The following is a 230,686-nucleotide window of genomic DNA, read 5'->3' on the forward strand; positions in this document are numbered from 1 at the left end:
AAGACCTCCGTGGAAACGATCTGAGTGTGGTTACCCACATCGTTCCCGGAGGTCTTCGCTCACCTCAGCCGATCACAACGTGTCGAGGAAGAACACCTAGCGCCCGCGCTACCTACTCGCTGTCGGCGGGGAGGTACAGCTCGTACTCGGGGAGGCTGCCATCGAGGACGGGAACCTCGATCTGGCTGCCCTCGGCACCGCCGTAGGTGAAGAAGAGGGGCACGAGGGCGCCGGGGATGACGTCGGTGCCGCTGATGACGATGGTCTGCTCGTCGTCGGGACCGCCGACCGAGGTGAGTGCGCTGCCGTCGAGGGTGATGGTCTCGTCGCCGCTCGCGCCGTCGAGGTTCCACTTGACCTCGAGGTCGACGGTCTCGGTCGAGTTGTTGGCGACCGTCATTACGAGGTTGAGGTTCTGGCCCTCATCGGTGATGAGCAAGACGTTGCGCACCGACACGTCGTCGATCGTCGTTCCCACGCCGTCGGACGGGTCGTACTCCTTCTGCGTGGCGATGTTCGCCGAGAAGGTGCAGCCGCTCGCGCCGACCATGATCGCCGCTGCGAGGGCGATGGTTGCCGCCATGCGAGTGTTCACGAATTGCCTCCAGTGCCCGTCGTATTCGGCGGTCGCTGGCCGGGCTGAAGCCCGCCTGCGTGGGCGCGACCTCAGCCAGTCTAGCGGGACGGAAGGGTAGTCGTGGTCCGCGCGCGGGGCCGTCACCGACCCGGCCCTGGCCGAGATGCTGAGAAATTCCTGTGGTAGAATAGGAGTTCTGCGGAAGGACCACCACCCATGCAATTCACTGTCGGAGAAACGGTCGTTTACCCGCACCACGGTGCGGCGACCATCACCGAAGTCAAGACCCGAGTCATCAAGGGCGTCGAGAAGACCTACCTGAAGCTGAACGTCACGCAGGGCGACCTCACTATTGAGGTTCCCGCTGACAACGTCGACCTGGTCGGCGTTCGTGACGTTATTGGCCAAGAGGGCCTCGACAAGGTGTTCGAGGTGCTGCGCGCACCGTTCACCGAAGAGCCCACGAACTGGTCGCGTCGTTACAAGGCCAACCTTGAGAAGCTCGCTTCGGGCGATGTCATCAAGGTGTCTGAGGTCGTGCGCGACCTGTGGCGCCGTGACCAAGACCGCGGCCTCAGCGCCGGCGAGAAGCGCATGCTCGCCAAGGCTCGTCAGATCTTGATCTCTGAGCTCGCGCTGGCCGAGAAGACCGACGAAGAGAAGGCGTCGAGCGTGCTCGACGAGGTGCTCGCCTCCTAAGCGAGGCGGCCCCTCTCTGTCGAGACTCGCCCGACGTGAGCACTCCCTCCCGCGATAGCGACGCGTCGCCGGCCCACACCGACGTGCGCCTCGGCATCGTCGTCGTCGCCGCGGGAAGCGGTACCCGCCTGGGCGCCGCCGAGCCGAAGGCATTTGTCGAGCTCGGCGGCGCCACTCTTCTCGAGCACGCCCTAACGGCGATCGCGCGCCTCGATGAGGAGGCGCGCGTTGTCGTCGTGGCCCCGAGCATCCGGGTGGATGCGGCCACCGCGATCGCTGGCCGTGTTCTCGCGCCGGGCTACGGCACCGTCGTGGCGGGCGGGGCCGAGCGGCAAGACTCGGTCGCAGCCGGTATTGCGGCCCTGGCCGCTGCCGACACCGCCGGCGCCCTCGACGTCGTCCTCATCCACGACGCCGCCCGCGCGCTGACCCCGAGCACCGTGTTCGCGCGGGTCGCCGAGCGCGTGCGCGCGAGCGGCGCGGGCGTGGTTCCCGCGCTGCCCATGATCGACACCGTGGCCGAGACCGACGGCGCCGACACCGTCGAGCGCGTCGCCGACCGTTCGCGGCTCGCGGTGCTGCAGACGCCCCAGGGTTTCCCCTTTGCGGCCTATCGCGCCGCGATCGCCGGCGCGTCGACCGGGCACACCGACGACACGAGCGTCTTCGCTGCGGCGGGGCACGACGTCGTCACGGTCACGGGCGACGAGGCGTCGCTCAAGATCACGACCCCGTGGGACCTGCGCCGGGCCGAGCTGATCCTCGCCGAGCGGGGCGGTGCGCCCACCGGCCAGGGGCCCAGCCAGGCGTCCCGCGCGATGCTTGGCCCCGCGGCCGCTCTGCGCACCGGGGTCGGCATCGACGTGCACGCCTACGACGACACCGCCGAGTGTTGGCTCGGGGGCCTCTTCTGGCCGAACGAGCCGGGCCTTGCCGGCCACAGTGACGGCGACGCCGTCAGTCACGCCATCTGCGACGCCCTGCTCTCGGCCGCGGGGCTCGGCGACATCGGCTCGCGCTTCGGCGTTGACGACCCGCGCTTTGCCGACGCCCGCGGCGAGGTGTTCCTCACCGCCACCATCGAGCTACTCGCCGAGGCGGGCTACCGGGTCGAGAACGTCGCCGTGCAGCTGGTCGCCGCGCGCCCCCGCTTCGCGCCCCGCCGTCGTGAGGTCGAGCAGCACCTGACCGCGATTCTCGGCGCCCCCGTGAGCGTCGCCGCCACCACGAGCGACGGGCTCGGCTTCACCGGCCGCGCCGAGGGCGTGACCGCCGTCGCCACGGCACTCGTCTCCCGTACCGAAAAGCCCCGCCGGTAGGCTTGAGCGGTGAGCATCCGCCTGTACGACAGCCTTCAGCAGGCCGTCGTCGACTTCACGCCGCGCGAGCCTGGCCGCGCGAGCATGTACGTCTGCGGACCCACCGTGCAGTCGGCCCCGCACATCGGGCACCTGCGCAGCGCCTTGGTCTACGACCTGTGGCGCCGGTGGCTGGCCGCGCGCGGATACGCCGTCACGTTCATCCGCAACGTCACCGATATTGACGACAAGATCCTCGCGAACGAGACCGACGACGAGCCCTGGTACGCGCTCGCGTACCGCGTCGAGCTGGACTTCACGGCCGCGTATCGCGCGCTCGGAATTCTGCCCCCGACCTACGAACCGCGCGCGACAGCATCCATCGATCGGATGCTCGCCCTCATTCACACGCTCATCGAGCGCGGGCACGCGTACGCGGCCCCCGACGGCTCGGGCGACGTGTACTTCGACGTGCGCAGCTGGCCGAGCTACGGCGCCCTGACCCGACAGTCGCCCGACGACATGGAGGATGCTGCTGACGCCCCGGCGCGCGCCAAGCGTGACCCGCGCGACTTCGCCCTCTGGAAGGGCGCGAAAGAGGGCGAGCCGGCGAGCGCGCACTGGGAGTCGCCGTGGGGCCCCGGTCGCCCGGGCTGGCACATCGAGTGCTCGGCGATGGCGGCGCGCTACCTCGGCGAGGCGTTCGACATTCACGGCGGCGGCCTCGACCTGCGGTTCCCGCACCACGAGAACGAGCTCGCCCAGTCGCGGGCCGCGGGCCACGACTTTGCGACGCACTGGGTGCACAACGGTCTCGTCGCGGTTGGCGGGCAGAAGATGTCGAAGTCGCTCGGCAACTCGGTGTTCGCCGCCGAGCTGCTCGGCGAGCACGACCCGGCCGTGGTTCGGTACTGGCTCGGCTCGGCGCACTACCGCTCGACCATCGACTTCACGCCCGGCTCGCTCGACGAGGCGAAGGCCGCGTTCGAGCGCGTGACGTCGTTCGTCGCACGGGCCGACGCCGCACTCGGTGCCGCCGCTGATGTGGTCGCCGACGCGGGTGACGGCGCGGGCGCCGCCTCGCTCGCCGAGCGGGTTCCCGAGCGATTTGCCGCCGCCCTCGACGACGACCTCGGCGTGCCCCAGGCCCTCGCGGTGCTGCACGACACGGTGCGCGCCGGCAACACCGCCCTCGACGCGGGCGAGCTCGACGCCGCGCGCGACCACCGCGACGCGAGCCGCGCGATGCTGGCGGTGCTGGGCCTCGATGAGGCGGGCGAGCATCCGCAATCGGGCGGAGCGGCCGAGCGCGCGCTCGACGCGCTCGTGAGCGCCCGCATCGCCGAGCGGCGCGCCGCCCGCGCGGAACGCAATTTTGCCGAATCCGACAGGATTCGCGACGAACTTATCGCCGCCGGCATTCTGCTCGACGACACGGCAACCTCGACCGAGTGGAGACTCGATGGCTAAGCACGGACACCCCAGCGCCCGCAAGAGCAAGAAGGGACCCACCGTCGGCTCGGGCGGTCAGGGCCGCCAGAAGCTCGAAGGTCGCGGGCCCACCCCGAAGGCCGAAGACCGCAGCTGGCACCCCGCCGGCAAGCGCAAGGCCGCGAAAGAGCGGCTTGAAGCCGCGAAGACGCGCGGCGGGAAGCGCCCCAACACCTCATCCAGCACGAGCGGTGGCCCGCGCTCGGCGAAGAAGAGCGGCGACACCGAGGTGGTCTCGGGCCGCAACTCGGTGCTCGAGGCACTGCGCGCGCGTATCCCCGCCGTATCCCTGACGATGGCGGTGCGCATCGAGATGGATGACCGGGTCAAGGAGGCGCTCGCCCTCGCGACCAAGCGCGGCATCCCGATTCTCGAGGTCACGCGGCCCGAGATCGACCGGCTCACCGGCGACTCGGTGCACCAGGGCATCGCCCTGAGTGTGCCGCCCTACGAGTACGCGCACCCCGACGACCTGCTCGAGGCTGCCGCGAAGCGCAACGAGCCCGCGCTGATCATCGCGCTCGACGGCATCACCGACCCCCGCAACCTGGGGGCGATCATCCGCTCGACGGCCGCGTTCGGCGGGCACGGCGTCATCGTGCCGCAGCGCCGCAGCGTGGGAGTGACCGCCTCGGCGTGGAAGACCTCGGCCGGCGCCGCCGCCCGCACCCCCGTCGCGATGGCCGCGAACCTGACACAGACGCTCAAGGCGCTGAAGCAGCAGGGGGTCTTCGTGCTCGGCCTCGATGGCGACGGCGACGTCTCGCTGCCGGGCCTCGAGCTCGCCGAGCAGCCGATCGTCATCGTCGTCGGGAGCGAGGGCAAGGGGCTGTCGCGACTCGTGGCCGAAACCTGCGACGCGATCGTGTCGATTCCGATCTCGGAGGCAACCGAGTCGCTGAACGCCGGAATCGCCGCATCCGTCACGCTCTACGAGGTCGCGAGGCGCCGCGCTTCTGCTTGACAAGCGGCCGCTCTGGCTGTTCACTGTGTTCAGCATGGCTGAACAATGGCGACGGTTCTGCGTCGCCCATCGAGTGAGGAAGCTCCATGAGCGCACGCTACGTCGTCCGTCGAGCCGCTGACGCGGACTACCGAGACCCCGGCGCCATCGCCCCCGGCTCGAGCGGCTACACCCGCTGGCTCGGCGTCGGCTACGCCGATGGCGCTGTGCACAGCGACTTCGGTATCTCAAAGCTCGCACCCGGCGGTGAGATTCCCGCGCACGTTCACTCGTTCGAAGAGCAGTTCCACGTGCTCGAGGGTGAGGTCCTCATCGTGACCCCCGAGGCCACCGTGCACCTCGTCGCGGGCGACTACGGCGTCGTGCCGATCGGTGTGCCGCACGCGTGGCGCGCCGTCGGCGACACCGACGCCGTGTGGGCCGACCTCTTCACGCCGCCCGCGCGTGAGAAGTACGGCTTCGACACCTACCGCGTCGCCGATCTGCCCGTCGTCGAGCCCATCACCGTCGACGCCCGCGACCCCCGCACCCGCTCGTTCGGCAACATCCACGAAGAGCACATGAACCCGGGCCGGCAGTCGCAAGAACTGCTCGCCGTCTCGGCCAGCATGCGTACCGCCCTGCTCGTGTACAGCGGTATCTCGCTCAAGATGATGGTCGATTCCGACCTGGGTGCGACCAGCGGGTCGATGTTCATGGTGCAGTACGAGCCGACCGGCAAGGCCGGCCCGCACGACCACCCACTCGAAGAGGTCTATCTGATCCTCGACGGTGAGGTCGACGCGACGTTCGACGGTGACCACTACCGCCTCGTTCCGGGCGACATTGCCTGGGCCGGCGTCGGCTGCGTGCACTCGTTCGAAGCCGTGGGCGCCGAGGTGCGCTGGCTCGAAACCCAGGCCCCGCAGATGCCCGCCCGCCACGCCTACCGGTTCTCGCGTGACTGGGAGTACCTCGCCGACAAGCTCAAGGAGGAGCAATGACCCGCACCATCGCCGTCATCGGAGGAACCTCCGGCATCGGCCTCGAAATCGCGAAGACCGTCGTCGCTCGCGGTGACAACGTCATCCTGACCGGCCGCGACGCCGACCGCACGACCGAGATCGCCGCATCCATTGGTCCGAACGCCACGGGCCTCGCGCTCGACATCTGTGAGCCCGAGACGATCGCCGAGGCGCTGAAGCCCGTCGGGCAGATCCACGGTCTCGTGCTCGCCGCGATCGAGCGCGACGCGAACAGCGTGCGGGATTACAGCATCGCTCGTGCCCGCCGCCTCGTGACGCTGAAGCTGGTGGGCTACACCGAGGTGGTGCACACGCTGCTCGACCGCCTCGAGCCGTCGGTTGATACCGGCATTGTGCTGTTCGGCGGTCGCGCGAAGGATGCGCCCTACCCCGGCTCGACCACGGTCGCGACGATCAACGGCGGCGTCGAGGGACTCACCCACTCGATGGCGCTCGAGCTGGCACCGATCCGGGTAAACGCTCTGCACCCCGGCATCATCGGCGACACCCCGTTCTGGGCAGACATGCCCGAGGGTGTTCTCGAGGCCTATGAGTCGCGCACCCCGGGTGGGAAGCTCGCGACCACGGAGGACATCGTGGACGCGACCATGTTCCTCCTCAACAACCGCGGTGTTTCGGGCATCGGCCTGAACGTCGACCGCGGCTGGCGCCTTACCTAGAGGCCGGACTCTCAGCGGAGGATCCGCCGCGACGGACGCCCAGCATCCCTCGCCGTGCAGCAACGACGGCGAGGGATGCGGCCGTTAACGCCGCAATCAGCGCGAGGGCGGCGACGGCGCGAAAACCGCCAGCCGCATACAGGGGCGCGGCGACCGCGGTCGCCGCCGCGCCGGCGAAGAACGCCGCGGCCATGAACACCGTGTTCGCGCGGCCGTTCTGCGCCGGTTCGACCGAGCCCAAGCCGATCGGTTGCGTCGACACCTGCTCGCTCGACATGCCGACCGAGACCAGCATGAGCCCGAGCGCCGTGAGCGGCAGCACCGTCGGAGCGATGAGGATCAGCGCGGCGCCCGTGACGACGGCGCCCACGCAGATCGCCAGCGCGACCCGCGTGCCGACCCGCGCGTGCAACGGTGCGCCGAGAATCGTGAGCACGCCGCCCGTGAGGCCCGCGAGTCCCAAGAGCGCGGCCGCACCGACGCTGACGCCGAGTTCGTCGACCGCGTACAGCGTTGCCATCGACCAGAGCGTGATGAACGTCATAAAGCAGAGCGCGTGGATCGCCGTCATGAGGCGCAGCGTCGGCGAACTCGCCGCCACGCGCGGGATCGTGCGCAGGATCTGCGCGTAGCGCGGCGGATCGACCGGCTTGCCGGGGGGCGAGGTGGCGAGACTCAGCGGGATCAGTGCGGCGACGACGACCGCGATCACCACGAGGGCTCCGCGCCAGCCGAGCAGGTCGGCGATGCCGCCGAGCGCCGTGCGCACAAGGAAAAGCCCCGAGATGAACGAGCCCAGCAGCACCGCTGCCGTGCGGGCCCGACGGGCGGGGGGAGCAAGCTTCAGGGCGGCGGCGACGAGCAGTTGCCCGATCGTCGCGGTCGCGCCGGCGACGAAACACAGGGCGACGAAGACGGCGTACGCGGGGGAGGCGGCCGCCGCGAGCAGCGCGGCCGCGGTCACGCCGAGCTGCACCGTCACCTGGCTGCGGGCCGAGAAGCGGTCGCCGAGGGAGACGAGCAGCACGATGCCGATCGCGTACCCCGCCTGCACGGCGATCGTGGCGGCGCTCGCCGCGACTCCGGAGACCCCAAACTCGTCCGCGACGAGCGGTTGAATCGGCTGCGGCACGTAGATGATGGCGACGCCGGTGGCGGCAATAACCGCCATGGATGCGACGCGGCGGCCCCAGCCAGCCGCGTCAGAATCGGTGGATGCGCGGGGCGCGTCGTCGCGCATCCCGCCGTTGTCAGCCTGCGTACGCATTCACGGCATCCTTTCGGTCGAGCCGGTCGATGCGACTGGATATATCTCGATCGACCGGAGTAGTATTTCACTCTGGCTGTACACAGACGTACACCTTTAGTGAATTGCTCAACGAGGAGGAACTCATGACCGATGCCGTCGCGCCCCGCGCCGATGACTTCACCCCCGGCCGGCCCGTCGTATTCCGTGGCGCCACGGTGATCACGGTCGACTCCGCAGGCGTGCTCGAAAACGCTGACGTGCTCATCACCGATGACACGATCGCCGGAGTCGGGCACAACCTTGAGGTGCCCGCTGGCACGCTGGAGATCGACGCCAAGGGCGGCATCATCATGCCCGGCATGATCGACACGCACCGCCACATGTGGCAGACCGCCCTGCGCGGCTACGGCGGCGACTGGGCACTCAGCCAGTACTTCGTCTTCTACTACCTGACGTGGGGCCACGTGTTCCGCGCCGAAGACATTGCAGCCGGCAACCAGCTGAGCGCCCTCGAGTCGGTCGACCAGGGTGTCACCACCACGGTCGACTGGTCGCACGCGCTGCGCACGCCCGACTACGCCGACGCCGCTGTCGAGGCGCTGAAGAGCATCCCCGGCCGCTACGTGCTCGCCTACGGCAACTACCTCGGCGCGCCGTGGGAGTGGATGAACGACCCCGGGTTCCAGAACTGGGTCAAGAACTTCACGACCGACGACATGATGGGCCTGCAGGTGGCCTTCGACGTCAACTCGGGCCCCGACTTCCACGAGAAGGCCGCCTTCGAGGCCGCGCGCGAGCTCGGCCTGCGCGTCACCACCCACGCCGGTGTGTGGGGCGTCAACGGCGACCCGAACATCGAGTACATGTACAACAACGGCTTCATGGACGACACCGTGACGTACGTGCACGCGTCGTCGCTCGGCCCGGACAGCTACCACAAGATCGCCGCCACCGGCGGAACGATCTCGATCGCGACCGAGAGCGAGCAGAGCGCCGGCCAGGGCTACCCCTCGGCCTGGGTCGCCAAGAAGTACGGCATCACCGCGTCGCTGTCGATGGACACGAGCGTGTGGTGGAGCGCCGACTTCTTCTCGGCCATGCGCTCGACGCTGTCGTCGTTCCGCTCGCGTGACCACCTCGAGGCCCAGAGCAAGGGCGAGACGGTCAACGTCAACCGCATGAAGGCGGAAGACGCCGTGTGGCAGGCGACCATGGGTGGCGCGCACACCCTCGGCATGGCCGACAAGCTCGGCTCGATCACCGTGGGCAAGAAGGCCGACATCGTTCTGCTGAAGAACGACGAGTCGCCCGCGATGACGCCGATCCTCAACCCGTACGCGCACGTCGTGTACCAGGCCGGCACCGCCGACGTGCACACCGTCGTCGTCAACGGCAAGGTCGTGAAGTACGACGGCGAGCGCATCGGCATGCCGCTGAAGCCCGTCGCTGACCGCGTTGCCGCGTCGGTCGAGCACGTGCGCGGCGAGCTGGGCGAGGACGCCTGGGCCGAGTGGATGAACCCGGCTCTGCCCGAGGACGAGCCCATCGCGAACCCTTACATGTACCTCGACGAGGACGACAAGTAAGGAAGCGACTGACTCACCGCTGCTGACGGCGGGTGGCCTGCGGGCCACCCGCCGTTTCGCTGTACGAACGCATCACGGTTACCCCGGCAAGGCTGCGAGCCGAGCCGGGAATTCCGCGGCTGTCGCACCCCGGGCTGTGGCGGCGCGGGCGCGGATCACGCGAGCTCGCGCCGCGCCGCCGGGCTTTCCTGCCCCGGCGCGCCCCACCCCCCACGTGGCCCGAGCTCATGTCCACGAGGTCAGCACATCCCCGGGACCGGCGGATGCTCGCGGAGGCTTCCGAGGTCGGTGAACGGTCATTCGTGGGGGTCTGCGGGTCGGGAAGGCCCCACGACTGCCCACTCGCGCGCCTCGGGTGCGCCGTGTAGCGGCTCGACCGCCGACGGCGCGCTGTCCGTCTGCCCGACAGCTCCCGGCGACACGCCAGCGTGACCCTGCGCTGGGCGGCGCGTCGACGCATCCTGTCGGTCTGGCGGACACCCGGATGCGGCTTGCTGAAGCATCCCTGCGATGGTTCGCGCGGCAGCCAACTCGGCCCGCACAGACACAAAAACGGGGCCGGCGCACCACCCGCGCCGGCCCCGTCACCTGCTCTGACCCCGTGGACAGACGGGGCCGGATGTCTCTACCTCCTTCGCGTGCGCGACCAGGCGTCGAAGCCGACCGCGACCAGGATGATCACACCGAGCGCGATGCCCTGGAACAGCGGGTCGATGCGCAAGAGCGTGAAGCCGTTGTAGAGCATCGCGATGAAGAGGATGCCCAGCACCGTTCTCCAGACCGCCCCGGCGCCGCCGAGGATCGACGTTCCGCCGACCACGATGCCCGCGAGCACCGTGAAGGTCAGCGTCGTCGCGATGGCGTCGTTCTCGGGCACCGAGGGGGTGCGGGCGAGGTCGATGACGCCGGCGAGCCCGGCCGCCGTGCCCGCGATCGCGAACGTCGCGATGCGCACCACGTTCACGCGGATACCCGCGAGGCGCGCCGCCTCAGCGTTGCCGCCGGCCGCGTACACGTAGCGCCCGAAGGTGGTGCGCCACAGCACCACGCCGAGCACGATGAGCACGATGAAGGCGATCCACGTCGGCAGGCTGACCCCGAGCGGCTTCAGCAGCGCGAGCCACCGGAACTCGGGCACGTCGACGCGGATCTGGCCGACGCCCTCCTTGCCAAACTGCGACACAAGCTTTGTCGCGCCGAGGATGATGAAACTCATGGCGAGCGTCGCGATCAGCGGGTTGATCTTCAGATAAGTACTGATGATGCCGTTGATCAGGCCGATCACGAGACCGGCGAGGATGCCCACGATGATTCCGAGCGCTGCCCCCGTCTCGCCGCCGACGCGCACGATGATCGTGCCGCAGACGACCGCCGTGAACATGTAGGTGGCCCCGACCGAGAGGTCGATGCCGCCGGCGATCAGTACGAGGGTCGCCGCCGCCGCGATGATCAAGATGCCTGACTGGCGGTCGAGCACGTTGCCGATGTTCTGCGCAGACAGAAACGCCGGGCTGCCGATCGACAGCGCCACAAAAACCGCGAGGAACGGCACGACGATCGCGACCGAACGCCACGGAACGCGCCTCAGAAACGCGCGCAGCGCATCCTGTTCGCCTGCGCCGCCCGAGCGGGGCGCGCGGGGCGGCGCCGGCGCGGTCTTCTCAGGGGTCTCGATGCTCATGCTGCGCCTCCGGTGGTGATCGGGTCCGCGAACGCGGCGGTGATGATGTTCTCTTCGGTCATCGCGTCGCCCTCGAGCTCGGCGACGATGCGGCCGCCGCGCACGACCAGCACGCGGTGGGCAAGGCCCAGCACCTCTTCCACGTCGGACGAGATGACGAGCACGCCGATGCCCTGCTCGGCCTGCTGCACGATCAGGTCGTAGATCGCGCGGCGGCTGCCGACGTCGACGCCGCGGGTCGGTTCATCGGCGATGAGCAGCTTGCGCACCTTCTGCAGCGCCCGGCCAAACAGCACCTTCTGCTGGTTGCCGCCCGACAGGGCCGACACGTCGCGTCGGTCGTCGCCGGCGACCGTGACGCGGTCGAGCAGTCCGCGCGAGGCACGGCGCTCGTCGCCGGTGCGAACCCAGCCGCCCGAGGCGATCTGCCCCATGTTCGACAGCGTCACGTTGTCGCGAATGGGGCGCCCGAGCACGAGGCCCTGCTCCTTCCGCGATTCGGAGATGAGGAAGATGCCCTTCTTCAGCGTGCGCGGAATGTCCGCCGGGCAGTTCGCACCGTCGATCGCGACGATTCCGGATGCGCGGGGCACCGACCCATAGATCGCGTGCGCGATTTCGCTGCGTCCGGCTCCGACGAGGCCGGCGAGGCCGACGATCTCGCCGGCCTTCACACTCAGCGAGACCCCGTTGACGCCGGGTGCGACGAGGTCGCTGACACGCAGCACTTCGGGCGCGTCGTCGGCGACGACGGGCTTGTCGGGGAAGATCGAGCTGAGGGTGCGGCCGAGCATGCCCTCGATGAGTGTCGCCTCGGTCTCGTCGGCGGCGGGAGCGGTGCGAATGTGCCGGCCGTCGCGCAAGATCGTCACCGTGTCGGCGAGTGCGAGCACTTCGCCGAGGAAGTGCGAGATGAGCAGCACGGTGCGTCCGGAGGCGGCGAGCTGGCGCACGACGTCGTGCAGCAACTCGGCGTCGTGGCGGGCGAGTGCCGCGGTGGGCTCGTCCATGATGATGAGGGACGCGCCGCGCGCGAGCGCCCGCAAGATTTCGACCTTCTGCTGGTCGGCCGTGCGCATGCCGCCGACAACCTGGTCGGGGTCGAGGTCGAAGCCCGATCGCGCGGCCACCTCGAGAAATTCGCGCTTGAGCTTCTTGCGGTCGATCCAGCCGGCGGTGCGCGGCTCGCGACCAAGGAAGACGTTCTCGGCGACGGTCAGTTCGGGCACGAGCGCGAGCTCTTGCGCAATCGTCGCGATGCCGCGGTCGAGCGCTTCGCGCGGCGAGGTGAAGTGTTCCCTCTCACCGTCGACGACGAGTTGCCCGCGGTCGGCCGTGTACAGCCCCGAGATGATCTTCGACAGCGTCGACTTGCCGGCGCCGTTCTCGCCGACGAGGGCGTGCACACTGCCGGGCTCGAGCACGAGGTCGATGTCACGCAGCACCGGGGTGCCGCCGAAGGATTTACCGACACCCCGCAGCTCCACTCGGAGCTGCGGGGTGTCAGCGATTGCCGTGTGAGGCATGAACTATCCGACCCACTCGCCGGTGAACTGGTCGGCCGTGTCGCGGGTCATGACGCCGTTGTTCGGGAAGTCCGCGAACGGGTCAATGTCGCCCTGGTTGTTGCCGTTGCGCAGCGCGTCGACCATGGCCTCCATGGCGAGACGGCCCTCGGTGGCCGGAGCCTGCACCACGTTCGAGTACACGACGCCCTCCGAGACGCGCTCCTTGCCCCAGGCCGATCCGCCGTAGCCGATCATGAGGAACTCGTCGAGCCCGCGGCCCGCCGCTTCGATGGCCTGCACCGCGCCCTGCAGACCCTGGTCTGAGGTGGCGATGAGGTCGATGTCGGCGTTGGCGGTCAGGATGTCCGCAACAGCCGTCTGCGCGGCGGCCGGGTTGTAGAAGGTCTCGCCCTCCGCAACGATCTGCACCGGGGTGCCCTCGACGACGGCGTTGAACGCGTCGTAGAGTGCGACACCGATCGCCGAGGCCTTCACGTCGTGCAGGAACGCGACGTTGCAGGGGTCGAGGTCTTGCGAGGCGCAGGCCTCAACGGCCTGCTCGCCGAACTTCGTACCGATCTCGCTCGGAACGAAGACGACGTTCGCGGCGAGCCCCTCGACCTGGGTGGCGCCGGTCGTGAAGTCGTCGCCGAGAATCTGGTCAACGTTGACGACCGTGAGGCCGGCGTCGATGGCCTGGCGGGTGATGTCGACGAGTGCCGGGCCGAAGACCGGCTGCGTGATGAGCCCGTCGTACTGGCCGGAGGCGATGACGTCTTGAACGAGCGTCACCTGGAGGTTGGGGTCGAGGTTGCCGTCGAAGACGGTGATCTCGATGTTGTTCTCGGCGGCGACGCGCTCGATCTCGGCGAGCATGGGCTCGTCGTAGGTGTTGGCGACGGCGAAGGAGATGAAGGCGACCTGCAGGGTCTCTTCCGTGGGGGCCGGAGCGGCGGAGTCGTCGTCGCTCGGTGCGGGAGCTTCGCCCGCGTCTGCGGCGCACGCGCCGAGGGTGAGTGCCGTGGCTGCGGCGAGCGCGATGAGCGACAGGCGGCTCTTTCGCGCGAGGGGTGAACGCCTCATTGATTTCTCCTTTGAAATCGTGCGACCCGGTGGTCATCGTCGACCGTCGGGATACTGCTATTCAGCCAGACTGTACAACTGTGTTCGTTGACAGTAAAGACTCACGCGGAAAATCTTTCCTCACGGTCTATCCGGGGGATTGATGACAAACCTGGGCGAACAGTGTTTATCTATGGTAAACAAGACGCGTCAGCACGACCCGCGCCACGCGCATCCACTTCTGGAGGACTCGATGAAGAGCACCGGCACCACAGGCATGAATGCCGTCGACTGGGAGGCGCGGGTCGACTTCGACCGTCTGCGCACCGAGCGACTCATGCGGCTGAAGGCGCAGCTCGATCAGTCTGACGTGGGCGCGGTGCTCGCCTTCGACTTCTCGAACATTCGGTACATGTCGGCCACCCACATCGGTACGTGGGCGATGGACAAGCTCATTCGCTTCGCCCTGCTGACCCGCAAGACCGACCCCATCGTCTGGGACTTCGGCTCGGCCGCGAAGCACCACTCGCTCTACAACCCGTGGCTCGACCACACCCACTCGGAGGCTGACGCCGACCCGCACGCGCCCCACCACGGTGCGACGCGGCCGCGGCTCGAGTCGGGTTCGCGCGCCGGTATCTCGACCCTGCGCGGGGCCTTCCCGCCCGACGCGGGCATCGCCCAGGAGGTCGCGCGCAAGGTGAAGCGCGAGCTGGAGAAGTTCGGGCTCGCCAACGAGCCGCTCGGCGTCGACGTCATCGAGCTGCCCATCCTGTTCGCGCTGCAGGCCGAGGGTATTCAGGTCGTTGACGGCCAGCAGATCTTCCTTGAGGCCCGTCGCATCAAGACGCACGACGAGATTCGCCTGCTCACCACGGCCGCATCGATGGTCGACGCCGCCTACGAAAACCTCTACGAGTTCTTGCGGCCCGGCGTGCGCGAGAACGAGACCGTCGGCCTCGTCGCCAAAACCCTCTACGACCTCGGCTCGGAGTACGTCGAGGGTGTCAACGCGATTTCAGGCGAGCGCTGCTCGCCGCACCCGCACGTTTTCAGCGACCGACTCATTCGCCCGGGTGACCCCGCGTTCTTCGACATCCTGCACAGCTACAACGGCTACCGCACCTGCTACTACCGCACCTTCGCGGTCGGCTCGGCGAGCCAGGCACAGAAAGATGCCTATACGCGGGCCCGCGAATACATGGACCGCGCCATCGCCCTCGTGAAGCCGGGCGCCACCACCGCCGACGTCGTCGCGGTGTGGCCGAAGGCCGAAGAGTTCGGCTTCCCGAACGAGGAGGCGGCATTCGCCTTGCAGTACGGCCACGGTGTGGGCCTGTCGATCTGGGAGAAGCCGATCTTCTCGCGTCTGACCTCGTTCGACCACCCCGAGGTGCTCGAAGAGGGCATGGTGTTCGCGCTCGAGACCTACTGGCCGGCCGCCGACGGCTGGGGTGCTGCCCGCATCGAGGAGGAGGTCGTCGTCACGAAGGACGGCTGCGAAGTCATCACCAAGTTCCCCGCGGAGGAGCTGCTGGTCGCCGGCAAGCGGTACTACTCGGTGGGCGGCGAACTCTCGACGCTGCGTGACAGCCAGTCGCACCTCAACACCTTCGACGGCCGCGGCGGCCGCTGAGGCTCATGGCCTCCGCAGAACACCGGTCGCGATTAGCATGTATGCACACATGAGCGTTCAGCAGAGCTGCTCACCATCAAGGCGTCGGTAAGTCCGACGAGACCGGGAGAGGTGCAACGGTGCAGTTCGACCTGGGTTCTGAACTTCGTAAGGTTCGTGAGGCACGCAAACTGAGCTTGCGTGCCGTGGCGAGCGCCGTGGGTGTGTCGGCAAGCCTGCTTTCGCAGGTAGAGACGGGAAAGACGCAGCCGTCCGTCTCGACGCTGTACGCGCTGGTCAACTTTCTCGGCATCTCGCTCGACAGCCTGATGGGGCACCCGCCGGCGCAGGCGCAGCCCCTGGGGTTCAGCTCGGTCGATGACGCCCCGCCCCGCGACCCGTCGCGCACGAGTGACACGGTCGTGCAGCGACGCGAAGACAACCCCGTCATCGAGATGGAAAACGGCGTGACCTGGGAACGCCTCTCGGTGGGGGAGTCGGCCATCGCCGATCCGCTGATCGTGACCTACGCCCCGCAAGGCTCGTCGTCGGTCGAGGGAAAGATGATGCGGCACGCGGCGCTCGAGTACGGCGTGCTGCTCGAGGGGCGGTTGACGCTGCGCATTGAGTTCGATCGCTACGAGCTTGAGCCGGGCGACTCGTTCTGCTTCGACGCGATCCGCCCCCACATGTACGTCAACGAGGGCGATGTTCCCGCGCGCGGCATCTGGTTCGTCATTGCCCGCAAAGACGTGACGGTCGAGTCGCTCGACGAGCTCGACCACGACCACGGTCACGCCGCCGAGGTGGCGAGCCGCGGCCCGGCCTCGGCGGTCGACGTGCTGCAGGCGATGCGCGGTCTGCCGCGCGACCGCTAGCGGCGGCGGGTCACCTCGGCGACGGCCGACCAGTCGAGCTCGGCGAGCTCGGGGTCGGCGAGCGCGCGCTCGAAGCGGTCGCGCAAGATCGGCGCCGTCGGCAGCTCGACCGACTGCTCGGCCGCCAGCTCTTCGGCGAGCCCCAGGTCTTTGAGGCCGAGCGGCATGCGGAACCCGGGAGGGCTGTACCGGCGCTCGGCGATCATCGAGCCGTAACCCGCATAGACAGCGCCGCCGAACAGGCTGTTCGACATCAGCTCGATGAAGTCACTCGCGTCAACGCCGTGGGCCTCGACGAGGGTGATCGATTCGGCCATCGCCTGCAGCGCGTGCAGGATCGTGAAGTTCATCGCGACCTTGACCGCGTTCGCCTGGCGCGGGGTGTCGCCGAAGCGCCACTGCTTGACCCCGCAGTGCGCGAGGTACGGGGCGACGGCGTCGCAGTGCTCGGGAGCACCCGCGACGAGCAGGTTCAGCTTGCCTTCCGCAGCGACGTTCGGGCGGCCGAGCACGGGGCACGACACGTATCCGACGCCCGCGCTCTCAGCGACGGCCTGGATGCGGTCGGCGGCCGCCGCGCTGATCGACGCCATGTTGACGTGGATACGCCCCTCGACTCCGCCTGCCAGGTTCGTCTCCGACAGAACGGCTTCCGCGGCCGCGTCGTCGGCGAGCATCGAAAACGAGATCTGTGCCGCGAGCGCCTCGCGCGCATCCGTCGCCCGTCGCGCGCCCGCGGCGACGAGCTCGTCCGCCGCCTCGGGGCTGCGGTTCCAGACAACGACGTCGTAGCCAGCGGCCACGAGTCGGCCGGCAATCGCTTGGCCCATGTTGCCGAGGCCCAAGAATCCGACGGTGTGTTCACGATGAGTCGTCATGGTGTTCATTCTCGCTGAACGAAAGTGAATATGCCAACGCTTTTGCGCCCATCCACTGCGTATCGGTTGCTGTCGCCCGTAGGCTGGCATCGTGAATAGGAGAGTCACGATCGCCGACGTCGCCGCACAGGCGGGGGTCCACAAGGCGACCGTGTCTCGCGCGCTCAACGAGGCAACGCGCGACCAGGTGAACATCGAGACTCTGCGGCGAGTGCAAAAGGCTGCCAAGTTGCTTGGCTATGTGCCCAATGCGATGGCGAGGAGCCTGCGGACAAGCCAATCAATGACCGTGGGCGTGATCATCCCGGATCTGACGAATCCCATCTTCCCGCCGGTCATTCGTGGCATTGAAAATTACCTTTCGCCGCGCGGCTACACCGCCCTGTTGGCGAACACCGACAGTCGGGATGCCCTGGAGCAGTCCGCCGTGCACTCCCTCTCAGAACGCCAGGTCGACGGATTCATCATCGCGACCGGGCTTGAGGACCACCCGCTCATTCCCAGCATGTTTGAACGCAACATCCCCGCCGTGATGGTGAACCGCGGGTCGGGATCGATTCCGTACCCCCTGGTGACGGGAAACGACGCTGCCGGCATCACCGCCGCCATCGAGCACCTCCTGGCTCTTGGGCACCGAGAAGTGGTCCACCTCGCAGGGCCATCGAACTACTCCACGTCGAGGGTTCGTAAGGAGAGCTTTACGACAGCCTGTGCTGATGCGGGCCTCACCGGCGTTGTCGTCGATGTCCCCTCGTTGACGGCGGAAGATGGCAAACGAGCCGTCGACGACCTGCTGTCTCGTCGCCGCACGTTCACCGCGATTCAAGCGAGCAACGACCTCTTGGCGCTGGGTGCGCTGCGGTCGCTGCGTGCTCACGGACTCGGATGCCCGACGGATGTGTCCGTCATCGGCTTCAACGACATGCCGTTCGCTGAGGAGTTCAGCCCCGGGCTCACAACCGTGCACGTGCCGCTGCAGATGATCGGAACCGAGTCGGCCCGCATACTTCTCGACACGATCGAAACCGGTCACATCCGACCGATCGCCGTCATGCTCCCGGTCTCGCTGGTCATCCGCGGCTCATCGGGCCCTGCCGCGGCGGTGCGCTGACGCCACCCCTGGCAGGAGCGCAATCCGTGCGATATGCTCCCGAAGTTCGCAACCGATTGCAGAAAAGGAGGCTGACGATGACGTCAACCCCTCGCCCCGTCAACCCGGGAACCCACCGTGACCCCTGGGGCCCGTTCATCGACGGCGCCTGGACTCCCACCGAGAGTCTCGAGCTCTTCGACGTGAGCGAGCCGGCCCTCGGGACCCGTCTTGCGCGCGTTGCCGCCGCCGATGAGGCCGCCGTCGATGCGGCGGTTCGCTCGGCGCGACTGGCGTACGAGAACGTGTGGAGTGTCATGCCGCCGCGCGAACGCGGCGCGCTCATGCGCGAAGTGGCGGCCGTCATTCGTCGCAATGCCGACGAGCTGGCCGAACTCGAGGCACGCGAAGTCGGAAAGCCGCGGCGGGATGCCGGGCGGTTCGATATCTCGTTCAGCCACGCGTCGTTCGACTACTTTGCGGGGCTGGCCGACAGCATCCACGGCGAGATCCTCGATCAGGGACCGATCGAGGCGCGGATCCTGTACGAGCCCTACGGGGTGGTGGCCGCGATCCTCCCGTTCAACTGGCCACCGATCCATTTCGCAAAGAAGTCGGCCCCGGCGCTGGCGGCCGGCAACACCGTCGTCATCAAGCCCGGAGAGCAGGCCCCCCTGACGGTGATGCGGTTGGTGGAGCTTGCGAACACCGTTCTTCCGCCTGGCGTGATCAACGGTGTGACGGGGATAAGCGCGGGTGCTGCCCTCGCGGGTCACCCCCTCGTCGAGCGCATCACCTTCACCGGCGCGACCGCAACGGGGCGGAAAGTGCTGCAGTCCGCGGCCCAAAACCTCACCTTCGCGACCATGGAGCTGGGGGGCAAAAACGCGCTGTACGTGCGCAGCGATGCCGACCTCGCCCAGGCCGTCGATGTCGCCATCGAGGGAATGTTCTACAACCAGGGGGAGGCGTGCACGTCGACGGCGCGCATCCTGGTTCACGAGAGCGTCTTCGACGAGTTTGCCGAGTCTTTCACCGCGGCAGCGCTGGCACTGAAAGTCGGCGACCCCCTGGAGCCCACCACCGACATCGGCCCCATGGTCGATGAGCGGCAGCAGCAGCGCGTGTTGGCGTACCTCGACACCGCCCTCGCGGAGGGAGCGACGATTCGGGGGCAGGGGGCGATTCCCTCTGATCCCCATCTGGCGGCGGGTTTCTGGGTGGCGCCCACCGTGCTGGAGGGCGTGGAGCCCGGTCACACCGTTGGCCAGGAGGAGATCTTCGGACCGATCGCATTGCTGATGCGCGTCCGCGACGACGATCACGCGGTCGAGGTTGCTAACGGCACCGAATACGGTCTCACGGCGGCGATCTGCTCTCGCGACGAGGCGACCGCTTGGCAGCTTGCGCGTCGCCTGAACGCGGGCATGGTGTTCGTGAACAACTACATGCGACGCGCCTTCTTGGGGTCGCCGTTCGGAGGCGTCAAGGGCAGCGGCTTTGGTCGCGAAAACGCGGCCGAGACGATCCGCGAATTCGTGCGCGCCAAGAACGTGCGCTTCCGCTCCGGCCGCGGGGTCGTGCCGGTGTGGCCCCCCGTCGACTAGGTCGTCGGCGGGTGGTCCGGAGGTGAGGCGAGAAGCTCCGTCCACCCGGCACGCAACATGGACGTGACCATCGAGGGTGCGTAGCGTTCGCGGAGGGAGATGATGGTCTCCATCGAGCCGCTGTCGATCGTGCCCCCGCGAATCAGGCCGTGGTTGTCGTCCCGCAGGATTTCTGCGTGGCGACGGGCTTCCTCGTCGGTGAGCCCGAGCACTCCGCTGGCCGAATCGACCACGAGGTCGGTCACGTCGCCCGAGACGATTCTCTCGGTAGTCTCCAGCAGAACGGTGCGCAGAGCGACGACTGCTTCGTCGCGCTCGACCTCGTCGACCTGCGGCCGTGTCTCGTCCTCTGCGCGCGCCGAGGGCTCGACTCGCGCCAAGACCGTTCCGATGTACGGGCCGACATCGGTAGACGACGCGAGAAAGACGCACCCGCGGCTGTGAGCGACCAGCTCGTTGCCCGCGTTGAGGATAGTGATGTCGCAGTCTCCGGCCGCGAGCGCCACGGCCCGTCGCGGTGTCGATCCGAGCGTGACAATCTCGATGTCGTCTCGCGCGATCCCGAGCTGTTCGAGCAGTGCGTACGCCAGCAGAGCGAACCCCGAGGTCGCTGCGTCCACTCCGACACGGGGACGGCGCCGATGGATAGCCCTGTCGTCGTGCGCGCAGAGCGTCAGCCCCAGCCCCCGATCAATGCCGGCGACAATCTCCACGGCCAGTGTCGTCGCGAGTGGGTTGGTCGAATCGAAGTGATAGGCCAGGGTGTTGTCGGGATTCGTCAGGATGGCGTCGAATTCGCCGGAGAACGCTCGCCGGAATTGATCCGGCGACGAGCTTACGGGGTGTTCGCGTACGTCCAACCCGGCAGCGGCGAAAGCTCCTATCCGTCGAGCCACATCAAAAAGCACCGGGCGCGTGAATACGCCAACATCCAGTCGGGTGGTCATGGTCAGCTCCCTCGCTGAGGCAAGAATGGCTACGCTTACTGCAACCGATTGTAGATCCCCGTGAGAATCGAGTCCGCGTGTCCATGGCGTCCCGGTCTACCCAGTTGCTCATCGCACTGGCCTTCCTCACGTTCTTCGACCGGGCACTGTTGCCACCGTTGTTGCCCGTCATCGCACGAGACCTCGGAGCCAGCGTCGACAGCATCGGCGATGCGTTGGTGGGGTACACCATCGCGTATGCGGCCGCGCAGTTGCTCTGGAGTGTCATCTCGATCCGCGTGGGGCGCGTGCGCGTGCTCGCCATTTCGACCGGACTCGCCGTGGTGGGCATTGTCATCTCGGCGCTCGCAGTGACCCCAGCAATGCTCGTGATCGGCCGGGTCGTGGCGGGAGCAGCCCTCGGAGCGACGGTGCCCGCCGTCCTCACGTACTTCGGCGACACCCTGACGCTGAAGCCGCGGGCGGTAGCTGCCGCGAACCTCGCGGCTGGCCTGTCGCTCGGTATGACCGTTGGAACCGTTGTTGCATCCGTCCTCGGTTCCTGGCTCGACTGGCGGTGGGCTTTCGCGCTCGCGGGCGTGCTGGGCATCGTGTTCACGGTGCTGCTCATTCGACTTCCGGAGCCGCCGGCGGCCCCGTCCCCAGCCTTCTTCGCCTCACTTCGCGTTCTGGCTCGCAAACCGTGGGTTCTCGGTATTCTCGCGCTCACGGCGCTGGAGGGAGCTCTGCTCGTCGGCGTGCTGGCGTTCTTGCCCACCGCGTTGGTGGAGGACGGCGCACCCGTGATCGTTGCGGGTGTCGCCACCAGTGTCTTCGGGCTGGCTGTCATCGCCTGCAGTCAACTGCTCAAGCCGATCTTGCGTCGCTGGAATCCCGCCCGAATCCTGTTGATAGGCGGCCTGTCCACCGCAATCGGCTATGCGCTCGTCGCCATCCTGTTGGAGTTCTGGACCGTGTCGATCGCCGCGGTGCTCCTGGGTCTCGGTTGGGCGTTCGCCCACACCCAAATGCAGACCTGGATGACTGACGCGGCGGCCGCTGCGCGACCCGTGGGGATGTCACTGTTCGCGGTCGCGTTGTTTGGTGGTGGCTCGCTGGGTGCCGCTGTGGGGAACGCGGCAGTGCCGGGCGGCCAGTTTCTTCTGCTCTTTGCGATTTCAGCGTTCGCCGCCGCGGCCTTCGCGGTCGGTTCCGCGGTTGCCCGCAACCGATACACACCGAGCGAGCAGTAATGCTCGCCCAATGGCGATACGGGTCATCGTTGTCACTTGACATTCCGGCCTGGGCAGTTCTAGGTTTGGCCTGCAACCGATTGCAAAATCGGAGCACCCTCGCAGACGAGGTGTCCCAGCTAACAAGGAGGTTAGTTACCCATGGCAGCAACACGAGCTACACGCATAGCTGCGTTGACCGCAGGGCTGTCCCTGCTGGTCGGCGTCTCCGCATGCGCCACCGACTCCGGTGGCACCACTGACGATCCGATCGTTATCGGCGCATCGCTTCCCCTCACCGGCGAGTTCAGCCAGGGCGGCCTCGACACTCAGCAGGGCTACGAGGTCTGGGTCGAAATGACCAACGAGACCGGCGGCATCCTGGGTCGTGACGTCGAGATCGTTATTCGCGACGACGCAACCAACCAGAACACCGTCGTCACGAACTACAACAACCTGATCAGCGTCGACGACGTTGACCTGTTGCTGGGAAGTCAGAGCTCGCTTCTGAACATTCCCGCATCATCGGTTGCTGAGCGCAACGAGATGGTCTTCGTGTGTCCGTCGTGCGGGTCGCCCGACATGTTCAACCGCGGCTTCGAGTTCATCTTCTTCTCGCAGCAGGCTGTCGCGACCGACCAGGCGCGTGTCTTCGCAGAGTGGATTGCCGCTCTTCCCGAAGACCAGCGACCGAAGACGGCTGCCTACCCGTCGCTCGACGACCCCTTCGCGGGCCCGGTCGTCGACGGCGCTGAGGCGATCCTCTCCGCGGCCGGCATCGAAACGGTGTACAAGGACATTTACCCCGCAACCACGAAGAACTTCGACTCGATTGTGGCGGCGATCGCCGCGTCGGGTGCTGAGATGGTGGTTCAGGGTGCGCAGTTCGAAGACGGCGTCAACTTCGTCCGCTCGATGAACCGTGCGGGTTATGAGCCTGACATCCTGTATCAGTCGTCGTCACCGACGTATGGCCAGCAGTACTTCGACGGTGTTGGCGAAGACAACACGCAGGGCGTCTTCTTCTCCTCGAGCTACAACTCCGTGGCGTCGACTCCTGGCAATGCCGAGTTCGTGGCGAAGTACGAGGAGATGTTCGGCGGCATCCCGCCGGAGGACGCGGCAGACGGGTTTGCCGCCGGCGAGGTGCTCAAGGCTGCCGCCGAGGCGGTCGGCGGTATCGACGACCAGCGTGCTCTTGCGGACTGGATCCGCGCCAACGAGGTGCAAACGATTCTCGGAACGCTCAGCTGGAACGAGAACGGCAGCCCGAAGGGTGACTTCCTCGTGGGCCAGTGGCAGGACGGTTCAGCGCAGATCGTGTTGCCCGCCGAGGCCGCAACCTCGGAGACCATCTTCCGCTGGCGCGGCGCCGCTTTCGAGTAGCCCGTAACGACGACTAGGAGCCCCAAATGATTGCCCTCACGCAGACACTGATTCTCGGTGTCTTGGCGGGCGCGGTGTACGCGCTCATGGCATCCGGCCTCACGCTGATCTTCGGAGTCATGCGTGTGATCAACATCGCCCATGGCGCATTCGCCGTACTTGCCGCCTTCTTGACGTACTCGCTGTGGTCAGCTTTCGGCCTCGATCCGCTTCTTGCCATTCCGTTCATCATGGTCGTGATGTTCGGCATCGGCTGGGTCGTGTACCAGGGAGCTGTGCGTCACTCGCGAGGGTCACACGTGAGCATGACGGTGCTGGTCACCTTCGGTATTGCTCTCGTGCTCGAGGGCGTGATGGGCATCATTTGGGGCAACCGGTCGGCGTCGATTCGCACCGACTACACCGACGCCTCGGTTGAGGTCGGTCCCTTCTTCTTCCCCCAGGTTCAGCTCCTGGCAGCGGCAATCGCTGTCGTGGTGCTGATCGCCCTGTACTTCCTGCTCAACAAGACCTGGCTCGGCCGGGCGATCCGGGCGGCGTCTGTCAATGAGAGCGGCGCGTTGCTCGTGGGCGTCAGCGTCGCTGCTGTTGCTGCCCTCACGTTCGCCATCGGCATCGCCACCCTAGGGGCGGGTGGCGCGATGCTCGGCGCGATCCAACCGATTGTCCCCGGCACCCACTATCAGTGGATTGCGCGACTGCTCGCGATCATTGTGCTCGGCGGTCTCGGCAGCCTGCCCGGCGCGGTCATCGGAGCCATGATCATCGGCGTCACCGAGATGCTCGCAACCACGTATGTGGGCTCCGCGTGGCCGGTCGCGGTTCCCTTCCTCATCATCTTCATCGTGCTCATCGTTCGCCCCCAGGGCATCATGGGCGCTCGACTCCGAGAGGATCTCGTCTCATGAGCGACGCTGCAGCCAAGTCCGTACAGGACGAACGTCGATCCCGCCTGATCCGCAACGGCGTCCTGGCAGTTCTCGCCCTCATCGTCGTGCTGTTCCCCCTGATCGGGGATGCGTCGATGGAGAACACGATGATCCTCGCGCTGATCTTCGCGATCGGTGCGAGCGGTCTGAACATCATCACCGGTTACACCGGTTACCTCTCGCTCAGCCAGGGCGCGTTCCTCGGAATCGGCGCATACGTCGCCGCGATCCTCGGCCGAAGCATGCCGGACATCTCTCCTTTCGTCTGGATGCCGGTGGCGGGTCTCACCGCGGCGCTCCTGGCCATGCTGCTGGGCCTGGTGACCTACCGGTCGAGGGGCGCATCCTTTGTGATCATCACCATCGCGTTCCTGTTCCTCGTCCAGTTCGTCGCCACGCAGTGGGTGCCCGTCACCAACGGCACGGCGGGCATCACGTTCCCGCTCCCGACGTGGAGCAACGCGGTCTGGGGAAACTGGCCCTTCCACCTCGTTCTGGTTGGCCTCCTCGCCCTGTCGATTCTCGTTTCCTGGTGGGTTCGCCGCACCAAGTTCGGTACCGGCCTCATCGCGATTCGTGAGGATGAGGGCAAGGCGGGCTCGGTGGGCATCAACGCGCCGATCTACAAGCTGCTCGCCTTCGGGCTCAGCGCTCTGTTCGTCGGTATGGCGGGCACTGTCTACGGCTACTACCTGTCGTTTGTTGACCCGATCGGCATGTTCTCCATCCTGAACAGCGTGGTCATCGTGCTCGCGATCATCCTCGGTGGCCGCGGCACGCTTCTCGGCCCGGTCCTCGGCGCATTCATCCTGGTTCCGGTCGACGCGTTCGCGAACAACTACCTGGGCGGCGGAAACATCCGTTTGCTCGTCTTCGGTGGACTTCTGGTGCTTCTTGTCGTGCTGCTGCCGAAGGGCATCATCCCGACCGTGCAGCTGCTGCTCGAGAAGCGTCGCACGAAGGGCACGGTCGGGCTGACCGGCTCGATTACGGCTCTCGCTGATCGACCCTTGCCTCCCCCGCGCGAAAAGCTTGCACCGGTCGGCGACACGATGCTGCTGCAGGTGACGGGCCTCGAGAAGAGCTTTGGTGCACTGAAGGCGGTTGACGGATGCACGTTCGGGGTTCCTGAGGGATCGATCACGGCACTCATCGGTCCGAACGGTTCCGGCAAGACAACGGTGTTCAACCTGATCTCCGGGCTCATGACGCCGGACGCCGGCGAGATCGTGCTCGACGGTGAGCGGATTGAGGGCCTGGCGCCCTGGGGTCGCGCGCACCGGGGAATCGGCCGCACCTTCCAGATGACCCGGCTGTTCCGCGAGATGACGGTGCTCGAGAATGTCGTTGCTCCGCTGCGCGATTTCCAGTTCCGACAGCTCGGGTTGGGTGCCGTGAGCGGTAGCGAGGCAGAGAAGGCCGAGGAATTCCTCGAGTTCGTGGGTATGCAGGCCTATCGTGACGCTCGGGCGGGATCGCTCTCGTACGGGCAGCAGAAGCTGGTAGAGCTTGCCCAGATCCTGGTTCTTGACCCAAAGCTGATCATGCTCGACGAACCCGCGGGTGGCATCAACCCGACACTGATCGAGCGCATGGGTGGTCTCATCCGCGAACTCAACGACCAGGGCAAGACCTTCCTGCTCGTCGAGCACAACATGCCGTTTGTGTTGGGGCTGTGTAACCCCGTTCGCGTGCTCGCGCGCGGTCAGGTGATCGCCGAGGGCAGCCCGGCGGAAATTCAGAAGGACCCGCTGGTGCTCGACGCCTACCTGGGCGACGACTACATGCTCGAGAACCGGTCCGGCGATGGCGCCGCGGCGAAGGGAGAAGGACGATGATCGTTCTGCGTGATGTTGTTGCCGGCTACGGCGGCGGAAACGTGCTGCAGGGGGTGACGCTCTCGGTGCAGCCCGGTCAGCTGGGCTGCATCGTCGGCCCCAACGGTGCCGGAAAATCGACCGTGCTCCGCGCGATCAGCGGCCTGCTCAAGCCGAGCGAGGGCAGCATTCAGCTGGACGGTGAAGAGATCGGCGGACTGTCCCCGACGGAGATCCTTGAGCGCGGTGTCGCTCAAGTCCCGCAGTCGAACGGTCTCTTTCCGAACCTGACAGTCCGCGACAACATCTTGATGGGGGCGTACGTCATTCGACGCGAGAAGTCGCTCGTGCAGGAGCGCTACGACAAGGTGCTCGAGATGTTCCCGCTCGTGGCGTCGCGCACCAACACGAGTTGCGGCAACCTCTCGGGTGGCCAGCGACGCATGGTGGAGTTTGCGCGTTCGCTCATGCTTGACCCGGCGCTCGTACTCCTCGATGAGCCGAGTCTGGGACTCGACCCGAAGTCGCTCGGCGTCATCAACGAGGCCGTAAACGTCATGCGGGAGAACGGCAAAGCCGTGCTCATGGTCGAGCAGAACGTTCGCTTCGGCCTGCGCATGGCGGACCAAGGAATTGTCATGGAGAGCGGCCGCGTGCTGCTCGACGGCCCGGCAAGCGAGATCTTGGCCAACCCGGAGATCGCAGACCTCTACTTCGGCGGTGCTGTCTCGAAGAAGACAGCCTGATCCACCCTCATCCCCTTCTTGTCACTCTCAACCCCTAAGGATTCTTCTCATGGCTCACCAGAACCTCACCATCGGCTGGATCGGCGTCGGACGCATGGGCTTCCAGCTGGCTACGCGCCTGCTGGACGCGGGCTACGACGTTGCTGTCTATAACCGCACTCGTGCGAAGGCCGAGCCGCTCGCCGAAAAGGGCGCGACGATCGTCGACTCGCCCGCCGAGCTGGCCGATCGCGACCTCGTCTTCAGCATGGTGTCCGCACCCAAGGACCTTGAGCAGGTCATGCTGGGCGAGGGTGGCCTGCTGACGGCCGACGTGGCCCCCCGGATCATCGCTGACTCCTCCACGGTGTCCGTGGAGGCCTCGGAGAAGATCCGCGCTGTCGCAGACAGCCGCGGTACGGCGTTCCTTGCGACCCCGGTCAGCGGCAACCCGGCGGTTATCGCCGCCGGCAAACTGACCGTTGCCGTCTCCGGCCCCCGCGAAACCTACGACGAGGTCGCGGAGGTTCTGCAGCACTTCGGCCGCGGCGTGACCTACGTCGGTGAGGGCGAAGTGGCGCGCATCGTGAAGATCGCCCACAACGTGTTCCTCGGGGTCGTCATTCAGTCGATGGCTGAGATCACCGTCCTCGCCGAGAAGGCGGGCGTCACCCGCGAAGCGTTCCTGAGCTTCCTCAACGACTCGGTCATGGGCTCGGTCTTCACGCAGTACAAAACCCCCGCTCTCGTGAACCTCGACTTCACCCCGACGTTCACCAACGTGCTTCTGCAGAAGGACTTCGACCTCGGCCTTGCCGCGGCGAAGGAGATGGGCGTGGTGATGCCGGTCGCGAGCGTGACGCGCAACCTTGTTGCTCAGGAGGTGGGCACGGGAAACGTTGAGCAGGACTTCGCGTCGCTGATCCTCACCGTGGCGGCTGGCTCGGGTCTGCAGCTGGAGAGCGAGAACGCTGACGTGAGCGACGGTCTCGAGGCGTCGTGAGCGCCCACGTCCACAACCACAGCGGCGATCGGCGCTTCGAGCGGCCGTCGCCTCGGCCGGCGGGGGTGCGCCCGCTCGGCGCGCCGGGCCAGGTCGCGGTCGACTATGAGCACCGGGTCGACTTTGAGCGGCTCCGCCAGTACCGGCTCGGCCGGGCCAAGGCGGCACTCGAGGCGAGCGAGTGTGGGGCCTTTCTCCTGTTTGACTTCTACAACATCCGCTACACGACACAAACCTGGATTGGCGGCGCCCTCGGCGACAAGATGATCCGGTACGCCCTGCTCATGCGGGGCCGCGAGCCCATCCTGTGGGATTTCGGGTCAGCGGTGCGTCACCACAAGCTCTACTCCGACTGGGTTCCGGAGGAGAACTACCGGGCCGGCTTCTTGGGCTTCCGCGGTGCGGTTGCCCCGGAAGGCGGATCCGACCTCATGAAGGATGCGGTGTCGGAGATCAAGTCGCTGTTGGTGGCGGAGGGTCTCGCCGACGCTCCGCTCGGGCTCGACATCGTGGAGCCGCCGTTCCTGTTCGAACTAGAGCGTCAGGGCATTCGGGTGGCCGACGCCCAGCAGGCGATGTTGGATGCTCGGGTCATCAAGAATCAGGACGAAATCATGCTCCTGAATCAGGCCGCCGCGATGGTGGACGGTGTGTATCAGGACATCGCGGAGGCGTTGAAGCCGGGGGTGCGCGAGAACGAAATTGTCGCTCTCGCAAACAAGAAGCTGTACGAGTACGGCAGCGACCAGGTGGAGGCGATCAACGCGATCTCGGGCGAACGCTGCAACCCCCACCCGCACAACTTCACCGACCGCATCATTCGCCCGGGAGACCAGGCGTTCTTCGACATCATTCACTCGTTCAACGGATATCGCACCTGCTACTACCGCACCTTCGGTGTCGGTTGGGCGACGGAGAGTCAGAAGGATGCGTACAAGCAGGCTCGCGAGTGGATGGATGACGCGCTCGACGCACTCCGTCCCGGGGTGGGTACTGACGAGGTCGCGGCTGTCTTGCCGAAGGCACAAGACTTCGGTTTTGACAACGAGCTGGCTGCCTTCGGTCTGCAGTTTGCCCACGGGCTCGGGCTCGGCCTGCACGAGAGGCCGATCATTTCGCGGCTGAACTCGATGAAGGATCCGGTCGAACTCAAGGCGGGAATGGTGTTCGCCATGGAGACCTACTGCCCTGCATCCGACGGCATTTCGGCGGCCCGTATCGAGGAAGAGGTCGTCGTCACCGACTACGGCATTGAGGTGCTGACGAAGTTCCCCGCGCAGGATCTCTTCGTCGCGAACCACTACTAAAGGGGACGATTCCCGCGCGGTACATCACGCACAGGGGGCGGTGATTCTCGGAATCACCGCCCCCTGTGTTGTTCCTCGTGTCAGGCCTTCCACACGCTTTTCAGGTTGCAGAACTCCCGGATGCCCTCGACCGACAGTTCGCGCCCCACGCCCGAGTCCTTGATCCCACCGAAGGGGAGCTCGGGGTAGGAGATCGACATGCCGTTGATGAACACGGCGCCCGCGTCGATGCTGCGCACGAGGTAGGCCTCCTCGTCCTCATCACGCGTCCAGACTGCGGAGCTCAGTCCGAACGTCGTGTCGTTCGCGATCTCCACGGCCTCGGCGGCGCTGTCGACGCGGTACACGGAGGCGACCGGACCGAAGGCTTCTTCGGCGTACAGGCGCATCTCGGGGGTGATGCCGCTCAGCACGGTCGGCGGGTAGAACCAGCCGGCGCCTTCGGTAACTGCGCCTCCGGTGGTCGCCACGGCGCCCTTGGCGAGCGCGTCCTCGACCAGCTCCACGATGTCGTCGCGCCCGGATGCGGTGGCCAGCGGCCCGACATCGGTGGCGTCGTCCATCGGGTCACCCACGCGGAGAGCGGCCATGGCAGCCGTGAACTTCCCGACGAACTCGTCGTAGACATCGCGGTGAACGATGAACCGCTTCGCGTTGATGCAGGCCTGGCCGTTGTTGACGGTGCGCGAGGTGACGGCGGTGGCCACGGCGCCGTCGATGTCGGCGCTCGGCATGACGATGAACGGGTCGGACCCGCCCAGCTCGAGCACGACATGCTTCACCTCGCTGCCGGCGATGGAGGCGACCGAGCGACCGGCGGGCTCCGAGCCGGTCAGCGTTGCCGCTGCCACCCGTCGGTCGCGCAGCACGGCTTCGACCGCGCGCGCGGGAATGAGCAGCGAGCGGAAGGCGCCCGTGGGAAAGCCGCCGCGCTCAAACAGGGTGTCGAGGTACAGGGCGGCCTGGGGCACGTTCGAGGCGTGCTTCAGCAGCCCGGCGTTACCGGCCATCAGGGCCGGTGCGGCGAATCGGATGACCTGCCACAGCGGGTAGTTCCACGGCATGATCGCGAGCACCACGCCGAGCGGCTCGTAGCGGGTGTAGGCGGCAGAGGCGTTGACGGCAGACGGGTCCGCGAGATCCCGCCCGGTGAGGAACTCCTCAGCGTTGTCGGCGTAGAACCGCATCGCCTTCGCCGACTTCAGCACTTCGGCGCGCGCCTGGGCGATGGTCTTGCCCATCTCGGTCGTGAGCATGCGGGCCGCCTCGTCGAGTTCGCTCTCGAGAATGTCGGCTGCCGCGCGCATCCAATCGGCTCGGTCGGCGTAGCTCGTCGCCCGCATCGACCGGTATGCCGCGTGTGCGTGAGCGATGCGCTTGTCGATTTCGGCATCGGTGTGAGGGTCAAATTCGCGCTCGGTGACGCCGGTTGTGGGGTTGATGGTCGCGATGGCCATAGGGTCCTCTTCTGGTGTGCGGCTAGGGGGTCGTGCTGGCGGCGGTAAAGACTTCGGGATGCTGGGCGAGCAGTCGCCGGGTGCGCCGGATGTGCCCCTCGACGACGCGCTCGCCGGCCTCGATGTCACCGTCGCGCAGGGCGGTGACGATCATGTGGTGCTCGTCGTGCACGATGCGCTGACTGTGTGCGTCGATGAGCCGGGTGTAGGCACGGCGATACGGCTGCGTGGTGCTCCACAGTCGCCGCACCAGGTCGCCCAACACGAGGGTGTCGGCACCGGCGTACGAGCTCCAGTGGAAGTCGCGGTCGAGGCGCAAGAATTCTTCTATCTCTGTCGTCTGCGCCATCTGCTCGGCGAGCCGCTCGAGGCGGTCGAGCGCCTCGGCATCCAAATGGGGCGCAGACAGTCGTAACAGCAGTGGTTCGACGCGTTCGCGGGTTTGGTAGACCTCGTCGCACTCGTCGAGGCTGAGTCGCGAGACCCAGGCGCCGGCATTGGCGCGCAGCGTCACGAGCCCGTCAGCCTCGAGCATCTTGAGCGCCTCGCGCACGGGCACGCGACTCGCGCCAAAGCGCTCGGCGATTTCTTCCTGACGAATGCGGCTTCCCGGTGGGAAGTCACCCGCCACGATCGCGTCGCGGAGCGCGTCGGCGACGCGCACGCTCGCATTGCCGTCGCGGGTGCCGCTGGAGGCGGAGAGCGCGGTCATGCCGACGGGTTTCTCGGATCCCACAGCGTGATGTCGCCTGAGCGTTCGTAGGCCTTCCCATTCGGGAAGCTCACCAGCTCGAGCTGCATCCCCCAGGGGGTGAGGAAGTACACCCAGCGCTGGCCTTCGCTCGCGTTGCGACTGGCGGTGGGCTCACCCAGGAGGCGCACGCCGTGCCCGCGCAGGTACTCGGCCGCCTCGTCAATGTCGTCGACGTAGAAGGCGAGGTGGTGGCCGCCGATGTCGCTGTTGCGCGGCTGCGCGTGCTGACTATCGGCCGGTTCCCACTCAAAGATCTCGAAGTTGGGGCCGAAGCCGCAGCGGTAGAAGCGAAGCTCCCGCATGACCGACCGCGGGTGCACGTTCAGATGCTCCCGCATCCAGTCATCGTCGCGCTCGAACGGGCCGAGCGTGTAGACGTACTCGCAGCCGATGACGTTCACGAAGAAATCGTGCGCCTCGGTGATGCTGGGGACCGTGAACCCGATGTGCTCGGTTCCGCGCAATCCGGGAAGCGCCATTTCATTCCCCTCCTGCAGCACCGCTGCTGCACGTGTGGATGCAATCTTAGGGATTGACGGCGGAATTATCCAGTGCAGGCACGGAAAAGTGTTGCGATTGGATGCAATCGTGTCGTATCGTGACGGAACGCGCTGCGACGATGCGCGCTGATTCTTGACGCGAGGAGCCGACATGCCGAAACGACGTCGTTTGGAAACCGGGGTCGAGTGGGTCGAGATCTCGACGACCGCTGCCGACTGGAAGAAGGCCGACCCCGGCCTGTTGGCCACCATGCTCGGCCAGCTGCAGCTCATCCGCACCTTCGAAGAGCGGGTCCTCGAGCTCGCCGGTGAGGGCCTCGTGCACGGCCCCGCGCACTCCTCGATCGGTCAAGAGGGCGGCGCGGTCGGCTCGATCGTGGCACTGCGATCCTCCGACGCCGTCAACGGCTCGCACCGCGGCCACCACCAGTTTCTCGCCAAGGCGCTGACGCACGTCGCCCCCGACGGGCTGAACCCGTCCGCGCTCGTCCCCCCGCGCATCCAGGAGGTACTGCAGAAAACCCTCGCCGAGATTCTGGGTCTCGCCCAGGGCTACTGCCGCGGACGCGGCGGCTCGATGCATCTGCAGTGGTTCGAGGCCGGTGCCCTTGGCACGAACGCCATCGTCGGCGGCGGTGCGCCCATGGCGACGGGCAACGCGTGGGCGCAGAAGCGCTCGGGTACCGACGACCTCACCATCAACTACTTCGGTGACGGCGCCGCGCAGATCGGTTCGGTGCTCGAGTCGATGAACCTCGCCGCCGCCTGGAAGCTGCCGGTCGCGTTCTTCGTCGAAAACAACTTCTACGCCGTCGCCACCCACATCGAGGAGTCGGTTGCCGACACCCGCCTGTCGGTGCGCGGTCAGGGGTTCGGCATCCCGTCGTGGCGGGTTGACGGCATGGACCCGCTCGCCGTGCACCTCGCGATGGAGGAGGCCGCCGCGCACATGCGCGCCGGCAACGGCCCCGCCGTGATCGAGGCCGAGGTCTACCGCTTCTTCCACCAGAACGGCCCGTACCCGGGCAGCGCCTTCGGCTACCGCACCAGGGAGGAGGAGGAGACGTGGAAGAAGCGCGACCCGCTCGTGAAGGTGGCCACCGAAATGCAGAAGCTCGGGCTCATCGACGAGGCCGGCATCGCCGCCATTCGCGACCAGGCGATCGCGGCGATGGATGCGGCCACGGCCGAACTGCTCGAGGCTGACCCCGAAAAAGAGGGTCGCCGCCGCATTCGCCCCGAACTGTGGCCCGACCCGGCGTTCGTCAACGTCGGTGTGCGCGGCGACGGCAGCGAGCTCGACGCCCTCACCGCCGTCGAGCCGACGACCGACACCCGCGCTCGCACGGACGTGAAGTTCGTCGACGCTGTCGCCGGAGTCATGGAGCGCCGGATGGGCGACGACGAGCGCATCATCGTGCTCGGCGAAGACATTCACCGCCTGAAGGGGGGCACGAACGGCGCCACCAAGGGCCTGTCGACCGCCTACCCCGACCGCACGCTCGGCACGCCGATCAGCGAGAACGCGTTCGCCGGTCTCGGCGGCGGCCTCGCGCTCGACGGTCGCTACCGCCCCGTCATCGAGTTCATGTACCCCGACTTCATGTGGGTCGCCGCCGACCAGGTGTTCAACCAGATCGGCAAGGCGCGCCACATGTTCGGCGGCGACAACCCCGTGCCGCTCGTTCTGCGCACGAAGGTCGCCATGGGTTCGGGCTACGGCTCGCAGCACCTCATGGACCCGGCCGGCATCTTCGCGACGAGCCCCGGCTGGCGCATCGTCGCCCCGTCGTGCGCTGAAGACTACGTCGGCCTGATGAACGCGGCCCTCGCCCTGCAAGACCCGGTGCTCGTCATCGAGCACGTTGACCTGTACGGCGAAAAAGACACCGTTATTGACGGCGACATGGACTACATCATTCCGCCGGGCACCGCGGCCGTCCGCCGCGAGGGCAGTGAGGTCACCGTCATCAGCTACCTATCGATGGTGAAGCACAGCCTCGAGGCGATCGAGCAGACCGGCATCGACGGTGAGCTGATCGACCTGCGCTGGCTTGACCGCGCATCCATTGACTGGGGCACGATCGAACAGAGCGTGAAAAAGACGAACGCGGTGCTCATTGTCGAGCAGGGAGCCGTCGGAACCTCGTACGGCGGCTGGCTCGCCGACGAGATTCAGCGTCGCTTCTTCGACTGGCTCGACCAGCCCGTGCAGCGCGTGACCGGCGCCGAGTCGTCGCCGTCGATCTCGCGCGTGCTCGAGCGGGCCGCCATCGCGCGCACCGAAGAGGTCGTCGCCGGCCTCGAGACGGTGCGCCGCAACGCGGGGGGAGCGCGCTAATGTCGACCACCATTCGCATGCCGGAGGTGCTCGCGAACGTTACCGAGGCCGCCGTGCAGAAGTGGCTCGTCGCCCCCGGTGACACGATCGAGGTGGGCCAGCCGTTCGCGGAAATCGAGACCGAGAAGGCCGTCGTCGAGTACACCGCCGAGACGGCGGGAACCGTGCTCGAGCTCGTGGTCGCCGAGGGCGACTCGGTCGACGTGGGCGCCCCGATTGCGGTCGTCGGCGAGGCGGGGGAGACCCCGACGGTCGAGGATGCTCCGGCCGCGCCCGCGGCATCGGCACCGGCCGCGTCGTCGGTTCCGGATGCGGCGCCCGCCCCGAGCGCGCCCGCCGCGTCGGCGACGCCGCCCGCCGCGCCGGCCCCGGCCGCGACTCCGACACCCGCGCCCGCCCCGAGCGCCCCGGCCGAGGCGCCGAGCGCGCCCGCGCCGGCCGTGCCCGCCGGGGGACGCATGTTCGTGAGCCCGCTCGTGCGCCGACTCGCACGCGAGAAGGGCATCAGCCTCGACGGCGTTCAGGGCTCGGGCCCCGATGGCCGCATCGTGCGCAAAGACCTGGAGGCGCTCATCGCGAGCGGCGGCGGCCAGGCGGCCGCGACGTCCGCGGCCGACGTGCCCCGCGCATCCGCCCCGGCTGCCCCGGCCGCGAGCGCTGCCAGCGCGCAGCCGGCCGCCCTCCCCGAGGGCGCCGAGCTGGTGCCGCACAGCCGCATGCGGGCGACCATCGCGCGCCGCCTCACCGAGAGCAAGAACCAGGTTCCGCACTTCTACCTCGAGGCCGAGTGCCGGGTCGACGCCCTGCTCGATCTGCGCAAGCGGCTCAACGGGGGAGGAACGACGAAGATCAGCGTCAACGACCTCGTCGTGAAGGCGGTCGCTGGCGCGTTCGTCGACGTGCCCGAGGCGAACCGCACGTGGAGCGACGAGGGAATGGTGCGCCACGCGACCGTCGACATCGGCATCGCCGTCTCGCTCGACGACGGGCTCGTTGTGCCGGTGGTGCGCGGTGCTGAGGCGCTCAGCGTGAGTGCGCTGGGCCGCTCGATCGCCGACCTGGCCGGGCGCGCACGCGAGGGGCGCCTCGCCCCCGACGAAATGTCGGGCGGCAGCTTCTCGGTGTCGAACCTCGGCATGTTCGGTACGCGCTCGTTCAGCGCGATCATCAACCCGCCGCAGGCCGGAATTCTCGCGGTGGGCGCGGCCCGGCAGGCGCCGGTGGTTGTCGACGGTGCGCTCGAGGTGGGCACCGTCATGGCGGTCACCCTGTCGGCCGACCACCGTGCGTGGGATGGTGCGCTCGCCGCGCGCTGGCTCGCCGCCTTCCAGCAGCGCATCGAAAATCCGCTGACGATTCTCGCGTAGTCGAGGCGTCAGCGCCGTGACCCGACCGGGGTCGCGCAGCCAGGTGGTGGCTGTGTGACCCCGGTCGTTCTCGCGCCCGCAGACGGGTCGGGATGCCCGTTAACGCTGCGAGAAAAAGGGCGAAAGATTACAACGCATTGACCCCGAAACCCGTCGCAATCGGGGCGCTGGCGCGATACATTTCGGTCACTTCGCGCACCGCGCATCCTGACTCGAAGGTGAGTGTCGACCCATGCAGATCGCTATTCGGCGCGAGCCGATCGAGGGGGAACGCCGCGTCGCGGCAACCCCCGCGACGGCCGCGCACTACGTGTCGGGAGGGTACGAGGTCGTGGTCGAACGCGGCGCCGGAGCCCTCGCCGGCTATCCAGACGAGGCGTACGTCGACGCGGGAGCCACCCTCGTCGACCGGGTCGACCTCGCCGCCGCCGACGTGCTCGCCCACGTGCGCCCACTCGACGCCGCCACCGTCGCGGCGCTGCGGCCGGGCGCCGTCACGGTGGGCTTCGCCGCACCCGCCGGCTCGCTCGACACGGTGGCGGCGCTTGCCGAGCGCGGCGTGACGGCGTTCTCGCTCGAACTGGTGCCGCGCATCTCGCGCGCCCAGTCGATGGACGCCCTCACCTCGCAGGCCCTCATCGCCGGCTACCGCTGCGTGCTCGAGGCCGCCACCCGCTTCCCGCGCTTTTTCCCGCTGTACATGACGGCTGCCGGCACGATCCCGCCCGCAAAGGTGCTGGTGCTCGGCGCCGGCGTCGCCGGCCTGCAGGCCATCGCCACGGCGAAGCGCCTCGGGGCGAAGGTGTCGGCGTATGACGTGCGCAGCGCATCCGCCGACGAGGTGCGCTCGATGGGCGGCACGTTCATCCATCTCGACCTCGACGAGAACGCGGATGCGGCGGGCGGCTACGCGAAAGAGCTGGCCGCCGACCGTGCGGCCCGCCAGCGCGAGCTGCTCGCCCCGCACGTACACGCCGCCGACATCGTCATCACGACCGCCGCAATCCCGGGCCGCCCCGCCCCGCGCCTCATCACCGCCGACATGCTCACTGGCATGAGTGCGGGCAGCGTCATCGTCGACCTCGCTGCTGAGTCGGGCGGCAACGTCGAGGGCTCGGTCGCGGGCGTCGACACGCCCGTCGCGGTCGCCGGCGGCGCCGTGACGATCGTCGGCATGAAAGACCCGGCGTCGACGATGGCATTCGATGCCTCGCGGCTGCTCGCGCAGAACATCGCCCAGCTGATCGGCCTCATGACGGTCGACGGCGCACTCACCCCCGATTTCGACGACGAGGTCGTCGCGGGGGCCTGCCTCACCCACGACGGCGCCGTCCGTCACGAGCCGATCGCCCAGGCGGTCGCCGAGCGGAACGGAGCCGCCTGATGGAGGCCATCACCCTGCTCACCTTCTTCGTCCTCGCCGTGTTTGTCGGCTTCGAGGTCGTGTCGAAGGTGTCGAGCACGCTGCACACCCCCCTCATGTCGGGCGCGAACGCGATCCACGGCATCATCCTCGTCGGCGCCGTCATCGTGGCCGGAGCCGCCGATGACGTCGTGACGCTCGTCATCGCGCTCATCGCGGTGCTCATGGCGACCATCAACTTGGTCGGCGGCTTCGTCGTCACCGATCGGATGCTCGAAATGTTCCGCGGCCGTGGCTCCGCCCCGACCGCTCGCGAGGGAGGCGACCGCTGATGGCGCTGCTCACCCCCGAATGGACCGCGCTGCTGTATTTGGTCGCGGCCGTCTGCTTCATCCTGGCCCTGAAGGGTCTTGGAAGCCCCCGCACGGCGCGCCGCGGCAACCTGATCGGTGCCCTCGGCGCCGTCATCGCCATGATCGTCGTGTTCCTCTCGACCGAGCTCGACAACCTCGCGCTCATCATCGGCGTGATCGCGGTCGGCACCGTGATCGCGGTGCCCGCCTCGCGCATGGTCAAGATGACCCAGATGCCGCAGCTCGTCGCGCTCTTCAACGGCGTCGGCGGTGGCGCCGCGGCCCTCGTCGCTCTGCTCGAACTCGAGCACTCGATCAGCCTCGGGGCCTATCTCGCGGTCGCCTTCACGGTGCTCGTCGGGGCGGTCGCGTTCTCGGGCTCGGTCATCACCTTCCTCAAGCTGCAAGAACTCATGCCCACCCGCCCGATCGTGTTCCCCGGCCACGCCGCGGTCATCGTTCTCGTGGCGATGGTGGGCCTCGCGGCCGCCGTCATCATCGTGCTGCCCGAGAGCACGCTCGCGGGTCTCGGCCTCGCGCTCGATGCGGTCGAGGTGAAGGCGATCGCGGCGGTCGTCGGCCTCGTCGTGGGCAGCCTGCTCGGCGTGCTACTCGTGTTGCCCGTCGGCGGCGCCGACGTGCCGATTGTCATCTCGCTGCTCAACGCGGGAACGGGGCTCGCGGTCGCCGCCTCGGGTCTCGTGCTCGGCAACACGCTGTTGCTGGTCGCCGGCACGCTCGTCGGCGCCTCGGGCTCGATCCTTACCCGCGAAATGGCGAAGGCGATGGGGCGAAGCGTCGCCGGCACCCTGTTCGGCGCCTTCCGCGGCGGCTCGAGCGCGGGATCAACGGCGGCGAGCGAGCGACCCGTGCGCTCGTCGAGCGCCGACGATGTCGCGATCCTGCTGGGCTACGCGAACCGCGTCGTCGTGGTGCCCGGCTACGGCCTCGCCGTCGCGCAGGCACAGCACACCATGGCCGAGCTCGCCCAGACCCTCGAGGCGAAGGGCATCGAGGTCGTCTTCGGCATTCACCCGGTCGCCGGGCGCATGCCCGGTCACATGAACGTGCTGCTGGCTGAGGCGAACGTGCCGTACGAGGCGCTCGCCGAGATGGACGAGGTGAACCCGCAGTTCAAGACCGCCGACGTCGCCCTCGTCGTCGGGGCGAACGACGTGGTGAACCCCGCCGCGAAGACGACGCCTGGCTCGCCGATTTACGGCATGCCGATTCTCGATGTACAGGATGCGCGCCAGGTTGTCTTCCTGAAGCGCTCGATGCGGCCGGGCTTCGCGGGCATCGAAAACGACCTGCTCTACGACCCGAAGACGACGCTGCTGTTCGGCGACGCGAAAGAGTCGCTGACGAAGGTGCTCGGCGCGGTCAAGAACCTGTAGGGCGGCTCGGCACGAAACGTCACGACGTCGCCGGGATGCGCGGCGCGGCTAGATCTTGTCGCGCCAGCTTCCCGGCGCGTCCGAGTCGGCGTCGTCGATCACCGGCATCGCGGCCGTGTCGAGCGTCGGCACCCCGATCGACTCGGTCACCGGCGCGATGACGGTCGCCTCGTCGCGCCGGTGGCGCAGCACGGAGTCGATGTACGAGCTGAGCGCTTCGGCCAGTGAGATGGCCCGCGATTCGTTCTGCGAGAGGTACCAGCGGTGCTCGAGCAACTGGTGGAAGACCTCGGGCTCTTCCAGCTTGCCGCGCAGCTCGCGGGGAATCGCGCGAATCACCGGCTCGAACACGCGACTCAGCCACTCGTGCGCCACCTGCTCTTCGTCGACGTCGCTTCCCGGGTAGCTCGCCGCCGCATACGAGTCGAGGTCGTTCAAGAGCCGCCTCGCCTGGTTCTCGCCCGCGTCGATGCCCGTGAGGCGCAACAGGCGTCGCGAGTGGTGGCCCGCATCCACGACCTTGGGCTTGATCCGCACCTGCGTCGAGTCGCCGGCCGTCGTGATGGCGAGCTCTTCGATGTCGAATCCGAGGTCGTTGAGACGCTCGACGCGCTGCGTGATGCGCCAGCGCTCGGTCTGGTCGAAGGCCTCCCAGCCGGTGAGCTCGCTCCAGAGCGAGCGGTAGGCCTCGACGATGCCGTTCGAGACGTCGATCGCGTCGATGTTCTCGTCGAGTCGGCCGCCCGCCTCCAGGTCGAGCAGCTCGCCGGCGATGTTGACGCGGGCAATCTCGAGGTCGTTCTCGCGCTGCCCGTTCGACAGGCCGCCCTCGTAGAGCTGCCCCGTCTCGGCGTCGACGAGGTAGGCCGCGAAGGCGCCAGCGTCGCGCCGGAACAGCGTGTTCGACAGCGACACGTCGCCCCAGAAGAAGCCGGCCAGGTGCAGGCGCACGAGCAGCACGGCGAGCGCGTCGACGAGTCGCGTCGCGGTCGAGGGCCGCAGCGTCTGCGAGTACAGCGCCCGATACGGCAGCGAGAAGCGCAGGTGCCGCGTCACGAGCACGGGCATGAGCTCGGCGCCGTCATCGCTCGCGCGGCCGGTGATGACCGCGACCGGTTCGACGCACGGGGCGTCGAGGCGCTGCAGCGTGCGCAGCATGTCGTACTCGCGCCGGGCCATCTCCTCCGTCGTCTCCTTGATGGCGACGACGTAGCCGCTCAGGTGCACGAAGCGCACCAGGTGGCGCGAGATGCCCTTCGGCAGGGTGACGATCGCGTCGTCTGGCCAGCTGTCGAGCGGCAGGTTCCAGGGCAGGTCGAGCAGAGCGGGGTCGACAACGGCCGAGGTGATGTTCAGCGAAGCGCTCACGGTATCCATCCTGGTCGAGGGGCGGGGATGCGCGGAAGCGCGAAACGTGTTCGTCGCATCCCCGCGCATCCGTGTGCCACGCAACAATGACGACGGGGGCGTTCACATCGCCGTCTGCGACGCGAACGCCCCCGCCATTGAGGGTGCGTGAGAGCTAGCCGATCGCGACAGCGGAGTTCAGGCGCTCGCCCGACTCGGCGTTGAATACGTGCACGTGCTTCGGCTCGGGCGTGATGAACACCGTCTCACCGCTGTGCGGGTGCACGCGGCCGTCGACGCGGGCGACGATGTCGACGCGCTGGCCCACGACGTCGGCGTGACCGTAGAGGTAGCCGTCGGCGCCGAGCTCTTCGACGATGTCGACCTCGACCGGCAGGCCGTTGCCGCTCGTCGAGACGATCAGGTCTTCGGGGCGCACACCCACCGTGACGACCTTGCCGCCGGCCGCGTCGATGACGCTGCGCTCGACCGGGGTCACCGCGGTGCCGAACTTCACGCCGCCGTCGGCGAGCTCAGCCGGGAACAGGTTCATCGCGGGCGAGCCGATGAAGCCGGCAACGAAGACGTTGTTCGGCGTTTCGTACAGCTCGCGCGGGGTGCCGACCTGCTGCAGGATGCCGTCCTTCAGCACGCAGATGCGGTCGCCCATGGTGAGCGCCTCGGTCTGGTCGTGGGTGACGTAGACGGTGGTGACGCCGAGGCGGCGCTGCAGCGAGGCGATCTGGGTGCGGGTCTGCACGCGCAGCTTCGCGTCGAGGTTCGACAGCGGCTCGTCCATGAGGAACACCTGGGGCTGACGCACGATCGCGCGGCCCATGGCGACGCGCTGACGCTGACCGCCAGAAAGCGCCTTCGGCTTGCGGTCGAGATAGGGCTCGAGGTCGAGCAGCTTCGCGGCCTCGAGAACGCGGGTCGCGCGCTCGTCCTTGTTGACGCCCGCGATCTTCAGGGCGAAGCCCATGTTCTCGGCGACCGACATGTGCGGGTACAGCGCGTAGTTCTGGAAGACCATCGCAATGTCGCGGTCTTTCGGCGGAATGTCGGTGACGTTGCGGTCACCGATGAAGATGTCGCCGGCGTTGACCTCTTCGAGGCCGGCGAGCATGCGCAGCGACGTCGACTTGCCGCAGCCCGAGGGGCCAACGAGCACCAGGAACTCGCCGTCGGCGATGTCGAGGTCGAGAGCGTCAACCGCGGGAACCGTGCTGCCCGGGTAGAGGCGGGTGGCTTTGTCGTACTTAACAGATGCCATGACTACTGTTTCTCCTTCACCGGCAGGTACGTGCCGGACGATCCGTTGTGAATGGATGAGGCCCACTCTCGCGAGCCCTCGGGCGCCATCGCCCGTTCCGGCAAGTATGCCACCTGCCGAAGCGGTGCGCGGATGAGCGGCCGGTTGGCGCCCGCCAAGGATGCGGCCGTACCATCGGTGAGGCGCCCCGGGCGCCGCCGACCCGCAGCCTGTCGCTCGCGGAATAAAAGGAGCACGAGCATCCATGTCGAAGTCCGAAGGCGCGACTGAGCGCCAGTCGAAGAACGCGCGCCGGGCCGAAGCCCGCGAAAAGGCGCGTCAGCTGCGCGACGAGCAGCGCAAGCGCGAGAAGCGGAAGACCCTGCTGCTGCAGGGCGGAATCCTTGCCGGCGTCATCGCGGTCGTCGCGATCATCGCCGTCGTGATCACCACCTCGGCGCAGCCTGCCGGGCCCGGCCCGCGCAACATGGCGAGCGACGGCATCACGATTGGCGCCGACTACACCGCCGTCACGACGCCGGCGCTCGCCGCCGAGGCGACGCCCCAGCCGCTGCCCGAGAACGAGGCGGGCGTCGTCGCCCTCAACATCTGGGTCGACTACCTGTGCCCCGCATGCGGCGCCTTCGAGCAGGCGAACGCCGACACCCTGCGCTCGCTCATTGAGAGCGGTTCGGCGACCATCACCTTCCACCCCATCGCGATCCTGTCGAATCAGGGCGCAAGCCAGAGCGCCGCGAACGCCGCCGCCTGCGTGGCCGACCGCGCCCCCAACAGCTTCTTTGACTTCAACGAGCTGCTGCTGACGAGCCAGCCGGGTGACGGAACGGGCTGGACCGACGAGCAGCTCATCGACTTCGCCGAGCAGGTGGGTGCGTCGTCGAGCGCCGTCGCCGACTGCATCACCGAGGGCGACTTCGACGAGTGGGTCACCGCGGCAACCAACCGTGCCCTGGCTGGCCCTCTGCCGCTGCGCGGCACGGAGGTGCCGTCAGTGCAGGGCACGCCGACAGTGCTCGTGAACGGTGACCTCTACCAGCCCGCCGATATCGCCGACCCGACCGAGTTCCAGCAGTTCGTGCTGCAGGCCGCCGGCGAAGACTTCACGCTGAACCCGAGCCCCGCGCCCGAGGAGGGCGAGGAGGCGCCGGCCGACGAATAAGCGGCATGCGCCGCCCCGACGCGGATGCTCGGGGCGGCGCTACGCTGAAGGTGGCGTTTTCGAGCGCCTGGCCGGCTTGGCGCAATTGGTAGCGCACCCGACTTGTAATCGGGCGGTTGTGGGTTCAAGTCCCTCAGTCGGCACTCTGTCGCGACGCTGACGCGCGTCGCGGGGTTCGAGTCCCGTGGCCGGCACACTGTCGCATCGCTGACTCGCGATGCGGGGTTCAAGTCCCTCAGTCGGCACTCTGCATGACCCCATCTGGCGCGCACCAAACCGGCGAGCGCGCGGTGTCGAATCGTCGATGCCCCCGTGTGGGGGTGAGAGTTCGGCGACACGCCCCCAGTAGGGGGGTGATCTGTTCGATTTTCGACTATGCGCACTTGGCAGAAATCGCGAGGCTCTCTAGCGTGATCAGTGTCCAGTCGGGGGGATTGGACAGGTACAGGTTCTGGGGGGAGCCTCTCTATGTTGCGTTCATTTTTCGCAGGAACAGCGCTGGCAACCACGATTCTCGTGGTCCTGCCCTTCGCTGCAGCATCCAACGCTGAGCCCGGTTCGTCGCAGGCGTCGGGGGGCGCCGCCGCACCGGTGATCTCGATCGCCGAGGCCGACTCCAACGACGTGTCGCGCCTTGCGCTGACCGAGCTCGCACAGCGCCGCGTGGGCGTTGACGCCGACGCGGTCAACGACGCGATCGACCGCGGTGGCCTCGAGTCGAGCGACACCGCCGCCGACGCGTCCGATGCCGAGACCGACGCCCCTGCTGCTGAGGGCGACGGCACCGGCTCGACCGACGCGTCCAGCGGATCGGGTGGTTCGGGTTCCGCGGGCTCCGGCTCCGCGGGCACCAGCTCGGGTTCGTCGGGCTCCGGCTCGTCGGGAGGCGGTTCCGCCGCCCCGGCACCCGCAGCGCCCGCGCCCGCCCCGGCTCCCGCTCCCGCTCCGGCTCCCGCTCCCGCTCCGGCCCCGGCTCCCGCTCCGGCCGCGCCCGCGTGCCCCGGTGCGATTGGCGGCTCGCCCTCGGGCGCCCCGTCGCGGTCATCGGCGCTCGGCGTTGCCGGCACCACGAGTGGCGACCTCGCCGACTTCGCCGCCAAGTACAACGCGATTCGTGTCGCGAACTGCCTGGCGCCCATCCCGCCGTCGAACATCCGCTACGACTCCTGCATGGAGGACCGCCTGTTCTGGATGGCAGAAGACCCGAGCAGCGACCCGTCGAGCGCCTGGGGCCACAAGGGTCAGGCCGTCCGCAGCGACGGCGTTCCCGACACCGGCTGCGACGGCAACCTCGCGGGTGGATCGGGCATGACCGGTGCCGGTGCTGCCCAGCGCTGGTGGGACTCGAGCGGCCACCGTGCCTCGCTCTACAAGCCCGGGGCCAGCACCGCGGGCGTGTGCATCCTCTTCTCGATGACGCACGGTGGCGTGCCGAACGAGCCGTACAGCTTCACCCGTGCAGCCGCCCGCTGGGTGAACTGCTAGACGACCGCAGGCGAGCGGCCCGCGACCCCTAGGCTGGGGCTCGCGGGCCGTTTGTCGTTCCGGCCGCGAAATGGAGGCGGTCATGGCCGATCAGCTCGGCTGGGGAATTCTGGCGACGGGCGGCATCGCCCACGCGTTCGCGTCCGATCTCGCGCACGAGGGCTTTCGCCTCGCGGCGGTCGGCTCGCGCCGAATGGATGCTGCGCGCGCCTTCGCGGGCGAATACGGCATCCCGAATGCTCACGGCAGCTACGAGGAGCTCGTCGCCGACGACAGCGTCGACGTCGTATACATCGCCACCCCGCACCCCCTGCACGTCGACAACGCCCTGCTGGCGATCGACGCGGGCAAGCACGTGCTGATTGAAAAGCCCGTCACGCTGAATGCGGTCGACGCCCAGCGCATCGCCGACCGCGCGGCCGAGCGCGGCGTCGTCGCCATGGAGGCGATGTGGACCCGCTTCCTGCCGCACATGGTGCGGGTGCGCGAGATCATCGCGTCGGGCGCGCTCGGCGAGGTGCGCACCGTCATCGCCGATCACACGCAGTCCCTCCCGACGAACCCCGAGCACCGACTGCAGAACCCCGAGCTCGGGGGCGGCGCCCTGCTCGACCTCGGCATCTACCCGGTGTCGTTCGCGGTCGACGTGCTCGGAATGCCGAGCGGCATTCGCGCCCACGCCTCCATGACGCCCACCGGGGTCGACCGTCAGACGGCGATGATCTTCGACTACGCCGACGGGCGCCAGGCCGTGCTGCACACGGCCCTCGACACGGCAGGGCCCAACCGTGCCGCCATCATCGGCACCGAGGGGGCGATCGAGATCGATCGGGTCTTCTATACGCCGACCTCGTTCACGCACTACGACCGCAGCTGGTCGGTCGTCGAGCGCTTCAAGCACCCCGTCGCGACCCGAGGCATGCAGTTTCAGGCGTCCGAACTCGAAGCGCGCGTTGCCGGGCAGCCGGCTGCGGTCCTGCCGTTCGACGAGTCGATCGCGATCATGGGGCTGCTCGACGAGGTGCGGCGGCAGATCGGCCTCGTATACCCCGCCGAACGCGCGTAGCGACGGCTCCCGACGGTCGCCGTCTGTGAGGGCCCGTCGAGACCGATGCGTATCATGGCCGGGTGACTGAGTCGAGCGAGCCCCGCACCCGGAGGGCCGCCCGCCCCCCGCGCCAGGGTTTTGCGGGCTGGGTTACGCGGCACCGCGTCGCCGTGACGGCGACGGCGCTCAGCCTTGTCTTCGCCCTGCTGGGAACGGGGGCGGTCTTCGTTGGCGTCGCGGTGGGCGAAGATCGGGCTTCTGCCGCGATCGTCGACGCCGTTGCCCCCGATGCGCTCGCGATCCCCGAGCCGGAGCCTGAGCCTGAGCCCGACCCGCGACCGACCCCGGGCGACGACACCTCGGCGAGCCCGCTGCGCACCTGCACCATCTCGACTCCTGCCGGCGACCCGCGGCTCGGCGCTTTCGCCGGGCACGTCATCGATCTGGAGACCGGTGACGCCCTGTTCGACCGGTCGGGCGCCGTCGGTCAGCCCGCGGCGAGCGGCATGAAGGTTCTCACAGCCGCGGCCGCTCTCGCGTCGCTGGGCCCCAACTTTCGTATGAGCACGCGCGTCGTCGCCGGCGCCGAGCCCGGCACGGTGGTGCTGGTGGGCGGCGGCGACGTGACCCTCAGTGCTCTGGCTCCCGGCCAGGAAAGCGTCTACGTCGGCGCGCCGAAGCTCGCCGATCTCGCGGCGCAGACGGTCGCCGCGTACGCGCAGGCGAACCCCGATGCCCCGGCGATTACGCGGGTGGTGCTCGATTCGTCGTACTTCCCCGAGGCCGACCACTGGGATTCGACGTGGGAGCGACGCCTCATGGGGCAGGGCTTCACGGCCGAGGTCACCGCACTGCAGGTCGACGGCGACCGCTCGAACCCACGCGTCCAGACCAGCCCGCGCTCACAAGACCCGATTGGCCGTGCCGGGCAGGCGTTCGCGCAGGCACTCGCCGCGGCGGGCAACCCCGGCGGCCAGCCCGCTGCCATCGAGCGAGGCACCGCGTCGGGCGGTCTTCAGCTCGCCGAGGTGCTGTCGCAGCCGCTCTCGCAGCTCGTGCAGCCCATGCTGCGCGAGAGCGACAACTCGCTCGCCGAGACCATCGGCCGCCTGATCTCGCACCACTATGGCCTGGGCGGCACGGCCGCCAGCCTGACCGATGCGTTCACGCGCGCGCTGTCGACGTACAGCGTGGCCACTGACGGTGTGCTTATTCGCGATGCATCCGGGCTCTCGTTCGCGAACGAGATTCCCCCGGCCTACCTTGCCCAGCTCTTCACGGTGATCGAGCGCACTCCTTCGATGAGCGAAATCACCGCGGGTCTGCCCGTCGCGGGCCAGACCGGAACGCTCCGCAACCGCTTCACCGGAGCGAACGCGGCAGCGGCGGGCGCGGTCACGGCGAAGACCGGCTTCATCACGAACGTCTACACGCTGTCGGGGCTGATGACGGCGGCTGACGGTAGCCGCCTGGCGTTCAGCCTGTACGCCCTCGGGCCGGTCAACGATTCGGCCCGGCCCGCTCTCGACACCCTCACGACCGCGATCCACGCGTGCGGCAATAATCTCTCTAACCTGTAGCCCGATCCCGTCCGGAGGCGTCATGTCCCGCGCACTGCTCATCATCGACGTGCAGAACGACTTCACCGAGGGCGGGGCACTGGGGGTCGACGGGGGAGCGGCGGTCGCCCAGGCCATCACCGACTACCTCAGCGAAAATCCCGACTTCTACGACGTCGTGATTGCCTCCCGCGACTGGCACGACGGCGACAACGACAACGGCGGCCATTTCGCCGCCGAGGATGCTGCCCCCGACTTTGTCGACACCTGGCCGGCTCACTGCGTGGCCGGTACCGAGGGCGCCGAGTATCACCCCGCGATCGACACGGGCCTGATCGACATCCACGTGCGGAAGGGCCAGGGCGTGCCCGCGTACTCGATCTTCGAGGGCACGACGGATGACGGCCGGGCGCTGCCGGTCGCCCTCGACGCGCTCGGAGTGACGCACGTCGACGTCGTCGGCATTGCGACCGACTACTGCGTGCGGGCTTCGGCGCTCGACGCGCTCGGCTCGGGCCGTGAGGTGCGGGTCTTGCGCGACCTCGTCGCCGGCGTCGCCGCAGAGTCGAGCGAGGCGGCCCTGCACGAGATCGCTGCCGCGGGCGGGCACGTTGAGGTGGCGGGTCGCGCCTAGTGTCTCGACGCCGAGCTGGCCCCCATCAGGAGGTCTCGGCGGGCGCCTCATCCTTCGGCACGAGCAGCTGGTGCTGCGCGAGGTCGCGATAGAGCGGCACATCCCGTACGAGCTCGGCGTGGGTTCCCGTTCCGACGACCTGCCCGTGCTCGAGCACGACGATTTGGTCACTGTCGACAACGGTCGACAGTCGGTGCGCGATGACGATCAGCGTGCGGTTCTCGGCGACGGCGTCGATCGCGTCACGCATGAGCTGCTCGTTCAGCCCGTCGAGCGAGGAGGTCGACTCATCCAGCAACAGGATCGGGGGAGCGGCCAATAATGCCCGCGCGATCGCGAGGCGCTGACGCTCACCGCCCGACAGCATCACACCGTCTTCGCCAACCTGCGCGTCGAGCCCCGCGTCGGTGCGGTCGAGCACCGAGCCGAGGTTCACCCGCCGCAGCACCTCGACGCACTGCTCGTCGCTGGCGCCGGGGGTGCCGAGCAGCAGGTTGTCGCGCAGGGTGCCGGCCAGCACCGGGGCGTCCTGTTCGACGTAGCCGATGCGGCTGCGCAGCTCGGTGCGGTCGAGCGCGCGAATGTCGACGCCGGTCATGCGGATGACGCCGTCGGTGGGGTCGTAGAACCGCTCGACGAGCGACAGGATCGTCGACTTACCCGCCCCGCTCGGCCCGACGAGCGCCGTGCGTGAGCCCTGCGGCACGGCGAAGCTCACGCCCCGCAGCACCGTCGTGTCGCGCGTTTCGTGCTCACCCACCAGCTCGGCGATCGCCTTCTCGGCCTCTGTCTTGTGCGCGGCCTCGGGGTAGCGGAAGTGCACCGCGTCGAACGCGATCGCGGCCCGATCCTCCGTGGCGGGCGCCGGCGTGACACCGGCGTCAGACTCGGCCTCGCTCGGCAACGCGATGATCTCCTGAATGCGGCCGAGCGCGCCGAGCGCGCTGTTCACGCTCGTCACGGCCCCAAACGCCTGGCCGAGCGGCCCGATGATCAAGAACAGAAAGAGGATAAACGCCACGAGGTCGGCGATTCCGATCGCCCCCGAGGCGACGCGATAGCCGCCGACCCCCAGCACGACGAGGAACGAGATCTGCAGCGCGATGGAGGAGATCGGCACGACGAGGGCCGAGATTTTCGCGACGGTGATTCCCTGCTTCCAGGCGCCCCGCGCATCCTCATCGACCGTCGCGATTTCGCGGTCGGTCGCGTTCGCGGCGCGCACCGTGCGCACCGACGAGATCGCGCGCTCAACGGCGGCGGTCAGGTCGCCCACCTTCTCTTGCGCCTTGCGGCTCGCCACGCGGATGCGCCGCGACAGCACGACGACCGTCACGACCGACACGGCGATCACGAGCAGGGTGAGACCGAGCAGCAGCGGGTCGATGATCAGCATCGCGATGATCGCGCCGACGAAGATGAGGCTGCCGCCGATCGCCTCCACGAGGCCCTGCGTCAAGACGGCACGCAACAGGGTGGTGTCGCTGCCGACCCGGCTGACGAGGTCGCCCGTGCGGCGCTGGTCGAACTCGCTGATCGGCAGGTGCAGCATGCGACGCACGAGCGTACGGCGGCTCGAGAGCACGACGCCCTCGCCGGTGCGCTGCAGCAGGTAGTGGCCGAAGCCGCTGAGCAGGGCGCTGATGATCACGAGGGCGACAAGCACGGCGACGAGACCGCCGAGCGGCTCGTTCGCCTCCACCAGCGTGATGACCTGGCTGACGAGCAGCGGCTGCGCGAGCGATGCCGCGGCGCCCAGGATCGAGATCACGATCACCCACGAGAGCACCTTTTTGTGCTCAAGCAGGTACGGCAGCAGCTGCGAGAAGCTGGCGCGGGGGCCGTCGTCGGCGGCGGGGCGGCCGAACCCGCGGCGCGTGCGGGCGGAGGGTGTGGTGTTTGTCACGCGACTATCCTCGTCCGTATTTTTTGTGCACGGCCTGACGGCTCACGCCGAGCGCGGTCGCGATCATCTGCCATCCGCAGCCCTGGGTGCGTGCGCGTCGCACGAGAGCCGACTCTTCGCGTTCGATCTCTCGACGCAGTTGCGCAATGGCTCGCAGGGAGCGCAGGGGGTCGTCGTGGCTCGCTGCGTCCGCGAGCGTTCGAAGTGAATCAGCCATGTGTCAACCTTAGTTGACGAGAAGGGGGTCGTCAACCTGGGTTGACGCCCGTTTGCTGCGCACGGTGCGATGGTCGCTCACGGGAAAGCGGGTCTATGCTCGACTCTCGTGCCAGCGCCCGTCATCTCCGCCCAGTCGCTTACGAAGAAGTACGACGACTTCACCGCCGTCGCGGGCATCGACTTCGAGGTCGCCCCCGGCGAATCCTTCGGGCTGCTCGGCCCGAACGGCGCAGGCAAGTCGACCACCATGCGCATGATCGGCGCCGTGTCGACCCGCACCGACGGCGAACTCACGATTCTCGGGCTTGACCCGAACACGCACGGCCCCGACATCCGTTCGCAGCTCGGCGTGGTGCCGCAGCAAGACAACCTCGACCTTGACCTGCGCGTGCGCGACAACCTGCTCGTCTACGGCCGCTACTTCGGCCTGCCGCGCAAGCAGATCGCTGAGCGCGCCGACGAGTTGCTTGAGTTCGCCCAGCTCGCCGATCGCCGCGGCGCGAAGGTCGACGAGCTGTCGGGCGGCATGAAGCGGCGGCTCACGATCGCGCGGGCGCTCATTAACGACCCGCGCATCCTGTTGCTCGACGAGCCGACGACGGGCCTCGACCCGCAGGCGCGGCACATTCTGTGGGATCGCCTGTTCCGTCTGAAAGAGCGCGGCACGACGCTCGTGTTGACCACCCACTACATGGACGAGGCCGAGCAGCTCTGCGATCGGCTCGTCGTCGTCGACAAGGGCCAGATCATGGCCGAAGGCTCGCCCGCCTCGCTCATTCGCGACTACTCGAGCCGCGAGGTGCTCGAGGTGCGCTTCGGCAGCGACAAAAATGCCGAGGCCGCCGAGCGGGTGCAGGGCATCGGCGAACGCATCGAGGTGCTGCCCGACCGCCTGCTGATCTACAGCGACAACGGCGAGGCCGAACTGGTGAAGATCACCGAGATGGGGCTGCACCCGATCACCTCGCTTGTGCGCCGCTCGTCGCTGGAGGACGTCTTCCTGCGCCTGACCGGGCGGAGCCTCGTCGAATGACCGTGACCGACGACGCCCGCCGCGCCCTCACCTCCGGCGCCGCGCCGCGCCGCTTCGGCGCGCTGTACATCCTCGAGCACCGCATCCGCGCGCTGCGGGGCTACGCGTGGTCGGCCGTGATGACGAGCCTCGGCAACCCGATTGTGTACCTCTTCGCCCTCGGCGTTGGTCTCGCGAGCCTCGTACCGGCCGGTATCGGCGGGGTGAGCTACCTCGAGTTTGTCGCGCCCGCGCTGCTGTGCACGGCGGCAATGACCGTCGCCGCGAACGAGACGACGTACCCGATCGTCGCCGGCTTCAAGTGGAACCCGATCTTCCACGGCATGAACGCCTCGCCCATCACGGGTCGGCAGATCGTGCACGGCACGATGCTGTTCATCGCGCTGCGCATGACCTTCGCCGTCGCGGTCTACTACGCGGTGATCCTCGCCTTCGGGGCGGTGCCGAGCGCGTGGGGCATCCTCTCGGTCGCGATCGCGGTGCTCACCGGCATGGCGATTGGCCTGCTGATCTCGTCGTACTCGTCGACGCTGAAGGACGAGCGCGGCCAGCTCGCCATGGTGATGCGCTTCGGTTTCACGCCGATGTTCCTCTTCTCGGGCACCTTCTTCCCGCTGTCCGAGCTGCCGATCTACCTGCAACCCATCGGCTGGATTTCGCCGCTCTGGCACGGGGTCGAGCTGGGCCGACTCGCCACCTACGGCCAGCCGATCGCCCCGTGGCTGATCGCCGTGCACATCGGCTACCTCGTCTCGATCATCGTCATCGGCCTGTGGTCGACGAGCCGCACCGTCACGAGGAGGCTCGCCGGATGACCGCCCCCGCCCCCGCAGCGCCGGCTGGCGCGCCCCTGCCCGAACGCGGTCGCCCGGCCGTGCCGCCCGCCGGGCGCAGCCGCGGCCTGTACGCCGGCAACACGCGCGCCGTCGTCGGCCGCGGATTGCTTGCGACCAAGAGCAACAACTGGCTGATCGTCGTCTCGGGCTTCTTCGAGCCGGTGTTCTATCTGCTCTCGCTCGGCATCGGCTTCGGCGCGATCGTCGGCACCGTGCAGACCGCGACCGGCGCCGAGGTGCCGTACGCGGCCTTCATCGCGCCGGCCTTGCTGGCGGTGTCGGCGATGAACGGCGCCGTCTACGACTCAACGTGGAACGTCTTCTTCAAGCTGCACTACGCGAAGCTCTACCAGGGCATGCTCACCACCACGCTCGGGCCCCTCGACGTCGCCCTCGGCGAGATCCTGCTGGCTCTCTTGCGCGGGGCGCTCTACGCCACCGGCTTCATGGTCATCATGCAGGTGCTGGGGCTGAACCTGGCCTGGACGGCGATTCTCGCGCTGCCGGCCGTGCTGATCATCGCCTTTGGGTTCGCCAGCATCGGCATGGCGATTACGAGCTACCTCAAGACGTTCCAGCAGATGGACTGGGTCAACTTCATCATGCTGCCGATGTTCCTCTTCTCGGCGACCTTCTACCCGATCTCGGTGTACCCGCAGGCGATCCAGTGGATCATTCAGGCCCTGCCGCTCTGGCACGGCGTCGAGCTGATCCGCAGCTTCACCACCGGTTCGCTGACCGAGATGGTTTGGGTGCACCTCGGCTACTTCGGGCTCATGATCGCGATCGGCATCGCGGTGACGACGCGCCGCCTGCGAAAGCTGTTCCTCAACTAGCTGCGCGATGCGCGCGGCCCGCCCCGCGCATCCGCCCCCGCACATGTCTGCCCAAATCGACCGTGAATGGTCAGTTGTGGGGCGATCGACGCGGTGAGCCCCCCACAACTGACCGTTGAGCGAGCCGCGGGGTTGGATGCCGTGTGCCCGGTGCACGGGACGCGTGTAGGGAGATGGGTGCCGGGGGTGCGGGACGGGCACGCGAAACGGGGGCGGATGCACGTAGCATCCGCCCCCGCATCGCGCGTCGCTGAGACGCGCCCGTCGCGCTACCGCGTTCGCGAGGCGCCTACGTGGCGCCCCGCGAACGCCAGCGCGCTACGGCCTCGTCGTGAACACCGTGGCGTTGCCGGGCAGCACGTAGACCGTGCTCGCCTGGCGGGTGTAACTACGGTCAGCCGTGTCCCAATTGCCGTTCGAGTTCGTGAACGTGAAGCCGAACGAGTTCGGCGCGTTCTGCACCGTGATCGTCCACCAGTGGCGGCCGTTGATGAAGCCCTCGTACTGCATGGGGAAGGTGCCCGAGAGCCCGTTCCAGGTGTGCAGCGAGTAGCTCGTCGCACTCTGCCACTCGGCGAACTTGATCGTCACGGCGCCGCCGGTCGGCGGGGGCTGCGTCGTGCCACTCGGGGTTGCCGCGTATTGCTTCGTGCGCTCGTTGAACGTGATCGTGTAGCTCGTGTTCGACTGCACCGCGATGTCGCCGCCGCTCTGTACGGCCGTGCCGCTAAGGCCCGAGCCGCCATAGTTGAGGCTCCAGTCGCCGCGCACGTCGAACTTGAAACGCTGCGACGCTGCCGAGCCGAACGACACGTTCGTCGCCGTCCACACGTCTCCCGACTTCGTCATCGGCGTCGACAGCGACCAGTTGTTGTTCGTGCCGCGCACGTATAGCGAGTTCCACGCGCTGCCTGCCGGCCGGTACTTCTGGATGAACTGTGCGTAGCGGCTTGCGCCCGTGCCCGAGGCGACCTCGCCGACCCGCAGCACGGTCATCCCGATATAGGGGAAGGTGTCGAAGGCCTGGTTGACGTTGTCCCAGCCGTTGTTCGACGTGATGCCGCCGGCCAGCGCGTTTTCGCCCTTGATCGCGACGTTCTGGCGACCCGCCTCAGCACCGACCCAGCCGACGAGGGTCTTCGCCTGCGAGTACTGCGGGGCAAAGTTCTCGTCATTGAACTCAAGGCACGTGAAGTGCAAGATCACGCCACGGCCGCTGTCGGCCACGCGGTTCGCGAGGCCCACGATGTTCGCGTAGCCGCGGCCCGTCGATGCGGCGTTCATGTCGACGCTCGTCTGTACGAGGCCCGCCGCCACCTCGGCCGCGCGAGGCGTCGGCCCGGTCATCGACCAGTGAACGCCGGGAATCTTGTAGCCGATCTCGGCGCCGGGGAAGGAGGTGCCGAGCGCCGCGAGAACGGTGTCGAGCATCCGTTCGCCGTGGTCAACGAGGCTGCCGTTGTACCAGTCGATGAAGTCCTTGCCGTACTGCGTGTTGCGGTAGTCGCCTGACGAGAAGAAGAAGTCGGCGTTGTTCGGCGGCTGAATCTGCGACTGCGCGGTGACCTGTGTACCCCAGGCGGCATTGACGCCGGCGAGGGTGCCGTACTTGGCGATGGCGAACTGCTGGAAGCTCTTCACCGCGAGCGGCGAGTACGCCTGCAGGGCGCCGCGGGTCGGGTAGCCGGTGCCCGAGTCGTGGCCGTTGTACGAGGGGTAGCGCAGCTCTCCGGCCGGGCCGAGCGAGACGTTGATCTCTTGCATGCGGTTCGCGTACGTCGTGCCGTAGCGGGCGACGAAGGCCTGCGTGAAGTCGCGGTACTCGTTCGCGACGACGGGCGTCGCCCAGCCCTGCACGGTCTCGTTCGAGACGTTGCCCTGCTCGCTGCGGTGCTTCAGGCCGTTCGTGCCGAGCACGATGCCGTTGTAGCTCGTTGAGGCGTACTTGCCCCACAGCCACGACGGCAGCGGAATGTTGCAGGTGTCGCCCACGTTGCCGCCGCACTGGTGGAACGAGAAGATCGGCACGATGTCGAGTCCGCGGCTCGTGATCTCGCTGAAGATGCGGTCGTAGTAGCTCCAGTTGAACTGGTTGTCGCCGGCGCCCTCGACGGTGCCCCACCACACGTCGACGGTGACGGCGTCGACGCCGTACGACTTGACGGTGTTCAGCTGTGAGCCGAACTGGCCCCAGTCACTCACCACGAGCGGTGCCATGACATTGGCGCTGAAGTTCGGGTTGTTGGTGGCGACGGCGGCGCTCGCCGGGGCCGGCTGAGGCCCAACGATGAATCCGCCGAGCAGGGCGAGGCCGAGAAGCAGCCCACCCATTTTTCTGATCAATGAACGCGTGTGCATACGCTGTCTCCCGCTCCGGCGGGGGCGACCTCATCGTCGCCGCGAACCCCCGGCTGACGGGAGTATCACCCGGCGGGGCGCCAGTATGCAACCGGTTCCACAGATTTCGGCAGAACTGCCCCAAGTCTCATTTCGTTGCAGAAACGGCCCGGCAAACCGGGCCATTTCTGGAACGAATAGACGAGGCGTTCCACCTCTGCGAGCATCCCTCGAACGATGGATGCCCGCGCGGCTATGCGCGGATCTCGGCGAGCACCCGCGCGGTCGCGAGCGCCGCTTCGGCCGCCTCGGCGCCCTTGTCTTCGCGCGAGCCGGGAAGGCCAGCGCGGTCGATGCCCTGCGCCTCGTCGTCGAGCGTCAGCACGCCGAAGCCGACCGGCTTGCCGGTGTCGAGCGCCACGCGGGTCAGCCCGTCGGTCGCCGCGGCCGAGACGTACTCGAAGTGGGGGGTGCCGCCGCGGATGATCACGCCGAGCGCGACTACGGCATCGGCCCCCGCGTCGAGGGCGGCCTTCGCCGCGACGGGCAGCTCGAACGAGCCGGGCACGCGGTACTCGACGATCGTCGCGCCCGAGGCCTCGAGCGTGCGCCGGGCGCCGGCGATGAGCCCGTCGCTGATCTCGGTGTGCCAGAGACCGGCGACGATGGCGACCGTCAGGCCGCTGCCGTCGATCGAGAGGGTGGGGCTGCCGTGGCCGCTCATGCGGTGCGTCCTTCCAAGGTGGTGAAAACGGGGGCGGAGGTGATCGAGTCGGGCAGTTCGTGGCCCATGCGGTCGCGCTTGGCGCTCAGGTAGCCCTCGTTGTCGGCTCCCACGCCGACGACGAGCGGCACGAGGCCCGTGACCTCGATGCCGTACTGGGTCAGCTGGCGCCGCTTCTCGGGGTTGTTCGACAGCAGTCGCACGCGGCTGACGCCGAGGTCGCGCAGCATGTCGCTCGCGGCCTGGTAGTCGCGTGCGTCGGCCGGCAGGCCGAGGGCGAGGTTCGCGTCGAGGGTGTCGTAGCCGTCCTCTTGCAGGCGGTAGGCCTTCAGCTTGTTGATGAGGCCGATGCCGCGGCCCTCGTGCCCGCGCATGTAGAGCACGGCGCCGCCCTGGCGGTGGATGACGTCGAGCGCGGCGTCCAACTGGGGGCCGCACTCACACTTGAGCGAGCCAAAGGCCTCGCCCGTGAGGCACTCCGAGTGCACCCGCACGATCATGTCGTCGCGCGGCATGCCCGAGACAATCGCGACGTGGTCGGCGCCGGTCTTGCGGTCGCGGTACGCGCGCATCGAGAAGGGGCCGTGGTTGGTGGGCACCGTCGTGGCCACTTCGAAGCGTACCGAGCTGCCCTCGTCGATGGGGGTGACGTCGTCGACCTCGTCGCCGGTGGCACCCGAGTTGAGGTAGTCGATCAGGTCAGCGATGGTGATGACGACCACGCCTTCCGCCTGACCGAAGGCGATCATTTCGGGCAGGCGCATCATGTCGCCGTCCTCGCCGACGAGTTCGCCGATCGCCGCGACTTCGCTCAGGCCCGAGAGGCGCATGAGCTCGACGGCCGCCTCGGTGTGGCCGGGGCGCTGCCGCACACCGCCGTCGACGGCGCGCAGGGGCAGGATGTGACCGGGGCGAATGACGCTCGTCGGGGTTGCCTCGGGGTTCGCGAGCACGCGCAGCGTGTGGGCGCGGTCGCGAGCGCTGATGCCGGTGGTGACGCCGCTCGCCGCATCGACCGTGACGGTGTACGCCGTGCGCAGCGAGTCTTCGTTGTTGGTCACCATCAGCGGCAGCTCGAGCCGGTCGGCGATGGCGTTTGTCATCGGCGCGCAGAGGAAGCCGCTCGTGTGGCGCACCGTCCACGCGATCCACTCGGGGGTCGCGAGCTCGGCCGAGATGATGACGTCGCCCTCGTTCTCGCGGCTTTCGTCGTCGGCGACCAGCACGGGGCGGCCGGCGCGCAGTTCGGCGAGGGCCTGGGGGATGCTCGCGATGCTCATGCGTCGCTCCTTCCGTTATCGACGGCGTACGCGCCGTCGGTGTCGCCGGCGGTCACGCTGAACCCGAAGCGCGCGAGTCGCGCGACGTGGCGGGCAAGAATGTCAGTTTCGATGTTGACGAGCTCGCCGAGCTGGCGTGCGCCGAGGGTGGTGCGCGTCAGGGTCTCGGGGATCAGCGACACCTCGAACCAGTCGTCGCCCGCCGCGCTCACCGTGAGCGAGATGCCGTCGATGGCGATCGAGCCCTTGTCGACGACGAGCGGCGCGTGGGCCGCGTCAAGGCTGAAGCGAATGACGCGCCAGGTGCCCTCGTCGCGAATGTCGATGACGCGGCTCGTGCCGTCGATGTGACCCTGCACGATGTGTCCGCCGAGGCGGTCGTTCACGGCAGCGGCACGCTCGAGGTTGACGGTGCGGCCGACCGCCCACTGCTCGGGGTTCGACATCGCGAGGGTCTGGCCCATGACGTCGGCGCTGAAGTGCTCGGGGTCGAGCTCGACGGCCGTCAGGCACACCCCCGAGACGCTGATCGAGTCGCCGCTCTTGGCGTCGCTGACGGCGAGCGGACCGCGCACGGTGATGCGGGCCGAGCCGTCGTCTGCGTAGCTGAGGGCGACGATCTCGCCCAGTTCTTCGATGATTCCCGTGAACATCGGTTACTGCTCCTTCGCGGGGCGGGCGATGACAAGCAGGTCGTCGCCCAGGGTGTCGATTCGGTGGATGCTGAGGTGGCGCGCGTCGCGCATGGTCGCGATTCCAAGGTCGTCGATCGCCGTCTTTGGGCCGCCGAGCAGCAGCGGGGCGAGGTAGATGAGGTACTCGTCGACGAGGCCGGCGCGGATGAAGGCGCTCGCGAGCGTCGGCCCACCCTCGACGAAGAGGCGACGGATGCCGCGCGCGAACAGTTCGTCGAGGGCCCGAGGAATGTCGCGGTGCCCGAGCTCGATGAGCCCGGCGGGGTGCTGGCGCAACAGGGCGCCGTCGGGCACGGGGCGCTCGCCGAAGACGACGGGAATCGGCTGCGCGGGCAGCAGTTCGCCGCCCTCACCGCGAGCGGTCAGGCTGGGGTCGTCCGCGAGCACGGTGCCGGTGCCGACCGCGATGGCGTCGTGCGCGGCGCGCTGCTCGTGCACGCGCTGGCGTGACGCGGCGCCCGTGATCCACTGACTGGTGCCGTCGGCGGCCGCCGCGCGACCGTCGAGGGTCGCGCCCCACTTCACCGTGACGAACGGGCGCCCGAGCCGGGCGCTCACGAGCCACGGGCGCAACAACTCTTCGGCCTCGTCGGCGAGCACACCGGCGGTCACGCCGATGCCCGCAGCCCGCAGGCGCTCGGCGCCGCCCCCCTCGACGACACCGGGGTCAGCCACCGCGTACACGACGTGGGCGACGCCAGCGGCGATCAAGGCTTCGGCGCAGGGCCCGGTGCGACCCGTGTGGTTGCAGGGCTCGAGGGTCACGACGGCGGTGAGGCCGGAGGCGTCGGCGAGCTTCGACAGGGCGTCGACCTCCGCGTGCGGAGTACCCGCGCCGCGGTGCCAGCCTTCCGCGACCGTCTCGCCATGGGCATCCAGCAGCACGCACCCCACTTGCGGGTTCACGCCGGGCGCAGGGCCGTTGGCCGCGATCGCGAGGGCGCGCCGCATGGCCGCCTCGATGGCGGTGTCTGGGGCGCGGTGCGCGGTGGTGGTCATCCCGGGGCCGTTTCGTGTGGTCGGGCGCATCCGGGGTCGCGTGCGCAGGCGCGAACGCCCGTGCACGCGCGCTCCTCCCATCCGGACTTTCACCGTCGGTGCCGGAATTTCACCGGCTCAACCGACCCCGCGCATCCTGGTGGATGCGCGGCGCCGGGTCGCGGACTATGACCGCCGGCTCGGACTTTCACCGACCCCGGAGCGCGTTACAGCTATCAGGGTATCCAACAGGGTGCGCCCTGGGTTATTCCCGGACGGTGGCTGGGAACTCCTCGACCCGCTCCAGCAGTTCTTTCGCGCTGGCGTCGTCGAGGATCAGGTCGGTGATGAGGCCCGCGCGCAGCGCCCCGTGCAGCGCCGGAAGCTTCGAGGCGTCGGCGATGACGCAAATGCGGCGGGGGATGCGCCGCAGCGTGTCGAAGTCTGGCCCCGTCGCGCGCCGGTTCAGCTCGATGCCGTCGGAGGAGCCATCCGGGCGGAAGAACACTGTCGCGACGTCGCCGATGACGCCCTGGCGTTCGAGCGAGCGATAGTCGGCCTCGTCGAGGTAGCCGCCGATGTAGACGTGGCTCGGAATGTTCGCAAACGGTGAGCCGATGCCGAACAGGGCAATGTCGAGGTGCGACTGCAGCTCCAGCACGCGGCGGGTCGAGCGCTCGCGCCACAGCATCTCGCGCGTCTCGGCCGAGTCGAAGAAGGCCGGCACCGGAAACTGCTGGAGCCTCGCCGAATACGCCTCCGAGAAGCGCCGCAAGATCTCGGAGGCGTAGTCGATGCCCGTCGTGTGCGGGTTGCCGGCGCCGTTCAGTTGAACGATGTCGCTGTTGTGGGTCTCTTTCGGCACGATGTGGCGGCTGATTGACCCCATCGTCGAGCCCCAGGCCACCCCGAGGGTCATATTCGAGTCGAAAACCGTGCTGAGAAAACGTGCAGCGAAGGCCGCGACCGCCTCTTGACGGTCCGCGCCGGCGACAGTAGCGGGCATCGCTACGACGCGCGCGGTGAGACCGAACCGTCTGCCGAGGTCTTCCTCGTCTCGCGCGGTCAATTCGGCGAGCGAGCGCACGCGGATATCGACGAGGCCAACCTCGCGAGCGTAGGAAAGTAGCCGGGAAACGCTGGATCGCGAGGTGCTGAGATCGCGCGCGATCGCATCCATCGTCCAGTCTTGCAAGTAGTAGAGGTGGGCGGCTCTCACGGCCGCTCTGGCGCGCGCACTCGCCCCAGTCGTGGAGTTCACTCAGCTACCTCCCAGTTGCACATTCGTGCACTTCGTTTGCCGTCGAGTCTGCGGCGTGGTGACCATTGACGCAAGGCACACCGCCCCCAACCCGCAGATTCGAGGTCGATCCGCATGCCGACACCGACGTCAGCCCCCCGCTCCGCCGTCGCCGCTCTTCGCGAGCGCCCGACCGCCGACGTACTCATCATCGGTGGGGGGATCAACGGCATTGCCACCTTCCGCGACCTCGCCCTGCAGGGCATCAACGTCGTGCTCGTCGAGCGAGACGACTACGTCTCGGGGGCCTCCGCCGCCTCGTCGCACATGATCCACGGCGGCATTCGCTACCTCGAGAACGGCGAGTTCCGACTTGTTCAAGAGTCGGTTCACGAGCGCAATGCGCTCTTGCGGCTCGCGCCGCACTACGTGCGCCCGCTTCCCACAACGATCCCGATCTTCTCGACCTTCTCGAGCATCCTGTCGGCGCCCTTCCGCTTCATCGGCTTTAAGGGCGGCGCCAAGAAAGAGCGCGGGGCGGTGCTCATCAAGGCCGGCCTCACGATGTATGACACCTTCTCGCGTGATGGGGGGCGCGTGCCGCGCCACCAGTTCCGCGGGGCGAAGGCGTCGAAAGAGCTGCTGCCGAAGCTGCGCGACGACGTGAAGTACACGGCCACCTACTACGACGCCTCGATGCATGACCCCGAGCGTCTCGCCCTCGACGTGCTGAACGACGGCCTCGCCGCCGGCGACAACGCCCGGGCCGCCAACTACGTCGAAGCGGTCGACATGACCGAAAACGGCGTACGGCTGCGCGACGTCACCACGGGCGACGAATTCGACCTCACCGCCACCCTCGTGGTCAACGCCTCGGGCCCCTGGACCGACCTCACCAACAAGGCACTCGGCAACGACTCGAGCTACATGGGCGGCACGAAGGGCTCGCACGTCGTGCTCGACCACCCCGAGCTGTACGAGGCGTGCAACGGCCGCGAGATCTTCTTCGAGTTCACCGACGGCCGCATCGTGCTCATCTACCCGCTGAAGGGGCGCGTGCTGCTCGGCACCACCGACCTGCCGCACGACATGAACGAGCCGATCCGCTGCACCGAGGAAGAGGTCGACTACTTCTTCGAGCTGGTGAACCACGTGTTCCCGACGATCGCGGTCGACCGCTCGCAGATTGTCTTCCGCTTCTCGGGAGTGCGTCCGCTGCCGCGCCAAGACGCCGACTCCACCGGCCAGATCTCACGCGACTACCGCGTCGAACAGGGCGAACTGCACGGCACTCCCGTGCTCAGCCTCGTCGGCGGCAAGTGGACCACCTTCCGTGCGCTCGGCGAGCAGCTCAGCAACCAGGTGCTCGACATCCTCGGCGTCGACCGCGTGGTCTCGACCGACGGGCGTCTGATTGGCGGTGCCGTCGGCTACCCGACCACCGACTCCGAGCGTGACGCGTGGCTGGCAACCCACGGTAAGGCGATCGGCCGAGAGCGCGCCGCCACCCTGCTCGACCGCTACGGCACGAGCGCCGAGGCGATGATCGCCAGCTTCGCCGCGGGCGACGACACCCCGCTCGTGTCGGCACCCGAGTACACGCGCGCCGAGATCGCCCACCTCATCTCGACCGAGCAGGTGGTGCGGCTGACCGACATCGTGCTGCGCCGCACCTCGATGGCGTTCGTCGGTGCGGTCACCGGAAGCGTGCTCGCCGAACTCGCCGACATCGCCGCCGACGTTCTCGGCTGGAGCGCCGACGAGCGCGAGGCGCACATCGATCAGGCGGCGGCGTACCTCGCCGACGTGCACGGCGTTGAGACGAGCGCCGAGGCGGCAGGAGCGCGATGACCGCGCGTCGCGAACGGATGCGCGGGGAACATCGCGCGCATCCCCCGATCTCCCGAGGCGGCGCCGTTGCCGCAGCGGGTCGCCCCCACAGCTAGCGCTGACGGGCATCCCCCTCGGTCTCCCCGGCCGAAGGGTTCACCCCCAACACACGATGAGGACAGGTCAACGTGGACAATCTCACAACAGTATTCGTGTCAGAAGTCGTCGGTACGGCGATGCTTATCCTTCTCGGTGGTGGTGTCGTCGCGAACGTCATCCTCGCCAAGAACAAGGGCTTTGGCGGCGGCTGGCTGCTGATCAACTTCGGCTGGGGCCTCGCGGTCTTCGCCGGTGTGACGGTCGCCTACGCGTCCGGTGCCCACCTGAACCCCGCCGTCACCATCGGCCTGTTCACCAGTGGGCTTGATGAGTTCGCCCCGGGCGTGCCCGTGGGCATCGGCTCGATCCTGCTGTACATGGGTGCGCAGCTGCTCGGTGCGTTCATCGGCGCGATCCTCGTGTTCCTCGGCTACAAGAAGCACTTCGACGCCGAGACCGACGCTGGCACGAAGCTCGCGGTCTTTTCGACCGGCCCCGCGATCCGCAGCTACGGCTGGAACACGATCACCGAGATCCTCGGCACGTTCGTGCTCGTCTTCGTCGTGATCGGCTTCGGTCGCGCCGAACCGGCCGGCCTCGCCGCGCTGGGCGCGCTGCCTGTCGCCCTGCTCGTTGTCGGTATCGGTGCCTCGCTCGGTGGCCCCACCGGGTACGCCATCAACCCGGCCCGTGACCTCGGCCCCCGCATCGCGCACGCGCTGCTTCCCATCAAGGGCAAGGGCTCGAGCGACTGGTCGTACTCGTGGGTGCCGATCGTCGGCCCGCTCATCGGTGGCGCCCTGGCGGGTGTCGCCGCGACGGCGCTGCTTCCCGTTCTGTAATTCGCGGGGCGCGCATCCGGCCACCAGGGGGATGCGCGCCCGACCCCCCGACGGCCGTCACGACGGCGGCCACCGCATCGCCATTCTCACCAGCATCGCCATTCTCAACAAAGGAGTGAAAGAACTATGGCTGACTACGTCCTCGCAATTGACCAGGGCACCACGTCGACCCGCGCCATCATCTTCGACAAGAAAGGCTCGATCGTCTCGACCGGGCAGATGGAGCACGAACAGATCTTCCCGAAGGCGGGCTGGGTCGAACACGACCCGAAGCAGATCTGGAACAACACCCGAGAGGTCATCGGTTCGGCGCTCTCGAAGGCGAACCTAACCCGCCACGAGATTGCGGCGGTCGGCATCACCAACCAGCGCGAGACCGCGGTCGTGTGGGACCGCAACACGGGCGAGCCCGTCTACAACGCCATCGTGTGGCAAGACACCCGCACCCAGTCGATCGTCGACCGCCTCGCGGCCGACGGCGGCGTCGAGCGTTTCAAGAAGACCGTGGGTCTGCCGCTCGCGACCTACTTCTCGGGCACCAAGATCGTGTGGATCCTCGAGAACGTCGAGGGCGCGCGCGAGAAGGCCGATGCCGGCGACCTCATGTTCGGCACCACCGACACCTGGGTGCTCTGGAACCTGACCGGCGGCACCGACGGCGGCGTGCACGCGACCGACGTGACGAACGCCTCGCGCACGCTGTTCATGGACCTCGAGACCCTGCAGTGGGACCACTCGATCCTCGAGGCGTTCAACGTGCCGGCGTCGATGCTGCCCGAGATTCGCTCGTCGAGCGAGGTCTACGGCCACGTGCACTCGTCGTCGCTGTTGCGCGAGGTTCCCGTCGCGGGCATCCTCGGCGACCAGCAGGCGGCCACCTTCGGCCAGGCGGCGTTCGACACCGGCGAGTCGAAGAACACCTACGGCACCGGTAACTTCCTGATCTTCAACACCGGCGAAGAGATCGTGCACTCGAAGAACGGCCTGCTCACGACCCTCGGCTACAAGCTGGGCGACGACAAGCCGCACTACGCGCTCGAGGGGTCGATCGCGGTCACGGGCTCGCTGATCCAGTGGTTGCGCGACAACCTCGGCATCATCAGCTCGGCCCCCGAGGTCGAAGAGCTGGCGAAGACGGTCGACGACAACGGTGGCGCCTACTTCGTGCCGGCGTTCTCGGGTCTGTTCGCGCCCTACTGGCGGTCGGATGCGCGTGGTGCCCTCGTGGGCCTCACCCGCTATGTGAACAAGGGGCACATCGCTCGCGCGGCCCTTGAGGCGACAGCCTTCCAGACCCGCGAGGTGCTCGACGCGGTCAACGCCGACTCGGGCGTCGACCTGACCGAGCTGAAGGTCGACGGCGGCATGATCGCGAACAACACGCTCATGCAGTTCCAGGCCGACATCCTCGGTGTGCCCGTCGTGCGTCCCGTCGTCGCCGAGACCACCGCGCTCGGTGCGGCCTACGCCGCGGGTCTCGCCACCGGGGTCTGGAGCTCGCTTGACGAGCTGCGCCAGAACTGGCAGGAGGACTCGCGCTGGACGCCCAACATGGACGACTCCGAGCGCGAGCGTCAGCTGCGCAACTGGAAGAAGGCCGTGACGAAGACGTTCGACTGGGTCGACGACGACGTCAACTAGTCGTCACGCGTGACGCTGGCACGTCACATCGCCCCGCTGTGGTGGTAGCGGCGGGGCACGGCGGGCGGGAAGCTTCGGCTTCCCGCCCGCTTGCGTGCGCGGGGTGTGCGGGGACTGCCGTGCACACGACGACTGCGCGCCCCGCCCTGTCCGCCCCGCCCTGTCCGCCCCGCCGCTGCTGACCCCACCGCGCCCGCCCCACCGCGCCCGCCCCGCCTCGCCCTGCGCCGGGCTACTAGCCATTCAGTTGGAGGCCGTTTCATGGACGGGAGCCACATCAATTCGCCGCCTGGTGACCAAACTGGCTCCCATGGGGCCCACACATGTGTCAGGTGGTGCTTTAGGCCAGCAGGGCGGGCAGCTCGGCGAGCGAGGCGATGCGGGTTACACCCGCGGGCACGGTGTCACCACTTGGCGCCGCAGCACCCGGCAGCGTTGCGGTCGCCGCGTGCGCGTCGGCCTCAGCGCTGACCGCATTTACGCCGACTGCGCCGACCCTTATCGCCTCACCGTTGACCGCATCGGGCCTGTTCGCCGCGGCATTGACCGCATCGGCGTCGAGCGCGCGGGCAACGCGCGCATCCCGGGCGTCGGCGGCCGCCGCCGTCAGGTTGCGGTCGGGGCGGGCGAGCCAGACCCCACGCATGCCGGCGGCGGCACCCCCGACCGCGTCGGTCGTCAGCCGATCGCCGACGTACAGGCAGGACGCCGCGCTCACCCCAAACGCGCTCGCCGCTGCCGCAAAGATGGCTGGGTCGGGCTTCGCGACGCCGAGCTCGGCCGAGGTGATGAGGCGCCCTGACCGCGCGGGCTCATCGACGGAGCCGTCGGCGCGCACCGGTGTGAGCTCGAGGCGGTCCCACAGGGCGATGCGGTGCAGTTTGCCGGCCTGGATGGTGAGGTCGCCGTTCGTAATGATGCCGAACCGCACGCCGGGAACGGCGCGCTCAATGGTGTCGAGTGCGGGCAGCGCGTCGTCGTAGAGGGCCCAGCCCTCCTCGTAGCCGCGCACATATTCGGCGAACCAGCGCAGCGCCGCCTCGTCGTCGAGGGTGACCCCGTACGGGGCGAGCACTTCGCGCGCCCGCCAGATGCGCTGCCCGAGGAAGTCGAGCTCGCCGCTCAGGTACCGCGCGTAGTGACGCTCTTCAAGCTCGCGCCACCGGGCGCGCACCGAGCCGGGATCGTCGGCCGCGAACGCGACGAAGCCGCCCGCGTCAGCGCCCGCCGCACCGGATGCCGCCAGGGCCCCGGCGCCGCGCTGCGCCCGATCGATGGCGTGGTCGACGGCCGCACTGTGCGCCATCAGCGTGTCGTCGAGGTCGAATAGCACGACCGAAATGCCCGGGCCCATGCCCGGCTCCATGCTCACGCGCCGCTCAACACAGGCCATGCCTCGCGCGGCTGCACCGTCCCGAGGTCGGCCCGCCGCAGCACCGCGTGCCACCCGGTGGGCTCTTCGCCGGGGCGAACGGCCGAGATGGGCGCGACACCACCCCAGCGGAATCCCACCCGCTGCGCGACGACCGCTGAGCCCACGTTTCCGGCCGACGCCTCCCACCGGAGCTCGTCGACGTCGTGCCTGAATACCCAGTCGACGAGCGCCCGGAGGGCCTCCGTCATGACGCCCCGCCCGCGGTGGGCGGCATCCAGCCAGTAGCCGACGAAACCGGCGGCGCGCTGCCAGCTGACCACGCCGATGAGCGGCGCATCCGCCGTCTCGCGAATGCCGAAGACGTACTCGACGTCATCCCGCCACCAGGCCGGCACCATGCCGAGCACGAAGCCTTCCGCGTGCTCGCGCTCATATGGCACGGGTACGGGAACGAAGCGTTGCAGTTCGGGGTCGGTGCACGCCGCAAACACCGCATCAACGTCGGATGCTCTGGGCGTCGAGAGCACAAATCGCTCCGTCGTCAGCGTGACCGGTTGCACGATCGCGCCCCTAGCCGCGCGGAAGGAAGCCGACCGCGTCGTACACGCGACGCAGCGTCGCGTCGGCGATCTCTTCCGCGCGCCCGGCGTTGATCGCGAGCAGTCGGTCGAGCTCGGCGGGGTCGTCGAGCAGTTCGAGCGTGCGCGCGCGGATCGGCCGGAACTCTTCGACCACGGCCTCAGCCACGGCACCTTTGAGGGCCCCGTACTGCAGCCCGTCGAAGTCGGTTTCGACCTCGGCGACCGGGCGCCCCGACAAAATCGCGAGGATCGACAGGAGGTTCGACACCCCGGGCTTCAACTCGGGGTCGTAGCGCACGACTCCGTCAGAGTCGGTGACGGCCGACTTGATCTTCTTCGTCAGCGCTTTGTCGTCGTCGAGCATCCAGAGAATGCCAGCGGGGCTCTCGCCCGACTTCGACATCTTCGACCCCGGGTTCTGCAGGTCGTAGATCTTCGCCGTCTCTTTCAGGATGCGCACCTCGGGCACGACGAGCGTGTCACCGAAGCGCGAGTTGAAGCGCGCCGCGAGGTCGCGGGTCAACTCGATGTGCTGCCGCTGGTCTTCGCCGACGGGCACGACGGCCGCGTCGTACAGCAGAATGTCGGCTGCCTGCAGGATCGGGTACGTGAAGAGCCCGACCGAGGCTGCGTCGGTGCCTGAACGAGCCGACTTGTCTTTGAACTGCGTCATACGCGACGCCTCGCCGAAGCCCGTGATGGTGTTGAGCACCCAGGCGAGCTCAGCGTGCGCGCGCACGTGCGACTGCACGAACAGCGTCGAGTGCTCGGGGTCGATGCCGGCGGCGATGTACTGCGCGGCGGTGCGGCGCGTGCGCTCGCGCAGCTCTGCGGGGTCTTGCGGCACGGTGATCGCGTGCAGGTCGACGACGCAGAACACGGCGTCGTGGGTCGTCTGCATCTCGCGCCACTGCAGCAGAGCCCCGGCGTAGTTGCCGAGGTGCAGGCTCGACGCGGACGGCTGCATGCCAGAAAACAGGCGGGGACGACTCATGGTCTCAATTGTTCCAGGGATGTTCGGTGCCGGTTGACGCGCTTACAGCTGGTAGTCGACGACGACGGGGGCGTGGTCGCTCCACCGCGTGTCGTACGAGGGGGCCCGGTCGACGCGGTACGCGCTGACCGTGGAGGCGAGCGCGGGCGTCGCCAGGTGGTAGTCGATGCGCCAGCCGGTGTCGTTGTCGAACGCCTGGCCGCGGTTTGACCACCAGGTGTAGGGCCCTTCGACTTCGCCGGCGAACTGCCGCCCGACGTCGACCCAGCCGAGCCCGGTACCGGTGGTGCCGTCGACACACTCGACGGGCTCGCCCGCGGGTGCCAGGAATCGGTCGAAGTACGAGCGCTCGCGCGGCAGGAAGCCCGCCCGCTTGCGGTTGCCGCGCCAGTTCTTGATGTCGAGCTCGCGGTGGCCCACGTTGAGGTCGCCCACCACGACGGCGTACTCGGCGTGCGCAGCCAGCTGCGGCAGGCGCTCTTCCATGGCGGTGAGAAACCGCCACTTCTCCTCCTGCTTGGGGGTGTCGGCCTCGCCGGAGTGCACGTAGCAGCTCACCACGGTGAGCGTCACGTCGCCCACGACGACGTCGGCCTCGAGCCAGCGGCCCGCGGAGTCGAAATCGGGCGGGCCCAGCTCGATGCGGTGCACGTCGACCGGCTCGCGAGTGGCGATGGCGACGCCGGCGCGGCCCTTCGCGGTCGCGGCGTCGTGCAGCACGTGCCAGCTTTCGCCGAGCAGCGGCACGAGGTCGCTCGTCTCAGCCCGCACCTCTTGGAGCGCCAGTACGTCGACGTCGGCGGCCTCGAGCCAGTCGCCCATGCCCTTCCGGTAGGCGGCGCGAACACCGTTGACGTTGACGCTGGCGACTCTGATGCGGGGCATACGGGCCATCCTAGAAGCGGCCACTGACAGCTTTCGCCGAGCCGTGCATCCGAGACAGCGCCCTTACGCGCGGCGGGCGAAGCGGCGCTTTAGGCGCGCGAAGAAGCCGCGGGGAGCATCCTCGTCGCTGTCGCCCATGCCGTGCTCGCGGACGAGCGCGCGCGCCGCCTCGAGCCGCGCCTCGAACACGGCGTCGTCGAGGATGACGCCCTCGTCTTTCACGCTGGTGGCGATCCACGCGCCGGTGATGAGGATCACCTGGCACACGAAGTTAAACCAGATCAAGAGACCCAGAATCACGGCGAACGACGCGAGCAGCGGGTTCGACGATGCGCCGCCGAGCAGCAGCGAACCTCCGACCTTCAGCAGGCCCAGCCCGACGGCGCCGATGACGACGCCCTGTCGCAGGTGCCGCCACGGGATGCGCACCTCGCTCAGGATGCGGAACAGGGCTGCCAGCGCGACCGCGTCGAGCGCGAACATCACCGCGAGGGTGACGATGCGGCCGGCGACGCGGGCGAGCGTCGAGTCGTCGATACCGATGAGTTCGAGCAAGAACTCGGTCGCCTGGGTGCCCACGACGCTGAGCACGGCCGAGACGACGATGAGCACGCCGAATCCGACGGCTAGCCCGAGGTCGCGCAGCCGCGCGAGCACGAAGTTCTCGGGGGCGGGCGGCAGGTCGAACAGTTGGCGCGTCGCGCTGCGCGCCGAGTTCAAGAAACCGAGCGCCGTGACGAGCAGGCCGACAAGCGCGATGACCCCGGCGAGCCCCAGAATGCGCGCATCCAGCAGAATCTGCGGGTCAATCGCGCCGCCGCCGTTGCCGTCGTCGATGAGCCCAGGAATCGTCTGATCGAGCGTGGTGATGATGCTCGCGCGCAGCCCAATGTTGCCCGACACGATCGAGCCGAAGATCGCGAAGCCCACCCAGATGCCCGCGAACGCGGCAAACAGCAGCTGGTAGGCGAGGCCCGACGCGAGGATCGGCCCCGATGTTGCGGTGAATCGCTGGAGCGAGCGCACGGCCCGCGACGACTGCACCTTCGACACGATCGGCATGACCTTCGCCTTGATGCCGGTCTGCTCGCTGTCGCTGTTCTCGCTGCTGTCGCTGCCGTCGCGGTCAGTGCGGGTCTCGTCGGGCTCGGCGCGCATCCCGCCACCCTAGCGAGCGGGCGGGCGCACCCGCCCGCCGCCGCTGCCGATTCTCGGGCGCGATTCAGGCGTGGCGCGACCGGGTCGAACGGCGTATGGCGCGTCTCCGTCGCCACGCGGATGCTCGACACATGTCCTCGACGCCCGCTCGCGCTCTCGGGGCGGTCGCCGCCGCGCCTGCGGTTGCGGTGCTGACCGCGCTCGTCGCCGGCAGCGCAACCGCGCCGCCCGATTCGGGCCTCGCCTGGCCCGACGGCGACTACACGGTGATCCTCGAGGGGGGTCGTGCCGCCAGCGGCTCGGGCGGCGACGTCACCTCGGCCGAGGCGACGGGTGAGCTCACCGGCACCTTCGACATCACGGTGGGCGAGGGCGCCGAGCCCGCCTTCGTCGCCTACCTGTACACGCTCTCCGGCAGCGGCATCTCGGCGGGCGGCATCACCGGCTCGGCCGACCTGACGATCACGGTCGACGGCGAGGCCCGCGCGAGCGGCGGCCAGGTCACGATCGCGCGCGCGAACGCTCAGGCGCAGTGGTCGAACGTGCTCATCGACGGGCAGGCGCTGCCGTTTCCCCCGCCCCCCATCGACGTTCCTCTCGACGACGCGCTACCCCTCATCGCGCAGAGCCGCACGTGCGGCGTGGTCGAGGGGGAGTGGCGCGGCGTCGTGGCGGGTCTCGCCGCCGTCGCGGCTGCCTCCCCGGGATTCTCGGAGCAGGCGGTGGCCGAGGCCCGCTTCCTCGCAATCTCCCGCGCGATCGCCGGAGCAGACCCGGGCGAACTCGTGCAGAGCCTGCGGCGCTCGCTCGACACGCTGGCCGAGACCACCGCCGCCGTGCGTGAGGGGCGCCTGTCGGCGCTCGAGGCGGTCGACGTGCTGCGCAGCCAGGTGTTTGAGGCCGAGCTGCTGATCAGCGGGCTCACCCTGCCCGGCTGCCCGAACCTCGGCGAGTATGGGCTCGGCATCTCGGGCGGGCTGACGGCGCTCATCGACGCCATCCGCGACAGCATCGCCGCCTCGGGCGAGCCGCTCGAGGCGAGCGTCATCGCCGACCTCGTCGAGGCGGCGGTGCGCGGCGGGCTCGTGAGCGCCGACGCCGAGTTCGCGGATGCCCTGGCCGCGCTGGTCGCGGAGGCGGCGGTCGGCGCCGACGGCGACGCGAGCATCCTGTTTCCCCTCATCATGGCGGCCGCTGCGCTCGGCGATCTGGCGCTCGCCGACCAACTGGCGGAGGAGCTGTGAGCGCGGTAGACCGCGCGCGCCCCACCCGCGCTCAGCGGGCCGGTCGCATCGCCGCTGCGCTCGCGCTGGCGGCGCTCGCGTTCTCGGCGCTGTCCGGATGCTCGGCGCCGGCCGCCCCCGCCGACCCGCCCCCGTCGCCCGGCGCCTCAGGGGCCGCGCCCGCCAATGCCCTGGGCGCCGCGTTCGACGGCGCCATCGAGATCACCACCGCGGAGGGTGCGCGCCCCGAGCTGTCCTGGGACGAGGTCGCCGGCGCCGCGCTCTACCGCGTCACCGTCGTCCAGGCCGACGGTCCGACCTGGGCGTGGAGCGGCACCGACGCGGCCGTCGTGCTCGGGGGAGGGGTCGCGGGCCGCGAGGGCCCGGGTTTCGCGCTGACGTCAGCCGCGACCGTCTACCTCGCAGCGTTCGATGCCGACGGCACCGTGCTCGACACCGGCATCGCCGAGTTGCCCGGGCCCTGAGCCCGCGCCCCGCCGTCTCGACCGGCGCGCCCTAGCGCAGGCGTGCCGCGTCGGTGCCGAGGGCGCGCGCGACGAGGGCGGCGCGCGAGGCGACCCCGAGCATTCCGAACACGGCCTCGAGGTGCTTGCGCACCGTGCCCGCCGAAATGCCGAGCTCGGCGGCGATCTGGTCGTTGGTGCGCCCGGCGACGACGAGGCGCACGACGTCGGTCTGGCGAGCGGTGAGCCCGAGAGCGCCGGCGCGCGCGTCACTCAGCCCGCTGACCCCGGCCTCGCGCGCGGCGACCAGCCGGTACAGGTTCAGCAGGTGCAGGCGCAGCAGCGTGAGGGTCGTTCGCTCGCCGACCGCGAAGTGGCCACCGTCGCGGTTGACCGCGAAGCCGACGAACTCGCCCGGCTCGGTCGCGAGCGCGAAACCGATCTGCGAGCGGATACCGTTCGGCACGTAAAACCCTCGATAGAGCGCGGTGCGCTCGAAGCGTCGCTCGGGGTCGCGGTCGAGCCAGGTGGCCACCGAGCCGTCGCCCGTCGCCTCGATGTGCGCAACGATCGGGTTCTCGTGCGCGTGCTCGCCGAAGAACGGCCGCCACTGCGCGAACCAGGCGAGCCCCGGGTCGGGGTGCACGACGGCCGCCGCGCGCCCCGTCGCCGTGTTGACCTCGGTGTAGGTGCTGCTCACCCCGGGCACTATGTCGAGCAGGTGCCGGCAGGCGCGCCTTGCCCAGTCGTCGAGGGTCGAGGCCGCGCCGATGTCGGCGAGGGCCTCGAGAACGCGCGCCGCCTTGTCGGGGGCGGGGCGCGCATCCATGAATCTCACCCTGACACAGCGAAACGGGCCCCGAAAGATCTCGGGACCCGTTTCGTCTGTACGCGCAGCGGCGGTGCCGCGGGTCGCGCGTTACGGGCGACCGGTGAGGATCGCCTGCTTGACCTCGGCGATCGCCTTCGTCACCTCGATGCCGCGGGGGCACGCCTCCGAGCAGTTGAAGGTGGTGCGGCAGCGCCACACGCCTTCCTTGTCGTTGAGGATGTCGAGGCGCACCTGGGCGGCCTCGTCGCGGCTGTCGAAGATGAAGCGGTGCGCGTTCACGATCGCGGCCGGGCCGAAGTACTGCCCGTCGGTCCAGAACACGGGGCACGACGAGGTGCACGCGGCGCACAGGATGCACTTGGTCGTGTCATCGAATCGCGCCCGGTCCTCGATCGTCTGGATCCGCTCCTTCTCGGGCTTGTCGCTCGCGATCAGGAACGGCTGCACCGCACGGTACGACTCGAAGAAGGGCTCCATGTCGACGATGAGGTCCTTCTCGAGCGGCAGACCCTTGATGGCCTCGACGTAGATCGGCTTCGTCACGTCGAGGTCTTTGATGAGGGTCTTGCAGGCGAGGCGGTTGCGGCCGTTGATGCGCATGGCGTCCGAGCCGCAGATGCCGTGCGCGCACGAGCGGCGGAACGACAGCGTGCCGTCCTGATCCCACTTGATTTTGTGCAGGGCATCGAGCACGCGGTCGGTCGAGTACATCTCGACGTCGAAGTCCTCCCAGTACGGCTCGGCATCCTTCTCGGGGTCAAACCGACGAACGATGAGCGTGACGGTGAAGGCCTGAACGGCGCCGACCTCCTGTGCGGGGGCTTCGGCTTCGGCAGTCGCCATCAGTACTTCCTCTCCATGGGCTGGTAGTGCGTGATCGTGACGGGCTTCCAGTCCATGCGGATGTGGTCGCTTGCGTCGGCAGAGTGGGCGTCGCCCGTGAGGTACGCCATCGTGTGCTGCATGTAGTCGGCGTCGTTGCGGTCGGGGAAGTCGTCGCGCATGTGGCCGCCCCGGCTTTCCTTGCGGTTGCGGGCCGAGTAGACGACGACCTCAGCGATGTCGAGCAGGAAGCCCAGCTCGATCGCCTCGAGGAGGTCGGTGTTGAAGCGCTTGCCGCGATCCTGAATACCGATGTTCTGGTACCGCTCGCGCAGCTCCTGGATCGTCTGCGTGACGCTCGCGAGGCTCTCTTCCGTGCGGAAGACCTGGGCGTTCTTGTCCATCTCTTCCTGCAGCGTCTTGCGCAGGGTTGCGAGGCGCTCGGCACCGTTCGCACCGCGCAGGCGCTCGACGAGCTCGCGCACCTCCTTCGCCGGGTCCTCCGGCAGCGGGGCGAACTCGGCACCGTTCGCGTACTCGACCGCGTAGCGGCCGGCACGCTTGCCGAACACGTTGATGTCGAGCAGCGAGTTGGTGCCGAGACGGTTCGAGCCGTGCACCGACACGCAGGCGCACTCGCCCGCGGCGTAAAGGCCCTTCACGACCGTGTCGTTGTCACTGAGCACCTCGGCCTTGATGTTGGTCGGGATACCGCCCATTGCGTAGTGCGCCGTCGGCATCACGGGCACCGGCTCGTGCACGGGGTCGACGCCGAGGTAGGTGCGGGCGAACTCGGTGATGTCGGGCAGCTTCGTCTCGAGCACCTCGGCACCGAGGTGCGTGCAGTCGAGCAGCACGTAGTCCTTGTTCGGGCCGGCGCCGCGACCTTCCGCAACCTCCTGCACCATGCAGCGCGAGATGATGTCGCGCGGCGCCAGGTCTTTGATGGTCGGGGCGTAGCGCTCCATGAAGCGCTCACCCGAGGCGTTGCGCAGGATCGCGCCCTCACCGCGCGCACCCTCCGTGAGGAGGATGCCGAGGCCGGCGAGCCCGGTCGGGTGGAACTGGAAGAACTCCATGTCCTCGAGCGGAATGCCCTTGCGCCAGATGATGCCGACGCCGTCACCGGTGAGGGTGTGGGCGTTGGAGGTGGTCTTGTAGATCTTGCCGAAGCCACCGGTGGCGAACACGACGCTCTTCGCGTGGAAGACGTGCAGGTCGCCGGTCGCGAGCTCGTAGGCGACGACGCCCGAGGCGACGCGCTCACCGTTCACCTCGCTCATCACGAGGTCGAGCACGTAGTACTCGTTGTAGAACTCGATGCCCAGCTTCACGCAGTTCTGGAACAGCGTCTGCAGGATCATGTGACCCGTGCGGTCGGCCGCGTAGCAGGCGCGGCGCACGGGCGCCTTGCCGTGGTCGCGGGTGTGCCCACCGAAGCGGCGCTGGTCGATCTTGCCGTCGGGCGTGCGGTTGAAGGGCAGGCCCATGTTCTCGAGGTCGATGATCGCGTCAATCGCCTCTTTGGCGAGGATCTCGGCCGCGTCCTGGTCGACGAGGTAGTCGCCACCCTTGACGGTGTCAAAGGTGTGCCACTCCCAGCTGTCTTCCTCGACATTGGCGAGCGCCGCGGCCATGCCGCCCTGAGCCGCACCGGTGTGCGAGCGCGTGGGGTAGAGCTTCGAGATGACGGCGGTCTTCGCGTTCGGGCCCGCCTCGATGGCGGCGCGCATGCCGGCGCCACCGGCGCCCACGATGACGACGTCGAACTGATGGTGGTGCGTAGAGACCTCCGGCGTCGCCGGAGCCGTGTCAGTGATGCTCATGGTTTACAGGCCCTCACAGAAGGATGCGACCAACGACGGATCAGCGCCGGCCGGGCAGGGGTCGAAGGTGTAGATGACGAGGGTGCCGAGCACGAGCAGCACGACCGTCGAGGCGGCGAGTGCACCGTGCAGGAGGCGGCGGGTGCCGGGGCGCGACACGTAGTCGTTCACGAGGGTGCGCATGCCGTTGGCGCCGTGGATGAGGGCGAGCCACAGCATCAGCGTGTCCCAGATCTGCCAGAACGGGTCGGCGAGCTTTCCGGCGACAAAGCCGAAATCGATCTGGCTGATGCCCGTGCCCGTCATGAGGTTCACGAACAGGTGGCCGAAGATGAGGACGACGAGCATGATGCCCGAGGCCCGCATGTAGATCCAGCCCCACTTCTCCCAGTTGACGCCGCGCTTCGTCTGCGCGTACGGGCTGCGGGGTGCGTCGATGGTTGCAGTCATGGTCAGCCTCCGAACACGTTCATCAGGTGGCGGGGGGTGAAGCCGATCATCAGCACGGCCCACACACCGAGGACGCCCCAGAACATCGTCCGGTGGTGGCGCGTGCCGACCTTCCAGAAGTCGACCAGGATGATGCGCAGACCGTTCAGGGCGTGGAAGCCGACGGCGCCGACGAGGAACAGCTCGCCGATGCCCATGACGGGGTTCTTGTACGACTCCATCACCGCGTTGTAGGCCTCGGGGCTGACGCGAATGAGCGCCGTGTCGAGAATGTGCACGAGCAGGAAGAAGTAGATCGCCACACCGGTGATGCGGTGCAGGACCCACGACCACATGCCCTCGCGGCCGCGGTACAGGGTGCCGGTCGATAAGACCGATCGGCGGGGTTCGGGTACGGACGTGGTTGCTGAGGCAGCTGTGCCCTCAGCTCCCGTTACCTTCGCTGGCACGAGAAACCCTCCTCAGGGGCGGAATGGTCGACGCGCGAAGCGCCGGCTCCGGTGATTGCTGTTCTCGACTGGTGGCCGCCGATTGTGTGTTCAGTGTAGGCGTACTTTTCTGAGTGCTCAGCCGTAGCGCCGTGCGCGTTGCCCCTTAGCGCGGCGCGGCCAGCGAGGGCGCCTCGCGCCGCTCCGCAACGCGGGCGACCGTGCGCTCGTAGTGGGCGATCAGCTGGTCTCCGAGCGACTCCCAGGTGCGGCCGAGCACCGCGCGGCGCCCCGCCTCGCCGATGCGCGCGCGGGCGGTGGGATCCGCGATCAGAGCGCCCACCGCATCCCGAATCGATTCCGGATGCTCGGGCTCGGTCAACAACCCCGTCACGCCGTCGTCGATCAGGTCGATCGGCCCACCCGCGCGGGGCGCGACGACGGGCAGGCCCGAGGCCTGCGCTTCCTGAATGGTCTGGCCGAAGGTCTCTTCCGTGCCGGTGTGGACGAAGACGTCGAGTGCGGCGTAGGCGTCGGCCAGCGCCTCCCCGGTCAGCTGGCCGAGGAACACCGCGTCGAGCCCAGAGAGTTCGCGGCGCACCGAGCCCATGCTGGGCCCGTCGCCGACAACCACGACCCGCACGCCGCGCAGCCCCGCGAGCACGCGCAGTCGTTCGACGTGTTTCTCGGGGGCGAGGCGGCCGACGTAGCCGACGAGCAGCTCACCGGCTGGGGCGAGCCGCTCGCGCAGTGCGCACGCCGTCGGGCGGGTGCGGTTGCGTGGGTGGTAGCCGTCGAGGTCGACCCCGCGGCCCCAGCGGTCGAGTCGGGCGATGCCGGCGCGCTCCAGATCGGCGAGCGCGACGGAGGACGGGGCGAGCGTGAGGTCGGCCTTCTCGTGCGCCCAGGCGACGACCTTCCAGGCGAAGCGACTGGCGGCGGCGAGCCGGTTGCGTCGCGCGTATCCGGCGAGGTCGGTCTGAAACACGGCGACGCTCGGAACGCCCAGCCGGTGCGCGGCGCCGATCGCGCTTGCCCCCAAGAGGAAGGGGCTGGCCGCGTGCAGCACGTTGGGGCCGAAGTCGGCGAGCGCGCGCTGCACGGTGGGGGTCGGCAATCCGACGGGGAAGGCCCGATACGGCGCGCTCGGCACCTCGATGACGGGGGCTCCGGCGAAGGTGCGCGGCGCCCCGCACGCCGGGGCGATGACGAGGGCCTCGTGTCCGCGGCGCTCAAGATGCTCAAGCACGCGGGCCACCGAGGTGGTGACGCCGTTGACGGTGGGCAGAAAACTTTCGGTGACGATCGCGACGCGCATGGCCGTGCTCCATCCCTCCCGTGGCTGCTGCCGACGGTACGGACGTCGCGTGGCCATCGCGTGAACCCCGGATGGCCACGGGCGGGCGGTAGGGTGACGGACATGACCGCGCCCGACGAGACGCTGCCGCACTTCCACGCGATCATCCCGGCGGGCGGTGTCGGGTCTCGCCTCTGGCCCCTCTCGCGGGCGGAGGCGCCGAAGTTCTTGCACGACCTCACGGGCAGCGGCCACACGCTGCTGCGCGACACCTGGAACCGGCTGCAGCCCCTGAGTGGTGCCGACAACATCATGGTCGTGACGGGCCGGGCCCACCGCGTGGCGGTCATTGAGCAGCTGCCCGAACTGACCGAGGCCAACATCGTGCTCGAGAGCGAGCCCAAAGACTCGTCGGCCGCGATCGGGCTCGCCGCGGCGATCCTGCACCGCCGCGACCCCGACGTCATCGTCGGCTCGTTCGCCGCCGACCACGTCATTGGGGATGCGCCGGCATTCCGCCGCATCGTGTCCGAGGCGGTCGCCGTCGCGAACGCCGGGTACATCACGACGATCGGCATCGCCCCCACCGAGCCGGCGACCGGGTTCGGCTACATCAAGTCGGGGGCGGCGCTCGCCGTCGAGGGGGCACCCCACGCCCAGCTCGTCGACTGCTTCGTCGAGAAACCCGATCTCGCCACCGCGTCGGCCTACGTCTCCTCGGGTGAGTACTTCTGGAACGCCGGCATGTTCATCGCGCGCGCCGATGTGCTGCTGGCCCAGCTGGCGGAAACCCGGCCGGCCCTGCACCACGGCCTCATTCGCATCGCTGAGGCGTGGGACACCCCCGACCGCGACGACGTCGTCGACGCCACCTGGCCACTGCTCGAGAAGATCGCCATCGACTACTCGGTGGCTGAGCCCGCGGCCGAGCGGGGTCGCCTCGCGGTGGTGCGCGGCGACTTCCCGTGGGATGACGTGGGCGACTTCTCGTCGCTCGCAAAACTGCTGTCGGGCGGCCGCGTGGGCGACCTCGCCATCCTGGGAGAGGGTGCGCGCGTGCTCGCCGACTCATCGAGCGGGGTGGTGGTGTCGCAGTCGCAGCGCCTCATCTCGCTGATCGGCGTCACCGACATCGTCGTCGTCGATACGCCGGATGCACTGCTCGTCACGACGCGCGAAAACGCTCAGCGCGTGAAGGCGGTCGTCGACGCGATCAAGCAGGCGGGCCGCAACGACCTCCTGTAAATCGGGGCGCGCATCCGGTGCACCGATCGTTCTCGTCTGAGCACCGGATGCTCATTTGAGCAACAGATGCTCGCTCACCGCACACAGGCCCGGATTTCCGCGGAATTCCGGTCGCGTTCCGGATTCGTAACGCTTCGGTCTCCGGGACGAAAGACCGGGGTCTGAGCGGCCATCGTGCCGCTAACGTGGAGCCAATTCACCCGCGCTCCCCGCGCGGGAACCCCTTTTCTGGAGGACATTGTGACCATCGCTTTCCGCAAGTCCGGCTTTGCCGGACTCGCCCTGATCGGCGCGAGCGCGCTCGTTCTCGCCGGCTGTGCCGCCGCCCCCGAGGAAGAGCCGACGACGGCTCCCGAGCCCGGCGCCACTGAAGAGCCCGCGCTCGACTTCCTGCCCTGCATCGTTTCCGACGCCGGTGGCTGGGACGACCGCTCGTTCAACCAGGCTGCCTACGAGGGCATCGAGTCGGCTGCGAACGACCTCGGCGTCGAGTTCGTGCCGGTCGAGTCGGCTGACGAGAACGCGTACGGCCCGAACGTGCAGGCGCTCGTCGACCAGGGCTGCAACCTGATCGTCACCGTCGGCTTCCTCCTCAACGAGGCGACCGCGACCGCATCGGCCGCGAACCCCGACGTCAACTTCGCGATCATCGACGACCTCGTCGAGGGTGACAACGTCAAGCCGCTGCTGTTCGACACGGTTCAGGGTGCGTTCCTCGCTGGCTACGCCGCCGCGAGCTACACCGAGACCGGCATCGTCGGCACCTTCGGTGGTATCCCGATCCCGCCCGTCACCATCTTCATGGACGGCTTCGTGCAGGGCGTCGAGTACTTCAACGAGCAGAACGGCGATGACGTTCAGGTTCTCGGCTGGGACTTCGACGCTCAGGACGGTGCCTTCACCGGTGGCTTCGCCCCCGGAACCGAGGCGCTCACCGCCGCGCAGAACCTGATCGACCAGGGTGCTGACGTGATCATGCCCGTCGGTGGCCCGATCTACTTCAGCGCTGCTGAGGCGATCCGCGCGGCAAACGCCGACATCACCCTGATCGGCGTTGACAAGGACATCTTCGTCTCCGACCCCGACCTCGGCGACCTGGTGCTCACCTCGGTGCTGAAGAACATCGACGCCGCGGTCTACGACGTCGTCACGCAGGCCGCCGAGGGCAACTTCGACAACAGCCTGTACGTCGGCAACCTCGAGAACAACGGCGTGGGCCTTGCCCCGTTCCACGACTACGAGGCCTCGGTTGACCCCGAGCTGCAGGCGCAGATCGACGAGCTGATCGCGCAGATCATCTCGGGCGAGCTCGTCGTCGAGTCGCCGGCAACGCCCGGTCAGTAACGACCACACAGCATCCCGCTGAATGAGGGGGAGGTCGACGGAAGTCGGCCTCCCCCTCCGCGTTTTCGCAGCTCGTCCGGCGGGCTCGCTGAGAGCATCCCGGGTTTGCTCAGATGAGCGCATCTGTGCTCAGATTCTGGCCACAGCCCCGCACTACAGTGATTCTCGGAAGCAGCGCCGCGACCCCGGCGGCGCAGGAAGGCCTGACATGAAGCTCGAGCTTCGTGGCATTACCAAGCGCTTTGGTGCGCTCACGGCGAATGACCACATCGACCTCGTCGTCCAACCCGGCGAGATTCACTGTCTCCTCGGCGAAAACGGCGCCGGCAAGTCGACCCTGATGAACGTGCTCTACGGCCTGTACCGGGCCGATGAGGGCGAGATCTTGCTCGACGACCAGGTGCAGAAGTTCGAGGGTCCGGGCGACGCCATGAACGCCGGCATCGGCATGGTGCACCAGCACTTCATGCTCATTCCCGTCTTCACCGTCGCCGAGAACGTCATGCTCGGCAACGAAAACACGAAGGCCGGTGGCGTGCTCGACCTCGAGGCCGCGCGCACCAAGGTGCGCGAGATCAGCGCACGCTTCGGCTTCGACATCGACCCCGACGCGAAGATCGAAGACCTCCCCGTTGGCGTGCAGCAGCGGGTCGAGATCATCAAGGCTCTGTCGCGCGACGCGAAGGTACTCGTCTTCGACGAGCCGACCGCGGTGCTCACCCCGCAAGAGACCGACGAGCTGATGGACATCATGCGTCAGCTGAAAGACGAGGGCACCGCCATCGTCTTCATCACGCACAAGCTGCGCGAGGTGCGCGAGGTCGCCGACCGCATCACCGTCATCCGCCTCGGCAAGGTCGTCGGCGAGGCTGAACCGAGCGCCACGAACGCCGAGCTCGCCTCGCTCATGGTGGGTCGCGCCGTCTCGCTCACGGTTGACAAGGCCGATGCTGCCCCCGGTGACGACGCGCTCGTCGTCTCTGAGTTGACGGTGACCGACCACGTCGGCCAGGTGCTGGTCGACAACGTGTCGTTCACCCTGAAGCGCGGCGAGATTCTCTGCGTTGCGGGTGTGCAGGGCAACGGCCAGACCGAGCTCACCGAGGCAATCATGGGCCTGCAGCACCGCGTGCTCGGCTCGATCGTGCTCGACGGCACCGAACTGGTGGGCCAGTCGACGCGCGGCGTGCTCGATTCGGGTGTCGGCTTTGTTCCCGAAGACCGCACCGAAGACGGCCTCGTCGGTGAGTTCACGATCGCCGAAAACCTCATGCTCGACCGCTACACCAGTGAGCCCTTCGTTAAGGCGGGCACGCTGCAGCTCGACGCTCTCGCGCGCTTCGCCGCCGAGAAGGTCACCGAGTTTGACGTGCGCGCCCAGGGCATCGCGACGAAGGTCGGTCGCCTGTCGGGCGGTAACCAGCAGAAGGTCGTGCTCGCTCGCGAACTCAGCCGCGAGCTGCGCCTCTTCATCGCGGCCCAGCCCACGCGCGGCCTCGACGTGGGGTCGATCGAATTCGTACACAAGCGCATCGTCGCCACCCGCGACGCGGGCGTGCCCGTCATCGTCGTCTCGACTGAGCTCGACGAGGTGACCGCACTCGCCGATCGCATCGCCGTGATGTATCGCGGCCGCATCATCGGCATCGTCCCGGGCGACACGCCCCGCGACGTACTCGGACTCATGATGGCCGGAGAGACCCCCTCGGAGGTGGCGGCGTGACCAGCACCGACCAGACGACGGCAGGCGCTGCCGCCGCACCCGAAACTCCCGCACCCCCGCGGCAGAACCAGATCCTGAAAGAGATCTTCGGTGGCTCCGCCATGATCTCGTTCCTCGCGATCATCCTGGCCCTCATCTTCGGCGGCCTCCTGATCGTGCTGACCGACCCGGTCGTGCAGCAGACGAGCGCCTACTTCTTCTCGCGCCCCGGCGACACCTTCGTCGCCATCGCCGAGGCGGTGGGCGGCGCCTACGCGGCCCTCTTCCGCGGCTCGGTGTTCAACTACCTTCGCGCAGACGAGTTCGGTGCCGCCATCCGGCCCCTGACCGAGTCGCTCACGAACGCCACTCCGCTGATCGCGGCCGGCCTCGGTGTCGCGCTCGCCTTTCGGGTCGGCCTGTTCAACATCGGTGGTCGTGGCCAGATCCTCATCGCCGCCGCGGCAGCCGGCTACGTCGGCGCCTATGTGCCGATGCCCCCGGTGATCCACCTCATCGTCGCCCTCGTGGTCGGTCTGATCGGCGGCGCCCTGTGGGGTGGCCTCGTCGGCCTGCTCAAGGCGCGCACCGGCGCGCACGAAGTCATCGTGACGATCATGTTGAACTACATCGCGTTCTACCTGATCTCGTTCCTGCTGCGCACCCCCGGCGCCCTGCAGGCGCCCGGCCAGTCGAACCCGCGCTCGGGCCCGATGCTCGAGACCGCCGTCTTCCCGAAGATCGCCGGTGAGGAATACAACCTGAACATCGGCTTCATCCTCGTGATCGTCGCGACGATCTACGTCTGGTACCTGCTGAACCGATCGGCCATGGGCTTCCAATTCCGCGCCGTCGGCGAAAACCCGCACGCCGCCCGCGTGGCCGGCATCAATGTCGAGCGCACGTACATCACCGTGATGGTGATCGCCGGTGCACTCGTCGGTCTCGCCGGCGTGCAGCAAGCGCTCGGCAACTTCACCGGCGGTATCGCCGCCGGGCTTGACGCGGGTATCGGCTTCGACGCGATCACGGTCGCGCTCCTCGGCCGCTCGAAGCCGATCGGTGTTTTCTTCGCCGGCATCCTCTTTGGTGCGCTGAAGGCCGGCGCCGTCACGATGCAGGCCGCCGAAGGAATCCCCGTCGATATCGTGCTCGTGGTGCAGTCGTTCATCGTGCTGTTCATCGCGGCCCCGCCCCTCGTGCGGGCGCTGTTCCGCCTGCCGACTCCTGACCCGCTGTTCCACTGGCGCAAGCCCCAGCTCGCCCGCAAGGCGGAGGTGACCAAGTGATCGACGTCCGAACTGCTCCGGCCCCCGGGGCGCAGGTGGCGGGCTCCCTGGCCGTGCGCAGCTGGAAGGCGCCGATCGCCTTCACGGTATTCGTCGTGGCCGCAGCGATCCTCTTCATCGGGCTCGCGCGCGACGCTCCGACGACGTTCCGGCTCAGCAACCCCAACGACGCCATTCAATTGCCCGAGCTTGTGCTCCCGGCATTTGCCACTGGCATCATCGCGACGGCCATCATGGCAACCATCACGGTGTACGCGTTCCTGCGAGCCCGCGAAGCCCGGCGCATCCCGCTGTGGGTCACGACGGTGTTCGCGATTGTGTTTCTCGTCGCGTTCCTCACGTGGGCAGCAGCCGGGTCGACCCTTCCCATGATCGGGCTCCTGGCTGGCTCGCTCACCGTTGCGACGCCGCTCATCTTCGGCTCGCTCGGCGGCGTGATCAGCGAACGCGTTGGCGTGGTGAACATCGCCATCGAGGGGCAACTGCTGTCGGGCGCCTTTGTTGCGGCGCTCGTGGCGAGCATCACCGGCAACCCTTTCGCGGGGCTCGCCGGCGCGGTCCTCGCCGGTGCCCTGGTGTCGACCATCCTCGCGTCGTTCTCGATCAAGTACCTCGTCGACCAGATCATCGTCGGCGTCGTGCTCAACGTGCTGGTGATCGGCCTGACGAGCTTCCTGTTCTCGACGCTGATGACGGCCGACTCGGCGACGTTCAACTCGCCTGCCCGCCTGCCGCGCATCTCGATCCCACTGCTCGCCGACATCCCGATTCTCGGGCCGATCCTGTTCCAGCAGTCGATCATCGTGTACCTCATGTACATCGCGGTGGCCGCCGTGTGGTTCGCGCTGTTCAAGACCCGCTGGGGTCTGCGCATACGCGCCGTCGGTGAGCACCCAACCGCCGCCGACACGGTCGGCATCAAGGTGCGCGCGACCCGCTTCTGGAACGTGCTGCTTGCTGGCGCCATCGTCGGAGGCGGCGGAGCGTTCTTCTCCCTCGCCGCGGTCGGCTCCTTCCAGAAGGAAATGACGAACGGAGCCGGCTACATCGCTCTCGCCGCCGTCATCTTCGGTCGCTGGGACCCGATTCGCGCGACGCTCGCGGCCCTGCTGTTCGGCTTCGCGACGAACCTGCAGTCGACGCTGTCGATCGTGGGGTCGCCCGTGCCGAGCGAGTTCATGCTCATGCTGCCGTACGTGGTGACGATCTTCGCGGTCGCCGGCCTCGTCGGTGCCTCGCGGCCACCCGCGGCAACGGGCAAACCGTACATAACATCCTGACGATCGCGAGCATCCGAAAGGTCGCCATGATTCCCGCAGAGATCGATTGGGATGCGCTGCGTTCCGTCGCGATGGACGCGATGCGTAAGGCGTACGTTCCGTACTCGAAGTTTCCGGTCGGGGTGGCGGCGATCGTCGACGACGGTCGCGTCATCTCGGGTTGCAACGTCGAAAACGCCTCGTACGGGCTCACGCTGTGCGCCGAGTGCACCCTGGTGTCAGCGCTCGCCATGACCGGCGGCGGCAAGCTCGTCGCCTTCACCTGCGTTGACGGCAACGGCGGGGCGCTCATGCCCTGCGGGCGCTGCCGGCAGCTGCTGTACGAACACTCGGCCGAGGGCATGCTGCTCGAGACCGTCTCGGGCATTCGCACCATCGACGAGGTGCTGCCCGACGCCTTCGGCCCCCGAACCCTTGAGGAGTACCACGCGTGAGCATCGAACCCTTCGACGTCGTCGACCTGATCCGCACGAAGCGCGATCATGGCGCGCTGACGACCGAGCAGGTCAACTGGATGGTCGACGCGTACACGCGCGGCTACATCGCCGACGAGCAGATGTCGGCCATGGCGATGGCGATTTTCCTGAACGGCATGGAGCGCGAAGAGGTGCGCGACATGACGCTCGCGATGGTTGCCTCGGGTACCCGTCTCGATTTCTCGGGCCTGTCGAAAAAGACCACCGACAAGCACTCGACCGGGGGTGTGGGCGACAAGATCACCTTGCCGCTCGCGCCGCTGGTGGCCTCGTTCGGTGTTGCCGTGCCGCAGCTCTCGGGGCGCGGCCTCGGGCACACGGGCGGCACCCTCGACAAGCTCGAGTCGATCCCCGGTTGGCGCGCCAACGTCTCGGTCGACGACATGATGGCCCAGCTCGAGGGCGCTGGTGCCGTCGTCTGCGCGGCCGGTTCGGGTCTTGCACCGGCTGACGGCAAGCTCTACGCCCTGCGCGACACGACGGGCACCGTCGAGTGCATTCCGCTGATCGCGTCGTCGATCATGTCGAAGAAGATTGCTGAGGGCACCGCCGCTCTCGTGCTCGACGTGAAGTTCGGTTCGGGCGCGTTCTTGAAAGACATCGAGATGTCGCGCGAGCTCGCGAAGGTCATGGTGCGCCTCGGTGAGGATGCCGGTGTCGCCACGCGCGCGGTGCTCACGAACATGAACGTGCCGCTGGGGCTCGCGATCGGCAATGCGAACGAGGTGCGCGAGTCGGTCGAGGTGCTCGCCGGTGGCGGCCCCGCCGACATCGTCGAGCTCACGGTGACGCTCGCGCGCCACATGCTCGCGCTCGCTGGCATCACCGACGCCGACGTTGAGGGCGCGCTGGCGAACGGTCAAGCGATGGATACCTGGCGCGCCATGATCGCGGCCCAGGGCGGCGACCCCGGTGCGGCGCTTCCCGTCGCCCGCGAGCAGCACGTTGTCACGGCTGACCGCGACGGCGTGCTCGTCGAGCAGCAGGCGCTGCCCTTCGGCATCGCCGCGTGGCGTTTGGGCGCCGGCCGCGCTCGCAAGCAAGACCCGGTCGACCACGCCGCGGGCATCGACCTGCACGCGAAGCCCGGCGACGTCGTCACGAAGGGCCAGCCGCTGTTCACGATGCACACGAACGAGGCGGCACGCTTCGACCGTGCGCTGGAGGCACTCGAGGGCGGCTACCGCATCGGTGTCGCCGGCGACGAGGTCGTCACGGGCGGCCCCTTGATCGCCGGCGTCGTCGAGGCGTAGCCCGCGCCCCGACCTCGGTCACGCGAGACACGGGTTTCCGTCGAGAAGAGGCCGTGTAGCCCCTCATCTCGGAGGGAACCCTTGTTTCGCGTGCGGCGTGCGGCGTGCGTGCGGACCTCAGAAGTCGGTGTGGCCGATGCGCTCGAGCGCGTCGACGACGAGAGCCCAGAAGCGATCGACGTCCAGGTCCATCGCGACGTGCGTCGTGCATCCACTCGGTGCGGGTGCGCGCAGATCGGCGACGGTCATGCCGAGCGTTGACGTGCCGGTGAGCTCGACCGTGAGGGGCGCCGCGATCGTGCGCACGATCGCCGGGTCGATGACCGCGGCGACGGCGACCGGGTCGTGCACGGGCGGATGGTCGAAGCCCTGCGCGTCTTTGTACGTGTGGCCGAAGAAGTCGAGCAGCTCACCGACGAACGCAGCCGCCGGGGTGCCGACCGCAGCGATGCGCGCCGCGACCTCGGGGGTCGCGAGCGCCTGATGGGTGACGTCGAGCCCGACCATGACGAGTGGCCACCGCTCGTTCATGACGATGTGGGCGGCCTCGGGGTCGATCACGATGTTGAACTCGGCGACCGCGTTCCAGTTGCCAACGTGCACGCCGCCGCCCATCAGCACGACCTTCTTCACCCGCTCGACGATGCGCGGCTCGAGGCGCGCGGCGAGCGCAATGTTGGTGAGCGCGCCGGTCGGCACCAGCGTGACGGTGCCGGGTTCTTCGGCCATCACGATGTCGATGATGAGCTGGGCTGCGCTGCGCTCATCGAGCGCGATCGTGGGCTCGGGCAGCTCGGGCCCGTCAAGGCCTGACTCGCCGTGAATGTCGGGCGCGGTCTCAATCGAGCGCACGAGGGGGCGCTCCGCGCCACGCGCACACGGGATGCCCGCGATGCCGGCAACGCGGGCGACGGCGAGCGCGTTACGGGTCACCTTCTCGATCGTCTGGTTGCCCATGACCGTGGTGACGGCGAGCAGCTCGATGTCGGGGCTGCCGTGCGCGAGCAGCATCGCAATCGCGTCGTCGTGACCGGGGTCGCAGTCGAGGATGATCTTCTCGGGCATCGCACCAGATTAGGGCCAGCGCGCCCACTAGATTTGTCTGTATGACGACGGCGACACCGCACCACCTGCCCGGCACCGACCTCGCGCTCGAGCAGCTGCCAAAGGTGTCGCTGCACGACCACCTCGACGGCGGGCTGCGCCCCGCGACGATCGTCGAACTGGCGGCCGACGCGGGCGTCGAGCTGCCGACCACCGACGCCGACGAGCTCGGCGCGTGGTTCGCCGAGAAGTCGAACTCGGGTTCGCTCGTCGAGTACCTGAAGACGTTCGACATCACCACCGCGGTCATGCAGACGCGCGAGGGGCTCGAACGTGTCGCCCGCGAGTTCGTCGAAGACCTCGCCGCCGATGGAGTCATCTGGGGCGAGATCCGCTGGGCGCCCGAGCAGCACCTCGCCCGCGGTCTCTCGCTCGACGAGACGGTCGAGGCCGTGCAGGAGGGCCTGGAGCAGGGCGTCGATGCCGCCCGCAATGCCGGCCACCGCATCCGTGTTGGTCAGCTGGTCAGCGCGATGCGTCACGCCGACCGCGGCCTCGAGATCGCCGAGCTTGCCCTGCGTCACCGCGACGCCGGCGTCGTCGGCTTCGACATTGCCGGCGCCGAGGCAGGCTTCCCGCCGAGCCGCATGCGCGACGCGTTCGAGCTGCTGGCGGCGAACTTCTTCCCCGCCACGATTCACGCGGGTGAGGCCGACGGCCTCGACAGCATTCGGGGTGCGCTGACCGACGGTCGCGCCCTGCGTCTCGGGCACGGCGTGCGCCTCGCCGAAGACATCGAGGTGTCGACCGAGGGTGATGGCCAGGTCGCGCGGCTCGGCCGCCTCGCCGAGTGGGTGAAAGACCGCGGCATCGCGCTCGAGACGAGCCCCAGCTCGAACCTACAGACCGGCGCTATCGCGCAGTGGGGCACGACCCTCGCCGACCACCCGCTCGACCTGCTCTACCAGCTGGGCTTCCGCGTGACGGTCAACACCGACAACCGCCTGATGAGCGGCACGACACTCAGCCGTGAGCTCGCGCTCGTCGCCGACGAGTTCGCCTACGACCTCGACGACCTGCTCGTCTTCCAGCTCAACGCGGCCGAGGCCGCCTTCCTGCCCGTCGAAGACCGCGAGGCGCTGGCCGACGCGATCATCGAGGGCTTCGAGAAGGCCCGATGACCGACGCCACTCTGCCCACCCCCGAGCTGCCTCCGCTGGCCGACCGGGCCATTGTGTTGCGCGCTCGGGCCGACGACTGGCGCGACGCCGTGCGCTTGGCGGGCGACGCGCTCGTCGACTGCGGGTGCGCGACGGCCGAGTACACCGACGCGATGATCCGCATGGTCGACGACCACGGCCCGTACATCGTGATCGCGCCCGGTCTCGCACTCGCGCACGCCCGGCCGGGGCCCGAAGTGCGCCGCGACGGCATCTCCGTCGTGACCCTCGCCACGCCGGTCGCGTTCGGCCACGCCCACAACGACCCCGTGCGGGTCGTCGTCGGCCTCGCCGTTCACGCTCCGGATGCTCACCTCACCTCGGTCGCGGCCCTCGCGAACGTCTTCAACGACTCGTCGGCCATCGCCGCGATTGCCGATGCGACGACCCGCGATGAGGTGCGGGCGATCCTCACCCCGCCGGAGGTCGTCGCATGAAAATCGTCGCCATCTGCGGGGCCGGCATTGGCTCCTCCGGCATTCTGAAGGTCAACGCCGAGCGCGTGCTGCAGCGTCTCGGCCTGAGCGCCACCGTCGTGGCCGCCGACGTCGCATCGGTGCACCGCGTCGCCGCCGACGCTCAGGTCATCTTGACGAGCGCCGAGTTCGTCGAGGCGATCGGCGCGACCCGCGCCGAGACGATCGTGATCGAGAACTACTTCGACACCGACGAGCTGAGCCGCAAGATCGAGGCCGCGATCGGCTAAGCGCCGCTGCTACTCGTCTGCGGCGACGGCGGGCTTCCGGAACGCCGCCATCACGGTCAGCGCGAGCGACACCACGATTAACACGAGACCGGTGCCCGTCAGCACCATGAAAGATACGACCAGACCGATCACGAGCCCGACGATCGCGATGCGTGCCGGCGTCCGCGCCTCCGGCGTGTTCGGCAGGAAGGCGATCGCGACGCAGCCGGCGACGACGCCGATGAGGGCGAAGTAGAGCACGCCGATGATGCTGCCGAGCGGTTCGGGAAGCTGACCGCCCGACAGGAAGAACGGCACCAGCAGCGCGAGACGGACGACCAGCAGCCCGTAGGCCACCGCCATCAGCCACGCCGGCACCGCGGTCTGGCGCAGGGCGGCGTGCACCGCGCGTAAGAATGCGAAGAACGCGAGCTCGCCGACGAGCCCGGTGATGTTCGAGACCAGCAGTCGGGTGCTTTCGGTGTCAGACGGCAGAGTCAGAACGGCCGCGCCAAACAGTCCGAACACGAACCCGAGGGCAGCTGCCGCCGACCAAGCCACGGCGGCGGTGCGAGTGCGGGGGGGAGTCGCAAGGCGCTCGGCGAAACTCATGCCTCAACCCTAGGCGGAACAGTGCGCCGCCTCGCCGCGACCAGCGTCGACACGATCGCGAGGAACGCCAGCGCGATGCCGCCGGAGGTGACGACGACGAGCCACCACGCGAGCGCGATGGTGACCGCGAGCGTGGCGAAACCGAGCGCCGAGACGGGCGCGAGCATCCGGATGATGGCGGCGATCGCGACGGCGACCGCGATGCTCTGCACGCCCGACGCGACCAGCGACGTGGCGTCGCCGGGGGCGACGAGCACCGCGACGGCGGCGGCCGCGATTGCGGCGCCGGACACGACGAGGACGCGCCGAGCGCGGTCGGCGACCCGCAGCAGGATGCTGAGCTGAGGGAGCAGGGCGACGGCGCCGAGGCTCGTCACGGCGAGACCCTGACCGGGCGCGACGACCGTGGGCGCGGAGTCGGCGATCAGGGCGGCGCCCACGAAGGCGCCGACGACGACGACGAGGGCGCCCAGCCCGAGCAGGATGCTGCGGTGCCGCTCGGTGCGGCTCCAGGGGCGAGGCTGCACGCCCTGAGCCGCGTCGGCGGCGGGCAGGCCCGCGAGGCCGCTGACCGGAATGCCGCGCTCGTCGGCCGAGAGCGAGAGGGCCCACCGGCGCTGAAGGTCACGGTGCGCGCGCCGGCCCCGCCAGCGGTCGTAGGCGGCCAGCGCCGTCGTCAGTGCCACGATGAGCGCGGGGTCGGCCCCGGCCACCATGAAGGGCACGGCGAGCCCCGCCCCCGCGATGCCCGACCAGACGTGTGCGGGCATGGCCTCAACGTGCGGCCGAATCAGCACGCTCGTCGCCGCCGCAGCGGAGGCGGCAGCGCTCATGACGGCGATCGCCGCCACGGTCGTGATGGTGCCGATCGGGCGCTCGGGGCCGAAGACAATCAGGGCGACCACGCCGCCGGCGGCGAGAGCCGAGGCGAGAGCGATCGACACGGTGGCGCGGCGCTGCAGCCGATCGAGCGCGTCGTAGCCGCGCCGCGCGTAGAGCACGGCCTGGCCGGTCACGGCGAGCAGCACGACCGAGAGGGACGCGCCATTCGTGAGGCTCGGCGCCACGTCTGCCGGCACGAGGCCGCCGAGCGCGAGCCCCACCGCGAAGATGACGAGGGCGGCGAACCACAGCACGGCCACCGGTGTCGGCAGCAACGGGTCGTCGAGCGGTTGTGCGTCGCGGTGGTCAGGATGCACGCCGGTCACGTCTCCAGCCTAGGCGGCGCGCTCGCGCGCAACGCCCGGGGTGCTACTCGGCGAGCAGCTCGCGGGCGCCCACCTCGAGGGCGGCGACCGTCGCGAGTGCCGCGGCGCGCCGCTGCTCGGCCGTGCCCTCGCTCGCCACCGCGTCGATGTACACCTTCACCTTCGGCTCGGTGCCGCTCGGCCGCACAATCACGCGCGAGCCTCCCTCGAGCCAGAAGCGCAGGATGTCGCTCGGCCCGAAATCGCCAAAACCGCTCTGGAAATCATCGAGCTGCGTAACGGCGATTCCGCCGATCGCGGCGGGGCGAGCATCCCGGATGCGCGCCATGATGCGCCCAATCGCGGCCAGCTCGGTGACGCGCACCGACACCTGGCCGGAGGCGAAGGCGCCGAAAACCTCGTCGGCCTCGCGCAGGCGGTCGGCCACCGTGCGGCCGGCCGCCGCGAGCTCACCCGCCATCGCGAGAAACTCGGTCGAGGCCGAGATGCCGTCTTTGTCGCGAATCGACGCGGGGTTCACCAGGTAGCCGAGGGCCTCCTCGTAGCCGAAGGCGAGGTTCTCGACGCGGCTTACCCACTTGAAGCCCGTCAAGGTGTCGCGGTAGGGCAGGCCGAAGTGCTCGGCGACGGCCGAAAGCGCCGGGCTCGACACGATCGACGCGGCGAGCGTGCCCGAGCCGCCCTGGGCGACTTCGCGCTCGGCGGCGCGCCAGCCGAGCAGCAGGCCGACCTCGTTGCCGGTGAGCCGGCGCCAGCCGCTCGTCGAGCCGGCGTCGGGAATCGCGACGGCCAGGCGGTCGGCGTCGGGGTCGTGCGCGATGATCAGCTGCGAACCCGCGGCGCTGGCGGTCGCCTCGGCGAGATCCATGGCGCCCGGTTCCTCCGGGTTCGGGAACGCCACTGTCGGGAACGCCCCATCGGGGTCGCGCTGCTCGACCACCACGGTCGGTTCGGCGAAGCCGGCGCGCGCGAACACCTTCGTGCTGGTCTCGAAACCGACGCCGTGCATTGCCGTGTACGTGAACGGCACCGGGATCCGCGGGGTCGCGTCGGGCGCGGACGGATCGCCCGCGATCGCCGCCGTCGCCGCAATGTAGGCCTCGACGATGTCGTCCTCGGCCGTCTCGTAGTGACTCGAGCGGGGGAGCAGGTCGACCGTCGTCGTGTTCGCCACCTCGAGGATCGCGGCGTGAATCTCGCCGTCGACGGGCGCAACGATCTGCGAACCGTGATCGGCGCCACCCAGGTACACCTTGTAGCCGTTGTCGCGGGGCGGGTTGTGGCTCGCGGTCACCATCACGCCGGCGCTCGCGTCGAGGTGGCGCACGGCGAACGCGAGCACGGGCGTCGGCAACAGCCGCGGCAGCAGAATCGCGCGCACCCCGGCGCCCGCCATGATCTCGGCGGTATCGCGGGCAAACACATCAGAGTTGACGCGCCCGTCGTAGCCGATGACGACGCTCGGGTGCGCCTCGCGCCCGAGCAAGAAGCGTGCGAAGCCCGCGGCGGCCTGCGTGACGAGCACGCGGTTCATGCGGTTCGACCCCGCACCCAGTTCGCCGCGCAGGCCCGCCGTGCCGAAGGCGAGGCGGCTGCCAAAACGGTCGGCGACCTCGGCCGACGCCGTGGCGTCACCGTCCTCTGCGGAGGTGATGAGGGCATCCAATTCGGCGCGCGTCACCGGGTCAGGGTCTTGCTCGAGCCAGGCCTTCGCAGAATCGAGGTGCGTCATTGCGGTGTCCCTCCTAAATGGCCGCGACGATCTTCGCCAGCAGGGCGCTGATCACCGGCTCGGCGGCGCGGCCGGCGTCGATGACCTCCTGGTGGCTGAGCGGCTCGGGGCTGATGCCCGCAGCGAGGTTCGTGATGAGCGACATACCCAGAATCTCCATGCCGGCCTGGCGGGCCGCGATCGCCTCGAGCGCGGTCGACATGCCGACGATGTGCCCACCCATCGCCTTCGCCATCTGCACCTCGGCGGGCGTCTCGTAGTGCGGGCCGCGGTTCTGCACGTAGACGCCCTCATCAAGGCTCGAGTCGATGGTGCGGGCGAGCTCGCGCAGCCGGGCCGAGTACAGGTCGGTGAGGTCGATGAAGGTCGCGCCCTCGAGCGGGCTGTCGGCCGTCAAGTTGATGTGGTCGCTGATGAGTACGGGGGTGCCGGGCTGCCACGCGGGCTTGATGCCGCCGGCGCCGTTCGTGAGGATCATCGTCGTCACGCCCGCGGCGGCCGCCGTGCGCACCGAGTGCACGACGCGGCGCACCCCGTGGCCCTCGTAGTAGTGGGTGCGGGCGCCAATGACGAGGGCGCGCTTGCCGCTCGGCAGCGCGACGGAGCGCAGGGTGCCGACGTGGCCCTCGAGCGCCGGCTTCGAGAAGCCCACGATCTCGGGGGCGGGAATCGTGTGCGTGGTCTCGCCGATCAAGTCGGCCGCCTTCGCCCAACCCGAGCCGAGCGTCAGCGCGATGTCGTGCCTCTCGACGCCCGTCGCCTCGGCGATCTGCGCCGCCGCCTGCTGGGCGAGGGCGAATGGGTCGGCCGTGGGGTCATCGAGCGGGTTCTGCGCGTGGGACATGGTCACCATCGTAGAGTCGCGCGGATGCGCGGCTCACCGCTCATCTGCGCGCTCGCATCCGGGGTGAAAGAATGGACGCGTGGCCACCCAATTCGAACGCACCCACCGCATCGTCATCCTCGGCGGAGGGCCAGGAGGCTACGAGGCGGCACTCGCCGGAGCCCAGCTCGGCGCCGACGTGACCCTCATCGAGCGCAGCGGCGTGGGCGGCTCGGCCGTGCTCACCGACGTCGTGCCGTCGAAGACCCTCATTGCGACCGCCGAGGCGGCCGAAGCGATCACCGAGGCGGCCGAAGTTGGCGTGCAGTTCTACTCGCGCACCGAGGCCGGCCGCGCCGTCAAGCCCGAGATCGCGGTCAACCTCACCGCCATCAACCAGCGACTGCTGCGCCTCGCCGCCCAGCAGTCGCAAGACATGCATGACCAGCTCGAAACCGCGGGCGTGCGCGTGCTGAACGGTGACGCCCGCCTCGACGGGCCGAACCGCGTCGTCGTGTCGACCGGTCACGGCAAGAAGCGCGTCGACTTCGACGAGTGTGACGCCGACACCATCATCGTCGCCGTCGGCGCCTCGCCCCGCGAGCTCGACAGCGCGAAGCCCGACGGCGAGCGCATTCTTACCTGGAAGCAGCTCTACGGCCTCGAGGATGTGCCGGAGCACCTCATCGTCGTCGGCTCTGGTGTGACCGGCGCCGAGTTCGCCTCCGCCTACCGCTCGCTCGGGGCGCGGGTCACCCTCGTCTCGTCCCGCGATCAGGTGCTGCCCGGCGAAGACGCCGACGCCGCAGCGCTCATCGAAAAGGTGTTCGTCGCGAACGGGATCGATCTGCTGTCGGCGAGCCGCGCATCCTCAGTCGAGAACATCGGCGACGGGGTGCGCGTCACCCTCTCAGACGGTCGGACGGTCGAGGGCTCGCACTGCCTGATGGCCGTCGGCGCCGTGCCGAACACCGCCGACATTGGCCTCGCCGAGGCCGGAGTACAGCTGACCGACACCGGCCACATTCGGGTCAACCGGGTGGCGCGCACGTCGATCCCATCGATCTACGCGGTCGGCGACTGCAGCGACTACCTGCCGCTCGCCTCAGTCGCCTCGATGCAGGGGCGCACCGCGGTCTTCCATGCGATGGGCGACGCGGTCGACCCGATCGAGAAGCGCAACATCACCTCAAACATCTTCACGCACCCCGAGATCGCGACGGTCGGCTTCTCGCAGAAAGACGTCGAGACCGGGGTGGCGCGCGGCACCGTCTACAAGCTGCCGCTGTCGTCGAACCCGCGGGCCAAGATGCAGGGCATCAAGGAGGGCTTCATCAAGCTCTTCGCCTCGCGCACCTCGGGCACCGTCATCGGCGGGGTGGTGGTGGCGCCGCGGGCGTCCGAGCTGATCCTGCCGATCGCACTCGCCGTCGAGCACCGCCTCACGGTCGACCAGCTCGCCTCAGCGATGAGCGTGTACCCCTCGCTGTCGGGCGGCATCACGGACGCTGCCCGCGCGATGCACGTGCGCCGCGAGTAGGCGCCGCCGCCGCCGCGGGCCCGCGCCCCGCCGCCGATCGCCGCGCCCCGGCCCCCAGCGCCCAGCCCGCCGCGCGCGGTGGCCCGCGCCCCGCCCCCGCCCCTGCTCGTGGGGGGAGCCGTCCCGGTGGTGTGGAGCTAGTTCGAACTGTCACCCACCGACCGAACTGGCACCCGCTAGCCGCAAAGGCTGGGGCGCCGAAAGGCGCCGCTCCTCCACTTCGCTTGTGTTTTCTTGGGACTCCGCGGGCTTGCGACCCCGCAGTCAGCCGTACCCCGCGCACCGTAACCCTGCGAGCATGATCACTCTGAGCGATTACGCCGACGACCGCGGTCTGATTCGCGTGGCGACCATCAACGACCCGGGAGTCCGCGCGCAAACCGCGGCCGGCGCGCGTCGTGGCGAGCTGGTGAGGCTTGCGCGTGGCTGCTACCTGCCGACCACTCTTTGGGACTCGCTTGAACCGGATGCTCGCTACCGCGCGCGGATTCGAGCGGCGGTCACCGGGCGTCTGGCCCCCGACGAATTGGTCTGCGGGATCAGCGCCGCAGCCATGTGGCGACTGCCAGTGTCCGGCAGGTGGCCCGCCAGCGTGCACACAGTGCGGCCCCGTCACGGTGGTGGCCGTCGTTCGGGCATCGTGACCCGTCACTCGTCGAGCGTGCCTGACCCGGGTGATTGGGTGGAGGGACTTCCGGTGACGACGCTGGCGCGCACGGTCGCCGATCTTGCCGGCGGTCACTCTCGTTACGTCGGGGTTTCGGTGGCCGACGCTGCACTCGCCGGCCTCTTCGCGAGCGATGACTACTCGTTCTCTCGTAAACCCGCCGAGCGAGCCCTCCTCGCCGCTGAGGCTGAGCGGCTCCCGCTCTCAGCGGGTCGAACGCGTGCATTGTCCGCGGTCGCATTCGCGGATGCTCGCTCCGCGAACGTGGGTGAGTCGCGTGTGCGGGTCACCCTTGACCGATTGGGAGTGCCTGCTCCCGAACTTCAGACCCCCTTCGTCGTGCCGTCAGGCAAGACGTACTTTGCGGACTTCTGGTGGCCGGACCAGCGTTTCATTCTCGAATTCGACGGCAAACGCAAATACCTCGATCCCCGGTACCGCGGGGGGCGGACCGCTGACGAGGTGGTGTACGACGAGAAGGTTCGTGAAGATGCGTTGCGCGCTGAGGTGAGGGGGTTCGCACGCGCTGACTGGGACGAGGCGGGCTCGCCGGAGCGCCTTGGCGCTCGACTGCGGCAAGCGGGGTTTGTGTTTCCGTGATCCGACACAGGGCTGCTGGCCAACGCGACGGGGCGCCGCGAGATACGGGTGCCAGTTTCGTCATCGGGTGCCAGTTCGAACTGTCGCCCACTCGACAAAGTGGCTCCACCCCACAGGGTGTGGGTGCGCGGGCGGGGCGCGCGCAGCGGGAGGGTGCGCTGGCGGGGCGCGCGCAGCGTGAGGAGCGCGCGCCGGCGATGGGTGCGGGCGGGGCGGGCGCGGCGCGGGCGCCCCGCGCTACGCGTCGGCGATGGTGAGCAGCACAGTCCCGGCGGGCACGGTCTCGCCGACCGCCGCGCCGATGCTCGCCACGACGCCGTCTTTGTGCGCGGTCATCGGCTGCTCCATCTTCATGGCCTCGAGAACGACGACCAGGTCGCCGGCGACGACCGCGTCACCCTCCGACACCGCGAGCTTCACGACCGTTGCCTGCATGGGGCTCGTGATGCTGTCGCCCGAACCTCCGGCACCCGCAGCGCCCGCGCCGCCGCGACGACGCGGTGCGGGGGCCGTGCCAACCCCGGCGCCCGAGCGGGCTCCGCCTGCCGAGCCCGCGGCACCCGATGCGACGCCGCCGGCGCCGAGCAGCGACTCGGGCAGCGACACCTCCATGCGCTTGCCGTTGACCTCGACGATGACACTCGAGCGGGGCGCCGGCCCGGTCACCTCCGAGCCGGTGAGGGTGCCGCTCCAGGGCTCCAGCTCGTTCGCGAACTCGGTCTCGATCCAGCGCGTGTACACGCTGAACGGCGAGCCGTCGGCCGGCGCGAACGCCGGGTCGTCGACGACCGCTCGGTGGAACGGCAGCACGGTCGGAAGGCCGGCCACCTCGAATTCGGCGAGGGCGCGTCGCGAACGCTCGAGAGCATCCTCTCGACTCTTGCCCGTCACGATGAGCTTCGCGAGAAGCGAGTCGAACGCGCCCGAGATCACGTCGCCGGTGGTGACGCCCGAGTCGACCCGCACGCCGGGGCCGCCGGGGAAGCGCAGGGCGTGCACGGGGCCGGGCATCGGCATGAAGTTGAGTCCGGGGTCTTCGCCGTTGATGCGGAACTCGATCGAGTGGCCGTGCGCGACGGGGTCGTCGTAGCCGATCTCTTCGCCCTCGGCGATGCGGAACTGCTCGCGCACGAGATCGATTCCGGTGACCTCTTCTGAGACCGGATGCTCGACCTGCAGTCGCGTATTCACCTCGAGGAATGAGACGGTTCCGTCGGCGCCGATGAGGAACTCGCAGGTGCCAGCCCCGAGGTACTTCGCCTCCCGCAGGATCGCCTTGGACGCCTCGTATAGCAGTGTCGTCTGCGCTTCGCTGAGGAACGGCGCGGGCGCCTCCTCGACGAGCTTCTGGTGGCGGCGCTGCAGCGAGCAGTCGCGGGTTGAGATGACGACGACGTTGCCGTGCGCATCGGCGAGGCACTGGGTTTCGACGTGGCGGGGCTTGTCGAGGTACTTCTCGACGAAGCACTCGCCCCGGCCGAAGGCGGCGATCGCCTCCCGGGTGGCCGACTCGAACAGCTCGGGCACCTCGTCGCGCGTGCGGGCGACCTTAAGGCCCCGGCCGCCACCGCCGTAGGCCGCCTTGATGGCGACGGGCAGGCCGTGCTGGTCGACGAACTCGAGCACCTCGGCGGCCGATTCGACGGGGTTCAGCGTGCCGGGGGCGAGCGGCGCGCCCACCTTTTCGGCGATGTGCCGAGCGCGCACCTTGTCGCCGAGCGCCTCGATCGCCTCAGGCGAGGGGCCGATCCAGATGAGCCCGGCCTCGATGACGGCGCGGGCGAAGTCGGCGTTTTCGGCGAGGAACCCGTAGCCCGGGTGTACGGCGTCGGCCCCCGAGCGGCGCGCGATCGAGAGCAGCTTGTCGATGACGAGGTAGGTCTCGGCGCTGGTCGAGCCGCCGAGCGCGTACGCCTCGTCGGCGAGTACGACGTGCCGCGCGTCCCGATCCTGGTCGGCGTAGACGGCGACGGTGCCGATGCGGGCGTCGCGGGCGGCGCGGATGACGCGGACGGCGATCTCTCCGCGGTTGGCGATGAGCACCTTCGAGATTCGGGCCATGGTTCTCTACCCTAGGCCCGGCTCAGCGAGCGGCGGTTGGCGCGCATCCACAAAAGCCCGCGGACAGCGTTGCGTGAGCCGACAACGCAGGCGGATGCGCGTTACCGGTTCCAGAGCTCGGTGAACCGCCCGCCGAGTTCGTGCACCAGCACGCGCAGCAGGGGCACGCTGAGGCCGACGACCGTGTGCGGGTCGCCGTCGATGCGGTCGATGAACGCCGCACCCTTCGAGTCGATGGTGAAGGCGCCGGCGACCTTCAGTGGCTCGCCCGTGGCGATGTAGGCGTCGAGTTCGGCGTCTTCGATGTCGCTGGCGAAGTGCACGACGGCGCTCGTCGCCCGCCCCACGGCTCCCTGCACGCGGCCGCCGCGGTGGTCGATGAGCCAGTGGCCCGAGTGCAGCACGCCGCTGCGCCCCCGCTGAACCCGCCAGCGCTCGCGCGCCACCTCCGGGTGGTGGGGCTTGCCGTACACCACGCCGTCGAGCTCGAACGCGCTGTCGCCGCCGAGAATGAACCCGTCGATCGGAGCCCCGTCGACCTCGGCACCAACGATGGCCTCGGCTTTCAGCCGGGCGAGCAGCTGCACCATTTCTGCGGCGGGCATCGGGTGGCCGAGCTCGGCTTCGCGGGCGGCGACGGCCGCTTCTTCGTCGACGCCGGGGGCGTGGGTGAGGGGCTCGATGCCGACGCTGCGCAGGGTCGCGAGCCGCGCGGGCGAGGTGGAGGCGAGGTACAGGCGCACGCCCCGATCGTAGGTGGCGCGCACGCGCCTACGCTGGGTTCATGACTGTTCCCGCCTCCGACAGCGCCCGCAGCAGCGGCCCTGTCCCCGCCCCTGGCACCGAACTTGAGCTGACCGTCGACCGCATGGCCCACGGCGGAGTGGGCGTCGCCCGGCACGACGGCCGCGTCGTTTTCGTGGCCGACGCGATTCCGGGTGAGACGGTGCGCGCCCGCCTCACCGAGACGCGCAAGAAGAGCTTCTGGCGCGCCGACACGATCGAGGTGCTGACTCCCAGCGAGCACCGCCGCCCCCATGTCTGGGCGGAGGCAGGCGTCGAGCGCGACCCGGCCGACCGCGCGGGCGGCGCCGACTTCGGGCACATCGCGCTCGAGCACCAGCGCGAGCTGAAGCGGCGCGTGCTCGTCGAATCGATGGCGCGCATGGGGCGCGTCGATCTGGAGGACGGCTCCGAGCATCCGGCGGCCGGGGTGCGCGTTCAGGCGCTTCCGGGCGATGACGCGGCGAACGGCCTGGGCTGGCGCACCCGCATTCGGATGCACGTGGCCGCTGACGGCCGCATCGGTCCGATGGCGGCGCGCTCGCACCGCGTCGTTCCGGTCACCGACGTGCCGCTCGCGACGGCTGCTGTGCAGGTGGCTGCCCCGTTCGCCGAGCGCTTCACCGGGGTGCCGACGGTCGACGTGCTGGCCCCGACGGTGGGCGACCCGCGCCTCATCATCGGCGAGCAGGCCCCGTCGCCCATTCGCGAGGTGGTCGGCGGGCGCGAGTTCCGGCTCGACGACTCGGGCTTCTGGCAGGTGCACCGCGAGGCGCCGGCGGCGTTGAGCGCCGCCGTGCAGCGGGCGCTGCGTGCCGAGCTCGTCGACCCCCGGGCGCACAACCTTGATCTGTACGGCGGGGTGGGGTTGCTTGCCGCGGCGCTGGCCGACGCCGCGGGCCCCGACACGGTCGTCACGAGTGTCGAGGCCGACGAGCGCGCGACCGATCATGCGGCCGAGAACCTCGCCGAGTGGCTCGGGGCGCAGGCCGAGACAGGCCGGGTCGATCGCTGGCTGCGCGCGCTGGAGGCGAGCGCCTCGGCGGCCGAGCGTGATCGGCTGCGGGCGGCGACGGTCGTGCTTGATCCGCCGCGTGCGGGAGCCGGTCGCGACGTGATGGATGCGCTGGGTCGCCTCGCGCCCGAACAACTGGTGTACGTGGCGTGCGATCCGGTCGCGCTGGCACGCGATGTCGCCCTCGCGGCCGAGCACGGCTACGCGCTCACCCGCCTCGAGGCATTTGACCTGTTTCCGCACACGCACCACCTCGAGGCAGTCGCGACGCTCGTGCGCGCCTGATTCGCGCGACGAGATCGCACCGATAGCATGGCCGCGTCGTACCCGATCGACCGCGCGGGGTATGGCCGTGATGACTCGCGCGTGGTGACAGGGTTTCGATAGTCAGGGTGACGCGTGGCGGGTTCCGAGAGCAGGCAGCATCGAGTCGCGGTCGTTGACGACCACGAGTCGGTTCGTCTCGGCCTGCAGGCGGCATTCACGAACGCGGGCTTCGACTTCGTGCTCGCGGCCGCGACGGTGCCCGAACTCGTCGAAGGGCTTGCGGGCCGCGAGGTCGACGTGGTCGTGCTCGACCTGAGCCTCGGCGACGGCTCAAGCGTGACCGAGAACGTCAAGAACGTGCAGACTCTCGGCTCGGCCGTGCTCGTGCACTCGATCGCTGACCGTGTCGCGCTCGTTCGGGAGGCGCTGGCCGCCGGTGCCGCCGGGGTTATTCCCAAGGCGTCGAGCACGCGCACCGTGATTCAGGCCGCCGAGACGGTCGCTCGCGGCGAGGTGCTCAACAACCTCGAGTGGGCGAGCGCGATTGACGCCGACCGCGACTTCGCGAAGGCCCAGCTCGGGCGCCGCGAGCGCGAGATTCTGCACCTGTACGCGAGCGGGCTGCCGCTGAAGCTCGCCGCCCAGCAGCTGGGCATCGGCTACGCGACGGCCCGCGAGTATCTCGACCGCATCCGTCAGAAGTACGTCGAGGTGGGGCGCCCCGCTCCGACGAAGGTTGACCTTTTGCGCCGCGCCGTCGAAGACGGAATTCTGCCCGGGCTCGACACGGATGACGACGACACCGACTGAGCCGCCCCCGGTTCCGTCTACGGGCTCACGGGCGAGCAGCGGCACGACAAACGCGACGAGCACGCGCGCTCCGACCGCCGCCCCGCCCGAGATGAAGGCGCCGCTCGCGCCGCTCAGCCGCCGCCGCGTCGACACGATCCTGTCGCGGGCTGTGGCCGGCTTCGGCATCGTGTTCGGCGCCCAGGCGATTCCGGCGATGCTCGCGCAGTACGGGTTCGCCGAGCCGATGTGGGCGATGATCGCGATCCCCGTCGTCTACGCCTCGCTCGTCTTCTCGCTGCTCTGCGCGCTCGCGAAGCGCTTCGTGGTCGGGGCCGCCCGCGTCGTCGCCTTCATCTACATCGCGGCCCTGGTGACCTGGCCGTTGTTCGTCGCCGACCCCGCGCAGGTGCAGTCGGGCGACCACTGGCTATACCAGCTGACGACTGTCGCGACCGCGGCGGCGGCGATCGGCTTCCGCACGCGCATCGCCACGATCTACCTCGTCGTTGTGCCGCTCATCTACGGCGTGATTCGGGCGCTCCCGCAGGGCGGCACGGGCCCCGTCGAGCTCGGCTTCTTCAACGCGGTGTACGCGATCATCCTCGGCGCCGCGGTGCTCGTGATCGTCACGATGCTGCGGGTTGCCGCGTCCAACGTCGACACCGCCCAGCAGACGGCTCTCAGTCGCTACTCACGCGCGGTGCGCCAGCACGCAACCGAGGTCGAGCGCGTGCAGGTCGACGCGATCGTGCACGACAGCGTGTTGACGACGCTTTTGACCGCCGCGCGCGCCCACGGTGACCGCGAGCAGGCGCTCGCTGGCCGCATGGCCGCCGACGCGATGCGGCACCTCGCTGACGCGGCGCTTGTGACGCCCGACGACGGGTCGACGGTGCGTTTCCGCCAGCTCGCCGACCGCCTGGGCGCGGCAGCGCGCGGCATGCCGGTCGCCTTTTCGCTGCGCCGCCGCGGGGTGGATGCGCGCATCATTCCCGCAGGCACGGCCGAGTCGCTCTACTCCGCCGCGATGCAAGCGATGGTCAACAGCGCTCAACACGCGGGAGGCCCCGGCGTACGCCGCTGGCTACACGTGACCGGGATGCCCGAGGGGCTCATCGAGATCGTGGTCGGTGATGCCGGTGCTGGCTTCGACCTCGCGAGCGTGCCGGAGGAGCGCCTCGGCGTGCGGCGCTCCATCGTGGAGCGCACCGCCAGCGGCGGCGGCACGGCCGAGGTGGCGAGTGCGCCCGGTCGCGGCACCGTCGTCACGCTGCACTGGTCGGGTGCCGTAGACGAGGCCGCTGACGCCGACCGCGATGAGAGCTCCGACGATACCGCCGGGGGCACCGCATGAGAATCGGCGTCCCCCGCGGACTCATCGTGGCGCTCGCGAGCGTCTTCTCGGGTTACCACGTGGTGCTCGGCCTCTACACGATCGATGTGCCGTCGAACCCGCTGCCGATCATCGCGGCAATGGCCCTGTACCTCGCGGCAACCGGGTTGAGCCTGGCGCCCGGGCAGCCCGAACGCATGTCCACGTGGCTGGCGGGGCTCAACGTGCTGGTGTGCGCCGCCATGCCCCTGCTGATCGCCCCCTGGCTCGACCTGGAGCGCGAGGGCGGCCTCGGCTACGCCACCTGGTACGTCGCCGCCATTGGCACGCTGATGACGATCACCTCGACGCGTCGCCGTCACATGTTTGCTTGGGCGGGCATCGGAATCCTCGTGGTGCACACGATCGTCTGGGGCGGCTTCGGCGCCGTGCTGGGCATTGGCGTGGTCGGCAGCATCGTGTGGGTCGCGATTTCGCACATTCTGTCGCGCGCGCTCGCGTCGGCGTCTCGCGACGCCCTGCAGTTCGCCGAGGCCGAACGAGAGGCGACGAACTGGGAGGCCGCGCAGGAGGCGCACCTCACCGAGCGTCAGGTGCGGCTGGGTACCACGACCGACCGGGCGCTTCCCATGTTGAGTCTCATCGCCGAGCGCAACGGTGCCCTCACCGAGACCGAACGTGCCGAGTGTTTGTATCTTGAGGCGGGCATCCGCGATGAGATTCGTGGCCGGTCGCTTCTGAACGATCGGGTGCGTTGGGCGGTGTTGGATGCTCGACGCCGTGGCGCCGTCGTCACCCTTTTCGACGAGGGCGGCCTCGACGACATCGACGCGGCGCGCATGCAGCCGGCGCTCGATCGGCTGGCCGATGCGATCGCCGGCACCCAGGCGCGACGCATCATCGCGCGCACGGCGCCGGCCGACTCGGACGTGGCGATCACCGTTGTGGGCCTCACCCCGACGGGCGAGGCGAGCTCGAGTGAGCTCGGCAGCGACGACGAAGAGAGTGACGACGACGAGGTCGATCTCTGGCTGGAGATCGCGAAGCCCTAGGCATCTCGCCGGGAAAAGATTGAGGGGCCGGAGTACCCATCTCCGGCCCCTCATTATCGAGTGAGTGACGCAACCCGAATGCGTCTCTTACTCGCCCCCCAATCGTCGACCTCTTACCCTGTCGGTCGAGACGGGCGATGTGCGGATACCGCTCCATCGAGTACCTCTAGTGTGCTCGCCACCCCAGCCTGTGGAAAGTCGGCATTTGGGGGGACATGTGGGGGACAATCCTGATCCCAACTGGGGGACAAAACCCCCCCATTTGGGGGCTTATTTCCCGAAAAACGGTCGATTTCGGGGGACAAAGTTCTCCACAGGCACGAATCTGTGCGCGCTCCCAACGAAACGCGACGAAATCCGAAGCATTGTTATGCGGATCCCGTTGTTTCCGGGCGGTACCGGGGGTTTAGGGGCGCAGCCCCACCGACGCACGCCACTGCCCGGGGCCGGCCGTCAGCGGAGCGCGCATGACCCGTGCACTGCGCTCCCAGAAGTTCACCGGGGGCGCGACGGGCTCGGCGCCGAGGGCCGCACGCTCGGCGGCCACCGCGGCGATCACGACCTGGATGGCGGCGAGCTCCTCATCGCTGGGGTTGCCCGCGACGAAGCGGAGGGAGAGCGGCGCCGCGCCGTCCTCGATGCCCGCGCCCCGCGCATCCTCGCCGCTCTGCTCGACTGTGGCGTCGCTCACAGCGGGATGTTCCCGTGCTTCTTCGGCGGCAGGCTCGCGCGCTTGCCCTTGAGGGCGCGCAGGGCCTTGATGATCGCCGCGCGGGTGGCCGCCGGCTCGATGATGCCGTCGATCTCGCCGCGCTCGGCCGCGAGGAAGGGGCTCGCCACGTTGTAGGTGTACTCGTTCGCGAGGCGCGTGCGCACGGCGGCGACGTCTTCGCCGGCGGCCTCAGCCGCCCGAATCTTGTCGCGGTACAGGATGTTGACCGCACCCTGGCCGCCCATGACCGCGATCTCGGCGGTCGGCCAGGCAAGGTTCATGTCGGCACCGAGCTGCTTCGAGCCCATGACGATGTAGGCGCCGCCGTAGGCCTTGCGCGTGATGACGGTGACGAGCGGAACGGTGGCCTCGGCGTAGGCGTACAGCAGCTTGGCGCCGCGGCGAATGACGCCCGTCCACTCTTGGTCGGTGCCGGGCAGATACCCGGGCACGTCGACGAGGGTCACGATCGGAATCGAGAAGGCGTCGCAGAAGCGCACGAAGCGGGCGGCCTTCTCGCCGGCGTCGATGTTGAGCGTGCCCGCCATCGCGTTCGGCTGGTTGGCGATGACGCCGACGCTGCGGCCCTCGACGCGGGCGAATCCGATGACGATGTTCGGGGCGAACAGCGGCTGCACCTCGAGAAAGCTGCCCTCGTCGACGACGTGGTCGATGATGTCGAGCACGTCGTACGGCTGGTTGGGGCTGTCGGGCACCATCTGGTTGAGGCGCCGGTCGGCGTCGGTGATCTCGAGTTCGGCGTGCGACTCGTACTGGGGCAGCTCTGCGAGGTTGTTGTCGGGTAGGTAGCTGAGCAGGGCGCGGGCGTAGTCGAAGGCGTCGTGCTCGTCGTCGGCCAGGTAGTGGCTGACGCCCGAGGTGCGGTTGTGCGTGAGGGCGCCGCCGAGCTCTTCCATGCCGACGTCTTCGCCGGTGACGGTCTTGATGACGTCGGGGCCCGTGACGAACATCTGGCTGGTCTTGTCGACCATGATCACGAAGTCGGTGAGAGCGGGGGAGTAGACGGCGCCGCCGGCCGCCGGGCCGCAGATGATCGAGATCTGCGGGATGACGCCCGAGGCCGCCGTGTTGCGGCGGAAGATCTCGCCGTACTTACCCAGGGCGACGACGCCCTCCTGGATGCGCGCCCCACCCGAGTCGAGGATGCCGATGATGGGCACCCCGGTCTTGATGGCGAGCTCCATCACCTTGATGATCTTCTCGCCGGCCACCTCGCCGAGCGAGCCGCCGAAGATCGTGAAGTCTTGGCTGTAGACCGCGACCTGGCGGCCGTGGATGGTGCCGGTGCCCGTGACGACCGAGTCACCGTAGGGGCGCTTGGCTTCCATGCCGAAGGCGTGCGTGCGGTGGCGTACGAACTCGTCGAGCTCGACGAAGCTGCCGTGGTCGAGCAGCGCGTCGATGCGCTCGCGGGCGGTGAGCTTGCCCTTGGCGTGCTGCTTTTCGATGGCGGCTTCCCCGGCCGCGGTCACGGCCTCGTGGTAGCGGCGCTTGAGGTCGGCGATCTTGCCAGCCGTCGTCGTGAGGTCGGGGGCAGGAGTCTCGTCGGTCACCGTGTCAGCCTATCCACCGCACTGGGCGGGGTGCCGTTGGCGCTTCCCCACAAAAACGCTGCCGCCCGCTGTGGGCTTATGCCGCGCCCGCCGCGATGGCGGCGATCCCTGCGAGGGTCAGCGCGACGCCGGCGAGCTGCACCGGCCGCAGCCGCTCGCCGAGCAGGCGCCAGCTGAGCAGTGCCACGACCGCGGGGTAGAGCGAGGCGAGCACCGCGACGACGCTCAGCGCGCCCGATTGCGCGGCGGTTCCGTAGGCCGCGTTCGCGAGGTAGACGAGCATCCCGATCGCCGCGATGGCGGCGTAATCGCGGGGCCGGATGCGCGTGGGGGCGAGCGCGGGCATGGCGGGTCGGCCGCGGTGCAGCTGCGCGGCGGCCGTGCGCAGCCGGATGTGGATCCACGCGGAGAACGCGACGATGTAGATGGCGAGCACGACGACGGCCGAGATGATGAGGGTCGTCGTGAGGTCGGCGGCGGCTCCCCGAGCGAGGCCGACTTGGGAGGTGCCGAAGCCGGCCGCGGCGATCAGGGCGAGCACGATCGACAGGGTGGCTCCCCGCCGTCGGGTGTCGGCGACGTACGCGTAGTCGCCCGCGGCGGGCGGTCGCTGGCGCTCCAGCTCGGGCCCGGTCGCGAGCACGCTGCCGATCACGGCGAGCGCGAGCCCCGCGCCGAGGAGGGGGCCGACGGCGTCGCCGGAGGCGAGTCCCACCGACACGGGCACGAGCACCGACAGTGCCGACACGGGCGCGACGACCCCCATCGTGCCGATCGCGAGACCCCGAAACAGGGCGGCGACGCCGATGGCTTGGGCGACACCGGCGATCGACCCCCAGAACACGGCGTCGGCGAGATCGGGCCGGAACGGGTCGACCAGTAGCCGTGCGGCGATCGCGAGTGCCGCCACCACCTGCGAGCCGAGAAGCACCACGATGAGCGGCGCGCGCCGCGAGAGGGCACCGCCGAGGTAGTCGCTGATGCCGAGCAGCAGGCTCGACACGAGGGCGAGGAAGGCGAGCCCGGGCATCGCCCCAGTCTGCCTGACCGCGCGCGCCTACCCTGGGGAGCATGGCCGACCTCCCCCTTACCCGCGCGCTTGCCCCGAGCCTCGAGTGGGTCGACGCGATCCCCAGCACGAATTCCTCGCTCGTCGCCCGCGCCGCCGAGCTTGCCGACGGGCAATTGCTCGTCACCGATACCCAGACGGGTGGGCGTGGGCGCCTCGGGCGTAGCTGGTCGACGGGGCCCGGCCAGGCGCTCGCCGTAAGCGTCTTCATCGCGACCGGTGACGCGCATCCGGTGCCGTCGCCCACGCACCTGGGCTGGTTGCCGCTGGTGGCGGGGCTCGCGATGACGCGCGCGGCGCGGGCGCTCGGTGTCGCCAGCGCCGGCCTGAAGTGGCCGAACGACGTGCTGGTCGGCGGGCGCAAACTCAGCGGCATCCTCGCCGAGCTCACGCCGCACGGGGTCGTCGTCGGTAGCGGGTTGAATCTGACGCAGACGACCGAGCAGCTGCCGGTCGCCACGGCGACCTCGCTGCTCATCGAGGGGGCTCCGGATGCGCGCCGCGCCGACATCGTCGACCGCGCGCTGGCGGCGTGGCTGGCCGAGTGGCTGCCGCTCGTTGCTCGGTGGCGCGAGCTCGACGACCCTGCTGAGCTGCGGGCCGAGGTTGAGGACGCACTCGACACCCGCGGCCGCGCCGTGAAGGTCGACCGCCCCGGCCGCGCCCCCCTGCTCGGGGAGGCGGTCGGGCTCGACCCTGCTGGCCTGCTGCTCGTGCGTGATCGTGACTCAGTTCTTACGGCGATTGCGGCGGGAGACGTGACGCACCTGCGGTATGAATAAGGACATGACGGGCCCGGTGGACACGACGGGAGTGCAGCGCGCCCCCGAGCAGGTCATCGTGCGCCTGCATCCGCACGCCCGCCGGGTGTTGCTGCCGAACCTGTTGGTGCCCGTCATTGTGGGCGCCGCCTCGTGGGTGGCTTTCACGGTCGACGAGCTCTGGCAGGTGTTCGCCGTGCTGGCGGCGGCCGTCGGCCTGCTGCTGCTGTTCTGGGCCGTGCCCATGGTGCGCTGGCTGAATACGCGCTACACCCTGACCACGCGGCGCATGATCATTCAGCGGGGCCTGCTCGCCCGGCACCGCACTGAGCTGCTGCACAGCCGCGGCTACGACGTGGCCGTGCGCCAGGCGGGCCTGCAGGTGATCTTCCGCAGCGGCGACGTGCTCATCAACACGGGGCTCGACCGCCCGGTCATGCTGCGCGACGTGCCGAGCGCGCGCCTCGTGCAGTCGGCGCTGAGCGACCTGATGGAGACCTCCACGTCGTCGGTCGCGGCGCAGCGCCGCCGCGAGAACACCGAGACCGCCACGGGCAGCTTTCGACGCGACCGGGTGTAGCGGCGACCACTACGCTCGTGGCGTGAAGATTTCCGTCATCGGATGCGGATACCTGGGCGCGGTGCACGCGGCGGGCATGGCCGAGCTCGGTCACACGGTCGTTGGCGTGGATATCGACGCGCAGAAGATTGCCGCACTCACCAGTGGTCGAGCGCCTTTTTTCGAGCCGGGTGTGGATGGCCTCCTGCAGTCGCGTTCTGACCGACTGCGCTTCACCACGGACATCAGCGAGGTGGCCGACGCCGAGGTGCACTTCATCGCTGTCGGCACACCGCAGGCAGAAGGCGGAGCTGCCGCCGACATGCGCTTCGTCGACGCAGCGTTCGCGTCCCTGGTGCCGCATCTTCGTCCGGGAGCGCTCGTTGTTGGCAAGTCGACGGTTCCCGTCGGTACGGCCGCTGCGATTGCGCCGCAGGTAGAGGCAGCGGGTGCGTCACTCGCCTGGAACCCTGAGTTCTTGCGAGAGGGCTTTGCGGTCGCAGACACCCTGACCCCCGACCGCCTGGTGTACGGGGTGAGGGCGGGCGACGACGCGTCCGTCGCGCTTCTCGATCGGGTGTACTCAACGACTCTTGCCTCAGGTACTCCTCGCATCGTCACCGACTTTGCGACGGCCGAGCTCGTTAAGGTGAGCGCGAATGCCTTTCTCGCGACCAAGATTTCTTTCATCAACGCGATGGCAGAAATTGCCGAGGTCACCGGCGCCGACGTGACCACCCTCGCGGACGCCATCGGTCACGACACTCGGATCGGCCGGCGGTTTTTGAACGCGGGTGTTGGTTTCGGCGGTGGTTGCCTACCGAAGGACATCAGGGCATTTCAGGCGCGTGCCGACGAGTTAGGTGTCGGGCACGCCCTGGAGTTCTTGGATCACGTTGACCAGATCAATCAGCGTCGACGCGCGCGTGTCGTCGAGCTCGCGTTGGCTGCGCTGGATGATCAGGGTTCACGAGACGCGACGGTCGCTGTTCTGGGACTCGCCTTCAAGCCGAACTCTGACGACGTGCGCGATTCCCCAGCGGTGGATGTCGCGGTCGCCCTAGCGCGCGAAGGGGTGCGCGTCGTGGCGACTGACCCTCAAGCGCAACGCAGTGCCGCACGCAAGGCGCCCGCGGTGACTATTGCCCCGACGGTTGAAGAAGCGATCAATGCGGCATCAGTGGTGCTGGTGCTGACAGAGTGGCCCGAATATCGGGATCTCGACCCGGCGGCTCTCGCGCCACTCACACCGGCCCGCGTGGTCATCGACGGTCGAAACTGCCTCGATGCAGACAAGTGGCGCGCTGCGGGGTGGACCTATCGAGGGTTGGGGCGTTCCTAATGGTCCCCATTCCACCTCTGGATGAGATTCATGATCGAAGGAGTATCTGATGCCCGTCGTCGGAGTGATCGGGGGCGGCCAGCTCGCCCGCATGATGGTGCCGCCGGCCGTCGCGCTCGGCATCGAGATTCGTGTGCTCGCCGAGCAGGAGGGCTCGTCGGCGCGGCTCGCTGCCACGCAGGTCGGTGACTACCGCGACCTCGACACGGTGCGCGCCTTCGCGGCGGGTTGCGACGTCATCACCTTCGATCACGAGCACGTGCCACAGGAGGTGCTGCGCACCCTCGTCGCCGACGGTGTCAGTGTGCAGCCCGGCCCCGACGCCTTGCTCGCCGCGCAAGACAAGCTGCACATGCGCGAGCGGCTGAGCGCCATGGGCGTGCCCGTGCCGGCGTGGGCGCGCGTGACGACGCGGGAGGAGCTCTCGGCGTTTCTTGCCGACAATGGCGGGCGCGCGGTCGTCAAGACCCCGCGCGGCGGCTACGACGGCAAGGGCGTGCGCGTGGTCGATGCCGCCGACGCGGCGGACGACTGGCTCGCCGATGGGCCGGTGCTCGCCGAGCAGCTCGTTGACTTTCGGCGTGAGCTCGCGCAGCTGGTCGCTCGTCGACCGTCGGGTGAGCTGCGTGCCTGGCCGCTTGTCGAGACGGTGCAGAAGGGGGGAGTGTGCGCCGAGGTGGTCGCGCCCGCCCCCCGTGCCTCTGACGCCGTCGAGCGTCGCGCCGCCGAGGTCGCGACGACGATCGCGCACGGCCTGGGCGTGACCGGCGTGCTCGCGGTCGAGATGTTCGAAACTCCCGACGGCCACGTGCTGGTGAATGAGCTCGCGATGCGCCCGCACAACAGCGGCCACTTCTCGATCGACGCGGCGGTCACCAGCCAGTTCGAGCAGCACCTGCGGGCCGTGCTCGACTGGCCACTCGGCGACACCGAGCTGATCGCCCCGCACGCGGTCATGATCAACGTCTTCGGCGGCCTCACCGACGGCCAGATCGCGCAGGCGCTCGGGCACCAGCCGGCCGCGAAGGTGCACGCCTACGGTAAGTCGCCGCGCCCGGGTCGCAAGGCCGGGCACGTGACGGCGTTCGGCGACGACCTTGACGACGTCGCATACCGCGCGCGCGCCGCCGCCGCCCACTTCGACGCCTGACGGGTAGCCTGAACCGCGTGCCTCAGCATCTCGTCTCTGTCGTCATGGGCTCCGACTCCGACTGGTCGGTGATGGGCGACGCCGTTGCCGCGCTTGACGAGTTCGGCATCGAGTGCGAGGTCGAGGTGCTCTCGGCCCACCGCACCCCCGACCGCATGATCGCCTACGGGCGCGAGGCGGCGAGCCGCGGCATTCGCGCGATCATCGCCGGCGCCGGCGGGGCCGCCCACCTTCCCGGCATGATCGCCTCCGTCACGACGCTTCCCGTGATCGGCGTGCCCGTGCCGCTGAAGTACCTCGACGGCATGGATTCGCTGCTCAGCATCGTGCAGATGCCGGCCGGCATCCCCGTCGCGACGGTGTCGATCGGGGGCGCGCGCAATGCCGGAATTCTGGCCGCGCGCATCCTGGGGTCGTCCGAGCCGGCGATCGCCCAGAAATTGGATGCTTTTGCCCACTCCCTCGAGGCGATGGTCGCCGACAAGAACGCGGCTCTGAAGGCGACGGCCGCCCGGCGCGAGCGGTGAGCCTCACCTCGCCGATTCGGCACCCCGACACCCGCCAGCCGGAGCTGATGTCTCGCCGCGGCTGGTGGCTCGTCGGGCTGAATGTCTTGCTGCCCGGCTCGGCGCAGATTCTGGCCGGCAACCGGCGGCTCGGGCGCTTCGCGCTGGGGGCCACCCTCATTCTGTGGGCGACGATGGCGCTGGCCGCCGTGCTCTTCTTCCTCAACCGGGGCTTCGCGCTGTCGCTCATCACGAATGTGTGGGTGCTGTGGCTGCTGCAGGCCGCGCTGCTGTTCTACGCGGTGCTGTGGCTCTCGACGACCCTGAACGCCCTCGTCTTGGTTCGACTCGTGAAGACGCCCGGGCGCACGCGCGCGGGCCTTTTGGCGTTTACCGCGGTCACCCTGGCCGTCAGCGTGGGCGGCACCTCGTACGCGGCCTACCTCACGGGCGTCGGTCGCGACACGCTCGGCTCGGTCTTCGCCGGTGGTGGCTACGTCGCTCCGATCGACGGACGGTACACGGTGCTGTTGCTCGGCGGCGACGCGGGGCCCGATCGCCTGGGCCTGCGCCCCGACTCCATCACGCTGGCGAGCATCGACGCCGACAGCGGCGCCGTCACGATGATCGGGATTCCCCGCAATTTGTACAACGCACCGTTCCCCGCCGACTCGCCGCTCGCATCCGAATGGCCGAACGGCTACGACTGCGGCGACGACTGTCTCATCAGCTACATCTACCCGTGGGCCGAAGAGCGCCCCGAGCTTTACCCCGAGGCCGAGCTCGCCGGCTCGACTCCCGGCATCGAAGCCACCCGCGACGCTGTCGAAGGGGTCACGGGTCTCGAGGTGCAGTTCGTCGTATTGATCGACCTCGGCGGGTTCCAGTCGCTCATCGATGCGATGGGGGGTGTCGTCGTCGACGCCGAACCCATGCAGCTTGGCATCAACGGCGGCCCCGTGGTCGGCGAGATCGTCGCCGGTGAGCAGCGCATGGATGGCGGCACCGCCCTCTGGTACGCCCGCAACCGCTACAACCTCACCGACTTTGATCGCATGGCGCACCAGCGGCAGATTCAAGAGGCGATGCTGCGGCAGTTCGACCCACTGACCGTCTTCACCCGCTTCGAGGCGATCGCCGAAGCCAGTACGCAGACCGTGCGCACCGACCTGCCGCAGTCGATGATCGGGGTTCTCGCCGACCTTGCGGTGAAGTCGCGTGAGCTGCCGATTACCGACGTCGAGCTCGTGCCGCCGACCGTCGACAACGTGAACCCCGACTACGGGATGGTGCGCGAGATGGTCGCGGCCGCGGTGGCGCCGCCGAGCGACGAATAGCGCTGCCGAGCGACGGGCCCCGTGACCCTAGAGGTCGGCGTGTAGCTGCCAGGTCTTTTCCGCGGCGTCGCGCCAGGTGAAGGCGCGCGCTCGGTCCTGGCCGACAACTCCCAGTTCGCGGCGCGCGTCGGCGTCGTCGACGAGCCGGGTGAGCGCGTGAGCGAGCGCGTCGGGAAGGTGGGCGATCGAATCGACGGCGACGAGCATGCCGCTGTCGCCGATCGTTTCGCGCAGCGCCGCCTGGTCGGTGTGCACGAGCGGGGTGCCGAGGCTCATCGCCTCGAGGGCCGCCGTGACGAAGCTGTCGGCGAGCAGGGGCGCGATGGCCACGGTGGCTCGCCCCAAGACGACGGCACGCTCTTCCGCCGTCAAGCCGGCGCGCACGCGCACGCGCTCGCGACGGCGCTCGTCGTCACCGATGGCGTCGGCGAGCGCGGCGGCGGAGCCTGAGTCGGTCATTACGACGAGCGGCAGCTCGGGGCCACCCGGCAGCTCGAGCGCGTCGAGGATCGTGGGCAGGCCACTGCGCGTATCAAGCACGCCGGCGAGGGCGATGTAGTCGTTCGGCAGCGTGAGGCGTGACGCGATGTCGTCAGCGTCAGCCGGAACGTGGAACGCTTCGCCCACGGCACCGGGGATGACGCGGATGCGATCGCCGAACGACAGGATGTCGTCGAGTTCGTTGGCCACGGCGTGGGTCGGCACAACGACCGCGTCAGCGTACTTGTGCGCGCGCCGCACCATCGCGCGGTGCCAGGCGACGCCGCGACTCGTGAGCACCTCGGGGTGCGACCACGCCGCCGTGTCGTGAATCGTCACGATCGTCTGCTCGTCGGGGTTCTCAAGCCGGTCGTGACGGTAGAGCGGCGCGAGCAGGCTGGGCGCGTGCACCGGCCCTGTTCCCGGCAGCCGGCTGAAGCCGTGCTGCCACGCGGCCGCGAGCTGGCGCCGGTCGAGCGCGCTCTTGTCGAGCCGGTCGAGGCCCGGCAGGCGCTCGGCGATGACGTCGTAGTCGGAGTCGGGGAGCGACGGCGTGAAGCCGCGCACGACGCATCCGCGTGGCGCGGTCGCAATCAGCGAGCGGGTGAGGTCGAGGGCGTGCAGCGCGACCCCGGTCACCACCGGTGCGCTCACGCCGTCGAGGACGACGCGCAGCGCGATCATGCGGCGAAGAGGATGCTCGGGGTCACCGCACAAGGATAGCGATGGCCCGATGGGCGCGCCCTAGGCTTGTCACCATGCAGATTCGCGAGCTCTCCATTGCCGGTGCCTTCGAGGTCACCCCTCGCCAGTTCCCCGACGACCGGGGCGTTTTCTGGGAGTGGTACCGCTTCGACGCGCTGGCGGAGGCGGTCGGCCACCCGATCGAGCTGAAGCAGGGCAACGGCTCGGTGTCGAAGCGGGGCGTGGTGCGGGGAATCCACTTTGCGGACGTGCCGCCGAGTCAGGCGAAGTACGTGCAGGTGCTGTCTGGCGCGATTCTTGACTACGTCATCGACATTCGGGTGGGTTCGCCGACGTTCGGCGAGTGGGAGGCCGTGCGGCTCGACACCGTCGACCGGCGCGCCCTCTATATTGCCGAGGGCCTCGGCCACGCCTTCGTCGCCCTGGAGGACAACACGACCGTCACCTACCTCGTGACCGAGACGTTCTCGCCCACGCGTGAACACGGCATCACGCCGGTCGACGAGACCGTCGGGCTTGAGTTCCCGACCGACATCGGCGAGATCCTCCTGTCGCCGAAAGACACCGACGCTCCGACGCTCGCCGAGGCCGAGCGCAACGGGCTCTTGCCGAGCTACGAGGCGGCGACCGCGTTCACCGCGTCGCTCGACGAGCGGTGGCGCGCCGCGCGATAGCCGAGCGGATATCGAGGCCGATCCCGAGCATCCCGCGAATCGGGGCGAGAACGCGCCCCGGGTACTTCTGCGCCAGAAATCTCTTCGCGCTGTCGTGATGCGCCTGAATCATGCGGGCCGACTCGTCACCCGAGGTGGAGTGCGCGCCCGTGTGGGTGACCACCGCGTCGGGCACGAAGCGGTTGACGTAGCCCGCGCGGCCCAGCCGGAAGCCCAGGTCGACGTCTTCGAAGTACATGAAGTAGCCCTCGTCGAAGCCGCCGACCTCGTCGAAGGCGGCGCGGCGAACGAGCACGCACGAGCCCGACAGCCAGCCCACGTCGGCCGTGCCGTCGCTCGCGCGGCGAGTGCCGAGGTAGCGCGCCGACCAGGGGTTGGACGGCCAGACACGGCCGAACACGGCGTGGCCGACACCCGTGCGCAGAGAGGGCACCGAGCGTGCTGAGGGGTACAGCGCGCCGTCCCCGCCGAGCACGGTCGGCCCGGCGCTGCCCACGCGCTCGTTCGCGCGAGCGGCGGCGAGAAGCGCATCGACCGCTCCGGCGCCGAGCACAACGTCGGGGTTGCTGACGAGTACCCATTCGACCGATGCGGGCAGAGTTCGCACGGCCGTGTTGATGGCGCCGCCGTAGCCAGGGTTCGCCTCGAGGGCGACATAGTCGGCCCCCGCCCCAGCGGCGAGGCGACGAGCGTCGCCGACGGCGGGAGCGTTGTCGACGATCACGACGCTGACGGGCTCGCTGACGGAGCCGGCAATCGAGTCGAGGAACGCGGGCAGAACCGCGTCGGAGCGGTACGCGACCGTCACGATGGCGACCGTCGCCGCGTTCCCCTGCCCGTTTTGCGCCGCTCCCATCGTGCCGCCATGCTACTCGGCATGTGCCCATCGCTCCGTCGCCGTGAGAGCTTCTAGGCTGGGCCCATGAGCCCTGCCGCCGCCAACCGACGCCGGGTGTCGGTGGCGCTGTGCACTCATAATGGCGAGCGATTTGTTGCCGAACAGGTGGCGAGCATCCTGAATCAGAGCGTCGCCGTCGACGAGATCGTGGTCGGAGACGACGCCTCGAGCGACGGAACCGTCGCCGTCATCGAATCGGTGGTGGCGGATGCGCGGGGTCGCGGCATCGAGACAGAACTCACGATCGTGCGCCGTGACGCTCCGCTCGGGGTAGCCGCGAACTTCTCGGACACGATCGCCCGCACGACGGGGGAGTTCGTCGCGCTCAGCGACCAGGACGACGTGTGGCCGGCGGAGCGGCTGGCGCGCCTGCTTCCCGCCTTCGACGACCCGGGGGTGCTGCTCGTGCACTCGGACGCCCGGCTCGTCGATGCCGCGGGCACGCCCACGGGCCAGCTGTTGCTCGACACGCTCGATGCGAGGGCGGCCGAGCGGCGCGCCCTCGCGAACGGGCACGCGTTCGATGCCCTGCTGCGGCGCAACCTCATCACGGGCGCGACCGCGGTGCTCAGGGGGCCGTTCGCCCGCGCGGCGCTGCCCGTAGGGAACGGGTGGATTCACGACGAGTGGTTCGCCATGGTGGCGGCGCTCTCGGGTGGCGTGCGCCTCGTGTCCGAGCCGCTGCTCGACTATCGCCAACACGGGGGCAACCAGATCGGGGCGAGCGCCGTCGACTGGGAGCGTCGCAAACGGAAGCTGACGGAGGCGCGTGATGAGCGTGCCGCGCGCCTGATCGCGCGGGCCGCGAGCATCGCGGAGTACGCCGACGCGCATCCCGAGGTGGCCGACGCGCGCCTGCGTGAGGCGCTGCAGGGGAAGCTGGCGCACGAGCGGTGGCGCGCCACCCTGCCGGTCAGCCGCGTCGCGCGGGTGCCGAGGGTCGTTGCCGCCGCCGTGGGCGGGCGATACCGCCGCTACAACCGGGGGCTGATTGATGTCGTGCGCGACCTCGTGCAGCCGGCGACGGCGGGTCAGGCGACTAGGGCGTAGCCACCGCGCCGGCCGTGAAGGCCGCGTCGAGCGCCGTGCGCCAGTCGCGCGGGGTCGCCAGGCCCGCGGCGGCCCACGCGTCGTGCCCCAGCACCGAGTAGGCGGGCCGGGGTGCCGGCCGCACGAAGCTCGACGAGTCGGTCGGCTGCACTCGCTCGGGGTCGAGCCCGGCGTTCTCGAAGATCGCCCGGGCGAAGCCGAACCAGGTCGTCTCGCCCGACGCCGTGCCGTGGAACACGCCGTGCGTGACCGGCGAGTCGATGAGGGCGACGAGGTGGGCGGCGAGGTCGGCTGTCCAAGTGGGTTGCCCGCGTTGGTCGTCGACCACCGTGAGGGTCTCGCGGTCGGCGGCGAGCTTCAGCATCGTCGCGGCGAAGTTCGGGCCGTGCTGCCCGTACAGCCACGCTGTGCGCACGATGATCGTGCCGTCGGGGTGGGCGGCGCGGGCCAGGCGCTCGCCGTCGGCCTTCGTGCGGCCGTACGCCGACACGGGCGCGAGCCGCGCGTCTTCGGCGTAGGGGCTCGTCGCGTCGCCGGCGAACACGTAGTCGGTCGACACCTGAATCAGGCGTGCGCCGTGGCGGGCGGATGCTCGCGCGAGGTTTTCGGCGCCCGTCGCGTTGATGAGGTGCGCCGCCTCTTCGTCACTCTCGGCGGCGTCCACCGCGGTGTACGCCGCGCAGTTCACGACCACGTCGTGCCCCGCGACGGCGTCGGAGGCGGACGCGGCGTCGGTGATGTCGAGCTCAGCGCGGGTTGCGGCGGTGACCGCGCGCCCTGCGAGCGCGGTCTGCAGGTCGCGGCCGAGCATCCCACTCGCGCCCGCGATCAGGATGCGCGTCACTGGCCCTGCGCCGCGTAGCGCGCCTCGGTCGCGTCCTTCTGCGGGGCCCACCACGCCTCGTTGTCGCGGTACCAGTCGATGGTGGCGGCGAGGCCTGCCGTGAAGTCGGTGTAGCGGGGCTGCCAGCCGAGCTCAGTGCGCAGCTTCGTCGAGTCGATCGCGTAGCGCAGGTCGTGGCCGGGGCGGTCGTTGACGTGGTCGTAGGCGTCGGCCGGCTGACCGAGCTGCTCGAGGATCAGTTCGACGACGTCTTTGTTGTTCTTCTCGCCGTCGGCGCCGATCAGGTAGGTCTCGCCGATCGCGCCCTTATCGAGGATGGTGAGCACGGCCGAGGAGTGGTCGTCGGCGTGAATCCAGTCGCGCACGTTGAGGCCCGCGCCGTACAGTTTCGGCCGCTCGCCGCGCAGCACGTTCGTGATCTGGCGGGGAATGAACTTCTCGACGTGCTGGTACGGGCCGTAGTTGTTCGAGCAGTTCGAGATCGTCGCCTGCACGCCGAACGACCGCACCCAAGCGCGCACGAGCAGGTCGCTGCCCGCCTTCGTCGACGAGTACGGGCTCGATGGGTTGTAGGGGGTGGCCTCGGTGAAGCGATTCGGGTCGTCGAGTTCGAGGTCGCCGTAGACCTCGTCGGTCGAGATGTGGTGGAAGCGGACGCTGTGGCGGCGGACGGCCTCAAGCAGCGTGTAGGTGCCGATGATGTTCGTGTCGAGGAACGGCTTCGGGTCGTCGAGCGAGTTGTCGTTGTGGCTCTCGGCGGCGTAGTGCACGACCGCGTCGGCACCCGCGACCAGCTCGTCGACGAGCGCGGCGTCGGCGATGTCGCCCTTGACGAAGGTGAAGCGGTCGTCGGGCAGCCCGTCGAGCGACGCCAGGTTGCCGGCGTAGGTGAGCTTGTCGAGCACCGTCACGTGGTGGTCGGTGTGCTCGATCACGTGGTGCACGAAGTTCGAGCCGATGAAGCCGGCTCCGCCGGTGACGATGAGTTTCACGGTGTCCTGTCTCACTTTCTTGCCTGCGGGCGGATGGCCCCGCACGAGTCTAGTGATTGCCCTGCTTGCTAGAGTCGGGGGGTTGCGCACGCGGCCACTGAGGTCACAAGCGAAAGGGAGACGCGTGAAGGGCATCATTCTGGCGGGGGGCTCGGGCACGCGCCTGTGGCCGATCACCAAGGGCATCTCAAAACAGTTAATGCCGATCTACGACAAGCCGATGATCTATTACCCGCTGTCGACGCTGATGATGGCCGACATTCGCGAGATCTTGATCATCACGACGCCCGAATACAACGAGCAGTTCCGCGCTCTGCTCGGCGATGGGTCCGATCTTGGCATCCGACTCGAATATGCGGTGCAACCGTCACCTGATGGTCTCGCACAGGCCTTCATCATCGGCGAGGAGTTCATCGGCGATGACAGTGTCGCGCTGGTCTTGGGCGACAACATTTTCCACGGAACCGGGCTGGGCTCTTCGCTGCGGCAGAACACCCACATTGATGGCGGCCTGATCTTCGCTTACCAGGTCGCTGAGCCGAGTGCGTACGGCGTCGTGGAGTTCGACGAGGAGGGTCGCGCCGTCTCGATCGAGGAGAAGCCGTCGGAACCCAAGAGCAACTACGCGGTTCCCGGTCTTTACTTCTATGACAACACCGTGGTGGAGATCGCAAAGACCATCGAACCGAGTGCTCGCGGAGAGCTCGAAATCTCAAGCATCAACGATCGTTACCTCCAGGAAGGCCGACTTCGAGTTCAGGTCCTTGATCGAGGCACGGCGTGGCTTGACACTGGCACCTTCGAGTCGATGATGCAGGCTTCGGAGTACGTGCGGGTCATTGAGGACCGTCAAGGCTTCAAGATTGGCTGTATTGAAGAGATCGCCTGGCGAGCGAGATGGATCAACGACGAGCAGTTGCACGCCATCGCTAAACCGCTGATCAAGAGCGGCTACGGCCAGTATTTGGCACGTCTGCCGCGGTCATAGCGTCAGCCTGTTATCGACTCGCTCGTGACGCCGCGAGGCGCGCACTTGCGAGCTCGGCATCGTTGGCCAGGCGAGCCGAAAGCCGGTCAAAAAGTTCTCGATCTTGGCCTGACGCGCGCTGTGCTCTCCGTGACAGCCGACGGGCAATCGCGCGCAGGCTCGCAACATGACGTTCAGTTACCGCCGACGTTGTGATCGAACCCGCTCTAATGCGGCGCTCGTACGCAGGCACGGCAACATGTGCGACGCGGCGCGCAACGGCGTTCGCCTCTGCGGTGAACAGATTGTCCTCGTGAAGCAGGCCGCGCGCGAAGGATAGGCGGTGAGCGCGAAGGAATGAGCGGCTGAATAACTGGAGACAGGCCGAGGAGCGCCAGTGGTCGTTCTCGAGCAGTTCCAGCGCAAGAGCTGTGCCCGTGGTGACTTCGGAGTAGGTCGGCGGCCGTCGATAATATGCGGCGTACTGCTCTGCTGTGGCCGGCGCGTCGCTCATGTCGATGAAGACCCCCGCGTCGAAATGCGCAATGTCGAGATTCTTGGTACTCGCCATCTCAACCACGTCGCTGAGCAAGGCAGGCGCGAGCCGGTCATCGGCATCAAGAAAGTGCACGAAGCGGCCCCGGCACTGCCCGAGCCCCCGGTTTCGGGCCACGCTCAACCCTCGGTTCTTCCGAAGGTGCACCAGGCGCACTCGAGCATCCCGCAATGCCCATGCTGCGGCAATGTCGGCCGTCGCGTCCGTCGACCCATCGTCCACAACGACGATTTCCCATGGCCCCGCCTTTGAAGCGGCTGGGGTGACGCTTGCAAGACATTCGTCGAGGTACTGTGCTGCGTTGAAGGCGGGCACGACGATCGAAACTAGGGCCTCGTCGGCTGCTCGAGTTGCGATCACCGACGGGACCAACTACGCCGTCTCGACGGTCATCCGGGCGTCCGCGAAGAGGGTTCCGCGAGAACGGCGTGGTGTCACGACATTGAAGCTCGCCGCCTGCGTAACGTCGGCCAGGTGAGTGCCGTCAGCGGCGATGACCGATGCATCCACAAAGTACTTGCCCTCCCCAAACATTGGGTTTGAGAGAGTGGTGGTAACGGTGACTTCTCCGAGCAATTCCGGCAGATCAGTGTTGAGAAGATCTGATCCGACGCCGAAAACCGCTTGACCGTGGACGTTGTTGATTTGGATACCGAGCATCCATGACGAGAGAGCTTCTGTCGCGGCAATCGTGACAGATACGTCGATATTGGCTCCGGATTCGACCGTCGCCTCTTCGCCGGGGGCGGCGGGCGAACCAGGCGTCCCTACGCAAACCGCGGTGATGTGCGGCGCGGCCGTCGATTCCACACCTGTCACGACGGCGACGGCCGACTCCTCTGCTTTGCGGTTTTCCTCAAGCAGGTCGCGGAAACGAGGCACCGCTTGTTCGGGTGGCCCGTCGAAAGCGACGTTTCCGCGCTCCAGCAGGATCGCGCGGTCGCAGAACTCCTGAACCTGGCCGAGACTATGGGTGACGAGCACGATGGTGCGACCTTCCTGCTGGAAACGTCGAATCGTGTCGAGGCACTTCCTTTGGAATGCCTCGTCTCCCACAGCCAGTACTTCGTCGACGAGCAGAATGTCGGGATCCGTGTGGACGGCTACGGCGAACGCCAATCTCACGTACATCCCAGAGGAGTAAAACTTGACCTGGGTGTCAATGAAGTCGCCAATGCCGGCGAAGAGCAGGATCTGATCGAATTTCTCGTCCGTCTCTCGCCGAGACATTCCCAGAATGGACGCGTTGAGGTAGACATTCTCTCTACCTGTTAAGTCGGGATGAAATCCAGCGCCGAGCTCGAGTAGTGCTGCGATGCGACCCCGGGTTGCGACGGTGCCAGATGACGGACCAATAATTCCGCCAATGACCTTCAACAGGGTGCTCTTGCCCGAACCGTTATGCCCAATGAGGCCAATCGTGGTCCCCGCGTTGATAGACAGATTGATGTCATTCAACGCCCAAAACTCTTCGCGGTGTTTCCGGCCGAGGCGGCCAAGCGTGACGAGGCGCTCTTTCAACGAGTTGTCCTTGCGAAGAACGAAACGCTTGGAGACGTTCTTGACCACGACGACTTCAGGAGGAACGCCGGGCGCAGTGGCTGATGCGTGGGCTGTATCAGTCATCAGAGTTCCTGTGCGAAGTTGCTCTCGAGGCGTGCAAAGACGCGCTGCGCCAGTATTACCGCAACGAGGCCGACGAGAGCGGCGATGCCGAGTCGTTCGAGTAGGTCAGCCGGATAGTCCACAACTCCGTCCCCACTATTCCACATTGCTTGCTGGAAGCCGAGCGCCGCGAGGGTGACGGGGTTATTCGTGTAGATCTCAAGCAGGAGACCCTCTCCGAGAAAGTCCCGTGCCATCTCCCAGGCGTACAAGATCGGCGATGCCCAGAGCGCGATGAGCAAGACCACTTCGATGAGGTATTGCATATCTCTGAGATAGACGTTTACCGCCGACATGAGTATGCCCAGGGCTGTTCCGAACAGAAGAAGAACGGCGAGGCTGGGTAGGAGGTAAAGAATGTCTGGAAACGTCGGAAAGACGCCAAGAACGATGGTCGCCAGTACCAGGATGGCGAATTGGATGCTGAAGTTGAAGAGAGCGGAACCTACGCTCGCGATGGGAAAGACTTCGCGCGGCAGGTAGACCTTCTTGATGAGACCCGCATTCCCGACAACAGACGCGGTGCCTGACGAAACGATCTCAGAAAAAAGCCCGTAGGCGGTCAGGCCCGCAAACACGTAGATCGCGAAGTCGGGGATACCTCGCTCGGCGCCCAAAAACTGTCCGATGACGAGCCAAAAGATCGCCAGCTGCGTAAGAGGCCGGATTAGTGTCCAGACAAAACCGAGAGCACTGTCCTTATAACGCGCCTTGATGTCACGCCGAACGAGGAGGCCAAGCATCTCGCGATGCCGGAAGATCTCAACTAACGACTTCCAGCCCCCGAACACGCCCCGGCGGCGACCTGCCACGGATTCCAGGGGCAGGTCTCGCAGTCGGGCGTAGCGCTGGGACACGGTCACGCGGGTGTCACTCTCCTGGATCTTGTGGGCGATGCTTGACAGGCCTCGGTGAGGAGGCGAACACCCGGCTGCTGCGATGACGCAGATGATCGACTATTCGTACCAACCGCCGTGCACGCAGGGATGCCACTTCTGCCTCTGAAGAGTCGAGGGCTTTCTCAACTTCCGAGAGCTTACGGTGAAACTCTCTAAGTTCGGCGTTCAGGGCTTCGAGTTGTCGCGTGTTCTCCCATTCTCGAGCTATGACAGCGCGCCCTTGCCGGAGCAGGTTCTCGTGGTCCTCGAGCGGCTGATCGGGAACTGCAGGCAATCCTGACGTGGACAGTCGGGTTTCTTCCGTAAACCAGCCTAGCTCTCGACCTGCAGCAAGTTCTGCCGCGGAAGGATGGCGCGCGACGTAGGTGCTGAGTAGTGTTCCTTCTGACCATCGCCGATAGTCACGCATCCCGTGATGATTGGGGCTTGGAGTCATCTCAGGGTTCGCTTCATACGCCTTGCCGCTGTTCTCAACCTTCTTGGCGAACTGGTTCCACGACCGCCACGGAAGGTGAAGCACTTCAATCCCCGGCCCTTCCGGCGGAAGCTTGCCCGCTGGTCGACTCACCTCATGGTTTCCTTGCGACACCACGATTTCGGGATCCCCTATGTGGACCGCGTTAGGGGTGGAGTGAGCGTGGAGGCCTGCGAGTTGCAACTGCTCAAGTGGGCGTAGGTCTCGCCAAATGAGGCGGTCGAACCCTGTTCCATTGAGAGCGGGCGTACCTGTCAGATCGACTACGGGTACTTGAAATGTTCCAATCTCGCGTGGGACCGTCGCGAAGCGCTCTCGCAACTTCGCCTCGCGAGTGGGAACCCAGAACTCGTCGGCGTCGGCGTTGATCACCCAGTCAGCGCCGTGTTGCGAATGGGCATCTCGCGCCATACGCGTGACTGTGGCGGACTGTTGTTTGCGGTGCACCGGATCATGTCGAAGGTCGACCTCCGCAGTTTGGGCGAAACGTTCGATCGCCTCGACCGTGCCGTCAACTGATCCGTTGTCGGTCACGATGAAGACATCAATGCCCTGGGCGCGGTGGTGTTCCAACATCGCGGCCACGACGTCCACTTCGTCGCGCACCATTAGCGTCATCGCGAGGCGCATGCGCGCGGCTCCCTTTGGGTGAGGTTCGAGAGCGTCATCTTGACACAGCCATCGTGCGGAAGCGACGTGATGACTGCTCCGATACGGTTGTCGAGCGGCTCATGCCGCGTGCCGACAGCGACTCAGGGGATGATGCAGCGGGTGAAAACCACGATTCTGACCGGACTTCGACGGGCGATGCCGGCGGGCTCTCGAATGAGGCGGCTTGCGCAGTTGGTCCTGCGGTTTCTCCGCCTGGCCCGATATGCGGTCCACCGAATAGTTGTCGCGATCGAACGAGCCTTCCGGCCTTCGGGGCGCCCGATGTCGTATCGCGAGTGGCTCAAGCGGCGCGGCCCCTTGGCGCCCCCGAGCGCAAGCGCGCTTCGCACGCGGTTCACTGTCATCGTCGAGGGGCCCGCCGGCGCATCTGCGCAGCGCACGATTAATAGCGTGCGCGCCACGACTGCGAGTGTCGACGTGATTCGGGTCGAGTCGGGCACGACGGTTAGTCGTGATGAGCTCGCCGGCGAGTTTGTTCTCTTCCTTCGCGCGGGGGACCGGCTCTACGACGTTGCCCTCAATGTGATTGAACACGCTCACCACGTCGATCCGGCGGTACACCTCATCGTGGGAAACACTGACTCCTCGACCTTCGGTCGACGTCGTGCCCCCGTCTTTCGGCCTGGCTGGTCCCCGGACACCTTTCTTGCCGTCGATTACATCAACCGTGCATTTGCGGTGCGAAAGACCCGACTTTCCGACCAATTCACTGTCGATGATGACGGCGTGTGGGGGGCGCTGATTCGAGCAAACTTCCGCGACCGCGAAACCACGCTCGTTCCGCACATCCTGTTCGCGACACGTCATGCACAGCCGCCGACGCCGACGGCGGCGAGCGCAGAAATGGTACGAGCCGTTCTTCGCGAGCGGGGACTCGATGCACAGGTCAGTCCGCACCCGAGCGGAGTGCTGCGCATTCAGTACCTCTTGCAAGACGTCCCCAGCGTCTCGATAGTCATACCGACCCGTCATTCACGCACGAATCTGGAGCGCCTTCTCCCGAGCCTGAGAAGTACGCAGTACCCGCGCTTCGATGTCCTTATTGTCGACAACGGAGGTCAAAGCGACGAACGCGACGAGTGGTACCGCGCGGCACTGGACGGGCTCGACGCCTCTGTTCTGTGGTGGACGGAAACTCCGTTCAACTACTCCCGCGTCAACAACCATGCCGTTTCGCAGACTCGCGGCGAGGTCGTCCTCCTCCTAAACGACGACACGGAGATCGTGGACCGTCAATGGCTGGCCGAACTCGTTGGAGTGCTGATGCAGGAGGGCGTTGGGTCAGTCGGCACACAGCATCGGCGCGAGGATGGTCGCATCCAGCACGCGGGCGTCGTTATCGGGCCAGGCGGCTTCGCCGACAACCTGTTCACTGGGTTGCAACCCGGTGAATGGACGATGCTGGGAGCGACCACGTGGTACCGCAATTCTCTCGCCGTCACAGGTGCTTGTGTGGCGGTCAAGCGCGTCGATTGGGAGGCGGTCGGAGGCCTTGACGAACGCTTCCAGCTGACCGGCAGCGACGTCGTGCTCGGACTTGATCTCGTCATGCGACAGTTACGCAACGTCATCGTGCCTTTTGACGCCGTCCGGCACTACGAGTCGATCACGCGCGGCACGAGCGTTCCTCGGAACGACTTCTTCGCCAGCTATTGGCGCTACCACAGTTGGCTGGCGGGCGGCGATCCGTACTGGTCCCCTAATCTCTCTCGCCGCACTGCAACCCCACAGCTGCCTGCGTGGGATGAGCAGTCTCCTGTGGCGTCAACGCTCGCGGCCTTGGGGCGACCCTTCGGGAAGATGGCACAGTCCATGTCGATCTCCGCCGAGGCAACCGCACTGGCTTCTACGGCGTCGGTCCCACGTGCGCGGGTCAAAGCGTTGCAGGCGCACCACGCGAAGATCCGCGGTGAGCGCGACGTTTCGCTCGTCAACTGGTACATCCCTGATGTCGATATGCCATTCTTTGGTGGTCTCAACACCGCTTTCCGCCTGGCGGCCAAGCTGACCCGCGATCACGGCGTGCGTCATCGGTTCGTGATTCTTTCGGCACCCAATGAGGAGTTCTTCCGGACAGCGCTCGTTGCGGCCTTCCCGGAACTGTCTGAGATTGACATCCACCATTACGACGGCACGCCTGAGTCGATTGCGGCGATCCCTGCGGCTGATGCGTCGATCGCGACGCTGTGGCTAACGGCGTCCCACTTGGTCAAAGCCCCAGACGCTGGTCGAAAGTTCTACTTGATGCAGGACTATGAACCCGCTTTTTACCCGGCGAGCAGTATGTTTGCGATGGCGGAGGAGACCTACCGTCTCGGTCTGTATGGAATCTGCAACACCGACAGCATGCACAAGATCTACACGCAGTCATACGGCGGTAAAGCCATGGGCTTCACCCCTGCGGTCGATCGGTCGATTTTCCACCCAGACGGTCGCCGCGTGAAGGAGGCCTCGGAGCCGGTCACGATCTTCGCGTACGCTCGGGACCACTTTCGCAACTGCTGGGAGCTGGTATACGCAGCGCTGAGTGAGATCAAGCGGCGCCATGGCGACCAGGTGCGTATTGTCGCCGCAGGCGCGCGTTACCTACCGGCCAATGCAGAGTTCATCGACCTGGGGCTCCTCGACTATCGCGCCACCGGAGCGCTCTATCGCGAGACGGACATCGGCATCACGATGCAGATCTCTCGGCACCCGTCCTACCTTCCGCTGGAGTTGATGGCAAGCGGTGTTGCGATGGTTGCGCCGGACAGCTCATGGTTCGAGTGGCTCTTCGAAGACGGCGAGAACTCGTTGCTTGCGATGCGCGGTGTCGATGACCTCGTCGAACGACTTGACGCGCTGGTCACGAATTCGGAGTTGAGGCACGCCATCTCGCGGGGAGCGCTCGCGACAATCGATGACCGTCATTCGGATTGGGATGTCGCATTCCGCGACATCTATGCCTACCTCAGAGATCCGGAATCCTTCGCGCCATAGGCTGCGGAAATTCATACTCGGGCTACACTCCCCAGTACCGGCGGTGCTTGCTGGTGGCCAGGGGGAGGCTTCGGGGATGAGGAAATTCGTCGCGATGGTTGCAGCGATTGTCGTTGTCGCCGTCGGTTTGATTGCTACAGAAAAGCCTGACGTGGGCTTCGCGGCCGATGCGCGGCTGTTCGACCCGAATTACATCATTAGCGACCCCGCGTTCTTCGATGGCCAGGCTATGAGCGAGGGCGAGATTCAGGCCTTCCTCCAGACACGCATAGGGTCGTGTTCGAACACCAATTGCCTCAACATCCTCCGAGTCGATACGCAGTCGCGTGCGGCGAACGCGATGTGTAACGCTTATCAGGGCGCGGCGCAGGAGCCCGTCTCGCGGATCATCTTCAAGGTGCAGCAGTCGTGCGGGATCTCGGCGAAGGTGCTTCTCGTGACGCTCGAAAAAGAGCAGAGTCTTGTCAGTCACCGCAGCCCGACGACGGCGAGACTCGATCGCGCCATGGGCTACGCCTGCCCGGATAACACGGCGATCCCAGGCTACTGCGACCCTGCGTACGGTGGCGTCTATAACCAGCTCTACTGGGCTGCGTGGCAATTCAAGCGCTACGGGAACCCGCCGGGCACGAGCAACTACTTCACGTGGTTTCCGGTCGGAACGCCGAGTCGCGTGCAATATCACCCCAATACGGCGTGCGGCAGCGGGGTGCTTACCATTCAAAATAAGGCGACAGCGGCCCTGTATTACTACACGCCGTATCAGCCGAATGCCGCAGCGATGGCGAACCTGTATGGCATTGGTGATTCCTGCTCAGCATACGGAAATCGAAACTTTTGGCGCCTGTATTCCGACTGGTTCGGCAGCCCGACGGGTCCCTCCCTGTCGCCAGTCGGAAACTGGGAGTTGGCGACTGCTGACGTTCGAGCGCTCACGGTCCGCGGGTGGCTGCTGGATCCTGAAACTGCGGATCCCATTACGATTCATGCGTATGTGAACGGACAATGGGCTGGCGAACATCGAGCGGACGTGCCGCGATCGGATGTGGCATCCGCCTACCCGGCGTACGGCCCGAACCACGGTTTCCTCGTCTCGATTCCTCTCGAGGCCCAGGCGGTGTCCGTGGAGGTCTGTCTCTACGGCATCAATGTCGGGCTCGGCAACAACGTGTATCTCGGATGCCGGACAGTAACGAAGCCGGGGGGCCCGCCGTTCGGCAACATCGAGTCGGCGATCCTTACCGACACGGATGCCTTCATCAGTGGCTGGTCGATCGACCCCGACACGATTGACCCCGTCCAAATCAATGTCACGGTAAATGGCCAGGCGCAGCCGGCAGTACGCGCCGAGTTGAATCGTCCCGATGTTGGCCGCGCCTACCCGCCGTACGGCAATCAGCACGGATTCTCCATCGCGGTCCCGCTCGCTGTGGGCTCTGCGGAAGTCTGCCTCACTGCGGTGAATGCTGGTCGAGGGTCAGACACAGCGATGGGTTGCCGGGTCGTCGCTCGCGCAAGCGGCTCGCCGACCGGTAACTTCGAGTCGACGGCGACCTCACCGGGATCGGTAAGGGTCCAGGGATGGGTGCTCGACCCCGACACTGCCGACGGCGTCGACGTCCATGCGTATGTCGACGGACGCTGGGCCGGTTCGCACCGGGCTGATCGCGCGCGCAACGACGTCGCGAGAGCATTTCCTGCCTATGGCGCTTCTCGTGGATTTGACATCGTGCTTCCCATCTCGGGGGGGCAGAGCTCGGTTTGCCTGTACGGCATAAACGTCCGCATCGGGGCGAACTCACTTCTTGGCTGCAGGATCGTGACGACCCCGTCTGGGTCCCCGTTTGGCAACCTCGAGTCCGCAACGAGAGACGGCGGGAGGGCAACGATCGGCGGGTGGGCCATTGACCCTGACACGGTCTCGCCCATCGACATTCACGTGTATGTCGACGGCGCGTGGGGCGGTTCGTATCGCGCATCGGGAACTCGAGCGGATGTTGCGCGCGTGTACCCTGCTTACGGTGCGGAGCACGGTTTCTCCGTGTCACTACCTGTGCCGCCGTCAGCGCGCGAGATTTGCGCTTACGGGATCAATACGGGTGCGGGTTTCAACAACCTGATCGGCTGCCGCCGCTTACCCTGAGGGGCTGTTAGGCGTCCACGCCGATCCTGAATTGAGTCGGAGAAAGAGTGACGGGCGCCCCCACGACAACGGTTGCCGTAGTTCTCGTGAACTTCCGCGGCGTCGATGACACTATTGCCGCGATTGAATCGCTCAGGCAGAGTGACTGGCCGAGCGAGCTGCTCCACATTGTCGTTGTTGAGAACGGATCGGGCGATGACAGTGTCGAGCGACTGCGCGATGTAGACGGCATCACGCTCGTCGTCTCCGACAAGAATCTGGGCTTCGCCGGGGGCTGCAATCTCGGCGTCCGTGAAACTACTGCCGACATCGTCGCTTTTCTCAACAACGACGCTCGACCCGATTCCGGTTGGATTCGACACGCCATCGACGCCTTCTCTTCCGCCCCCGACGTAGCCGCGGTTGCCAGCAAGGTACTGGATTGGGACGGTACAAGGATCGATTACGCCGGGAGCGCACTCACGTGGTACGGAATGGGCTACAAGCCGTTCACCGCCGAACCGATTTCGCTGAGCGACGACACACCGCGCGACGTGCTATTCGGCACAGGCTCAGCGATGTTCGTGCGTCGTGACATTTTCGCGGAGTTAGGAGGCTTCGACGAGCGATTCTTCATGTTTTTCGAGGACGTCGATCTCGGGTGGCGCCTCAATCTCCGGGGCTACCGGATGCGGTACGAACCGCGATCGATCGCGTTTCACAAGCACCACGCGTCGATGGCGGATCAAGGCCGTCACAAGGAGCAGGTGTTGCTCGAACGCAACGCGCTCTATGCGATGTTCAAGAACCTCGACCCCGACACGCTGGCGGACGCACTCGCCCCTGCGCTCGCCCTTTCCGTGCGCCGGGCCCTCGTGGAAAGCAAGCTCGACCCTCACCAGTTCGATTTACAGCGGAACGACGGACCGGATGCCACGATCGAGGTTCCGAAGTCGGCTCTGGTGCCACTGTTCGCAATCGACCAGTTCATCGACGCCCTTCCCGACCTGCAGAAGCGGCGAGAAGCCGTTCAGGCGTCGCGGCGCCGCTCGGATGGTGCCATCTGGGCGCTCTTCGGAAAAGCGGATGCGCCGGTCGTGCAGGACAAGCGCTATCTGGAGGGGTACGAAGCTATCGTCGGCGCTTTCTCCGTGACCGAACGTCCGCGCACCCGTCGAGTCGTTGTCGTGACCGGTGACCCTCTCGGTGACAAAATCGCCGGACCGGCGATCAGGGCCTGGAACATCGCTTCAGCGCTCCACGCGAACAGCGAAGTGGAGTTGGTTAGTCTCACTGCCGTCTCCGATCGTCTTAGCGCTCCTTTCGCCGTCACGCACATCCGCCCCGGTGATGAGCGCTCGATGGAACGGACGATACGCGCGGCTTCGGCGATCATCTTCCAGGGTCACGCGCTTGCGGCGTTCGAGTGCATTCGCCGGTCCCCGGCTCGAATCGTTGCCGACATCTACGACCCGATGCAATTGGAGCAACTCGAGCAGGCACGTGATGCGGGCACCGCCCTGTGGGAGCACTCGGTCGTCGAGGCAACGACCGTCATGAATGACCAGCTTGAGCGCGCCGACTTCTTTATCTGCGCATCCGAACGTCAACGCCACTTCTATCTCGGTCAGCTCTCTGCTCTCGGCAGGCTGACCACGGCGCAATACGGCGCAGACGCCGATCTTCGCGGTCTAATCGATGTCGTCCCGTTTGGACTTCCGGAGACGCCGCCGTCTCACGAGCGCTCGGTTGTGAAAGGCGTGATTCCGGGGATCCCCGCAGACGCGAAGCTCCTACTGTGGAGCGGAGGACTGTACAACTGGTTCGACCCGTTGACTCTCATTCGTGCCGTTGCCGCGCTGAGGGCAAAACATCCCGACGTCCACCTCTTCTTCCAGGGAACGAAACACCCTCACCCGGGCGTGCCGGAGATGCGCGTGGTCACAGAGGCGCGTGCGCTCGCTGCCGAATTGGGTGTTCTTGGACAGGGGGTGCACTTCAACGACTCGTGGGTCGACTATTCCGAGCGGGGCAGTTATCTGAGGGAAGCCGACGCTGGTGTCAGCACGCACCACGTCCATGTTGAAACAACGTTTTCCTTTCGAACGCGAATACTCGATTACCTGTGGGGCGAACTTCCGATGGTGGTCACGAAGGGCGACTACTTCGCCGACCTCGTCGAACAGGAGGGTCTCGGGGTCGTCGTCGACGACTCCGATGTCGATGGTCTGCGCAACGCGCTGGAGACAGTGCTGTTCGACGAGGGCTTCCGGGATTCGGCGCGCGTCGCGATCCGGCGGGTGAAGCAGCGCTTCACATGGTCGGAGGTGCTGCGTCCCCTGGTTTCCTACATCGAATCGGAAGACCAGCGCACGGAGGATCGCGGTTCGGCGCGTCGCCCGGAACGGCGCCGCGCTTCGGGGTTACGGCACGACGCTGCGCTGGCCTTCCGTGTCCTCCGAGCCGCGGGGCCAGCCGCCGTTGTCCGGAAGGTTGCGGGTCGGATCCAGCGCAGATTCCACTGACGCGAAGGTCAACTCAGTCCGCTCGCTCACGACGTACCCAGCACGTGGCAGCGGTGAACGACGTGGCGATCAGAAGTGCGGTCAGTAATGCGGTGATGCCGAACGGCGGCGTCCATGCCGGCGCGGTAAGGAACTCGCCGACGGGCCGGTCGAGGCCGGTCACGTATCGCCTCAACACGTGAATGGCGATGGCGATGTGCGCGCACGCCGACATGATCACAGCTCCGTTCAGTACGAATGTCAGCCGCGAGGAGTGGTCGGCTTGCCTCGCGCGATGCGCCACGGAAATTGCGAGTGCGACCGTCGTGCAGAGCAGCGGTGCTAGCGCGTACCTGCCCTGCCAGATGTACCCGAGTTCGTCGGCGATCACCGCTTGAACAGCGACGGGCGTGGCGATCGCGACGGTGAAGAAGGCGAGGGCAGCTGTCAGCGCCGATCGCTGCGCTGTAAGCACGCTGACGACGACACTGACACCAGCAGCTGATGACCACAGCGCGATGCTGGCGGCGGGCGCGGGCGTGTCCAGCCAGCCGAACATGCCTATCGCGTCGCTTAGCAGTGCGCCCGAGCTCATGACCGCCTCCAGTGCTGCGCGGGCACCCGTCATCTCAATGGTCGGGGTTCCGGATTGGTCGTAATCCGGGAGGAGCAGCAGCCAGCTCAATGACGCAGCCGTAACGCCGATGACGATGAGGTCGAGGGGTATCCATCGGCGACTCAAGAAGTCACGAAATGCGGGCCGGTCAGAGGACGGGAGGTACGCGAGGAGCAGCGCCAGTGCAGCCCACAGGAAACCGATGCTTCGCGTATTGAGCAACACGAGGAGAGAGCATGCGAGCGCGATGTGCAGCACGACGGTAGTGCTGCCGTCGCGGCGAGACTGCCAGCGATGAAAGAGTGCACGGCTCGACAGATAGACGGCAGCCGCGCTCGTCGCCTCCAGGGCGTTCGGGTTCACGGAGCCCGCAAGGAAGGTCAACGCTGGGCTGAGCCCCACAAACACCATAGCTAGGGTTCTATGTGCCTGGGTGCCCACGGACCAGGCGCTGACCAGTGACACCCCCAGGAATGCTGCGGTCAATGCGGCGCTCACAATCCGCATAGTGAAGATCGCGACGTCGCCACTGAGAATCACAGAGGGCCACCCGACGAGCCAGTAGTAGATCGGGCTATTGAGAGCTGCGGAGGTTCCCGTCGTTTGCAGCGTCTGCTGATTGGCTGACGATCCCGCGTAGCAGTCCGGGGTCACTTCGTCGTCAAAGGCGAAACATGCCCGTGCTGGCAGTTCGGCGATGTACGAAGGTACCTCGACGGCGCCATATGCGGGATTGCCGACCCATGCCGGGGTGATTACCTGCCCGGACGTCACCGCGGCGGCGCGAATGATGTGAGCGGGCTCATCAGGGGCGCCGCCGATGGGGGTCAGAAGCGACCAGCTGGCAGCCATGAGGAAGAAGCCGATTGTGAACGACACCGGCCGAGCAAGGGAATTCCATCGCGCCTTGATGGCGGCTGGTACCAACTGGGTCACGGGAAAACGTTAGTCTTTCCTCGACATGGACACCGAAGCACGAGCGACGAAGACGGAAGCGGTGCCATCGCAACGCTCGCATCGGCTGGTGGATGCCTCGATCTGCATCCTGCTTCTTCTCGCCGCGATCGGATACGTCGCCGGTGCCGTTTCAGCGCATCAAGCGCTGTCGCCGTACGACGAGTACGTCTATGCGGATTACCTCTTCGGCTTCCCCGACGACCCTGTGGTGGTCATCGGAGAGGAGACGAAGACAGAAGCGCGCGACCTCATCGCCTGCGTGGGTGTTATCGGCTATGGGACCTTCGGGTCGGAGTGCGGCGACCCGGAGCACAGTGACGACTCGCTTTACCCATACGGCGGCGGCACGGGTGCGGACATCTACACACCGGTGTACTTCGCCATCACGTGGGCACTCGCCCAGCCGGTAGCCGCGCTCACCGTATTCGACGAGTTCGACGCGGCGCGCGTCATCGGTGGGTTGTGGGCCGGAACCGGCGCGGCGGTTCTGTTCCTCGCGGCACGGGCCTGGGGTCTCAATCGTCCCGTCTCGGTCGGTCTCGCACTGGCTGCGCTCGCGTCTCCACCGGTGTTTTGGGCCAACACCTACCTGAGTACTGACGCGCCGACGCTGCTGGCAGGCTCGGTTACTGCCCTGATGATCGCCAAGATCACTCACAACGGAGCGAGTCCATGGTGGTTGTGCGCGCTCCTACCCGTCCTCGTGCTCGTCAAGGTCCAGCACATTCTTCTGCTGCTGCTCGTTGTCGCGTGGGCACTCTTTGTCGCTCTCCACCACGCGTCTGGTTCGGTCTGGTCGAGGCTTGCACGATCGTCGATCCTTCGTGCGGCGCTCGTCACCAGCGTGCTCACGGTCGCCGCGCAACTCGGGTGGCTGGTGTTCCGCGCGACGGCGGCTGCGGGACCGACGATCGACCAGGGCTTGAACCAGCCCCTCACAGTTCCCGCGCTCGCCAGCGAGGCCACGCGCTTCTTGGGGACGACGGCGCAAGCGGGCCTCAGCCTTGGACTCACGCGTGACGCCGTAGGCACGGTGCTCGCATGGATGTGTATTGCCGGCGTCATTGGTCTTGTTGTGCACGGCGGCAAACCGATCGGCGACCGAGCGCTGGCGGGTGCCTCGTTCATCGCCGCCGTTCTTGGAGCACCGCTCCTCGCCGTCGCGACCTATGTGACCGCGGACGTGTACGTGCCACTTCAGCCTCGATACGGGCTCGCCCTATTACCTTTCTTCCTCTTGGCGTTCGGGATGTTGGGGCCGCGGTCGCGCTGGTTCTCGTGGTCGGTCTTGGCATTCGGAGTAGCGGCATTCGTCATCGCCATCCTCTTGCCATACGAGTTGTAATGGCATCCGACCGAGCGAACAGCGCCGTTCCCGGATTTGCGCTCGTAGCGGGCGCAAGCGCCGTCGCGGGCGTGGCCGGCTACGCAATCACCATCGTTGCCGCACGGCTGCTCGGAGTTGACTACGCCACCTTTGGTGTCTTCTGGTCAGCGCTCTACTTCGGTGTCGGAGCCCTGGCTGGGGCACAGCAGGCGTTCGCGGGGATGGCCAGGAGAGCGAGCAATGACGAGGGAGAGCCGGTCACCGTGCGCTCCGCCATCGGGTGGTCGCTGGCGAGCTCGGTGGCGCTGTCGGCGCTCGCCGTCAGCGCTGTGGCGCCGTCGTCTTTTTCTGACCCTGTCGAGTTCGGCGCGGCACTTCTCGTCGGGCTGATGACCTATGGGCTCTACGCTGTCGCTCTAGGGTCTTTGTATGGAGCCCATCGATGGCGCATCGTCGCCACGGTGACGGTCCTCGACCCGGTTCTGCGGCTCGTCGCCATTGCCGCCATCATTATGCTCGGCGGGGGGCTCGTGGGTGCAGTCTGGGCTGCCGTGCTCCCCATTCCCCTGCTCGCACTCTGCCTGCTGTTCGTGGTCGGACGAGATCGCTCGCTCGTGCTCGATCGTTCGGTCGGCGCTGCGCTGCGCGCCGCTGGGCTGGTCATCGCTGGCGGGGTCGCCGCATCATTCGTCATCAACGGCATCCCATTGATCTTCGGTGTGATCGCCCCAGCAGACGAAGGGGCCGCCGTTGGACAGTACATCTTCGCGTTCATCCTCGTTCGCGCGCCGCTCGTCGTTGGGCTCCTCGCCCTGCAGTCCTACCTGGTCGTATATCTGCGCGACGCTCGGCGTATTGGCCGCACGCTCGCACTTGTCTGCGCGGCAATCGCGTCCGCGGGCGTCGTGCTCGCCGGCGTCATGCTCAAATTCGGCGAGCGGATCGTCGATCTGGTCGCAGGCGAACTCGGTTCAGTTGACGGTGCCGTGCTCGCCGGAATCGCGATCGCATCGGCAACGACGGGCGTGCTCGTTGCCACGGGCGCATGGACAATCGCCCGTGGGCAGGCGTACGTCTACACGGTTGGATGGTGGGTTACCGCCATCGCGCTCGTCGCCTTGGCCGCGCTTCTGCCCGGAGACGCCGTTTCGAAGGTTACGATCGCCTCAATCGTCGCGCCGCTGTTCGGCGCGGCGGCGCATCTTCTCGGTGTTCGAGCACTGCGAGACGCGTCGGCGAGCTAGGCCCGATCCTCCAAATCCCGGACACGCTTGCTGAGAAGGGCGCTCTCCTCCACTAAAACGCGGATCTGTCGCTCTGTTTTTGTCAGCTCAGCACTGTGCTGGATGCACACGAGGACGAGGATCGCGATGCTTACGAAGAACACCAGATTGATGGGAACGTCGATCCCGATGACGGCAGCGATTGCGTCGAGAAGAGCGGGAAAAATTCCAACGATCAACGCAAGGATCGCACCGGTAATCCACCAGATCGCGTGACGTTCGCGGAGGCGCTGGCGCCTCAACATATCGATCACGATAATGAACGTGAACGACGCGGCGACGATGCCGAGGATGTAGCTGAAGGTACTCACGCGCGTGCTCCTCCCACCGGGCGAATGAAAGCGACAGCGAGCGCGAAGACGCCGCGAACCAGATAGATGGCCGACTTCATGGGGTTGTGTGACGGTTGGCCACCCGCTCGTGGACGCATCGCAACGGGGTATTGATCGACAATGAGGCCGTTCTTGAGCGCAATCACGAGAGCTTCGATCGTGTCGCCGAGATACTCGGCAGGCATTTCCCGAGCAAGCAGTTCGATTGCACGCGGGCCACACGCCTTAAAGCCGGATGTTGTGTCCGTGAGTCGGCGACGAGCTGCGCGGCTCAGCACGGCGCTGAGGAACGACATCGCCCACCATCGCGGGCCGCTGACGCTGTAATCACCGACGCCAGCGAAGCGGGCACCAATGACGATGTCGGCCGTGACGAGTTGGGCGACCATCGCGGGTACAGAGGATGGGTCGTGCTGGCCGTCAGCGTCGATCTGGACGGCGACGTCGTATCCGTTGACGAGGGCGAACCGATAGCCGGCCCGCATCGCCCCGCCGACGCCCAGGTTGACGGGAAGCTCGATGACTGCAGCGCCCGCACGCCGAGCAATGGCAGCCGTGTCGTCGAGAGAGCCATCATCGACGACCAAGCAGGTAGCCGCGGGAAGTGCGGTATGGACCTCCTTGATGACGTTCTCAATGGCTTCTCGCTCGTTGAACGCCGGCATGATAACGACGATGCGAGCCTCGCTGCCAGTGTGGGCCACCGTCATGTTGCCGATCCTTTCCCGAATACGTGCCCAACGAGGACACGACGAGTGGCGGTGTCGGATGACGCGTTCAGTGCGAGCGTCGCGGCATTCAATCGAGAGGTGAGATGCCAGCGTGCCGCGGAGGCCGCTCTGCGCCATCCCATCGACCCGAATGTCGTCGTCCACTCGCGAAAAAGTTGGGCCTCTTCCGCGAATCGGGCCCCGTCGCGCGCCGTCACCGAGGAGACGCTGCCGCCGTGACGTCGGTATCGAAAGGTTGCGCGATCGTCGACGGCGATGAGCCCACCATCGGCGAGCAACGCGAGTTGAAGGTCGAGATCAAGCACGACTTCGAAGCGCGCATCAAACGATCGCTGCTTGAGAAGCGACGTGCGCCACGTTACCGATGGAAAGTACGTCCAGTTGCCCGTAAGTAGTCGCGCCGCTACCCGCTCGCCGCCGATATTGCGACCGCCGCGCGGGCGAAGGGCCGCCTTTATGCGATCGGCAAGCGGCCGGTACTCACGTCCGTCATCGTCAATGACGGCCACCCCCGGCTGCACATAGGCGACGGCCGGGTTCGCCTCGAGGCGCTCCAGCGCGACTCTGACGAAGGACGGCTCGAGGAGGTCGTCGCACCCCATGATGCAAAGTGCATCATGTTCGGCGATCTCAACAGCCTTTCGAAAACTATTGGCAACACCCTCGTTGCGCGAATTGCGCAGGAATCGGATGGAGGAATGGGTGAGCGATGCCGCCCAGTCGCCGGGCGCCCTGTCGGGGTACGCATCGTCGATAACGGTCAGACGCCATCGATGGTCATCTTGCGCCATCACGCTCTCGACTGCCTCGCGAAACATGCGTTCGTCCCCGTAGAAGGGCATCACGATGTCGAGCAGCACCCCCACAGCCTACGGTCTCAGCGCATCCGTCACTGTTCGCGAAGGTCGGTGAGCAGCCTGCGCCACGAACGGTTGCGGGATGCTGCCATGACACTCGTAACCAACAGCATCAATCCATACTCAGAGAGAAGGTAACTCTCGGTAACGCTTGTTGTGACGAGCAGGACGAGCACGAGCGCGGGCCACACATACACGGTGCTCTTGCGCTGAGATGCGACGAGCCACGATCGGGCGATTGCGAGCGCGAGAACACCAAACAGAACGAGGCCGCCGACCAGTCCGATCTGCAGCACCGTGTCGACGTAGGCGTTCAGCGCCGACTCCGGGCGGTCGCCAAAGGCGTCGCGGATGGCCGCGTACGGGAAGATTTCGCGGCGCCACGGCCCCAGCCACCCAAACCCTTCGACGATTCGTGGTTCGACGAGCTGCTGAATCGTTGACCAGACACTCGTGCGCGCTTCGACATCGATCGCCGCATCCGCAAGGCCCACGAGGCGGCCGCGAAACACCCAGCCGATGGCGACGCCGAACAGCGCAGTGACAAGCAAGGCGGCCAGCGTGCGCTTGCGGGCGGCGGGGCGCTGGCGCCGCACAATCACGAGGATCAGGCCCGCTGCGAGCACCGCCGCGAGCACAAACCAGCTCACGGGCGAGCGGGCGAACAGCAGGCTGAGACCGGCCAGTGCGAGACCGTATGCCGCCAGCTCCCGTGACACCGATCGCGTGCGGTACTCGATCCAGAACGTGATGATGGCAAGCGCGGCGACAAACGCCAGCGCGTTGCGGGTGCCGGCAAGGCCCTGAATGGGGCCACCGGCCGCCAGATTGCCGGCGATATTCAGGAACGGGATGGGCGCATCCAGCAGCAATCCAGACAGGATCTCGAGGCCCAGCCCCACCGCTAGGAAGCCCCGCAGCACGTTTCCGACGCTCCGCACCAGCTGAATGGCGTCGCGCACGAGCGCGATGTATACGCCCATTACTGCGAACGCGAGCGCGTAGCCGACCCCCTGCAGGGTGGCGACGGGGTAGTCGCTCCACGCGAGGCTGAGGGCCATCACACTGAACAGGCCGATCAGCGAGAGGGGCAGCGTGCCGCGCCACTCGATGCGTTCGGGCTGCGCGCGCAGCGAGGCGAGGGCGAGCACGACGACGCCCACGACGATCGCGAGATACCCCGGCCACCCGATGAGCGCCCGCAGCGTTCCGGCGGTGAAGGCCGTGATGATCATCGTCTCGGTGAGCGCCTGGCTGAAGCGCGGCGACCCGAGGAAAGACAGCACGACGGATGCGCGGGGCTCGGTCATCGCGACGCCCCGTCGGGCGCGCGCACCGGCAGCGGCGCGGAGGGAGCGATCGGCGGAAGCCCCGCCCGCATCGACGCGACCGCAAGATAGGTGAAGAGCACCAGCCCGCCCTCGATCAGCAGTCGCGACTCGGCGAAGCTCTGCACGATCAGCAGGGTCACCAGCAGGGCAGGGAACGCACGCAGCGCGGGGGAGTGCTGCACCTCACCCGAGGCGGGGTCGATCGACCACGACGCGCAGCGCAGCACGGTGGTCACGACGAGCACGGTGAACAGGGCGAGCCCCAGCACGCCCAGTTGCAGCAGCACGTCGAGCCACGCACTGTGCGCCTGGAGATAGGTGACCCCGTTGATGACGGCGAGGTCGTTGTACGGCTCGACCCAGGGTGCCCAGTAGCTGATCCATCCCCAGCCGCCGACGGGGCGCTCCTGCCACAACTCGATGACCGCCGCCCAGATGTCGACGCGGTTCGTCAGGTCGCCGCTGCGACCGAGCAGGGCGAGGAGCGGCTCACGCAGGGCCATGGCGGCGACGGTGCCGAGAACTCCTGTTCCGACGGCGGCGGCGTAGAGCATCCGTCGTTCGCGGCGGGCAAAGCGTCGCGCAGCGACGACGATGCCCAGTGTGAAAGCGCACCCTGCGAGGGCAACGGTCACCGTCGCTGACTGAGTGAGCAGCAGAGTGACAACCGAGGCGCCAACCCAGAACCACGCGGTCACGCGGGGGATCCGACGGTCGATGAGCTGTATGGCGAAGACGATGAGCCCAAGGGCGGCCGCGGCGGCCAGCAGATTCGCGTTGCCCACAATCCCCTGGATGCGACCGTCGCCGAAAACCTCGAACAGCTCGCCCCGAGACCAGTAGAACGCGCGCGGAATCGGCGGTTCGTAGTCGACCCAGAACGGCAGCACGGGGCCGCGGATCAACGTGGCGACGATGAACTCGAACGCCAGGGAGAGACCGATGATCCATCGCACGGCCACCCCAAGCGCTCGAATCACTTGATCGAGGGTCAGGGTCGCCGCCATCATGACGCCGCCGAAGGCGGTGGCGAGCGTCGTGACGACCGCGAGAAGGGTCGTCAGGGGATACGCCGACCACGCGGTCGAGGCGACGGCGAGGACGAGAAAGGCGGCGAGTGCGATGGGCACGCGCCGCGGATCAACGCGAGACCGGATGGCGAGAGTGACCCAGGCTCCGAGCAACAGGGCGACGATTGCCGCCCACCCAAACCAGCTCAGCAGGTACCGGAAGAAGTCGCCCGCCAGCAGCGTGAAGAGGGTGAGCGCAGCGAGCGCGACACGTCTCTCACGCAGCCACCCCATGGCCTCAGCCTAGCGGCGGGGTGCCCTCCGGATCGCCGAGACGCTTGACCACAGCCGGCACGCCCGCAACAAGGGCGCGCGGCGGGACGGAGCGCGTTACGCACGCACCCGCCGCAACAATGGAGAACGCCCCAATCACGAGGGGCGAACCTAATTCCCCGTTGATGACGGAGGCGTTCATGCCGACCGTGGCCCCCGTCTCGACAATCACGTTACCCGCGATTCGTGCCCCGGGGCCGAGAGTGACGAAATCCTGCAACTCCGATTCGTGAGACACGCTCGAGCCGACGTTCATGTGAACGTGGACGCCGAGTCGTGCGGTTGCTGAAACGTATGCCTGAGCTAGCAGGACGCTGCCTACGCCAATGTCCGGGAATCCATCGATAACCGCCGTCGGATGAATAACAGGATCAGCGATGCGGGCGGGTCCTAGCGAGCGCGCGATCGAAGCCCGAGTAAGCCCAGAGCCGATGGCGATCACGACAGTGGCGCGCGCCAAGTCCTCATCGGTCAATAAGCGAGCCGAGGGGCGCCCCGGCGCGGGCTGAGCCACAGCATCGCTCGTGATCACGTACTCCGGAACCCCGGCGCGGCTAGCGGACACCGCGTACCCAACTTCGAGGGCGTGCCCGCCGGCGCCGATGACCAGAACCGAAACCGGTGACTGGGAGGTCACGGCGTCAAGTTCTGTTCCCGGGCATGCCAAACGCGCGCTGGAAGACATCGCCGATGAGTTGGATTTCAGCCGCGCCGACGGAGGTGCCCGTCGGGAGGACGACGACTCGGTCAGCGACCTCGCGGGTGTTGGGGAGGTGTTGGTCGGCCGTCGGATACAGCGACCGGTATGGCTCCATTTGGTGTGCACCCGGCCAGAAATACCGACGCGCGAGCACGTTAGCGGCGCGGAGGGCGGTCACGATGTCATCACGCGTCCTGGGGGCCTCGGGCTGAATCTCAACCACCACATATTGCGCGTTGGACTCATCCAGTTCCGCGATGGAGAGAAGTTTCGCGAAGGGTATGGTCGAGAAAACCGACTCATACAGTCGGTAATTCTCACGATTGCGCATGACGAAGGCGTCAATGGACTGCAGATTGATGAGCCCCATCGCTGCACAGATCTCCGTCATCTTGGCATTCGTTCCCAGGTGAATCACTGAATCTTCGCCATCGAAACCGAAATTGCGCATGAGGCGCAGCCGGTCGGCAAGCTGCGGATCGTTTGTGGTGACGGCCCCGCCCTCAAAAGTGTTAAAGAACTTGGTAGCGTGAAAGCTGAAAACCTCGGCATTTCCGAACGCGCCAATTTTCTTTCCGCTAATCATTGAATCAAATGAGTGAGCAGCATCGTAAATTACTGGAATGTTGAGTTCGCTAGCGAGGGCGCCGATGCCTCCGACATCCGCGCCTTGACCCCATAGGTGGACGCCGATGATTCCGCCGGTGGCACGCGTCACTCGGCGTCTGGCTGCGTCTGCTGAAAGGGTGTGTGTTTCTGGGTCGATGTCGGCAAAAACCGGCGTCAAACCGAGCCATCGAACGGCGTGCGCTGTGGCCACGAATGTGTACGACGGCACGATGACTTCTCCGCGCATTCCGGTGGCGACGATCGCAATCTCCAGAGCAACAGTGCCGTTTGCCATCAGGACGCAGTGATCGACTCCCAGGCGCCGTTCGATTTGCCTTTCGAGCTCGCGCACCAGCGGGCCATTGTTCGACAGGATTCGACGATCGAAGATTCCTTGAGCCAGTTCGAGAAATGCCTCCGTGTCGCCGACGTTGGGACGACCGACATGGAGGGGTGTATCTGAAAACGGTTCAGTTGACCAGATATCCTGGGGCAGGCGGGGAGCCTCAATCGTCATAGGAACTCCTGGTGCGCGTGCCCGGTGAGGCAGTCGCGGTCGTGACTGGCGTTTGACCTACCTTACGTTAGAGATGGTCGGGATACAGGGAGTACGGGATGCGCTGCATCCCAGCGATGAATGGAAGCGGGCGTAGTGAACCGACGGGTGCGTGTCAGGGCTGATCTCCAGCATCGGGTCCGTGCCATCGTCGATCGCATACCGATCGACTTTGGAGGGGGATCGAGCGCTGCGAAAGCCTTGATTCTCGCCGAGCTCGTGAAGCGGGGGCGCGGTGCGTGCAGTGTCGACATTGGCGTCTATCGAGGGCGATCGCTTCTCCCGCTTGCGACAGCGCATGCGAGCCTTGGGCGTGGCCGCGCAATCGGTGTCGATCCGTATTCATCCGCTGCCGCGGTCGAGCGTGACGCGCCGGAGCTGTGGGAGCAACTCCAGCAATTTGCCTCGACTACCGACTTCGATGCCATCTACGTGAGCGTCGTCTCACTTCTCAAATCCGAGGGGCTCACGGCTTGGAGCGAAATCAAGCGAGCGACGAGCCACGTCGGATTGATGGAAATCGCAGACGAAGGCGTCGAGGTTGGTCTCGTGCACGTGGACGGCAACCACGACACCGAGATCGTCCTGCATGACGTTGAGTGGGCTCTGCGGCACACCGTGCCTGGAGGGTTCATCGTCATTGACGATATTTCGTGGCGGTCTGTTCGCCCGGCAGTGGAAAGAGTGCGTCAGAACAGCTCACTACTGTTCGCACGGGTCGACCAGATGAACGATTTTGCCGTCTATCGCACGCCCGGCGGCGGGCGAGGCAACGATCACATCCGGATCGCGCTCAGCGCATTGAACGAGATGGGAGATAGTCGTGTCAGTGGAAAACTCGATACCTGACATTACCGTCATTGTGGTCACCCACAATCACGAAGAATACGTCGACGAAGCACTGGCATCAATCTCGCGCCAACAAACTCATCGGTCCGTCGAAGTGATCATTGCTGACGACGACTCCACGGATCAGACGCGCGCCATGGCGGAAAAGTGGCTCGCGGAAAGCCCTCTGCCGGGCTCACTGCTCGCGCCGTCCTCGAGGCTTGGAATCACCCTGAACTACGCACGGGCATTTGCCGCGGCGCGCGGACGTTACGTCGCGGTCCTCGAGGGAGATGACGTTTGGACGTACGCGGGGAAGCTTGACGAACAGGCTGATGCACTCGATCGTCACCCCGAGGCCAGCATGGTCGCCAGCAGGCTTGAACTGTGGTTCAGTGATGAGGGACATTTTTCCGTCGAGCCGCTCATTGGGTTGAACGGCTTTGAAACCCTGCTTTCATCCGAAAGAATTGCCGATTCGAACTGGTTCGCGACTTTCTCTACCGCCATGTATCGGCGTCGCGCCCTCGAGTCGATTCCTCCCGCCATCTTCGAAACACTCGCTTATGACTGGGCGATCGCGATGGCAGTCACTGAATGGGGGCCCGCGGTATTCCTGCCGCGCATCGCAACGGCCTATCGGATCCATAACCGCGGGACCTGGTCCCGCGAAACGGTGCGCGCGCGCGATACAAAAATTCAGCAGCTCATTCCCTCGTACATCGAAGCGTTTGACGGGCGACTGTCCCGGGAACTCCATCGGGCCCTCGTCTCGGTCGAGCGGCGACTGTTGGGATCCGAAGCAAGCAGGAGTCACGACGGAAGCGACACGTCCGAGCAAGCCGTTATCGAACAATCGCGTGCCAGCACACCTCGCTTTCCCTTCCCCGACGACGAGTCACGACCTCCACTTGTTTCTGTGATCGTCCCCAGCTTCAATCATGGAGAGTTTATCGAGCGTGCTATTCGTAGCGTGCTCGAGCAGAGTGAGCAGGACTTTGAAGTCATCGTCGTCGACGATGCGTCGTCTGACGATTCCGTCGAACGAGTCAGTGGTGTGAGCGACCCGCGACTGCGGTTGTACCGTTTACCTCGGAACGTCGGCGGTGCCGCTGCCCTGAATTTCGGGGTCCAGCAGGCGCGTGGTGAATACATCGCGATCCTGAACTCCGACGACATGTGGATGCCGTCGAAGCTCGCGCGGCAGCTCGAAGTGATACGTGCGCGAGACGTAGCGGCTGTCTTCACGGGCGCACGATACATCGGCCCGGATGACCGCCCCCTGCCGGCCGAAACTCTGCCGGCGTGGGGCGAAATCTTCCGCCAGCCCGATCGATCGCGCGCGCAGTGGCTTCGGTACTTCTTCGAAAACGGGAATGCACTATGTCACCCGAGCATCCTCATTAGGCGTGATGCCTACGAGACGATCGGCCTATACGACAATACTCTGCGTCAGTTACCGGACTTTGACCGCTGGATCGCCCTGGTATCGCATTTTGACATCGCTGTTCTCGGTGATGAACCGCTCGTACTGTTTCGGCTTCAATACGACAACGGCAACACCAGCTCAGTAACCCCCGCGAGTGTTCGACGGACACACCGGGAGCACTTATGGGTCGCTGAACAGATGCTCGACAGGCTGCCCGACCAACTCCTTGTCGAGGCTTTCCATGACCTCCTTGATGAGCCGACTATCGGACCGGGGCCCGAGGCGATCGTTGATCGAGCTGTCCTGTACTTGCGCGCAACCGGACCGTTGGCATCGATCAATCGCGAGGCGGGCTTACGGAAAGTCCGGAACCTTATGGCTGAGCCGGAGACCTACCTCGTTCTGCTGACCAAGTATGGAATTGATGACGCGTTTGTTCATGAACGCGCGGGGCTCCAGGAACTCGCCCTCACCTCCGACATGGAGACTGGTCTGAACGCGGTAGACCGACCGCGCGTCGTCGACCGAGCCCTCACGGACTGGTCCACTGGCGAGATCGTCAGGGTTCTTCGCCGACGCCTGCGCAATGTTCCACTTCGCGCCTGGCCGGGGAGAGTGAGACACCACCTCATGCCGTGGAGCTACCGCCGATGACGTCAAGAGTCGTCATTCTGGATGATTACTTCCCGTCGTTACTGACCGGTTTCCGTGTCTCCGAGTTCACTTACCTTCTTCGCGAAGGAGCCGTCGACGCGGTGATGACAACGGCCGAACCGTACGCGCACCTTTCACAAACGTTCGGTGAGACCTTCCCTGATCTCGCAAACCGTGTCATGCCTTTCGATCCCAGTTCGTTGGCGGATGCGGGCGGGGCGTACATCACCTTCGTGAACAACGCCCGCTACTTCATGCCGTATCTCGTTGAACACAAATTGCCGGTCGTTCTGCAGCTATACCCGGGTGGCGGTCTCAACCTTGGCGACCCCAACGTCGATCGCCTGATCATTGATCTTCGAGCGAGTGGTTTGCTTCGCGGTCTCGTCGTCACGACCGAGCGAGCGCGCACGTGGCTCGAGTCGCTCGACGTCGGGGACGTGCCGGTGGCACTCATTCCCGGCGTCGCTATCGAACGAACGTATCTCGGGCCCGGGGCTGGGTCTCGAACCAACTACTATCCGACAGCTTCAGATGTCTTGAGGTTCGGATTCGTAGCTCACAAGTACAGCGCTGATGGACGGGATAAGGGCTTTCCCGACTTCCTTGCCACTCTCGCGGCCGTGATGACTGATGGGATCTCTGTCCAAGGAAGCGTCATCGGCGGGTTCACACCAGACGATGTTCCTGCCGGACACCAACCCCTGCTTCCGTACCTCACCTTCCACGGTCCACTTCTGAGTGAGGCAATGAAGGCTGTTCTCTTCAGTGTGGACCTCGTGGTTTCGCAGAATCGCGCCGACGTCCTCGCCGTCGGTCAGTTTGACGGGTTTCCCACCGCCTCCAGCGTGATCGGCTCACTATGTGGGGCGGGCCTCGTGCTTACCGATCCGCTCAACCAGAATCGCCTCTTCGTGCATGGGCGCGACGCGCTCATCGTGCCCGACGATCCAGCGGTTGCTGCTGCCTCCATCGTGCAGCTGCTGAACGGGATCGGTATTCAAGCTCTCGCCCGCCATGGGCTTCGAGTCACCCGTCGTCACTACGGAGTTCAGGCGCAGCTCGCTCCGCGCCTGGAATTCTTGCAATCAGTTTTTGCGTAGGTCTCTCATCCGCGGGTTCCTCCAAGGAAAAGTGAAAAACCACGCCACGGGAGGGTGCCTACGCAGGGTCGCTATGATGCACCCCGCGGCAAGGGAGATACCGAAGAGCAGCGCGGCATGATAGTGCGGCTCGACGTTCAGTGTTGTCGCGAGCGTCATCACGGCCACCATGATCGGCCAGTGAGAGAGATAAAAGACCAGAGAATTTCGGCCCAAGTACTCGACCGCCGCCGACGCCGCCGAGGAGTAACGGTAGTAGATGCTTAGGCTGATCAAGATAGCGGCGTTGGTCGAGAAGGTAAGAGCAATGCCCCACGGTCGAAATGCGAATCCGCCCAATGTCAGGGAGGACGCGATAAGCGTCGACAACAGAAGTACTGCCCCTGAGGCGAGCACAATTGCTCTCGCCCCTGAGCGTTGCATGATCGTTTCCGCTGATAGCACACACTGGGAGATCGCGGCGCCTGCAAAAAAGCAAATCCCGTACACGAACACGGCTCGATATTCGAATGACTCGAAGGCGATGAGACCAACGAGCAACACCACAGCAATTGACCAACTCGGAATCCCTGACAAGAGCCGCGAGACGAGTATGAAGATTCCGAGATAGAAAATAAACCAAAGATAACCAGGGGCGATCCAAGCCGTGAAATCGGTTGCGTAGTGGGTCAGGAAGTAGCTGAAACCGGCAGTGTTGAGAAGGATCGCGGTCCAGACCAGATAAGGCCAGTAGATTTTTCGGGCGACTGAACCGAGGAGTTCAACGGGTTTCTTCCTGTTGTGTGACACCGCCAAGACGCCCGCAATGACGAAGAGTAGGGGCATCCGGAAAGGCGTGAGCGTCAGCATGAGATCGGACGCCCACTCGGGAGGTGGGTTTCCCCAGCGGAATCCTGGAACGTCGAAACTATGAAATGCGATTAGGAGCAGGATTGCCAGACCGCGGGCCAGGTCCAGGGCGGGTGCACGCCTTTGTCTGTGGTGGTCGGCAGTCGATCGTTGTCGTTGCCGCTCGTCCACCCTCCGAGGATACTCGGCGTCCTGGTTGACTACACGAAGGCGCTGACCCCCGTGATCGCTCGGCCAACGATGAGGCTGTTCATCTCGCGCGTGCCCTCGTAACTGTAGAGAGCTTCGGCGTCGGCGAAAAATCGGGCGACGTCGTAGTCGAGCACGATGCCGTTGCCCCCGAGCACCTCGCGGCAGAGGGCGACGACCTCGCGCATGGAGGTGGTGGCAAAGGCCTTCGCCATCGACGCGTGCTCGTCACGCTGCTCGCCGTTGTCGAGCATCTGCGATACGCGCACGCAGAGGGCGATCGACGCCGTGATTTTGCCCAGGCAGCGGGCGAGGAGGTCTTGTACGAGCTGGTGGTGGGCAATGGGCTTGCCGAACTGGTGGCGTTCCTTCGTGTAGGCGACGGCGGCCTCGTAGGCGCCGATCGCCGTGCCGACTGCGGCCCACGCCACCTCGGCGCGGGTCAGGCGAAGCACGCCCGCCGTGTTCTTGAACGACTCTGCGTTTGTGAGCTTCAGGCTGTTCGGCACCCGCACGTCGGTGAGCGTGATGTCGGCGTTCTGCACAATGCGCAGCGCCTGCTTGCGCTCGATCTTCGTCGCGACGTACCCGGGGGTGTCGGTGGGCACGATGAAGCCCTTGACCTGCCCGTCTTCGGTGCTTTTCGCCCAAATGATCGTGATGTCGCTGAAGGTGGCGTTACCGATCCATCGCTTCTGGCCGTTCAGCACCCAGTCGTCACCATCGGGCGTGGCGGTCGTTCGCAAGCCCTGGGCGCTGTCGCTGCCCGACAGCGGCTCGGTAAGCCCGAAGGCGCCGATGACCTCACCGCTGCGCAGCTTCGGAAGCCACTCGGCGCGCTGCTCGGGTGAACCGCAGACTCCGACGGAGCCCATGGCGAGGCCATTCTGCACACCGACGTAGGTGGCGACGCTCGCGTCGATGCGAGCGAGCTCGAGGGCCGTCCAGCCGCCGTACAGTGCCGAATAGTCGCCCGTCTTCGTCTCGTCCCACAGCTCGCCGAAGGTCGGGTGCTGGTGCAGAACGTCGATGATCTGACGCGGGAACTCAGCCTTATCCCACGCGTCATTCACTATCGGCTTGATGTGCTGTTCGAGGTCGGCGCGCAGGGCGGCAAGCGCTGCCTTCTCGTGGTCGCGCAACTGCGCTTCGAAACCGTAGAAGTCGCTGATGAGGGGTTCGAGGGTCATGGTGTCATCGTGCCTGGGGTGGGGACGCTGAGGGAACCGCCTTGTTGACGGTGAACGGTCACGGCGTCACATCAGAAAGAAGCTTTGTCGACCCCGCTACTCTCACGGCTTGTCACCGAGGCGCCGTGATCCCCACCGTCGTAGGAACATAAAAGCGGGTGCCCTCGTAGGTCCATACCCATGACGGGTAGATGCGACGAACCGTATCGGACTCCGCCTTGCTTGCTGTGAAGAAGTGCGCCCCCATCGATGGGCTCCAAAAGCGATCGACGCCAAAAGTGTCAAAAGCGGTTGGCTTCTCTGGGAATGCGTAATAGGCGATCCCCTCGTACGCCCAGACCTTGCGCGGATACAGCCTCAGGACTTGATCACGCTCGGCTTGGCTCGCGGTGTAGAAGTGGGCGCCGTGCGTTTCGCTCCAGAAACGAAACACAGGAACAGTGCCGGGGACTTGCGTCGAGTACGCACCGAAGGCGACACCCTCATAGTTCCACACGGCCTTGGGATACGTGCGAATCACGTGGTCGCGCTCCGTCGCGCTTGCCGTGAAGAAGTGCGCGCCGAGCGTCGAGCTCCAGAAGCGGTACACCGGCACTGCGCCCGCTGGGGCTTGGCCCGTCCGCGTCTGAACAGTTGCGAGGCTTGAGAACGGGCCACTGCCGGTGAAGCTCTCCCCCCTCACTCGGACGTCGTAGACCGTGTTGGCTTGCAGCCCCGAGATCGTCGCGAACGTCGCCGTCGACACCCCGTCGCTCGCCGTCAGCCACGTCGACGTGCCAATGCGGCGAAACTGGATCGTGTAGTCGGTGACCTTATCGGCGTTCACCGTCGGAGCTTTCCAGCTGACCTTCGCCGACGTCTCGCCCTGCGCCGTCGCCGAGACTCCCGACACGGCACCGGGAATCAGGGTGGTGTCGACCGCCAGCGAGCTCAGTAGCCGGTTCGGCGAGCCGGTGCCCGTCGAAGTGACGCGACCGGTGAAGGCCTGGCCGACGAGGGCTGATTCCACCGAGCGTGCCGACGCTCCGGGCATGGTCGACCACAGCAACGCCGCCGCGCCGGCCACGTGAGGTGCCGCCATCGACGTACCCGACATCAAGACGGGGTTGGTGAGGCTGTCGTTGTCGACAGAAATGATGTTTTCCCCCGGGGCGAAGATGTCGAGGCAGGGGCCGAAGTTCGAAAACGAGGCGCGAGCATCCTGAATCGTGGTGGCTCCCACCGTGAGCGCTTCCGGGGCGGAGGCCGGTGATTCCACGCACGCGTCCCTGTTGGCATTTCCCGCGGCCGCGACGACGATCAGGCCGGCCGCCGTGGCCTCCCTGACCGCGAGGTTCATCTCGACGTTCTGGCCACCGCTCAAGCTCATGTTGATGACCCCGGGCGTGCCAGCCGGGTGGTTCGTGATGACCCAGTCGATGGCGGTGAGAACAGTGCTCAGGTTCGCGCTGTTCGAGCAGTCGAACACGCGCACGGGCACGATCAGCGCCTGCTTTGCCACGCCCCAGCTCGAGCTAGCCACCGAGCCCGCGACGTGCGTACCGTGACCGTTGCAATCAGATGAGCCACGGTTATCGTTCACTGCCGTCGCGCCTGCGAGGAGGCGGTTGCCGAACTGCGACGCGTTCGGCGTCACCCCGCTGTCGATGACGTACACCCGCACGCCGGTGCCGGCGGCGGTGGGGTACGCGTAGGCCGAGTCGACGGGCAAGAACTGCTGGTCGAGGCGCGACAGATTCCACGGCGCGTTGCTTTGCGTCGACGTCGCCCCGATCGTGACGAGCTCGTCGTCGACCACGTCGACGCCCGGGATCGCCTCCAAGACATCGGCTGCCGCGTCGTCGAGGGGCGCGACGATGGCGCCGATCTCGTCAAGCACGGTCGAGGTGTCACCCGAGCCGTCGACGGCATCAGTCACCGCCTCAGCCACCGCGTCGGCGTCGGCCACGCTCTCGTCAATGACGACGATGCGGCTCTCGCCCGCTGGCAGCTCGAGAACCTCGGCACCGGTCGATGTCGCCGATGCGGCGGGCGCCACGATGAACGACGCGACCACCGCCATGAGTGCCGTCGCCGACACCACAGTCTGTCGAATCATCAGACGCCCCCTTAGTACTGTGATTCATCGCTCATCGTATGAGTCGAACAGAATTCGTCACACCCCCCGTTTGCGGTTTGCGAACATGCGTCGCTCCGCTCGAAAGGTCGCCGTGATCCTGCGCATCGCCAATACCCCCCGCGACTACGCCTGGGGCTCGACGACGGCGATCGCCGAACTGCTGGGCCGAGAGCCCTCCGGCGCGCCCGAGGCCGAGTACTGGCTCGGTGACCACCCCGCCTCGCCGGCCGTCGTCGTCGACCGCCCTGCGGTGGGGCGCACCCTCGCCGACGTGACGGCGCAGACTTCGGCAGGCCGCCTGCCCTTCCTGATGAAGGTGCTCGCGGCGGCCGAGCCGCTCAGTCTGCAGGTGCACCCGACCCTCGCGCAGGCCGCCGACGGCTTCGCCCGGGAGAACGCTGCGGGGCTCGCTCTCGACGACCCGCGACGGTCGTACAAAGACGATCTGCACAAGCCCGAACTGGTCTACGCGCTCAGCGACCCGTTCATTGCGTTGAGCGGTTTCCGCCCCGTCGCCGAGTCCCGTCGCGAACTCGCTGCCGTCGGTGATGCTGCGGTGCTCGCCCTCGTCGAGCGTCTCGACAGCGACGACGCGCTCTCCGCGACCCTTTCATGGATGCTCGACCCGGCATCCGACATCGGCCCGCTTGTTGACGCCCTCGTGGCGTACGCGGCGACGATCGAAGTAGAACCCGAGCGCGACCCGGCGGGAACGTGGGCGACCGTGCGCCGGCTCGCTGCCCGCTACCCGGGCGATCCGGGCGTGGCGATCTCGACCCTCATGCACACCGTGGTCCTCCGACCGGGCGAGGCGCTCTACCTGCCGGCCGGCAATCTGCACTCGTACCAGGAGGGCCTCGGCATCGAGGTGATGGCGGCCAGCGACAACGTCGTTCGCGGGGGGCTCACCCCCAAGCACGTCGACGTCGACGAGCTGCTCGCGATTCTCGACGCGCGCTCCCTCCCCGCGCCGCGCCGCGAGCCCGAGGTGCCGCAGCCGGGGGTTCGCGTCTTTCGCCCCGACGTTCCCGACTTCTCTCTCACGGTGGTCGAGGGCGAGGCGCTCGCCGACGGGTGCCTCGTCGGCGACGATGGGCCGAGCATCCTGCTCTGCCTCGAGGGGCAGGTGAGCGTCGACGGTCAGGCGACCGCCACACAGGGTGACGCCTATTACGTCTCGACCGGCCCTGTCGAATTGAGTGGCACCGGACGCGTCGTGATCGCGAGCGGCAACGCCGGCTGACGCCCGCAACCCCGGTAGCGTTTCCCCCATGACTTGGCTTGTCACGGGAGGCGCCGGCTACATCGGCGCGCACGTCGTCCGCGCGCTCATCGACGACGGGCTCGAGCCGGTCGTGCTCGACGACCTGTCGAGCGGGCACGCCGCCTTCGTGCCGGAGGGCGTCCCGTTCATTCAGGCGAGCATCCTGGATCGCGCCGCCGTCGATCGCGCGATCGGTGAGCGCGGCGTCACGGGCGTGATTCACGTCGCCGGCTTCAAGTACGCGGGCGTCAGCGTCGAGCGGCCGCTGCACACCTACGAGCAGAACGTCACCGGCATGGTGACCCTGCTGGCCTCGATGCAGCAGCACGGGGTGACCCAGTGCGTGTTCTCATCGTCGGCGGCGGTGTTCGGCGACGTCGATGTGGAGCTGGTCGGCGAAGACACCCCCAAAGCCCCCGCCTCCCCGTACGGCGAGTCGAAGCTCATCGGCGAGTGGTTGCTCGCCGACCAGGGGGTCGCTGCGGGGCTGCGCCACACGAGCTTGCGCTATTTCAACGTGGTTGGCTCGGGCGATGCGAGCCTGCGCGACACGAGCCCGCACAACCTGTTCCCCCTCGTGTTTGACGCGCTCGTCGCCGGGCGCACGCCCCGCATCAACGGGGCTGACTACCCGACGCCCGACGGCACCTGCGTGCGCGACTACATTCACGTCGCCGACCTCGCCCTCGCGCACGTCGCCGCCGCGCGCCGCCTCGAGCGTGGAGACAGCATCGAGCCCGCGTACAACCTCGGCTCGGGCGACGGCGTCTCGGTTCGCCAGATCATGGATGCGATGGCGCGCGTCACCGGAATCGCCTTCGACCCTGAGGTGGCTCCGCGCCGCCCCGGCGACCCCGCGCGCATCGTCGCCAGCGGCGAGCTCGCGGCCCGCGACCTCGACTGGCGAATGCGCCACACGCTCGACGAGATGGTCGCCTCGGCGTGGGCCGCACGCCAGGCTGCGCTCTGACGCAGAACACAGCACGAATCGCGGCGCGTCGCAACCCTCGATACCCGCTTGACCCTTTTACGATTCGCGACTTGACGCGAGGGAATGACACGAGTGTAATTAGGGGCATCCCGCCGCACCGGGGGCCGTGACGGGGGAGGGGAGCACCACTAATGAGCGAATACCGCAACGCGGTTCCGAGCGACTGGTTCGTCGATCCTGTCCGTATCGGAGTACCCGGCGTCCGCAAGACGAGCAGCGTCGACGACGACGCCGAGCTCGCCTGGCAGACCGACGCCCTGTGCGCACAGACTGATCCCGAGGCGTTCTTCCCCGAGAAGGGCGGCTCGACGCGCGACGCGAAGAAGATCTGCACCTCGTGCGAGGTGCGCACCGAGTGCCTCGAGTACGCGCTGAAGAACGACGAGCGCTTCGGCATCTGGGGCGGGCTCAGCGAGCGCGAACGCCGTAAGTTGCGTCGCCGCGCCTGAGGAATCCTGAGGGGTCACCGCCGCGGCGTGTGGCGGCCTCCTCGATTCCGCATCGCGCCTAGGCTCCTTCCGTGCAGCCCCTCGTCACCGCCGTTCTCGTCGTCCGCCGTGGTGGCGACGCGCTCGAGCAGACGCTGACGGCTCTCACCCACCAAACCCGCCGCCCCGACCGCATTGTCGTGGTCGACGCGGCCGACGACGCGGCGGTCACCGCGCGTCTGTCTGAGACCGCCCCGACGCACCACGTTCAGACTCCCGCCACGACGGCCGGTTTCGGTCGCCTTGTGATGGCGGGCACCGACCAGCTCCCGGTCGAGGAGGCGCCGTCGTCGCCGTATGGCGGAATCGACGAGTGGTTCTGGATGCTGCGCCACGACACCGCGCCCGATCTGCGGGCCCTGGAACGGCTGCTCGCCGCCGTCGAGGTGGCTCCGTCTGTGGCGGTGGCCGGTCCGAAGGTGATGGACGGCGCGCATCCGACGACGATCGCGGAGTTTGGCGAGACGCTGACCCGCACCGGCGCGTCCATTGCCCTCGCCGAACGCGAACTCGATCAGGCGCAGCACGACCGCACGAGCGACGTGCTCGCCGTCGGCGAGGCGGGGCTTCTGGTGCGTCGCAGCGTGTGGCGCGACGTCGGCGGCTTCGACCCGGCGCTGCCGCACGTCGACACGGCCCTCGACCTGTGTGTGCGCATTCGCCTGGCCGGGCACCGCGTTGTTGGTGTTCCGCTCGCGCGCGTCTTCGCGCACGAGACGACGGCCGAGTTCAGCAGGCCCGGCAGGCGCGTGCGAGTGCGCCCCCGCACGCTGGCGCGCTGGCGCCGCACGGCGCAGCTCCACCGCCGGCTGGTCTACGCGCCGCTCGCCGCGGTGCCGCTGCACTGGCTGAGTCTCGTGCCCTTCGCCATTGCGCGCGGCATCGGACACCTGCTCGCGAAGCGCCCCACGCTCGTGGTGGGCGAGCTCATGGCCGCGCTCACCGTCGCATTCTCGGGCGCCGCCGTGCCGCGCGCGCGTCGCCGGCTGGCGAATGCCCGCCAGATCGGCTGGGCCGCGATCGAACCGCTGCGCATCGACCAGCGCGACGTGCGTCGGCGTGCCGCCATCGCGCGCGATGCGCGCCGCGGTGCCGCCGAGCAAAACCGGATCGATCGCCCCGACTTCGCCCCCGGCGGCGTGGCGGCGGTCGTCGGCGCCGGCCTCGTTGGCATCGCCGCGACCGCGCCTTTGCTGGCCGCCCAGGCACTCGGCGGGGGAACCCTCGCCCCGATCGCCAGCGATATCGGTGCCCTCGCCGACGCCGTTCGCGTCACCACCGAGGGTGCGGCCGACCCCGCCTCGTTCGTCTTCGCCGCCCTCGGCTCGCTCACCGCCTGGCAGCCGTCGCTCGCCCTCGTCGTGCTCTGGGCCGCCGCGCTTCCCCTCGCCGCGCTCGGCGCCTGGTGGGCGATCGCCCCCCTCGTGACGCGACCGGGCCCCGCCGCCGCGGCGGCCGTGCTCTGGGCCCTCGCCCCCGCCCTCGTCGTCGGGCTGACGGAGGCGCGGCTGTCGGCCGTCATCGCCCACCTCACGCTGCCGTGGCTCGTCGCCGCCGCCATCCGATTGCCGACGTCGTGGAGCGCGACCGCAACGACCGGCCTGCTGACCGCCGTGCTCATCGCGGTGTCCCCGAGCCTGGCGCCCGCCCTCGTGATCGTGTGGATCGCGGCGATGGTCGTGCGTCCGCGCGCGATCGGCCGCCTGCTGACGCTCGTGGTGCCGGTCGCCGCGCTCGCGGCCCCCCTCGTCGTCACCCGCGTGCTGCAGGGAAACCTCCTCGCCGTCCTCACCGACCCGGGCATCGCGGCGCCACCGGGCCCCTCGTCACCCGCGAGCATTCTGCTCGGCTGGCCGACGCTCGATCCGATCATCGGCCCGCTGGCCGAGGTGCTGCCCATCGCCGACTCGCCCGCCCTGATCCTGCTGATCGTCGGTCTTCCGGTGCTGGCGCTGCCGGCGCTCGCGATCATCGCGCCAGCGCTTCCCCGGGGGATGCGCGCCCTCGCGCCCCTCGGCCTCGCCGCGCTCGGCCTCGTCACCGCGGTCGTCGCGTCGGGCATCTCCCTCACGACGGCCGGCGGCGTGGCCGTCGGCCTCGACGTCGGGCCTGCGGTCAGCCTGTACTGGCTGGGTCTGGTTTTGGCCGCGGGCATCGCGCTTGACCGGATGCGCCGTTCGGGCGCCCCCCTCGGCGCATTCGCGGTCACGACGGCCAGCGCGCTCGTCACGCCCGCCCTCGCGGCGATACTGCTCGGCACGGCCGCGGTCGAGCCGCTCAGCGAACCTCGCACCCTGCCCGCCCTCGTCGCGGCCGACGCCGTCGGCGACCCCGAGCTGGGCACCCTCGTGCTCACGCCGCGCGACACCGGGCTCGCCGCGCGGATCGAGCGCGGGGCGGGTCGCACGCTGGCTGAGACGCGCACGGTTCGGTCGACGAGCGACGACGAGCGCGAAAGCCTCGCCGAGCTGGTCGGAAACCTGGCCGCACCGAGCGGCCGCGACGTGATGGCCGAACTCGACCAACGCGACGTGCGATACGTGCTGCTGCGCGCATCCACTGCGGAGATCGACGGAGGCGAGGCGACGGCCGGCGATACCGCCCTCAGCGACATCGTGACGGCGCTCGATGCGACACCGGCGCTCGTCCCCGTGGGTGAGACCGACGCCGGGCGCCTGTGGCGCGTCGCCGCCGACGACGAGACGCGCGCCGAGCCGCCCGGTGACCACCCGCTCACCACGACGGTGCTGCTCGGCCAGCTGACGGTGCTCGCGATGACCGCGCTGCTCGCGGTGCCGACGAGCCTGCGCCCGCGCCGCGAGCGCAGCACCGACGGCACCATCGACGACCCCGCGGCCACCTTCGACGAGGAGACCGATGACTGAGCGCACGCGTCGCCTCGCCCTGCTGAGCGGTCGGGCCGGGCTCAGCCTGCTCGCCGGGGCCGCCCTGCTTGCCCTCGGTGCCGCGGCGATCGCCGTGCCCGGCCCCCGTATCGGCGAGGGCGCTGAGCCCATCGACATTGTTCCGGACCGCGCCGAGCAGGCGCTCGCCTGTGCGGGCGGCGTGCTCGGCCTCACGCTCGGCGAGAACCCGCAGGTCACCGTGACGGCCATGCCGCAGCTCGTGAGCGCGGGCGACGGGGCGGTGGTCTCGAGCCTCACCGGCAGCGACGCGCTTCCCGCCGAACTGCCGCTCGAGGCCACCCTCGCGAATGCCGTACCGCCCGCCGTCGTCACCCTGCCCGCCGACGCGCCCGACGAGCGCGTCGCCGCGACCGAGACCGTGCGCGTTGCGGGTTCCGAAGCGGCCGGATTCGTCGCGGCCGAGTGCGCACCCGCGCAGCGCACCGCATGGCTCGTCGGAGGCGACACCACGGTCGGGCGCACCACCTGGATCACGCTCGCGAACCCCGGGCCCGTCGACGCGACCGTCGACCTTGCCCTGTGGGGAGCGTCCGGGCCGATTGAGGCGCCGGGTGCGACCGGCATCATCGTCTCTCCCGGGTTCCAGCGCGTGATCGCCCTCGACGGATTGGCCGTCGACGAGCTGTCGCCAGTCGTCGGTGTCACGGCGCGCGCCGGCGCCGTCGACGCCCGCCTGCAGACCAGCACGGTGCGCGGGCTCGAACCGGGCGGCCTCTCGGTCGTGTCGCCCATCGCGTCGCCAGCCGAGACGCTCGTGATTCCCGGCGTTCCGATCGTGAACCCCGAGGCGGTGCAGCAACGCTCCGCCGCCGAGGGCGGCGACCTCTTCCCGACGCTGCGCCTGCTCGCGCCCGACAGCGACGCCGACGTGACGGTGCGCGTGATTGCCGCGAGCGACGAGAGCGGCGCGAGCAGCGCATCCGTGCCGCCGGCCGTGACGACCAGCCTGAGCGCCGGCACCGTCGTCGACCTGCCCTTCGCCGAGCTCCCGGCCGGCGACTGGGCGTTCATCGTCGAGGCGAGCGCGCCCGTCGTCGCCGCCGTGCGCGTCAGCACCGTCGACCCCAGTCCCGAAGCGCTTCCCGGCCCCGTCGCCGGCCTCGCCGCGAGCATCGACCAGCAGTGGGTCGTGCCGTCGCCCGTGCTCTCCGACGGAACCCGCACGCTTGGCGCCGTCGGCGCGCTCGCCGGCACGACCGCGCGGCTGCACCTTGCTGCGACCTCGGGCGCCGCGCAGGTCGACCTCGACGGGCGCCTCATCGACGTGCCGGCGGGTGGCGCCGTCTCGGTGCCCGTCGCCGGCAGCACGCCGCTCGGCATCACCGTGACGGGCGCGCCCGTCGCCGCGAGCGTCAGCTATCGGGGGGATGCGGCGGTCGCGACCACGCGCATCCTCGCCCCGCGCGCGGCGCAGCAAGCGCTCAGCGTGCTCGTCGACTAGTCGCGGAACGCCCGCCGCGCTCGCGGCGCAACTACCAGTGCCGGAAGCGGTCGGGCGCGAGATCCCACGGGTCTTTGCCGATGAGCTCGCCGACCGCGCGGAACACGCAGTTCTCGACCATCATGCGGCGGTGCCAGTCGTCGTCGCGGTGCAGCCGACTCATGCGCTCGATGGGGATACGGAACAGGATCACCCGGTGCTGCGCGGGAATCACCCGCCACCGCGCGACACCGTTGACCCCCGGCGGCTGCTCGGGCATCGCCATCACGTCGATGCGCAGCTGCGACAGCTCGTTCGGCCACTCGTCGACCAGGTACTCGGCCGTCGCGCGCACCGTCTGCTCGAACAGGTCGCGCCTGGTCGAGACGGGGCGAAGGGATGCTCCGGGCATGAGCGAGCGCCCCGCACGTCCGTGCCGCGCGCGGCTGCGCCCGGCCGCGGAACGCTCGCCCGAGGTGGCACCCGCTCGCGGGTCACTCGCCCCGCCGCCGCGGGCCCGACGCTCACCCGGCCAGATCATGCCGCCAGCGTACTCGGCGCACTCTCGGCCCCGCCGTATGCTGAACCCGATGAGCTCGAGGCAGTGCAGCAAGGTGGCGTGCAACAACGCCGCCGTGTCAACGCTGACCTACGACTACGCCGACTCGATGGCCGTGCTCGGGCCGCTCGCGCAGCGCCGCGAACCCCACACGTACGACCTGTGTAAGAAGCACTCCGAGAGGCTCTCGGCGCCGCAAGGGTGGCACATCGTGCGCTACTCGGCGCTCGGCGAGGTGGGCTGAGCGGCGCCCCTCGTGAGCGCCGCCCCGGGCGGGTGCCTCGTGCGCGCCGCCCCGGGCACGCGCCCCGTGCGCGCACTCGCCGGCTCGCCGCCCCGGTACGGTGGAGACCGTGTCGAACACCCCTGACCTTTCCGCATTCATCAAGGCCTACGACGTGCGCGGGCTCGTCGGCTCGCAACTGACCGACGAGGTCGTCGAGGCGCTCGGCGCCGGCTTCGTCGACGAGCTCGGCGCGGCGGGCCAGCGCATCGCCGTGGGCCACGACATGCGCGACTCGTCGCCCGGCTTCGTCGCGGCCTTCGCCCGCGGCGCGACCGCCCGCGGCGCCCACGTCGAGAACCTCGGGCTGTGCTCGACCGACGAAACCTACTTCGTCTCCGGTCGCGACGGCGTTGCCGCCGCCATGTTCACGGCGAGCCACAACCCGGCCACCTACAACGGCATCAAGTTCTGCCGCGCCGGGGCTCAGGGCGTGAGCCTCGACACCGGGCTCGCGGGCATCCGCGACCGGGCCCAGGCGTACCTCGACGCCGGCGCCATCGAGCCGCTGCCCGCCGACAGCGTCGGCACCGTCACCACCCGTGACGTGTTGGCCGACTACGCCGCGTACCTGCGCGAGCTCGTTGATCTCTCTACCGTCCGGCCGCTGACGATCGTCGTGGATGCCGGCAACGGCATGGGGGGAATGACCGTTCCCGCGGTGCTCGGCACGGCGGCGGGACTTCCTGCATTGCCGCTCACGATCATCCCGTTGTATTTCGAACTCGACGGCACCTTCCCGAATCACGAGGCCAACCCGCTCGAGCCGGCGAACCTCGTCGACCTGCAGAAAGCCGTCGTCGAGCACGGCGCCGACCTCGGCCTCGCATTCGACGGCGACGCCGACCGCTGCTTCGTCGTCGACGAGCTCGGCCAGCCGGTCACCCCGAGCGCCGTCGCGGCGATCGTCGCCCGGCGCGAGGTCGAGCGCGTACGAGCCGCCGGCGAGACGGGCGCGATTTCGGTCGTGCACAACCTCATCACCTCGCGCATCGTGCCCGAGACGATCGAGGCAGTTGGCGCCGAGCCCGTGCGCACCCGCGTCGGGCACTCGCTCATCAAAGACGTCATGCACGCCACCGGCGCGATCTTTGGCGGCGAGCACTCGGCGCACTACTACTTCCGCGACTTCTGGGGCGCCGACAACGGCATGCTCGCCGCCCTGCACCTCATCGCGCAGTTCGGCGGCTACGACGGCCCGCTCTCGCAGCTCGCCGCCGAGTACACGCCGTACACCGCGAGCGGCGAGATCAACTCGGTCGTCGACGACGTGCCGGCCGCCTACACCCGCGTGGTCGAGGCCTTCACGGGTCGCGCCGAGATCGACGACCTCGACGGGCTGACCTTCACCGGCTCGCTCGACGGCGGATCGGCCGGCTCTGGCTGGTACTGGTTTAACGTGCGCCCGTCGAACACCGAGCCGCTGCTGCGCCTCAACGCCGAGGCCGAGACGCCCGCCGTCATGGAGGCGATCCGCGACGAGGTGCTCGCCCTCATCCGCGCGTAGGGGGCGGGCGCCCCGCCCCGGCCCAGCCGGGCGACGCTGTGGTGGTCTGGAGCCCGTTCGAACCCGCGCCCCGTCACCAAACTGCCTCCAGCACGTCGCCTCCGCTGAATGTGCGCGGGTTTGCGCACGCAGGAGTTGTGCAAACCCGCACGATTACGCGGGGCGGCCTCGCGGGGCTCCCGCGCGGGCACATCCCTGTCACGCGGCGTCACGCGGATGCGCGCCCAGCGCACCCGGGGAATCCTCCTGCGAGAATGGCGGCATGGCTTCCGACACCGCCGCGCCCGCCCGCCCCGCCGACCTCGGCCCGCTGGCCACCGTCACGACCCGCAACGGCCTCGACTTCGCCGTTCGCGACCTCGCCCTCGCCGAGGCGGGCCGCCACCAGATCCGCCTCGCCGAGCACGAGATGCCCGGCCTCATGGCCCTGCGCGACGAGTTCGGCCCCACGCAGCCGCTCGCCGGAGCCCGCATCGCCGGCAGCCTGCACATGACCGTGCAGACGGCGGTGCTCATCGAGACCCTCGTCGCCCTCGGCGCCGAGGTGCGCTGGGCAAGCTGCAACATCTTCTCGACCCAAGATGAGGCGGCCGCCGCGGTCGTCGTCGGCCCGCACGGCACGGTCGACGCCCCCGAGGGTACGCCCGTCTTCGCCTGGAAGGGCGAGACCCTCACCGAGTACTGGTGGGCGACCCAGCAGATCTTCGACTTCGGTGTCGACGCCGATGGCGCCCCCGTCGGCCCGACCCTCATCCTCGACGACGGCGGCGATGCGACTCTGCTCGTCCACAAGGGCCGCGAGTTCGAGCTCGCCGGTGCCGTGCCCGCTGACCAGCCGGGCGACAGCGGCGAGTGGCGCGTGATTCTGGAAGCGCTGCGCGCATCCCTCGCCGTCGACCCCACCCGCTGGACCCGCACCGCCGCGGGGCTCATCGGCGTCACCGAAGAGACCACGACCGGCGTGCACCGCCTGTACGAGCTGCACCGCGACGGCCAGCTGCTCTTCCCCGCGATCAACGTCAACGACTCGGTGACGAAGTCGAAGTTCGACAACAAGTACGGCATCCGCCACTCGCTGCCCGACGGCCTGAACCGCGCCACCGACGTGCTCATCGGCGGCAAGACCGTCTTCGTTTGCGGCTACGGCGACGTGGGCAAAGGCAGCGCGGATGCTCTCCGCGGCCAGGGCGCGCGCGTGATCGTTTCCGAGGTTGACCCGATCACGGCCCTCCAGGCCGCCATGGACGGCTACCAGGTGGCGCGCCTCGACGATGTCATCGGAGAGATCGACATCCTCGTCACGGCGACCGGTAACGAGGGCGTCGTCACGGTCGAACACCTGCAGAACCTCAAGCACCTCGCGATCGTCGCGAACGTCGGCCACTTCGACAATGAGATCGACATGGCGGGCCTCGAGTCGCTGCCCGGCGCCGAGAAGGTCGAGATCAAGCCCCAGGTGCACGAGTGGCGCCTGCCGACCGGCCGCTCGATTCTGGTGCTGAGCGAGGGGCGCCTGATGAACCTCGGAAACGCCACCGGGCATCCCTCATTCGTGATGAGCGCATCGTTCACCAACCAGGTGCTCGCGCAGCTCGAACTGCACACGAAGACCGCGGAATACCCGGTGGGTGTCTACGTGCTGCCGAAGCTGCTCGATGAGAAGGTCGCGCGCCTGCATCTCGACGCGTTGGGCGTGAAGCTCACGCGGCTGAGCGAACGCCAGGCGTCCTACATCGGCGTCAGTGTTGAGGGGCCGTACAAAGTCGACCACTACCGCTACTAGCCGAACCGGCCTTTTCGCGATCGCTGGTTCGCGATCGCGCGTACACGGTCGACCACTACCGCTACTAGCCGATCCGCCGCCAGAGGCTGGCTACCCGCGCGGGTGCTGGTTCGCGCGCCTGGAGCCGGTTCGAACCCGCTCCAGGTGAACGAGGTGCCTCCCGGCAGCGAGGCGCCGGCTCCCTAGCCGCGGTCGGGGAAGCCGTGCGGCAGCGCACCCAGCGTGGGCGCGAGGTCGTCGAGTCGGGCGCGCTCGAGGTCGAGCGCCCGCGCCTCGCGTTCGCGACGCAGCACGGCGACGCCGGCGAGCAGCAGCTCGGGCTCGACGCTCGGCAGCGGCGACACGAACGGCGCCGCCTCGGCCGCCAGCGACTCGGCGAGCCGCACGCGCGTCGTTGGCGTGAGCCCGCCCGCCTGACGCAAGAACTGGGCGATGCGCCGAGACAGGGTGTCGGGCAGGCGCGCCACATCGGCGGTGACGGCCCACTCGGTGAGCTCGGCGGGCACGCCAAAATCGGCCGGCTCGTGCCGGGGAACCCGCTCGTACTGGCTGTACGTGCCGGCGACCAGGTCGCCCAGGCGTTTTGCCCGAGCGTTCAGCAGGGCGACCACGATTGCGAGCCCGCCGACCGTGAAGACGATCTCAATCAGGCCGACGAACGATCGGATGAACGCGTGCCGAAACCCGATCGCCCCGCCGTCGTCGCGCACAATGCGTGAGCCGAGCGCGAGGCGCCCGAGCGACTTGCCGTGCGTCGCCGTCTCGACCACTGCTGGCACGAGTACCAGGCCGGTGAAGGCAACCGAGATACCGACGGCCGGATACAGCTCGTCAGGAAGCCCCGCACCCTCAGCGAGCAGCACCGCGGCGTAGAGCAGGCCTGCGGTCGCCAGCACGTACAGCACGTAGTCGATGGCGGCGCCCGCCGAGCGCAGAATCACGTTGGTCGCTCGCAGTTCGAGGGCGACCGCCTCACCGGTCAGCAGCTCGTTGTCGTCGTCGTGCCGCGTGAGGTTCTGAGTACTCGTCGGGCTCGACATGCCATCATCTTTCCAGATGGATCTCGACGCCTACTCCTCAGCCCACGACGCCGAATGGCGTCGCCTCGACGAGCTGTCGCGCCGACGCCGTTTTGACGGTCGCGCCGCCGACGAACTCATCGACGGCTACCAGGCGGGGGCCACGCAGCTGTCGCAGATCACAACGGCGGCGGGCCAGGCTCCGCAGGCCGCCCGCCTCAGCGTGCTGCTGTCGCGGGCCCGACTGCGCTTTACGGGGGCCGCCGCCGACCCCGTCCAGGCGATCAGCCACTACGCGACGCGCGCCGTTCCGGCGGCGCTGTACGGCATCCGGTATTTGTCCCTTGTCGTCGCGATGCTCTTCATCGCGGTGGGAGCGGCCTACGCGACCTGGGTGGCGACAAACCCCGACGTGGTGGCCGCGATTGGCGACTACGAGTCGCTCAGGGTCTACGCCGAGCAAGAGTTCGTCGGCTACTACAGCGCAAGCTCGGAGGGCGTGTTCGCGACGCAGGTGTTCACGAACAACGCCTGGATCGCCGCCCAGTGTGTCGCGTTCGGCATCACCGGGCTGTGGCCGCCGTTTGTGCTGTTTCAGAACGCGCAGGGCGTGGGCATCTCGGCGGGCATCATGGCCGAGTTCGACCGGCTCGACGTGTTCTTCCTGTCGATCCTGCCGCACGGTCAGCTCGAGCTGTACGCGATCTTCGTCGCCGGTGCGGCCGGTCTGCGTATCTTCTGGGCCTGGGTTGCCCCGGGGGCGCGCACGCGGCTGCAGGCGCTCGCCGAAGACGGCCGGGCCCTGTTCGCCACCGTGGGTGGGCTCGTCGCGGCGCTCGCCGTCAGCGGCGTCATCGAGGGCTTCGTCACGCGCCAAGAGTGGCCCGACGTGATCCGCATCGGCATCGGCACGATCGCGCTGGCGGCGTTCCTGTGGGTGCAGTGGGGTCTCGGGCGGCGCGCGGCGCTCGCGGGCGAGACGGGTGACCTCGACCCGATCAGCCGCGGGGCGCGCGTGGTCGTCGCTGACTGAAGCGGCGCACAAATCGGGATGCGCGCATCCCGTGACCGACGCGCGGAGCGCTCGGCGCGCATCCGGCCACCCGCCCGTCTACAGCCGGCCGGCCGCCTTGTACGCGAGATAGCAGTCGGAGACGGCGGGCGGCAAATCGAGCGGCGCGGCGGAGACGACGTCGCCGCCGAGGCGCGTCACGGCGGCGGCGACGCGTTCGGCGTCGAGCAGCGCGCGCTCGGCGGCGGCGGCGCGGTACACCGCGGGGCGGTCGCCGCGGTCGCGCGTGGCCGCGATGAGCTCGGGGTCGGTGACCGCGGCGATCAGCACGAGGTGTGTGCGGGTGAGCTGCGGCAGCATGGCGAGCAGCGAGCGGGTCGACCCGGGGGATTCGAGCGGGGTGGCGATCACCACGAGCGAGCGCTGGGCGGTCATCGAGCGCACGAGGGCGGGCACGCCGCTCCAGTCGGTCTCGAGCAGCTCGGGGTCGATGGGCGCCATCGTCTCGGTGAGTTTCGCCAGCAGGTCGGCGCCGCGGGAATCCTGCACGCGGCCGCGCACGCGCCGGTCAAAGATGGCGACGTCGACGCGGTCGCCCGCCCGGTCGGCGAGGGCCGACAGCAGCAGCGTCGACTCGAACGCCGTGTCGAGGCGGGTCTCGTTGGCGATGCGTGCGGCCGCCGTGCGCCCCGAGTCGACGATCACGATGACGCGCCGGTCGCGCTCGGGTCGCCAGGTGCGCACCATGAGGGTCTGTGCGGGGCCTGCGGCGCCTGCGCCGCCCGGCTCGCCGCCGCGCCGGGCGGTCGCCCGCCAGTCGATCGAGCGCACGTCGTCGCCGCGCACGTACTCGCGCAGGCTGTCGAACTCGGTGCCCTGCCCGCGCACCATGACGCTCGTGCGACCGTCGAGTTCGCGCAGGCGCGCGAGGCGTGATGGCAGGTGTTTGCGTGACGCGAATTCGGGAAGCACCGTGATCGTGCCCGGCACGAGGATGCTCGCCTGACGCCCCGCCAATCGCAGCGGTCCCAGCGCGCGAATGGTCACGGCGGCGCTGCGGCGCTCGCCGCGCCGCCACGGGGTGAGCGTGGTCGTCACCGCCCGCCGTTCGCCGGCTGGCACGTCGAGGGTCTGCCGGGCGGGCCGGGCGCCCGCTGACGGCTCCCACGCGTCGCGGATGATGCCGCGCAGCTTCCGCCGCCCGGGGTTCGTGACGTACAGCGTGGCAGCGGCGCTCTCGGTCAGGCGCACCCGATCGGCTGTTGACCGTGCCAGCCCGACGGCTCGTGGCGACGCGGCGAGGGCGAGGTCGAGCAGCGCCAGCAGCGCGCACACCACCATCCACGCGACGAACACCGAACCCGCCTCGACGGCACCGTCGAGCGCGATCACGGGCACGGCGCCGAGGGCGACGAGCAGCACGAACCAGCCGGTGACTGCCACGGCTAAATCTCGATGCCCACTAGAGCGGCACCTGCACCTGCTGCACGATTGAGCGCAGGATCGTGTCGGCCGTGACGCCTTCGAGTTCGGCCTCGGGGCGCAGCGCCAGGCGGTGGCGCCACACGGGCAGCAGCATGGCCTGCACGTGGTCGGGCGTGACGCCCCCCGCACCCGACAGCCAGGCCCACGCCTTGGCCGCGGCGAGCAGGGCGGTCGTGCCGCGGGGGCTCACGCCCAGCTTGACCGACGGGCTCTGACGCGTGGCGCGAGCGAGGTCGACGATGTAGCCGATGAGCTCGGCCGACGCGTCGATGCGGCCGACGGAGGCGCGAGCGGCGGCAATGTCGTCGCCGGTGACGACGGCGCGCACACCGGCGGCGGCGAGATCGCGCGGATCGAAACCGTCGGCGTGGCGGGTGAGCACGTCGATCTCGGCGTCGCGGGGCGGCAGATCGAGCACGAGCTTCAGCAGGAATCGGTCGAGCTGTGCCTCGGGCAGCGTGTAGGTGCCCTCGTACTCGACGGGGTTCTGCGTGGCGGCGACCATGAACGGCTTCGGCAGCAGGTGGCTCTCGCCGTCGACCGTGACCTGGCGCTCCTCCATCGCTTCGAGCAGCGATGACTGTGTCTTGGGGGGCGTCCGGTTGATCTCGTCGGCCAGCATGATGTTGGTGAACACTGGGCCGGGCCGAAACTCGAAGTCGCCGTTCTTCGCGTCGTAGACGACCGAGCCGGTGACGTCACCGGGCATGAGGTCGGGGGTGAACTGCACACGCGCGGTGCGCAGGTCGAGCGCCGCGCTGAGCGTGCGCACGAGCAGCGTCTTCGCGACGCCCGGCACGCCCTCGAGCAGCACGTGGCCGCCCGACAGCAGCGCGACGATCAATCCGCTCACGGCCCCGTCTTGGCCGACGACCGCCTTGCCGACCTCGCCGCGCACGGCGAGAAACTTCTCGCGAATCGCGGCGGTGTCCGAGGCGACGCCGGTGCTCGCGCTGGGGTCGGGGGCTCCGCCGTGGGGCTCGGTAGTTGCGCTGTCGCTCATCCGGTCATCCTCTCGGGTGTGTCTGAATCGTCGTCGAGCGCGACCCGTCGGGCGACGGCCTGCTCGAGGGTGATGAGACTCTCGCTGAGCCTCATGAGTTCGGTGTCGTTTGCCGGCTCGGCATCGACGAGCAGCTCGCGTGTCGCGCGAAGGTCGCGGCCCGCGGTGCTCGCGGCGGCGGCCACGATGTCATCGACGCCGGCGGCTTTCCCCAGCGCGAGCGTGGCCGAGAGTCTGCGCAGTGTGCCGACGCGCAGCGCGTCGAGCGCGCGGAGCCGAGCCCCGCCGCGGGCGTACAGGCGCGCGCGACCCTCCATCGTCTCGGTCGTCTTCACCACTACGGGGAGGTTTTCGATGACGACCGGCCCGAGTCGGCGCCCGCGCCAGAACGCGGCGGCGAGCAGTGCGGCGGCAGCGGTCCAGGCGAGGGGGTTGACCCAGCCCGGCGTGACGTCGGCGAGCGTGACGAGGCCCACGTCGGCGGGGGAGGGCGAGTACCAGACGAGGCGGGGATGCTCGCCCGCGAGTCCCAGCGCGAGCGCGGCGTTCCCGGCGCGGTCGATTGCCCCGTTCTCGAGCGCCTCGCCGACCCCGAGCACGGTGACCTCGGCCCCGTCGATGGTTTGGCTGAGCAGGGCTGCCCCGGAGTCGTCGCTCGCGCATCGTTCGTCGGCCTCGGTCTCGTAGATCACGATCGCGTCGCCGTCGATCGTCTCGGCGCGCTCTGCGGCCGCGAGGGTGCAGCTGCCCACGTCGATGGGGCCGGCGGTGAGGCGACTCGTGCTGAACGGAAAATCGAGGGCGTCCAGCGTCTCGGGGGCGGGCTCGGCCAGTACGAGACGATCGGCGAGGCCGGTGAGCGCGGCGATGCGCTCGCCGTCGAGCAGGCCGCGCCCGTCGGCAACGAGCAGGGTGACCGCGTCGCCCGCGCGTCGGGCGGCGTCGATGGCCGCATCCACCTCGGCGCGGGTGGCGGCCAGCTCCACCGCGATGCCCTCGTTCTCGAGCACGGTCGCCAGCGCGAGCGAACCGGTCGGCGTCGCCGAGCGCGCGTCCCACCGGTCGGTGCTGGTCGCCACCCCGTTGAGCGCGGTCAGCCCGAGGGCCACGGCGATGGCGACGCCCGCGGCGCCCACCCAGAACAGACTGCGGCGCACGGCGCGCCCCACGGTCGGCGTGAGCACTGTCGTGGTCATCGCGGCACCTCCGGCGCCTGGACCGCAGCCGCCTGCCCGCGTGCCGCCGTGGCGACGGGGGACGCCGCAGCGCTCAACCGCGTGTCGAGATCGCGCACGTGCTCGTACTCGGCGGAGGTTCCCACCCGCCCGAGATACCGCACTCCGTCGAAGGCGTCCGCCGCCCGCTCGAGCTCGCCGCCCGCGTCAGGGAACGCCCGCGCGGCGAGCCGCGCGAAGCCGTGCGCCGTCGTCCCGGGATGCACGGTGACGATCGTGCGCTCGTCGAGTGCCCGCGCGATGGCTCGGTACCGATCCGCGATCGCGCTCGCCCAGTCGCCCCGCGCGGCGGCCGTCTCGGCGTCGCGGCGCATGTCACGGGCGCTGCGCGTGTCGGTGTCGCCGAACAGGTCCTCTCGCGCGGCGCGGCGGGCGCGGCGGGCGGGGATGCCGTACAGCGCGATCGCGACGGCGATGAGCGCACCGATGACGAGCACCACGATCACGAGTCCGAGGCCAGGCGGGCCCGATACGCCGCTCTCGAAAAGGCCAAGGAACCAGTCGAGAACGCTCTGCGAGAGCAGGTCGAACCAGGTCGGTTGCGCCTCGGCATAGCGTGGGTTCGCGAGTTCGCCGCGCAGCAGCTCTTGTGCGTCGGGTGCGTCGGGAGTCAGCGGCGCACCGACACGCGCGCCGACAGACGCCATCGTGCCAGTAACGCTCGTCACGCGGCTACAGCGGTCGCGTCGCGCCGTCGAGGCCGCGCACGTAGGGGTCGGCAGGCGTGCCGCCGGCGGCCGACTGCTCCGTTGCCTGCTGCAGGTCGAGGTCGAGCCCCTCGCGGCGCATCCGAATATCGGTGTAGATGAGGGCGACGGCCGAGGTGGTCAGAACGGCGCCGATGGCCCCGACGACGACGGTCACGGCGACGCTGACCACGTTGGCCACGATCAGGAAGGTGCTGTTCGTGAACTCGTCGCCCGCGGGGTTGGCGAGCAGCCCCCCGAAGGTGGCGACGAGGCTGAACGGTGTCGTCACGATGCTCGCCGAGATCTGCACGATGACGGTGATGAGCAGCAGGATCCCGAAGGTGCGCCAGAACGAGCCGCGCACGAGCGTCCACGCCCGGCGAATGGCCTGGCCGAGGGTCAGCCGCTCGATCATGAGGGCCGCGGGCACGAGCGCCAGCTTGATCCAGAGCCAGGCGGCGAGCACGGCCATCCCGATGCCGCCGACGATGCCGAAGACGACGCCGAGGGCGATCGAGGTGGGGCCGCCGACCGCGGTTTCGCCGATGACGATCATGAGGACGACGATGCCGACGAGCAGCGCGACGGCGACCATGAGTGCGAGGCTGAGCAGCAGGGTCCAGCCAATGAGCGCGCCCCAGCGGCCTTTTCCGCGCGCCAGCAGCTGACGCAGAGTGTTCTTCTCGCCGAGGATCTGCCGCGACACCTCGATGGTGATGACGCCCTGCAAGAGTGCCTGAGCGACGAGGGCCACCGCGGTGGCCAGCAGGCTGCCGATGAGCACCAGCCCGATCGTGCCCGCGGCGATCGCCTCGGCTTCGTCGCCGCTTGCCTGGGTGAGGCGGTCGATGCTCGAGAAGCTCAACCCGAAGACAGCGCCAAAGGCGACGATCGTCACGAGAGCATTCATCAGCAGCGCCGCGCCGAACGTCGAACGCGGGTTGCGCTTCAGCACCCCGAAGGTGGCGCCGAAGAGGGTGCCGAAGTCGATCGGGCGCAGCGGAATCAGCCCGGGTTTCGGGGGCGGGGCCCAGCCGCCGGTGGCGGCCGGCCCGTAGCTCGGTGGGGTGGCACCGGATGCGCTTCCCGCGCCATTCGCGGACGGGGCGCCGCCGGGCGCACCCGCCCCCTGATCGGCGTCGGGGGTGCCTCCGGGGGAGGCCCAGCCGGGCGAGGTCCAGGGGGAGTCGTTGCTCACACGCCGTATGGTTTCACACTCGTCTAGGCTGGAGCGAACAATGATCGGATCCTTGGGCGACGACGCCGGGAACGACGGAAGCGGAGGCAGGCGATGACCGCACGCATCCTTGTCGTCGACGACGACACGGCGCTCGCCGAGATGATCAGCATCGTTCTCTCGGGGGAGGGCTTCGAGCCGCACCTCGTGCACGACGGTGCTGAGGCGGTCGACGCGTTCGCGTCGGTCACCCCCGACCTGGTCCTTCTCGACGTCATGCTTCCGGGCATGGGAGGCATCGAGGTCTGTCGCCGCCTGCGCGAGCTCACCGGCACCCCCATCATCATGCTGACGGCGAAGGGCGACACGAACGACGTCGTCGAGGGTCTCGAGGCGGGTGCTGACGACTACGTCGTGAAGCCGTTTAATCCCAAAGAGCTGGTGGCGCGCATCCGAACGCGGTTGCGCCCGACGCCCGAGGCGGCCGTCTCCCGCCTGACCATCGGCGACCTCACCATTGACGTGATGGGTCACGAAGTACGCCGCGGTGACGCGCTCATCAACCTCACCCCGCTCGAGTTCGACCTGCTGCTGGCGCTCGCGATGAAGCCAAACCAGGTCTTCACCCGCGAGATGCTGCTCGAGCAGGTGTGGGGCTACCAGTACAAGGCCGACACGCGGCTCGTGAACGTGCACGTTCAGCGTCTGCGCGCGAAGGTCGAGACCGACCCCGACAACCCGAGCATCGTCATGACCGTGCGCGGCGTCGGCTACCGCGCGGGCGCATCCCGCTGACCCCATGACGCCGTTCAGTCTGCGGCGCCTTCTGCTTCGCGCCCTGCGCCTGTGGCGCAGTTCCCTGCAGTTGCGCACGGTCGCCATCACCGTGCTTGCGACGCTGTTCGCCGTCACGGTGATCAGTGGGTACATGGCCGTGACCATCGCCACGAACCTCTACGACTCGCGCAGCGTTCAGGTGCTGGCCGAGGCACGACAGGCGGCGTCGAGCGCGCAAGAGTTGTTCGACTCGTCGGTGACGCAGACCGGCTCGATTGACGTCGAAACGGCGGCGATCGCGGCGAGCCGCACGATCGGCCTGTCGACGACCTCCTCGGCGCAGTACGCGCTGCTGCGCACGCCCGGCCAGACCACGCCGCAGGTGATGCAAGATTCGCAGAGCCCCGGGTTCGACCGCACGACGATCACCGCTGAGCTGCAGGCTGCCGTCTCGTCTGCCGGCGACAGTGTGTTCTCGCAGCCGGTCGCCATCGCGGCCGGCGAGTCGCGCGAGCCGGGCATCATCGTGGGCTCGGCGATCGAGGTGCCGACGGCGGGGCAGTACGAGCTCTACCTCGTCTTCAGCGTCGCCGATGTGCAGCAGACCCTCGATTTCGTGCAGCAGACGCTGCTGATCGGCTCGCTGCTGTTGGTGCTCACGATCGGGCTCGTCACCTTCGTGGTGGTGCGCTTCGCGATCCGGCCCGTGCGCCTCGCGGCTCAGACGGCCGAGAAGCTCGCCGACGGCCAACTCGAAGAGCGCATCCCTGAGCGGGGGCAAGACGTCGTCGCGACGCTCGCTCGATCGTTCAACCGCATGGCCGACAGCCTGCAGCGGCAGATCACTCAGCTCGCCGACCTGTCTCGCCTGCAGCAGCGCTTCGTAAGTGATGTGAGCCACGAGTTGCGCACGCCGCTCACGACGATTCGTCTGGCCGGCGACGTCATCTACGACCGCCGCGACACCTTCGACCCCACGACCGCCCGCACCGCCGAGCTGCTGCACACGCAGGTCGACCGCTTCGAGACGATGCTCGCCGACCTGCTCGAGATGAGCCGCTTCGACGCCGGGGCGGTCGTCCTTGAGACCGAGCCGACGAACCTGGTGCGCCTCGTCGAAGAGTCGATGGAGGCGATTCGGCCGCTCGCCGAGCAGAAAGCGAGCGAGCTGCGCCTCGTGGCGCCGGGCGGGTATTTCGAGGCCGACGTCGACGCGCGACGCATCCGCCGCATCCTGCAAAACCTGCTGGGCAACGCGGTCGACCACGGCGAGGGGCGCCCCGTCGTGGTCTACGTCGATTCCGACGCCGACGCGGTGGCGATCGCCGTGCGCGACTACGGCATCGGCATGGATGCTGACGCGCTCGAGCAGGTTTTCGAACGTTTCTGGCGTGCAGACCCGTCGCGGCAACGCACGACGGGCGGCACCGGCCTGGGCCTCGCCATCTCGACGGAGGACGCCCACCTGCACGGCGGCGTGCTCGACGTGTGGAGCGAGCCGGGGGAGGGCAGCTGCTTTCGGCTGACCCTGCCCCGCCGCGCCGGAACCGCGCTGGTCAGTTCACCGCTCGAGCTTCCGCCGATTGATCCGGTGGATGCCGTTCTCACCGAGGAGGTTGCCGATGCGTGATCGACGCCGTCGCCTTCTCGCCCTGCTTCTCGCCCTGCCAATGCTGCTGGCGGCGGGCTGCGTCGCCGTGCCCATGTCGGGCCCGGTCGAGCAGGGCGAACTCGTCACGGATGAGGGCGACACCGACTTCGAGTTCCTGCCGGCCGGGCCCACCCCGGGCGCGACGCAGGAGGAGATTCTGCAGGGCTTCTTTGCCGCGACGACCGCATCGCAGGAGAACTACCGCATCGCTCGCTCGTACCTTGCCGACACGGTGTCGTCGGTCTGGAATCCCTATCAGTCGACGCTCGTGCGCGCACAGCAGGGCGAGGTGACTCGTCTCGACGATGACACGCTCGAGTACTCGGTCGAGGTGCTTGCCGAGGTTGACGCCGTGGGGCGCTACCGCGTCGCCAGCGAGGTGACCGACCAGGTGCTGCCGCCGTTCCGCTTCGTGCGCGAGGGCGGCGAGTGGCGTATTGCCGAACTCGGCGACGGCATTCTGATCTCCCGCCAGGCCTTCCCGAGCGCGTTCAGCCAGCACGTTCTCTACTTCTACGACCCCACGTTCACGAACCTGGTTCCCGATCTGCGGTGGTTCCCGACGCGCGCCGGCGTCCCCACCCGCATCGTGCGCGCGCTGCTGGACGGCCCGAGTTCGTGGCTCGGTCAGGGGGCCACGGTGTCGGCGATTCCGGAGGGCACGCAGCTCGTCGCCGCGCCCGTCTCGATCGTCGAGGGCCAGGCAGTCGTCGACCTGAGCGCCGAGATTCTCGAGCTGGGCGAGACCGAGTTGCAGCGGCTGGCCGCCCAGCTGCGGGCGAGCCTCGGCTCGGTCAGCAACGTGGCGGGCGTGCAGCTCACGGTCGATCAGGCGCCCGTGTCGGTGCCGCCGACGACGACCGTGCCCGAGCTCGCCCCGCAGGTCGACGGGCGCCTGCTCGCCATGACCGAGGAGCGCGATGGCTTCGGCTTCTCCGCGGGTTCGTCGGGGGTGGAGGCGATTGGCCGGCTGAGTGAGCGCGTGATCGAGCTGGGTGCGACGGCGGTCACGCTGGGGCCGACGCGCACGATCGCGGCCGTGCAGAACGCTGATGGCGTCTGGGTGGTGCGGTCGAACGACCTCGCCACGCAACTCGTTGACACGCGTCCCGGGCTGATCGCGCCGAGTATCGACGGCTTCCAGCTGACCTGGACGGCGACGGCCGATGCGGCCGGCGACGTCAACGCGATCACCTCGGCGGGCGAAATCCTCACCGTCGAGGCGACCATTCCGGCGGATGCGCGCCTCGTATCGATCGATGTCTCGCGCGACGACACGCGCATCCTCATGTTCTTGGACGGGGTGGGCGGTCCGCGCCTCGTGGTGGGCGCGATCGTGCGGGAGGAGGCGACGGGGCGCCCGATTCGCATCGGCGACCTCATCGACATCCCGATTGATGGGGCGACGGCCGCCGGGGCGGAAGCGGTCGACGCCGCCTGGGTCGACGAGGTGAGCGTGGCCTCCATTCTTGCCACCGAGCAGGGCACCGCGGTCGAACTGCACGAGGTTGGCGGGCGCTCCCGCTCGCTCGGTCGGCCGCCCGGCGCGGTGCAGATCGTGGGCGGCAACGGAGGGGCTGCGGGGCTTCGCGTGCTGACCGACAGTGGCGTCGTCTTCGAGCCGCGCGGCAGCGGCTGGCAGTCGACGGGTTTGCGTGCCTCCTTCCTTGGGGTGCAGCAGTAGCAACTCTCCACGGATGCGCGGTGCGCGATCGCGGGGGAAGCGTTCGTTCGCGACGCTCCCGCCATGACCGATGCCGCGTCCCGCTCGTCTCTCCGTCCTCCCCGACCGCTCATCGCCCAGGCGCTCGAATCGGCGTGGGCGCTAGTCGCGCCGGTCGCCTGCGTGGGGTGCGGTCAGGATGACGTCGCCGTCTGCGACGACTGCCGAGGTGACCTTGTCCCGTGCGTGCGCGTGGCCCCCCTGACCGTCGGCCGAGCCGAGGTGCCGCTGATCGCCGCGCTCGACTACGACGGAGCGGCACGCTCGGCACTGCTCGCCCTCAAAGAGGAGGGGCGCACCGAGCTCGCCGCCGCGCTCGCCCCCGCCGTGTCTGCGGCGGTCATCGAGGCGTACCGGCAGGCCGCCACTTTCGCAACGGTGCGACCCGAATCGCCGTTGCTGGTGCCGGTGCCGGGAAGCCGTGCGGGCTTCGCGCGGCGCGGGGTGCATCCCACTGAGGTGTTGGCGCGCCGCGCGGGGTTTGCGACCACCCGCGTGCTCGCTCCCGCCGGCGGCGGTGGCCCCGCCCAGAAGTCCCGTGCGCTCGCTGAGCGCCTCGCCCGTGAGAGCGGAGTGGTCGTCCGCGGGGCCGCGCGACTGCTGGGTCGGCGCGTCGTACTGATCGACGACGTCGTGACCTCGGGCGCCACGCTGCGCAGCTCGGCCGCAGTCTTGCGCGCCGCGGGCGCGGAGGTCGTGGCGTGCGCCGCCGTCATGGCGACCCCGCGTCGCCAGGGCGCGTCGAGCATCCCGTGGGCGCCGATTCGGCGTGACCCGGGCGTCAGCTAAGCAGCGGCCGAAAGTCCTCTTGTCTTTCCGGCACAGAGGACTAGCGTTGGGTCATGGATGGCGCGACGATCGCCTGACCCTCAGGCGACGCGCCGACGGTCTAGGAGGTCGACGTGGACATCACCATCACCGGACGCAACATGGGCATTACCGACCGGTTCCGCGACTACGCCACGGAGAAGGGCGAGAAGGTCGAACACCTCGCCGATCGCCCCCAGGTTCTCGAAATCAAGGTGTCACGACACCACGAGAAGAACGGCAAGCCGGGCGATGACCGCGTCGAAATGACCCTCATCGGACCGGGGCCGGTGGTGCGGGCCGAATCGGCCGCGAGCGACAAGTACGCGGCCTTCGATCTCGCGATCGACAAGCTCATGGAGCGATTGCGACGCGCGAAAGACAAGAAGAAGGTGCACCGAGGCAAGCATCGACCCGTGTCCCTGCGCGAAGCCTCGGCTGACGGCTTCAGCGTCGTCGACATCACGCCGGCACGGCCCGAGGTGATCGAGTCGGTGGCCACGGGTTCCGTCCCCGTGCAGCAGGCGGAGGAGGCGGAGGAGCCCGACTACACGCCGGTCGTCGTGCGTAGCAAGGTGTTCCCTGCGGCGACGCTGACCGTCGACGAGGCGGTCGACCAACTTGAGTTGGTCGGTCACGACTTCTTCCTCTTTATCGATGCCGAGACCGACCGCGCGAGCGTCGTGTACCGCCGCACCGGCTGGAACTACGGCGTCATCAGTCTCGAGCACGACGCCGAGGAGGTTCCGGTCACGCGCCGCCGCGGCTAGGCGCGCATCGGCAGCCTCGGCTGCCGCATGAGGACGCTTGCTAGCATGGGGCCCGCCGCACCGCGCGGCGGGCCCTCGTGCTTTTCCGCGATCTTCGCGCGGTGCATCTGCGGCCCCGATGACTGGAGTAAATCGACGTGGCGAATGTTCTTGAACGAGTTCTGCGTGTCGGCGAAGGGCGCACCCTTAAGCGTCTGAAGGCCTACGCGGAAGCGATCAACCGGCTCGAGGAAGACTTCAGCGACCTCACCGACGACGAACTGAAGAACGAGACGGCCGAACTGCGCGAGCGCTACGGCAATGGCGAGTCGCTCGATGACCTCCTGCCCGAGGCGTTCGCCGCCGTGCGTGAGGCGGCAAAGCGCACGCTCGGCATGCGTCACTTCGACGTGCAGCTCATGGGTGGCGCGGCACTGCACCTCGGCAATATTGCCGAGATGAAGACGGGTGAGGGCAAGACGCTCGTCGCGACCCTGCCTGCCTACCTCAACGCCATTGCCTCGCGCGGCGTGCACGTCATCACGGTCAACGACTACCTCGCGAGCTACCAGAGCGAGCTGATGGGCCGCGTCTTCCGCGCGCTCGGCATGACGACCGGCTGCATCCTCTCGGGCCAGACGCCCGAGGTACGCCGCGAGCAGTACGCCGCCGACATCACCTACGGCACGAACAATGAGTTCGGCTTCGACTACCTGCGCGACAACATGGCGTGGCAGTCGAGCGACATGGTCCAGCGTGGCCACTTCTTCGCCATCGTCGACGAGGTCGACTCGATCCTCATCGACGAGGCCCGTACGCCGCTCATCATCTCGGGCCCCTCGTCGGGCGAGGCGAACCGCTGGTTCACCGAATTCGCGCGCATTTCGACGCGTCTGCAGGCGGGCGTCGACTTTGAGGTCGACGAGAAGAAGCGCACGGTCGGTGTGCTCGAGCCCGGCATCGAGAAGGTCGAGGACTACCTCGGCATCGACAACCTCTACGAGTCGGCCAACACCCCGCTCATCTCGTTCCTCAACAACGCGATCAAGGCGCAGGCGCTCTTCAAGCGCGACAAGGACTACGTGGTCATGAACGGCGAGGTGCTCATCGTTGACGAGCACACCGGCCGCATCCTCGTCGGTCGTCGCTACAACGAGGGCATCCACCAGGCAATCGAGGCCAAAGAGGGCGTGCAGGTCAAGGCCGAAAACCAGACCCTCGCCACGGTCACCCTGCAGAACTACTTCCGGCTCTACGCCAAGTTGTCGGGCATGACCGGTACCGCCGAAACCGAGGCGGCCGAGTTCATGAGCACCTACAAGCTCGGCGTCGTCGCGATTCCGACGAACAAGCCCATGAAGCGCATCGACCAGCCCGACCTCGTGTACAAGAACGAGCAGGGCAAGTTCGAGCAGGTCGTTGAAGACATCGTCGCCCGCCACGCGACGGGGCAGCCCGTGCTCGTCGGAACGACGAGCGTCGAGAAGAGCGAAACCATCAGCCGGATGCTCGCGAAGAAGGGCGTCAAGCACGAGGTCTTGAACGCCAAGAACCACGCGCGCGAGGCGTCGATCATCGCGCAGGCGGGCCGCCTGGGCGCGGTCACCGTCGCCACCAACATGGCGGGTCGCGGTACCGACATCATGCTCGGTGGCAACGCCGAGTTCCTCGCGGTCACCGAAATGAACAACCGCGGACTGTCGCCGGTTGATACGCCCGACGAGTACGAGGCCGAGTGGGACGCGGTGTTCCAGCGCGTGCAGGCCGAAGTCAAGGCTGAGGCCGACAAGGTGGTTGCCGCGGGTGGTCTCTACGTGCTCGGCACCGAGCGCCACGAGTCGCGTCGCATCGACAACCAGCTGCGCGGACGCTCCGGACGCCAGGGTGACCCCGGTGAGAGCCGCTTCTACCTGTCGCTGCAGGACGACCTGATGCGCCTGTTCAACGCGGGCGCCGCCGAGTCGCTGATGACCCGCTCGAACGTGCCCGACGACATGGCCATCGAGTCGAAGGTCGTCAGTCGAGCGATTCGTTCGGCGCAGTCGCAGGTTGAAAGCCGCAACGCCGAGATCCGCAAGAACGTTCTCAAGTACGACGACGTGTTGAACCGGCAGCGCGAAGCCATCTACACCGACCGTCGGCACATCCTTGAGGGTGACGACCTGGCCGGTCGGGTGCAGGGCTTCATCGGGGACGTCATTACCGACATCGTCGACGAGACGACGTCGGTCGGCCCCTCGGACGACTGGGATCTCGACCAGCTGTGGACCGAGCTGAAGACGCTCTACCCGATTTCACTCACGATCGACGAGGTCCTCGCCGAGGCGGGAGCAAAGCTGACTCCCGACTTCCTGAAGCGCGAGATCATTTCCGACGCGAAGCTCGCGTACGAGCGCCGCGAGCAAAGCCTCGGCCGCACGGCGACGCGCGAGTTGGAGCGACGCGTTGTTCTCAGCGTGATCGACCGGCGCTGGCGCGACCACCTCTACGAGATGGACTACCTGAAAGACGGAATCGGCCTCCGCGCCATGGCGCAGCGCGATCCGCTCATCGAGTACCAGCGCGAGGGTTACGTGCTGTTCCAGACGATGATGGGGCAGATCCGCGAAGACACGGTCGGCTTCCTGTTCAACCTCGAGGTCGAGGTGTCGGGCGGTAAGGGCACCGCGCAGGTCACCGCGAAGGGGCTCAACGCACCCCAGACCCCGCAGAACCTCAGCTACACGGCGCCGAGCGCCGACGGCGACGTCGAAGTTCGCAACCAGCGAGGCCAACTGCAGCAGTCGGCGACTGATCGCGCTCGCGCGGCGGCGCCGGCGGGCGCGGCGGCCGCAGCAGGCCGTCCCGCGGCGACGCAGCAGGGGCGCCCTGCTCCCCGTGTCGCTCCGGGTGGTCAGCGCCCTGCCGCGGGTGGCCAGACGGGCGCGTTCGGTCAGCGCACCGACGGCGCGGCGGCGACGCCCCCGGTCAACCGCGCACAGCGCCGCGCTCAGGACAAGAAGAAGCCGTAGCGCTCGATGGCCGCGCGGTCACGATCATGACGAACGCCCCCGGGGAAGAGCTTCCCGGGGGCGTTCGGCGTTGAGGAGTGCGATGCAGCGCAGCCCCCAGGGTGGTGGTCCGGTGCACCCCAGCACCGGTGCCACCCGCTCGACCCCGGAGGGGACCGTTGGTCGAACGGACGGTCGTTGTGCGGCCCGCGTGAGGCCGCGTTAGAGCACGTGAATGGCGCTGGCCCGCCAGCGGCGGTCGAGACCCTCGAGTCGAATCGCCACCGCGCGGCAGCGGGCTCGGGAGTTCACGATGACGACCGCCTCGATGACGCCGTCACGCGGTTCGCACAGTCGAACCCCGCCGAGAGCGAAGGCCGGTCGGGCGGCGGGAGCCCCCCGGGCGGCGCGGGCGCGGGCGCTGATGGTTTGGCGTCGCAGCAGCGTGCGGTACACGTCGTCAGTGACCCAGCGCGCGATTTGCTCGAGCTCGCGGGCGCCGGCGAGCACCTCGATCACGCACCGAGTGAGGTTCTCGACAAGCGGGCGAGGGTCGGGGAGGTCGGCCGTCGAGGTCGGCTGGTAGTCAAAGAACTCCTCCTGCGCGATGCGGGCGCTCAGCGAGCGGCCGCGGGGCATGCGCGTGGGGTTCTCGTCACTATCGAGCAAGGCGCTTGCCGTCGCTGAGCTCACTCGTTTCTCCTCTTCCCTCGAGGGTGGGATGCCGTCGTGCGGCGTTCCGCAATCACCGTCGATTGCAGACCCTAATGTTTACCCCCGTATGGGGGTAGAACACACCTAAGCAGATGTTTTCCTCATTTGTCTACGTCGGTGTCGAGTTGTGGAGAACCGTGTCGTCAATGTCGGTGGCCGTTACTACGGTGCCCGCATGCGTTGGGACCACCTCTTCGATGACCTCGCCGGTCAGCTCGAGCACGAACTCACCGCGGAGGAGGCCGACCTCCAGCGCGAAGAAGAGCGCCTTCGTCTCGGCCGTCTCGGCCTCCGCGAGCGCATCGTCGCTCTCCGGCGCACCCGTGATCGGGCCCTCAGCGAGCTCTCGGTCGTCGTTCTCGGGGGCACGCGCCTGCGTGTCCGCCCGGTCACCGTGGGTCGAGATTGGGTCGCCGGCGACCTCGACGGGCGCGACGACGCCCAGGGTGTCATCCCCTTTCGCGCGATCGACGCGATTGAGCTACGCGACGAGCAGGTCGAGGTCTCGCTTGAGGCGGGCGACCCCGCGCCCGACCTGTCGAGCAAGCTCGGCATGCCCTTTCTGCTGCGCGACCTGTGCCGGCGTCGAGTCGGCGTGCGCATCGACACCCCGGTGGGGTCGGTCACCGGAACAATCGATCGGGTGGGGCGTGATCACCTCGATCTCGCCGAGCACGAGCTGGAGGTGCCCCGCCGGCGCGCCGCGGTCAGCGGCGTGCGCGTGATCTCACTCGATCAGGTGGTGGTCGTGCGCCTCTGACGGCGCTCGTCGCCGAACAGCTCAGCCACGTCGGCGAACTCAGCCTCGTTCCAGAGGGCGAGTCGACGCGATTCTTCGTACTTGTCGGCGATGAACGACTCGAGCACCGTGCGCTCGACGCGCCACTGCCCGATCGACCCCAGTCGAATCGCCGGCAGCTCGCCCGAGCGCACCAGCGCCATGACCTCGGCGGCCGTGAGGCTCAGCACCTCGGCGACGTCGGTGAGGCTGAGGAAGCGACCCACGTCTCCCAGCGATTGATCGGGCATCTCCCGATTATGGCCCCGTCGTCTGGGGGTGCGCCGGAATGTGGATAACTCACCAGGCGCGGCCGAGCATCCGCCCACTATCGACGCGGCACGACGCCGACCGACCCGCTTCGAGAGGAAACTCCATGCCGAACCGCCCGGGACGCCCCGACAATCGCCCCCGTCGCGGGCCCGACCTACGTCTCGTGATCGGGCTCGTGCTCGTCACCGCATCTGTTGCGGGCGTCGTCGGCATCGTCGCGGCCTTCGATGACGGCGTCGAGGTGTACGCGGCCCCGCGCCCCCTCATCGAGGGTGAGCGCATCACGGCCTCCGACCTCGAGGTGCGCACGGTCAACCTCGGCGCAGACGCCGCTCACTACCTCAGCCCCGACACGCTGTCTGACGACGCGGTGCTCGTCGCCCGCACGGTAGGCGAGGGCGAACTGGTGCCGATTGCCGCGGTGGGTGACGAGCGGGGTGCTCAGTCGACAACAGTCGTCGTCGCCCTGACAACGCCCCTCGGTGCCACGGTGCGACCGGGTGACACCGTTGACCTGTGGTCGGCGCCCGCCGTCGAGGGGGGTCGCTTCGGCGCCCCTGCGGTCATCGCCTCGTCCGCCCAACTCGTCCGGTCGATCGCCCCGGAGGGCGTCGTCGCGTCGAGCGAAGCGGAGCGTGTGGAACTGCTTGTTCCCCGGCGCGATGTGGCGCGCATCCTGCACGCGCAAGCGAACCGCGATGCGCTGTCGGCCGTGCCGACCGCGCTCGCCGTGGCGCCGTGAGCCTCCGCGTCGGGCTGTTGCTCGGCCCCCACCCGAACGAGCCACTAGAGCTCGCCCTGCTGCGCGCGGGTCACCGCATCGAGTGGCGCGCTCAGACGGCCGACGAGGCGATCGGGCTGATCGCCGATCGGGCTCCCGACGTGCTGCTCATTGCCGATCAGCCGACACTCACGCGGGCCGACGTCGTGGGCGCGGCCGACCTCATCGCGGTGCGCAGCGTGCTCGTGCACAGCGGGGCGCCGAGCGCCCACGGCATGCGCCTGGGGCTTGCCGACCAGATCGCGGTGGTCGGAGAGAACCCTCCCGACGTGTCGTCGCTGATGGACGAGCCGGCCGCGCCGCGCGTCGAGTCGCTCCCGGCGCCGGCACCGACCACGGCGCCCACACCGCCCGCAGCGCCCACACCTCCGACGGAGTCCGACGCGACGCCTGTCGCGGGCGGGGCGGACGGCCGGCGCGCCGCGCGCGCTGAGGAGGATGGCCTCGTCGCGCCGACGCGCATCCCCTTTCACCCGATCGAGGGTGCGGGCGAGGCACCGGTGCCCTCCCGCATCATCGCGGTGTGGGGCCCCACCGGGGCGCCCGGCCGAACGCTGACGGCAACGTCGCTCGCGGCGGAGCTGGCCGTGCGGGGTCGGCGGGTCGTTCTCGTCGACGCCGACACCTACGGCGGCACGATCGCACCGGCGCTGGGGCTCCTCGACGAGTCACCAGGTTTCGCTGCCGCGTGCCGGCTCGCCGGCAGCGGCGCGCTCAGCGATATCGAACTGGACCGGGTGTCGCAGCCCCTTCCGCGGGACGCGGGAATCGCCGCCGACCGCTTGCGCGTGCTGACGGGTATCGGTCGGCCCTCGCGCTGGCCCGAACTGTCGAACGATCGCGTCACAGCCGCACTCGAGGCGTGCCGATCATGGAGCGACGTCGTGGTCGTCGACGTTGGCTTCAACCTGGAGACGGACGAAGAACTGTCGAGCGACCTGTTTGCCCCGCGCCGCAACGCGGCGACGATCGCCGCGCTGCGCGCCGCCGATCGCATCGTGGCCGTTGGTGCGGGCGACCCACTCGGGCTCGCGCGACTGCTGCGGACGTATCCCGATCTGCTCGAGACCGTGGCAGACACCCCTGTGCAGGTCGTCGTGACGCGCGTTCGGTCGAGCGTGCTTGGCATCGATCCGGGTACGCAGGTGCGGCACACACTCGACCGCTTCGCCGGTATTCGCGATGCCGTGTTGATCGATGATGATCCCGCGGCGGCTGATGCCGCCTTGCTCAGCGCCCGCCCCGTTCCCGTCATTGCACCGAAGTCGGCCCTGCGCCAGAGCGTCGCCGAACTCGCCGATCGGCTGGGGTACGCGATGCCGAGGCTGGGGCGCCAGCGCTCGCCATTCTTGTGGCGGCGCACCGGGTAGCCTGACGGGGTGTCGACGCTCTCCGACCTCGCCCACGAGCACAGCTCACTCACTGACGCCGACATCGATTGGTTGCACCTCGTCACGGCCGAGGGGCAACTCATCGCCGATCTCGCGTTCGCCGACATCGTGCTGTGGGTGCCCGGCGAGGGTGGCGACTTTGTCGCCGTCGCGAACGCCCGCCCGTCAAGCTCGGCGACCCTGTTCTACCGCGACTTCGTGGGGCAGAGCGTGCGCCCCGAGTGGGCCGAGCTCGTCAGCGAGGCGTTCGACACGGGCCGCATCGTTGACTCGTCAGCACCCGATTGGTACGAAGAGACCCCCACGCGGGTGCGGGCGATCCCCGTGCAGAAACGTCCGGGCCCCGGCGAGCCAGCTGCTCCCGCCCGCCCTATCGCGGTCATCACCCGCCACACGAACCTGTCCGAAGCCCGCATGCCCTCTCGTCAAGAACTCACGTTCAACGAGTGCGCGAACGACCTCTTCCACATGATCGCTACCGGCGATTTTCCCGACCCGAGCGCGCCGAGCGGTCCGCGACGGGGCGCGCCCCGGGCATCCGACGGTCTGATTCGACTCGACGTCGATGGCGTCGTCACCTTCGCGAGCCCGAACGGGCTGTCGGCGTTCAACCGCATGGGCTTCGCAGGTGAGCTCGAGGGCGAGTCGCTGGCCGCCGTCACGACCCGGCTGCTCGCGGGCAAACTGCAGGTCGACGAGTCGCTGCCGCTCGTCGTGACGGGGCGTGCTCCGTGGCGCACCGATATTGACGCGCGCGGGGTGACCGTGAGCCTGCGCGCCATTCCTCTGCGTCAGGCGGGCCAACGCATCGGCGCCATCGTGCTGTGCCGCGACGTCACCGAGGTGCGCCTGCAGGAGCGCGAGCTCATCACCAAAGACGCGACGATTCGCGAGATTCACCACCGCGTGAAGAACAACCTGCAGACGGTCGCGTCGCTGCTGCGCATTCAGGCCAGGCGCGCCCACTCTGACACCACGCGCGAGGCGCTGACGCAGGCCATGCGTCGGGTGTCGGCGATCGCCGTGGTGCACGACACCCTGTCGGAGGGGCTCACGCAGAACGTCGACTTCGACGACGTCTTCGCGCGCGTGCTGAAGCTGATCGCCGAGGTGGCGTCGAGCCACAACACCGTCGTCCGCCCGCGCTCGACCGGCAGCTTCGGAGTGTTGCCGAGCGCCTACGCCACACCGCTCGCGCTCGCGCTCACCGAGTTGGTGACGAACGCGGTCGAGCACGGTCTCGCCGGGCGCACCGACGGTGAGGTCGAGATCGAGGCGACGCGCAGCGATGAGGCTCTGAGCGTGAAGGTGCGCGACAACGGCGAGGGTCTTCCCGAGGGGAAGGTCGGGTCAGGGCTCGGCACCCAGATCGTGCGCACGCTCATTCAGGGCGAACTCGGCGGCACGATCGACTGGCACACGCTCGCGGGAGAGGGCACCGAGGTCACCATTCAGGTGCCGCTGCTCTACCTGCGCCCCCGCGGCGACTAGGCGGCGCTGTCGGCACCCGCGAAAAAACGGCCCGCGCGTGATGCACGGGTCGTTTTTCTGCACCGGCGCGGATGCGCGGTGCGGGTGATCTAGGACGCGCGGCGGGCGCGCGCGGCGCGGCGCTTCAGCGCACGACGCTCGTCTTCGCTGAGGCCACCCCAGACGCCCGAGTCTTGGTTCGTCTCGAGGGCGTACTGCAGGCAGATCTCGGTCACGGGGCATCGACCGCAGACGGTCTTCGCCTTCTCGATCTGGTCGACCGCGGGGCCGGTGTTGCCCACGGGGAAGAACAGCTCGGGGTCAGCAGTCAAGCACGCGGCCTTGTCACGCCAGTCCATGGCACAGCTCCTTAGAATTGGGCATTAGCGCGCCACGAGGACTGAGGGACGCGCTACACCCCGACGACAGGTCGGGGATGAGGTCAGAAAACGAGCAAGAAGCTCGTCGCCCACGGCGCTGTAGGCGTCACAACAACGGCCTATAGAGTCTCATGACCAGAACGTCAAATCAATAGTTTCGGATGGATTTCTTACCGTGGCAGACACCCGCCGTACACCTCTAGTCACCACTTTGATCGTGTTGATGGTGTGCGAAACGGTGTTCGTGGTCGGGTTCACGGTGATTCTCACCCTGCAATTCGCCGCCCAGTCGGCTGAGTTTCCGGTGACCGCGGTGGCGTTCCTCATCTGTGCCGTATTGGTCGGCATCTGGATGGCCGCCACTGTTGTCGGTCTGCTGCGCGCCCGCGCGTGGACGCGCGGCAGCGTGCTGACCTACCACTTCTTGCAGCTGGCCGTCGGTGTCGGCAGCGTTCAGGGCTTCGTGCCCCGACCCGACATCGCGTCGTGGATCATCATCCCCTCGGTGGCGGGAATCGTGCTGATCTTGACGCCGACGCTCGTCGACTACCTGTCAGAACGCGACTAGCGGGGAACCGCGACCTGGCGATTAGGCGTCGATGCCGAGCTTCTTGCGCAGGCTCGCGACGTGGCCCGTGGCCTTCACGTTGTAGAGGGCGTGCGTCAAAACGCCCTGCTCGTCGACGACGAACGTCGAGCGCAGAACGCCCGTGACCGTCTTGCCGTACATCGACTTCTCGCCGTACGCGCCGTACGCGTGGTGCACCGCAAGGTCGGGGTCGCTCAGCAGCGGGAAGGTCAGCTGCTCCTCGTCGGCGAAGGTCTGCAGCTTGTCGGCCGTGTCCTTCGAGACCCCGAGCACCTGGTAGCCGGCCGCTGCCAGCGAGTTCAGGTTGTCGCGGAAGTCGCAGGCCTGGGTGGTGCACCCGGGCGTCGACGCGGCGGGGTAGAAGTAGATGACGACCTTCTGGCCGGCGTAGTCGCCGAGCGACACCGCATTGCCATCCTTGTCGCTGAGGGTGAACGAGGGGGCCGGGGTGCCGGCCTCAAGGCGGTTGCTCATGGTGGCTCCTAGATCAGGGGGGCGTTCGCCCGTTTCTGGTCAGTGTATGGATGCTCGCCCCTCGTCGGCTGGATGCGGGCCGAGTGGCTGAGCGGCCCCGGCAGGTGCTATCGTTTCCTCTCGGCTCGCCCAGCGGGCCGCGCACCTCTAGCTCAATTGGCAGAGCAGCTGACTCTTAATCAGCGGGTTCCGGGTTCGAGTCCCGGGGGGTGTACGAACGGCCCCGTTGCTCTCGCCAGCGCGGGGCCTTTCGCATGTTCGGCGCAGTCGTCTCTCACGCGTTCCGCTCCGTGCCAACGAGGCTCCATACTGACGCTGTGGAGCTCAACACCTGGCTGCTGTACCTCGCGGCCTGCATCGGCCTGTCGCTGACGCCCGGGCCCAACGGCTTGCTCGCGCTGACCCACGGCGCCCTGCACGGCGTGCGCCGCACCGTGTTCACGATTCTGGGCGGCGCGCTCGGCTTTGCCGCCGTGATCGCACTGTCGCTGTTCGGCATCGGGGCACTGCTGGCGGCAAGCGCCGACCTGCTCTTCTGGTTGAAGCTCGCCGGGGGCGCGTACCTCGTCTACCTCGGCATCGTGGTGTGGCGGTCGGCGCCCATTCAGGCGGCGGCCACGAACCCGGGGGCGCGCCCCGCGCATCCTGGTGCCCTGTTCGCCCAGGGGTTGCTCGCGGCGACGACGAACCCGAAGGGGATCCTGTTTTTCGTCGCATTCTTGCCGCAGTTTCTCGACCCCGACGCGAGCCTGCTGGTGCAGTTTGTCGTGATGGCCGCGACCTTCGTCGTCGTCGAGATCGTCTTTGAGTTGGGCGTGGCGCGCGCCTCGCAGGCCATCCAGCCGTGGCTCGCGCGCGTGGGGCGTGCGTTTAATCGCGTCACGGGCGGGCTCTTCGTCGGCGTCGGGGTCCTGCTGCCGCTGCAGCGCTGACCGCCCCGGCGCCCCGCGTCATTCGGGCCCCTCGCGGAGCCGTAGCATCGGCCTGTGCTCGATCCCGCTGGCGCACTCGCCTTCCTCGCGATGTCTGTCGTCATCATCATCGTTCCCGGCCCCGGGGTGCTCTTTGTTGTGGGGCGCGCCCTCGTGCTCGGCACGCGCGGAGCCCTGCTGAGCGTGCTCGGTAATGCCGCGGGTGTCGCCGTGCAGATCGTTGTGGTCGCCGCAGGTCTCGGCGTCGTGATCGCGAGTTCTGAGCTGCTGTTCACCGCGATGAAGGTGCTCGGCGCGGCGGTACTCGTCTGGCTCGGAGTGCAGTCGATTCGGCACCGGCACGCGGTGAGCGCCGACGAGGCCTCGGCGATGGCCGTGCGCACGCGCACCCTCGTGCGTGACAGCGTGGTCGTCGGGCTGACCAACGCGAAAACGATCGTGTTCTTCGTCGCCGCGCTGCCTCAGGCGGCGAGCCCCGATCTCGCCGCACCCGTGCTGCAGATGCTGATTCTTGGCGCCGTCTTCCTCGCCATGGGTATCGCGAGCGACTCGCTCTGGGCGATTGCGGCGGGCACGGCGCGCGACTGGTTCGCCGTCAATGCGCGGCGTCTCGCCACCGTGCGCGCGGCCGGAGGCGTGGCACTGATGGCGCTCGGGGTCGTGATGGGGGCGTCGGCGCTGTAGGCCGTGCCATAGGGCGTTCTCGCGGCGGGGGCGCGGCCTAGCGCTCGAGTTCGCCGGTCTTGTTGTCTTCGATCACGGTGCCGACGGCGATTGCGACGCTGATGCCCCAACTGATCCACATGAGGGCAAGGCGCCAGTCGCGGGGGCCTTCTTTGCTCGTCTTGATGACGCCGACGGCGCCGAAGACCGAGCTCAGGATCGCCCCGTTCAGCAGGTACTTGCGCATGTGTGGTCCCCTCGTGATCGGTGCGCCCACGCTATCGCGGCGCGCGCGACGGATGCACGGCGCGCTCAGGGCGCACACAGCAAGCGGGCGCGTGGCTGGGAATCGGCCCCGCGCATCCCCGGATTCTGACCGATCGGTCATGCGCTGACCGATCGGTCAAATACGCTGGACCATCGTGAGTCTCCACGACCAGTTGCGCGACATCGCGCTCGCCGAATTCGCCTCAGCCGGGTACGCCGCCACGAGCCTGCAGCGCATCGCCGACCTTGCCGGAACCTCGAAGGCCAGCGTGCTCTACCACTACGCCTCGAAAGAGCAGCTGCTCGCCGACGCGATGGCGCCTGCCCTCGACGAGCTGACCGCCATCGTGCGAGGCATCGGCGATGTGGCTGCTGACCGCGGCCAGCGCCTCGCCTTCCTCGAGCGCTTCGTCGACGCGCTGCTCGCGCATCGACAGGTCGTGCACCTGATCGTCAACCAGTCGGCGACGCAGCAAGACGTGCCGGCGTTCGCGCGGGCGCAAGAGCTCATGCGCGAGCTCGCGGCGGCTTTCGAGCTCGCCGCAGGCAGCACCGTCGAGAAGCTGCGCTACGGCATCGCGCTGGCGGGTGCCGCGTACACGCTGGCCGCGAGCGACCTTCTGGGGCTCGAGGGCCCTCCCGATGAGGAAGTGCGCCCCGCCCTCATCACCGTCATGCGCGAACTGCTCGCGCCCGCCCCCGAGCTCAAGGACTAACCCGTGGCCACTCTGCTCTACCGTCTCGGCCGCGCCGCCTACCGTCGCGCCCGCACCGTTCTCGTCGCGTGGCTGCTCGTCGCCTTCGCCCTGCTCGGCGTAGGCCTGGGGCTCGGCGGCTCGACCGACGACACCTTCACCATTCCGGGCACCGAATCGCAGCAGGCGCTCGACGAGCTCGAGCAGCTCTTCCCCGAGGTTGCGGGGGCGAGCGTGCAGGCGGTCGTCGTCGCACCCGACGGCGCTCGGGTCGACGACCCCGAGCTGCGGGCCGAGATTGACGCGATCGCGGCCGATCTGGCCGACGTCGACGGCGTCGATCAGGTGCTCGGCCCGTTCGACGAGTTCGCCGACAACCAGGTGAGTGATGACGGCACGGTCGCGATCATTCAAGCCACCCTCGAGGGGCAGCAGGCCGAGATTTCCGACGAGACGCTCGACGCGGTCATCGCCACCGGAGACGGGCGGGATGCGCGGGTCGAGTTCGCCGGGCAAATTTTCGCCGACCAGGTGCCCGGCATCACGATCATTGAGGCGATCGGCGTCGGCATCGCAGGCATCGTGCTGCTGATCACGTTCGGTTCGCTGCGCGCCGCGGGAATGCCCATCATCAGCGCCCTGCTCGGCGTCGCGGTCACGATGGGCGGCATCTTCCTCGTGGCGGCCGCCGCGCCGGTGTCGAGTGCCGCGCCGCTGCTGGCCCTCATGATCGGGCTCGCGGTCGGCATTGACTACGCCCTGTTCATCCTGTCCCGTCACCGCACGCAGCTGGCGAGCGGCATGGACCCGGCCGAGTCGGCGGGTGTCGCCGCGGGCACCGCGGGCAGTGCCGTGGTCTTTGCCGGTGGCACCGTCATCATCGCCCTCGCGGGCCTGCTCGTCGTGGGCATCCCGTTCCTGTCGATCATGGGCATCGGCGGCGCCGTCGCGGTGGCCGTCGCGGTCGCCGCCGCGCTCACCCTGCTGCCCGCTCTGATGGGGCTCGCCGGCGCTCGCCTGGTCCCGCGCGAGGGGTCCCGCGCGTGGAAGCGCGCTCATCCTGGCGCCTCAGCCACGCCCACGATGGGTCGCCGCTGGGTGCGCGGAGTCATGCGTCGGCCGTGGCTGACGACCGTCGGCGTCGTGGCCGTGCTCGGCTCGATGTCGATTCCCGCCTTCGCGCTTGACCTGAACCTGCCCGACGGGGGCAAAGAGCCCGCGGGCACGACCCAGCGCGAGGCGTACGACCTGATCGCCGACGCCTTCGGCCCCGGAACGGCCGGTCCGCTGCTCGTGACGGTCGACATCACGCAGACGAACGACGTGCTCGACGATCTGGAGGCGATCGGTGACGAGCTCGCCAGCGTGCCGGGCGTGGCCAACGTGAGCCAGGGCATCCCCTCACCGGGGTTGGAGCGCGCCATCTTCCGCGTCGCTCCCGAAACGGCCCCCGATGCCGCCGAGACCAAGCAGGTCGTGGCCGAGCTGCGCGCGCTCGGCGACGAGCTGGTCGAGCGCTACGACACGCCCATCGCCGTCACCGGCGTCACCGCGATTGGCATCGATATTTCGACGCGGCTGACCGGGGCGCTCGTGCCGTTCGGGCTCATTGTGGTCGGGCTGTCGATCGTCTTGCTGATGGCCGTGTTCCGCTCAGTGCTCGTGCCGGTGAAAGCGGCGCTCGGGTTCCTGCTGTCGGTGGGCACAGCGCTCGGCGTGACCGTCGTCGTCTTCCAGTGGGGCTACGGTGCCGAGCTCTTGCATGTTGAGCCCGGGCCGATCTTGAGCTTCATGCCGATCATCCTGATGGCGGTGCTGTTCGGCCTCGCCATGGACTACGAGGTGTTCCTCGTCTCGGGCATGCGTGAGCAGCACGTGCACGGAGCCTCCCCCCGCGAGGCGATCGAGGAGGGCTTCACCAACGGGGCGCGGGTCGTCACGGCTGCGGCACTCATCATGTTCCTCGTCTTCGCCGCCTTCGTGCCCGAAGGCTTGAACCTCATCAAGCCCGTCGCCCTCGGCCTCGCCGTCGGCATCGCCGTCGACGCGTTCGTCGTGCGCATGACCCTGGGCCCCGCGCTCATGACGCTGTTCGGGCGACGCGGCTGGTGGTTCCCGCGGGTGCTCGACCGCGCCCTGCCCAACCTCGACATCGAGGGCGAAGCGCTGGGCGTGCACCGTCGCGCCGAAGCCTGGGCGGCCGAGCACGCGCGCTCTGTTCTCGTGGCCGACGAGGTGCGCGTCGATGGCGTCGACCTTGTGCTGAACGCCGACGTGCCGGCGGGCTCACGCCTCGCGCTCTCGGCGCCGGCGGCCGTGCGTCGTCCGCTCATGGCGGGGCTCGCCGGCTACCTGCCGCTCGCCGGGGGGCGCGCCCGCGTCGCCGATGCCCTGCTGCCCGCGCAACAGGCACGCGCCGCTCGCCGCGTCACCCTCGTCGACCTCGACCCGCTGCGCCTGCCCGCGGGGGCTACGCTCGACGGCCTCGCCGGTGACCGGCTCGCGGCGGCGCGCTCACGCCGCTCGGTCGACGCCTGGTGGGGGGCGCTCGCCAGCCGCCTGGCGAGCGCCGACCAGGCCGACACGGCGCGCGCGCTCACGCGCATCGACACCGGCACGCCGCTCGCCGCGCTCACGCCGTACGAGCGAGCGCTCGTCGCCGCGGCCCTCGGCACGATCGACGCGGCGCCCGTACTGCTCGTCGACACCGGCGAACTGCCCCTCGACACGGTGGCGGCCGCCGACCGCTTGCTGGAGGCGGCGGCGCCCACAGCCGCGCGCATCCTGATCGGCGACGCCGCAACCGGTCTGCCGCGCGATGAGCGCGCCGCCGGCCGGCTCACCACTCCCACGACAGGCGCCGATGCGCCCGCTCACTCCTTCGACGCGGACCCCCCCGTCGACACCCTCAACCCGGAGGCGACCCGCTGATGTCCCGTCGACCCGCACGCCTTACCGCCCTCGTGGCGGCGGCCCTCGTGCCCGCCGCCATCGTCGGAGCCGCTCTGACCGCATTCGGTGACGGCACCGACGACCCTGTCGCGCGCATCCCCGCCGCCGTCGTGAACGACGACGAACTCGTCACCACAACCGGGCCCGACGGCGAGGAGCAGATCATTCTCGCCGGGCGCCTGCTCGTCACCGAGCTGACCGGGCCCGACGCGCCGGGCTTCGACTGGCAGCCGACGAGCGCCGCCGAGGCGGAACGCGCCCTCGCCGCCGGCGACGTCTACGCCGTCGTCACGATTCCGTCGGACTTCTCCGCCTCGATTTCGACCCTGGGTGAGGCGGATGCTCGCCCCGCGACGATCCGCATCGAAACGGACGACGCGCACAGCTACCTCGCCGGCAGCATCACGCAGGCCCTCGGCGAGGGTCTCGTTGCGCAGTTCGGCAGCACGATCACCGAACAGGTGCTCGCCGGCGTGGTTGGCGGCTTCGGCGAGCTCGGCACGGCGCTCGCCGAGGCGGGCGATGGCGCGAGCCAGCTCGCCGACGGCACGCGCGAGCTTGCCGACGGCGTCTCGGCGCTCGGCGACGGGGCGTCGGGCATCGGCACGGGAGCCCGCGAGCTCGGTGCCGGACTCGGCGCCCTCGCGTCGGGTGCCGGGGGAGCGGCAGACGGTGCGGACGAGTCGGCGGCCGGTGCGCGTCAGCTCGCCGACGGCGTCGGCGCGTACGTCGACGGCGTCGATCAGCTCGCCGACGGGCTCGAGACCTTTGCGACCGAGGTGCAGCCGCTGCCCGCGCTGGGCGACGCGATCGCGGGCATCGACCAGCAGGCCACGTCCCTCGCCGGGCAGCTTGCGGCGCTCGCCCCGCAGATCGGCGCCTCAGGGCTGTCGCCGGAGGATCAGCAGGCGTTCATCGACGCGCTGACCGACGCGCAGATCCTCGCCGGCACGACGGATGCCGTCGCCGCCCAGGCCGGGCCCGCCCTCGCACAGGTGCCGGGCGGCGTGGCCCAGTCGGCGGCGGGCGCGCGGGCGCTCGCGACGAACGGCGTTCCCCTCGCTAGCGGCCTCGATGGCCTCGCGACGGGGCTCGGCGAGCTCGCCGGCGGTCTCGACGAGATCGCGGCGGGCGTCGGTGAGACGGCGGGCGGCGCCACGGCGCTCGCCGACGGTGCGGATCAGCTGGCGACCGGGGCGCAGGACGCCGCAGACGGCGCCGTGGCGCTCGCCGACGGCACCGACGAGCTCGGGGCCGGGCTGACCGAGGGTGCCGACGAGGTGCCGTCGGCCGACGAACTGGACCCGGCCGCCCTGCTGTCGCCCGTTGCCCTCGAGACCGAGCGGGCGAACGCGGTCGACGGCATCGGCGGCGTGCTCATCGCCGCCCTCGCCCCGCTTGGCCTCTGGCTCGGGGCGCTCGCCGCCGCCGTCGCGGCACCGCGCGGTGGTGCCGCGCTGATCGGCTCGGCCCTCGGCGCGCGCGCCCAGCTACGCCGCCGCGTGCTGGCGCTGAGCGTCGTCGCGATCGCCCAGGGCGTGCTCGTCGCCCTGCTCGTGCCGACCCTTGCGGGCGCGGCCTGGTCGAGCGTGCCCGCGGTGCTGCTGCTGGCGGTCATCGCCTCGGCGGCCTTCGCCGCCCTGCACCTGGCGGCCGCCCTCGCGCTCGGCCGACGCGCGACCGTCATCGCCTCGCTCGTGCTGCTGGGGCTGCAGGCGGTGGTCGTCGGGGTGGTGATTCCGGTGGATGCGCTGGTCGAGCCGTTCCCGACGCTCGCGGGCATCCTGCCCGCCCCGATCGTCGCCGACGGGATGCTCGCGGCGCTTGCCGGCGGAGACGCCGCCCGCGTCGTGACGGCCGTGACGGTCAGCGTGCTCGTCGGCACTGCGGCGGCGTTCCTCGCGGTGGGGGCGGCGCGCCGACGCCGCACGGTCGCGGTGCGCGAGGCGTACGCGACCGCCTAGGAGGGGTGCGCGAGGTGGGTGCGCGCGAACCGCAGCGTGTCGGCGAGGCGGTCTACGCGCATCCGCTCGTCGCGGCCGCACGCGCGCGTGTTGATTTCGGCGACCACCAGGCCGTCGACGTCGCGCGCGGCCAGGTCGCGCAGAATCTCGGCGACGGGCTGCACGCCCGTGCCCGGCACGAGGTGCTCGTCGACGAGGGACGCTCCGCCCGAGGCGCGGCTCGCGTCGCAGAGGTGCACGTGGCGGAGGCGCTCACCCCACGCGTCGCGCAGGGTGGTCGCCGACATGCCCGCCATCCCGGCGTGCGAGAAGTCGAGCGTGAGGTGATCGACGGCGAGTTCGCCCGGGTTCCAGTGCGGGGCAAAAGCCTCACGTCGCGCGCCGACGCGTGCGGGGAACAAGTTCTCGACGGCGATCGCGACGCTGAACTGGGATTCGAGCTCACGCACGCGCTCGACCAAGCGGCTGGCGCTTCGCCGCTGCCACGCGAACAGCGGATGCGCGACCACCGTCGTCGCCCCCAGTTCGCTCGCGAGCGCGCAACTGCGCTCGAGCTTCACGAGCGGGTTACGACCCCACACGAAGCTGCTGAACAGCAGTACGGGCGAGTGAATGCTGAGCACCGGCAGGCGGTAGCGAGCGCTCAGCTCAGCAAGCGTTCGCGCCGACTGCGTCGATCGGTCGCTCGTGACCATCACCTCGATGCCGTCGAAGCCGACCTCGGCCGCGAGGCGAAACGCGTCGTCGAGCCGCTGCGGCAGAACGCTCGTGGTGCCGAGGCCTATGCGGATCATCGTCGCGAGCGTACGCCGCGCGGGGGTGCGCGGGAGTGAACGGCAATCGACGAACTTCAGATGCGCACTCTCTGAGAGAACTCTGAATCTCGGCTGATACGTTCGGTCCCGGACCAGCGACGAGCCCCCGACACCGCCGCCACCGCGGCAGGAACGAGCCACCGCCATGACCGATCGCGACAGCTACGACTTCATCGTCGTCTCCAACCGACTGCCCGTCGACCGGGTCGTCGACCCAGACGGCACGGCGCGGTGGCAGCGGTCTCCCGGCGGTCTCGTGACGGCGCTCGAGCCGGTGATGCGAGCATCCGACGGCGCGTGGGTGGGCTGGGCCGGCAAACCCGACCTCGAGCTGGAGCCCTTCACGGCCGACGACACGTACCTCGTGCCCGTAACCCTGAGCGCCGACGAGGTGGCCGACTACTACGAGGGCTTCAGCAACGACACCCTCTGGCCGCTCTACCACGACGTGATCGCACCCCCCAGCTACCACCGTGAGTGGTGGGACGCCTACGTGCGGGTCAACCGCCGCTTTGCCGAACAGAGCGCCGCCATCGCGGCCCCGGGCGCGACCGTGTGGGTGCAGGACTACCAGTTGCAGCTCGTGCCGAAAATGCTGCGCGAACGGCGCCCCGACCTGGTGATCGGCTTCTTCAACCACATTCCCTTCCCGCCGTACGGCATCTACGCGCAGTTGCCTTGGCGTCGTCAGATCGTCGAGGGGCTGCTCGGCGCCGACGTCATCGGCTTCCAGCGCGTCGCCGACGCCGGCAACTTCACCCGCGCCGTGCGCCGCCTGTATGGCGCCAACAGCACGAAGGGCTCGGAGGTGAAGGTGCCGGTCGCGCAGGGCGAGGCCCCGCGCACCGCGATCGCGAAAGCGTTCCCCATCTCGATCGACGCCGCCATGTTCGAAGAGCTCGCGCGGCAGCCCGCCGTGCAAGAGCGGGCAGCCGAGATTCGCCGCGAACTCGGCAACCCCGAGACGATCTACCTCGGCGTCGACCGGCTCGACTACACGAAGGGCATTAGGCACCGGCTCAAGGCTTTCGGCGAACTGCTGCGCGACGGTCGCACGACCGCCGGAGACAGTGTGCTTGTGCAGGTGGCGAGCCCCAGCCGCGAGCGCGTCGAGGCGTACATGCAGTTGCGCGACGAAATCGAGCTCACGGTCGGCCGCATCAACGGCGACTACGCGACGATCGGTCATTCAGCGATCGCCTACCTCCACCACGGCTACCCCCGTGAGGAGATGGTGGCGCTGTACCTCGCGGCCGACGTCATGCTGGTCACCGCCCTGCGCGACGGCATGAACCTGGTCGCGAAAGAGTACGTCGCCTGCCGCCACGACAACGACGGCGTGCTCATCCTCAGCGAGTTCGCGGGTGCTGCCGACGAGTTGAAGAACGCACTGCTCGTGAACCCGCACGACATCGAGGGCTTGAAAGACGCGATGACCGCCGCGGCCGGCATGCCGCAGCGTGAGCGCGCCTCCCGCATGCGCGCACTGCGCAAGCGCGTGCGGGAGAACGATGTGGCCCGCTGGTCGCGCGGCTTCCTCGACGAACTCGCGCGAGCGAAGGATGCGCGATGACGTCGCCGATCGATGGCGCGCTCGACGAGGCGCTTGCATCCCTTGCCCGCGCCCCGCGCATCCTGATCGCCCTCGATTTCGACGGCACCCTCGCCCCCGAGGTCGACGTGCCCGACGAGGCGCGCGCCCTGCCGGCGGCGCGCGAGGCAGTGGACGCACTGCGGGCGCTTCCTGACACCGTCGTCGCGTATGTGTCGGGTCGCTCGCTCGAGAGCCTCGCGCACGTTGCCGAGTACGGCGACGACCTGCCCCTCGTGGGTTCGCACGGACTCGAGGTGCGGCTCGGGCCCGACGATGTGCGGCCGGCAGCCACCGACGACGACCGCGCCCGGGTTGCCGCGCTTCGTGGCCACCTCGAGCCGCTCGTCGAGGCTGTCGACGGCGCCTGGATCGAGCAGAAGCCCGCAGGATTTGCCGTGCACACGCGGGTTGTCGAGGAGGTCGCCGCGCGCGTCTTGCTCGAGACCTGCCGCGCCGTGGCAGCCGGGGTTGACGCCGCGATGACGGTGCGCGACGGCAAAAACCTCATCGAGTTTTCCGCCCGCGACGCGACGAAGGGCGATGGCCTCCGGGTGCTTCGAGAGGCGTTCGCCGTCGACGCCGTGCTCTTCGCGGGCGACGACGTCACCGATGAAGATGCGCTGGCGATGCTCGACGACGGGGATGTCGGCATCAAAGTGGGTGCGGCGCCGACACGCGCGGGCTACCGCGTTGCCGACCCCGAGGGAATGGTGACGGTGCTCGCTCGGTTGGGAGAACTGAGGGCGGGCTGAGTGAATGCCCAGCAATGCCCCCAATAGAATGAACACACGAGGTCGGCGCCCTCTGCGCACCCCGGCCCTCACACGAGGTACTCGCGAGGAGGACGCATGATTGTCGCCCTCGCAGTTCTCGCGCTCGCAGGAATCGCCCTTCCATTCCTCGCCCGGCATGTCGGTTCGCGCGTCTTCGTCGCCGCCGCTGCTGTCGCCCTCGGTGTGTTCGTGCACACCCTGCTTCTCGGCCCCTCCGTGCTGGCCGGAGGATCGACGATTCCGCTCGAGCGAATCGAGTGGATCCCGCAACTGCAGTTGACCCTTGACCTGCGCATGGATGCGCTGTCGTGGCTGCTCGCCCTCATCGTTACCGGCATCGGCTCTCTCGTCCTGCTGTACTGCGGCACCTACTTCTCGCGCACCGACCCCGCGGTCGGCCGCTTCGCCGGTGTGCTCATCGCGTTCGTCGGTGCCATGTACGGCCTCGTCATCGCCGACGACGTCTACCTGTTGTTCGTCATGTGGGAGGCGACGAGCGTCTTCTCCTACCTGCTCATCGGCCACTACACGAACCGCCGCGCCAGCCGCGGTGCGGCCCTCGAAGCCCTGATCACGACGACCGTCGGTGGCCTCGTCATGCTCGTCGGCCTCGTGATCCTGTCGGTGCAGGTGGGCTCGTCGAGCATCCCGGTCATCCTCGACGAGACGCCGTCGGGCCCTCTCACGACGACCGCCGTGTTCCTCGTCCTCGTCGGTGCCCTGTCGAAGTCGGCCATCGTGCCGCTGCACTTCTGGCTGCCCGGTGCGATGGCCGCCCCCACGCCCGTGAGCGCCTATCTGCACGCCGCCGCCATGGTGAAGGCCGGCGTCTTCCTGATCGCGCGGTTCGCCCCCGCCTTCTCCGACGTGCCCGGGTGGCGCATCACCCTCGTGGCGCTGGGCGTCGCGACGATGCTCCTCGGCGGCTGGGTTGCCCTGCGCCAAACCGACCTCAAGCTGCTGCTCGCCTACGGAACCGTGAGCCAGCTGGGCTTCCTCGTCGTCATCGCGGGCTATGGCACGCGTGACGCCCTTCTCGGCGCTGGCGCACTGCTGTTGGCGCACGCCTTGTTCAAGTCGTGCCTGTTCCTGATCGTCGGCATCATCGACCAGCAGACGGGAACGCGTGATCTGCGGATGCTCTCGGGGCTCGGTCGTCGGATGCCCGTGGTCGCGGTGGTCGCGGCTCTCGCGCTCGCGTCGATGGCCGGTATCCCGCCCCTCTTCGGTTTCGTTGCGAAGGAGGCGGTGCTGCACGGGCTGCTCGTCAGCGGAGCGCCCGACGCGGGAGCCGGAGACCCGGTCGCGATTGCGGCGGTCATCGGCATCGTCCTGGGCTCGACACTCACGGTGGCCTACGGCCTACGGTTCTTCTGGGGTGCGTTTGCGACCAAGCCTGGCGCTGAGCGCACGCCGATCGCGGAGCGCCCATCCGCACTCTCGGCGGTCGCGCCCGCCGTCCTCGCCGGCGCATCCCTCGTTCTCGGCCTGGTGCCGCAGCTCGCTCACGTCGGAATCGTCGAGGTCGCGGCAGCGGCCCCCGCCGCCGACGGCGCCTACGACTACGAATTGGCCCTCTGGCACGGCTTTGGGCTCGAGCTGGGCCTGTCGGTGGTGACCGTGGTGGCGGGCCTCGGCCTCTTCCTCATTCGCGCGCGGGTTGAAGTTGTGCAGGCCTTCCTTCACTCGGGCATGGATGCGTCGGATGCTTACTGGCGCACGATGAGCGGCGTCGACCGCGTGGCGAACCGCGTGACGACGCTGACGCAGCGCGGATCGCTGCCCTTCTACCTGTCGGTGATTCTCGGCGTGTTCGTCGTCGGCACGACGGCGGCGCTCCTCGCCGTGCGCACGTGGCCGTCAGAGATTCGTCTCTGGGACACCCCCGCGCAGGTCGCCGTCGGTGTCGTGATGATCGGGGCGGCCATCGCGGCCACGCGTGCCGAGAAGCGCTTCGCCGCGCTGATCGTCGTCGGCGTCACGGGCTTCGGCATGACCGCGCTCTTTGCCATGGGCGGTGCGCCTGACCTCGCCATCACGCAGGCGCTCGTCGAGGTCGTGACCCTGATCGCTTTCGTGCTCGTGCTCCGCCGCTTGCCCGCCCGCCTCGGCGACCGACACGGCAGCACCCGGAAGGTCGCGCGCGCGATTCTCGGCATCGCGGTGGGCCTCGTCATGGCCGTCATCGCGCTGGTCGTCTCGGCAAGCCGCACCGCCGAGCCCATCTCCCTGGCGTGGCCGACCCTCGCGCGGGTCATTGGCCACGGCGCCAACGTGGTGAACGTCGCCCTCGTCGACCTCCGTGCGTGGGACACCCTCGGCGAGCTCGCCGTGGTGATCGCCGCCGCGACCGGCGTCGCCAGCCTGCTCTTCCTGCGGGGCCGCATCGATGCGCTCCCGCGGGTGCCGCGCGCCGACCTGGAACGCACCGTGCGCGAGCGCCTCGAGCGGTCGAGCGAGAACGACACCACGCAGCGCAGCGCATGGATCCTGGCGGGACTGACGCTCGATCCGCGCAACCGCTCCATCCTGCTCGAAGTCGTCGTCCGGCTGATCTTCCACGCCGTCATCGTGCTGTCGATCTACCTGCTCTTTGCCGGTCACAATCTGCCCGGCGGCGGTTTCGCGGGCGGGCTCGTGGCGGGGCTCGCGCTCGTCGCCCGATACCTGGCGGGCGGTCGCTACGAGCTCGGTGCCGCGGCGCCGTTCAGCGCCGGTGCGCTGCTCGGAAGCGGCATGCTGATCGCCGCCAGCTACACGTTTGCTCCCCTGCTGTTCGGCGCAAGTGCGATGACAAGCACCTACGTCGAGGGCGAACTGTGGCTCTTGGGCGAGGTCGAGTTCGTGACCTCCACAATCTTCGACATCGGCGTGTACCTGATCGTCGTCGGTCTCGTGCTCGACGTGCTGCGCAGCCTCGGCGCTGAAGTCGATCGTCAGGGGCGCGGCGGCGGGCTCACCGTCGGCGGCGACCTCGATGCGACCCCCGTGGGAGGCGCGCGATGACGATCAACCTCACCCTCGTGATCGTGATGGCGGTCCTCTACGCGTGCGGCATTTACCTGATGCTCGAGCGCAGCCTGACCCGCGTTGTTCTCGGGTTCCTGCTCGTCGGCAACGCGACCAACCTGCTCATCATCCTCATGGCGGGGCCGACCGGCATTGCTCCCATCGTGGAGGACCCGGCCGCCGACCCCAGCCAGTACACCGATCCGCTGCCGCAGGCCCTCCTGCTCACCGCGATCGTGATCACCTTCGCGGTCTCGGCGTTCATGCTGGCGCTGATCTACCGCAGCTGGCGGCTGGCGAATGCCGACGACGTGTCGGACGACGCGGACGACGTTGCCCTGCGCGAGCGGGCCGAGTCGGTGCTGCTCGAAGAGACCTCGCCCGACGAGGCGACCACCGAGTTCTTGCCCGATGGACTCGACGTTGATCCCGCATCCCTTGACGAAGCCCAGGGACGCCAGGGAGGTGAGCGCGCATGATCGACCTTCTCGGCGCCCTCGTGCCGCTCACCGTCATCATTCCGCTGTTCGCCGCGGGCCTCACCCTCGTGGTGGGCCGACGGCCGCGCGCCCAGCGCATCATCGCAGTGATCGCTCTCGCCGTGGTGCTCGCAATCGGCGTTGCGCTGCTGCTCGGAGTCGACGACGCCGGAACGGTCGTCGTCGAGGTCGGCAGCTGGCCAGCGCCGTTCGGCATCGTGCTCGTCGTCGACCGCCTGAGCGCCCTCATGGTGGTTGTGTCGGCGATCGTCTTGCTTGCGGTGCTCGTGTTCTCGATCGGTCAGGGTCTCGCCGACGGCGACGACGAGACGCCGGTGTCGATCTACTACCCGACCTACCTGATCCTGACCGCGGGCGTCATGATCGCGTTCATCGCGGGTGACCTCTTCAACCTGTACGTCGGGTTCGAGGTGTTGCTCGTCGCGAGCTACGTGCTCATCACGCTCGGCGGTACCGAATCGCGCATCCGGGCGGGTGTCACCTACGTGGTCGTGAGCCTCGTGTCGTCCCTGCTGTTCCTTGCGTCGATCGCGATGGTCTACGGCGCTCTCGGCACCGTGAACCTCGCGCAGATCGCCATCCGCATTCAAGACATTCCGGTCGACACGCAGATCGTCTTGCACGTCATGCTGCTCGTCGCGTTCGGCATCAAAGCGGCCGTCTTCCCCCTGTCGTTCTGGTTGCCCGACAGCTACCCGAGCGCACCAGCGCCCGTTACGGCGGCCTTCGCAGGCCTCCTCACGAAGATCGGCGTGTACGCGATCATCCGCGTCGAGACGGTCATCTTCCCGGGCACGGAGCTCAATCCGGCGTTGATGATTCTGGCGCTGCTCACGATGGTCGTCGGCGCCCTGGGTGCTGTTGCCCAGGCTGACATCAAGCGAATCCTGTCCTTCACGCTCGTCAGTCACATCGGCTACATGATCCTCGGCGTCGCGCTCGGCACCGCCGAGGGCACCGCGGCCGCGGTGTACTACATCGCGCACCACATCGTCGTGCAGACCACGCTGTTCCTCGCCGCGGGGCTCATCGAACGCGAGGCGGGGTCGACCTCGATCAGCCGGATCGGCGGCTTGCTCGCGAGCGCGCCGCTGGTCGCCCTGCTGTTCTTCATCCCGGCCCTGAACCTCGGCGGTATCCCCCCGTTCTCGGGCTTCATCGGCAAACTCGCGCTGTTCCAGGCAACGGCCGAGCAGGGCGACGCACTGGCGTACATCCTGCTCGGGGGTGGCGCACTCGTGTCGCTGCTCACCCTGTACGCGCTCGTCCGCGTCTGGAACCTTGCGTTCTGGCGAGGGGCGGATGAGGTCGAGCGCGGCTCCTCGCGCCTCCTCAAGCACGTCAACGAGGCGCCGCTCAGCACCTCGACCGTCAGCGAAGCACGCACGACGCCGCGGCTGATGACCGCATCGACGGCGGGCATGGTCATTGTGAGCGTCGCCCTGACCGTCTTTGCCGGCCCGCTGTACGGCATCGCCGAGCGTGCGGGCGAAAACCTCGACGGCCCCGACCGGTACGTGCTGAGCGTCTTCCCGCAGGGGGAGCCGTCGATCGACCGCGTGATCGAGGGGGTGCTTGAGCAGTGAGCGACACAACGCCTCCCGTCGACGACCGCGACCGCGTGCTCACGCCGGCCTCGGCGCCCGAGCCGCCTGCGGAGCCGCGCCGACGCATCACCTTCTTGCAGCTGTCGCCGCTGCTCATCGCCCTCGTCATTTTCTGGATGCTGCTCTGGGGCTCGACGACGCCGCTCACGATTCTCACGGGCATCGTTCTCGCCGTTCTCGTCACGCGGGTGCTCTACCTGCCGCGTGTGGTCCTCGCGCCGCGCGTGAACCCGTGGTGGTTCATCATGTTCCTCGCCGTGTTCTTCGGCCAGCTGGTGACCGCCTCGTTCCAGGTGGCCTTCCAGGCGGTCTTTGCCCGGCGCATCCAAAAGAATGCGGTAATCACGGCGCAGCTACACACCCGCAGCGATTTCATCTTGACCAGCACGGCCATTGCGATCTCGCTGGTCCCCGGGTCGGTCGTGCTCGAGATCGACCGTGAGCACGCCATCTTGTACGTGCACGTCTTGGGTGCCGACAGCCCCGAGAAGATCGATCGGGCGCGCGCGACGATCATCGAGACCGAGCGGCGCCTCCTGCGGGCCCTCGGCTCGCGCGACGAGTGGGAGGCGGTGCGCTGATGGAGACCGCGACAACCGTGCTGCTCTGGGTTGCGGGCCTGCTGCTCGCCACGACCGCGGTGCTGTGTCTCTGGCGAGTGATCGTCGGCCCGAGCATCCTCGACCGGATGATCGCCTCCGACGTGATTCTGACGACGCTCATGCTTGTGGTTGGTGCTGAGATGGCGATCAACAGCCACACCCGTACGGTGCCGCTCATGGTGATTCTCGCCGGCACCGCGATCTTCGGCACCGTCGCCGTCAGTCGCTTCGTCACCAAGCCGATCGAAGCCTCTGAGGCGCCGAGTGTCGCCGGAGCGGAGGATCGGCCGTGATCGACGTGTATCTCAGCGGTGTCATCGGCACCACCGGGGCAGAGCCCCTGGATGCGGTGCTCGACCTCGTCTCGGCACTTCTGCTCGTGCTCGGCGGCTTCTTGTCGCTGGCGGCAGCGATCGGGCTCATGCGCTTCCCTGACGCGCTTGCCCGGTTGCACGCCGCCACGAAGCCGCAGATTCTGGGCCTCATCGCGATCGTCGTTGCCATCGCCCTGAGTGTGCGCAGTTGGCAGGCCCTGCTTCTGCTCATTCCGGTCGTGGTGCTGCAGGTGCTGACGGCCCCCATCTCGGCCCACATGGTCGGCCGGGCCGGGTACCGCACGGGTACGTACAACCCCGACGGGCTGACGGCCGACGAACTTGCTCCCGACCTCGATGACGCCCAGCGCGTCTTCGTCGAACCGGCCCCGGAACTGGGCGGCCGTCGCCTGCCCTCCGACGACGATCAGGCCCGTTCTCGCCGAGACGACGAGGGTCGCGGCGCGCTCTAGACTCAGAGTTATGGCAGAAGTCGACCGCAAGCCTCGCTCCCGCGTCGTCACCGACGGCATTGAAGCAACCACGTCCCGCGGCATGTTGCGTGCCGTCGGAATGGGTGACGACGACTGGGACAAGCCCCAGGTCGGCATCGCGAGCTCGTGGAACGAGATCACGCCGTGCAACCTCTCGCTCAGCCGTCTCGCGCAGGCCGCGAAGGAAGGCGTTCACGCGGGCGGCGGGTACCCCCTGCAGTTCGGCACGGTCAGCGTCTCTGACGGCATCTCGATGGGCCACGAGGGCATGCACTTCTCGCTCGTCAGCCGCGAGGTCATCGCCGACAGTGTCGAGACCGTCATGCAGGCCGAGCGACTCGACGGCAGTGTGCTGCTGGCCGGCTGTGACAAGTCGATCCCGGGCATGCTCATGGCGGCCGTGCGCCTCGACCTTGCGAGCGTCTTCCTCTACGCGGGCTCCATCGCCCCCGGCTGGGTGAAGCTGTCGGACGGCACCGAGAAAGAGATCACGATCATCGACTCGTTCGAGGCGGTTGGTGCGGTCAAGGCCGGCAAGATGAGCGCCGAAGACGCGCACCGCATCGAGTGCGCGTTCGCGCCGGGCGAGGGTGCCTGCGGTGGCATGTACACCGCCAACACCATGGCCTCGGTTGCCGAGGCCCTGGGCCTCAGCCTGCCGGGTTCGGCGAGCCCCGCGAGCTACGACCGCCGCCGCGACATGTACGCCCACCGCTCGGGCGAGGCCGTCGTCAACCTACTGAACAAGGGCATCACCGCCCGCCAGATCGTCACGAAAGAGGCGCTCGAGAACGCGGTCACGGTGGCCATGGCGCTCGGCGGCTCGACGAACGTCGTGCTGCACATCCTGGCGATCGCTAACGAGGCCGAGGTGCCGTTCACGCTCGACGACTTCAACCGCATCGGCAGCCGCGTGCCGCACATTGGCGACCTGAAGCCGTTCGGCCGCTACGTCATGAACGACGTCGACCGCCAGGGGGGCCTCCCCGTGCTGCTGAAGGCGCTGCTCGACGAGGGGCTGCTGCACGGCGACGCGCTCACCGTAACGGGCAAGACGATGGCCGAGAACCTGGCCGAGCTGAACCCCGACCCGCTCGACGGCGATGTGCTGCGCACGCTCGACAACCCGATTCATGCCACGGGCGGCATCACGATTCTGAAGGGCTCCATGGCCCCCGAGGGTGCCGTCGTGAAGACGGCCGGCTTCGACGCCGCCGTCTTCGAGGGCCCGGCCCGCGTGTTCGAACGCGAACGCGAGGCAATGGATGCGCTCACCAACGGTGAGATCGTCGCCGGTGACGTCGTCGTCATCCGCTACGAGGGCCCGAAGGGCGGCCCCGGCATGCGCGAGATGCTCGCGATCACCGCCGCCATCAAGGGCGCAGGCCTCGGAAAAGATGTACTACTCTTGACCGACGGACGATTCTCAGGCGGCACAACCGGCCTGTGCATCGGCCACATAGCTCCCGAAGCGGTCGACGCTGGTCCGATCGCCTTCGTGCGCGATGGTGATCTCATACGGGTCGATATCGCTGCTCGCTCCCTCGATCTACTGGTCGACGAAGCCGAGCTGGAGGCGCGCCGCACCGACTGGGCGCCCCTGCCACCGCGCTATACCCGTGGCGTCCTCGCCAAGTACTCGAAGCTGGTCCGCTCTGCTGCGCAGGGGGCTGTCACCGGGTAGCGAGGGCATCTTTTCGCCCGATCACCGACTCGTCAGGGAAGCTGATACTCATGCCGACGGATTCGACCCCCGTGCCGACTCCCACTCCGCCCGCGCGCCCGGCCTCGACCGAGCCGCCCGTCCTGACCGGCTCCGGCGCGATTCTCGCGAGCCTCGAGAAGCTGGGCGTCACCGACGTCTTCGGTCTTCCCGGCGGCGCCATCATGCCGTTCTACGACGAACTCATGGCGTCCACGTCCATCCGGCACATTTTGGTGCGCCACGAGCAGGGCGCCGGTCACGCCGCCGAAGGCTACGCGGCCTCGAGCGGCCGGCTCGGCGTCTGCATCGCGACCTCCGGCCCGGGGGCGACGAACCTCGTGACGGCGATCGCGGATGCGCACATGGACTCGGTGCCGCTGCTCGCGATCACCGGTCAGGTCTTCTCGACCTCCATGGGAACCGACGCGTTCCAGGAGGTCGACATCACCGGCATCACGATGCCGATCACGAAGCACTCGTTCCTCGTGACCGACCCCGCCGACATTCCCGGCGTGCTCGCCGCCGCGGTGCACATCGCGACGACCGGTCGCCCGGGCCCGGTGCTCGTCGACGTCACGAAAGACGCGCAGCAGAAGTCGGCGCCGTTCATCTGGCCGCCGAAGGTCGAGCTGCCCGGCTATCGCCCTGTCACGAAGGCGCACGGCAAGCAGATTCAGGCCGCCGCGCAGCTGCTGGTCGAGAGCCGCAAGCCGGTGCTGTACGTCGGCGGCGGCGTGATCCGCGCCGGAGCGCACAAAGAGTTGCTGGCCTTCGCCGAGGCGACGGGTGCCCCCGTCGTCACGACGCTCATGGCGCGCGGCGCGTTCCCCGACTCGCACCCGCAGCACCTCGGCATGCCGGGCATGCACGGCACCGTTCCCGCCGTGCTGGGCTTCCAAGAGTCTGACCTGCTGATCGCGGTCGGCTCGCGTTTCGACGACCGCGTCACGGGCAAGGTCAGCGAGTTTGCCCCGCACGCGAAGATCGTGCACATCGACATCGACCCCGCTGAAATCGGCAAGATTCGGCCCGCCGACGTGCCGATCGTGGGCGACGCTCGCGAGGTGCTCGCCGACCTGCTGCCCGCCTTCCGCGAGGCGGCCGCGGCGCAGGCCCCCGACTTCAGCGACTGGTGGAAGCGCCTCAACACGCTCAAGCAGCAGTACCCGCTGGGCTACACCGAGGCCGATGACGGGCTGCTGACCCCGCAATGGGTGATCGAGAAGATCGGCGAGCTGTCGGGCCCCGAGGCGGTCTATGCAGCCGGCGTCGGCCAGCACCAGATGTGGGCGGCCCAATTCATCAAGTACGAGCGCCCCGGCTCGTGGTTGAACTCCGGCGGCGCCGGCACGATGGGCTACGCGGTGCCCGCCGCCATGGGGGCGAAGGTCGCCGAGCCCGAGCGCCTCGTGTGGGCGATCGACGGCGACGGCTGCTTCCAGATGACGAACCAAGAGCTCGCCACCTGCACGATCAATAACATCCCAATCAAGGTGGCGGTCATCAACAACTCGTCCCTCGGCATGGTGCGCCAGTGGCAGACGCTGTTCTACGACGGTCGCCACTCGTTCACCGACCTGAACACGGGCCACGACACCGTCATGGTGCCCGACTTCGTGAAGATGGCCGACGCGTACGGCGCTCTCGGTATTCGCGTGAGGACGCCTGAAGAGGTGGAGCCTGCGATCAAGCTGGCGATGGAGACGAACGACCGGCCGGTCGTCATCGACTTCATCGTGAGCCGCGACGCGATGGTGTGGCCGATGGTGCCGCAGGGTGTCGGCAACTCGTCGGTGCAGTACGCCCGTGACCACGCCCCCGAGTGGGAGAGGGAGTAACCGCCATGACGTACCACGTGCTCTCGCTCCTCGTCGAAGACAAGCCCGGTCTGCTCACGCGCGTCGCGGGGCTGTTCGCCCGCCGCGGCTTCAACATTCGCTCGCTCGCGGTCGGCACGACCGAGATCGAGGGGCTCTCGCGCATCACCGTTGTGGTCGAGGTCGAGGGCCTGCCGCTCGAGCAGATCACGAAGCAGCTGAACAAGCTGATCAACGTGCTGAAGATCGTCGAGCTTGACCCCGGTCAATCGGTGCAGCGCGAGCACATGCTCGTGAAGGTGCGCGTCGACAACACGACCCGCTCGCAGATTCTCGAGGCCGCGACCCTGTTCCGGGCCCGCGTCGTCGACGTCGCCACCGACGCACTCGTCATCGAGGTCACGGGCGACACCCAGAAGGTCGAAGCGCTATTGCGGGTGCTCGAGCCGTACGGCATCAAAGAGATCGCCCAGTCGGGTCTTCTCGCGATCGGTCGCGGCGGCAAGAGCATCAGCGAGCGCGTTCTCAAGAACTAAACCGGATGCGCGGGGCCACGCCCCGAGCATCCGCCCGAAAGAAAAATCACCACTACAAGGAGTGAATCCCGCATGACCTCTGTCATCACCGACAAGGACGCCGATCTGTCGATCATCCAGAGCAAGAAGGTCGCGATCGTCGGCTACGGCTCGCAGGGCCACGCCCACGCGCAGAACCTGCGCGACTCGGGCGTCGAGGTCGTCATCGCGCTGAAGGACGGCTCGAAGTCGACGGCGAAGGCCGAGAACGACGGGTTCCGCGTGCTGAGCGTCGCCGACGCCGCCGCGTGGGCCGACCTGATCATGATCCTCGCGCCCGACCAGCACCAGCGTGCGATCTTCGCCGAGTCGATCAAGGACAACCTGACCGAGGGCAAGACGCTCGCCTTCGCGCACGGCTTCAATATCCGCTTCGGCTACATCGAGGCGCCCGAGGGCGTCGACGTGATCCTCGTCGCCCCGAAGGCCCCCGGCCACACCGTGCGCCGCGAGTTCGTCGCCGGCCGCGGTATCCCCGACATTGTGGCCGTTGAGCGCGACGCCTCGGGCACCGCGTGGGACACCGCGCTGTCGTACGCGAAGGCCATCGGTGGCACCCGCGCCGGCGTCATCAAGACGACCTTCACGGAAGAGACCGAGACCGACCTGTTCGGCGAGCAGGCCGTGCTCTGCGGCGGAACCTCGCAGCTCGTGCAGTACGGCTTCGAGGTGCTCACCGAGGCCGGCTACCAGCCCGAGATCGCCTACTTCGAGGTGCTGCACGAGCTGAAGCTCATCGTCGACCTCATGTGGGAGGGCGGCATTGCCAAGCAGCGCTGGAGCGTGTCGGACACCGCCGAGTACGGCGACTACGTGTCGGGCCCGCGCGTCATTGACCCGAGCGTGAAAGAGAACATGAAGGCCGTTCTCGCTGACATTCAGTCGGGCGCGTTCGCGAAGCGCTTCATCGACGACCAGGATGCCGGCGCCGTCGAGTTCCACCAGCTGCGCGACAAGGCCGCCGCTCACCCCATCGAGGAGACCGGCCGCGGCCTGCGCGCCCTGTTCTCGTGGAAGCAGCAGGACGCCGACTACACCGAGGGCTCGGCGGCCCGCTAGCCTTTCGCGTCCACCCCACCGACGGCCCGTCTCGCGCTCAGCGCGGGGCGGGCCGTTCGCGCAGGTACTCGTCGCGCCACGCGGGCGTCGGCTCGGCGGTGGGTCGGGGCCCGCGTCGGCCAGACACCAGCCAGACCACGTTCGCGATGACCGTCTCAACGCCCGCGGCCGCATAGGCGCCGGCGACGAGGGGCAGGTACAGGGCGCCCAGGTAGCTCGCCGCGACCACGAGGCCCACGTCGCGGAGCCAGAAAACGGGGGCGAGGGCGGCGGGAAGAAGCAGCGCGAGCATCCACCAGGGGCTCGCGATCACCGCGAGCGGCACCATCGCGACGAGCAGCAGCGCGCCGAGCGCGACCTGCGCGATCAGGGCGCGGCCCCGCCAGCCGCCGTGCCGTAGCCAGCTCTCGAGCCCGACCGCCGCCCACATGACCCGGGCGCGCAGCAGGTGCACGCCCTCATCGACGAGGGCGATGCGGAAGCGTTCGTCGGCCTGGCGGCGCCGCGCGAGGCGTTCGGTGGCGGGCGTCTCGAGCACGGCGGTCACCTCCGAGTCGTGCATGACCGCGGGCAGCGTCTGCGGCCCGTAGTTGGCGATCAGCCCCCACAGAAACGGCGGCACGGACGCGAAGTCGGTGCTGTTGCCGCTCGTCGGCGGCGCTGACAGATCGTGGGCGGGGATGCGCGTCACCGCCCCCGAGACCGGCTCACGGTACTGAAAGGCTTCCGCCACCTGGAAGAAGCGGCCCCGGCGGTAGACGAGGGGGAGTGCGGTGAGGGGAGCGCCCTCGGTCGTCTCGAACGGCACGGCATCCCCCTTCGCGCCCGGCGCCGGTCACCGTGCGCCCTCGACTGTAGGGGCTTCCCCCGACCAGGCGGCTAGGGTTTTGACATGGCCCGCGTACCCGAGGATGACGACGACGCTGCCCTGCGCTGGGACGACGTCGACGACGCGAGCTACGACCTCAGAGGCGAGCCGGCGCGCGACGAGCAGGTCGCGCCCGCCACAGACACCCGCCTCGATGAGGCTCGGCAGAGCCGCCCTGTCGCAGCCGTCGCCGCCACCGGAGTCTTCGGCGGCGTCTACCTCATGTACGTCATCGGCTGGCTGATCGGCGTCGCACAGTTGCCACTGAGCGGCCGCGATCTGCTGCAAGAGATCACGTACCAGTTCGCCGAGTTCTTGGCGATCGTCTCGCCGATCTTCTGGTTCGTCACGACACTCGTGCTGACGCGCGATGGTTCGGCCGTGCACCGCTTTGGCTGGCTCGCGCTCGGAACCCTTGTGCTCGTGCCCTGGCCCTTCCTGTTGGGGGTGATCGCGTGAGCGAGGATGCTGACACCACGCCGGCGACGGACGCTGAGCCCCGCTTCGGCGCGGCCCGCATCGCCGTTCTCGTCGTGCTCGGCCTGATCGCTGCCTGGTTCGTCTACGACGGCATCGGCAGCCTGGTGAACCTGCCGCAATTGTTCACCGAGCTGGGGCTCGAGGCTGAGATTCCGTGGGTGGCACTTTGGCTCGGCGCTGTGCAGGCCCCGGTGATCTTCGCCGCCGCAGCCCTCATCGGCGCGCGTCAGCCCGTTGCCCGCTACGCGCTGGTCCTGATCGCGGCGCTCGCGGTCATCGCCGCGGCGCGGTTGTCGCTGATCGCCGCAGCGACCGGCGTCATCACGGTGCTGCCGGCGTAAGCCCGACCCACAGCACGAGCGCGATGAGCGCCGCCTGCATCACGAGGCGCGGCCAGAACGGCACCGCGAAGACGCCGAACTTTTCGCGCTGCCCCGCCGCATAGGCGTTGGCGGGGAACACGCACACCAGGAACACGGCGAGCGCGATGCCGGCTGCGGCCCGCGTCGGTTCGACGAGCAGGCCGATGCCCCCGGCGATCTCGGCGACGCCGGTGACGTAGACCCAGCCGCGCTTCGAGAAGGGGCGCCCGTGAAAGACCGCCGGCACCATCGCGGCCATGCCGCGAACGACCGTCGGAATGAAGTGGGTGACGCCGATGCCGATGAAGACGATGGCGGTGATCACACGGGCGAGCTCGACGGGCGTCATGCCCGCCATTCTGCCTGCGATACCCTGAATACACCGGTCGCCCCCGATGGTGTGCGGCGACGACGTCACCCCTGTCGCGCCTCTCCCGCGTCGCCCCGCGTCATAAGGATTCTCTGTGCCCAAGCCGGTCGTACTGCTCGCTGAAACGCTGTCCCCTGCCACGGTCGACGCCCTCGGGCCCGACTTCGACATCCGCCACGTCGACGGCACCGACCGCCCGGCGCTGCTCGCGGCGCTTGCCGAGGCGCACGCCGTGCTGATTCGCTCGGCCACCCAGATGGACGCCGAGGCGATCGCCGCTGGCCCCCAGCTGAAGGTCATTGCCCGTGCGGGCGTCGGCCTCGACAACGTTGACGTGAAGGCGGCCACGACCGCCGGCGTGATGGTCGTGAACGCCCCGACCTCGAACGTCATCTCGGCCGCCGAGCTTGCCATCACCCACCTGCTTGCGCTCGCGCGCCACCTCCCGGCCGCCGACGCCTCGATGAAGGACGGCCAGTGGAAGCGCAGCGCCTTCACCGGCGCCGAGCTCTACGAGAAGACCGTCGGCATCGTGGGTCTTGGCCGCATCGGCACTCTCGTCGCCGAGCGCCTCGCGGGCTTCGGCGTCGAGCTCATCGGCTACGACCCCTTCGTGCCGCCGGCCCGCGCCCAGCAGCTGGGCGTGCAGCTCGTCACGCTCGACGAGCTGATGCAGCGCAGTGACTTCATCACGATCCATATTCCGAAGACGCCCGAGACGACGAACCTGATCGGCGCCGAGCAGTTCGCGCTCGCGAAGCCGACCTTGCGCATCGTCAACGCGAGCCGCGGCGGCATCATCGACGAGGATGCGCTTGTCACCGCCCTCACGGAGGGCCAGATCGCAGGCGCCGGCCTCGACGTCTTCGTGAGCGAGCCGCCGACGGGGTCGCCGCTTCTCGGCGCCCCGCGCATCCAGCTCACCCCGCACCTGGGCGCCTCAACGGACGAGGCGCAAGAGAAGGCGGGCGTCTCGGTCGCCAAGTCGGTGCGCCTCGCGCTCGACGGCGAACTCGTGCCCGACGCGGTCAACGTCGCCGGCGGCGTCATCGACCCGAGTGTGCGCCCCGGCATCCCGCTCATGGAGAAGCTCGGCCAGGTCTTCGCCGCGCTCGCCGACCACTCGTTCGCCGCGATCGACGTCGAGGTGCGCGGCGAGATCGTCGCCCACGACGTGGGGGTGCTGAAGCTCGCCGCCCTCAAGGGTGTCTTCGGCCGCATCTCGAGCGAGCAGGTCAGTTACGTGAATGCCCCGCTGCTCGCCGAGCAGCGCGGTGTCACGGTGCGACTCGTGACCGACGCGGTCAGCGACGAGTACCGCAACCTGCTCACCATTCGTGGCACGCTTGCCGACGGCTCGCAGCTGTCGGTGTCCGGCACGCTCGTCGGCGCCAAGCAGGTGCAGAAGATCGTCGAGATCAACGGCTACGACGTCGAGGTGCCGATGGCCGAGCACCTCATCGTCATGCTGTACACCGACCGGCCCGGCATCGTCGCGGTCTACGGCAAAGAGTTCGGCGACGCCGCGATCAACATTGCCGGCATGCAGATTGCCCGCCACACCGCGGGTGGCCCGGCGCTCAGCGTGCTGACGGTCGACTCGCGGGTTCCCGACGACCTGCTCGAGCGCGTGCGGGTTGCCATCGACGCTGACGTCGTGCAGGCGATCACGATCGTCGAGCAGTAGCCGCGCGAGCGCTACTGCGAGCCGCTCCAGGGAGCGGGCACGAGCATCCAGAGAACGACCGTGTCGTCGTCGGAGTCGTTGCGCCACGTGTGCGGCTCACGGCCGGGAAAGGTCATGGTGTCGCCCGCGGCCAGCTCGTGCCAGTCGTTGCCGAGCCGGAACCGCAGGGCGCCCGACAGCACGTGCAGTACCTCGACGTCGCAGTTGACGGTGTAGGGGTCGCCGCCGCCGCTCGCGCCCGGCTGCATGACCGAGCGGATGATCTGCACGCGCCCCTGCCCCCGCGGGGTCAGGAGGCGCTCGATGACGTCAGACCCGCCCATGTTGATGAGCGGAGCGTCGTCGAGAGGGATCAGGTCGCTCTCGATCGTCTCAAAGAGGTCGCCGACCGGCAGCGAGAGCACCTGACAGATGGTGATGAGCGTTGAGACGCTGGGGGAGGTCTCGTCGCGCTCGACGCGGCTGAGGAAGCCCCGGGTGAGGCCGGATGCTTCGGCGACCTGGGCGACGGTGAGGCCCTGTGCGAGGCGTGAGGCGCGCAGCTTGGCGCCGATGCGCACCGGTTCGCGACTCGCTCGGGGATGCACGGGCTTCATGCTGCGACCTCCTCAGCTTTTACTGTAGTGCCGCGCAGTGACGTTTACCTACAGGCATCAATTGATTACTCTTGTGGCATGAGCCCCGAGCCCATCGGCCCCGTCGACGCCAGCACGCGACCCCGCTTCGCCGACATCGCGACCTTCGCGCGTTTGCCGCGGCTCGACCAGGTCGAGCACGCCGACATCGCGGTCGTCGGGGTGCCGTTCGACTCGGGCGTGAGCTACCGCCCCGGCGCACGCTTCGGGCCCGCCCACGTGCGCGAGGCGAGCCGCCTGCTGCGCCCGTACAACCCCGCCCAAGATGTGCACCCCTTCGCCGTGCAGCAGGTCGTCGACGCGGGCGACATCGCCGCCAACCCCTTTGACATCACCGAGGCGGTCGCCGCGGTCGAGACCGCCGCGCGCGAACTCACCGAGAACGGCACGCGACTCGTCACGATCGGGGGCGACCACACGATCGCGCTGCCGCTCTTGCGGGTGGCCGCCGAGCGCGCCGGCGGCCCTGTCGCCGTCGTGCACTTCGACGCCCACCTCGACACGTGGGACACCTACTTCGGCGCGCCCGTCACGCACGGCACTCCCTTCCGGCGCGCCAGCGAGGAGGGCCTGATCGACCAGGAGGCGAGCCTCCACGTCGGCATTCGTGGCCCCCTCTACGGCAAGGACGACCTGCGCGACGACGAGCGCCTGGGCTTCGCCATCATCAGCTCGGTCGATCTCGAAACGGAGGGCCTGCCGCGCGCGATCGAGCGCATGCACGCCCGCCTCGGCGACCGGCCGGTGTATGTCTCGATCGACATCGACGTGCTCGACCCGGCCCACGCGCCCGGCACCGGCACGCCCGAGGCCGGCGGCCTCACGAGCCGCGAGCTGCTCGCCATGGTGCGCGCACTCGGCGAACACCGCCTGGTGGGCGCCGACGTCGTCGAGGTGGCGCCGGCCTACGATCACGCCCAGCTGACGGCGGTCGCCGCATCGCACGTGGCCTACGAGCTGATCAGCGCCATGGGAAACAGGCACTGACGAGCGCTCAGAAACGTTTTACCCTGGATGCATGACTGACGTCACTCCGAACGCATCCGTTCTCGATCGGGTCAGCTCGGCCGCGCCCGCGATCGCCCTCATCGGTCTGGGCCTCGTCGCGGCGCTGCCGGTGCTCAGTCAGGCGCTGTTCATCGTGCCGGTCGCCGGCCCCACACCCTTCCTCGCGGGCGTCGGCACGGTCTTCGCTCTGCTCGGCATCGTCGCCGCCTTGGCTGCGCTCGTCGGCGGAGTCATTACGGTCGAACGGCATCCGCGATTCCAACTCGTCGGTGCGGGCGCCGCACTCGTCGGGGGAGTGTGGCTGACCCACCTCATCGTCGAGCAGGCCGGCATCGGCGCGTTCGGCGCACTGCAACGGGTGAGCGGCTTTTAGGCGCTGCGCTTGCAGCGTGAGCCGCGCACACGACAACGGCGCCGGCCCCTCGCGGGGAACCGGCGCCGTCGTTGTGTGTGATCGGGATGCTCAGATGGCGTCCGTGACGGACGCGAACGTCGCGACTTACGCGACGGGCGGGTCGTCAATCGACGACTCGCGGCGGGTGACACGCTCACCGCTCGCCGGGTCAACGCCCGAACGCTCGGTGGTGACGGCCGAACGGCGACGCATCATCAGGGCAACGCCGATGATGACGGTGATCACGCCGGCGCCCATCAGGATGTATCCGATCGTCAAGAGCTCAACGCCCTCGACAGCAACGTTGATCGCGAACGCGAGAATCGCGCCGACAACGAACAGGAAGATACCGAAACCAATGCTCATGACACTGACGTCCTTTCTCGGATGACTCGGTGGCGAGTCTGACCCTGGTGCGGGCCGTGCAGAAAGTTAGCGTTTCCTGGATGCTCCGCGAAAGCCCCCACGGGCATCCTGCCCCCCAAAGGCGGTAGCCTGAGACCGCCGGATGCCCGCAATTGAGCGGAAAACACGGCCATCCTGGGAATCACCTGGTATGTCCCTCATTCGGGGGACACGGCCCGGTTCTCGACGCTTTCCGACCCCGCGAGGAGACCCCGTGACGCGCACGCTCGACCTGGCCGTGATTCCCGGCGATGGGATTGGCCCCGAAGTGATCGGGGAGGCATTGACCGTCATGCGGGCGGCCGTCGGCGAGAGCCTCGAGGTGCGCGAAACGCACTACCCGCTGGGGGCGAGCCACTACCTCGCGACGGGAGAGATCCTGTCGGACGACACCCTCGCGGCGCTCGGCCAGCACGACGCGATTCTGCTCGGAGCGGTCGGCGGCGACCCCCGCGACCCGACGCTCGCCGGCGGCATCATCGAGCGGGGCCTGCTGCTGAAACTGCGCTTCGCGCTCGATCACCACGTCAACCTGCGCCCCACCCGCCTCTACCCGGGCGTCAGCTCGCCGCTCGCGAGCCCCGGCGACATCGACTTCGTCGTCGTGCGCGAGGGAACAGAGGGCCCGTACGTCGGTAACGGCGGCGCGATCCGCGTCGGAACGCCCCACGAGGTGGCCAACGAGACCAGCGTGAACACGGCATACGGCGTCGAGCGCGTCGTGCGCTTCGCCTTCGCCGAAGCCGAGCGCCGCCGCAAGAAGCTCACCCTCGTGCACAAGACCAACGTGCTCGTCCACGCCGGTTCGCTCTGGCAGCGCACCGTCGACCGCGTCGCGGCCGAGCACCCCGAGGTGAGGGTCGACTACTTGCACGTCGACGCGACGATGATCTTCCTCGTCACTGACCCGGCCCGCTTCGACGTCATCGTCACCGACAACCTCTTCGGCGACATCGTCACCGACCTGGCGGGCGCCGTCGGAGGCGGCATCGGCATCGCCGCTTCGGGCAACCTCGACCCGTCCGGCGCGCACCCGTCGATGTTCGAACCTGTGCACGGCTCGGCGCCGGACATTGCGGGCCGCGGCATCGCCGACCCCACCGCCGCCATTCTGTCTGCCGCGCTCCTGCTGCGGCACACCGGTCACCCCGAGGCGGCCGAGCGCATCGAACGCGCCGTCGAGGCCGACCTCGCGAGCCGAAGCGGCGCCGAGGCCCGCTCGACGGAGGCGATCGGAGCATCCATTGCCGCCGCCGTGCGGCAGTACTCTTGAGCAACACCGCTCGATCGACGAGGACCGCCATGACCAACCTCCTGCCCCTGGCTCCGAAGAACCTTGAGTTCGCCGTCACGCGAAACGAGAGCGCGGCAGACGCGTCGAAGCGGGAGGAGATTCTTGCGAACCCCGGCTTTGGTCAGCACTTCACCGACCACATGGTCGACATCTGCTGGAGCGAGTGGGGCGGCTGGCACCGCCCGCGCGTGCAGCCCTACGGCCCGATCTCGCTCGACCCGTCGGCCGCGGTGCTGCACTACGGGCAAGAGATTTTCGAGGGCCTGAAGGCATACCGTCACGCCGACGGCTCGATCTGGTCGTTCCGCCCCGACGCGAACGCCCGCCGTCTTCAGCGCTCGGCGAAGCGCATGGCGCTGCCCGAGCTGCCGGTCGACTACTTCCTCGAGTCGCTGCGCCAGCTCATCGCGGTTGACGGCGACTGGGTGCCGAGCGCGCCCGAGACCAGCCTGTACCTGCGCCCCTTTATGTTCGCGAAAGAGGCGTTCCTCGGCGTGCGGCCGGCGAAGAAGTTCAACTACTACGTGATCGCTTCGCCCGCGGGTGCCTACTTCACCTCCGGCCCGGCACCCGTTTCGATTTGGCTGTCGACGCACTACTCGCGCGCCGGCCGGGGCGGCACGGGCGCGGCAAAAACCGGGGGCAACTACGCCGCCTCCCTCGTCGCGCAGGCCGAGGCCGCCGAGCACGGCTGCCAGCAGGTGCTCTTCCTCGACTCGGTCGAGCAGAATTACCTCGAAGAGCTCGGCGGCATGAACGTCGTGCTCGTCTACAAAGACGGCACGCTGGTGACCCCGCAGAGCGACTCGATTCTCGAGGGCATCACGCGCGACTCGATCCTCCAGCTGGCCGAAGACCGCGGCCACCGTGTCGAGCGTCGCGCCGTCGAGCTCGACGAGTGGAAGGCCGGCTACGCCTCGGGCGACATCGTCGAAGCGTTCGCATGCGGCACCGCTGCCGTCGTCACGCCGATCGGCATGCTGAAGGGCGACGGCTTCGAGATCGGCAGCGCCGACGCGACGCCCGGCGCGCTCACCATGGAGCTGCGTCAGGCGCTCACCGACATCCAGTACGGCCGGGCCGACGACCCGCACGGCTGGATGCACCGCCTGGACAGCTGATGACGGATGCGCGTCGCGCCGCCCGCGCGCGCCTCGCGCTGCGGCTCGCCTTCGCCGCCGCCGGGGCGCTCATTGGCGCGCTCGTTGGCACCGTGGCGACCTTCGCCCACCAGTCGATGCCGCCGCTCGGCGTCACCCTCGCGCTGCTCACGAGCACCGTCTTTCTTGTCGGGATGCGCCTAGCCGCGCCCAGTCGCGCGGCCGTGATCGGCGCATCCATCGGGCTGCTCGGGGTGACCCTGGTGCTTGCCGCACCGGGCACGGGCGGCAACTTGGTCGTTCCCGGCAACACCGTGGGGTACGTGTGGCTGATCGGCGTGGTGGCGGCGAGCGCGGTCATCGTGACGTGGCCGCGCATTCAGCGTGCTCCCCACCCGCGTGCGGCTAGCATGAACGAGCCCATCGAAGAGAAGGAACCCGTCTCACCGTGACCTACGTGATCGCCCTACCCTGCGTCGATGTCAAAGACCGCGCGTGCATCGACGAATGCCCCGTCGACTGCATCTACGAGGGCGACCGCATGCTCTATATCCACCCCGACGAGTGCGTCGACTGCGGTGCGTGCGAGCCGGTGTGCCCGGTCGAGGCCATCTACTACGAAGACGACGTGCCCGAGCAGTGGGCCGACTACTACACGGCGAACGTCGAATTCTTCAGCGAGATCGGTTCGCCCGGGGGTGCGGCGAAGGTCGGCGTGATCCACTCCGACCACCCGATCGTCTCGGCGCTCCCGCCGCAGAACTAGGCCGGCCGCCGTGCCGGCGCTTCCCGACTTTCCCTGGGACTCGCTCGCGCCGTTTGCGCAGCGCGCCAGCGCGCATCCCGACGGCATCGTCGACCTCTCGGTCGGCTCGCCCGTCGACGCGACGCCCGCAGTGGTGCGCGACGCCCTCGTCGCGGCCACCGACGCGCACGCCTACCCGCAGACGATGGGCACCCCCGCTCTGCGCGAGGCGATCGTGCGGTGGTACGCACGTCGCCGCGGCGTCACGCTGCCGGGCGTCGACGCGGTGCTGCCGACGATCGGCTCGAAAGAGCTAGTCGCCCTGCTGCCTCTGCTGCTCGACGTCGGGCAGGGCGACGTCATCGTGCACCCCGAGACGGCCTACCCGACGTACGCGGTCGGCGCGGCCATCGTCGGTGCGACCGCGGTCACCGCTGACGACCCCGCCGCGTGGCCGGAGGGCACGAAGCTCGTCTGGCTGAACTCGCCCGGTAACCCGACGGGTTCGGTGCTCGACGCCGAGGCGCTGCGGGTGCGCGTCGCGCGCGCCCGCCAACTCGGCGCCGTCATCGTGAACGACGAGTGCTACGCCGAATTGGGCTGGGAGGCGCCGTTCGCCGACGAGCCGGTGCCGAGCATCCTGGATGCGACGGTCATCGGCGAGGCGAGCGCCGCGGGCGCCCTCGACGGGGTGCTCAGCGTGTACTCGCTGTCGAAGCAGTCGAACTTGGCGGGGTACCGCGCGGCATTTCTCGCGGGCGACCCGCAGCTCGTGGGCCGCATCCTCGCGGTGCGCAAGCACGCCGGGCTGATCCCGCCGGCCCCGGTGCAGGCGGCCATGGTCGCCGCGCTCGACGACGACGCGCACGTCGCCGAGCAGAAAGAGCGCTACGCGCACCGCCGACGGATGCTCGCCGACGCGCTCACGGATGCCGGCTTCGCGATCGATCACTCCGAGGCGGGCCTGTATCTCTGGGTCACGCGGGGCGAGCCGGCGCTCAGCACGATCGCGTGGCTGGCGGAGCGGGGAATCCTGGCGGCACCGGGAACGTTCTACGAGGGCGACGCCTCGCAGCACGTGCGCGTCGCGCTCACGGCCACCGACGAGCGAATCGCGGATGCCTGTAGGCGACTGCATTAGGCGCTGATCGACAACGGATCAGGCGCTGCATTGGCTGATGCAGTACTGGTCAGCGTTTACGCCTAGGCTGTAGCAGGGTCACCCGCGCCGCCACCACCCTTTGGCGCGAGCCGGGATCCCGCCCCCCACCGAGTCCAACCAACGCGAGGAGGCGATGTGAGCGACGCTGAGAAGAAGGCCACGCTGCACTATCCCGGCGGCACTGCCGAATTCCCGATCCTCGACAGCGTCGATGGCGCATCCAGCCTCGATCTGTCGACCCTGACGAAGCAGACCGGCTACACGGGTCTCGACTACGGCTTCGTGAACACGGCCTCGACGAAGAGCGCCATCACCTACATCGACGGCGCGAACGGCGTGCTGCGCTACCGCGGTTACGCGATCGAGGACGTCGCGGCGAACGCGAGCTTCCTCGAGGTGGCGTGGCTGCTCATCTACGGTGAGCTGCCGACCGCCGACGAGCTGGCGGCCTTCGACGAGAAGGTGCGCCGCCACACCCTGCTGCACGAAGACCTGAAGCGCTTCTTCGACGCGCTGCCGCACCAGGCGCACCCCATGTCGGTGCTGTCGAGCGCCGTGTCGGCGCTGTCGACCTACTACGGCGACTCGCTGAACCCGCACGACCCCGAGCAGGTCGAGATCTCGACCATTCGCCTGCTCGCGAAGCTGCCCGTCATCGCGGCCTACGCGCACAAGAAGTCGGTCGGTCAGGCGTTCCTGTACCCCGACAACTCGCTGAACTTCGTCGACAACTTCTTGCGGCTGAACTTCGGCACCATGGCCGAGCCGTACGAGGTGAACCCCGTGCTGTCGCAGGCGCTCGAGCGGCTGCTGATCTTGCACGAAGACCACGAGCAGAACGCGTCGACCTCGACCGTGCGGCTTGTCGGCTCGACCGAGGCCAACATGTTTGCGTCGATCTCGGCGGGCATCAACGCCCTGTCTGGCCCGCTGCACGGCGGGGCGAACGAGTCGGTGCTCGAGATGCTCGGCCGCATTCGTGATTCGGGCGAGAGCGTTGAGCGCTTCGTCGAGCGGGTCAAGAACAAGGAAGACGGCATCAAGCTGATGGGCTTCGGCCACCGGGTCTACAAGTCGTACGACCCGCGGGCGAAGCTCGTGAAAGAGAGCGCCGACGCGGTGCTCGCCGACCTCGGAATCGAAGACCCGCTGCTCGACATCGCCCGCGAGCTCGAGCAGATCGCCCTGGACGACGACTACTTCAAAGAGCGCAGGCTCTACCCGAACGTCGACTTCTACACCGGCGTCATCTACAAGGCGATGGGCTTCCCGACGCGCATGTTCACCGTGCTGTTCGCGATCGGCCGCCTTCCCGGCTGGATCGCCCACTGGCGCGAGATGAACGCCGACCCGCAGACGAAGATCGGCCGCCCGCAGCAGCTGTACATGGGCTCGGCCGCGCGCGACTGGCCGCAGGGGCGGTAGAGCCCCTGCACGGCGCGAGGCGTGCGCACTGCGTGCGCAGCCTGCACGGCGCAAGCCGCGCATCCTGAACGCAACGACGAACCCCCGCAGGGCCCTGGGCCCGCGGGGGTTCGTTCGTGTTGCCCCGTGCGATGTCCGCGAGACCGACAGGGTGCGCCGCCGCGCGGGCATCGTCAGCGCGCGTGCGGCGTGTCGTCGCGTGCTGTCGGCGCTGCGGACACTGCGCCGCGCCGAACGCCGGCTGCACGCGAGCGTACGGTGTCGGCGTAGGCCGTGTGTCCGCAGAGTCAGGTCGGCGGTGGCCAGCGGGGAATGTCGTCACGCTCTACCGACGTGTCCGTTGCCGTACCTCACCTCATAGACACGACCCTCGTCGTATTGCTTCCACAACCGCGGCAAACTGACCGCGATGCGGCTTCCCGCTGTTGTGGAAGCAACGGCGCGGACAACACCGTGGCCCGCTGTGGCGCGACGTCACGCGCACGCCACGTCCGGGACCCCCTACGCGTGGAGGGCCGTGTTGAGCTGCACGCCGGCGCCCGTGCGCGGCAGCACCTCGACCCCGCCGGTGAGCGAGTTGCGGCGGAACAGCAGGCCAGGCACTCCCGACAGCTCGGCCGCCTTGACGGTGCGCGGCTGGCCGTAGGCGTCCATTCCGCCGTCGATGACGGCGACCTTCGTGCCCGCGGTGACGTAGAGGCCCGCCTCGACGACCGAGTCGTCGCCGATCGAGATTCCGATGCCGGAGTTCGCGCCAAGCAGGGCGCGCTCGCCGATCGAGACGCGGTGAGTGCCGCCGCCCGACAGCGTGCCCATGATCGACGCCCCACCGCCGATGTCGCTGCCGTCGCCGACGACGACACCCTGGCTGATGCGGCCCTCGACCATCGAGGCGCCGAGCGTTCCGGCGTTGAAGTTCACGAAGCCCTCGTGCATGACGGTCGTGCCGGGCGAGAGGTAGGCGCCGAGGCGCACGCGCGAGGCGTCGGCGATGCGCACCCGCGGCGGGGTGACGTAGTCGAGCATCCGCGGGAACTTGTCGACGCCCAGCACCGAGATGCCGGCGCGCTGCAGCGCCGGTCGGCGCGCATCGAAGTCGTCAGGATGCACGGGGCCGGCGGTCGTCCACGTCACGATCGGCAGGTGGCCAAAAATGCCGTCCAGGTTCAGCGTGTTCGGCGCGACGAGCCGGTGCGAGAGCAGGTGCAGGCGAAGGTAGGCGTCCGCCGTCGACGCGGGGGCAGCATCCAGCGTGATGGCGACGGTGCGCGCCTCCAGGCGCACGCCGCGTCGCTCGTCGTCACCCTCGAGGTGCTCGATCTCGGCGGGCACGATGTGCGGGTCGCGGCCCTCGGGCAGGGTGCCGAGCGCGGGGTGCGGGAACCACGTGTCGAGCACCTCCCCGGTGCTCTCGCGAACCGTGGCGAGGCCGTAGCCCCAGGCGTGGGTGGCGTGCTCGTCGTGCGTCTCGGTGGCGCTCTCACTCATGCCTCCAGGCTAGTCGCGCCGGGCCGCGAACTAGGCTGGAGCGGTGACCGCGCAGCCCGCCTTTAGCCCTGCCCTGCTCGCCGACGTCGTCGCCCTCACCGCGGCCATGTGCGACATCGAGAGCGTCTCGGGCAATGAGAAGGCGCTCGCCGACGCGATCGAGGCGACGCTCGCCGCCCATGCCCCGCACCTCGACGTCGTGCGCGACGGTGACGCGATCGTCGCCCGCACCCACCTCGGCCGCGCCCAGCGGGTGGTCATCGCTGGCCACATCGACACCGTGCCCGTGAACGGCAACCTGCCGACGACGCGCGCGGTCGGCCCCGACGGTGAGCAGCTGCTCGTCGGTCGCGGCACCGTCGACATGACGGGCGGATGCGCGGTCGCCCTCGCGCTCGCCTGTCGCCTCCCCGAGCCCGCCGTCGACGTGACCTTCGTCTGGTACGACCACGAGGAGGTGGAGGCACACCTCAACGGCCTCGGCCGCCTCGCCCGCACCCGGCCCGAGCTGCTCACCGCCGACTTCGCCGTGCTGGGGGAACCGTCGAACGGTGCCGTCGAGGGCGGTTGCAACGGCACCCTGCGCGCCGACATCACGACCCGCGGCCGCCGCGCCCACTCGGCCCGCTCGTGGATGGGCGTCAACGCGATCCATGCCGCCGCGCCGATCCTCGAGCGCCTCGCGGCCTACGAGCCCGCGACCGTCACCGTTGACGGCCTCGACTACCGCGAGGGCCTCAACGCCGTCGGCATCAGCGGGGGAGTCGCGGGCAACGTCATCCCCGACGCCTGCACCGTCACCGTCAACTACCGCTTCGCGCCGTCACGCACGGTGGCCGACGCCGAGGCCCACGTACGCGCGCTCGTCGACGGTCTCGACGTCGAGGTGACGGTCACCGATTTCGCCCCCGGCGCCCGCCCCGGCCTGGATGCTCCGCTCGCGCAGCGCTTCATGACGGCGGTCGGCGGCGCCCCCGCCCCGAAATACGGATGGACGGATGTGGCGCGCTTTAGCGAGCTGGGCATCCCGGCCGTCAATTACGGGCCGGGCGACCCCTCGCTCGCGCACGCCGACGACGAGAGGGTGCCGATCGAGCAGATTCGCACCGTCGAGCGTGGCCTGACCGCGTGGCTCTCAGCGTCGATTTAGTCACGGCGCGATAAGGGGGAATAATGGGAATTGGAATTTTCGTCTCGAAAGGGGAACCACACTATGGCAGCCATGAAGCCCAGGACCGGCGACGGACCCATGGAGGCTGTCAAGGAGGGTCGCCTCATCATCGTTCGTGTGCCGCTGGAAGGCGGCGGTCGACTTGTTGTCTCCGTCAATGACGCGGAGGCTACCGAACTGCGCGACGCGCTGAGCGCGGCGATCTCCTAGACCGAGCGAACCCCTGGCCCCCGGGCCGGGGGTTTTCTCGTTCCCGGGGTCGGTGCGTGCCGGCGCCGTCGGCGCTTAGGCCGAACGCTTGACGATCTGCAGCAGACCGTCGCCCACGGGCGAGAGGGCCACGTGCACGGCCGGCGACTGCGACAGTTCGGCGATGATGCCGCGGCGGTCGGTTGTGACGCTCTCGCGCTTTGCCGGGTCGGCCACGGTGTCGCGCCAGAGCGCGTGCGGCACGAGCACGACGCCGCCCACGCGCACGAGGCGAATCGCGTGCTCGAGCAGGTCGATGAGGCCCTTCGGCTCGGCGTCGACGAGCACGACGTCATAGCTCGACTCGTTCATGCGGGGCAGCACCTCGGTGGCGGCGCCCGTGATGAGGCGCACGCGCGACGCGGGATGCCCGGCGTCGCTGAAGAAGCGGCGGGCGGCCTGCTGGTGGTCGGCCTCGATGTCGATCGACGTGAGGTGCGCGTCGGGGGCGCCCTTGAGCATCCAGAGGCCGCTCACGCCGACGCCGGTGCCAATCTCGATGATGGTCTTCGCGCCCACGGCGGCGGTCATGAGGGCGAGCTGCGCGCCGGTCGCGGGGCTGACGGGGTCGGTGCCCAGCTCGTCGGCGGTCACGCGGGCCGCCGCGATGGCGTCGGGTTCGACGACGGACTGCTCGATGTACTTCCAGGACAGGTCTTTGCTCGGCACGTCGGCCTCCTCGGTCGCCCAGCCTAGGGGGAAGCCCCCGGGTTTCCTGGCTATTCTGGGCTCGTGTCCTTCGGCCTGACGTTCGAGAAGCTGCTGCTCATCGGGCTGATCGCTGTCATCATCATCGGGCCAGAACGCCTGCCGGCGCTCGCTGCGCAGTTCGCGCGACTCATCCGCGGCCTTCGCGACCTCGCCAACGGTGCAAAAGAGCGCATGCGTGAAGAGATGGGCCCCGACTACGACGACGTCGACTGGAAGAAGCTCGACCCGCGCCAGTACGACCCGCGTCGCATCATCCGTGAGGCCCTTCTGGAAGACGAGGCGCCGGCGACCCGACCGGGTGCCGCAGGCGCTGCCGGGGCCGCCGCAGTGGTCGCGCCCAAGCGCGAGTCGGCCTACGCCCAGCGCCAGCGGCTGCTGAAAGAGGGGCGCCCGGCGCCGTTTGACGCCGAGGCCACCTAGGCCGCCGTCGCGCTCGCGATGCGCGGGCGCCGTCAGCGCCGGTGCGCGGGGTGCTGGTAGCGCGACTGCACGCGCCGCCCCTCGAGTTCGAGCAGTTCGAGGATGCGCCGAACGCTCGGCCGCTCGGCCCGGTCGGCGCGCAGCAGGGCGTTGATTTGTCGTTCGGCGGGGATGCCCGCGATGGGGCGCGTGACGATGCCCGTGTCGTGGATGCGGGTCGTGAAGCGCGGCAGGATCGCGAGGCCGATTCCGGCCGCCACGAGTCGCTCGACGATGAGGTTGTCCATGATGCGCTGCACGATGCGCGGCGCTCGGCCCGTGTAGGCGGCGAGCCCGTCGAGCACGCGGTCGTACGGATAGCCGACGGGGGCGCCGACCCACGGCTCGTCCACGAGGTCGGCCGGTTTCAGCACGGCCTTGTCGGCGAGGCGGTGCCCAAGCGGCATGGCGACGTCGAACGGCTCGGTCATGAGCGTGATGACGCGCAGACCCCCCTGTGACCAGTGGGCGGGCACCCCCTGGGAGTCGGCGAGCACGATGTCAAAGTCGGGGGTGAGGGTCGCCCAGTCGGGGCGGTCGAGGTCGTGGTCGGTCACGGCGACTTCCAACCCCGGCTCGTCGGTGAGCATGGTGAGCAGGCCCGGCAGCAGCATCTGTCCGGCGGTGGGGAAGGTGCTGAGCGTGACGGTGCCCTGCGGGGCGCGGGTGAACTCGCTCCACAGCGCCTCGGCCGATTCGATGGCGGTGGCGATCTGGCGGGCCGTTGCCGCGAGCGCCGCGCCCGCGCCGGTGAGTTGGATGCCGCGGCCCACGCGCTCGGTCAGCGGCACCCCGGCCTCCCGTTCGAGCACCTTGAGTTGCTGGGAGACGGCGGAGGGTGTGCGGTGGGTGGCGGCGGCAACGGCGGCGATCGACCCGCGATCGGCGAGCTCCCGGAGCAGTTCGAGGCGTCGCACATCCATGAAGCAAAACTACATGATCAGTTCAGAAACAATAGATTGTGCTACTGCTTCTCTCGCGGTTCACTAGAGGTGTTCAGGAACACAGAAGCCTAAGGAGCAGATCGACATGACCGCCGGAATCATTGCCATTGCCGCCCTCGGCGTGTGGGCCGTCGCCGCGAGCGTGGTCGTCGCCGTGCGCGATGGTTACCGCCGCGTCCCGACGATCGCCGCTTAGCGCATCCGTTCGCGCGCCACGCGCCGCGAACTCCGCGAGAGCCGTCTGGGCTCGAGCTCACCATTCCAGGGGTGGGGTCGGGCCCCGGCGGCTCTCGCTCGTTAAGCCGTCGCCGTGCGGGTCAGCGCGGGTCGGTCACGGCAGCACGGATCAGCGCGGTGTGACGCCGAGCGGCTTGCCGGCGAGCCCGCGCCCGCGCCGGGCGATCGCAGAGGCCAACTCGCGGATGGCGGCCCCGGCAGCATCGTTCTCATCGGTGACGATCGGGATGCCCGCATCGCCCCCTTCGCGCAGGCCCACTGACAGGGGCACGCGCGCGAGCAGCGGAACGCCGAGGCGGGCCGCCGTCTCGTCCCCGCCGCCCGAGCCGAAGAGTTCGAGCACGGAGCCGTCGGGCTGCGCGAGTCCCGCCATGTTCTCGACCACCCCGATCACGGTCTGCCCCGTTTGCCGGGCGACCACCGCCGAACGCTCGGCGACATCGGCCGCTGCCTTCTGCGGGGTTGTCACGACGAGCACCTCGGCGTGGGGCAGTAGCTGGCCGACCGAGATCGCGACGTCGCCCGTGCCGGGCGGCATGTCGAGGATCAGCATGTCGAGGTCGCCGAAGTAGACGTCGGTCAAGAACTGCTCGACCGTGCGGTGCAGCATGGGGCCGCGCCACGAGACGGCGGCACCCGGCTCGACGAACATGCCGATCGAGATGACGGCGACGTCGTGCGCGCGCGGCGGCATGATCGCCTCGCCCACGCGCGTTGGCTTGGCGCCCTCGATGCCGAGCAGCCCGGGGATCGAAAAGCCGAACACGTCGGCGTCGACGAGGCCGACGCGCAGGCCCTGCGCGGCGAGCGCGACGGCGAGGTTCGCGGTGATCGTCGACTTGCCGACCCCGCCCTTGCCGCTCGTGACGGCGAGCACCCGGGTTGTTGACTCGCGCGTGAACGGCATGCGGGCTCGGCCCCCGCGCAGCCGCTCGATGAGCGCATCGCGCGTGGCGCGATCCATCACGCCGACGTCGACGCTGACCTCCTCGATGCCCGCCACGGAGGCAGCCGCCTCGCGCACATCGCGCTCGATGCGATCGGCGGCGGGGCAGCCCACGATCGTGAGGCGCAGCTCGATCTCGGCGCGCGCGGCGGGGGAGGCATCTCCGGCTGCGGAGTCGACCACGCGCACACTCGGAATCATGTCGAGCTCGGTGACGGGCTTGCGCAATTCGGGATCGATGACGCGCGTGAGCGCCGTGCGTACAGCATCCTCAAGGGCGCCGTTCACGGAACGGTCACCGGGTTCTCGGGGGGCGGAGGCGGCGGGCACCCCCACAGGCTAGCCGCGCCTGACAGAATGGAGACCATGAGCCAGACGCCCAGCCTTTTCCGTCGCGGAGGCGGTGCCACCCAGAAGGTGCCGCGCGGCGACGTGCTGGGCTCGCACGAGACCTACGCCGACGCCATGGCCGTCGTCGACCGCCTCTCGAAGGCCGAGTTCGACGTCAAGCGCCTCGCCATCGTCGGCCACGACCTCACCCTCGTCGAGAACGTCACGGGCAAGCTCAGCTACGGGCGCGTTGCCTTCGGCGGGGCGGCGACGGGTGCCTGGTTCGGCCTGTTCGTCGGGCTGCTGCTCGTGTTGTTCTCGCCCGAGCCGCAGTTCGAGTTTCTGGCCGCGGCCGCCCTCATCGGCGCGGGCTTCGGTCTCGTGCTGTCGGTCGTGCAGTACGCGCTGCAGCGCCGCCGCCGCGACTTCACCTCGACGAGCCGCGTGCTCGCCTCGCGCTACGACATCATCGTCGAGCCCGGCTTCATCACGCGTGCGCAGCAACTGCTCGGCGGCGAGAGCGCCCGCACGGGCAGCGACGCCTCGCCGGCCTCGGATGAGGCTCCCCCTAAACGCTGACCCGCCCCCACCCCCGCCTGCGCCGTCACACGAGGCCGCGCGGGCGTCAACCCTTGTGCGCACAAGCTGCGCTGCCCCGGGAGGTGTGCCATGACCGAAGACCTGCAGGACGCGATTGAAGAACGCGACATCCGTGCCGCCGCGCAGTGGCTCGCCGAGCACGCGCCCCACGAGATCGCCGACGAACTCACCCGCCTGCGCGCGGTTGACTCGGCGCTCGCCTGGCGGCTCTTGCCGAAGGGCCGCGCGCTCGAAGTGTTCGAAGAACTCGACGCGACCCAGCAGCAGGAACTGCTCGGGGGGATGCGCGACCACCAGTTCGCGGAACTCGTCGAAAACATGGACCCGGATGACCGCGCCCGCCTGCTCGGCGAAGCTCCGGCCGGCTTTGTGCAGAAAGTGCTCGCCGGGCTGAGCCCACGCGAGCGCCGCATGACCGCCGAGCTGCTCGGCTACCCGGCCGACTCGATCGGCCGCGTCATGAGCCCCGAGATCATTTCGGTGCACGACACGACGACGGTCGGCCAGGCGCTCACCCGGCTGCGCGCTCGCGCCGAGCACGCCGAGACGATCGACCTGCTGGCCGTCGTCGACGCCTCACGCGCCTACCGCGGCACTGTCTCGCTCAAGCAGCTGGTGCTTGCCGACCCCGAGCAGGCCGTCATCGATATCGCCGACGACGATCACCCGATCGGGCACGTCGACGACCGTGCAGAAGACTCGGCTCGTCTGCTGCAGGAGTACAACCTCACGGGGCTCGTGATTCTCGACCTCGAAGACCGGGTTGTGGGCATCCTGACCGTCGACGACGCGCTTGAGATCATCGAGCAGGCCGACTCGGAAGACTTTGCCCGGCAGTCGGGCTCGCTGCCGAGCGCGGGCCACTACTTCTCCTCGAGCGTCTGGCGCCTCGCGGGGCTGCGTGTCGTGTGGCTGTTCGTTCTGATCCTGGCCGCCGGTCTCACCGTGTCGGTCATGCAGTTGTTCGAGGACACGCTCGAAGCGGTGACGGCGCTTGCCCTGTTCATTCCGCTGCTGGTGGGCACCGGTGGCAATGTCGGCGCTCAGGCGGCGACGGCGGCCGTGCGCGCCCTCGCCCTCGGCGAGGTGCGCCCGAGCGACGTCGTGCGCGTCGCGTGGCGCGAGGCGCGCGTGGGCCTGTTGCTCGGCCTCGGCCTCGGGGTCGTTGCCCTCGGCATTGGCTCGATCGTCGTCGACTTCCCCGTGGCGACCGTCGTCGGCATTTCGGTGATCGGCATCTGTACGTGGGCCGCCACGGTCGGCGCCGTCATGCCGCTGCTCGCCCGCGCGATCCGCATCGACCCCGCCGTGATCTCGGCGCCGCTCGTGACGACCCTCGTCGACGCGACCGGCCTCCTGATCTACTTCCTCGTCGCCGCGGCGGTGCTCGGGCTGTAGAAGCAGCCGGGCGACATTGGTCGCGGAGGCCCTGCCGGGGCTTTCGGGCGGGCCGCCACCGGCGTACAGTGTGCGCCACACCGCGGCGGCGCGCTGACGGGGAACCGCTTCGCCTCGACGCCGTCGTGGGGAAACGAGTACGCCATGGACAACAGGTCAGGAGCCTGCCCCGTCTGCGGGCACGCGATGTCTGAGCACACCATTGACCACTCGACGCCAAATGCCGTCTTGCACTGCCCCGTTGCGTTCGAACGGCCCGCGCCCAGCACCGAGCATCTGAATGAGTTGGGGATGACGAAGCTGCGCCGCCCGTAGCGACGCGCCGACGCGCTACTCCTCCTCGTCCGACTCCTCGTCGGACCAGACGGGCGCGCGGCCCGCGATCCACTCTTCGACCTCGGTCGCGGTGCGGGGGATAAACGCCGACAGGTTTTCGGCGCCGTCCTCCGTGACGAGAATGTCGTCCTCGATGCGCACACCGATGCCGCGGAACTCTTCCGGCACCGTGAGGTCGTCGGGCTGGAAGTACAGGCCCGGCTCGATCGTGAACACCATGCCGGCCTGCAGCTCGCCGTCGAGGTAGAGGTCGCGGCGGGCCTGGGCACAGTCGTGCACGTCGATACCCAAGTGGTGCGAGGTGCCGTGCACCATGTACCGGCGGTGGTAGCCGGCGTCGGGCTTGAGCGACTCCTCGGCGCTGACGGGCAGGAAGCCCCACTCGGCGGTCTTCTCGGCGATGACGGCCATGGCGGCCGCGTGTACCTCGCGGAACCGGATGCCCGGCTTCACGATCGCGAACGCCGCATCCGCCGCCTCGCGCACGGCCTCGTAGACCATGCGCTGAACGCGCGTGAAGGTGCCAGAAACCGGCAGCGTGCGCGTGATGTCGGCCGTGTAGTAGCTGTCGAGCTCGACGCCCGCGTCGATGAGAATCAGGTCGCCCGGCAGTACGGGCCCGTCGTTGCGGGTCCAGTGCAGGATGCACGCGTGCGGCCCCGAGGCCGCGATCGTGTCGTAGCCGACCGCGTTGCCCTCGGCGCGCGCCCGCCGGTTGAACGTGCCCTCGACGAGGCGCTCGCCGCGGGGGTGCTCGATGATCTCGGGCAGGTCGCGCACGACGTCGTCGAAGCCCTGCGCGGTGGCCGCGACGGCGCGGCGCATCTCATCGACCTCGTACTCGTCCTTCACGAGGCGCAGCTCGCTGACGTCGCGAGCGAGCTCGTCGTCGCCGGTCGTGTCGACCGCATCCTCGGTCGTGCGGAAGCCGCCGACCAGCCGCGCGGAGTCCACGCGGTCGGTGAGACGCGCATCCGCCTCGCGCACCACGAGCGTCGACTCGTCGATTGCGTCGAGCACCGCGTCCAGTTCGCCGGGGCCGCGCGCCGTGAGCGCGAGGTCGACGGCGACGTCGTCGCGGCTCGGCCGCGGGCCGGTCCAGAACTCGCCGATCTCGGGGTTCGCGTAGAACTCGTCCGAGTCGCGGCCGGCCGCCTCGCGGAAGAACAGCACGGCGTCGTGGCCGTCGTCGGTCGGCTCGAGCACGAGCACGCTGCCGGGCACCGTGTCGCTGCCCCAGCCCGTGAGGTGCGCGAACGCCGAGTGCGCCCGGTACGGGTAGTCGGTGTCATTCGAGCGCTGCTTCGCGGGGCCCGCCGGCACGATGAGTCGCTGGCCGGGGAAGAGCGATGACAGGCGCGCGCGGCGCGACGCGGCGTACATCGCCTGCTCGCGGGCCTCTCCCACACCGGCCGGGCGATCGGCCCAGCCGTTCGAGATGAAGTCGCGGAACCGGTCCGATGCGGGGGTGGTTGATCGGTTTTCGGTCGCGCGGGGAGCGTCGGTGGTCGCCTTATCGCTGTCAGCCATGCCGACCATTCTGGCACCGTGCGGATGCGCGCGAATCGAGCGCGCATCCGTTCAGTTCACGAGAATGCGCGCAACGATCGGCCGGTGATCGCTGTTACCCACGTCGAGCCCGCGCAGCACCTCGAACGAGGTGGCCGGCATGTCGGGGGTCGACATGATGTGGTCGATGGGGGCGCCGAGCAGCGGGTGCAGGCCGGTCGGCCACGTGCCGACGGCGCCGCTGCCGGTGGTGAGGGCGGCCGACACGCAGTCGCCGACGCCGTCGGCGTTGTCGCGGGCCGCGAAGTGGTCGGGGGTCGCGTTGAGGTCTCCGGCGAGAATGATGCGCTCGCCCTGACACACCTCGTCGAGCCACGCGAGGTCGGCCCGCCAGTTGTCGAGCTGCACGGGGATCGGCGCGACCGGGTGCACGCCGATGATGGTCGGCCCGTCGTGGTCGAGCGGGCGCAGCACGACACTCGGCAGCACCTGCGTGTTGCCAACCGTGTCGTCGATCTCGTACTGGCCGATCTCGGCAGACACCAGCACGCTCGTCGAGCGCGCCGCCGCGACCTCGTCGAAGGCGACCGTGTACACCCACATGGGGCGCCCGGCCTCGCGCATGAGAATCGCGGCCTGCTCGGCCGTGGCCGCGCGGGTCTCGGGCAAGACGACGACGTCGGCCTGTTCGTCGAGGGCGAGGGCCGCGATGAGGTCGGCGTCGACGGCCTCGCCGAGGGTGTTCCACGCGACGACCGTCCACTCGCCCTCGGCGGCGACCTCGGGCACGGGCGCGCCGCCCAGGCCGCGCACCGACTGTACGGCCACGTTGAGGCCCGCGAACGCGACGAGCATGACGGCGAGGGCCCCGGCGAAGCGCCGCGCGCGCCGGGAGGCGACCGCCACGATCAGCGTCACCGCCGCGGCGACGAGCGCGATCACGGCGACGAGCGAGCGCAGAGCGACAAGCTGCGCGACGTAGGGGGCGAGCGTCAGGCCGAACAGGCTCGGCCACGCGACGATCAGCAGCAGGGCGCCGATGGCAACCAGCGCGAGAGCGGAGATCACCTTCAGCACCATGGTCCGTCGAGCCTAGCCCGGTGGCCTTGGATGCTCGTGAGGAGGGCGGCCTGTCAGTCGGGTCGACCTACGATGGCCCTATGCCCGCGCCGCTGATCGACCTGCACACGCACTCGAGTGTGAGCGACGGCACCGAAACGCCCACGCAGCTGGTGCGTGCGGCCGTCGAGGCGGGCCTCGACACGATCGCGATCACCGACCACGATTCGACCGCCGGCTGGGACGAGGCGCTGGCCGCCGCCGCCGACACCGGCCTGCAGGTTATCCGCGGCATGGAGCTGTCCACGCGAGATGAGTGGCGCAGTGTGCACGTGCTCGGCTACCTGTTTGACCCGAACGATGGCGACCTCGTGGCCGAGACCGCGCGCATCCGTGACGATCGCCTGACGCGCGCCGAGCGCATGGTGGGGCGCCTGAGCGAAGACTTCGACGTCACGTGGGAGGACGTGCTTGCCCAGTCGGGCGGCGTCTCGATTGGTCGCCCCCACATCGCCGACGCGCTCGTCGCCCGCGGCATCGTGCGCACCCGCAGCGAGGCGTTCGCGTCGATCCTGCACTTCCAGGGCGGCTACTACCTGCCGCACGCAGCCCCGACCGTGCTCGACGGCGTGCGCCTCATCGCGAACGCCGGGGGAGCGCCCGTCATCGCGCACCCCGCGACGCGGGGCGCCGACGCCGTCATCAATGAGCGGATGCTCGTGCAGCTCATCGAGGTCGGTCTCGTCGGCCTCGAGGTCGGCCACCGCGAGAACTCGGTGCCCGGCCGCGCGACGCTCGAGGCCTGGGCCCAGAAGTACGAGCTCGTCGTCACCGGGTCAAGCGACTACCACGGTGAGGGCAAGCCGAACCGGCTCGCCGAGAACACGACGAGCCCCGAGGCGCTCGAACGCATCGTCGCCCGTACGCGGGGCGTTCAGCCCGTGCGGGCGTAGCGACGTCGGCCGTCAGGCCGACTCGACCACGCGGGTCGAGCCGGTGTCGGCCGTCGGTGCGACCGGCTGATCCGGTCTCTGCCACCGTACGAAGAGCACGAGCGGCACGATGGCCGTCGCCAGCCCCGCCGCGACGGTGAAGGCAGCGCGCACGCCGTCGGCGGTGATCGACGCGTCACCGCTCGGCGGAGAGATGAACGCCGCGACCGAGATGAACAGCGCGATGCCGGCGGCGCCCGCGACCTGCTGCACCGTGCCGACGATCGCCGAGCCGTAGGGGTTCAACTGCGGGCGCAGTGACGCGAGGCCGTTCGTCAGCAGCGGAGTGAACAGCAGTGCCAGACCGAGGCTCACACCGATGTTGGCGACGGCGACGAACCAGATCGGGGTCGTGGCCGAGAACATCGACATGACCCACAGCGTTGAGGCCATGAGGGCGATGCCGGGAATCACGAGCGAGCGGGGCCCGACCTTGTCGTAGCGCCGCCCGATGATCGGGGCGAGCAGACCCTGCAGCAGGGCGCCGGGCAGGATGATGAGGCCCGACACCAGCGGCGACGCACCGAGCACCTCCTGCACGTACAGCGGAATCACGATGATTGCGCCGAACAGCGCCATCGAGGCGACCGTGATGATGCCGATCGACAGGGCGAACTGGCGCTCCGCGAAGGTGCGCAGGTCGAGCAACGCGCTGTCGGTGCGCTGCAGTCGCAGCTGACGCAGCACGAAGATTACGAGCGCGACGATGCCCACCGCGAGCGCGACAGTGCCCGTCACGACGGGGTCGGGCCCCGAGCCCGCCTCGGCACGGCCCCCTTCGCCCAGCTGCGCGAGCCCGAATACGAGACCACCGAAGCCGGGAACCGACAGCACGATACTGAGAACGTCGAGTCGGGTGCCGCGGCGCTCGCCGACGTCGACCATGCGCACCGCGCCGATGATGAGGGCGGTAGTGGTCAGGGGCAGCATCGTGATGAACAGCCAGTGCCAGTCGGCGATGCTCAGAATGAAGCCCGAGAGGCTCGGCCCGAGCGCCGGCGCGACGGCAATCACGGTG

At 68.4% G+C, this 230,686-nt stretch carries 207 protein-coding genes, 2 tRNA genes and 1 riboswitch (1 of these 210 cut by a window edge); of the genes, 125 read left to right on the forward strand and 84 right to left on the reverse strand.

The genetic code is table 11. The features are described 5' to 3' along the window. Positions 1-112: 112 nt before the first annotated feature. The gene (locus tag EV141_RS04960; RefSeq protein ID WP_130484886.1) at positions 113-595 is read right to left on the reverse strand and encodes a hypothetical protein; all 483 of its coding nucleotides are present in this window, start codon (positions 593-595) and stop codon (positions 113-115) included. 198 nt (positions 596-793) lie between these two features. On the opposite strand from EV141_RS04960, the gene EV141_RS04965 reads away from it, so the two are divergent. The 6 genes from EV141_RS04965 (at position 794) to EV141_RS04990 (ending at position 6,713) form a co-directional block, all read left to right on the forward strand. Beyond that, positions 794-1,276, forward strand: coding sequence for a CarD family transcriptional regulator (locus tag EV141_RS04965; protein ID WP_130484887.1), 483 nt, complete (start codon positions 794-796; stop codon positions 1,274-1,276). A 35-nt stretch (positions 1,277-1,311) separates the two neighbouring features. Continuing rightward, positions 1,312-2,595, forward strand: a complete 1,284-nt coding sequence (gene ispF, locus EV141_RS04970; RefSeq protein WP_241969074.1) for a 2-C-methyl-D-erythritol 2,4-cyclodiphosphate synthase — start codon at positions 1,312-1,314, stop codon at positions 2,593-2,595. A 9-nt stretch (positions 2,596-2,604) separates the two neighbouring features. Further along, entirely contained in the window at positions 2,605-4,044 is a 1,440-nt protein-coding gene (cysS, locus tag EV141_RS04975) for a cysteine--tRNA ligase (RefSeq protein WP_130484888.1), read from the forward strand. Further along, positions 4,037-5,029: a 23S rRNA (guanosine(2251)-2'-O)-methyltransferase RlmB gene (gene rlmB / locus EV141_RS04980; protein WP_130484889.1), complete on the forward strand. Its 993-nt coding sequence runs from the start codon at positions 4,037-4,039 to the stop codon at positions 5,027-5,029. The genes cysS and rlmB overlap by 8 nt, the downstream gene beginning before the upstream one ends. A gap of 86 nt (positions 5,030-5,115) precedes the next feature. After that, positions 5,116-6,012 (forward strand): cupin domain-containing protein, encoded by an 897-nt coding sequence (locus tag EV141_RS04985; RefSeq protein WP_130484890.1) that lies wholly within the window; start codon positions 5,116-5,118, stop codon positions 6,010-6,012. Further along, positions 6,009-6,713: an SDR family NAD(P)-dependent oxidoreductase gene (locus EV141_RS04990; RefSeq protein ID WP_130484891.1), complete on the forward strand. Its 705-nt coding sequence runs from the start codon at positions 6,009-6,011 to the stop codon at positions 6,711-6,713. The genes EV141_RS04985 and EV141_RS04990 overlap by 4 nt, the downstream gene beginning before the upstream one ends. On the opposite strand, the gene EV141_RS04995 is transcribed toward EV141_RS04990, so the two are convergent. After that, positions 6,706-7,980: an MFS transporter gene (locus EV141_RS04995; protein WP_130484892.1), complete on the reverse strand. Its 1,275-nt coding sequence runs from the start codon at positions 7,978-7,980 to the stop codon at positions 6,706-6,708. The two genes, EV141_RS04990 and EV141_RS04995, sit on opposite strands and share 8 nt — an antisense overlap. 125 nt (positions 7,981-8,105) lie before the next feature. Here EV141_RS04995 and EV141_RS05000 point away from each other — a divergent pair, with 125 nt between their 5' ends. Then, positions 8,106-9,548 carry an amidohydrolase family protein gene (locus EV141_RS05000; protein WP_130484893.1) on the forward strand — a complete coding sequence of 481 codons (1,443 nt, stop codon included), beginning with the start codon at positions 8,106-8,108 and terminating at the stop codon, positions 9,546-9,548. 625 nt (positions 9,549-10,173) lie between these two features. Here the strand turns inward: EV141_RS05000 and EV141_RS05005 are convergent. From EV141_RS05005 to EV141_RS05015, 3 genes are read right to left on the reverse strand one after another with little or no spacing between them, the layout of a single operon-like run. Next, entirely contained in the window at positions 10,174-11,229 is a 1,056-nt protein-coding gene (locus EV141_RS05005; protein ID WP_130484894.1) for an ABC transporter permease, read from the reverse strand. Further along, complete coding sequence (locus EV141_RS05010; RefSeq protein ID WP_130484895.1) at positions 11,226-12,755, reverse strand: sugar ABC transporter ATP-binding protein; 1,530 nt, start codon at positions 12,753-12,755, stop codon at positions 11,226-11,228. Before EV141_RS05010 ends, EV141_RS05005 begins: the two co-directional genes overlap by 4 nt. A 3-nt stretch (positions 12,756-12,758) precedes the next feature. Beyond that, positions 12,759-13,820 (reverse strand): sugar ABC transporter substrate-binding protein, encoded by a 1,062-nt coding sequence (locus EV141_RS05015; RefSeq protein ID WP_130484896.1) that lies wholly within the window; start codon positions 13,818-13,820, stop codon positions 12,759-12,761. A 172-nt stretch (positions 13,821-13,992) separates the two neighbouring features. Between EV141_RS05015 and EV141_RS05020 the strand changes: the two genes are divergently transcribed. After that, positions 13,993-15,435, forward strand: a complete 1,443-nt coding sequence (locus tag EV141_RS05020) for a M24 family metallopeptidase (protein WP_241969076.1) — start codon at positions 13,993-13,995, stop codon at positions 15,433-15,435. A gap of 119 nt (positions 15,436-15,554) precedes the next feature. Next, positions 15,555-16,292, forward strand: coding sequence for a helix-turn-helix domain-containing protein (locus EV141_RS05025; protein ID WP_130484897.1), 738 nt, complete (start codon positions 15,555-15,557; stop codon positions 16,290-16,292). On the opposite strand, the gene EV141_RS05030 is transcribed toward EV141_RS05025, so the two are convergent. Beyond that, entirely contained in the window at positions 16,289-17,365 is a 1,077-nt protein-coding gene (locus EV141_RS05030; RefSeq protein ID WP_338418559.1) for an NAD(P)-dependent oxidoreductase, read from the reverse strand. The two genes, EV141_RS05025 and EV141_RS05030, sit on opposite strands and share 4 nt — an antisense overlap. Here EV141_RS05030 and EV141_RS05035 point away from each other — a divergent pair. Beyond that, a complete protein-coding gene (locus EV141_RS05035; RefSeq protein WP_198675508.1) occupies positions 17,262-18,281 on the forward strand; it encodes a LacI family DNA-binding transcriptional regulator in 1,020 nt (339 codons plus the stop codon). The genes EV141_RS05030 and EV141_RS05035 overlap by 104 nt on opposite strands. A gap of 77 nt (positions 18,282-18,358) precedes the next feature. Beyond that, entirely contained in the window at positions 18,359-19,867 is a 1,509-nt protein-coding gene (locus tag EV141_RS05040) for an aldehyde dehydrogenase family protein (protein ID WP_130284411.1), read from the forward strand. Here EV141_RS05040 and EV141_RS05045 read toward each other — a convergent pair. Then, the gene (locus tag EV141_RS05045; protein ID WP_130484900.1) at positions 19,864-20,814 is read right to left on the reverse strand and encodes an ABC transporter substrate-binding protein; all 951 of its coding nucleotides are present in this window, start codon (positions 20,812-20,814) and stop codon (positions 19,864-19,866) included. The genes EV141_RS05040 and EV141_RS05045 overlap by 4 nt on opposite strands. A gap of 83 nt (positions 20,815-20,897) precedes the next feature. On the opposite strand from EV141_RS05045, the gene EV141_RS05050 reads away from it, so the two are divergent. The 7 genes from EV141_RS05050 (at position 20,898) to EV141_RS05080 (ending at position 29,192) form a co-directional block, all read left to right on the forward strand. Beyond that, the gene (locus tag EV141_RS05050) at positions 20,898-22,046 is read left to right on the forward strand and encodes an MFS transporter (RefSeq protein ID WP_130284417.1); all 1,149 of its coding nucleotides are present in this window, start codon (positions 20,898-20,900) and stop codon (positions 22,044-22,046) included. 141 nt (positions 22,047-22,187) lie between these two features. Then, positions 22,188-23,411 (forward strand): amino acid ABC transporter substrate-binding protein, encoded by a 1,224-nt coding sequence (locus tag EV141_RS05055; RefSeq protein WP_130484901.1) that lies wholly within the window; start codon positions 22,188-22,190, stop codon positions 23,409-23,411. A gap of 26 nt (positions 23,412-23,437) precedes the next feature. Then, positions 23,438-24,319, forward strand: coding sequence for a branched-chain amino acid ABC transporter permease (locus tag EV141_RS05060; protein WP_130484902.1), 882 nt, complete (start codon positions 23,438-23,440; stop codon positions 24,317-24,319). Beyond that, positions 24,316-26,178, forward strand: a complete 1,863-nt coding sequence (locus tag EV141_RS05065; RefSeq protein WP_130484903.1) for a branched-chain amino acid ABC transporter ATP-binding protein/permease — start codon at positions 24,316-24,318, stop codon at positions 26,176-26,178. Before EV141_RS05060 ends, EV141_RS05065 begins: the two co-directional genes overlap by 4 nt. Then, on the forward strand, positions 26,175-26,903 hold the full coding sequence (locus tag EV141_RS05070) for an ABC transporter ATP-binding protein (RefSeq protein WP_130484904.1): 729 nt from the start codon (positions 26,175-26,177) through the stop codon (positions 26,901-26,903). The genes EV141_RS05065 and EV141_RS05070 overlap by 4 nt, the downstream gene beginning before the upstream one ends. A 49-nt stretch (positions 26,904-26,952) precedes the next feature. Then, positions 26,953-27,885 carry an NAD(P)-dependent oxidoreductase gene (locus EV141_RS05075; protein WP_130284427.1) on the forward strand — a complete coding sequence of 311 codons (933 nt, stop codon included), beginning with the start codon at positions 26,953-26,955 and terminating at the stop codon, positions 27,883-27,885. Beyond that, positions 27,882-29,192 carry a M24 family metallopeptidase gene (locus EV141_RS05080; protein WP_241969085.1) on the forward strand — a complete coding sequence of 437 codons (1,311 nt, stop codon included), beginning with the start codon at positions 27,882-27,884 and terminating at the stop codon, positions 29,190-29,192. Before EV141_RS05075 ends, EV141_RS05080 begins: the two co-directional genes overlap by 4 nt. Positions 29,193-29,272: 80 nt before the next feature. On the opposite strand, the gene EV141_RS05085 is transcribed toward EV141_RS05080, so the two are convergent. The 3 genes from EV141_RS05085 to EV141_RS05095 are packed head-to-tail and all read right to left on the reverse strand — an operon-like array spanning position 29,273 to position 31,882. After that, positions 29,273-30,649, reverse strand: a complete 1,377-nt coding sequence (locus tag EV141_RS05085; RefSeq protein WP_130484905.1) for an NADP-dependent succinic semialdehyde dehydrogenase — start codon at positions 30,647-30,649, stop codon at positions 29,273-29,275. A 22-nt stretch (positions 30,650-30,671) separates the two neighbouring features. Beyond that, positions 30,672-31,361 (reverse strand): GntR family transcriptional regulator, encoded by a 690-nt coding sequence (locus tag EV141_RS05090; protein ID WP_130484906.1) that lies wholly within the window; start codon positions 31,359-31,361, stop codon positions 30,672-30,674. Then, positions 31,358-31,882, reverse strand: a complete 525-nt coding sequence (locus tag EV141_RS05095; RefSeq protein ID WP_130484907.1) for a VOC family protein — start codon at positions 31,880-31,882, stop codon at positions 31,358-31,360. Before EV141_RS05095 ends, EV141_RS05090 begins: the two co-directional genes overlap by 4 nt. 172 nt (positions 31,883-32,054) lie before the next feature. Here EV141_RS05095 and EV141_RS05100 point away from each other — a divergent pair, with 172 nt between their 5' ends. The 5 genes from EV141_RS05100 (at position 32,055) to EV141_RS05120 (ending at position 38,724) form a co-directional block, all read left to right on the forward strand. After that, positions 32,055-34,244 carry an alpha-ketoacid dehydrogenase subunit alpha/beta gene (locus tag EV141_RS05100; protein WP_130484908.1) on the forward strand — a complete coding sequence of 730 codons (2,190 nt, stop codon included), beginning with the start codon at positions 32,055-32,057 and terminating at the stop codon, positions 34,242-34,244. After that, the gene (locus EV141_RS05105; protein WP_130484909.1) at positions 34,244-35,611 is read left to right on the forward strand and encodes a dihydrolipoamide acetyltransferase family protein; all 1,368 of its coding nucleotides are present in this window, start codon (positions 34,244-34,246) and stop codon (positions 35,609-35,611) included. Before EV141_RS05100 ends, EV141_RS05105 begins: the two co-directional genes overlap by 1 nt. 232 nt (positions 35,612-35,843) lie before the next feature. Then, on the forward strand, positions 35,844-36,995 hold the full coding sequence (locus tag EV141_RS05110) for a Re/Si-specific NAD(P)(+) transhydrogenase subunit alpha (RefSeq protein ID WP_130484910.1): 1,152 nt from the start codon (positions 35,844-35,846) through the stop codon (positions 36,993-36,995). Next, positions 36,995-37,306, forward strand: a complete 312-nt coding sequence (locus EV141_RS05115) for an NAD(P) transhydrogenase subunit alpha part 2 (protein ID WP_130484911.1) — start codon at positions 36,995-36,997, stop codon at positions 37,304-37,306. Before EV141_RS05110 ends, EV141_RS05115 begins: the two co-directional genes overlap by 1 nt. Further along, positions 37,306-38,724 carry an NAD(P)(+) transhydrogenase (Re/Si-specific) subunit beta gene (locus EV141_RS05120; RefSeq protein WP_130484912.1) on the forward strand — a complete coding sequence of 473 codons (1,419 nt, stop codon included), beginning with the start codon at positions 37,306-37,308 and terminating at the stop codon, positions 38,722-38,724. The genes EV141_RS05115 and EV141_RS05120 overlap by 1 nt, the downstream gene beginning before the upstream one ends. 48 nt (positions 38,725-38,772) lie before the next feature. Here EV141_RS05120 and EV141_RS05125 read toward each other — a convergent pair whose 3' ends face one another. Next, positions 38,773-40,092: a DUF4032 domain-containing protein gene (locus tag EV141_RS05125; protein WP_130484913.1), complete on the reverse strand. Its 1,320-nt coding sequence runs from the start codon at positions 40,090-40,092 to the stop codon at positions 38,773-38,775. A 154-nt stretch (positions 40,093-40,246) separates the two neighbouring features. Continuing rightward, positions 40,247-41,344, reverse strand: a complete 1,098-nt coding sequence (locus tag EV141_RS05130; RefSeq protein ID WP_130484914.1) for an ABC transporter ATP-binding protein — start codon at positions 41,342-41,344, stop codon at positions 40,247-40,249. Positions 41,345-41,588: 244 nt separating this feature from the next. On the opposite strand from EV141_RS05130, the gene EV141_RS05135 reads away from it, so the two are divergent. From EV141_RS05135 to EV141_RS05160, 6 genes are all read left to right on the forward strand, one after another. Next, complete coding sequence (locus tag EV141_RS05135; protein ID WP_130484915.1) at positions 41,589-42,503, forward strand: DsbA family protein; 915 nt, start codon at positions 41,589-41,591, stop codon at positions 42,501-42,503. Positions 42,504-42,573: 70 nt separating this feature from the next. Next, positions 42,574-42,646, forward strand: a tRNA-Thr gene (locus EV141_RS05140). A gap of 325 nt (positions 42,647-42,971) precedes the next feature. Further along, positions 42,972-43,988: a hypothetical protein gene (locus EV141_RS12335; RefSeq protein ID WP_185740173.1), complete on the forward strand. Its 1,017-nt coding sequence runs from the start codon at positions 42,972-42,974 to the stop codon at positions 43,986-43,988. An 82-nt stretch (positions 43,989-44,070) separates the two neighbouring features. Continuing rightward, positions 44,071-45,054 (forward strand): Gfo/Idh/MocA family protein, encoded by a 984-nt coding sequence (locus EV141_RS05150; RefSeq protein ID WP_130484916.1) that lies wholly within the window; start codon positions 44,071-44,073, stop codon positions 45,052-45,054. A gap of 62 nt (positions 45,055-45,116) precedes the next feature. Then, entirely contained in the window at positions 45,117-46,616 is a 1,500-nt protein-coding gene (dacB, locus tag EV141_RS05155) for a D-alanyl-D-alanine carboxypeptidase/D-alanyl-D-alanine endopeptidase (protein WP_130484917.1), read from the forward strand. A gap of 22 nt (positions 46,617-46,638) precedes the next feature. Beyond that, complete coding sequence (locus EV141_RS05160; protein ID WP_130484918.1) at positions 46,639-47,229, forward strand: isochorismatase family protein; 591 nt, start codon at positions 46,639-46,641, stop codon at positions 47,227-47,229. A 25-nt stretch (positions 47,230-47,254) separates the two neighbouring features. Here EV141_RS05160 and EV141_RS05165 read toward each other — a convergent pair whose 3' ends face one another. Then, positions 47,255-49,135, reverse strand: a complete 1,881-nt coding sequence (locus tag EV141_RS05165) for an ABC transporter ATP-binding protein (RefSeq protein ID WP_130484919.1) — start codon at positions 49,133-49,135, stop codon at positions 47,255-47,257. Between the two features lie 4 nt (positions 49,136-49,139). Beyond that, positions 49,140-49,352 carry a hypothetical protein gene (locus tag EV141_RS05170; RefSeq protein ID WP_130484920.1) on the reverse strand — a complete coding sequence of 71 codons (213 nt, stop codon included), beginning with the start codon at positions 49,350-49,352 and terminating at the stop codon, positions 49,140-49,142. A 108-nt stretch (positions 49,353-49,460) separates the two neighbouring features. Between EV141_RS05170 and EV141_RS05175 the strand changes: the two genes are divergently transcribed. From EV141_RS05175 to EV141_RS05185, 3 genes are read left to right on the forward strand one after another with little or no spacing between them, the layout of a single operon-like run. Beyond that, on the forward strand, positions 49,461-50,387 hold the full coding sequence (locus EV141_RS05175) for an ABC transporter ATP-binding protein (RefSeq protein WP_130484921.1): 927 nt from the start codon (positions 49,461-49,463) through the stop codon (positions 50,385-50,387). Beyond that, the gene (locus EV141_RS05180) at positions 50,384-51,202 is read left to right on the forward strand and encodes an ABC transporter permease (protein ID WP_130484922.1); all 819 of its coding nucleotides are present in this window, start codon (positions 50,384-50,386) and stop codon (positions 51,200-51,202) included. Before EV141_RS05175 ends, EV141_RS05180 begins: the two co-directional genes overlap by 4 nt. Further along, positions 51,199-52,059, forward strand: coding sequence for an ABC transporter permease (locus EV141_RS05185; protein ID WP_130484923.1), 861 nt, complete (start codon positions 51,199-51,201; stop codon positions 52,057-52,059). Before EV141_RS05180 ends, EV141_RS05185 begins: the two co-directional genes overlap by 4 nt. 318 nt (positions 52,060-52,377) lie before the next feature. On the opposite strand, the gene EV141_RS05190 is transcribed toward EV141_RS05185, so the two are convergent. The 6 genes from EV141_RS05190 to EV141_RS05215 form a co-directional block, all read right to left on the reverse strand. After that, a complete protein-coding gene (locus tag EV141_RS05190; RefSeq protein ID WP_130484924.1) occupies positions 52,378-54,390 on the reverse strand; it encodes a family 14 glycosylhydrolase in 2,013 nt (670 codons plus the stop codon). Between the two features lie 259 nt (positions 54,391-54,649). Next, entirely contained in the window at positions 54,650-55,120 is a 471-nt protein-coding gene (gene ribH / locus EV141_RS05195) for a 6,7-dimethyl-8-ribityllumazine synthase (RefSeq protein ID WP_130484925.1), read from the reverse strand. Beyond that, a complete protein-coding gene (gene ribB / locus EV141_RS05200) occupies positions 55,117-56,400 on the reverse strand; it encodes a 3,4-dihydroxy-2-butanone-4-phosphate synthase (RefSeq protein ID WP_130484926.1) in 1,284 nt (427 codons plus the stop codon). The genes ribH and ribB overlap by 4 nt, the downstream gene beginning before the upstream one ends. After that, positions 56,397-57,053 (reverse strand): riboflavin synthase, encoded by a 657-nt coding sequence (locus EV141_RS05205; RefSeq protein ID WP_130484927.1) that lies wholly within the window; start codon positions 57,051-57,053, stop codon positions 56,397-56,399. The genes ribB and EV141_RS05205 overlap by 4 nt, the downstream gene beginning before the upstream one ends. Before the next feature lie 3 nt (positions 57,054-57,056). Then, the gene (ribD, locus tag EV141_RS05210) at positions 57,057-58,094 is read right to left on the reverse strand and encodes a bifunctional diaminohydroxyphosphoribosylaminopyrimidine deaminase/5-amino-6-(5-phosphoribosylamino)uracil reductase RibD (RefSeq protein WP_241969087.1); all 1,038 of its coding nucleotides are present in this window, start codon (positions 58,092-58,094) and stop codon (positions 57,057-57,059) included. 65 nt (positions 58,095-58,159) lie between these two features. After that, positions 58,160-58,302, reverse strand: a riboswitch (FMN riboswitch). A gap of 36 nt (positions 58,303-58,338) precedes the next feature. Continuing rightward, positions 58,339-59,292, reverse strand: a complete 954-nt coding sequence (locus tag EV141_RS05215; RefSeq protein ID WP_375880267.1) for a sugar-binding transcriptional regulator — start codon at positions 59,290-59,292, stop codon at positions 58,339-58,341. 156 nt (positions 59,293-59,448) lie between these two features. Between EV141_RS05215 and EV141_RS05220 the strand changes: the two genes are divergently transcribed. The 3 genes from EV141_RS05220 (at position 59,449) to glpK (ending at position 63,725) form a co-directional block, all read left to right on the forward strand. After that, positions 59,449-61,164, forward strand: a complete 1,716-nt coding sequence (locus EV141_RS05220) for a glycerol-3-phosphate dehydrogenase/oxidase (RefSeq protein WP_130484928.1) — start codon at positions 59,449-59,451, stop codon at positions 61,162-61,164. Between the two features lie 215 nt (positions 61,165-61,379). Then, positions 61,380-62,084 (forward strand): MIP/aquaporin family protein, encoded by a 705-nt coding sequence (locus tag EV141_RS05225; protein ID WP_241969154.1) that lies wholly within the window; start codon positions 61,380-61,382, stop codon positions 62,082-62,084. Between the two features lie 126 nt (positions 62,085-62,210). Then, on the forward strand, positions 62,211-63,725 hold the full coding sequence (gene glpK, locus EV141_RS05230; RefSeq protein WP_130484930.1) for a glycerol kinase GlpK: 1,515 nt from the start codon (positions 62,211-62,213) through the stop codon (positions 63,723-63,725). A gap of 340 nt (positions 63,726-64,065) precedes the next feature. On the opposite strand, the gene EV141_RS05235 is transcribed toward glpK, so the two are convergent. The 5 genes from EV141_RS05235 to EV141_RS05255 form a co-directional block, all read right to left on the reverse strand. Continuing rightward, a complete protein-coding gene (locus EV141_RS05235; protein WP_241969155.1) occupies positions 64,066-65,091 on the reverse strand; it encodes an HAD family hydrolase in 1,026 nt (341 codons plus the stop codon). A 2-nt stretch (positions 65,092-65,093) separates the two neighbouring features. Next, positions 65,094-65,660: a GNAT family N-acetyltransferase gene (locus EV141_RS05240; protein WP_157985511.1), complete on the reverse strand. Its 567-nt coding sequence runs from the start codon at positions 65,658-65,660 to the stop codon at positions 65,094-65,096. Positions 65,661-65,670: 10 nt separating this feature from the next. Next, complete coding sequence (trpS, locus tag EV141_RS05245; protein WP_130484933.1) at positions 65,671-66,675, reverse strand: tryptophan--tRNA ligase; 1,005 nt, start codon at positions 66,673-66,675, stop codon at positions 65,671-65,673. Between the two features lie 42 nt (positions 66,676-66,717). After that, positions 66,718-67,560 carry an exodeoxyribonuclease III gene (locus tag EV141_RS05250; RefSeq protein WP_130484934.1) on the reverse strand — a complete coding sequence of 281 codons (843 nt, stop codon included), beginning with the start codon at positions 67,558-67,560 and terminating at the stop codon, positions 66,718-66,720. 63 nt (positions 67,561-67,623) lie between these two features. After that, positions 67,624-68,718, reverse strand: coding sequence for a YihY/virulence factor BrkB family protein (locus EV141_RS05255; protein ID WP_130484935.1), 1,095 nt, complete (start codon positions 68,716-68,718; stop codon positions 67,624-67,626). A 131-nt stretch (positions 68,719-68,849) separates the two neighbouring features. Here EV141_RS05255 and EV141_RS05260 point away from each other — a divergent pair, with 131 nt between their 5' ends. Beyond that, positions 68,850-69,962, forward strand: coding sequence for a hypothetical protein (locus EV141_RS05260; protein ID WP_130484936.1), 1,113 nt, complete (start codon positions 68,850-68,852; stop codon positions 69,960-69,962). Beyond that, positions 69,959-70,426, forward strand: a complete 468-nt coding sequence (locus tag EV141_RS05265) for a hypothetical protein (protein WP_130484937.1) — start codon at positions 69,959-69,961, stop codon at positions 70,424-70,426. Before EV141_RS05260 ends, EV141_RS05265 begins: the two co-directional genes overlap by 4 nt. A 31-nt stretch (positions 70,427-70,457) precedes the next feature. Here the strand turns inward: EV141_RS05265 and EV141_RS05270 are convergent, their stop codons facing one another. From EV141_RS05270 to EV141_RS05295, 6 genes are all read right to left on the reverse strand, one after another. Beyond that, on the reverse strand, positions 70,458-71,234 hold the full coding sequence (locus EV141_RS05270) for a helix-turn-helix transcriptional regulator (protein ID WP_130484938.1): 777 nt from the start codon (positions 71,232-71,234) through the stop codon (positions 70,458-70,460). 90 nt (positions 71,235-71,324) lie between these two features. After that, positions 71,325-72,080 carry a succinate dehydrogenase iron-sulfur subunit gene (locus EV141_RS05275; RefSeq protein ID WP_130484939.1) on the reverse strand — a complete coding sequence of 252 codons (756 nt, stop codon included), beginning with the start codon at positions 72,078-72,080 and terminating at the stop codon, positions 71,325-71,327. Next, on the reverse strand, positions 72,080-73,885 hold the full coding sequence (gene sdhA / locus EV141_RS05280; protein WP_130484940.1) for a succinate dehydrogenase flavoprotein subunit: 1,806 nt from the start codon (positions 73,883-73,885) through the stop codon (positions 72,080-72,082). The genes EV141_RS05275 and sdhA overlap by 1 nt, the downstream gene beginning before the upstream one ends. 3 nt (positions 73,886-73,888) lie before the next feature. Continuing rightward, positions 73,889-74,335 (reverse strand): succinate dehydrogenase hydrophobic membrane anchor subunit, encoded by a 447-nt coding sequence (locus EV141_RS05285; RefSeq protein ID WP_130284497.1) that lies wholly within the window; start codon positions 74,333-74,335, stop codon positions 73,889-73,891. Positions 74,336-74,337: 2 nt separating this feature from the next. After that, entirely contained in the window at positions 74,338-74,784 is a 447-nt protein-coding gene (sdhC, locus tag EV141_RS05290) for a succinate dehydrogenase, cytochrome b556 subunit (protein WP_260437917.1), read from the reverse strand. A 145-nt stretch (positions 74,785-74,929) separates the two neighbouring features. Further along, a complete protein-coding gene (locus tag EV141_RS05295) occupies positions 74,930-76,081 on the reverse strand; it encodes a glycosyltransferase family 4 protein (protein ID WP_130484941.1) in 1,152 nt (383 codons plus the stop codon). Between the two features lie 102 nt (positions 76,082-76,183). On the opposite strand from EV141_RS05295, the gene EV141_RS05300 reads away from it, so the two are divergent. The 7 genes from EV141_RS05300 (at position 76,184) to EV141_RS05330 (ending at position 84,649) form a co-directional block, all read left to right on the forward strand. Next, on the forward strand, positions 76,184-77,305 hold the full coding sequence (locus EV141_RS05300; protein ID WP_130484942.1) for a mannose-1-phosphate guanylyltransferase: 1,122 nt from the start codon (positions 76,184-76,186) through the stop codon (positions 77,303-77,305). Positions 77,306-77,545: 240 nt separating this feature from the next. After that, the gene (locus EV141_RS05305) at positions 77,546-78,649 is read left to right on the forward strand and encodes a BMP family lipoprotein (RefSeq protein WP_130484943.1); all 1,104 of its coding nucleotides are present in this window, start codon (positions 77,546-77,548) and stop codon (positions 78,647-78,649) included. Between the two features lie 208 nt (positions 78,650-78,857). After that, entirely contained in the window at positions 78,858-80,372 is a 1,515-nt protein-coding gene (locus EV141_RS05310; RefSeq protein ID WP_130484944.1) for an ABC transporter ATP-binding protein, read from the forward strand. Continuing rightward, positions 80,369-81,640, forward strand: a complete 1,272-nt coding sequence (locus EV141_RS05315; protein WP_241969089.1) for an ABC transporter permease — start codon at positions 80,369-80,371, stop codon at positions 81,638-81,640. The genes EV141_RS05310 and EV141_RS05315 overlap by 4 nt, the downstream gene beginning before the upstream one ends. Then, positions 81,640-82,920, forward strand: a complete 1,281-nt coding sequence (locus tag EV141_RS05320) for an ABC transporter permease (protein WP_241969156.1) — start codon at positions 81,640-81,642, stop codon at positions 82,918-82,920. The genes EV141_RS05315 and EV141_RS05320 overlap by 1 nt, the downstream gene beginning before the upstream one ends. Before the next feature lie 26 nt (positions 82,921-82,946). Next, positions 82,947-83,354 (forward strand): cytidine deaminase, encoded by a 408-nt coding sequence (locus EV141_RS05325; protein ID WP_130484945.1) that lies wholly within the window; start codon positions 82,947-82,949, stop codon positions 83,352-83,354. Continuing rightward, the gene (locus tag EV141_RS05330) at positions 83,351-84,649 is read left to right on the forward strand and encodes a thymidine phosphorylase (RefSeq protein WP_130484946.1); all 1,299 of its coding nucleotides are present in this window, start codon (positions 83,351-83,353) and stop codon (positions 84,647-84,649) included. Before EV141_RS05325 ends, EV141_RS05330 begins: the two co-directional genes overlap by 4 nt. 117 nt (positions 84,650-84,766) lie before the next feature. Here the strand turns inward: EV141_RS05330 and uriH are convergent, their stop codons facing one another. Then, positions 84,767-85,714: a uridine-preferring nucleoside hydrolase UriH gene (gene uriH, locus EV141_RS05335; RefSeq protein WP_130484947.1), complete on the reverse strand. Its 948-nt coding sequence runs from the start codon at positions 85,712-85,714 to the stop codon at positions 84,767-84,769. 41 nt (positions 85,715-85,755) lie between these two features. On the opposite strand from uriH, the gene EV141_RS05340 reads away from it, so the two are divergent. From EV141_RS05340 to EV141_RS05350, 3 genes are read left to right on the forward strand one after another with little or no spacing between them, the layout of a single operon-like run. Then, a complete protein-coding gene (locus tag EV141_RS05340; protein ID WP_130484948.1) occupies positions 85,756-86,874 on the forward strand; it encodes an adenosine deaminase in 1,119 nt (372 codons plus the stop codon). Further along, entirely contained in the window at positions 86,871-87,350 is a 480-nt protein-coding gene (locus EV141_RS05345) for a PTS sugar transporter subunit IIA (protein WP_130484949.1), read from the forward strand. The genes EV141_RS05340 and EV141_RS05345 overlap by 4 nt, the downstream gene beginning before the upstream one ends. Continuing rightward, a complete protein-coding gene (locus EV141_RS05350) occupies positions 87,347-87,619 on the forward strand; it encodes a PTS sugar transporter subunit IIB (protein WP_130484950.1) in 273 nt (90 codons plus the stop codon). The genes EV141_RS05345 and EV141_RS05350 overlap by 4 nt, the downstream gene beginning before the upstream one ends. Before the next feature lie 9 nt (positions 87,620-87,628). Here the strand turns inward: EV141_RS05350 and EV141_RS05355 are convergent, their stop codons facing one another. Genes EV141_RS05355 through EV141_RS05370 form a run of 4 tightly spaced genes read right to left on the reverse strand, consistent with a single transcriptional unit; the run spans position 87,629 to position 91,994 of the window. Beyond that, on the reverse strand, positions 87,629-88,210 hold the full coding sequence (locus EV141_RS05355; protein ID WP_130484951.1) for a hypothetical protein: 582 nt from the start codon (positions 88,208-88,210) through the stop codon (positions 87,629-87,631). Beyond that, complete coding sequence (locus tag EV141_RS05360) at positions 88,207-89,418, reverse strand: hypothetical protein (protein WP_130484952.1); 1,212 nt, start codon at positions 89,416-89,418, stop codon at positions 88,207-88,209. The genes EV141_RS05355 and EV141_RS05360 overlap by 4 nt, the downstream gene beginning before the upstream one ends. Before the next feature lie 43 nt (positions 89,419-89,461). Further along, the gene (locus tag EV141_RS05365; RefSeq protein WP_130484953.1) at positions 89,462-91,150 is read right to left on the reverse strand and encodes a phospho-sugar mutase; all 1,689 of its coding nucleotides are present in this window, start codon (positions 91,148-91,150) and stop codon (positions 89,462-89,464) included. A gap of 13 nt (positions 91,151-91,163) precedes the next feature. Continuing rightward, positions 91,164-91,994, reverse strand: coding sequence for a purine-nucleoside phosphorylase (locus tag EV141_RS05370; RefSeq protein WP_130484954.1), 831 nt, complete (start codon positions 91,992-91,994; stop codon positions 91,164-91,166). 79 nt (positions 91,995-92,073) lie between these two features. Here EV141_RS05370 and EV141_RS05375 point away from each other — a divergent pair, with 79 nt between their 5' ends. Beyond that, entirely contained in the window at positions 92,074-93,513 is a 1,440-nt protein-coding gene (locus EV141_RS05375) for an NAD(P)H-quinone dehydrogenase (RefSeq protein ID WP_130484955.1), read from the forward strand. Positions 93,514-93,811: 298 nt separating this feature from the next. Continuing rightward, entirely contained in the window at positions 93,812-94,780 is a 969-nt protein-coding gene (locus tag EV141_RS05380) for a hypothetical protein (protein WP_130484956.1), read from the forward strand. Positions 94,781-95,017: 237 nt separating this feature from the next. Here EV141_RS05380 and EV141_RS05385 read toward each other — a convergent pair whose 3' ends face one another. Both EV141_RS05385 and EV141_RS05390 read right to left on the reverse strand, forming a co-directional pair. Continuing rightward, positions 95,018-96,841, reverse strand: coding sequence for an acetyl/propionyl/methylcrotonyl-CoA carboxylase subunit alpha (locus tag EV141_RS05385; RefSeq protein WP_130484957.1), 1,824 nt, complete (start codon positions 96,839-96,841; stop codon positions 95,018-95,020). Between the two features lie 101 nt (positions 96,842-96,942). Continuing rightward, positions 96,943-97,584, reverse strand: a complete 642-nt coding sequence (locus EV141_RS05390; protein ID WP_130485325.1) for a Maf family protein — start codon at positions 97,582-97,584, stop codon at positions 96,943-96,945. Positions 97,585-97,625: 41 nt separating this feature from the next. Here EV141_RS05390 and EV141_RS05395 point away from each other — a divergent pair, with 41 nt between their 5' ends. From EV141_RS05395 to EV141_RS05410, 4 genes are all read left to right on the forward strand, one after another. Then, positions 97,626-98,924 (forward strand): class I SAM-dependent RNA methyltransferase, encoded by a 1,299-nt coding sequence (locus EV141_RS05395; protein ID WP_130484958.1) that lies wholly within the window; start codon positions 97,626-97,628, stop codon positions 98,922-98,924. 114 nt (positions 98,925-99,038) lie between these two features. Next, positions 99,039-99,716, forward strand: coding sequence for a response regulator transcription factor (locus EV141_RS05400; RefSeq protein WP_130484959.1), 678 nt, complete (start codon positions 99,039-99,041; stop codon positions 99,714-99,716). Beyond that, positions 99,697-101,052 (forward strand): sensor histidine kinase, encoded by a 1,356-nt coding sequence (locus EV141_RS05405; protein ID WP_130484960.1) that lies wholly within the window; start codon positions 99,697-99,699, stop codon positions 101,050-101,052. The genes EV141_RS05400 and EV141_RS05405 overlap by 20 nt, the downstream gene beginning before the upstream one ends. Next, positions 101,049-102,083, forward strand: a complete 1,035-nt coding sequence (locus EV141_RS05410; RefSeq protein WP_130484961.1) for a hypothetical protein — start codon at positions 101,049-101,051, stop codon at positions 102,081-102,083. The genes EV141_RS05405 and EV141_RS05410 overlap by 4 nt, the downstream gene beginning before the upstream one ends. A gap of 406 nt (positions 102,084-102,489) precedes the next feature. Here EV141_RS05410 and EV141_RS05415 read toward each other — a convergent pair whose 3' ends face one another. The 3 genes from EV141_RS05415 to EV141_RS05425 all read right to left on the reverse strand — a co-directional run bounded on the left by EV141_RS05415 (position 102,490) and on the right by EV141_RS05425 (position 105,399). Then, positions 102,490-102,774: an acyl-CoA carboxylase epsilon subunit gene (locus tag EV141_RS05415; protein ID WP_198675509.1), complete on the reverse strand. Its 285-nt coding sequence runs from the start codon at positions 102,772-102,774 to the stop codon at positions 102,490-102,492. After that, positions 102,771-104,369, reverse strand: coding sequence for an acyl-CoA carboxylase subunit beta (locus EV141_RS05420; RefSeq protein ID WP_130484962.1), 1,599 nt, complete (start codon positions 104,367-104,369; stop codon positions 102,771-102,773). Before EV141_RS05420 ends, EV141_RS05415 begins: the two co-directional genes overlap by 4 nt. 76 nt (positions 104,370-104,445) lie before the next feature. Next, positions 104,446-105,399: an EamA family transporter gene (locus tag EV141_RS05425; protein WP_130484963.1), complete on the reverse strand. Its 954-nt coding sequence runs from the start codon at positions 105,397-105,399 to the stop codon at positions 104,446-104,448. 41 nt (positions 105,400-105,440) lie between these two features. Here EV141_RS05425 and EV141_RS05430 point away from each other — a divergent pair, with 41 nt between their 5' ends. The 6 genes from EV141_RS05430 to EV141_RS05455 are packed head-to-tail and all read left to right on the forward strand — an operon-like array spanning position 105,441 to position 111,093. Beyond that, positions 105,441-106,220 carry a biotin--[acetyl-CoA-carboxylase] ligase gene (locus EV141_RS05430; RefSeq protein ID WP_130484964.1) on the forward strand — a complete coding sequence of 260 codons (780 nt, stop codon included), beginning with the start codon at positions 105,441-105,443 and terminating at the stop codon, positions 106,218-106,220. A gap of 4 nt (positions 106,221-106,224) precedes the next feature. After that, positions 106,225-106,779 carry a PH domain-containing protein gene (locus EV141_RS05435; RefSeq protein ID WP_157985512.1) on the forward strand — a complete coding sequence of 185 codons (555 nt, stop codon included), beginning with the start codon at positions 106,225-106,227 and terminating at the stop codon, positions 106,777-106,779. A gap of 22 nt (positions 106,780-106,801) precedes the next feature. Then, positions 106,802-108,100, forward strand: coding sequence for a UDP-glucose dehydrogenase family protein (locus EV141_RS05440; protein ID WP_130484966.1), 1,299 nt, complete (start codon positions 106,802-106,804; stop codon positions 108,098-108,100). 49 nt (positions 108,101-108,149) lie between these two features. Beyond that, on the forward strand, positions 108,150-109,250 hold the full coding sequence (locus EV141_RS05445) for a 5-(carboxyamino)imidazole ribonucleotide synthase (protein ID WP_130484967.1): 1,101 nt from the start codon (positions 108,150-108,152) through the stop codon (positions 109,248-109,250). Positions 109,251-109,294: 44 nt separating this feature from the next. Beyond that, entirely contained in the window at positions 109,295-109,777 is a 483-nt protein-coding gene (gene purE, locus EV141_RS05450) for a 5-(carboxyamino)imidazole ribonucleotide mutase (protein WP_130485327.1), read from the forward strand. Then, entirely contained in the window at positions 109,774-111,093 is a 1,320-nt protein-coding gene (locus tag EV141_RS05455; RefSeq protein WP_130484968.1) for an LCP family protein, read from the forward strand. The genes purE and EV141_RS05455 overlap by 4 nt, the downstream gene beginning before the upstream one ends. A 27-nt stretch (positions 111,094-111,120) precedes the next feature. Here EV141_RS05455 and EV141_RS05460 read toward each other — a convergent pair whose 3' ends face one another. Next, a complete protein-coding gene (locus EV141_RS05460; RefSeq protein ID WP_130484969.1) occupies positions 111,121-112,257 on the reverse strand; it encodes a glycosyltransferase in 1,137 nt (378 codons plus the stop codon). A 74-nt stretch (positions 112,258-112,331) separates the two neighbouring features. Here EV141_RS05460 and EV141_RS05465 point away from each other — a divergent pair, with 74 nt between their 5' ends. Further along, entirely contained in the window at positions 112,332-112,952 is a 621-nt protein-coding gene (locus EV141_RS05465) for a dTDP-4-dehydrorhamnose 3,5-epimerase family protein (RefSeq protein ID WP_130484970.1), read from the forward strand. Here EV141_RS05465 and EV141_RS05470 read toward each other — a convergent pair. Beyond that, positions 112,912-113,808 (reverse strand): glycosyltransferase family 2 protein, encoded by an 897-nt coding sequence (locus EV141_RS05470; RefSeq protein ID WP_130484971.1) that lies wholly within the window; start codon positions 113,806-113,808, stop codon positions 112,912-112,914. The two genes, EV141_RS05465 and EV141_RS05470, sit on opposite strands and share 41 nt — an antisense overlap. Before the next feature lie 66 nt (positions 113,809-113,874). Between EV141_RS05470 and EV141_RS05475 the strand changes: the two genes are divergently transcribed. Further along, positions 113,875-114,900: a glycosyltransferase family 2 protein gene (locus EV141_RS05475; protein WP_130484972.1), complete on the forward strand. Its 1,026-nt coding sequence runs from the start codon at positions 113,875-113,877 to the stop codon at positions 114,898-114,900. Here the strand turns inward: EV141_RS05475 and rfbD are convergent. Together rfbD and rfbB are read right to left on the reverse strand one after the other, a co-directional pair. Next, entirely contained in the window at positions 114,890-115,744 is an 855-nt protein-coding gene (gene rfbD, locus EV141_RS05480; RefSeq protein WP_130484973.1) for a dTDP-4-dehydrorhamnose reductase, read from the reverse strand. The genes EV141_RS05475 and rfbD overlap by 11 nt on opposite strands. Next, positions 115,741-116,736, reverse strand: a complete 996-nt coding sequence (gene rfbB, locus EV141_RS05485) for a dTDP-glucose 4,6-dehydratase (protein ID WP_241969091.1) — start codon at positions 116,734-116,736, stop codon at positions 115,741-115,743. Before rfbB ends, rfbD begins: the two co-directional genes overlap by 4 nt. 124 nt (positions 116,737-116,860) lie before the next feature. Between rfbB and rfbA the strand changes: the two genes are divergently transcribed. Further along, positions 116,861-117,724, forward strand: a complete 864-nt coding sequence (gene rfbA, locus EV141_RS05490) for a glucose-1-phosphate thymidylyltransferase RfbA (protein WP_130484975.1) — start codon at positions 116,861-116,863, stop codon at positions 117,722-117,724. A 10-nt stretch (positions 117,725-117,734) separates the two neighbouring features. Here rfbA and EV141_RS05495 read toward each other — a convergent pair whose 3' ends face one another. The 4 genes from EV141_RS05495 to EV141_RS05510 are packed head-to-tail and all read right to left on the reverse strand — an operon-like array spanning position 117,735 to position 121,928. Beyond that, on the reverse strand, positions 117,735-118,574 hold the full coding sequence (locus EV141_RS05495) for a glycosyltransferase (RefSeq protein ID WP_157985513.1): 840 nt from the start codon (positions 118,572-118,574) through the stop codon (positions 117,735-117,737). A 57-nt stretch (positions 118,575-118,631) separates the two neighbouring features. After that, positions 118,632-119,885 carry an ABC transporter ATP-binding protein gene (locus tag EV141_RS05500; protein WP_130484977.1) on the reverse strand — a complete coding sequence of 418 codons (1,254 nt, stop codon included), beginning with the start codon at positions 119,883-119,885 and terminating at the stop codon, positions 118,632-118,634. Next, entirely contained in the window at positions 119,885-120,787 is a 903-nt protein-coding gene (locus tag EV141_RS05505) for an ABC transporter permease (RefSeq protein ID WP_241969093.1), read from the reverse strand. Before EV141_RS05505 ends, EV141_RS05500 begins: the two co-directional genes overlap by 1 nt. Before the next feature lie 7 nt (positions 120,788-120,794). Next, positions 120,795-121,928 (reverse strand): glycosyltransferase family 2 protein, encoded by a 1,134-nt coding sequence (locus EV141_RS05510; RefSeq protein ID WP_241969095.1) that lies wholly within the window; start codon positions 121,926-121,928, stop codon positions 120,795-120,797. Positions 121,929-122,360: 432 nt separating this feature from the next. Here EV141_RS05510 and EV141_RS05515 point away from each other — a divergent pair, with 432 nt between their 5' ends. The 3 genes from EV141_RS05515 (at position 122,361) to EV141_RS05525 (ending at position 129,596) form a co-directional block, all read left to right on the forward strand. Continuing rightward, positions 122,361-124,949 carry a rhamnosyltransferase WsaF family glycosyltransferase gene (locus tag EV141_RS05515; protein WP_185740171.1) on the forward strand — a complete coding sequence of 863 codons (2,589 nt, stop codon included), beginning with the start codon at positions 122,361-122,363 and terminating at the stop codon, positions 124,947-124,949. Between the two features lie 76 nt (positions 124,950-125,025). Continuing rightward, positions 125,026-127,092 (forward strand): hypothetical protein, encoded by a 2,067-nt coding sequence (locus EV141_RS05520; protein ID WP_130484979.1) that lies wholly within the window; start codon positions 125,026-125,028, stop codon positions 127,090-127,092. A gap of 86 nt (positions 127,093-127,178) precedes the next feature. Beyond that, positions 127,179-129,596 (forward strand): glycosyltransferase, encoded by a 2,418-nt coding sequence (locus tag EV141_RS05525; protein ID WP_241969097.1) that lies wholly within the window; start codon positions 127,179-127,181, stop codon positions 129,594-129,596. A gap of 13 nt (positions 129,597-129,609) precedes the next feature. Here EV141_RS05525 and EV141_RS05530 read toward each other — a convergent pair whose 3' ends face one another. Continuing rightward, positions 129,610-131,127 carry a DUF2142 domain-containing protein gene (locus EV141_RS05530; RefSeq protein WP_130484981.1) on the reverse strand — a complete coding sequence of 506 codons (1,518 nt, stop codon included), beginning with the start codon at positions 131,125-131,127 and terminating at the stop codon, positions 129,610-129,612. Positions 131,128-131,152: 25 nt separating this feature from the next. Between EV141_RS05530 and EV141_RS05535 the strand changes: the two genes are divergently transcribed. Both EV141_RS05535 and EV141_RS05540 read left to right on the forward strand, forming a co-directional pair. Further along, positions 131,153-132,493, forward strand: coding sequence for a hypothetical protein (locus tag EV141_RS05535; RefSeq protein ID WP_130484982.1), 1,341 nt, complete (start codon positions 131,153-131,155; stop codon positions 132,491-132,493). Beyond that, the gene (locus tag EV141_RS05540) at positions 132,493-133,719 is read left to right on the forward strand and encodes a hypothetical protein (RefSeq protein ID WP_130484983.1); all 1,227 of its coding nucleotides are present in this window, start codon (positions 132,493-132,495) and stop codon (positions 133,717-133,719) included. Before EV141_RS05535 ends, EV141_RS05540 begins: the two co-directional genes overlap by 1 nt. Here the strand turns inward: EV141_RS05540 and EV141_RS05545 are convergent. The 7 genes from EV141_RS05545 to EV141_RS05575 are packed head-to-tail and all read right to left on the reverse strand — an operon-like array spanning position 133,716 to position 140,178. Then, entirely contained in the window at positions 133,716-134,069 is a 354-nt protein-coding gene (locus tag EV141_RS05545) for a DUF2304 domain-containing protein (protein ID WP_130484984.1), read from the reverse strand. The two genes, EV141_RS05540 and EV141_RS05545, sit on opposite strands and share 4 nt — an antisense overlap. After that, the gene (locus tag EV141_RS05550; RefSeq protein WP_130484985.1) at positions 134,066-134,800 is read right to left on the reverse strand and encodes a glycosyltransferase family 2 protein; all 735 of its coding nucleotides are present in this window, start codon (positions 134,798-134,800) and stop codon (positions 134,066-134,068) included. The genes EV141_RS05545 and EV141_RS05550 overlap by 4 nt, the downstream gene beginning before the upstream one ends. Next, a complete protein-coding gene (locus EV141_RS05555; RefSeq protein ID WP_130484986.1) occupies positions 134,797-135,681 on the reverse strand; it encodes a glycosyltransferase family 2 protein in 885 nt (294 codons plus the stop codon). The genes EV141_RS05550 and EV141_RS05555 overlap by 4 nt, the downstream gene beginning before the upstream one ends. Positions 135,682-135,710: 29 nt before the next feature. After that, positions 135,711-136,988, reverse strand: a complete 1,278-nt coding sequence (locus EV141_RS05560; RefSeq protein ID WP_130484987.1) for an exopolysaccharide production protein — start codon at positions 136,986-136,988, stop codon at positions 135,711-135,713. After that, positions 136,985-138,313, reverse strand: coding sequence for an O-antigen ligase family protein (locus tag EV141_RS05565; protein WP_130484988.1), 1,329 nt, complete (start codon positions 138,311-138,313; stop codon positions 136,985-136,987). The genes EV141_RS05560 and EV141_RS05565 overlap by 4 nt, the downstream gene beginning before the upstream one ends. 4 nt (positions 138,314-138,317) lie before the next feature. Further along, entirely contained in the window at positions 138,318-138,989 is a 672-nt protein-coding gene (locus EV141_RS12425) for an acetyltransferase (RefSeq protein WP_241969099.1), read from the reverse strand. A 4-nt stretch (positions 138,990-138,993) separates the two neighbouring features. Beyond that, the gene (locus EV141_RS05575; protein ID WP_130484989.1) at positions 138,994-140,178 is read right to left on the reverse strand and encodes a DegT/DnrJ/EryC1/StrS family aminotransferase; all 1,185 of its coding nucleotides are present in this window, start codon (positions 140,176-140,178) and stop codon (positions 138,994-138,996) included. Between the two features lie 120 nt (positions 140,179-140,298). Between EV141_RS05575 and EV141_RS05580 the strand changes: the two genes are divergently transcribed. Genes EV141_RS05580 through EV141_RS05590 form a run of 3 tightly spaced genes read left to right on the forward strand, consistent with a single transcriptional unit; the run spans position 140,299 to position 144,231 of the window. Next, positions 140,299-141,066 (forward strand): class I SAM-dependent methyltransferase, encoded by a 768-nt coding sequence (locus tag EV141_RS05580; protein ID WP_130484990.1) that lies wholly within the window; start codon positions 140,299-140,301, stop codon positions 141,064-141,066. Beyond that, positions 141,041-143,128, forward strand: coding sequence for a glycosyltransferase family 2 protein (locus EV141_RS05585; protein ID WP_130484991.1), 2,088 nt, complete (start codon positions 141,041-141,043; stop codon positions 143,126-143,128). The genes EV141_RS05580 and EV141_RS05585 overlap by 26 nt, the downstream gene beginning before the upstream one ends. Continuing rightward, on the forward strand, positions 143,125-144,231 hold the full coding sequence (locus EV141_RS05590) for a glycosyltransferase family protein (protein WP_130484992.1): 1,107 nt from the start codon (positions 143,125-143,127) through the stop codon (positions 144,229-144,231). Before EV141_RS05585 ends, EV141_RS05590 begins: the two co-directional genes overlap by 4 nt. On the opposite strand, the gene EV141_RS05595 is transcribed toward EV141_RS05590, so the two are convergent. The 3 genes from EV141_RS05595 to EV141_RS05605 all read right to left on the reverse strand — a co-directional run bounded on the left by EV141_RS05595 (position 144,217) and on the right by EV141_RS05605 (position 148,557). Then, entirely contained in the window at positions 144,217-145,251 is a 1,035-nt protein-coding gene (locus EV141_RS05595) for an acyltransferase family protein (RefSeq protein WP_157985514.1), read from the reverse strand. The genes EV141_RS05590 and EV141_RS05595 overlap by 15 nt on opposite strands. 29 nt (positions 145,252-145,280) lie before the next feature. Continuing rightward, entirely contained in the window at positions 145,281-146,459 is a 1,179-nt protein-coding gene (locus EV141_RS05600; protein ID WP_130484994.1) for an acyl-CoA dehydrogenase family protein, read from the reverse strand. A 112-nt stretch (positions 146,460-146,571) separates the two neighbouring features. Beyond that, positions 146,572-148,557, reverse strand: a complete 1,986-nt coding sequence (locus EV141_RS05605; protein WP_130484995.1) for a S8 family serine peptidase — start codon at positions 148,555-148,557, stop codon at positions 146,572-146,574. 85 nt (positions 148,558-148,642) lie between these two features. On the opposite strand from EV141_RS05605, the gene manA reads away from it, so the two are divergent. From manA to EV141_RS05630, 5 genes are all read left to right on the forward strand, one after another. Then, positions 148,643-149,821 (forward strand): mannose-6-phosphate isomerase, class I, encoded by a 1,179-nt coding sequence (manA, locus tag EV141_RS05610; protein WP_241969100.1) that lies wholly within the window; start codon positions 148,643-148,645, stop codon positions 149,819-149,821. A 28-nt stretch (positions 149,822-149,849) separates the two neighbouring features. Beyond that, on the forward strand, positions 149,850-150,812 hold the full coding sequence (galE, locus tag EV141_RS05615; RefSeq protein WP_130484996.1) for a UDP-glucose 4-epimerase GalE: 963 nt from the start codon (positions 149,850-149,852) through the stop codon (positions 150,810-150,812). Positions 150,813-150,964: 152 nt separating this feature from the next. Then, positions 150,965-151,282: a WhiB family transcriptional regulator gene (locus EV141_RS05620; RefSeq protein WP_130484997.1), complete on the forward strand. Its 318-nt coding sequence runs from the start codon at positions 150,965-150,967 to the stop codon at positions 151,280-151,282. 71 nt (positions 151,283-151,353) lie between these two features. Beyond that, positions 151,354-154,206: a glycosyltransferase gene (locus EV141_RS05625; RefSeq protein ID WP_130484998.1), complete on the forward strand. Its 2,853-nt coding sequence runs from the start codon at positions 151,354-151,356 to the stop codon at positions 154,204-154,206. Then, positions 154,199-155,689, forward strand: a complete 1,491-nt coding sequence (locus EV141_RS05630) for a DUF5719 family protein (RefSeq protein WP_130484999.1) — start codon at positions 154,199-154,201, stop codon at positions 155,687-155,689. The genes EV141_RS05625 and EV141_RS05630 overlap by 8 nt, the downstream gene beginning before the upstream one ends. A 31-nt stretch (positions 155,690-155,720) precedes the next feature. On the opposite strand, the gene EV141_RS05635 is transcribed toward EV141_RS05630, so the two are convergent. Beyond that, entirely contained in the window at positions 155,721-156,209 is a 489-nt protein-coding gene (locus EV141_RS05635) for a metallopeptidase family protein (protein WP_198675510.1), read from the reverse strand. Between the two features lie 49 nt (positions 156,210-156,258). Here EV141_RS05635 and EV141_RS05640 point away from each other — a divergent pair, with 49 nt between their 5' ends. The 3 genes from EV141_RS05640 to ahcY all read left to right on the forward strand — a co-directional run bounded on the left by EV141_RS05640 (position 156,259) and on the right by ahcY (position 159,800). After that, a complete protein-coding gene (locus tag EV141_RS05640; RefSeq protein WP_130485000.1) occupies positions 156,259-156,471 on the forward strand; it encodes a DUF3499 family protein in 213 nt (70 codons plus the stop codon). A gap of 109 nt (positions 156,472-156,580) precedes the next feature. After that, positions 156,581-158,017 carry a phosphomannomutase/phosphoglucomutase gene (locus tag EV141_RS05645; protein WP_130485001.1) on the forward strand — a complete coding sequence of 479 codons (1,437 nt, stop codon included), beginning with the start codon at positions 156,581-156,583 and terminating at the stop codon, positions 158,015-158,017. Positions 158,018-158,279: 262 nt separating this feature from the next. Continuing rightward, entirely contained in the window at positions 158,280-159,800 is a 1,521-nt protein-coding gene (gene ahcY / locus EV141_RS05650; protein WP_130485002.1) for an adenosylhomocysteinase, read from the forward strand. Between the two features lie 182 nt (positions 159,801-159,982). On the opposite strand, the gene EV141_RS05655 is transcribed toward ahcY, so the two are convergent. Beyond that, a complete protein-coding gene (locus EV141_RS05655) occupies positions 159,983-160,840 on the reverse strand; it encodes an RDD family protein (RefSeq protein WP_130485003.1) in 858 nt (285 codons plus the stop codon). Positions 160,841-160,856: 16 nt separating this feature from the next. Between EV141_RS05655 and EV141_RS05660 the strand changes: the two genes are divergently transcribed. Then, positions 160,857-161,852, forward strand: coding sequence for a stage II sporulation protein M (locus EV141_RS05660; RefSeq protein ID WP_130485004.1), 996 nt, complete (start codon positions 160,857-160,859; stop codon positions 161,850-161,852). 78 nt (positions 161,853-161,930) lie between these two features. On the opposite strand, the gene EV141_RS05665 is transcribed toward EV141_RS05660, so the two are convergent. The 5 genes from EV141_RS05665 to EV141_RS05685 are packed head-to-tail and all read right to left on the reverse strand — an operon-like array spanning position 161,931 to position 167,441. Then, positions 161,931-163,274 carry a DUF58 domain-containing protein gene (locus EV141_RS05665; RefSeq protein WP_130485005.1) on the reverse strand — a complete coding sequence of 448 codons (1,344 nt, stop codon included), beginning with the start codon at positions 163,272-163,274 and terminating at the stop codon, positions 161,931-161,933. Between the two features lie 19 nt (positions 163,275-163,293). Beyond that, positions 163,294-164,319 (reverse strand): AAA family ATPase, encoded by a 1,026-nt coding sequence (locus EV141_RS05670; RefSeq protein ID WP_130485006.1) that lies wholly within the window; start codon positions 164,317-164,319, stop codon positions 163,294-163,296. Beyond that, a complete protein-coding gene (locus tag EV141_RS05675) occupies positions 164,316-165,515 on the reverse strand; it encodes a DUF4350 domain-containing protein (protein ID WP_130485007.1) in 1,200 nt (399 codons plus the stop codon). The genes EV141_RS05670 and EV141_RS05675 overlap by 4 nt, the downstream gene beginning before the upstream one ends. Then, a complete protein-coding gene (locus tag EV141_RS05680; RefSeq protein ID WP_241969102.1) occupies positions 165,512-166,222 on the reverse strand; it encodes a DUF4129 domain-containing protein in 711 nt (236 codons plus the stop codon). Before EV141_RS05680 ends, EV141_RS05675 begins: the two co-directional genes overlap by 4 nt. 4 nt (positions 166,223-166,226) lie before the next feature. After that, on the reverse strand, positions 166,227-167,441 hold the full coding sequence (locus EV141_RS05685) for a DUF7847 domain-containing protein (protein ID WP_130485008.1): 1,215 nt from the start codon (positions 167,439-167,441) through the stop codon (positions 166,227-166,229). A gap of 93 nt (positions 167,442-167,534) precedes the next feature. On the opposite strand from EV141_RS05685, the gene mtrA reads away from it, so the two are divergent. The 6 genes from mtrA (at position 167,535) to secA (ending at position 176,138) form a co-directional block, all read left to right on the forward strand. Beyond that, a complete protein-coding gene (gene mtrA / locus EV141_RS05690) occupies positions 167,535-168,215 on the forward strand; it encodes an MtrAB system response regulator MtrA (RefSeq protein WP_130485009.1) in 681 nt (226 codons plus the stop codon). A 4-nt stretch (positions 168,216-168,219) separates the two neighbouring features. Beyond that, on the forward strand, positions 168,220-169,827 hold the full coding sequence (gene mtrB, locus EV141_RS05695; RefSeq protein ID WP_130485010.1) for an MtrAB system histidine kinase MtrB: 1,608 nt from the start codon (positions 168,220-168,222) through the stop codon (positions 169,825-169,827). Beyond that, positions 169,820-171,532, forward strand: coding sequence for an LpqB family beta-propeller domain-containing protein (locus EV141_RS05700; protein WP_130485011.1), 1,713 nt, complete (start codon positions 169,820-169,822; stop codon positions 171,530-171,532). The genes mtrB and EV141_RS05700 overlap by 8 nt, the downstream gene beginning before the upstream one ends. A 231-nt stretch (positions 171,533-171,763) precedes the next feature. After that, positions 171,764-172,360, forward strand: coding sequence for a ComF family protein (locus tag EV141_RS05705; RefSeq protein WP_157985515.1), 597 nt, complete (start codon positions 171,764-171,766; stop codon positions 172,358-172,360). 113 nt (positions 172,361-172,473) lie between these two features. Next, the gene (hpf, locus tag EV141_RS05710) at positions 172,474-173,148 is read left to right on the forward strand and encodes a ribosome hibernation-promoting factor, HPF/YfiA family (RefSeq protein ID WP_130485013.1); all 675 of its coding nucleotides are present in this window, start codon (positions 172,474-172,476) and stop codon (positions 173,146-173,148) included. 137 nt (positions 173,149-173,285) lie between these two features. Further along, complete coding sequence (gene secA, locus EV141_RS05715; protein WP_130485014.1) at positions 173,286-176,138, forward strand: preprotein translocase subunit SecA; 2,853 nt, start codon at positions 173,286-173,288, stop codon at positions 176,136-176,138. A gap of 201 nt (positions 176,139-176,339) precedes the next feature. Here the strand turns inward: secA and EV141_RS05720 are convergent, their stop codons facing one another. Beyond that, positions 176,340-176,810 (reverse strand): Rv3235 family protein, encoded by a 471-nt coding sequence (locus EV141_RS05720; RefSeq protein ID WP_241969105.1) that lies wholly within the window; start codon positions 176,808-176,810, stop codon positions 176,340-176,342. Between the two features lie 196 nt (positions 176,811-177,006). Between EV141_RS05720 and EV141_RS05725 the strand changes: the two genes are divergently transcribed. Then, entirely contained in the window at positions 177,007-177,591 is a 585-nt protein-coding gene (locus EV141_RS05725) for a hypothetical protein (RefSeq protein WP_130485015.1), read from the forward strand. On the opposite strand, the gene EV141_RS05730 is transcribed toward EV141_RS05725, so the two are convergent. Next, positions 177,567-177,860, reverse strand: a complete 294-nt coding sequence (locus tag EV141_RS05730; RefSeq protein ID WP_130485016.1) for a helix-turn-helix domain-containing protein — start codon at positions 177,858-177,860, stop codon at positions 177,567-177,569. The genes EV141_RS05725 and EV141_RS05730 overlap by 25 nt on opposite strands. A 125-nt stretch (positions 177,861-177,985) precedes the next feature. Between EV141_RS05730 and EV141_RS05735 the strand changes: the two genes are divergently transcribed. Genes EV141_RS05735 through EV141_RS05745 form a run of 3 tightly spaced genes read left to right on the forward strand, consistent with a single transcriptional unit; the run spans position 177,986 to position 181,545 of the window. Next, positions 177,986-178,624: a CpaB family protein gene (locus EV141_RS05735; protein ID WP_130485017.1), complete on the forward strand. Its 639-nt coding sequence runs from the start codon at positions 177,986-177,988 to the stop codon at positions 178,622-178,624. Next, a complete protein-coding gene (locus tag EV141_RS05740) occupies positions 178,621-180,033 on the forward strand; it encodes a nucleotide-binding protein (RefSeq protein ID WP_130485018.1) in 1,413 nt (470 codons plus the stop codon). Before EV141_RS05735 ends, EV141_RS05740 begins: the two co-directional genes overlap by 4 nt. Positions 180,034-180,042: 9 nt before the next feature. Beyond that, the gene (locus EV141_RS05745; RefSeq protein WP_130485019.1) at positions 180,043-181,545 is read left to right on the forward strand and encodes a sensor histidine kinase; all 1,503 of its coding nucleotides are present in this window, start codon (positions 180,043-180,045) and stop codon (positions 181,543-181,545) included. 89 nt (positions 181,546-181,634) lie between these two features. On the opposite strand, the gene EV141_RS05750 is transcribed toward EV141_RS05745, so the two are convergent. Beyond that, complete coding sequence (locus EV141_RS05750; RefSeq protein ID WP_130485020.1) at positions 181,635-181,883, reverse strand: WhiB family transcriptional regulator; 249 nt, start codon at positions 181,881-181,883, stop codon at positions 181,635-181,637. 244 nt (positions 181,884-182,127) lie between these two features. On the opposite strand from EV141_RS05750, the gene EV141_RS05755 reads away from it, so the two are divergent. Next, a complete protein-coding gene (locus tag EV141_RS05755; protein ID WP_130485021.1) occupies positions 182,128-182,472 on the forward strand; it encodes a hypothetical protein in 345 nt (114 codons plus the stop codon). A 21-nt stretch (positions 182,473-182,493) separates the two neighbouring features. Here the strand turns inward: EV141_RS05755 and bcp are convergent, their stop codons facing one another. Further along, positions 182,494-182,967 carry a thioredoxin-dependent thiol peroxidase gene (gene bcp, locus EV141_RS05760; protein ID WP_130485022.1) on the reverse strand — a complete coding sequence of 158 codons (474 nt, stop codon included), beginning with the start codon at positions 182,965-182,967 and terminating at the stop codon, positions 182,494-182,496. 141 nt (positions 182,968-183,108) lie between these two features. Here bcp and EV141_RS05765 point away from each other — a divergent pair. The 3 genes from EV141_RS05765 to EV141_RS05775 all read left to right on the forward strand — a co-directional run bounded on the left by EV141_RS05765 (position 183,109) and on the right by EV141_RS05775 (position 184,583). Then, positions 183,109-183,181: transfer RNA gene (locus tag EV141_RS05765), tRNA-Lys, on the forward strand. A gap of 103 nt (positions 183,182-183,284) precedes the next feature. Further along, the gene (locus EV141_RS05770) at positions 183,285-183,899 is read left to right on the forward strand and encodes a LysE family translocator (protein WP_130485023.1); all 615 of its coding nucleotides are present in this window, start codon (positions 183,285-183,287) and stop codon (positions 183,897-183,899) included. Between the two features lie 54 nt (positions 183,900-183,953). Next, the gene (locus EV141_RS05775) at positions 183,954-184,583 is read left to right on the forward strand and encodes a LysE family translocator (RefSeq protein WP_241969107.1); all 630 of its coding nucleotides are present in this window, start codon (positions 183,954-183,956) and stop codon (positions 184,581-184,583) included. 37 nt (positions 184,584-184,620) lie between these two features. On the opposite strand, the gene EV141_RS05780 is transcribed toward EV141_RS05775, so the two are convergent. Then, the gene (locus EV141_RS05780) at positions 184,621-184,809 is read right to left on the reverse strand and encodes a hypothetical protein (protein WP_130485024.1); all 189 of its coding nucleotides are present in this window, start codon (positions 184,807-184,809) and stop codon (positions 184,621-184,623) included. 175 nt (positions 184,810-184,984) lie between these two features. Here EV141_RS05780 and EV141_RS05785 point away from each other — a divergent pair, with 175 nt between their 5' ends. The 3 genes from EV141_RS05785 to EV141_RS05795 are packed head-to-tail and all read left to right on the forward strand — an operon-like array spanning position 184,985 to position 190,440. Continuing rightward, positions 184,985-185,545, forward strand: a complete 561-nt coding sequence (locus tag EV141_RS05785) for a TetR/AcrR family transcriptional regulator (protein ID WP_157985517.1) — start codon at positions 184,985-184,987, stop codon at positions 185,543-185,545. Between the two features lie 3 nt (positions 185,546-185,548). Continuing rightward, entirely contained in the window at positions 185,549-188,455 is a 2,907-nt protein-coding gene (locus tag EV141_RS05790) for an MMPL family transporter (RefSeq protein WP_130485026.1), read from the forward strand. Next, entirely contained in the window at positions 188,455-190,440 is a 1,986-nt protein-coding gene (locus EV141_RS05795; RefSeq protein WP_130485027.1) for a YhgE/Pip family protein, read from the forward strand. The genes EV141_RS05790 and EV141_RS05795 overlap by 1 nt, the downstream gene beginning before the upstream one ends. Here EV141_RS05795 and EV141_RS05800 read toward each other — a convergent pair. Continuing rightward, complete coding sequence (locus tag EV141_RS05800; RefSeq protein ID WP_130485028.1) at positions 190,437-191,234, reverse strand: sugar phosphate isomerase/epimerase family protein; 798 nt, start codon at positions 191,232-191,234, stop codon at positions 190,437-190,439. The two genes, EV141_RS05795 and EV141_RS05800, sit on opposite strands and share 4 nt — an antisense overlap. Positions 191,235-191,400: 166 nt before the next feature. On the opposite strand from EV141_RS05800, the gene otsA reads away from it, so the two are divergent. From otsA to ilvC, 12 genes are all read left to right on the forward strand, one after another. Further along, entirely contained in the window at positions 191,401-192,828 is a 1,428-nt protein-coding gene (gene otsA / locus EV141_RS05805) for an alpha,alpha-trehalose-phosphate synthase (UDP-forming) (protein WP_130485029.1), read from the forward strand. Beyond that, the gene (gene otsB / locus EV141_RS05810; protein WP_130485030.1) at positions 192,825-193,601 is read left to right on the forward strand and encodes a trehalose-phosphatase; all 777 of its coding nucleotides are present in this window, start codon (positions 192,825-192,827) and stop codon (positions 193,599-193,601) included. Before otsA ends, otsB begins: the two co-directional genes overlap by 4 nt. 96 nt (positions 193,602-193,697) lie before the next feature. Continuing rightward, the gene (locus tag EV141_RS05815; RefSeq protein ID WP_130485031.1) at positions 193,698-196,628 is read left to right on the forward strand and encodes a Na+/H+ antiporter subunit A; all 2,931 of its coding nucleotides are present in this window, start codon (positions 193,698-193,700) and stop codon (positions 196,626-196,628) included. Beyond that, positions 196,625-197,110, forward strand: a complete 486-nt coding sequence (locus tag EV141_RS05820; protein WP_130485032.1) for a Na(+)/H(+) antiporter subunit C — start codon at positions 196,625-196,627, stop codon at positions 197,108-197,110. Before EV141_RS05815 ends, EV141_RS05820 begins: the two co-directional genes overlap by 4 nt. Then, a complete protein-coding gene (locus EV141_RS05825) occupies positions 197,107-198,717 on the forward strand; it encodes a Na+/H+ antiporter subunit D (RefSeq protein ID WP_130485033.1) in 1,611 nt (536 codons plus the stop codon). The genes EV141_RS05820 and EV141_RS05825 overlap by 4 nt, the downstream gene beginning before the upstream one ends. After that, positions 198,714-199,319, forward strand: a complete 606-nt coding sequence (locus EV141_RS05830) for a Na+/H+ antiporter subunit E (RefSeq protein WP_130485034.1) — start codon at positions 198,714-198,716, stop codon at positions 199,317-199,319. Before EV141_RS05825 ends, EV141_RS05830 begins: the two co-directional genes overlap by 4 nt. Continuing rightward, the gene (locus tag EV141_RS05835) at positions 199,319-199,633 is read left to right on the forward strand and encodes an MrpF/PhaF family protein (RefSeq protein ID WP_130485035.1); all 315 of its coding nucleotides are present in this window, start codon (positions 199,319-199,321) and stop codon (positions 199,631-199,633) included. The genes EV141_RS05830 and EV141_RS05835 overlap by 1 nt, the downstream gene beginning before the upstream one ends. Further along, positions 199,630-200,127, forward strand: a complete 498-nt coding sequence (gene mnhG / locus EV141_RS05840; protein ID WP_241969109.1) for a monovalent cation/H(+) antiporter subunit G — start codon at positions 199,630-199,632, stop codon at positions 200,125-200,127. Before EV141_RS05835 ends, mnhG begins: the two co-directional genes overlap by 4 nt. Before the next feature lie 10 nt (positions 200,128-200,137). After that, positions 200,138-201,832, forward strand: coding sequence for a dihydroxy-acid dehydratase (gene ilvD / locus EV141_RS05845; protein ID WP_130485036.1), 1,695 nt, complete (start codon positions 200,138-200,140; stop codon positions 201,830-201,832). Positions 201,833-201,882: 50 nt separating this feature from the next. Then, positions 201,883-203,691: an acetolactate synthase large subunit gene (locus EV141_RS05850; RefSeq protein ID WP_130485037.1), complete on the forward strand. Its 1,809-nt coding sequence runs from the start codon at positions 201,883-201,885 to the stop codon at positions 203,689-203,691. Positions 203,692-203,696: 5 nt separating this feature from the next. Next, on the forward strand, positions 203,697-204,206 hold the full coding sequence (gene ilvN, locus EV141_RS05855) for an acetolactate synthase small subunit (RefSeq protein ID WP_130485038.1): 510 nt from the start codon (positions 203,697-203,699) through the stop codon (positions 204,204-204,206). A gap of 45 nt (positions 204,207-204,251) precedes the next feature. Next, positions 204,252-205,304: a ketol-acid reductoisomerase gene (ilvC, locus tag EV141_RS05860; RefSeq protein ID WP_260437779.1), complete on the forward strand. Its 1,053-nt coding sequence runs from the start codon at positions 204,252-204,254 to the stop codon at positions 205,302-205,304. Positions 205,305-205,341: 37 nt separating this feature from the next. Here ilvC and EV141_RS05865 read toward each other — a convergent pair whose 3' ends face one another. Next, complete coding sequence (locus EV141_RS05865) at positions 205,342-206,112, reverse strand: DUF1353 domain-containing protein (protein ID WP_130485040.1); 771 nt, start codon at positions 206,110-206,112, stop codon at positions 205,342-205,344. Positions 206,113-206,196: 84 nt separating this feature from the next. On the opposite strand from EV141_RS05865, the gene EV141_RS05870 reads away from it, so the two are divergent. Next, a complete protein-coding gene (locus tag EV141_RS05870) occupies positions 206,197-206,631 on the forward strand; it encodes a hypothetical protein (protein ID WP_130485041.1) in 435 nt (144 codons plus the stop codon). Next, on the forward strand, positions 206,628-206,993 hold the full coding sequence (locus EV141_RS05875) for a hypothetical protein (RefSeq protein ID WP_130485042.1): 366 nt from the start codon (positions 206,628-206,630) through the stop codon (positions 206,991-206,993). Before EV141_RS05870 ends, EV141_RS05875 begins: the two co-directional genes overlap by 4 nt. Here EV141_RS05875 and EV141_RS05880 read toward each other — a convergent pair. Further along, positions 206,974-207,363 (reverse strand): DoxX family protein, encoded by a 390-nt coding sequence (locus tag EV141_RS05880; protein WP_241969111.1) that lies wholly within the window; start codon positions 207,361-207,363, stop codon positions 206,974-206,976. The genes EV141_RS05875 and EV141_RS05880 overlap by 20 nt on opposite strands. A gap of 115 nt (positions 207,364-207,478) precedes the next feature. On the opposite strand from EV141_RS05880, the gene serA reads away from it, so the two are divergent. Further along, positions 207,479-209,071 carry a phosphoglycerate dehydrogenase gene (gene serA, locus EV141_RS05885; RefSeq protein WP_130485044.1) on the forward strand — a complete coding sequence of 531 codons (1,593 nt, stop codon included), beginning with the start codon at positions 207,479-207,481 and terminating at the stop codon, positions 209,069-209,071. Between the two features lie 11 nt (positions 209,072-209,082). Here the strand turns inward: serA and EV141_RS05890 are convergent, their stop codons facing one another. Further along, positions 209,083-209,667 (reverse strand): helix-turn-helix domain-containing protein, encoded by a 585-nt coding sequence (locus EV141_RS05890; RefSeq protein ID WP_130485045.1) that lies wholly within the window; start codon positions 209,665-209,667, stop codon positions 209,083-209,085. Positions 209,668-209,745: 78 nt separating this feature from the next. Between EV141_RS05890 and speB the strand changes: the two genes are divergently transcribed. Beyond that, entirely contained in the window at positions 209,746-210,693 is a 948-nt protein-coding gene (speB, locus tag EV141_RS05895) for an agmatinase (protein ID WP_130485046.1), read from the forward strand. 31 nt (positions 210,694-210,724) lie between these two features. Beyond that, a complete protein-coding gene (locus EV141_RS05900; RefSeq protein ID WP_130485047.1) occupies positions 210,725-211,087 on the forward strand; it encodes a hypothetical protein in 363 nt (120 codons plus the stop codon). A gap of 126 nt (positions 211,088-211,213) precedes the next feature. On the opposite strand, the gene EV141_RS05905 is transcribed toward EV141_RS05900, so the two are convergent. Beyond that, a complete protein-coding gene (locus EV141_RS05905; RefSeq protein ID WP_130485048.1) occupies positions 211,214-211,474 on the reverse strand; it encodes a DUF6458 family protein in 261 nt (86 codons plus the stop codon). A gap of 253 nt (positions 211,475-211,727) precedes the next feature. On the opposite strand from EV141_RS05905, the gene EV141_RS05910 reads away from it, so the two are divergent. From EV141_RS05910 to EV141_RS05935, 6 genes are all read left to right on the forward strand, one after another. Continuing rightward, on the forward strand, positions 211,728-212,786 hold the full coding sequence (locus tag EV141_RS05910; protein ID WP_130485049.1) for a 3-isopropylmalate dehydrogenase: 1,059 nt from the start codon (positions 211,728-211,730) through the stop codon (positions 212,784-212,786). 29 nt (positions 212,787-212,815) lie between these two features. Then, entirely contained in the window at positions 212,816-213,928 is a 1,113-nt protein-coding gene (locus EV141_RS05915) for a branched-chain amino acid aminotransferase (RefSeq protein WP_130485050.1), read from the forward strand. Further along, positions 213,928-214,359, forward strand: a complete 432-nt coding sequence (locus tag EV141_RS05920) for a DUF6113 family protein (protein WP_130485051.1) — start codon at positions 213,928-213,930, stop codon at positions 214,357-214,359. The genes EV141_RS05915 and EV141_RS05920 overlap by 1 nt, the downstream gene beginning before the upstream one ends. Then, the gene (gene fdxA / locus EV141_RS05925; protein WP_130485052.1) at positions 214,356-214,673 is read left to right on the forward strand and encodes a ferredoxin; all 318 of its coding nucleotides are present in this window, start codon (positions 214,356-214,358) and stop codon (positions 214,671-214,673) included. Before EV141_RS05920 ends, fdxA begins: the two co-directional genes overlap by 4 nt. Before the next feature lie 10 nt (positions 214,674-214,683). Further along, positions 214,684-215,793: a succinyldiaminopimelate transaminase gene (gene dapC, locus EV141_RS05930; RefSeq protein WP_130485053.1), complete on the forward strand. Its 1,110-nt coding sequence runs from the start codon at positions 214,684-214,686 to the stop codon at positions 215,791-215,793. 156 nt (positions 215,794-215,949) lie between these two features. Next, on the forward strand, positions 215,950-217,239 hold the full coding sequence (locus EV141_RS05935; RefSeq protein WP_130485054.1) for a citrate synthase: 1,290 nt from the start codon (positions 215,950-215,952) through the stop codon (positions 217,237-217,239). 501 nt (positions 217,240-217,740) lie between these two features. Here the strand turns inward: EV141_RS05935 and dapD are convergent. Next, complete coding sequence (gene dapD / locus EV141_RS05940; protein ID WP_130485055.1) at positions 217,741-218,727, reverse strand: 2,3,4,5-tetrahydropyridine-2,6-dicarboxylate N-succinyltransferase; 987 nt, start codon at positions 218,725-218,727, stop codon at positions 217,741-217,743. 43 nt (positions 218,728-218,770) lie between these two features. Between dapD and dapE the strand changes: the two genes are divergently transcribed. Continuing rightward, entirely contained in the window at positions 218,771-219,877 is a 1,107-nt protein-coding gene (gene dapE, locus EV141_RS05945) for a succinyl-diaminopimelate desuccinylase (protein ID WP_260437775.1), read from the forward strand. Positions 219,878-219,940: 63 nt separating this feature from the next. After that, positions 219,941-220,108, forward strand: a complete 168-nt coding sequence (locus tag EV141_RS05950; RefSeq protein WP_096422594.1) for a DUF3117 domain-containing protein — start codon at positions 219,941-219,943, stop codon at positions 220,106-220,108. A gap of 75 nt (positions 220,109-220,183) precedes the next feature. On the opposite strand, the gene EV141_RS05955 is transcribed toward EV141_RS05950, so the two are convergent. Then, positions 220,184-220,816: an O-methyltransferase gene (locus tag EV141_RS05955; RefSeq protein WP_130485056.1), complete on the reverse strand. Its 633-nt coding sequence runs from the start codon at positions 220,814-220,816 to the stop codon at positions 220,184-220,186. Between the two features lie 63 nt (positions 220,817-220,879). Here EV141_RS05955 and EV141_RS05960 point away from each other — a divergent pair, with 63 nt between their 5' ends. After that, the gene (locus EV141_RS05960; RefSeq protein WP_130485057.1) at positions 220,880-221,278 is read left to right on the forward strand and encodes a twin-arginine translocase TatA/TatE family subunit; all 399 of its coding nucleotides are present in this window, start codon (positions 220,880-220,882) and stop codon (positions 221,276-221,278) included. A gap of 32 nt (positions 221,279-221,310) precedes the next feature. Here EV141_RS05960 and EV141_RS05965 read toward each other — a convergent pair whose 3' ends face one another. Both EV141_RS05965 and EV141_RS05970 read right to left on the reverse strand, forming a co-directional pair. Then, positions 221,311-222,240 carry a LysR family transcriptional regulator gene (locus tag EV141_RS05965; protein ID WP_130485058.1) on the reverse strand — a complete coding sequence of 310 codons (930 nt, stop codon included), beginning with the start codon at positions 222,238-222,240 and terminating at the stop codon, positions 221,311-221,313. Positions 222,241-222,607: 367 nt separating this feature from the next. Beyond that, positions 222,608-223,774 carry an Mrp/NBP35 family ATP-binding protein gene (locus tag EV141_RS05970; protein ID WP_241969113.1) on the reverse strand — a complete coding sequence of 389 codons (1,167 nt, stop codon included), beginning with the start codon at positions 223,772-223,774 and terminating at the stop codon, positions 222,608-222,610. 36 nt (positions 223,775-223,810) lie between these two features. Here EV141_RS05970 and EV141_RS05975 point away from each other — a divergent pair, with 36 nt between their 5' ends. Beyond that, a complete protein-coding gene (locus EV141_RS05975; RefSeq protein WP_130485059.1) occupies positions 223,811-224,353 on the forward strand; it encodes a YflT domain-containing protein in 543 nt (180 codons plus the stop codon). A 90-nt stretch (positions 224,354-224,443) separates the two neighbouring features. Then, positions 224,444-225,772 (forward strand): magnesium transporter, encoded by a 1,329-nt coding sequence (gene mgtE, locus EV141_RS05980; protein ID WP_130485060.1) that lies wholly within the window; start codon positions 224,444-224,446, stop codon positions 225,770-225,772. Positions 225,773-226,102: 330 nt separating this feature from the next. Here the strand turns inward: mgtE and EV141_RS05985 are convergent, their stop codons facing one another. Both EV141_RS05985 and EV141_RS05990 read right to left on the reverse strand, forming a co-directional pair. Next, positions 226,103-227,638 (reverse strand): aminopeptidase P family protein, encoded by a 1,536-nt coding sequence (locus EV141_RS05985; RefSeq protein ID WP_130485061.1) that lies wholly within the window; start codon positions 227,636-227,638, stop codon positions 226,103-226,105. 51 nt (positions 227,639-227,689) lie between these two features. After that, the gene (locus EV141_RS05990; RefSeq protein ID WP_241969115.1) at positions 227,690-228,697 is read right to left on the reverse strand and encodes an endonuclease/exonuclease/phosphatase family protein; all 1,008 of its coding nucleotides are present in this window, start codon (positions 228,695-228,697) and stop codon (positions 227,690-227,692) included. Positions 228,698-228,777: 80 nt separating this feature from the next. On the opposite strand from EV141_RS05990, the gene EV141_RS05995 reads away from it, so the two are divergent. Then, a complete protein-coding gene (locus EV141_RS05995) occupies positions 228,778-229,629 on the forward strand; it encodes a PHP domain-containing protein (RefSeq protein ID WP_130485062.1) in 852 nt (283 codons plus the stop codon). 12 nt (positions 229,630-229,641) lie between these two features. Here the strand turns inward: EV141_RS05995 and EV141_RS06000 are convergent, their stop codons facing one another. Then, positions 229,642-230,686 carry the 3' portion of a DHA2 family efflux MFS transporter permease subunit gene (locus EV141_RS06000; protein ID WP_241969117.1) on the reverse strand. The gene runs 413 nt beyond the window's last position, so only the last 1,045 of its 1,458 coding nucleotides appear in the window; its start codon lies off the right edge, out of view — the gene reads right to left on this strand; it ends in the stop codon at positions 229,642-229,644.

Source organism: Microcella putealis (genome assembly GCF_004216575.1).
Classification (GTDB): Bacteria; Actinomycetota; Actinomycetes; order Actinomycetales; family Microbacteriaceae; genus Microcella; species Microcella putealis.

Excerpts from the sequence above, each read along its gene's own strand:
- EV141_RS04965 (WP_130484887.1), top strand. The coding sequence starts at position 794 with ATGCAATTCACTGTCGGAGAAACGGTCGTTTACCCGCACCACGGTGCG.
- rlmB (WP_130484889.1), top strand. The coding sequence starts at position 4,037 with ATGGCTAAGCACGGACACCCCAGCGCCCGCAAGAGCAAGAAGGGACCC.
- EV141_RS04985 (WP_130484890.1), top strand. The coding sequence starts at position 5,116 with ATGAGCGCACGCTACGTCGTCCGTCGAGCCGCTGACGCGGACTACCGA.
- EV141_RS04990 (WP_130484891.1), top strand. The coding sequence starts at position 6,009 with ATGACCCGCACCATCGCCGTCATCGGAGGAACCTCCGGCATCGGCCTC.
- EV141_RS04995 (WP_130484892.1), bottom strand. The coding sequence starts at position 7,980 with ATGCGTACGCAGGCTGACAACGGCGGGATGCGCGACGACGCGCCCCGC.
- EV141_RS05000 (WP_130484893.1), top strand. The coding sequence starts at position 8,106 with ATGACCGATGCCGTCGCGCCCCGCGCCGATGACTTCACCCCCGGCCGG.
- EV141_RS05005 (WP_130484894.1), bottom strand. The coding sequence starts at position 11,229 with ATGAGCATCGAGACCCCTGAGAAGACCGCGCCGGCGCCGCCCCGCGCG.
- EV141_RS05010 (WP_130484895.1), bottom strand. The coding sequence starts at position 12,755 with ATGCCTCACACGGCAATCGCTGACACCCCGCAGCTCCGAGTGGAGCTG.
- EV141_RS05015 (WP_130484896.1), bottom strand. The coding sequence starts at position 13,820 with ATGAGGCGTTCACCCCTCGCGCGAAAGAGCCGCCTGTCGCTCATCGCG.
- EV141_RS05020 (WP_241969076.1), top strand. The coding sequence starts at position 13,993 with ATGGTAAACAAGACGCGTCAGCACGACCCGCGCCACGCGCATCCACTT.
- EV141_RS05030 (WP_338418559.1), bottom strand. The coding sequence starts at position 17,365 with ATGTTCACCTGGTCGCGCGTTGCCTCGTTGAGCGCGCGAGACACGGTC.
- EV141_RS05040 (WP_130284411.1), top strand. The coding sequence starts at position 18,359 with ATGACGTCAACCCCTCGCCCCGTCAACCCGGGAACCCACCGTGACCCC.
- EV141_RS05045 (WP_130484900.1), bottom strand. The coding sequence starts at position 20,814 with ATGACCACCCGACTGGATGTTGGCGTATTCACGCGCCCGGTGCTTTTT.
- EV141_RS05050 (WP_130284417.1), top strand. The coding sequence starts at position 20,898 with ATGGCGTCCCGGTCTACCCAGTTGCTCATCGCACTGGCCTTCCTCACG.
- EV141_RS05055 (WP_130484901.1), top strand. The coding sequence starts at position 22,188 with ATGGCAGCAACACGAGCTACACGCATAGCTGCGTTGACCGCAGGGCTG.
- EV141_RS05060 (WP_130484902.1), top strand. The coding sequence starts at position 23,438 with ATGATTGCCCTCACGCAGACACTGATTCTCGGTGTCTTGGCGGGCGCG.
- EV141_RS05065 (WP_130484903.1), top strand. The coding sequence starts at position 24,316 with ATGAGCGACGCTGCAGCCAAGTCCGTACAGGACGAACGTCGATCCCGC.
- EV141_RS05070 (WP_130484904.1), top strand. The coding sequence starts at position 26,175 with ATGATCGTTCTGCGTGATGTTGTTGCCGGCTACGGCGGCGGAAACGTG.
- EV141_RS05075 (WP_130284427.1), top strand. The coding sequence starts at position 26,953 with ATGGCTCACCAGAACCTCACCATCGGCTGGATCGGCGTCGGACGCATG.
- EV141_RS05085 (WP_130484905.1), bottom strand. The coding sequence starts at position 30,649 with ATGGCCATCGCGACCATCAACCCCACAACCGGCGTCACCGAGCGCGAA.
- EV141_RS05090 (WP_130484906.1), bottom strand. The coding sequence starts at position 31,361 with ATGACCGCGCTCTCCGCCTCCAGCGGCACCCGCGACGGCAATGCGAGC.
- EV141_RS05095 (WP_130484907.1), bottom strand. The coding sequence starts at position 31,882 with ATGGCGCTTCCCGGATTGCGCGGAACCGAGCACATCGGGTTCACGGTC.
- EV141_RS05100 (WP_130484908.1), top strand. The coding sequence starts at position 32,055 with ATGCCGAAACGACGTCGTTTGGAAACCGGGGTCGAGTGGGTCGAGATC.
- EV141_RS05105 (WP_130484909.1), top strand. The coding sequence starts at position 34,244 with ATGTCGACCACCATTCGCATGCCGGAGGTGCTCGCGAACGTTACCGAG.
- EV141_RS05110 (WP_130484910.1), top strand. The coding sequence starts at position 35,844 with ATGCAGATCGCTATTCGGCGCGAGCCGATCGAGGGGGAACGCCGCGTC.
- EV141_RS05115 (WP_130484911.1), top strand. The coding sequence starts at position 36,995 with ATGGAGGCCATCACCCTGCTCACCTTCTTCGTCCTCGCCGTGTTTGTC.
- EV141_RS05120 (WP_130484912.1), top strand. The coding sequence starts at position 37,306 with ATGGCGCTGCTCACCCCCGAATGGACCGCGCTGCTGTATTTGGTCGCG.
- EV141_RS05130 (WP_130484914.1), bottom strand. The coding sequence starts at position 41,344 with ATGGCATCTGTTAAGTACGACAAAGCCACCCGCCTCTACCCGGGCAGC.
- EV141_RS05135 (WP_130484915.1), top strand. The coding sequence starts at position 41,589 with ATGTCGAAGTCCGAAGGCGCGACTGAGCGCCAGTCGAAGAACGCGCGC.
- EV141_RS12335 (WP_185740173.1), top strand. The coding sequence starts at position 42,972 with ATGTTGCGTTCATTTTTCGCAGGAACAGCGCTGGCAACCACGATTCTC.
- EV141_RS05150 (WP_130484916.1), top strand. The coding sequence starts at position 44,071 with ATGGCCGATCAGCTCGGCTGGGGAATTCTGGCGACGGGCGGCATCGCC.
- EV141_RS05160 (WP_130484918.1), top strand. The coding sequence starts at position 46,639 with ATGTCCCGCGCACTGCTCATCATCGACGTGCAGAACGACTTCACCGAG.
- EV141_RS05170 (WP_130484920.1), bottom strand. The coding sequence starts at position 49,352 with ATGGCTGATTCACTTCGAACGCTCGCGGACGCAGCGAGCCACGACGAC.
- EV141_RS05180 (WP_130484922.1), top strand. The coding sequence starts at position 50,384 with ATGACCGTGACCGACGACGCCCGCCGCGCCCTCACCTCCGGCGCCGCG.
- EV141_RS05185 (WP_130484923.1), top strand. The coding sequence starts at position 51,199 with ATGACCGCCCCCGCCCCCGCAGCGCCGGCTGGCGCGCCCCTGCCCGAA.
- EV141_RS05190 (WP_130484924.1), bottom strand. The coding sequence starts at position 54,390 with ATGGGTGGGCTGCTTCTCGGCCTCGCCCTGCTCGGCGGATTCATCGTT.
- ribH (WP_130484925.1), bottom strand. The coding sequence starts at position 55,120 with ATGAGCGGCCACGGCAGCCCCACCCTCTCGATCGACGGCAGCGGCCTG.
- ribB (WP_130484926.1), bottom strand. The coding sequence starts at position 56,400 with ATGAGCATCGCGAGCATCCCCCAGGCCCTCGCCGAACTGCGCGCCGGC.
- EV141_RS05205 (WP_130484927.1), bottom strand. The coding sequence starts at position 57,053 with ATGTTCACGGGAATCATCGAAGAACTGGGCGAGATCGTCGCCCTCAGC.
- ribD (WP_241969087.1), bottom strand. The coding sequence starts at position 58,094 with ATGACCACCACCGCGCACCGCGCCCCAGACACCGCCATCGAGGCGGCC.
- EV141_RS05220 (WP_130484928.1), top strand. The coding sequence starts at position 59,449 with ATGCCGACACCGACGTCAGCCCCCCGCTCCGCCGTCGCCGCTCTTCGC.
- EV141_RS05225 (WP_241969154.1), top strand. The coding sequence starts at position 61,380 with ATGCTTATCCTTCTCGGTGGTGGTGTCGTCGCGAACGTCATCCTCGCC.
- glpK (WP_130484930.1), top strand. The coding sequence starts at position 62,211 with ATGGCTGACTACGTCCTCGCAATTGACCAGGGCACCACGTCGACCCGC.
- EV141_RS05235 (WP_241969155.1), bottom strand. The coding sequence starts at position 65,091 with ATGGAGCCGGGCATGGGCCCGGGCATTTCGGTCGTGCTATTCGACCTC.
- trpS (WP_130484933.1), bottom strand. The coding sequence starts at position 66,675 with ATGAGTCGTCCCCGCCTGTTTTCTGGCATGCAGCCGTCCGCGTCGAGC.
- EV141_RS05250 (WP_130484934.1), bottom strand. The coding sequence starts at position 67,560 with ATGCCCCGCATCAGAGTCGCCAGCGTCAACGTCAACGGTGTTCGCGCC.
- EV141_RS05255 (WP_130484935.1), bottom strand. The coding sequence starts at position 68,718 with ATGCGCGCCGAGCCCGACGAGACCCGCACTGACCGCGACGGCAGCGAC.
- EV141_RS05260 (WP_130484936.1), top strand. The coding sequence starts at position 68,850 with ATGTCCTCGACGCCCGCTCGCGCTCTCGGGGCGGTCGCCGCCGCGCCT.
- EV141_RS05270 (WP_130484938.1), bottom strand. The coding sequence starts at position 71,234 with ATGGATGCGCGCCCCGCCCCCGACAAGGCGGCGCGCGTTCTCGAGGCC.
- EV141_RS05275 (WP_130484939.1), bottom strand. The coding sequence starts at position 72,080 with ATGGCGACTGCCGAAGCCGAAGCCCCCGCACAGGAGGTCGGCGCCGTT.
- sdhA (WP_130484940.1), bottom strand. The coding sequence starts at position 73,885 with ATGAGCATCACTGACACGGCTCCGGCGACGCCGGAGGTCTCTACGCAC.
- EV141_RS05285 (WP_130284497.1), bottom strand. The coding sequence starts at position 74,335 with ATGACTGCAACCATCGACGCACCCCGCAGCCCGTACGCGCAGACGAAG.
- EV141_RS05295 (WP_130484941.1), bottom strand. The coding sequence starts at position 76,081 with ATGCGCGTCGCGATCGTCACCGAAAGTTTTCTGCCCACCGTCAACGGC.
- EV141_RS05300 (WP_130484942.1), top strand. The coding sequence starts at position 76,184 with ATGACCGCGCCCGACGAGACGCTGCCGCACTTCCACGCGATCATCCCG.
- EV141_RS05310 (WP_130484944.1), top strand. The coding sequence starts at position 78,858 with ATGAAGCTCGAGCTTCGTGGCATTACCAAGCGCTTTGGTGCGCTCACG.
- EV141_RS05325 (WP_130484945.1), top strand. The coding sequence starts at position 82,947 with ATGATTCCCGCAGAGATCGATTGGGATGCGCTGCGTTCCGTCGCGATG.
- uriH (WP_130484947.1), bottom strand. The coding sequence starts at position 85,714 with ATGCCCGAGAAGATCATCCTCGACTGCGACCCCGGTCACGACGACGCG.
- EV141_RS05340 (WP_130484948.1), top strand. The coding sequence starts at position 85,756 with ATGACGACGGCGACACCGCACCACCTGCCCGGCACCGACCTCGCGCTC.
- EV141_RS05345 (WP_130484949.1), top strand. The coding sequence starts at position 86,871 with ATGACCGACGCCACTCTGCCCACCCCCGAGCTGCCTCCGCTGGCCGAC.
- EV141_RS05350 (WP_130484950.1), top strand. The coding sequence starts at position 87,347 with ATGAAAATCGTCGCCATCTGCGGGGCCGGCATTGGCTCCTCCGGCATT.
- EV141_RS05355 (WP_130484951.1), bottom strand. The coding sequence starts at position 88,210 with ATGAGTTTCGCCGAGCGCCTTGCGACTCCCCCCCGCACTCGCACCGCC.
- EV141_RS05365 (WP_130484953.1), bottom strand. The coding sequence starts at position 91,150 with ATGACGCACCTCGATTCTGCGAAGGCCTGGCTCGAGCAAGACCCTGAC.
- EV141_RS05370 (WP_130484954.1), bottom strand. The coding sequence starts at position 91,994 with ATGTCCCACGCGCAGAACCCGCTCGATGACCCCACGGCCGACCCATTC.
- EV141_RS05380 (WP_130484956.1), top strand. The coding sequence starts at position 93,812 with ATGATCACTCTGAGCGATTACGCCGACGACCGCGGTCTGATTCGCGTG.
- EV141_RS05385 (WP_130484957.1), bottom strand. The coding sequence starts at position 96,841 with ATGGCCCGAATCTCGAAGGTGCTCATCGCCAACCGCGGAGAGATCGCC.
- EV141_RS05395 (WP_130484958.1), top strand. The coding sequence starts at position 97,626 with ATGACTGTTCCCGCCTCCGACAGCGCCCGCAGCAGCGGCCCTGTCCCC.
- EV141_RS05405 (WP_130484960.1), top strand. The coding sequence starts at position 99,697 with ATGACGACGACACCGACTGAGCCGCCCCCGGTTCCGTCTACGGGCTCA.
- EV141_RS05410 (WP_130484961.1), top strand. The coding sequence starts at position 101,049 with ATGAGAATCGGCGTCCCCCGCGGACTCATCGTGGCGCTCGCGAGCGTC.
- EV141_RS05425 (WP_130484963.1), bottom strand. The coding sequence starts at position 105,399 with ATGCCCGGGCTCGCCTTCCTCGCCCTCGTGTCGAGCCTGCTGCTCGGC.
- EV141_RS05430 (WP_130484964.1), top strand. The coding sequence starts at position 105,441 with ATGGCCGACCTCCCCCTTACCCGCGCGCTTGCCCCGAGCCTCGAGTGG.
- EV141_RS05435 (WP_157985512.1), top strand. The coding sequence starts at position 106,225 with ATGACGGGCCCGGTGGACACGACGGGAGTGCAGCGCGCCCCCGAGCAG.
- EV141_RS05445 (WP_130484967.1), top strand. The coding sequence starts at position 108,150 with ATGCCCGTCGTCGGAGTGATCGGGGGCGGCCAGCTCGCCCGCATGATG.
- purE (WP_130485327.1), top strand. The coding sequence starts at position 109,295 with ATGGGCTCCGACTCCGACTGGTCGGTGATGGGCGACGCCGTTGCCGCG.
- EV141_RS05460 (WP_130484969.1), bottom strand. The coding sequence starts at position 112,257 with ATGATCGCGCTGCGCGTCGTCCTCGACGGCGTGAGCGCACCGGTGGTG.
- EV141_RS05465 (WP_130484970.1), top strand. The coding sequence starts at position 112,332 with ATGCAGATTCGCGAGCTCTCCATTGCCGGTGCCTTCGAGGTCACCCCT.
- EV141_RS05470 (WP_130484971.1), bottom strand. The coding sequence starts at position 113,808 with ATGGGAGCGGCGCAAAACGGGCAGGGGAACGCGGCGACGGTCGCCATC.
- EV141_RS05475 (WP_130484972.1), top strand. The coding sequence starts at position 113,875 with ATGAGCCCTGCCGCCGCCAACCGACGCCGGGTGTCGGTGGCGCTGTGC.
- EV141_RS05500 (WP_130484977.1), bottom strand. The coding sequence starts at position 119,885 with ATGACTGATACAGCCCACGCATCAGCCACTGCGCCCGGCGTTCCTCCT.
- EV141_RS05510 (WP_241969095.1), bottom strand. The coding sequence starts at position 121,928 with ATGCGCCTCGCGATGACGCTAATGGTGCGCGACGAAGTGGACGTCGTG.
- EV141_RS05520 (WP_130484979.1), top strand. The coding sequence starts at position 125,026 with ATGAGGAAATTCGTCGCGATGGTTGCAGCGATTGTCGTTGTCGCCGTC.
- EV141_RS05535 (WP_130484982.1), top strand. The coding sequence starts at position 131,153 with ATGGACACCGAAGCACGAGCGACGAAGACGGAAGCGGTGCCATCGCAA.
- EV141_RS05540 (WP_130484983.1), top strand. The coding sequence starts at position 132,493 with ATGGCATCCGACCGAGCGAACAGCGCCGTTCCCGGATTTGCGCTCGTA.
- EV141_RS05550 (WP_130484985.1), bottom strand. The coding sequence starts at position 134,800 with ATGACGGTGGCCCACACTGGCAGCGAGGCTCGCATCGTCGTTATCATG.
- EV141_RS05560 (WP_130484987.1), bottom strand. The coding sequence starts at position 136,988 with ATGACCGAGCCCCGCGCATCCGTCGTGCTGTCTTTCCTCGGGTCGCCG.
- EV141_RS05565 (WP_130484988.1), bottom strand. The coding sequence starts at position 138,313 with ATGGGGTGGCTGCGTGAGAGACGTGTCGCGCTCGCTGCGCTCACCCTC.
- EV141_RS05575 (WP_130484989.1), bottom strand. The coding sequence starts at position 140,178 with ATGACGATTGAGGCTCCCCGCCTGCCCCAGGATATCTGGTCAACTGAA.
- EV141_RS05580 (WP_130484990.1), top strand. The coding sequence starts at position 140,299 with ATGGAAGCGGGCGTAGTGAACCGACGGGTGCGTGTCAGGGCTGATCTC.
- EV141_RS05590 (WP_130484992.1), top strand. The coding sequence starts at position 143,125 with ATGACGTCAAGAGTCGTCATTCTGGATGATTACTTCCCGTCGTTACTG.
- EV141_RS05600 (WP_130484994.1), bottom strand. The coding sequence starts at position 146,459 with ATGACCCTCGAACCCCTCATCAGCGACTTCTACGGTTTCGAAGCGCAG.
- EV141_RS05605 (WP_130484995.1), bottom strand. The coding sequence starts at position 148,557 with ATGATTCGACAGACTGTGGTGTCGGCGACGGCACTCATGGCGGTGGTC.
- manA (WP_241969100.1), top strand. The coding sequence starts at position 148,643 with ATGCGTCGCTCCGCTCGAAAGGTCGCCGTGATCCTGCGCATCGCCAAT.
- galE (WP_130484996.1), top strand. The coding sequence starts at position 149,850 with ATGACTTGGCTTGTCACGGGAGGCGCCGGCTACATCGGCGCGCACGTC.
- EV141_RS05620 (WP_130484997.1), top strand. The coding sequence starts at position 150,965 with ATGAGCGAATACCGCAACGCGGTTCCGAGCGACTGGTTCGTCGATCCT.
- EV141_RS05630 (WP_130484999.1), top strand. The coding sequence starts at position 154,199 with ATGACTGAGCGCACGCGTCGCCTCGCCCTGCTGAGCGGTCGGGCCGGG.
- EV141_RS05635 (WP_198675510.1), bottom strand. The coding sequence starts at position 156,209 with ATGATCTGGCCGGGTGAGCGTCGGGCCCGCGGCGGCGGGGCGAGTGAC.
- EV141_RS05640 (WP_130485000.1), top strand. The coding sequence starts at position 156,259 with ATGAGCTCGAGGCAGTGCAGCAAGGTGGCGTGCAACAACGCCGCCGTG.
- ahcY (WP_130485002.1), top strand. The coding sequence starts at position 158,280 with ATGGCTTCCGACACCGCCGCGCCCGCCCGCCCCGCCGACCTCGGCCCG.
- EV141_RS05655 (WP_130485003.1), bottom strand. The coding sequence starts at position 160,840 with ATGTCGAGCCCGACGAGTACTCAGAACCTCACGCGGCACGACGACGAC.
- EV141_RS05660 (WP_130485004.1), top strand. The coding sequence starts at position 160,857 with ATGGATCTCGACGCCTACTCCTCAGCCCACGACGCCGAATGGCGTCGC.
- EV141_RS05670 (WP_130485006.1), bottom strand. The coding sequence starts at position 164,319 with ATGAGCGACAGCGCAACTACCGAGCCCCACGGCGGAGCCCCCGACCCC.
- EV141_RS05675 (WP_130485007.1), bottom strand. The coding sequence starts at position 165,515 with ATGACCACGACAGTGCTCACGCCGACCGTGGGGCGCGCCGTGCGCCGC.
- mtrA (WP_130485009.1), top strand. The coding sequence starts at position 167,535 with ATGACCGCACGCATCCTTGTCGTCGACGACGACACGGCGCTCGCCGAG.
- mtrB (WP_130485010.1), top strand. The coding sequence starts at position 168,220 with ATGACGCCGTTCAGTCTGCGGCGCCTTCTGCTTCGCGCCCTGCGCCTG.
- EV141_RS05700 (WP_130485011.1), top strand. The coding sequence starts at position 169,820 with ATGCGTGATCGACGCCGTCGCCTTCTCGCCCTGCTTCTCGCCCTGCCA.
- EV141_RS05725 (WP_130485015.1), top strand. The coding sequence starts at position 177,007 with ATGCGTTGGGACCACCTCTTCGATGACCTCGCCGGTCAGCTCGAGCAC.
- EV141_RS05730 (WP_130485016.1), bottom strand. The coding sequence starts at position 177,860 with ATGCCCGATCAATCGCTGGGAGACGTGGGTCGCTTCCTCAGCCTCACC.
- EV141_RS05735 (WP_130485017.1), top strand. The coding sequence starts at position 177,986 with ATGCCGAACCGCCCGGGACGCCCCGACAATCGCCCCCGTCGCGGGCCC.
- EV141_RS05750 (WP_130485020.1), bottom strand. The coding sequence starts at position 181,883 with ATGGACTGGCGTGACAAGGCCGCGTGCTTGACTGCTGACCCCGAGCTG.
- EV141_RS05755 (WP_130485021.1), top strand. The coding sequence starts at position 182,128 with ATGGTGTGCGAAACGGTGTTCGTGGTCGGGTTCACGGTGATTCTCACC.
- bcp (WP_130485022.1), bottom strand. The coding sequence starts at position 182,967 with ATGAGCAACCGCCTTGAGGCCGGCACCCCGGCCCCCTCGTTCACCCTC.
- EV141_RS05780 (WP_130485024.1), bottom strand. The coding sequence starts at position 184,809 with ATGCGCAAGTACCTGCTGAACGGGGCGATCCTGAGCTCGGTCTTCGGC.
- EV141_RS05795 (WP_130485027.1), top strand. The coding sequence starts at position 188,455 with ATGTCCCGTCGACCCGCACGCCTTACCGCCCTCGTGGCGGCGGCCCTC.
- EV141_RS05800 (WP_130485028.1), bottom strand. The coding sequence starts at position 191,234 with ATGATCCGCATAGGCCTCGGCACCACGAGCGTTCTGCCGCAGCGGCTC.
- otsA (WP_130485029.1), top strand. The coding sequence starts at position 191,401 with ATGACCGATCGCGACAGCTACGACTTCATCGTCGTCTCCAACCGACTG.
- otsB (WP_130485030.1), top strand. The coding sequence starts at position 192,825 with ATGACGTCGCCGATCGATGGCGCGCTCGACGAGGCGCTTGCATCCCTT.
- EV141_RS05815 (WP_130485031.1), top strand. The coding sequence starts at position 193,698 with ATGATTGTCGCCCTCGCAGTTCTCGCGCTCGCAGGAATCGCCCTTCCA.
- EV141_RS05820 (WP_130485032.1), top strand. The coding sequence starts at position 196,625 with ATGACGATCAACCTCACCCTCGTGATCGTGATGGCGGTCCTCTACGCG.
- EV141_RS05825 (WP_130485033.1), top strand. The coding sequence starts at position 197,107 with ATGATCGACCTTCTCGGCGCCCTCGTGCCGCTCACCGTCATCATTCCG.
- EV141_RS05835 (WP_130485035.1), top strand. The coding sequence starts at position 199,319 with ATGGAGACCGCGACAACCGTGCTGCTCTGGGTTGCGGGCCTGCTGCTC.
- ilvD (WP_130485036.1), top strand. The coding sequence starts at position 200,138 with ATGGCAGAAGTCGACCGCAAGCCTCGCTCCCGCGTCGTCACCGACGGC.
- EV141_RS05850 (WP_130485037.1), top strand. The coding sequence starts at position 201,883 with ATGCCGACGGATTCGACCCCCGTGCCGACTCCCACTCCGCCCGCGCGC.
- ilvN (WP_130485038.1), top strand. The coding sequence starts at position 203,697 with ATGACGTACCACGTGCTCTCGCTCCTCGTCGAAGACAAGCCCGGTCTG.
- EV141_RS05870 (WP_130485041.1), top strand. The coding sequence starts at position 206,197 with ATGGCCCGCGTACCCGAGGATGACGACGACGCTGCCCTGCGCTGGGAC.
- EV141_RS05880 (WP_241969111.1), bottom strand. The coding sequence starts at position 207,363 with ATGACGCCCGTCGAGCTCGCCCGTGTGATCACCGCCATCGTCTTCATC.
- EV141_RS05890 (WP_130485045.1), bottom strand. The coding sequence starts at position 209,667 with ATGAAGCCCGTGCATCCCCGAGCGAGTCGCGAACCGGTGCGCATCGGC.
- speB (WP_130485046.1), top strand. The coding sequence starts at position 209,746 with ATGAGCCCCGAGCCCATCGGCCCCGTCGACGCCAGCACGCGACCCCGC.
- EV141_RS05900 (WP_130485047.1), top strand. The coding sequence starts at position 210,725 with ATGACTGACGTCACTCCGAACGCATCCGTTCTCGATCGGGTCAGCTCG.
- EV141_RS05905 (WP_130485048.1), bottom strand. The coding sequence starts at position 211,474 with ATGAGCATTGGTTTCGGTATCTTCCTGTTCGTTGTCGGCGCGATTCTC.
- EV141_RS05915 (WP_130485050.1), top strand. The coding sequence starts at position 212,816 with ATGACCAACCTCCTGCCCCTGGCTCCGAAGAACCTTGAGTTCGCCGTC.
- EV141_RS05920 (WP_130485051.1), top strand. The coding sequence starts at position 213,928 with ATGACGGATGCGCGTCGCGCCGCCCGCGCGCGCCTCGCGCTGCGGCTC.
- dapD (WP_130485055.1), bottom strand. The coding sequence starts at position 218,727 with ATGAGTGAGAGCGCCACCGAGACGCACGACGAGCACGCCACCCACGCC.
- EV141_RS05950 (WP_096422594.1), top strand. The coding sequence starts at position 219,941 with ATGGCAGCCATGAAGCCCAGGACCGGCGACGGACCCATGGAGGCTGTC.
- EV141_RS05965 (WP_130485058.1), bottom strand. The coding sequence starts at position 222,240 with ATGGATGTGCGACGCCTCGAACTGCTCCGGGAGCTCGCCGATCGCGGG.
- EV141_RS05975 (WP_130485059.1), top strand. The coding sequence starts at position 223,811 with ATGAGCCAGACGCCCAGCCTTTTCCGTCGCGGAGGCGGTGCCACCCAG.
- mgtE (WP_130485060.1), top strand. The coding sequence starts at position 224,444 with ATGACCGAAGACCTGCAGGACGCGATTGAAGAACGCGACATCCGTGCC.
- EV141_RS05985 (WP_130485061.1), bottom strand. The coding sequence starts at position 227,638 with ATGGCTGACAGCGATAAGGCGACCACCGACGCTCCCCGCGCGACCGAA.
- EV141_RS05990 (WP_241969115.1), bottom strand. The coding sequence starts at position 228,697 with ATGGTGCTGAAGGTGATCTCCGCTCTCGCGCTGGTTGCCATCGGCGCC.
- EV141_RS05995 (WP_130485062.1), top strand. The coding sequence starts at position 228,778 with ATGCCCGCGCCGCTGATCGACCTGCACACGCACTCGAGTGTGAGCGAC.